The organism is Pseudomonas putida (genome assembly GCF_001941965.1).
GTDB classification, from domain to species: Bacteria; Pseudomonadota; Gammaproteobacteria; order Pseudomonadales; family Pseudomonadaceae; genus Aquipseudomonas; species Aquipseudomonas putida_L.
On record NZ_MKZO01000004.1, the window covers coordinates 1 to 169,276 of the forward strand.

Here is a 169,276-nt window from a genome sequence, read left to right on the forward strand (position 1 = left end):
ACGGAGAACCGGTCGAAAAAGCTCTCCGTACATGATTTTTCGGTCACTTTTCGTCCAATGACGCTGTAGGTGCCTGGAAAATTGCAACTTGCCGCGGCTGCACGACAAGTTGATCGGAGCATCCCTAGGTTAAAGGGCGTATGAAAAAGAGTCGGCCACTACACACAAGCGGCCGTGCTGGCAGGCAGTACTACTGAGCGGGATATTCTGCAACGACCTGATCAGACCCCGCCTTGGTCAAGCCAATGACCTGGTAGGCATGCTGTACGCCATCGACTTCCATACCGGGGGAGCCCGCCGGCATCCCGGGAACAGCGATGCCCACGAGATCATCGCGCTTGGTGAGCTCGATGACCTGAGCCGCCGGCACATGACCTTCGACGAACTTGCCGTCAATCACCGCGGTGTGACAAGACGCCAACCGCGGCGCAACGCCCAGACTTTGCTTCACTGCCGACATGTTGCTTTCGACATGGTCGACGACTTTGAAGCCATTCGCTTCGAGGTGTGAAATCCACTTCTTGCAACATCCGCAATTGGCATCACGATGGACATCAATCGTCAGGGCATCAGCTGCTTGAACTGCAGATGTGACGGAGAGAGCGGCCAGCAAGGCCAGATATTTAGCTTTCATGCACGTGCTCTTTGCCATCGGCGTGGGTGTGGGTCTTGGGCGAGGCGTTCGGAGCCTGCTCGGCGTGATGATCACCTCCGTTGGACGACGCCTCATCCCCAGCATGGTGGTCATCGCCACTCATATCCGAATGGTGACCTGCCTTAGGTGCGGAGCCACCCTCGCTATCCGTAGCCGCGGCATCGTGATGACCAGGCTCTCCAGCATCACCTGATCCATGATGGTCATCGCCACCGCCACTATTGTCATGATGGCCAGGCTTGTTGTCGCCGTGCTGTCCTTCATGGTTATGCATCTGCGTTTCCCCACCACCGTGCTGATGGCCGCCACTGGATGCGACGAGTGTTTGGTATTGCTTGGCATCCATCGTCGGCAGTTGGTTGAGGAAGGCAACCATGCCCCAGATGTACTCGTCTCCCATGCTCTTGCCCCACGCAGGCATACCCGTTGCCTTGATGCCATGCTTGATCACCCAGAACGCTGCTGACGGATTGCCATCGACACCGATCTTGGCGAGGTTGGGGGGCGCAGGATAAAGCGATTGGCTTAGCTCGGTCTCCGCCACACCTGGCGCCAAATGACAGCCGATACACATGGAGTTGTAGTTGCCCGCACCGGCGCGAATAAGAGCTTGATCATCCAGGTTGGGAACCTCGATGTCCCGCGAACGGACTTCGATAGAGCGGTCACGGGCCATCGTGAGAAACGCATGCACTGCAGGAAAATGGGGATCGTCGGCCCCCACGTTGACCACGCCAAAGTAGGCGCCGGCCAGGACAGCTGTGCTACCGACCACGCCGGCCGCCACCAAAGTTTTAATTGTTCTTTTCATGTCAGGTTCTCAAAACCACATCCGGATACCGGCGACAAAACGCGCCTCGTCTACATCACCGCCCTCGTCGCGCACCATGTCTGCCGTGTTGCCATAGGAGCGGCTCCAGGAAACCCCGATATAGGGGGCAAACTGCCTGACAATCTCGTAACGCAGACGCAAGCCGAGCTCGGTATTGGCCAACCCAGACCCCACACCTCGCTCAGGATCGTTCTTGCCGTAGAAGTTCATTTCGGCAGTTGGCTGGAGAATCAGCCGGTTGGTCAGCAGAATGTCGTACTCGCCCTCCAGTCGGGCAGCAGTTTGGCCATTCTCGCCGACGAAGGCCGTGGCTTCGGCCTCAAAGGCGTAAAGCGCCATGCCCTGGATACCGAAGGCGGCCCAAGTCTGCGGCGACTCCGGTTTGAAGTCCTGGCGAACGCCCGCGACGACATCCCACCAAGGGCCGATCGAGCGGCCGTACAGCAGCTGTAATTCAGCATCCTCGGTCACGCCGTTGGTACGCTCGCCTTCGGAGCGGAACCAGACCCGGTTGATATCACCGCCTACCCAGCCCGACGCATCCCAGGCCAGGGTGCTGCCCTCATCTGCGTCCTGGTATTCGAGCTGATCGAGCAGGAAAAAACTGTTGATGGCGCTGTCGTGAACCTTGTGGCCAGGTAATGGCGGGAAAGCCGCTTGGCGATCAGCATCCGTCAGAACGGGAATCGGCGTACGGCTGGTGGTTCTCGGGGCTTCAGCGGAGCCATGGTTCATCTTTGAATGATCCATGCCCTCCATCTGTCCTTGCATGGCGCCATGCCCCATCTTGCTGTGATCCATAGCCTGGGCCTTCTCTTGGCTCTGGCCGTGGCCCATCTGGCTATGATCCATGCTGCCCGAAGCACCCTGCATGGCGCCGTGATCCATCTTGCTGTGGTCCATGGCTGGAGCCTTTTCTTGGCTCTGGCTCTGGCTGTGGCCCATCTGGCTATGATCCATGCTGCCCGAAGCACCCTGCATGGCACCATGGTCCATCTTGCTGTGATCCATGCCCTCCATCTGCGCTTTGGTAGCGCCGTGGCTCATCTGGCTATGGTCCATCGACATGGTGCCGTGCCCCATTGCCGAATGATCCATTTCTTCCGCAGCCAAAGTAACGCCGCCGCTGAACGCACTCAGCGACACAGCCAGCGCCAAGAGAGATGGACGTGAAAACCTAGTGGTCATGGTTCGAACCTGCTTCGGCTTCGGTGCCGCCATGCTTATCCATCATGTTTTCGTGATTCATGCCGTCATGCTTCATGTCTCCGTGATCCATGGCGCCATGATCCATATGCTGGCCAGCCGCCTTATCCTTCGACTGATCTGCGTGATTGCCACTGGCGGTCTTGGGCACAGCCGACTCGGCAGCATGTTGTTCGTGCTCACTGTGCCCCTCACCTGCCAACGAAACCGGTGCGTGCAGGGCAGCCAATAGGCTGAACATGACTGCGCTGCCAGCCAGGGCATTTCGCTTCATAAAAGTGCTCATCAGAAATCTCCTTTACTCATCCACACGAACTTCACGGAACATGCCCATTTCCATGTGGAGCAACAGGTGGCAGTGATAGGCCCAACGACCCAACGCATCGGCAGTCACTCGATAGCTGCGCTTGGAACCTGGCGGCATGTCGATGGTGTGTTTACGCACCAGGAAATTGCCGTTCGCATCCTCCAGGTCGCTCCACATGCCATGAAGATGGATCGGATGAGTCATCATGGTGTCGTTGACCAGCGTGATGCGAACACGCTCGCCGTACTTGAGGCGCAGAGGCTCGGCGTCAGAGAACTTGATGCCATCGAAGGACCAGGAGAATTTCTCCATGTGCCCGGTAAGGTGCAGCTCGATGGTGCGACTTGGTTCGCGACCATCCGGGTCGAGGAAGGTGCTGCGCAGGTCAGAGTACGTGAGGACGCGTCGGCCGTTGTCTCGCAAACCAATACCTGGGTCGTCCAACTTATGCGTTGGTGTCATGGTTTGCATATCGACCAGCGGGTTGTTGGTCTCTGAGGCTGGGTGTGCCTGCATGGCACCTGCCATGCCTGCCATGCCCGAATGATCCATTCCAGCCATCTGGCTGTGATCCATGCCGGCCATGCCACCCTGCATGCTCCCATGATCCATGCCCGCCATACTGCCGTGGTCCATTCCGGCCATGTTCCCGTGATCCATACCGCCCATGCTGCCGTGATCCATACCCATGTCGCCCATGGCAATCAGCGGACGCGGGTCGGGGCTGGGTACTGGTGCACTCAACCCCTCCTGTACAGCAAGGGTGCCGCGCGCATAGCCAGTGCGATCCATGGATTGTGCAAACACGGTATACGCCTGTTCGCTGTCTGGTTCGACGATCACGTCGTAGGTCTCGGCCACGGCGATACGGAACTCGTCGACGCTGACCGGTTTGACGTGCAGACCATCGGCCGCAACCACAGTCATCTTCAGGCCCGGGATGCGCACATCGAAATAGGTCATCGCCGAGGCGTTGATGAAGCGCAGGCGGATCTTTTCGCCTGGTTTGAATATGCCGGTCCAGTTGCCATTGGGTGCCTGGCCATTCATCAGGTAGGTGTAGGTGTAGCCACTGACGTCAGCGAGATCCGTCGGGCTCATCTTCATCTCGGCCCACATCTTGCGATCGGCTACGGCGGCGGACCAACCCATCTCGCTTACGTCATCGATGAAGTCACCAACGGTGCGTTTGTGCTGGTTGTAGTAGTCCGACTGTTTCTTGAGCTTGGCCAGTACCCGCGTTGGATTTTCATCCGTCCAGTCGCTCAGCAACACGACGTAATCACGGTCGTAACTGAAGGGCTCGGGCTCCTTGGCATCGATGACCAGCGCGCCGTATACGCCGACCTGCTCCTGCAGCCCCGAGTGACTGTGATACCAGTAGGTACCGTTCTGGTTGACCTTGAACTTGTACTCATACATGCCGTCAGGAGCGATGCCATGGAAGCTCAGGCCAGGAACACCATCCATGTTCGCCGGCAGGATGATGCCGTGCCAATGGATGGAGGTGTCCTCCTTGAGGCGGTTGCGCACGCGCAATGTGACGGTATCGCCTTCGCGCCAACGAAGAATCGGCCCAGGGAGCGAGCCGTTGATGGTCATGGCCGTGCGCGCTGCGCCGGTGATGTTCACCGGGGTTTCACCGATGAATAGGTCGAATTCGTTACCAGTCAGTACGTTGGGCTGGCCGGGGCTGTTCACCGCCCAGACCGGCGTGCGCCACAGGCCAAGTCCGCCGATAATACCGGTGGCTGCCAGGCCTTTGACGAAGGTGCGCCTTGTGGTTTTGCTTTGCATGCCGTTTTGTCCAATCCGTCAAATGAGCCGGTGATGGTGTGCCCGGTCTCGGGTTCATGGCTGCTTCAATGTCGGGGATTTACCCCTCAACTTTCCACGTCGGTGCATTGCACAAGCCTTACCGACGATGAGCAGTATGAAATTGCCATATCCCAACCATCCGGGTGATTACATTTCTGTAAGGTAGATGACTTCAGCAGTTGGTGTGCTCTGCTTGCTCGGTTGGACTGCTGGCTACAGGAGCCTCAACTTTCTGCTGCTGGGCCACCCGGTAGGCCTCCAGAGACGTCTGGCGTGCCTGCTCCATGCGCGCGAAGGTTCGGTCAGCACCACCTTCAGCCATTGCCAAGCTGGAGATGCTCAGAGCAGTAACTACAAGCAGAGCTTTGATCGATTTCATTTTGGGTATTCCTCGTAAGTTAAGTGGTCCCTGCAACTGCAGAGGCCGAGCTTTAGGCTCGATGTCACGTTAACTAAGAGGGCCTGTCAGCAACCTGAGCCGAACATTACAGTTCTGTCAGGTTGCTATTTCTTTCTTGTAGCCCATCCAGAAGGCTCGGTACTGTCTTTCATGCCCTCATAAAGCCTTGCGAATTTCTTGAGAGGGCATGCTCGGCAGCGATGCCTAAGCTACTCAGGGTCATTCGCACCCGCGGATAAGACCACCAACAATTAAGAGAGATTGTCACTATGTCGAATAAATCCAACGTCGCTACCGGTGCCGCTCTGGCTCTCGTGGCCGCCAGCCTGTTTGCTACCCTGCCTGTCCAGGCCGCCCAGGACACCAAAGCAGCTGAAGTGAAGTGCTTCGGCGTCAACGGTTGCAAGGGCCAGAACGACTGCATGACCGCCAAAAATGCCTGCAAAGGCCAGGGAGAATGCAAAGGCCAGGGCTTCAAGCTGATGACTCAGGCCAAGTGCGATGAGGCCGGTGGCAAGACCAGCGAATAATGCCGTTGCGGGGAGTGCCTGCCACTCCCCTGCTGGAGTCTTGAATGAGTAAGCGCAAAACACTGGGTTTCGGTCTTGGCCTTCGCAGTGAGTATTACCAGCAGATTCTTGAACAGCGACCTGCGGTCGACTGGTTTGAGATCATTTCCGAGAATTACCTGGTGGGCGGTGGCAAGGCCCTCTACTTTCTCGATGCGATTGGCGAGCAATACCCGTTGGTGATGCACGGAGTATCGCTGTCGATCGGCGGTTCGCATAACCTGGACATGGGCTACCTACGACAGCTCAAGCAACTGGCGGACCGGATACAGCCCCAGTGGGTTTCCGACCACTTGTGCTGGAGTCGCGGCAACGCCCATCAACTCCACGACCTGCTGCCGCTGCCGTTTACCCAAGAAAGCCTGCTGCATGTCGCCGCGCGGGTGCGTCTAGTGCAGGATGTTCTGGAACGTCCCATTGTGCTGGAGAACGTTTCTTCTTACGTGCAGTGGAAGACGTCCAGCATGAGCGAATCGCAGTTTCTCTCGGAACTGAGTTTCCTGACCGGTTGCGAATTGCTCCTTGACGTGAACAACGTCTACGTCAGCGCACGAAATCAGGATTTCGACCCATGGCAGTTCATCTTGGAATTGCCGCACGAGCGGATTCGTCAAATTCATCTGGCCGGGCACAGCGATTACGGGCAGTACCTCATCGACACCCATGACCAGCCCATCGCTGATCCGGTTTGGTCTCTCTACAGCAAGACTTTGAGCTACTTGGGCCCGACATCGACCTTGATCGAGCGGGATGACCAGTTTCCGCCGCTGGAAGAGCTGTTGTCCGAATTAGCACATGCCCGTGCTATCGCCAAATCTGTGATATCGGGGGCCACCCCTTGAGCCTGATCGCCCTACAGACTGCATTTGAAACTTACCTGACAGGTGACAGTGCCCTGCCCTCCAACGAGCTTTTGGAGCAGATCCGAGGTAGCACAGCGCTGAGTGCTCTCGAAGGCCTGCAGATCTACCACAACGCTTACCGTTCGCGCCTGCTTGCGGTCTTGCGAGAAGACTTCCCTGCCCTGCTTCACTGGATCGGCAACGAATCATTCGAGCAGCTCGCACTGGCCTACTTGGCCGCCTGGCCACCACGACATTTCAGCATTCGCTGGCTGGGCGAGAAGCTGCCCGAGTTCATTAGCAGCTACGTCGAAGAACCCCAACTATCGCCGATGCGCGAACTCGCGGAGCTTGAGTGGGCTTTTACACTGGCTTTCGATGCTCAGGACGTCGAAGTGCTTTCACTGCAGGCCATCAGTGATTTTTCGGCTGAAGACTGGATTTCACTCAGGGTTTCCCTGACTGCATCTGCCCGGTGGTTGCAGCTGCAGTACAACACGCTGGAGTTGTGGAAAGCCGCCAAGTCCGGCAGCTTGCTGCCTGATATTACCCGCCTGCCAACGAACCTAGCCTGTCTTGTTTGGCGTCATGAACTCGTCTGCCAGTACCGGAGCCTGGAGCCAGCGGAGGCTTCGGCATTGCAGTTTCTCATCGAGGGCGGATCGTTCGCTGAACTCTGCGAGTCGTTGAGCGCCACGCATGGCGAGCAAGCTCCCTTGCAAGCCGCGACCTGGTTGAAGTTGTGGGTCAACGACGGTTTGCTAAAGCGCGGCCAGCTATTACACGAATGACCCGGAACCTTTAGGCTAGCGCTCTCTCTTTGGCCACTCCGAGCGCTTCTATGACTCACCGCATCATTCATTTCAAACAGCAAAGCCTTGCTTGACCCGGAGACCTATCAGGCAATGCTGGCCGACGGCGTTGGTCACTGGGAGCGGCTTGCAGGAGAAGTCGTCGGCATAGAAGACGAAAAAAGCCACGAGTTCGCTGCATTGAAAAGCCTGTTCAAGCGCAAGCGGTACTCCTATGACACGCTGGAAATGCGCGAGCCAGGCGATCACTCAAACTGGCTTCGCGGCCGAGATGGTTCAGAAGGTATGACCAACGAGGTCACCAGTATCCCAGGGCTAAAAGAGCTCTCAGAACTGGAGATTTAGTGGGATAGCAGGTCAGCGCTCAAGCGCTGACCTGGGCCGAATAGCCAAGCTCCTGGATGAGTTCGCGGATCGATTCGGCACTTTCTGTGCTCTCAACGGTGACCTTGCCGGCCGCTCGATCCACTTCTACTCGTGCATCCTGATCCAGAGCTTGAATGGCCTTCGTGATTTTGCTCACGCAACTGCCACAGCCCATCCCCGCAACACTCAGACTAAACATGTCTTTCACCTCATTTCGTCCGCGGCTCAAGTTACCGCACGGACAGCATCGACCTTGACACGATGGCAAGGTCAAGCCCGTAAGCGCTACAAAAGGATCAGCCGCTTACCACGGGCGTAAGGATGGGGGTTGGTGAACACACCACGACATGCCTTGCGCCCCTCGTCAGTGCGACGTATAGATTCTGGGGGGTCATAAGCTCAGGATGCAGGACAACCGAGACATCCGCCTCCAGCCCCTTGAGAAGTAATGTGCTGCCTACAGAGCGTCTTGCGATCGGTCGGGCAAGGTGTCTATTGCGCTCTCGCGCTTGAATGGCTGCACTCAGAAAGTCGGCAGCACCTCCCACCACCGCTTGCATTGCAGACCGGCAGCAGTACAGAACCTCCGGTCGGTATACACGTGCCCCGTGCTGCTCAGCGAGCGTATCGATCACACGGAGCGCTTGCCCCAATGTTGGCGCTGCTACGAAATCGATCGCCGCAGCCTCGGCCGCGGTCGGAGACGTTCGGGCCCTTCCTGCACGCAGCGACTCCACGCGCGTTCGCAGGTTTGCTGCACCTACCCCCGTCATTACGCTGGAAGCAAACTCCACAAGTTGTGCCAGAGCATTGGCACCCTGCAAGTCAAAGTTCCTGGCGAAGTTGACGAGATCTCTCAGGTCGACGGCTTCTACGGCCATGGCACCGGGTGTCTGGCTCGTGAGCTGATGGCGACCTTGCACGTTGATGGAGTCCCCGATGATGAGGACGCTGCCCCGAGCGTTGGGTGGCTCGGTTCTAGCGGCCACCAGCCGCTGCTGGACTTCTGTCCCGGCGTTGAGCTGCACCCAGCGCACTTCTGCCGGAGCCGTGCGCAGATCCACCGGCTGGCCAACTTGAAGTTGCTGCCGTATGGCGAGCAGCCACTGCCCGAGGTTCTCAGCTCCAGCCAGCCGCCAGCGCCACGGTATCCTCAACTCTCCCGCTGCGGGAAACAGGGGTTGCACCTCATTCGCCCAATGCACCAGTCGATTGCCACGGAAGCTGAATATGGCTTGCATCGGGTCACCGAGCACGCAGGTCGGAAGCACCTGGGCCAAACCAGACACGATGGCGTGCTGGACGACGTTGCAGTCTTGGTACTCGTCGACAAGCAACCGTGCATAGGTGGCGCGAAGGGGCTGAGCGAGGTGACCGGCCTGCAACAACTGCATGGCGGCCTCCCGAATTGCCGGGTAGTCAGTATTGGGTTGATGCAGCTGTAGGATCTGCGGGTTATGGCCGCTTCGCGCTGGGAACTTAGCGATCAGGCGCATCGAGAATCCGTCAATGGTGGAGACTCGATATGCGGAGTTAGGAACACCGGCTCGTCTCAGGCGCGCCCGTAAGGCCGCAACGCCGGCGTTCGTATGTGTCAAGACGAGGATGGGTTTGCTCTGCGTATGCGCGATGAGCGTCTCGGCAATCAATTGCGTTTTTCCACAACCTGCGGGGGCTGTTATGGAGCCACGCTCGATAGCGAAAAGATCAATCTCAGGGGGCACTTGTAAACGTCCAGAGCTGATTCGTGACTGCCATGAAGCCCGGTTCGGCGTTCTGTAAAGACGGACCGACGATGTCCCTTGCAACCTCCTGATAGGTTGTCAGCGACTTGAACCAGCCGCTGTTGCGGATACGGGATGCGGTTCCCAGCAGCTCTCGTCTCTCAGGTGAGTACCCATCCACGAGTCGCTCGGCTCGGATATCGTTCAGCGTCACGCGGCCTTGGGACTTCGTCTGAATGTGTGCGTTCATCAGCTCTGCACCCACTATTGTTTCGGCTTTCGCCAGAAGTGCATCGAGTGCTTGCTCACTGAGATGGCGGAAGATCTCGTCCTCCAACGTGAGGCCTGGTCGCCATGTAAGAATTTGCCCGCCGGCGGCCAAGAATGCTTCAGCGAGCCCCGCGGTCGAAGGCTTGTCGGCATCTACAAAAACCATCACGCGGTAACCCAAGTTCAGAAGTGCTGTTCCCCGGATAAGACTGTTATCGGGGCTTCCCCCGCCGGCGTCCACATACGCGCCGCCATGGGCCAGGAATGAGGTAGCGCCAAGACTGACCCACCATTGGTCAAGGCCACGCGCGAAGCCAACCTCGCTGGCCCCCTCGCAAACGATGATGGATTTGGCGAGGAATGCTTCGGGGTCCTTCCGAAGGGTACTTTGTACCTCGTTGGCTTCCCCAGCTGGCATAACACTGTGGCGCTGAGGTGCTGACCGAACAACGAATAACTGGCTGCCGGACAGCTCGCGCAGCGCGACCGGCGAGTGCGTCGTCATGAACACTTGCAACGGAGCGGCAGCGTCCTTTGCACCCAGCGAGTCCAGGAATCGCATGAGCCGATGAGGTTCAAGCCCGTATTCCACCTCATCAACCAGGGCAATTGGCGCGGCGCTGGCCGCAGCCCTTTGAAGCCCTGCCACTAGCAAGCGTGACGAGCCCGTGCCAAGGGAGCGCAGCGGAATACCTGTTTCACTGTGCAGCGCGATCGCCCCCTCGCCAATCGACACAGAATGTGCGTCAAGGAGCGCCTGAGGCATAGCCCCGACCGAAACGCCAAGATGCTGTGCTGTGCGTTGCACGACCTCAAGCGTCTGGGTCAGATGTTCGGCTGCTTGATTGCCAAAGTTCGCTCTTGCTTGCCTAGCGGCGCGCGCCAGTTCAGCACCAAGCTCGGCGCGCTCATCGGTAAGTCGATTGAGCACTGAGCCACGACTCCACGACAGGTTCGAGCTCGCAAAGCTGCTGATACGGGCGGGCGCTAGTGCCGCTCGTTCTTTCCAGGGAAGAGTGCGTTCAAGTTGCTGCTGCTCCGCGCGCTCGGAGAAAAGTGTCCAAACAGGCTCCAAATCGGCACCAACTTGCAGACGCAAGGTGATGACGGTCTCCAGCCCCGCTCGCGGTTCGTCTTCGACTTCCCCCGTACCGGGATGGAATCCACGCAAGAACTCGCCGTAGACATCGATATCCATCAGCGATAACGGCAGATCGCCAAGCGCCACGCTGATGGTGATGGGTACATCGACGTTTAATGCGAAGAAGTCCATGTCGCCGAACGTGCCGCCTCGGCGGGCGCCGACGCAAAGGTCAATCGCGTCCAGGATGCTGGACTTCCCACTGTCACCCGGACCAATGAGGCAGTTAATTCCGGGGGCCGGCACCCAGTCGAGCGCCTGGATAGACCGGAAGTTGCTAATTTGCAGTCGGCGAATGCGGGCCACGGAGAATCCTCATGGGGTAACGACTGTCAGTCTCCTACTCGCAGCGGGAACGATCCATAGAACGTCCCCTCGTCATCAGGTGATGCGACTGATAGGTCAAGTTGCAAGCTACCGTACGGTATTTTCCGGTCAGATGCGCATTTAAAAAATCGCCCTGCAGGTAGGCACATCGTCTTGTCTAGCAGACTAGCCAACGTCCGTTGCTTTCAACCTAAGCGCATTGAAAACCACCGAGGCTGAACTGACGCTCATTGCCAGAGCAGCGATCAAGGGCGACAGAAGATGTCCTGTCAGCGGATACAGCAGCCCGGCCGCTAGCGGGATTCCCATCGCGTTGTAGAGGAATGCAAAGGCAAGGTTCTGCCTCATGTTCTTCACCGTGGCCACCGACAAGGTGCGCGCCCGCAGGATGCCCATCAGGTCTCCCTTGACCAGGGTCACTTGGGCGCTGTTCATCGCCACGTCGGTGCCCGTGCCCATAGCGATGCCTACGTCGGCCCTGGCCAAGGCCGGCGCATCGTTGATGCCGTCGCCCGCCATGGCAACACGCCGGCCATAGCTCTGCAGTTCGGCGACTAATTTCTCCTTGTCCTGCGGTTTCACCTCGCCATGCACCTCCTCGATGCCTAACTGCTTCGCCACGGCTCTTGCTGTGGTGAGGCCATCGCCAGTGGCCATGATGACCTTCACGTCAGCGTTCTGGAGTTGAGCAACAGCCTGTTGGGAGGTCGGTTTGATTGGATCGGAAACGGCCAGGAGACCCGCCAGGCGACCATCGACGGCCAGATAGATGATGCTGATGCCCTCCAGGCGCAGTTGCTCTGCACGGTTACGCAGCGGAGTAATATCGACGCCCGCCTCCTCCATCAACGCTGTGTTCCCAAGCTGCAGTTGATGGCCATCGACCTGTCCGCGTACACCAATACCTGAGCCAGATTCGAAGGTCTCCGGTTTCACCAGGGCAAGACCCTGTTCACGCGCATGATCGACAATGGCATGCGCCAGCGGATGCTCGCTGCCCTGGTCGAGGCTTGCGGCCAAGCGCAGAACCTCGACCGAGTCGAACGGCCCGGTTCCCTCTGCACTATGAAAGGCCGGCCGCCCCTGCGTCAGTGTCCCGGTCTTGTCGACGATCAAGGTGTCGATTTTGCAGAGGTTCTCGATAGCGCTGGCATCGCGGAACAACACACCGCTGCTGGCGGCCTTGCCGGTCGCGACCATGACCGACATCGGCGTTGCCAAGCCCAGGGCGCATGGGCAGGCAATGATCAGTACGGCCACAGCGTTGATCAGGCCAAATACCCAACCTGATTCCGGCCCGAACACCCCCCAGCCAAAAAATGTCAGGATCGCGATCAGGATCACCCCCACCACGAAATACCCTGCCACGGCATCGGCCATACGCTGCATGGGCGCCTTGGAACGCTGGGCCTTAGCCACCATCTGGACGATCTGCGACAACATGGTTTCGGCGCCCACCTTCTGCGCTTCCATCACCAGGCTGCCGTGGGTGTTCAGGGTGGCACCGATGAGGGTATCCCCTGCCCGCTTGGTGACGGGCACCGGCTCGCCGGTGAGCATCGACTCGTCGACAGCGCTCTCGCCCTCCAGCACGGTGCCATCCACCGGGACTTTTTCGCCCGGCCGGACACGCAAGTGGTCACCCAGATGGACGTGGGTCAGCGGAATATCTTCTTCCTGGCCGTCAGGCCTGATGCGCCGGGCAGTCTTGGGGGCCAATCCCAGCAGTGACTTAATGGCGGCAGAGGTCTGCGAGCGGGCTTTGAGTTCGAGCATCTGGCCCAACAGCGTGAGCGAGATGATCACCGCGGCGGCCTCGAAGTAGACGCCGATGCGTCCATCCTGAACGAAGGCCGCCGGGAACCACTGCGGCACCAGGGTGGCTGCCACGCTGTAGAGGTAGGCGGCTGCAGTTCCTAATCCGATCAGGGTCCACATATTAGGGCTGCGTTGCCGGATGGAGTCTATTCCGCGAGTGAAAAATACCCAGCCACCCCAAAGCGTCACGGGCGTTGCCAGAACCAGCTCAACCCAGTTCTGGGATGTTCCATGGAACAGCTGCAAGGAATGACCAGCCATCGCCAGCACGGTCACGATGACGGTCAATGGCAGAGTCCACCAGAACCGTCGCGAAAAGTCTTTCAGCTCCGGATTTTCTTCGTCCTCCAGCTCTGGAATGACGGGTTCGAGCGTCATCCCACAGATCGGGCAGTTGCCAGGGCTCGGTTGGCGAATCTCGGGATGCATCGGGCAGGTGTATTCAGCCCCCAGTCCTGCCTGAGTTGAGTACTCTGGCGGAGCGGCATGCTGGTGGTGCCCGGCATGCGATTGATGGCTCATGTACTGATGAGGGGCTGCCTGGAACTTCTCCTGGCATTTTGTACTGCAGAACCGATAGGCCCTTCCCTCAAAGTTCTCCTGGTAAGGACTATCAGATTTGACCTCCATGCCACACACCGGATCGCGTGGGCTCTCTGGATGGCCGTGCGAGTGATGTGCATGGCCCTGGTCATGATGGCAGGAGGTCTTTTGCATTCGAGTTACTTCCTATCCTCGTCCTTGGAAACTGCGGCTCCGCTGGAGTGGGAGTGCCCGCCATGATTGTGGCCAAACAGATGCATCAGCGGGCATAGCAGCAGGATGAGGTATGGCAAAGCCTGCGAAAGATGACCGTAATGCTCGCGCGCGACATAGAAGATGCCGATTACGGCCAGCATGATCAGTGCGATGCCAATCTTGCTCTTCCAAAAAGGTGGTTCCGTAGTGCCAGTGTGGTGCGTGTGATCCATGACAATAGCCTCGGTTCAATGACCATAGAATCAGCATAGGTTGCTCTGGCCAGGCAGAGTTGACGCGTATCAATGGAGTTCAGCGTACGGTCACCTTACCGACCATTCCCGACTGATAATGTCCAGGAACATTGCAGGCGAACTCCAGATCAGTAGCGTCGGAGAAGGTCCAGATCAGCTCTTCGCGTGCACCTGGCTCGACCAGAACGCTGTTGGGATCGTCGTGCTCCATGCCGACCATCTTCATGCCGCCCATGGCGTGGTCCATTTTGCTCATGTCATGCGCTGCAGTCGGGGACAGCGTGCCGTTCTGAAACATCGCAGCCATCTCTTTCTGATGCGCAGCATGGGATGCCGCTTTGCCAAGGTTGAACTCGTGCAGCAGGGCTCCCTCGTTCAGCAGTACGAAGCGAACCGTCTCGCCCGCCTTGATTTCCATTGCCTTGGGTTCAAAGAAGATGTCCCCCATCCGTACCTCGATGGTGCGATCTACTGCCTGACTATCTCCCGACTGGCCGATGCTGTCTTTGTTGTGGCCCGGGCTGGCCATCGCGTTGGCTGCGCTGAATAGCAAACCCACGGTGGTGATCAAAGAAAGGGATTTGAGGGGTAGGCGTTTCATGGTTAGACCTCGCTGGGATGCTGGAAATCTCATGCTATTACTCGCTTGCTGCCAGGCCGCTGCCCCCAAATCTACAACTGCGTCAGCTGGGAAAAAGCACGGCGCCATAGAGGCGCCGCTAGGCCAAAGGAGCAATCACGAAAGGCCTGGAAGATGGGGGAAATCTTTACTGATGGCATTCCTTATCGGCCATCATCAACTTGTGCTCTCGAATCATTTGACCCAGCACGTCGTCTACCAACTTGTCATGCTTTTCCATCCAGGCCAGATGCTCTTCGGCAGACATGTTCGGCGCGGGATGCTCGTTGTGCAGCTGGCTCATGATGTCTTCGAGCATGTTCATATGCGCCTTCATGTGCACATGCCGCTCGCCGACCGGGGCCTTCTCCGCCTGGTTCAGCACGACTTCTGCTTTGTCGCGCATCTGCTGGATGCGCTCGAATACACGGTCGCTGCCCCCCTCGGCCCAAGCCATAGAAGAGAGCAGTAGCGAGCCAACCAGAAGCAAAGGTTTCAGCGATTTCATGGGACAGTCTCCATCAGTGCAAACTATGGCCGGCACCTCTGCTTTTGGTCTGTCGAGGGCCGAGAGCACAACCTAGTGCTCATGCTTGCACCTTAGACAAGCCACCCTGTCAGCGAGCTGAAGCCAGAATTACATTTTCGTAAGCTTCTGGTTGGGGCCGCGGTTTGCCTGCAAACTCAGGCCACCCGATATTTGGAGTCTGCTCGCATGAAACTACTGGTAGCTGAAGATGAACCCAAAACCGGTGCATACCTGCAGCAAGGCCTCAGTGAAGCGGGCTTCAATGTCGACCGGGTTATGACCGGTACAGATGCTCTACAGCACGCTCTGAGTGAGTCCTATGACCTCCTGATCCTGGATGTGATGATGCCTGGGCTGGACGGGTGGGAAGTGCTGCGCATGGTGCGCGCCGCAGGAAAAGACGTCCCCGTATTGTTCTTGACGGCACGCGATGGTGTGGAGGACCGCGTTAAAGGGTTGGAGCTGGGCGCGGACGACTACCTGATCAAGCCATTTGCTTTCTCAGAACTTCTGGCCAGGGTCAGAACGCTGCTGCGTAGAGGCAATGGCTCACCCACGCAAACAACGATGAAAATTGCCGATTTGGAAGTCGATCTGATGAAGCGTCGCGCCATCCGCGGCGGTAAACGAATTGACCTGACCGCGAAGGAGTTTTCACTGCTGGAACTGCTACTGCGCCGGCGCGGCGAGGTGCTCCCGAAGTCGCTGATTGCCTCTCAGGTTTGGGACATGAATTTCGACAGCGACACCAATGTCATTGAGGTTGCGGTACGCCGGCTACGCGCAAAAATCGATGACGATTTCGATCTCAAGCTGATTCATACCGCCCGCGGCATAGGATACATGATGGATGCTCCGGAGTGAATATGAAGCACCTTTCGCTGACCGCACGCATGAGCCTGATGTTCATGTCCGCGGTAATTGCAGTCCTGACGGTAGCAGGGCTGAGTTTCAATATGCTCAGCCAGCACCACTTCAAGATGCTGGATCGGCAGGCCCTGGTGGAGAAACTCGAATCCGCCAAACATATCCTCAACAATGCTCGCGGTGAAGCGAGCCTTTCGGAAGAATTACCGCAGTTGCGAGCTTTGCTGGGAGCCCATCAGGATCTGGCCGCCACTATCCTGGCCAGTGACGGTTCTGTACTGTTTTCCGACCCCAGAGCAGTCGAAGTACCTGAGCGTTTCAGACGTGCAAATGAGCAGAGCATGTGGGAGTGGCAGAACGGCCAACACATGTACCGTGGCATGACGGAGCAAATCTCGGTAGCCGATCAGGCTGAGCCGCTCACTGCGTTGCTGATTCTTGACGTCACCAATCACACACACTTTTTCGACACGCTGCAACGATGGTTTTGGATTGGATTGGTCATCAGCGCCCTGTTCAGTGCCGCACTCGGCTGGGTGGTTGCTCGCAGCGGCCTTAGGCCTCTGCGGCAAGTCACTCATGTGGCCTCCGGGATGTCCGCTCGCTCGTTACAGGAGCGAATCCCTCTCGAACCAGTGCCGCGGGAACTTCAGCAACTGGTTCTCTCCTTCAATGCGATGTTGGCTCGGCTAGAGGATGCCTTCGTTAGGCTCTCCAATTTTTCGGCCGACATTGCCCACGAGCTACGAACTCCAGTCAGCAATCTGATGACCCACACCGAGGTCGTGCTGAGTAAAAAACGCGATATCAATGCCTATGAGGAGAATCTGTACTCCAACCTGGAGGACTTGAAGCGCATGTCTCGGATGATTGATGACATGCTGTTCTTGGCCAAGGCTGATAATGGCCTGATCATCCCCGAGCAGGCCAGGATCGAACTGGCTGACGTAGTCTTCAAGCTGTTTGACTACTACCACCTTCTGGCCGAAGAGCGCGGCATTGAGCTATCGCTCACAGGCAAAGGCCAAGTGCTGGGAGATCGGCTGATGCTTGATCGCGCGCTATCCAACTTGCTGTCCAATGCGCTGCGCTACACGCCGGCGGGACAGACAATTTCGGTTCTGATCCGCGAGACAGAGGACTCCACTACCTTCAGTATCGAGAACCCAGGGGACACAATCAGCTCAGAGCATCTAGAGAAGCTCTTCGACCGTTTTTACCGGGTTGACCCCGCTCGGCGGGAGGGCAGCCCGAGCAACGCCGGGCTCGGGCTTGCAATCACCCGATCCATCATTGAGGCTCACAAAGGCCGCATCTGGTGCACCTCAGCGGCTAGCCTCACGGGCTTTCACATCGAATTGCCCCATCCCAGATAATGCCGGTCTGGCGGTAAGTAGGCTACAGCTAACCGCTAGCCCAACTTGACAGGGTGGGTGCAGGTGCAACTCGACTGAGCGCAGATTGCATTCGCCATCCAGATAGGTAACGAGCGGTGAGCTGACAAAGCGTCATGCCGGCGGTGACCGGATCATGGCGCAAGTCCTGGCTGCCGTACCGGTCGCCGGACTCGATGCCGTGCTGGTAGCCGTTGAGCTGGTACTGGAGAGCGGCAGCCTGAGCGCCGAACACATCCTCAATGTCGTGGCACGGCTGACAGCATCCGAACCACCACCCAGCGTCGAAACCCACTTGTCGCTCGAGGAAGCCCCCGTCGCTAACACGGCGCGCTACGACCGCCTGCGTGGCCAGGCCGAGGGGGTCGGTCATGCGTGATTTGATGGCGGAACTCAAGGAGCTGCGCCTGCACGGCATGGCCACGGCCTGGGCGGAGTTAACTGCACAGGGTGAGTCGAACACAGCCTCGTCCAAGTGGCTGCTCGAACACCTGCTGAAACAAGAGCACACAGATCGCGCCATGCGCTCGGTGAGCCACCAGATGAACATGGCCAAGCTGCCGATGCACCGCGATCTGGCCGGCTTCGACTTCAGCGCCTCCAGCGCCGACGCTCGCTTGATCAGCGAGCTGGCCAATCTGAGCTTTACCGACACCGCGCAGAACGTGGTGCTGATCGGCGGCCCAGGCACCGGTAAAACCCACCTGGCCACCGCACTGGCCGTGTCCGGCATCACCCGGCATGGCAAGCGCGTGCGCTTCTACTCCACGGTCGATCTGGTCAATCTGCTGGAGCGCGAAAAACACGACGGCAAAGCCGGGCGGATCGCCCAGGCACTGCTGCGCATGGATCTGGTCATCCTCGACGAACTGGGTTATCTGCCGTTCAGCCAGGCTGGCGGTGCGTTGCTGTTTCACCTGCTGTCCAAGCTGTACGAACACACCAGCGTGGTGATCACCACCAACCTGAGCTTCGCCGAATGGTCGAGCGTGTTCGGCGACGCCAAGATGACCACCGCCCTGCTGGATCGGCTGACCCACCACTGCCACATCGTCGAAACCGGTAACGAGTCCTATCGCCTGCAACACAGTAGCTTGGCGGCCCAGGCCAAGATCAAATCACGGGAGCGAAAGCGTAAGGGCGGCCAGGAACCGGAGGACGATGAGCCGTTCTGATTTCATGGTGACGACGGCCTGCTGCATGGCTGCATGTGGCAGGTCTTCAACAGCTGAACTGGGACAGCGAGGGAGTGGGGGCAACAGCAGCTGCGCTGGTAGACTTATCCACAGTTGCTGGTAACAAAATCAGCAATCCGCCCTGGGTCAAATTTCAATCGGCAGGGTGGGTCAATTTTCCATCAGCGCCAACAGTCAGGAAACTGCGGGTAGTCGCAGGCGACCGTCTCGCCGCTTTCCAGCTCCTCAGCTTCCAGCGTCTCGCCATCGGTAGCGAGCACATATTTAGCCTTGGCACGGGCCGTCGCGGGGCTGGCCTTCAGTGCCGCCAGGGTTTCGGTGACCTTGCCTGGCTCACACACAGCCAAATGGATATTGCTGGTCTGCAGTATGCCGCCCAGATCGGACTTATTGGTTGCACCCGAACGCAGGCGCTTGAGGGTGGTTTCCTTGTTACCGAAAGCCTGCAGGAAGGCATAAGGGAACTCGACCCGGTCAAACGGCTGGCTGGCCAGGTCGGTGATGGCTTGTTCGATTTCTACGGCGTTCATATAGGGCTGTTCCGATCACTGCTGCCAAGGCGGCACAGGGGGCCTTTAGGCCCACCATCCATGCAAAGTGCATGGATGATAAAGGAACGAGCATTGGCATGTGAAAATGATCCTGTGCCCCATGGAAGCTATCAAAAACTGCTGAGGACGTGGAACGCTGCAGCCAGGACGCATCGCCAAGCCAGTCGAGTGGGCTATGCGAAGAAAACTGCTATCCCCCGCCTACACCACTCGCTGGTCTGAGTTAATGGTCGCAAAGGCGAACTAGCCACTACCCTCGGCTAGTGCCGAATCCTCGCTGACGATCCCCGTAGGACTTGGTCGCTTTCTTACACAGGTAGCTGGCCCGGTGGAACAGATCCGGTAGCTCATCAACAAGAACCTTGTGTTCTGACCATGCAACCTTCCGCATACGGGGATGCCGATCTATCCGATACGTTGGATTGTCGGGGATATGTACCAGCCCGTCGACCTCATGCTTCGACAACCGCAGTGCACTGGCCCATGACTCTTCTATCCGGCTGATCATGTTGACCCTCTCTGAGCGCAGCAGCCCCAGGGTGTAATAGGCATCGCGGTTCAACAGGATCAGCAGGTGATAATGCTGCCGGCCTGCCTGACCTATTTCTCTCGACCAGACGTACCGTACTTTGCAGCCACGCGAATAGCCACGATCAGCCACTCGTTCCTGGTGGTACTGGATCTTCTTCGTAAACGATTCGAAGAATCGGCTGATGACCTGGTTCGTATAGGCGTAGTCAGGTAGCAGGACGCCTTGAGGCAAGTGGAGGTCAACTCTGAAGGCTAAGACCCTCGGATACTCAGCTAATGCCAGGTCTATGGTGCGCTTGAGATCGGACAGGTGCTCACGAATGAAAGGCCCCTTGTCACGCATCAAGCGGAAGCCCTCAAAGGTGTCGTCGTAGTGCAGATGCAGATTGGTATTGGCTGGATGACGGAGTGGGTAGCGTTGGGCGGTGTCGGTATCGTTGAGCATGGTTATGACCTCTCATGGTTGAGTTTCATAAGCCATGCCTGCGGAGTTTTAATTTACTGGATACATTTCCCTGCCTGATCACCCTCGACTGGATGCTCGGTGACGAAGCTCATCCGCGATGAATGGGTAGCTGGTCTCCCGTGGTGAACTGATCGTGTTGCTTGGTGGTTGGTAGATCCCCCGGATAATTGCCCCTTCAGATAGTGCTTCAGTGCCAGATGATTAAGCCCCTCCAGGTACATGGGATCTGGTCGGTGAAGCTTGCTACTGCACGGTTAATGAGGCAAGAACCCTTCGGGTAGGAATAGCTAGTAAAAGCATACTACCCACACCGCAACTGACAGCTCCGGCTGGCTCGGAAAAATCCACACTGCGCACCAAGCCGCAACGGCATTTTTTGCTGAAGACGTATTCCGGACATAAACCAGACCAAAAGCCCATGGAGACCGATGCCTAGCCAGAGTCTGCCGGATCGATGGGGAGCAACATTGCTCCGGCTTTCTGAAGATCGCCGAGCAGCCAGAATCAGGCAGCCGGCATAAGCGCCATGACCAGCTCCGACTGGTCATGGCACAGGTGGTCAGTTCTAGCTAGCCATGCTCAGGTGGCCGGTGGGACGTACTGCAGTACCCTCGGCTTGGTCACGCTCCTCGATCCGAGCCAGGATCCAATCGTGCACCTCGCTATCGACCCAGCCGACGCAGCGGTCGCCCAGCGATACCGGTTTCGGGAAGGTGCCTTCCGAGATGTACTTGTACAGGGTCGACCGAGACAGGCCGGTCGAGTCGATGACTTCTTTCAGACGGATGATTCGCATGAGCAGGCTCCTCTGTGGCTCAGAGGATTTGCGAGGGCCGTATAAAAAAACTGCCTGTTACCCAGCAGCTCGTGCCGGCGTGAGCAACCCTGACTTTTCGCGCAGCTCCAGCGGAATATCCACCTCCCTCAACACGCTTTTCACCACAGGATCATCGCACCCCTTGGTGACCATCCAATGCTTGGCCAGACCTTCGTCCGAGGCTCTTTCAGTCAACAGAGCGATGCAACGGTGGCCAGTCGACACATGCGCCGGGACCAAGATGTAGCTAACCCTGGCCAGATCAATGCTGGATACCTGCGAAAAACGTTGGACCACCTCTCTGGCCAGCTCAAGGACTTGGTGGTGGAGGAAGTCGAAAATCTCCTCGTGGTCCAGAATCGCTTTGTCCTTGGGATCAAGCATCGGCAGGCGAAAGAATGCTGCCACTTGCTCCTTCACCGTCGAGTCCACACCGCGCACCTTTCCCCATCCGGCGGAATCAGCCTGAACCCAGTGGCGCGACAGAAAGCCCAATACGCAGTCACAAATAAAAAGCTCAAGCTGATCAAACGCATGATCTGGCGCTCGCCTGAAGAGACGAACCACGCTGCGAGGTGCCAAATATTCCCCTCGCCTTAGGAAGGAGTTGCGATCAAGTCTGACGCCAGCCAAAAACTTGTAGTCGATGTCTTGATCGGCGGCCTTCTTATGCACCACGACGGAAACAACGTCGTCAGCAGGTGAAAGCTGAAGGTGGTTCAGATTAAGCCAATAAACGCTCCTGAGCTTCTCAGCGAAAATCGGACTCGCCAACCCAGGTATGTGTCTACGAATGAATCCCAGCTCCGTAAGCCTGCGCAAGCGCTGCTTGAGAGAGGCCGCATCCATTCCCGTCAGCAAGCAGAGCTCCTTGCTACTCAGCCCCCTGGCAACCCCAAACGGATCTGCATGGCTTAGCAATATCATGAGCAGCAAACGATTCGCCAAGCTGAGCTTCCCCTGCCGCACTGGAGCAACTCGCTTCTCGTCTCGCGAGCGTGTGTTGAGCTCCTTCGCAGTCGGCGCATCGTCCTTCCAGCCAGACCAGATGGCCCTGATGCGCTCGCCACCCAAGACATGCTTGACCAAACCGGGGTGGTTCAGCGTCCTTTCCTCGACATCCCGCAGAGCCGACTGGATAGCTTTGCTCATCTCGTAGGTACACCTTGGCCGCCCCTTCCCTTCGGGCTGAGTAACGACTCGCAGTACCCCCACATCAACCAGTTGGGCAACCGCTTTTGAAACGGCTTGCACCGGAAGCCGCAGGTCTTCAGCCAATTGCTTCTGCGAACGAGGCTTAGGCGTCACGGAGCCATAGTGCTTCCAGAATGCAATGAGCAGAAATTTAGCATCTGGATCACCCGGCCTTAGCTTCGCATCAAGAAGCCTGGTAAGCATAGAACCTCCAATTTTTAACTCGTAAATATACCCTATATACACGATATCTTAGTTACAGTAACGGCTCATATAACAACACGTAACGTTTTACTCACATATCAGTATCAAAGCTGATAACGGTTGCGTAACGAAACAGTAACGGTATAAATCTTTCCCGAAGGATTGGCTTTGACTCATAGCCCAAATGGCCCGCCTGGAGGATGAGATGTCAGAAAATGAGAAACCACTGAAGTGGCTGCGCAAGCAGGATGGTGAGTGGGAATGGGCAGCCGATTACCTCAGGCACCGGCTCGATGCCGAGTACATGAGGAGGCTCAAGGGCGATGCGTTTACCCGGTTTGCGACCTACGAGAACGTCGTTGCTGCTATCAGGCAGATCCAAGAGGACAGGCTGGACCTGATCATAAGACTACAGGGAGCTATACGGCAGCGTCGCTACCGCTCTGACAGCAATGGTCGAAAACCTCGGACATTCAGCCTCAGCAAACAAACCCTTACCAAGCTGAGCTCAATCGCAAAGCGACATGACACTGACGAGACCGCAGTAATCACTGCGCTTATAGAAAGAGAAGGACTGGCCGCCGAGGCCGAGAGGGATTACAAAAAGCTGCTCAAGGAATCAGTCGCGCGCGAGCAAAAGAACGCAGCCCAGACAGTTGCGACCATGACCGCTCAACGGGACGAGGCGTTGAAATACGCCGAGCGGTATCTGAGGCTTTTAGTTCAATGGGAGCTAATGTGGCCTGACGAAACGCCACCCACCGCAAGCGATGAGGATGTGTCGAAGCTTGTGGAGTCCAAAATGAAAGACCTAAAGGACAAGCTAGCCTACATTGCCTTCAGAGACGCAGTGACAACTGACCGAGGGCATGACGAGCGCTAATCATCTCACCTCGCACTGAAGCAGGCACGAAGCACAAAACCGGGTACAAAACCGGGTACATAATTTTCAGAAATTGAAACTCCCTCAGGACTGGTGGCCGCCTCAGGCCTGACTTAGTGGATAACGTCTGATTCCGCGCTGAAACAAAAAGCCCCCTGTGAGCCTTGGCTCCAGGGGGCTTTTCGTTTTCAGGCCTGCAGTTCCCGGCCTGGCATCAGCGCGTAGGGTGATTTCCAGCCCGGCAGGTCGCGGATCCGGTCTTTCCACGCCTCGATATGACGGTACGCGGCGAGGTCCATGCCGGTGTCTTCCGGCATGAAGACGTAGCCAGCCAGGGAGAAGTCGGCGATGGTCAGGCGTTCACCGAGCATGAACGGGCGTGTGGCCAGGTGCCCATCGACGATCTCGTAGGCCGCTTTCGCGCGCTCGCGCAGGAAGGTGGTAACCGGCGTCTCGCCGCTGTGCTTCAGCCCGTACATGAAACGCAGGGTGGCGTAGTAGGAGGTGAACTTGTGGTTGTCGAAGAGCATCCAGCGCCAGATCTCGCGGCGCTCCTCTTCGTTGCGCGGTCCGAACTGACCGCTGTGCCCGGCCAGGTACTCGAGGATCAGGGCTGATTGGGTCAGCGTCTGCCCGGCATGTTCCAGCACTGGCACCTCGCCCTGCTCGTTGACCTCGCCGCGCCAATCGGCCTGGCGCGTCTGCCCATGAAAGAAATCGACGAACACCGGCTCCCAGTCCAGACCACTCAGCTCGAGCATCAGCGCAGCCTTGTAGGCGTTCCCGGACTCGGCAAAACAATGCAACTTGAACTCTGACATGACGCTCCTTCCTTGCCCTGTAAGACCGAGGCGGTCAGTTCCTGCACTGACCGCGTACGGAGCAAAGCATTTCTGCACGGGAAGGGTCAATTGCCAGTGCCAGCACTTACTCGGTTCGCAGGTCCACCGCCAGATCCCGCGCCGCCTTGGTCGCCAGCACGCTCATCAGCTTGCCCATCTCGTCCTGGCGTCCGGCACCGCCCTCCGTGGCCCCCATCATGACCGAAGGTACCGGTGCCTGGGCGGCGGCGGCTGCCCAGGCCCGATTGATCTGCACCAGCGCATCGAGCTTCGCCTGCAACGCACCGTCCGCCTTGATCGCCGCCTCCCGCGCATAGGCTTCGGCGTCGGCAGTGATCTTGGTCGCCTCACCGGTGACCCGGGCCTTGTCCCGCAGCAGTTCGGCGGTCTTCTTCTCGATCTCGGCGCGGCGCTGCTCACGTTCGGCATTGATCAGGGTGAGCTGTTTCTCGGTCTCGGCCTGGGTGGTGCGCTCGATCTGCTGGCGCAGGCTTTCCTGGCGCTTGGCTTCGACATCCTTGGCACCACGGGCGGAGACCAGTTGCTTCTCCTCCTCTTCCTTCAGGCGGTTCTGCCGGGCCACGGCCAGTTCGGCCAGGGCCTGCTGCACGCGAACCATGCGCTCCTGGTACTGCGGGTTGGGGTCGATATGGGTGACCCGGGCATCGACCACGTCCACGCCAAACAGGCGGAACTGCTGTTGCTTGCGGATTTCCACGCCGTGCTCGTCACGCAGCTTCTCGATGACGAAGCGTGTGGAAATGCTGTCGCCGTATTGCCCCTGCTCGGTGCCGGCCTGGAGGATCGCCGTCTGCGCAGGCTGATGCTCACGCTGGACGCGTACCTCCTTGCGCTTGGTCAGGTACAGCCCGTCACGGAGCTGGTTCTCGAACTCGGCGCCGAACTGGTTGCGGTCGCCGGCGTAGTAGTCATCGGCGCTCATCAGCGAGGCGGTGGCCTGCAGGGTTTCCTTGACCGCCGGGAGCAAGGCGCGCTGAAGGAAGTTTTCCGGGGTGCGGTACTCATGGGCGATGGTCAGGAAGGCTTCGCCGGTCGGCATGCGGAACTGGGTGCTGAACTCGGCCTTGGCGTCGACGTTACCGAGGAACACGATCGGCAGGGTGCCGACCGTCACGGTCGGGTTGCCGCTGGCATGGGTATCGCCCTGCAACGCCGATTGAACGCCGATGGTGCGTTTCCATACGGTGGTGCGCCCGAACCACTGGGTGGCGTAGCCGACGTCCTCGACCACTTTCTCCTCGCCGAAGATCGTGCGCACATGAGCCATCTGGCCGGCTTCGTTGTAGAAGAACACCTGGTTGAACAGCGCGGCGCAGGCACCGATGGCGATCAGGGGAATGGCGACCAGGGCGACGGTCTTGCGGCTGACGCGGGGTAGATCGACGTTTGGCAGTGAGAGATTGGACATGGACGTCTCCTTGAATGAGGGACGTGCATGCTCTGTGGGGGGCATTTCCCCGGCAATGAGGGGATTCCTTTTTGGCTGTGGGAAGTGTCTGACTTGCCTCGTTTTATTTCTCTGACGCCTGCAGCTCAGTTTCGCGACGCAGTGCGTCGCGAATTCAAGTCACCGCGAGGACATAAGCATCTAAACATCTCTCATTCTGCCTCAGATGCTGGGCTTGCGCTGGATTTGTAGGAGCGTGGCTTGCCCGCGAAGGGTCGCAAAGCGGCCCCAAAACCTGCCACGCCGAATATCTGGGCACTGAGGCCAAGCAGGCGCTGAATCCAGAAGGGCTTTCCCCACCTAGCTCGTGCGGGATGGTTTTGGGGCCGCTCTGCGACCCTTCGCGGGCGAGCCACGCTCCTACCTGAACCGCGTCGCCCGAAGATCTGCGCGTCGACGCGAGATGTGTAGACACCCATGCCGCGAGGGACTGCTAAATGGTCCCAACACCATCCCGCACGAGCAGGACCCACACGAAAATTTGGGATTTGGTACGCAGTGCGTTCCACATTCAAGACTCGAATCACTGACAATCAAAATGCCGAACTCAGACCCTGTGGGAGCTGGCTTGCCAGCGATTGCAATAGTGAATTCACTACAGCTATCGCTGGCAAGCCAGCTCCCACAGGGTCCGCATTCAGCCGTAGGCTTTCTTCTCAGATCGACGGCGCACCAGTTGCCAGGACTTCTTCCAGAAACCCCACAAACGCCCGAATCCGGCTCGAATCCCGATGACTCGGCAGATACAGCGCATTGATCGCACAACTGGCACTCCCCGGACTCGCCTCGAACCCTTCCAGCACCCGCAGCAACCTGCCCTGCCGCACATCCTCGGCCACCAGCCAGTCCGCCAGCAGCGCCAACCCGCCATCGGCAATCGCCGCCTCGCGCAGCACATCGGCGTTATTGCTGCGCAAGCGCCCCTGCACATTGATCGGAATACTGTCGCCTCCTTCGCGGAACACCCAGTTATGCACCGCCGGCCCGTAGTCGAACACCAGGCACTGGTGCTCCAGCAGGTCCAGCGGATGCCGCGGGATACTGGCCCGCTGCAGATACCCGGGGCTCGCCAGCAGCCAGCGCTCGAAGCGACCGATGGGCTTGCTGATCACGTCCTCGCTGTTCAGCGTCGAACCCAGGCGCACGCAGAGATCGACCCGCTCGGTCAGCAGGTCGGTCATCTGGTCGCTGAGGGTCAGGCTGATATCCAGTTCCGGATGCCGCGCCAGCAGGCGCCCGAGATGCGGTGCGATCACCCGCCGGCCAAACTCCACCGGCACATTCACCCGCAACCGCCCGCGTGCTTCGCTGCCACGGTCGAACACCGCACCATCGGCCTCGGCCAACGCTTCGAGAATGGCCACGGCCTTGTCGTAGTAGTCCTGGCCGACCACCGTCGGGCTGCTGTGGCGAGTGGTGCGGTTGAGCAGCGTGGTGCCCAGTTCGGCTTCGAGGGCGGCGACCTGGCGGGTTACCGAAGAGGTCGCCACGCCGAGCTTGCGTGCGGCGGCCGAGTAGCCACCGCAGCGCACGGTTTCGACGAACATGCCCAACGCCTGCAATTTGTCCACGGCCCGGCTCCTGGCTTCGGCTGAGGTCTCTGGCCGGGCAGTGTGCAGCAAAGCGTCGCGCTGCGCTTGCATAAGCGCGCTCAGCCGCGCGGACGGAGGATGAACAGGATCAGCGCAGCCAGTGGGGGCAGCGCCGCCATGCAGGCGAACATTGGCCAGCCAACATGCTCGTAGAGCGGACTGGCGATCAGCGAACCGAGGGCGCCGCCGACGAAGATGCTGGTCATGTACACCGCATTGAGCCGCGCCCGACTGTGCGGATCGAGGGCGTACACCTCGCGCTGGCCAAGGACCATGTTCAGTTGCACGGCAAAGTCCAGGGCCACGGCCGTGACCACCATCCACAACCACCCTGCCCCCGAGAGCGCACCGGCGACCAGCGACAACGGCGCCAGCAGCAAGGCCGCCAGGGTGCCGCGCACACCGTGTCCGGCATCGGCGAGGCGCCCGGCGATCGGCGCGGCAACCGCGCCCACCGCACCGACCAGGGCGAAGATCGCCACCTCGGTCTGGCTGAAACCGTAGTGCCGCACCAGTTCGATCGGGGCGATGGTCCAGAAACTGCTGAACGCGGCGAACAGCAAACCCTGGTACAGCGAACGCTCGCGCAGCACCGCATAGCGCCGGGCCAGGGTGAACACCGAGCCGATCAGTTGTGCATAACTGGCCTTGTGCGCCGGCACCCGGCGCGGCAGCAGCAGGCCCATGACCACGGCCATGAACGCCATCAGCCCGGCCGCGCCGAAGAACACCCCGCGCCAGCCGAAGGCTTCGGCCAGGGTGCTGGAGATCGGCCGCGACAGCAGGATGCCCAGCAACAGGCCACTCATGATGTTGCCCACCACCCGTCCGCGAGAGGCTTCCGGCGCCATATGCGCGGCCAGCGGCACAAGGATCTGCACCGCCACCGAGGTCAGGCCGATCAACAGCGAACTGACCAGGAACAGCGACGGCGTGCTGCTCAGCGCTGCGGCCGCCAGGCACACCGCCGCCGCCAGGGTGAAGCCCACCAGCAGGCGGCGGTTTTCCAGAAGGTCGGCCAGGGGCACGAGGAACAGCAGGCCAATCGCATAGCCGAACTGGGTCAGCGACACGATCAGGCTGGCATTGGCGCTGGACAGGCCGATGGACGGCGCGATCAGCTCGACGATGGGTTGCGCGTAATAAAGGTTGGCAACCACTGCACCGCAGCAGATCGCCAGGAAAATCACCAGCGAACTGGAGAGTACGGGAGTGGCATGGGCCGCCGCAGGCTGCGCGGTCGCGGAATTGCCAAGGGACATGATGAAACCTCATGGGCTGGGTAAATCGGATGACGCCAGACTAGAGAAGCCAGCGCCGTCACGGAATCCATCCGCAAGGCAATACAGCGATGCGTATTGCGCAAAAGCGAAACGGGCCGCGCAAGGCGGCCCGTTTCCGGTTGCAGTCGAACTCAGCGATAGCGTTCCAGCCAGTGCGCATACGGCGCAGGCAAGGTCCACGACGCTTTGTCCACACCCAGTTCCTTGGCCGCGAAATACGCCCAGTGCGGATCCGCCAGATGCGCACGCCCCACCGAAACGATATCCAGCTGCCGCGAGCTGACCGCTTCTTCCGCCAGTTGCGGCGTGCCGAAGCCCCAGGCCGAGGTCACCGGGATACCGGCTTCGTCACGCACGCGGCGCGAGACTTCACCGAGGAAGGCCGGGCCCCACGGGATATTGGTTTCGGCAATGGTGAAGCCGACGCTGACGCTCAGCAGGTCCAGGCCCCCGGCCTTGAAGCGGCGGGCCAGCTCGATGGATTCGGCGAGGGTCTGCTCGTCGCGGCCGTCGTATTCGATCACGCCGAAACGGGCGGTCAGCGGCAGGTGCTCAGGCCAGACTTCACGCACGGCGGCCAGGGTTTCCAGGAGGAAACGGCTGCGGTTGTCGAAGCTGCCACCGTAGGCGTCGGTACGCTGGTTGGAGTGCTCGGAGAAGAAGCTCTGGGCCAGGTAGCCATGGGCGAAGTGCAGCTCGATCCACTCGAAGCCGGCGTCGCGGGCACGGCGGGCGGCATCGACGAAGTCCTGGCGGACCCGGGCGATGTCGTCGAGGGTCATTTCACGCGGGGTTTTCGGCAGGTGGTGGCCGAAGGGAATGGCGGACGGGGCGATGGTCTGCCAGCCACGGGCGTCGGACTCGGCAATATGGTCATCGCCTTCCCACGGACGGTTGGCGCTGGCCTTGCGCCCGGCGTGGGCGATCTGGATGCCCGGTACCGAACCTGCGGCCTTGATCGCCTTGACCACCGGCACGAAGGCCTGGGCGTGGGCATCGCTCCAGATCCCGGCGCAGGCCGGGGTGATACGACCTTCAGGGGCAACCGCGGTGGCTTCCACCACCACCAGGCCAGCGCCGCCACGGGCCATGCTGGCGTAATGCACCTGGTGCCAATCGTTGATGACACCGTCCTCGGCCATGTACTGGCACATCGGCGGAATGGCGATGCGGTTGCGCAGGGTGACGTCCTTGAGGGTGAACGGCTGGAACAGTGCGGTCATGGAAAACTCCAGGGAGGGCTAGATACGATTGTTCGATAGTATTCGAACTTTGGCATTTAGTGAAGCCTCCGGTATGATTCGGCCCATGCGTGCCTACAAACACCCCGAACCTCAAGACTTCGTCCTCGAACGCGTGCTTTATGCGCTGAGCGACCCTGTGCGCATGGAAATCGTCCGCACCCTGGCCAACTGCCCCGAAGCCAGTTGCGGCGACCTGGACGGCGGGCGGCCGAAGTCGAGCATGTCCCATCACTTCCGCGTGCTGCGCGATGCGGGGCTGGTACAGACGCGGGCGATGGGCACGACCCATATGAACTCGCTGCGCATCGAGGCGCTGGACGGGCGTTTCCCGGGGTTGATCGGGGCGATTCTGCAGCACGTCTGAGCGTCGGGATTTGTGTTGGCTGAACGGACCTCATCGCTGGCAAGCCAGCTCCCACAGTGTCTGCGGCGCTGCAAAACCCTGTGGGAGCTGGCTTGCCAGCGATGAGGCCCTCAAGATCAACCACCCAACCGCCTGAATCCCCACCCGCCCACCAGCACCAGAACACTCCAGGTCATGCCCTTGCTCAAGCGCTGCTCCGCTACCCGACGCTCGACCTGATATTTCTGCTAGTAGACATTCCTCACCATGAGCTCACCATGGAGACCTGACCGCACCACCAACTTCACCCGGTCAGCCGGTGTTCCAGAGCAAGGAGAACGAGATGACAACGTTCAAGTTCGCGGTTGAACCACTACTACTGAAAGACCGCAAACCTTTCGCTCCTCCTAACATAGTGGAGGTGGAAGCGGACAGCTTCGAAGAGGCTGCTGCGAAGGTCGTGGCCATGTATGACGACCAGGAAGTGTCGATCAGCCCAATCTTCTCATCCAGCTTAAAGCTGGATTGAGCTGCGCGTCTTCCGCCGCCTCGTAGGCGTTATCGATGGTTCTGTAAAGATGCTGGCGAGCGAGGTACAACGCCTCGTCGAGGGACAGTCCTTCGCGGATGCAGAGGACAGGGTGGCAACTGTGCGCGGGTTGACAGACCAGGGACTAAGAACCCGGCGCACCAATAAGGTGCCCGCACGCACAGCCGCCATAAGGACAACCAGCGTCTTAGATCCGCAGGGCCTGTCAAAGCCCATCGTCACGTTCGCAACGACCGCCGAAGACTAGGCAGTGATTTCCAAGAGCGCAACGGCCAATCAGGCGCGGAAGTATGCTTGGGAAATTGCCTACAAGAAAGACGGAAATATCCAGCTTTTCGTAGCTGGATACGACAGTTTGAGCTCCATCAAGGTGGTGCTCCCTGAACATTCCCGTGCCCCCTCCGAGCAGGCAGACCTGACATTTCTGCCAGTAGACAAATTCCTTCCCATGCACAATATGAACATCAGTCTCTGTGAATTGAGACGACCACGAGATTCAAATATTCGAATAAAGGAGATTGATATGAAATTATATAATTACACTGTAAAATTTAAACCCAATAATTTTCCTGGCAAGAGTTTCATGGAGGGGAATTTAGAAGGAGTTGTGGAGGGATTGGACGAGAATGACGCAAAACGGAAAATTAAAGCTGAAGTCTCCGAAGCGCTGGGTATCACTCTGACAGCAATGGATGTCTCTGATGGTTTTGCCAGCGCCATACTCGGCGCTGCATCGCATTCGGCTTCGGCAACTGTCACCGCCGTCAGCGCAAGTTCTGGCCCCGGCTCCTCGGTCGCCTCGTCATCCAAGCCTTGACTCGTTGTTCGTCAGCAGTTGATCTCCCCCAAACCAACTGCCTCAAACAAAACCGCTCACCAAGCCGCTGATCCCGCCGTCCAGCGGCTCACTCCACCGCCGAAACCCGCCAAACCCTCCGGCTCGCCGACTGCGCAAAACACACGAACAACGCGGCCATCACCGCCAGCGCCATCGGCAACCCTTCCGGCGCCACGTCCATCGCCGCGCCACTGACCAGCGGCCCTACCAGGCTGCCCACGCCCCACAACAGGCCGACACTGGCATTGGCCGTGACCAGGTCCTGCCCCTTGAATTGCTGCCCGATCAGCACCAGCGCCAAGGTATATACCCCGCCGGCCACCGCGCCGAGTAGCACCAGCGCCGGCCAGAGCAGCCATTGCACCTGGATCAGCCACGGCAGGGACAGGCCGATCAGCATTGCCATCACGCCACAGACCAGATGCACCGTGGTCCGCTCGCAGCGGTCGGCGAGCCAGCCGATGGGCAACTGGAAGAGCATGTCGCCGGTAAGGATCACCGTGACCATCAGCGCCGCCACGCCCACCGCGTAGGCGTGGTGGGTGGCGTAGACCGGCAGCAGGGATAGGACCACCGCGTCGAAGAACGAGAAGAACAGCACGCCCATGCACAACGCCGGCGCCACCCGGAAGAAGCCGGCCAGGGAGAAGCTCTTTGCGCCATCCTCGCCGTGCTCGACACGATCGTTCGGCACTGTCCAGAGGATGCAGGCCAGCGCCAGCGCATAGCCCACCGAGACCATCACGATCAACCACGGCCCCTGCGCACCCAGCAGGGACAGCATGGCCGGACCGAGCATCTGGCAGCCGGTGAACGCGGTGGCGTACAGGGCCATGATCTTGCCGCGGTTGTGCTCCTCGCTCAGTTCGTTGACCCAGGATTCGCCAAGGATGATCGCCACGCCCATGCCCAGCCCAAGGGCCAGGCGCAAGCCGGCCAGCAGGTAGATCGAGGAGAACGCCCACTCGATCAGGCCGACGCTGAGGGCACAGAGGCTGAAGCTGAGCAGGTAGATAGTACGGCGGGTCAGGTGCCGGCAGCAGGCGTCGACGAGAAAGGCCGAGAGCATCATCCCGGCCGCAGGCATGGCCGAGAGAATGCCGATCTGCAGACTGCTGGCACCGGCCTGCAGCAGGCGCAGGGAAACCAGGGGCAAGGTCGCGCCCAGGCTGAAACCGACCACGGAAACGACGAACAGCACACCGACGAGAAAACGCTTGTTCACAACTCACTCCACCACCGCCGACGCGCAGGCTCGATGCCTTGCGCGCGGGCGCACAGACGCTGAAATCGAAAGAACACGGACGAGCCCGAAGGCCCGCAGGGGTCAGGCGAACAGGCGGTGTGGCGAGAAGGTGAAGGCGAACAGCACGCTGCGCCGGCGCTTGAGCACGGTGTCCTGCGGCCAGGCACGGCGAAGGGCCCGGAAAAGGGGCAGCCTGGCAGTGAAAGGACGGACAACGGCGTTCATGTTCGGCAATAGCAAGGACGGAAAAGAGGGACGGCACTCTAGGCCATGGCTGACACACCCGTCAATCGCCCTACACCACACGGGCGACTTCCGAGGGACCTGATATTTATGCCAGTAGATGTGGTTGGCTTGCGAGCGTAGAAAATTGATCTCAACCCATCTCTACGAGAACTGCTGATGAACGCTCCCCAAGCCACCAGAAACCCAGGCGATCTCGATGTCGATTTCGGATTTTCGGGCAGGGCCCCCTTTCCCCCGGCCATGCGCAGCGGTAAATCGAAGCTCCTCGGTGACCGCAGGATTCTTAGCGCCTGCTCCGACACCGTGACCCCGATCATCACCATGGCGCGCCATCTGTGGACCGGCGACCTTGATGTTTCATACGGACCATCGGGCCTTGTCCACATCCCGCTACCGGAGGGTCCGGCCCCGAACACGGCCAATCTGGTCGAGCTCCTGGTGCTGCCCGACGATAGCGCCCTGGTGTATGGCGCATTAGGGACCATGGGTGAGCACCTATCGTTCGTGTTCCGGGTATTACCCAACGGAGAACTGGACCGCGCATTTGGCATGGACGGATTCTGCATCCTCGATTTTGGCGGCCAAAGCGACCTCGTCACCGCGCTGGAATTGCTGGACGACGGCAAGATCATGGCGTGCGTGATCTCTCACAGAACCACTGCCCCCGCATTTCACGGCAGCTACCTGGTACGACTGGATAACGGCGTCGTGGACACCACCTTCGGCGAAAACGGCATGGGCTACGTCGAGGCCAGCAACCATCCATTGCGCCACCTGGCAGTGTCCGCGGATGGCGGCTACGTGCTGGCCGGCCACTCCAATGACCTCAGCAAGGCCGAGTTCCGCCAGTATCACGCCGATGGCAGCCCTGATCTCGGCTTTGGTGAAAACGGCCAGGTGCTTTTGCCACTTCCCCCGGGCCAGGCGGAAATCCATCAGGTGAAAGTGCAAGCGGACGGCAAGATCGTCGGGGTCGGCATGGCCAACGTCGGCTTCGGCAATCACACACTGACCGCCCGATTGAATCCCGATGGCAGTATGGACAGCACCTTCAATAGCGGTGAGCCGAAGATCATGGTCTTCCAGGGCCACGAAACCCGGAGTACCGGCGTCGACTTTCTGCCTGACGGCAGGATCGTGACAGCAGGCTATACCACCGACCCGATCGACGTGATCCTGATGCGCATGGAACCCAACGGCATGATGGACATGAGCTTCGGTATCAACGGCCAGGTCATAAGCGATCTGGGTGGGCAGGAAACCTGCGAGGGCATGGAGATCCAGGGCGATGGCAAGATCCTGGCATCCGGTAGACGTATCACCGACTTGCCATTCAACCACTTGTTCCTTGCCCGCTATCTCGGTTGAGTCCTGTAACGCCGGCCCTTGCCCGGTTGCAACAAGGCAAGGGCCGGCAGACCTGATATTTCTGTCAGTAGATGAAAGCGAAGCCTGAGCGTAGAAACTGGATCTCAATCCACCTCTACCGAGGAAACGCTTATGAACGCCCCCCACAACACCCGCAAACCTGGTGATCTCGATCTGCATTTCGGCACCCAGGGCCAGCTGTTCTTCCCGCTGGACACGGACAACGGCCAGTCGAAGCGGCTCAGCGACGGCAGGATCCTCAGCGTCTGCAATGGCCTCGAAGCCGATCTCATCACTGTGCTGCGCTACCTGCAGGACGGGGCGCCTGACACGTCGTTCGGCGATGAGGGCGTCGTGCGGATCCGCCTGCAGGAATGGGACATGTTCGAGCTGCTGCAATTGCGCGTGCTGCCTGATGACAGTGCGCTTGTCTACGGCGCGCTAGGCGTGCTGGGCACCCACAACACCTTCGTGTGCAAGTTGCTGCCCAACGGGGAACTGGACCGGAGTTTCGGCGTGAACGGGTTCAACATCTTCGGCCTGGGCGACCGCAGCAACCTCATCACCGCGCTGGAGCCACTGGATAACGGCAAGGTCATCGCCTGCGTGGTGTCGGAACGCAACGACCCGTACTTCTATGGCACCTACCTCGCCCTGCTGGATAACGGGATCCTGGACCCCGAGTTCGGGGACAATGGCCTGGGCTACGTCGAGGCCAGCAGCCATCCGCTGCGTCAACTGGCCGTGACCGCCAACGGCGGCTACCTGCTGGCTGGCCATTCGGCGGACTTCAGCAAGGCGGTGGTTCGTCAATACCACGCCGACGGCAACCCCGACCTCGCCTTCGGACAAAACGGCGAAGCCGCCCTGCCCCTCCCGCCTGGCCAGGCGGAAATCTTCCAGGTGAAGGTTCGTGCAGACGGCAAGATCATCGGCGTCGGCGGCGCAAGCGTTGGCCTGGGCGCACACACCCTGGTCGCCCGCCTGAATGCCGATGGCAGCCTGGACAGCACCTTCAACAACGGCGAGCCGAAGATCATGGTCTTCCAGGGGCACGAAACCCTTGCGACCTGCGCCGCCCTGCTGCCTGACGACAAACTCCTGGTGGCTGGCCTCACCTACGATCAAAGCGACGTGATCCTGATGCGCATGGAAGCCAACGGCAATCTGGACATGAATTTCGGCATCCGCGGCCAGGTCGTCAGCAACCTCGGCGGCCAGGACATGTGCGAGGTCGTGGAGTTGCAGGACGACGGCAAGATCCTTGCGTCCGGGCAGCGCGGCCGGGAATCGCCAACCAAGCAGATGTTCCTTGCCCGGTACCTGGGCTGACGGGATGCAGTCGCCGGTTATCCATCTGCGCTTGCAGCGATGGATAACCGGCAACACCTGATATTTTTGCCAGTAGACGGCCATCACCGCCAAGGCTTAAAAAACAGTCTCCGTATCCCTCGTTCCGCAGGCCCGACCATGGCAACCCAATACAACAACCAAGCCGCGTTCGCTTCCGCCGATTTCCTGCCGCTGCCGTCCACCACGCACTGGGAGCAGTCGGTGCTGCTGCCGGACGGCAAGATCCTCATGGCCGGCATCGACCGCGACGCCGGGGCCTTCGTGCTGGCTCGCCATCTGAAGAATGGCGCATTGGACGAGACCTTCGGTGACGCCGGTATCCAGCGCATCGCTGCCGAGGTCGCCAGCGATGTGACCCGCCTGGCGCTGGAGCTGGAAGCCGACGGCCGCCTGATGCTCGAAGGCACCCTGGGCGACCGCTTCAGCGCCCGTAGCGGCTCGTGCCTGCTGTGGGTGCGGCCGACGACGGCCGCCTGGGTGCAACTGGGGGTGGATGCCTTCCTGAGCATTTCCCGCTCGCCATTGGCCAGCGAGTTGCTGGTACGCGCCAGCACGGACTGCCCCGCCGCGATGACTCAGTAAGAGGCCGCGGGCTCTTCCTGCCCGCCCTGCACCAGCCGGTTGCGTCCGCCCTGCTTGGCCCGGTACAGGGCCAGGTCGGCGACGCGCAGCAAGGCGCCGAGGGCGATGCTGTCGTCGGAGCGGTCGGGGTCGTGGCTGGCACTGCCGATGCTCAGGGTCACCCGCTGCAGCGGGCTCGCCACATGCGGCAGATGGGCGTCGAAGACCTGCCGGCAGAGATCGCGGGCGACGCTGCGGGCACCGTGGACATCGGTGTCCGGGAGGATCACCGCGAACTCCTCGCCGCCATAGCGACAGACCTGGTCTCCGGGCCGTTGCAGGGACTGGGCGAGCAGCATGGCGATACGCCGCAGGCACTCGTCACCCGCCTGGTGGCCGTAGTGATCGTTGAACACCTTGAAGTGATCCACATCCACCATCAGCAGCGACAACGGCCGGCCTTCACGGCGGGCGCGGGCCTTTTCCTGCAATAGCGCTTCGTCGAAACGGCGGCGGTTGGGCAGGCCGGTCAGGAAGTCTTCACTGGCCAGGGCCTGCAAGCGCGCATTGGCCTCGGCCAGTTGCGCATTGCTCTGCGCCAGGGCTTCACGCATCAGGCGCTGCTCGGTGATATCGCTGAAGGCCAGGGTCATGCCGAGGATTTCGTGGTCAAGATCCCGCACCGCGCCGATGCGCAGCAGGTAGGTTCGCTCGCACCAGTCCAGCTCGCGGTCGGCCACGGCCTGCTCCTGTTCCAGCTCGGCAAGGCAGCGGGCCAGGTCGAGGCCGGGCAGCGCCAATGGGCGTCCGACCAACTGGGTGGCATCGCCACCAAGCAACTGGCCGAGGGCATGGTTGACGTTGACCAGCACACCCTGGCGATCCACCAGGCCCAGCGCCACCGAGGCGGCGGCGTACAGCGCTTCGAGCTGCACTTCACGGCGGTCCAGCGGGCCGATGGCCGGGGTCACGTCGCGGTCGATGCCGCGATAGCCGCAGAAGGTGCCCTGCCCGTCGAAGATCGGCACGCCGCTGGTCTCCAGCACGACCAGGCGGCCATCGGAGCGCAGGTTGCGGTTGATCAGCCCGGCGAAAGGCCGCTGCTCGGCGACGATCCCGGCGAAGATCGCCCCGACCCGCGCCGCTTCCTCGGCCGGCATGAAATCGAAGGGAGTCTTGCCCAGCACTTCGTCAGGCGCGAAACCGAGCATCTGCCGGCTGTGCTCGGAACAGAAGGTGTAGCGGCCCTGGCTGTCGACTTCCCAGAGCCAGTCGGAGTTGTGCGCGATGATTTCCCGCAGGCGAAGGACTTCCTGTCCCTCGGGGAGCGGCTCGGGTTCGGAGGCGTTGGGCATGGGAGCGACTTTGGCGAACGACCAGGCGATTGCAAAGCGCCACGTTACTGGATAGGTACCCTTGCGGGCAAATCCGGCGTGGCCTGGCTGAACTGCCTTGTTCAAGGCTGCAAAAGCGTGAATCCGGCTAAGCGGTTGAAAGCGCGTAAAATTTTTTGAAAAAGATTGTTGACAGATATCCGTTTCGAGCGAATAATGCGCGCCACTTGGCTACATAGCTCAGTTGGTTAGAGCATAGCATTCATAATGCTGGGGTCCGGGGTTCAAGTCCCTGTGTAGCCACCAAGTACCTGTTTACAGACGTCTACAGCAGTCTATAAACAACCCCAAGAAGCCCGCCTAGTGCGGGCTTTCTTGTTTCTGACTATATCTTCTTGTCTCCCCCTATACCTTCCCGCCGTGTATCCCCCTGTGTATCCTTTGGAAAAAATCAAACCGAAGGGATACAAGCCGATGAAGCGCACGGAAATCAAACGCCGACCTTTCTCTGATACCACGCTGGCAAGCCTCGAGCCTGACACCAAGGAATACCGGGAGTTGGACGGCAACGGTCTGTACTTCCGCGTCAAGCCTGACGGTCAGAAGTCCTGGCAGTTGCGCTACAAAACGCCAGCAGGCAAATGGAGCTGGCTGGGGCTTGGAGGCTATCCCGAGGTAAGTGGTGCACAGGCGCGACAAAAGGCAACAGAGCTGCGCAGCGATGCTGCCGAGGGGAAGAACCCAATAGCCACAAAGCAAGCCCGGCTGGCAGCCGATCTGGAGACGAATAACAGTACCTTTGAAGCCCTTGCCCGTGAATGGCACTCCTCCCGCCTCAAGTCATGGGACACCGGCACCGCCAAACGGGTGCTAGGAGCACTGGAGCGCCATGTGTTCCCAGCGTTCGGCAAGCGCCTGTATACAAGCATTCTTTCGATGGAGTGGATGGACCTGTTACGGGGAATGGAGCGTCAAGGCATCCTGGAACAGATGAGCCGTGTCCGTGCCTACTGCAAGGATGTGTATGACCTGGCTCGCGTTACGGGCCGAGCAGTGAACAACCCGCTCGATGGAGTGCACAAATTCCTGACCTCGGGAAAGGCCGAGAACTATGCCCATGTCAGTCTTGATGAGCTCCCAGGCCTGCTCCGGGCAATCCGCTCTTACCCACACGCCAAAGATGTGCAACTCGGCCTTCAGTTGCTGACCTTGGTGGCTGTACGCCCCAGTGAGTTGCGCGAGGCAAAGTGGGAGGAGTTTGATTTTGATAAAAAGACTTGGACGATCCCGGTTGAACGCAAAGGGCGCAAGAAGGGATTGGAACACCTGGTGCCATTGAGCCGCCAGTCGATAGAACTGCTACAGGAACTCCGCACATTGACCGGCGCATATTCACTGCTGTTTCCCGGCAGGAGCGACCGTACGAAACCCCGAAGCGACACGGTGTTTCTCATGGCCTTGCGTCGCCTCGGCTACGAGGGGCGGCAAACCGGTCATGGATTCAGACACATCGCCAGCACTGTGCTGAATGAGCATGAGTTCGATGCCGACCACGTTGAGGCCCAGTTGAGTCACAAGGCACCTGGTGTACGCGGGATCTACAACAAAGCGCAGTACCTCCCCCAACGAACAACCATGATGCAGTGGTACGCCGACTACCTTGACGGCCTGGAAAGTGGAAATGTTGTACAAGGTCATTTCGGTAAAGCTGTATGAAAATGCTTACCTCTCAGAAAACCGGTGTTCTTGGTGTTCTTGGTGTTCCAAAAACGCTTGAAGCCAGAGGCTACATGGCCTGTAGCCAAGGAACACATTTGGACAAAAGACGGAACACGAAGGTGCCGGAACACGAAAGGTGTTCCATGATCGAGGCGGCGCTCCCCGTACCCCAACCTACGCCAGCGCAAACCCCCTCCCCTTCCTGCGGGCCGATCTTCCGATTCGTTCACGCAATTGATCAATGCCCGGCGCAGTTTTGTCTGCGCCTGCTGGGGCGCGGGGGGCGTCAAATAGCTAACGGCGCACTGCTATGACTCTTGGCAAATTAATGAGTCCTCTGAACCTCGACCTCGACGAGCTTGAATTGGAGTTGGAGTGGTTGCCGCTTTATGGCGAATTCGCCGAACGCTTCACTGAGGCGCTTGATCTAGTGGCGGCTGGTATCGAAATGTGGCGTCCTCATGAGAGCGAAGAATGGGCAGTTGACGCGGCAGCAGAGATAAACCGAAAGCTTTATAACATTGCGCAGGCGTTGGATCGGTCTCCAGCACTGGGCTTGGCTTGGGCGGTGCGTAACGCAGGATCATGGGAAAGGCGTGCCACCGACTCACAGCTTGTGGCGGCCCTCGCTATGGCTTATGGCTGCCGGGCGATACATGCTCTTCGCAAATGGCTAGCGCACTTGGCTGACAATGTGGTGGAGGAATTTGGACGCGTGCGTGTTGAGAACTTAAGGGTTAATGAACCTGAGGTTTACGCCACAATCGTTAATGAGTGCCGCATTGAATGTTCGATAGCCGAGATCGAGGCACGGCAGTCGGCTGCAGATTTGCTGGGGCGCGCACGAAATTCCCTCATCTTCGCGGAGCTTTATCGGAATCCAAGTATTCCACCCGAAGCAATGGCGCGACTTAATGAGCAAGCAGTAAAGAAATCTCGTGCAGTGACAGGCAGAAAAGCCGGGACAAGAAGCGGTGCCGCCAGGCAGGAGAAGAATGCCGGGCGCGACAGGGAAATCTGTGATGCGGGCCGGAAGCTACTCGCGTCTGGTAGGGCCCCCAGTGAAATCTCAGGGATCATTTCACGAATGGAAGTTTCGGGAAGCCTTGGCTCCAAGGGCATACGGGACGTGCTACGCAAAGGACTTGTTCTGGGCCCCGCCTAAATGACAGGGAGGTGAACCATGTTCACCTCCCTCCTGCCTCTTATCTTCGCCACCGTTGGTTTCATCAAACCCGGGGGCATCATATGCAACTCAATCGAACTGTAACAACTGTTTCACCCGCTGACCTTCTCACGCCTGAGCAGGCGGCCCAATTGTTGGGCCTATCGGTCAAGACCCTGGCCACCTGGCGCAGCACTGGTCGCCACTCTCTCCCCTTCATCCGCTGCGGCTCGCGTATCCGTTATCAGCGCACCGAGCTGGTAGCCTGGCTAGCAGATCGGCACCACACCCCCTCCGTGCCTCGGGGGGAAATCTAATGTCCTCGCATCAGACCTTTGGCAAAACCCCTGCCCAACCGACCCCTTGCCGTGCGCTTGCCCGCGAGGTCTCAGGGCGTAATCTGCGCCAGGATATTGGTCAAGCTCCAGGCTTTGACCCTGCTGCCACGCTGATTCGCTTCCCCGATGTAGTGGCTATGACCGGCCTAGCTCGCGCAACTATCTACAAGCGCCTCAAGGACGATCCGACCTTTCCCCGCCCCGTGCCGTTGAGCAACAGCACGTCACGCGGAGCGCCAGTGGGTTTTGTTCTCGCAGAGGTGCAGCGCTGGGCGCGTGGACGTATTGAAGCTCGGGGGATCACTGCATGAGACCCGCTCGTACGCCCTTTACTGGCCCCTTCTTCGACACATACGGAATTGGCTTTGCCCTATACCAGCCGGACCGCAACAACTGGAAGCAACGTACCGTCGCAGGTGTAAGTTGGAACGGCCTGGAAGGAAAAGCGCACTTTTTCAACCCTGATGGTCTGGTGCTTCCGCTGGTTCCTTCCCATGGGGAACTGCCTGCCGTGTTGCGCCTGCAGAGGACCCGGATGGAGCCAGCAAAGGTGATGGGATCGGGCGTATTCGCTATGACCCATCCTGCTGGAGATGCGGTCGCATCGAGCGAATTAAGTCAGTGGGTCACTTACTGGTTCGTAGGAAGCGATGCGGCGTATGCAAATTCCCCAGAGGTGTGGAGTGCCTATGTGGATTCTCAAGTGGCGGCTGAGTGCAAAGCGGCCGAACACAACTACGTTGATGCCCGCCGTATCAGCCATCGTGCAGAGCAGTCCACTGAGTTGCCTTGGCAGTCCTCAGAGCATGAGCAGACCTGTGATGGTCTGTCCGAGTGGGTCCGCGTAAACACTGAGGATTGCCGCCGCATGCTGCGTGCTGAGTATGAGCGCGAATGTGCAGAGGATCAGCGAGTTGCGGCCTGGTTGAGAGGGTGCGCCGGATGAAACCTATTTTCCTACCCGCCGCTGCCCTTGATGCCATGGACGAACTGGGCCCAAAAGCTCCTCCGCTTTGGCGACTGGAGCGACTGCAAAAACTCCGCGACGAAGCACTGGACAAAGGGGCTCACGTTCTGCTGCTGATTTGGCCGACCCTCGATTGGGTGCTGCTCGCTGTCGAGGTGCCTGGGGACGTAGTAATTCGTGATGCAGCGCAGTTGGTGCCCAATGTGTTGGCCAATCCCGATGCGTTAGGACAGATGTATGAGAAGGCTAGGCAAGGCCGCAATCTCACTTGGCTCAAGCTCGAGCATCGCCCAGCCACTATCCATTAACGAAAACGCCCCCGGCTGCAACCGAGGGCGTTTGAGGATCTTCATTGTGCCCGCTCAATCTATGCCATGGCCAAGAACCATGCAAGCTGCACGCACCTCTCGGCTTGCACTCCGTCGGCTCACCCGTTACTCTGCGCCTGTCGCTGCAAATTCAGCGACCGGGTTTGGCGACCCGATCTTAAGAAGGCGCACATGCGCCCCCATTACGTTTGCAGGCGCTTTTTTTGTGCCCGCATTCTCGTGTTATGGCGGCTGTGCGCGGGAGACCTTCGGGTCTGCCGGGTTCCTTCTTACCCGGTTCGCCAACCTGCGCACAGCTGCCACCCTAATCCGTTTGGCGACGGACCGTGGCAGCTCCCCATTAAGAAGGAGCTCCATTCATGCACGCCCTCAATCCGTCCGCACTACAGAACCACATTGCCGCCCTGAAGGCTCGTGCCATTGCGGCGTTGCACGCCAACTCATCCCTCTCCGTCCGATTGGCCCGCTACAACGCGGCTATGGCTCGTGCCCGCGCCCTGGAAACAAACGGGGGTGCTCAATGACCACTCCAGTACAGCAGTGCTCGCAACCCAAAGACCTGCTTTGCGTTACCGCACAGGCTCCCGTTTGCGCCCCAATGGATACGATCACCTGTGCCGCAGAGCGAGCTCAGGGAGTGTTGTGCTTGTTGAGGAATCAGTTCGAGGCGGAGCAGGGCCAGCGCCTGACTAAGCGTGTGATCCCCTGCGACTTGTGTGACGTGTGTGGAACGCTGGAGCAGACTCGTACCCTAGCCGTGCATGCCGATGACTCGACCCGCCATGTCGCGGAATGGGGGCGGAAATGAGCGGGCGCGTGCACGTTAATACCGCGGGTGGCACTAGTTTCTCTAAGCACAACTCGTCGAATGTTCCGTTCTTCCAGGTGTGCCCCGATATCTCTGGAGAGGAAGCGTTGGAGCAAGCTTCGGTGCTCATGAGCTGCGTGAACAAATTGACTCAACTGGCCGGCGTGAACGACGACAACAATGCGCTGGTGTGGGCTGCGCACTATTTGGGTGAGCAGGCTAAGGCTCTTGTCGATGATGTGACCACTGGGATTCAGATTGCCGAGAGTGGCCAGGCATGAGTAGGAAGATGCCCAACTCCAGGCATCCGACCTTTGCGCAGGTCAAGGCCGCCTCCTGCGCAGCGATTGACCGCGTGCTTGCCCACTGGCTTCCCGGTGGCAAGCGCGTGGACGGTGGTAAGGAATATACCGCCCCCAACCCAACAAGAGCGGACAAGCATTCAGGCTCGCTCAAGGTGAACTTAACCAAAGCCACCTGGTGCGACTTCGCCACCGGTGACAAAGGCGGTGATTTGATTGACTTGGTGCGCTACCTCGATCGAGGCACCGATGTGGAGGCGTGCAACAAATTGGCGGCCTTTCTCGGTGTTGAGGCGACGAGCAGCTCCAACGTCACGCCGCCCACTAGCCAGGCTAAGAAACCAGAGTGGGTGCCTGTGCTACCCATTCCTGAGCAGGCAATGCAGAAGGTGCTGCAAGCGCACCGGCAACACGGTAAACCTTCCAAAGTTTGGATTTACCGTGATGCCACCGGTCAGCCGCTCATGGTGTTGTACCGCTTCGACCTCGGGCCGGATGAAAGCGGCACGCCACGCAAGGTGTTCGCGCCCCTCACCTGGTGTAAACAAACTGCTAATGACTCACGGGCCTGGCGCTGGCAGGGCTTATCGGAGCCTCGTCCGCTGCTGCGTCTTGATGAGCTGGCTAAACGCTCCTCGGCACCCGTCGTGCTGTGCGAGGGCGAGAAGGCTGCCGATGCCGCTGCCGAGCTATTGCCCGAGCATGTTGCCACCTGCTGGCCTAACGGGACGAACTCTTGGCAGAAGGCTGATTTCGCCGCGTTAGTCGGGCGTGACGTGTTGCTGTGGCCAGACAACGACGCCCCAGGTTTGAAGTGCATGGATGCCTTGGCCGAGCACCTGCGAAAGCTCGGAGCAGCTACGGTACAAACGGTAGCCTTGGCGGTGTTCGGGCAACACCCCGGCATGGACGGTGAGCACCCCACCTTCGCCCCTGGCGGGAAGTTGCTCGAAGGTGACGATGCGGCTGATGCCCAATCCAAAGGCTGGACTGCCCAACACTTGGCAGAGCTGCAACGCACCGGGGAACTGTTCGCCGCACCTGCCGCTACCCCGACACCCACCAAGCAGAGCAAGGCCACTGGCCGGGCCAAGCCGCAACCTGAGAAGAAAACAGCCCAGTCCCCGAGCGGCTTCCGTGTCACAAAGGATGGGGTGTTCTATGCCGGTGACGATGGCGAAGCACGCCCGGTTTGTTCACGGCTAGAGATATTGGCTCGCACGCGTGATGAAAAGGGTCACGGCTGGGGCCTGCTGGTAGAGTTCGATGACCCGGATGGGGCCAATAAGCGCCTCAACATTCCGGCCAGGGCAATGGCGGGCGACTTTGGCAAGGAAGTGCTCGCGCCACTGGTAGATATGGGGCTGCGCCTGGCGCCCGTGCGCACCGCTCGCAATTCGCGCAATGATCTACAGAGCTACTTACAAGGCTATGACGGTACTGAGCGTGCTCGCTTGGTCACGCGTCTAGGTTGGCACGGGGATGCTTACTTGCTGCCAGATCGGCAGATAGGTGCCAGCGCCGAGTATCTGCACTTCTACGAAGCCGGTGCCCAGCTTCCGCCGATCACTCAGGCAGGGACACTGGAACAATGGCAGCAGCAAATCGGTGCGCTTTGCGTGGGCAACAACCGCTTGGCTTTCGTCGTGTGCGTGGCTTTCGCAGGTGCGGTATTGCATCTACTGGGGCACGAGTCGGGTGGCTTCCACCTGTATGGCGATAGCTCGGGCGGGAAGACCACTCACCTGCAGGTGGCTGCCTCGGTGTGGGGGGGGCCACGCCTAGTGCGTTCCTGGCGTTCTACAGACAACGCCTTGGAAAGTATCGCGGCAGCGCACTCGGACGGGTTGCTGGTGCTAGATGAGATCGGGATGTGCGACCCACGGATCATTGGAGAAACTGTCTACATGCTGGGTAACGGCACCGGTAAGGCGCGGGCCAATGATCGGGGAATGAGTGGGCGCCAAGTCCAGGAGTGGCGCTTGCTGTTTCTCTCCACCGGGGAAAAGACCTTGGCGCAGCACATGGCCGAGGCAAACAAGGAATTGAAAGCCGGTATGGAGGTGCGACTGCTCGCTGTACCTGCTGACGCGAGCAAAGGACTAGGGTTGTTCGAAGAGCTGCATGGCTTCGATGATGCCGCCGCGCTTTCGGATGCGCTCAAAGCCCGGGTGAGCCGATGCTATGGCACGCCTGCCCCGGCTTTCCTGTCGGCCCTCTGTGATCCCGCCAAGTTGCGAGCGTATGCGGCCATGGTGCGCCGCAGTCTAGAGCGCTTTACCGCTGAGGCATTACCTGTCAACGCCAGCGGCCAGGCACAGCGTGCCGCAACTCGCTTCGGACTGGCAGCGGCGGCGGGTGAGTTGGCCACAGCATTGGGCGTTACAGGATGGCCAGACGGTCTAGCCCTCCAATCTGCCCGTGTGTGCTTGGATGCTTGGTTGGCTGAGCGTGGCGGTGCTGGAAACCTGGAGGGTGACGCCATTGTGGCCAGACTGCGCGGCATAGTGGAGCGCTATGGAGAAAGTCGCTTCACGCGATGGGATGCGATTGCCGCGAAGACCGATGACCATGCGCCTCGTACAGCAGACCGCCTTGGCTTTCGCAGGACTATGGATCATGGAATTGGTGACTCTCTATATACGTCGGTGACCTATTACTTCCTCGGCACAACTTGGCGCGATGAGGTTTTCAAAGGGATGAACTTGCGCAATGTCAACAGGGAACTGGTTGCGCGCGGAATACTTGAGCCCAGTGGAGACGGAAAAGCCGCCCAATCCGTAACACTACCCGGAATGCCGAAAGGACGGGTTTATGTTGTGAATTCAAACGTATTGCTTAGCGACTAAATAATAGCGCTCAACGAGTTTGGAGATTATTGGCCAATTATAGGCTCGGCCTGCCTACGCCTGCGCTTATATAAATTTAATTATTGGAGTCCAAAATGAGTACGAATTCTTCTGCGCTAAAACAATGCCAGGCTGAACTGGAGAGCTTGAAGAAAGAACTTCCCAGGCTAAAGGCAGTTTCTGACGAGGCAGCGAAAAACTTTTCGAATAGCCGTCAGGGAAGACCTGTTTATCCTCGAGATCAGATCGGTCCTTATTCGAATGCTAAGGCCAGAATTGATGAGCTATCCCGTGAGATTGCAAAACTTCAGGGGCTGGTGAATTGGGAGGAGGGTGTAAAGTCTGCCTCTGAGGATGTGCGTCTGACAAGAAAGAATATAGCCAAGGCCGAGAGCGAAATAAAGACTCTGCGTGATAAGCGAGAGACGCTTGAGTCCAAAAGGGCTGCTCTTATTGCGAAGCACGAGCGTGAATTTAAAGCGGCTGAGCACGATGAGCATGAGGCCGCCCAAGCTTATGCCAAAGCGATAGGGGAGAATGATAGTGGGGGTGAGAGCAAGGCAGAGGGATTGTTGGAGAAAGCATCCCGGGCATTGGCGGTAATTAAACAAACGCTTCAAGGTGCTAATACAGTTTCCTCTGCACTGAGTGGTCAGCTCGCGGAGCTTGACGATGCAATTCAACTGAAGCAATCCGAGCTTGATAGCTTGAACTCTAAAGTCCTGCAGGCTGCTCGATTTTATTGGGCTGACCGATTTGAGAAGGCTGCACATGAACTGGCGACCCTGGCAGCCCATGTTGCAGCCGCTGAAAAACTACTTGGATATGGCGATAGCTTGAGTGACTTCTATATTCCAACTGTATCTCCTGTAAAAGGTCGCTTCATTTCTCATCGCAGACTTTTGGAGCGACGTAGCAATATAACGCTGGAGCAGTTGACAGACATATAGTTAAAAACTCCCGCAGCTCAGCTTCGCCACAGGATCAAAACACCATCTCCAAATGTTTCGCGATGGTGTTTTGGTCTGCCTGAATAAGAGAATTTCAGCTGCGCTTACTGACATAACTCGCAAGTCAAGTATTTATTTAAATACGGCCCGTCGTCCGTATGAAAGTCAATTATTCGCGCTGGATGGTAGTGGTTTTTAATGCACTCAGCAGGTATGTCGTGCCTCACTTCATAGCAGGGCGCCGACGACGTTCTCCGCGGCTTTCTCGCTCTAAGCTGCCCCCACTCCGAGAGGATCATCTTTCCGACCTCACGCTTCTGCGCGTCAGGGATGAGGGTCACGGGGATATTAACCTCTAGAACCGTAGGGATGCCGATCTGCCGCAGGCGTAACCGATAGTCCTCTCCCCATCGGTCTCCGTCACTCATACGAGCTGCAAGAGCCATCAAGTACTCACTGCCGTGGATAATGTAATGGCCATGCTGCTCAATCATTTTTCTATCGTCACTCGATAGCCAGATACGGCCCCGTTCAATTAGTCCACGCTGATGCATCCGCTCAATCGCTCGATGCCGCAATCCGCTCGGAACGTCAGCGTAAATCCTGTGGAATTTTGTCAGAATTCTTTCTACAGCCTGCCCTTTGAGACCACTCTCAAAATACGAAGATAGGCGTTCCGGCCTACATCCATGAACCCCCTTAGCGTGGGTGTAGTAGCCCCAAACGGCCTTACAGAAAGCTGGCACTATACGCTCATAATTAGGCAGCCAATCCATCACATCTGACCAGCAATCGGGCCGGGTACGCTCAAGGTGCTTGCGTACATGAGGTGTCAAAATCAGGGAAGCATACCTAGGAACTGCTCTTAACCAGGTAAGACGATCGCGCCAATCGAGTACACGTTCAATCATAGTATTTCCAATCTATTAAATACCATACACCGCTGACTGGCGCTTTCTTACGGGTGAAGCAGATATCCGGAAAGTTGTACGTATATGAGCCGCCACCCACAAGTACCAGTCAAAGCAGTCATTCAGATATGTATTTGAAAACTGAAAAGCCAAAGTTGAAGTTAGAATAATTAGCGGCCTAGATTTAGAATTTAGGCCGCTAACGAGCAATTAGCTCATATCGGGAAATCGAAGGTTGTTGAAGTCATCCTCAAGTTGAGATGCAAACTCACGGGGCAGCTTCAAAGAATCAACGAGGTAGCGCGTAAGGCTTACGCAAAATTGTCTCAATCTTTTATTTGAATGTATTTTTTCTGAAATGTAATCATGCTTTTCCTCACTTTTACTGGTGACTTTCATAAAGGCAAACTCCCTAAGGGGGAACATGCATTTTTGTATATCCATAGGGGAATTAAGTAGTTTTCGCGTTAGCTCCATGAACCCAGACCAGTCTCTGAGCTCGGGCTCCTGAAGTGGCACTCCATCTCGCTGAGCCGCGAAAAGCTCAGTCAGCCTACTTCGCAAGAGGTAGCTGTCTCGCCCCCCCCAAATATAATATTTGAGAATGGTCTCAAATTGTTTTTCCTCTGCGTCAAACTCAATGATGTTTCTTAGGTCGTGCACAACTTGCGCCATCAAGAAGGCAAATATAGATACGGAGTATAAGAAAAGGCATTTGTGCTTATCTTTTCCCGGATCAAGCTCACCTTTGATTTTGGTAAGTGCAGCTAAGAATTTTCGCAAAGCTTTAACTGCATCCCGCTCAATTGGAATTTCGCTGTGGAGAAAAGCCGAATACTTACTAAGGCTGGGATCATGGATCGCCACCTCAAAAAGCCTGGTCCAATTGTCGATGGATGTCGAATAGCAATAATCAATACTAAAATCAACAGAGCACGAGTTGGCATAGCTCTGAAATTGAGCCTCATCAAACAAATGAACTTTTATTTGCTTTGCCGATAAACGATGCGCTTCAGACGCTTTTTTTCTAAGGATGATAAATGACTCGTCACACCCCGTAAAACCCATTAAGCCCCCGGCCCAAAAGGCTCTATTGATCGGACTTGTTTTGCCTAGAGTCTTACAGTCAAAAGCAACTCTTCGCGGGCGGCCCGTTGAGTCAATTTTAATCCCCAATACATCAATGTCGGTAATTATTGTGCTTGTGGTTGATAGCTCTCTGAAGTTTTGCACATCAACTTCCGGGAAGGGAACCATATCATTGACAAGGCAAAAGCGAATTGCCATTTCTTTCTGGTGGATATCTTTATCTAATTTAGACATATTATTCATACGCAAATATTAGTTGCTCGAACTGATCCGCAGAGTCGCCCTGCAGGGCAATCTGGTCTCGACCTTTCAATTCAGCAGCAGAAATTATAGACTGAATATATCTCTCGTCCTTAGATAGTGCTAGTCGAGCTTCTTGCCGAACATCAAGATTTGCTAGCTCTCCTGTCCTTAAAAGATTAATGGCCAAGTCTAGCGCCGCTCTGTTTTCTTCTCCCGGAGTCAGGTGAAACTGATATCTATCACCCGTTACATGTTTCAAATGACCAACCCTGAGAAATACTAAATTTCTATACTGATTAACAGCTTCAGAGTTTGAGCCAATATAGCCTTGATCTCTCAGCACCTCTAAAATCCGTACCGGCATTTTGATTCTATATTGATCTGCTAGTAACTGCCCTTTTCTCACGCACGATACTAAAGCCATAGCCCGTTCATATATTTCGCGGTTAGATGCGTCGAGGCGATTTCCGCCTGGCTTCGGAGTAAAAACAAATGTTTCTTTAGAGTTTTTGAATTCTATTGATGGTGGCTTTAGTATTCCTTCCGTACATAGATGAACTAGTAGTTGCATTTGCTCTGTGGTGAGCTTTTTTCCACCCAACTCAAGGCGCTTCTGAATCAAAGAAAGCGGCCATCCTTGGTTGCTTTTTATAACTTCAAGTACGGTAGCAATATCATCTGCTCCAACTCTAGCAGTAACATCAGCCAATTCGTCAAGATTGTCAGAAAAATAAAACGGGCTAGCGATGATGCTTCTGCCACGGGCGCGGAATTCTTTGAAGTAATTGCCGGTTGAACCGATGTTGACGCAACGCTCTAGTAAAGGACGATCGATGCCAATTGTTGAAATAAGTCTATCTCTATTTTCCGGCTTGCTTTGAAGCTCAGATAGGATAAGCAACGTCCCTTGCTCGTGTTCGTTTAACTCCGAAAATGTAAAGTAATCCCCCACCCCCTCATAAAGGTCTTTGAAGTGCGGGATGTTTGGTATTATGGAGATGATTTTAACTCCCTTTTTAACCAAATCGATATATCCAATTTCGGATAGAACTCCGCAGACTTCTTTTAAAGCGTAGGATGGAATCGAAAAGAAGTGATCACTAACCTTCCTCAGTACCTCGAAATCGATTTCCTGTAAGCCTCGGAGGTGGATAGCAAGCGTTGCTGCCATTCCCATTGTTCTCAATCGGTCAAAGTCAGGAACATCTATCCTGCCTAGACCCGCCTGAACATCATAAGAAAGCTCGATTAATTTACGGCCACTAAGCATTAACACTCTCCTTCGCGTTTGTACCTTAAGGCGTCCGGTTAGATTTCCCCTATGGCTTACCAAAACGGGGGCTACCACAGTAGGAAACTATACTATAATCCGAGCACGTGCATGTTGACCACTCCGTACGCAGCGATGCAACCATCGCTTATGCGATTCAGATTTTGGCCGCAGGAAGAAAGCAGGCTTAAAAAAGGAAAACATCATTAGTAAAAACTCCTTTGACCGCATGGCTGGAGTTGTCGTCAGCACGATCGCACTGAGCGAAGAGGTGATTTGAATCAGCTGTTACATATATGATGTCAATTTGCCGAGAGCTTCATAGCTAGCATGAAGATCGCGGATGAAGTCCTCAGCCAATTCTGGCAAGCCCAATATATAGGTGTCTCGGTAGGAGATTTTAAATATCTTGTAATTTTGCATGCTGCCAATGTGTCCTGTGGATATGGGTTTGAATGGTCGATTCGTGAGTATTTGCCTATTAAGCTGACTTTCTTCAATTATGTTGTATTGGTCCGCAGTCAGGTCTATCGCTGTCTCCAGGTACTCAAGCCAGTAATGGGAGATCGTATAGTCTCCATCGTGATTTGCGGCTATTCCACTAACACCATAAATCACTATTGAGGGCCATTTTTGGAGCGCATGATATACAAACAGCAAGGAAGATAGTTTGCAGTTCATGACTGGAAAGTCATCTGTCACCAACAAGTTTTTTGTTGTTTTGGCAAGCTCCAATTTCAGTCTGAATTTTTCTGCCTCAGCAATAATTTCATTTGCTTCTGGATGTTTCATGACTAGGTCCACGGTTATATTCATTTGCGGGTGAGCGCGTTCATAGCGATTGACAGTTCAGGGGCGAAGTAGAGAACATTGCGACTTCGGCGAAAACACTAATCGACTTGAGCATGATATTTCCCTTACATGAGGGACAAGTATTTTATCTGGCCCCAACATTATCATCACGCCAAAATGGTAGTTCAAGTCTATAAGGCTAAGGCCCTGTACGAAAACCTTCGAAATTCCGCCCCCCCCCCCAGCCCGCCTTAATTTCCGTAGAGTTCTGACCTTTTCAGCTCAGGACTCTGCCATGCCCAAACAGCGATACGAAATCTCCGACGCCGACTGGCAGTTGGTCGCCGATCTCCCCAATACACCCCGCCCCACCGGACGCCCACGAGCCGATGATCGACTAATGTTCAACGGTGTGCTCTGGGTGCTTTGCTCCGGCGCGACCTAGTGTTACATGCCTGTGCGATACGTCCCCGGTCCACGGTTTATCAGCGGTTTCGAGACTGGCAAAACCAAGGCACCTTCAACAAGATACTCTGGCGGATGCAAGCCAAGCTCAACGCTTAAGGGCTAATCGATCTTGACACCTGGTGCATGGACTCAACAGCATAAAAGCAAACCGGGCCTTCTCGGGCGCAGGCAAAAAAGGGGGCGGAAGAACCAGCTGACCGCGCACTAGGGAGCAGTCGGGCAGGGTTACCGACGAAAATTCATATGGTCTGCAACGCCCGAGGTGTTCCACTGCATTTCACTCTTTCAGGCGGACAGGCCAGCGATATCTCGCAGGCCCACCCTCTACTCGATGGCGTTCAGGTGCATACAGGCTGGGGTAGACCTCGCAAACGATGTCGCAAGCTTCTAGCAGACAAGCGTTACGACGCTGAACCACTCAGGCAGTACTGCGACCGCTATCGCATGCAGCCTGTCATCCCCTATCGCGCAATGAAGCGCAAGCCATAGCCAGGTCTGCCGCGGCTGTTCGACAAACCCAAATATCGAGAGCGGTACGTGATCGAGCGCCTGTTTGGTTGGTTGAAGGACCGCCGCCGCCTGGCGACCCGCTACTGTAAGCTCGCAACAAGTTATGCGGTGATGGTCACATTGGCCTGCTGCCGGCGGTCTTTACGACACCTCATTTCGTACAGGGCCATAGACATAAGTCAGAGCCAACTGGCAGCCGAACTGGGCCTAGCTGCACTGCCGTGAAGCGTCACTGGTACAAACATCGTAAGTGTTCGGGTCAATCGTCTTGGGCTGTCCATTCCCAACCTTCACTGCTCTGGCCGCCCTTTTGCACCGGCGTGGTGTGCTAACCAAAACTGTGCCATAGCCACCTGAAGCCCCGTCCATATTGCGCCACTTAGTTTTCGTAGGTATGGAACACCTTTACACTCGTGTTCCACATTTCACTCAATGGTGTTCCTCGCCTACAGGCCACGTGACTTCTGGCTTTCGGTGTATCGGGAACACCAAGAACACCAAGAACACCGGTTTGTTAACCATTACCTCCCCGCACCCCGGAAAGGGCTGAGGCCAGCAGCGAGGCAAGCCCCTGGACTGCCCGAACTGGTTGGGGACCATGGCCTCTTGGCGGCGGTAGGGACAGGGAAACTCGCCCTCTTTGTTAAGCGCTTAGTTCACTGGCATAGATGTCGGGGCGGGGAGTCTGAGATTGCTGTTTTTGGGTCCTCCCCATCCCCCCCCTCCCTACACGGGTACGGGGACTCGCGGGTTTCGTGCAGCTGAAACCTTCATAGGCATGTCCGTCTTTTAAAAGGCTTGGGGCGAAAGCTGTCAACAAAAAGCTGGTGACTGCGAGCCAGGTCGAGTGACTGGATTATTTTGCGTGCTCTTCTACCCTGTCGTAGCGGCAGCATGATGGCCACTACTGAGCCACCAAGCGGAAGCGCTCAACATCACGACACTAGGAGTAAAACGTGCCCTCTTTCATCATTAACAAGAATCAGCAGCAAAACGGGGACTATGAGGTCCACAACACTACGACTGGATGCAGCTTCATGCCCTTAGTGGCTAATCAGGTTGCACTGGGGGTCCATACGGACTGTGCGAGTGCTGTCCGTAAGGCAAAACAGACTTGGCCCAATGCGCGGATCAACGGATGCTACTACTGCTGCCGGGCTTGCCACACGAGCTAATCGAGTCAGACAGCACACATGATGCTGTCTGCTAGCTCGGCATTTGAGTCTGGCTCTGCGGTCGTGAGGGATCCGAATGCCGCTTACCATAAGCCCCAGCGATTGCCAGCAATAGCCTAGTGGTTAGCCCTCGTGTCAACGATAATCCTGAGGGCGATAAAAGGCCCAGCAGCGCCCACCTTGTATCCCCACTTGTATCCCCACACACCAAAAGAACCAGAAAGGCAATGTAAAACAAGGCCTACAGAATCAAGTTCAAATGACTGTGTACCACCATACCCCGCCTGAGAGTCTTCGGACTTGATGGCAAACAGAAAAGCCCGCCTAGCGCGGGCTTTTTTGTACCTGTCGTTTGGCCTTTTCGTCACCACGGACACGGCCATGTCTTTTTCAAGGCATTTTCGTGCGCTGGCGGACATGAGTGGCCCGGCGCCCTCGTCCAGAATCGACGGATCCAGGACCCGAGCCCATGGCGCAATCATGAATCTGTTGAAACAGGCGCTCCACGACCGCCAGTTCGTCTGCGTGATGGAGTTCGTCCCCAAGCCGCAACGTCTTGCGGGCTTCGAGCAATTGATGCAGCGCGGTCACTTGAGTGGCTGGCCGATGCTCGCCGGTATCGCCGACCGGGTCGGCAGCAATCTCGATCTGTCGCCGCTGGATACCTTCGCCGCCCTTTCCACGCCCGTGCCGGTGATGCCGCATTTCTCCGGCAAGGACCGCGAGCGCCAGGACCTGCTGGCGCAACTGGAACGCATGGACCAGCTCGGCCTCGAACAACTCCTGCTGCTCACCGGCGACCGCCTGCACGGCCATGAACCCGGGCAGCGGCCTGTGCGTTACCTGGAATCGGTGGCCGCCTTGAGCATCGTCCGCCAGGCTCGCCCGGACTGGCTGCTCGGTGCGGCCCTGAATCCCTTCAAGTACTGCGAGGAAGAAGGCGGCGCGCAGTACTTCAAGGCGCAGAAAAAGCTCAAGGCCGGGGCGGACTTCCTGATCCTGCAGCTCGGCTTCGACATGACCAAGTACCGCGAGGCCATGGACTGGATGCAGCGCCAACCGATGCCGCGGCCGATGCTCGCCTGCATCATGGGGCTGACCCATGGCCGGGCGAAGATGCTCGAGCATGTCGCGGGCGTCACGGTATCGCCGTCGATGAAGGCACTGGTGGCGGCCGAAGAAGCCGTGTCGAAAGCCCATGCCAAGGCGCGCAGCGTCAGCCGCCTGGCCTTGCAGGTGATCGGCCTGCAGCTGATGGGCTACGCCGGGATCAACCTGTCCGGCGTGCACGAGATGGAACAGTTGCTGGCCCTGGAGCGAGCGCTGGACGACTGGCAGGGCAAGATCCGCACCGAGGAAGAATGGGCCCTGGCCTGGGCCGAGAGCTGGCGCATGCCGGGAGTGCCGGCGGTGACCTTCCATCCGCCAGGTTCGGACTGGGAAGCCGGGGAGTCACGGGTCGAAGCCACGACCCGGGAGAGGCTGCGCTATCACCTGTTGTCCAGCTTCCACGCGGCGCTGTTCAGCCGCAGCAATGTGTTGAGCAAGGCGTTCGGCTGGGCGGTTCGCCGGCCCTTGTGGTCGACGGCGCCCGGTGCGCGCTTGCTGCATCGCCTGGAACGCGGGGTGAAACGGCCCTTGGTAGGCTGCGATACCTGCGGCAGTTGCCGCCTCGAAGACACCCTCTACATCTGCCCGGAAACCTGCCCCAAGGGTCTGGCCAACGGCCCCTGCGGCGGCACGCGGCTAAACCGCTGCGAGTTCGGCGACCGCGAATGTATCCACAGCATCAAGTACCGCACGGCGAAGTCGGTGGGGCAGACGGCGGTGCTGACGGAGCGGTTGATTCCGTGTGTGGAGGTGGGGGGACGGCAGAGGAGTTCGTGGCCGGGGTGGTTCGAAGCCGACGCAAGAAGCTCACCGGAGCGGATCGGTGATACGGCCGTGTCTTGAGTAAGCTCTCGCTCCTGTAGAGCAAAACATAGCTCTTTGTTTTTTGCGGGAACCATGTGGGAGCGAGCTTGCTCGCGAACGGCGGCGAAGCCGTCGCAAAACCTGAATCTGCGTCTTTCCTGATACACCGAAGAGGATGGTTTTGGGGCCGCCTGGCGGCCCTTCGCGAGCGAGCTCGCTCCCACAGAAACCGCGCCCGATTAACGGACGAGTTTCTTGCCATAAAACCGGTGTTTCTCCTGCTATGGCTAGAATCCTGGCCACATTGCAACCAGACTCACAACAATCTCACAACACCGATCGCCAACCATCCAACCAACGCCAGCACCACCGCCCCCTTTGCCCGATACGGCAACACCATCACCCACCCCAGCCCCGCCAGCGAAAGCAACCCGAGCCAGCCAATCGGCCCCATCGCCCAGCCCCAGCAGGCAACACTGGCGGCAAAGCTGGCCGCCAACGCCAACCATCCCCCCAGACGCAACCCGCGGCGCACCCAAGGCCCCGGCACCCGCTGCCAGACCTGCTTGTAATGCCGCTCCAGTCCCAGGCACAGCCCGAGCATGCCGCTGTACGCCAACAGCAGTACTGTGGATAACATCACGCCCATCTCAACTGACCTCCACGACGGCAGCAGCCCCGCGCCGCGCCGGACGCTCCTTCGGCGGCTGGCCGACCTTCCAGCAACACCAGCCCAGCAAGAGGCCGATCGATACGCTGGTCACCTCCAGATAGATGAACTCGCCCCGGTTGACCGTGAACAGATTTAACAGCGGCAACAGCAGGCACATCAGCGCCGCCAGCCCCAGTTGCTCACGCCAGGCTTTCAGCCAAGGCCGAACGAGGGCATGGCCGAGGGTCGCCAGCCAGACCAAGAAGAACACCCGCACCTCCCAGCCACCACGTTGCGCCAGCTCCACCGGTAGCAAGCGGTTGGCCCACAACAGCCCGATGCAAGCCACCGACAACCCGGCGACCACGGTGACATTCAGCCGCTCCGCCACGTGGTACAGCAGCGCACCAAGGGCCCCTTCGCCATCGTGCCGACGCCGCCGCTTGACGGTGAACAGCACCAGCCCGGTGGCGATCATCGCGCAGCTGGCCAGCCCGCAGAGGAAGTACAGCCAGCGCATCGGATAGCCGCCGAACTGGGCGAAGTGCATGCCCGCCATGACCCGCTGGGTCAGCAGGCTCGGCCGGCTTTCGGCCGGTGCCCGCAGCACCCGGCCACTGGCGCCATCGAAGACCATGCTCTGGCCCTTGGTCAGTTCTATGCGATTGCCCAGTACCGGACGCACTTCGATTCGCGCGTTGCTGCTGCCCGGGTTCTGGATCGACAGACCGGACAACGGCCCCATGGCCTGCTCCGCCGCCGCCAGTACCGGTCCGAGATCGGTCAGGCGTGCCGACTCGACCGGTCCGCCCCTCGCCTGCCCATGCTGTTGCATCGGCGCGCCGCGCATGGCCCGGTTCAGCGCATCGCGGTCGCCATCGAACAGCGCATCCGACGCCGCCGGCATGTAGATCAGGTAGAAAATCACCAGCCCGGTGTAGGTGATCATCAGGTGGAACGGCAGCACCAGCACCGCCGTGGCGTTGTGCGCATCCAGCCAGGAGCGCTGGCCCTTGGCCGGGCGGAAGGTGAAGAACTCCTTGAAGAATTTCTTGTGGATGACGATGCCGCTGACCAGCGCCGCGAGCATCGCCATGGCGGCCAGCCCGACCACCCAGATGCCGATGTTGCGCGGCAGGTTAAGGGTGAAGTGGAAGCGGAAGAAGAAGCTGCCGCCGGCGGTTTCGCGGACGTCCAGTTTTTCGCCGGTAGCCGGATCGATGGCCATGCCGCCGCCGCGTCGTTGCTCGCCGGCGGAGACGCTCAGGCTCGGCGAGCGTTCGCTTGGCAGGCCGATATTCCAGGCACTGGCGCCGGGGTGGTTGGCCTGCAGATAGTCCAGGGCGCGCTGCAGCGCTTCGGGCTGGCTCAGGTCGTGACGGGGGATTTCCGGGCGCATCCAGCCGTCGATTTCCTTGTCGAACACTGCCAGGGTGCCGGTGAGGAAAATCGCGAAAAGGATCCAGCCGAAGACCAGCCCGGACCAGGTGTGCATCCAGGACAGGGATTGGGTGATGGTTTTCTGCTTCATCCTGACAGGCCTGTGAGTTGCGGCCAGAAACCGATCGCCGCCAGCGGCACGCCCAGCGCCAGCCCGGCCCAGGCGCGGGTGGCGCTGCGGCAGGCGAAGGCCCAGAGGATCGCGCCGGTGTAAAGGGCGAAGGACAGCAGGGTCGCGCTGATCAGGGCGTCGACCTTGTCCAGCGGCAGCAGCCGCGCGAGGGCGGCAGTGGCCGCGTAGGTGAAGGCGTAGCCGCCGAGGATGGCGGCGGTGATGCGGGAGAGCATTGTGAACACCTCATCTCTTGAGAACGCCACGCCCCCCTGTGGGAGCTGGCTTGCCAGCGATAGCGGCGGTGAATTCACTGCAGCAATCGCTGGCAAGCCAGCTCCCACAGGGTCACCAGCGTTCTCAAGATCTCGGATCAGAAGGTCGTCGTCACCGACGCATAGAACGCCCGGCCCGGCTCGTTGTAGGTGCTGGCCCCCGCCGTGGTCCCCGCCCCTTCGCGGTACACGCGCTTGTCGAACAGGTTGCTGACCCCCGCGCCGAACGAGACGTTCCTGTTCAGCTCGTAGGTCCCGCCGACACCCCAGACATGGTACGGATCAAGGGTCTGCAACTCGTTCTGCCCGGTCACCGCCACATCCCGCGTCGGGTTGAATACCCGCGGCTCCTGCTTGCCGTGTAAGTGCCGGTCAGGCTCAGCGCCAGGGCCTGGGTTACCTGCCAGTCGAGCATGGTGTTGACCGTGTATTCCGGCACCACCGACAGCGGGTTGCCGTCGCTGTCCTCGTTGGAGTCCATGTAGGTGAGGTTGGTGTTCCAGCTGAGGATCTCCCCCGCCTCGCCCAGCAACGGCACGCCGATATTGCCTTCCCAGCCCTTGACCACCGCGTCCTTGGCGTTGTCCCAGCGCAGGATCGCTTCGTTGGCCGAGGTGCGCCCGGCAAGGTCGTTGGAGGAGACGATCTTGTTCTCGTAGTCGTTGCGGAAGTAGGTCAGGCCGGCGCTCCAGCCATCGCGGGCGAAGCTGATGCCGACTTCCTTGTTGATGCTGATTTCCGGATCGAGGTCGGCGTTGCCCAGCACGTAGCAGCCCGTGGAAGCGAGGCTCGGCGCACAGCCGTTGCCATTGCTGCGGTACAGGTAGTTGGGGTTGGACTGGTACAGGTTCGGTGCCTTGAACGCCCGGGCGATACCGCCCTTGAGGGTGATGTCCTCGGTGAGCTTGTACGAGGTGTTCAGGCTCGGGCTCCAGTTGGCGCCGAACTGATCGTGATGGTCCAGGCGCAGGCCCGGGGTGAGGAACCAGTCGCGGGTCAACTCGATGTTGTCTTCGACATAGACGGCCATGATGGTCGCGTCCATGTCGGTGTCCCGGGCACCTGCCGCGGAGTTTGGCAGGGTGGTGCCGATGGCGCGGTTCATGGTGCTTGGGTCGTCCAGCTCCTGGTAGTTCCACTCGGCGCCGAGGGTCAGGGTCTGCGGCCGCAGGATCTCCAGCGGAATGTCCAGCTGGCCCTGGACCAGGTAGCTGTCATAGGTGCTGGTGGACTTGTCGTTGCCGCTGATATCGCCGTCCACCGAGCCGGTCTGGCCTTCCAGCAGGCGGTTGTTGCGAGTGTTCTCGTACTGCGCCATCAGGCGCGAGGTACCGAACTCCCAGTCGCCGCGATGGGTGACGGAGAAGTTCTGCCGGTACATCGTGTTGGTCTCGCGGCCCAGCCACTGGTTGACGGTACTGTTGGGGGTCAGCGAGTCGGTGGCGCCGGTGCCGACATCGCCGGCGTAGATGTTGCCCTGGCGGCTGAAGCCACCTTCGAAGTCGAGGGTCTGCTGGTTGTCCAGAGCCCAGCTGAGCAGCGCATTGACGTCCTTGTTGCGCACGCCCTCGCGGCCAGCGGCCAGGGAGCCACCCGCCGCGGTATGGTCGGCGTTGATGTCGGCGTCGTCGGCATCGGTCTTGTTCAGGTTGCCGTAGACACGGAAGGTCAGCGCGTCGGTCAACGGCCCGGAGAGGCTGAAGGTGGTGCGCTTGGTCATGCCTTCGGCATCGTCCTCGGGCAGGTTGGTGAAGGCACTGATGCTGCCGCTGACTTCCTGGGTCGGGCGCTTGGTGATGATGTTCACCACCCCGCCCATGGAGCCGGAGCCATAGCGCGCCGCTGCCGGGCCGCGCAGGACTTCGATGCTCTCGACTTCATTGGCCGGCACCCAGTTGCTGTCGCCACGGGTATCGCGCTCGCCGGAGCGGGTGTAGCGCACCGAGTTGCGCGAAGTGACCGGCTTGCCGTCGATCAGGATCAGGGTGTTTTCCGGCCCCATGCCGCGCAGGTCGATCTGCCGGTTGTTGCCACGGGTGCCACTGGCGCTGTTGCCGGTCAGGTTGACCCCGGGCATCTTGCGGATGATTTCGGAAAGGTCGTTCACCGGCGGACGCTTCTTGATGTCCTCCTCGGTGATCAGGGACACGCCGGGCGCCTGCTTCAGTTCTTCGGCAGCGCTGGCCACCACGTGGGTCTCGGCCAGTTCCAGGTCCTCGCGCACCTCGGTGGCAGCCAGCAAGGACGACGGGGAAATGGCCAGCAGGGCCAGGCAAAGAGGGCTGAGCTTGAAACGGGGCTGCATCGACGACGCTCCTTTCGCAATGACGGGCGTCAGGCAGGGAGCGTGGGACATCATCATCCGGCTCGCCCCAGACCTGACCGGGACGAGCGCGAATGCTACTTTCTCTCAAATGAGAGTAAATCTTTTTTACATTTCATACACTTCTCAGCCGCAGGTTGACCCGCAGCCCGGGCGAGCGGTTCTGCGCCCACACCTCGCCGCCCTGCAACTGCACCACGCTGCGGGCGATCGACAGGCCGAGGCCGAAGCCATCACCGCCGGGGCGTGCGGCATTGAGACGGGTAAAGGGCAGGAAGATGCTTTCCAGCTTGAGTGGATCGACGCCGGGGCCCTGGTCTTCGATCCACAGGTGCCAGTCCTCGCCGTCCCGTCGCCCGCCCAGGCTTACGATCCCGTCCGGGGGTGAGTGACGCACGGCGTTGCGCAGGATGTTTTCCATGGCCTGGGCGAGGCTGTTGAGATTGCCCACTACCAGGCAGGCACCCGGCAGAGCGTTGTGCAACTGCTCGGCGGGCCATTCGCTTTCGTAGCAGACGTCCTCGCACAGCACGTCCCACAGGCGTCCGATATCCACGGTTTCCACGGGCAGTTGCGGACGCTCGGTGTCGAGCCAGACCAGCTCCAGGGTGTCGTTGATCAGGCGCTCCATGCCCTGCACTTCGCGCTCCAGGCGCTGGCGCAGGGCGGCGGTGTCCTGCTCGCGTTCACCGGTGACGCGTAGTCGGCTCAGGGGCGTACGCAGTTCGTGGGAGAGGTCGCGCAGCAACTGGCGCTGGAACTCCACGGTGTTCTCCAGGCGCCCGGCCATATGGTCGAAGGCCCGGGCAAGATCACCCAGTTCGTCGCGACGGCGGGTCAGTTGCGGGCCGACCCGGGCGGACAGGTTGCCGGTACTCAGGGCATTGGCCTGGCGGCGCAGGATCACCATCGGCGCGATCAGCGTGCGGTACAGCAGCACGCCAAGTCCCAAGGCCAGGCAGGCCGGCACGATGCGCTCCAGCAGCAAGCGCCAGAGATGGTTGTACTTGCGCGGGTCGAGACGGGCCGGCAAATCCATCACCAGCCGCGCCTCGCTGTCGCTGAATGGCACGTAGAAGGTCGGCGTACCGCCGGGGCGCCCCACGGACCAGTCCAGGGTACGCATGAAATGCAGCTTCTTGCGCTCGCGCCCGCGCAACGGTTGAGACGACAACGACTGGTCGTACTGCCCTACCACTGCAGCCCACACACCTTCGCGCTCGCGCAGGCTGCGCAGGAAATCGTCCACGCCCGGGGTGCCGCGGGCATTCCAGGCGCTTTCGGCCTCGGCGGCGTAGTCGGCGAGGATCTTCTGCGTCGGCGCGGGCAGCTTGGCCGTGGCGGTCTCCAGGCGCTGGCTGATATCCACGTGCAGGCTGATGATCAGCAGGCTCAGCAGGGCGATGCCGCCCACCAGTTTCCACAGCAGCGAATGGCGGTCGGGCAGGTTCATGGGCTGACGCGCTTGAGCACGTAGCCCGCACCGCGCACCGTCTCCACCCGACCGGCGCTATAGCCGATGCCCTGGAGTTTGCGGCGGATATGGCTGACGTGCATGTCCAGGCTGCGGTCGTGGATCGAATAGGCGCGGTGCAGGGCCTGCTGGTAGAGGAAGGTCTTGCTCAGCACCTCGTTGGGCGAATGCAGCAGGGTTTCGAGGATGCGGTACTCGGTGCTGGTCAGGTCGGCCCAGGTGCCGTTGCTGCACACGTCGCTGCGCAGCGGGTCGAAGGTCAGGCCCAGGGCCTGACCCAATTCGTCATGGCCCTGGCGTTCTTCGCGCTCGTAGGCCACGCGACGCAGGATCGCATCGATGCGCACATCCATCTCGACCATGCTGAAAGGCTTGGGCAGGTAATCGTCGGCGCCCTGGCTGAAACCGACGATGCGGTCCTGCTCGGCACCCAGGGCCGACATCAGGATCACCGGCACGCGCTGGCGGCGGCGCAGTTCGGCGAGGGTCTCAAGGCCATTGCTGTCGGGCAGGAGGATATCCAGCAGGACCAGGTCGAAGTCGCCTTCGCGCAACAGGTCCACCACGTCCTTCGCGTCGTTCCGCAGGGTCACGGCAAAGCCGCGCTGGCCCAGGTGGCTGTCGATATGGGCGGCCAGGAGCGGGTCGTCCTCGATGGCCAGGATGCGCACCGGGGCACGGGGGGATAAGGCGGGCTGCATGGGGCACCTTGCGAATGAGAATGGTTCTTTGTCGTGCATTCTGACGAAAGATCGCGAAGATGCCCATCGTTGTTTGCAAGGCTTGCGGGCCTCATCGCTGGCAACGCCAGCTCCCACAGGGTCCGCATGTACCGCGAAACCTGTGGGAGCCGGCGTTGCCGGCGATGAGGCCATCAGCAACACCACACTTCAAAAATTCCCTACACATCCTTCGGAAACGTCTGATGTTTTTCCCTGCATCAAGACCTCAGGGTGACAGGCTTCCACCCCACAAGCACCACCGCTTTTTCATTCCGGAAAAACAGGCGGTGCCGATGAGCAAGGAGCCGTGCCATGCAATCGACTACCCAGCGTTTCAACAATCAACACCTCTGCCTGGCGATCCGCGAATGCCGCTCGATCGATGTGCACCACGACAAGGCAGAGGACTGAACCATGACCCGTTCTACATTCAACGGACTGAGCCAGGGCCTGCATGGCGACGAGACCACAACTGGCGCCATCTGCTACAGCAGCCTGCAAAACATGACCCAGGGCAATCGTGGCGTGCTGCGCGTCGGCGACAAAACCAGCGCCTGCCCGCGTTGCGGCCAGCAGGGCAGCATCACCGAAGGCTGGCAGGGATTCACCTGGTTTGGTGCAGCAACAGCGCTGCATGGTGCTGAAGTGCAATGTGGTTGCCCACCGGGCAGCAATCGCCTGATCGCCATGGACCCTCCGCCACGCTCTGCCCGGATGGCCAGTCCGGTTGCCACACCCGCCAGCGCCCGGGCAACGCCACCCACCTCGCCAGCTCCAACCACGTCGCCTGTTGCGCCAGCGGTGCCTTTCTCTTCGGAACAAGACAACCAGCCTGCCGAGCCCGGCTTCTACATCGTGCCCAAGTCCACCACTCGCCAGCAGTTGATCGCAGAACTGTTCGGCGAAGCGCCTGCGCCCGAGGTAATGCGCAAGTTCAACGGGCTCAATGGCAGTCTCGGCAATGACATCGTCAAAGCCGGGCAGATGGTGGTACTCGGTGATCCGCGCAAACACATGTGCATGCGGGAAGAAGCGCATTTGATGGAGGCCGCGGCAGAGGTGGCCGTGGCGCTGGCAGATCTGGAGCCGGACGATGCGGACTTCATGGTCAAGTATCGGGGGGAGATTGCGGCGCTTCTCGGCGAAGTCTCGCTTTGGGCGGGGATTTCCGCAGCAGTGCTGGAAAAGCACATGCAGGATCTCACTGACACTTTGATCCGATTAGAAAAACTTCATCAAGATACCCATCGCACTTACGGACACCTGCGAGTACCCGATTTCTTTGAGAAACGGAAAAAACTGCTTGAAGAGTTGGATAGTAAATTCTTCAAGTCAACTCGCGTGCGAGGTTTCACTTCGCTGGGGGATCATCCGAAGCTGAGAAAGTCCCTGAGTATCTCGACAAAGAGTCTTGTGCATCACTGGAGAAAAGCTGGTGGCCCGGGGGACATCCCTGGTTTCTCGCGATACGTAAAATCCATATCCAAAGCCGCAAAATATATGAATACTGGCGGACTTATAGCTATTGGAATCGGTGGAGTATCTTCGGCTTTAGCGATTTGGGAGACATGCACTACAGCCAATGATGCCGCATGCAAAAAAGTCGCCATGAAAGAAGTTCCAAAATTCCTGATCTCATCGGGTAAAGGTTTTGTTGCTGGAAATATGGCAGCCAAACATAGCCTGAAAATATGCGGTGGCCGCAGCAGAAGCCCTACGGGATTCACGGCTTGCGTTGCAACTGTGGTTGGAGGGGCTTCCTTTGCAGGGGTAGCGATGGGTGAGCTCGCCGGGGAGTATTTAGGGGAGTCCGTGCATGATCACTTTCTCCGTGATTGACATGAGTACATGGTCAAAAGGTATGTGGCTTTGCATCATAGGCTTCGGCGTCGTCATGCTTATTGCAGCCTTTCGACTCACAAAAAAATTGGAAGAACTGCATCATAAAAAACTATTCAAGGAAATGAAAAATAGCAATTACATCAAAATCATAGAACATCAGCTAGAGATCTCAACCAAGCGCAAAAGAAAGAGCATACGAAATGCTCTGAACCATATACTGAATTTCCCAGAACCATTCTTTGGAGATGGCCGCATCTGTAAAGAGGACATGAATAAAATACAACCCCTCATGGACGAATGGGTAAAAACGAACCGACTCATCCTGGCATTTCCACTTGCTTGGATAATCGCATTCACCGTGGCCATGAAAATATACACAGACTAACGTGTACTCACCCCCTCGTCTCACGAGGGGGCTACACCGATCAAAACTCCCACTTACTCGTCACCATGAAATTCCGCGGTTCCCCATAGCTCCCGCTATAGAAATTCTCATCCAGCGAGCTCACATACTTCTCATCGAACAGGTTGTTCACCGTCGCCGTCGCCGACCATTGCGGCGTCAGCTGATACCGCGCCATCAATCCCACCGTCGCATAGTCATCCTGCTGGTAGGTCGAGGCCGATGGCAGCATCCAGCTTTCCGAGGTGAAGTGGATGCTGCTCTGCCAGTTGACCCCGCCACCGATGGTCAGGCGCTCCAGCGCGCCCGGCAGGCGGTAGGTGGTCCAGAGCTTGAAGATATCCAGTGGGACGATGCTCTTGATCCGCTCGCCCTCACTGTCCTCGACCCGCGAGTGGCTGTAGCTGGCGTCGATATTCCAGCCCGGCAGCACCTCGCCACTGATCTCCAGGTCGATCCCCCGGGTCGTGGTTTTCTTCGCCACGTAGGCGGTGTCGTAGTCGGTGCCGATGATGATGCCGTCGGCGACGTTGTCGTTCTCCAGCTTGACCTCGAACAGGGCGATGGCGGTGTTCAAGCGGCCATCGAAGTATTCGCCCTTGAGCCCGATCTCGTAGTTGTCGCCTTCACGGGGATCCAGCAGCTTACCGTTGCGGTCCTTGTAGGTCTGCGGCTTGAAGATGCTGGTGTAGCTGGCGTAGACCGAGTGGTTGTCGTCGAGATCGTAGACCACGCCGGCATAGGGCGTGACTTCCCCGCTGACCCGCACCGCGTCGTCGGTGTCGAGATAGACCATGGCCGGGACGTTGTAGTGGTAGCTGGCGCGGTACTTGTAGTTGCTGACCCGCGCACCGAGGATCACCGAGAGATCATCGGTGGGCTTGAGCCGGCTGGCGAGGTACGCGCCGTTCTGGCTTTGCTCGAGGTTGTCGTCTTCTCGGTTGAGGGTGTAGGTCGGCCGCGGGCCGTAGTTGTCCCAGGTCCAGATATTCACCGGCTTGCCGCTGACCAGGTTGTCGCTGCCACCCGAGGCGGTGAGGTTGCCGAAGCCGTTGCGACGGTTTTCGTACTCCTGATAGTTGAAGCCCATCACCAGCTCATGCTCGCGGCCAAAGGCCTGGAACGGGCCGGAAAGCATCAGGTCGAGGCCCTTCTGGCGCTGCCAGTTCTCGCCCTTGGTGGCGGTGTATTTCAGGCCGCTTCCGGTGGCCGGGTCGACGAAGCCGGTGGAGGTGCCGGCGATCACCGAGTCGTAGTCGCGGGTGCCGTAGAGGTAGCTGGTGGACAGCTTCAGGCTCCAGTCGTTGGCGAACTTCTGTTCGAGGGAGGCGAAGCTGTTGGTGATCTGCTGGCGGTTGCTGCTGTCGCGGCTGGCCGGGTTGTCCGAGCGCGAAGTGTGCAGCTTGTTGCCGTAGCGGTCGAGCACTGGCAAGCCAGTGGTGGAGAAGCCGCGCGGGTCGTTGTTCAGGTAGTCGAAGCCGACGGTGAGCAGCGTGCTGTCGCTCAGGTCGAATTCGCTGATGCCGTAGACCACGGTCTTTTCCTGCTGCAGGTGGTCGGTGAAGCTGTTGCCCTGCTGGTACACCGCCACCGCCCTGCCCCGCACATTACCGGTCTCGGTCAGCGGACCGGAGACATCCACCTCGCCACGATACAGGTCCCACGAACCCAGGCCGCCACTGACGTAGCCCTTGAAGGTATCGGTGGGACGCTTGCGCACCAGGTTGACGGTGCCGGACGGATCTCCCGCGCCGCTGAGCAGACCGGTAGCACCGCGCACCACTTCGACCCGGTCGTAGATCGCCATGTCCGCCAGGGCGTGGGGCAATGCCTGGCTGAAGGCGAAGGACGTGGTGGGCATGCCGTCGAACTGGTAGTTGTCGATGGCCAGGCCACGGGAGAACACATAGAGGCGGTCGCTGCCGGGGCTTTGCACGTTGATGCCCGGCGCCTGTTCCAGGACCTGGCCGATGCTGCGCAGGTTTTGGTCGTCGATGCGCTGGCGGGTGAGGACGCTGACCGATTGCGGGGTTTCCCGCAGGCTCAGGTTCAGTTTGGTCGCGGTGTTGGTCGCTCCAGTGGTGTAGGAACCCGTGCCCTCGGTGGTGCTCCCCAGCCCCGTTCCGGTGATGCTCGTGGCGCCCAGTTCCAGGGTGTCGCCGGACTGCGGCACGGCGATCAGCACGTAGCCGTCCGGGCTGGACTGCGCTTGCAGCCCCTGGCCGTGGAGCAGCGCGGTGAAGCCTTCCAGCACGCCGAAACTGCCCTGCAAACCGGCGCTGCGCTTGTCCGCGACCTGCTCGGCATTGAAGGAGATCGCCACCCCGGCCTCGCGGGCATAGCGGCTGAGCACGTCGCCCAGCGCGCCGGCGGGGATGTCGTAGCGTTGCAGTTGTTGCTGGGCCTGAGCGGGCAGCGCGACAAGCAGTGGCGCGCCGACGACAGCGACATGAATGGCCAGCGCCAGGGCGCTGCCGGCGGTGCGGGGGCGTAGCGAAACAGACATCTTCCATGGTCCTCGTTGGGTGTTGGCTAGTACAAGGACGCACGGCTGCCGGGAAGTGGAAAAAGAATTACTGCTGCGGACGAATACGGGTGACCCACGGCGTGTAGTGCACCACCTCGATCGGCAGGCTGCGCGCCAGCAAGCGCAAGGCCCGCTCGCTGTCGTCGGCAGGCAGCACCGCCGAGACCTTGAGCCCGGCCAGGGCCTTGGCGTCATAGCTGAGATAGCCGCGATGATGCCGCGCCAGACGCTCCAGCACTTCGTTCAGCGGCTGCTCGCGGATCAACAGTTGATGCTGGGTCCACGCCTGCTCCAGCCCGACACCATCCACCGGTTGCGGTGGCTGGATACCCCGAGCATCGAACTGCACCTGCTGACCCGCACCGACGTTGACGCGGTCACCGCCACTGCTCACCTGGGTAGTGGATTCGATCATCGCCAGACGCGTCGAATCCCCCAGCCGCTCAACCACGAAGCGCGTACCGAGGGCACGCACGCTGCCGTGCTCGGTGACGACGATGAAGGGCCGAGCGGGATCCTTGGCCACATCCACCAGGATCTCGCCGCCGAGCAGGCGCAGGGTGCGGGTCCCGGTATCGAACTGCAGGTCCACCGCCGAACGCCCGTCCAGCTGGATGCGGCTGCCATCCGGCAATTGCTGGCTGCTCCATTCGCCGACACCGGTATGAATATCCGCCAACAGATAGCCCGACGGAAACTGCTGCAAGGCCAGCCCCGCCGGCAGCGCCAGCACCACCGCGACAGCCAGCGCCTTGAGCCCGAGTCGCCCTGTCGAACGCGCCGTCACACTGCCCAGTGCCGCCCGCACGGGCGCTCTCGGCAACTCGCGCAACGGTGCCAGGCTGCCCTGCAACGCCTGCACTGCCTGGACATGGGCAGGATCGCTATTGAGCCAGGCACGAAAGGCCTCCTGCTCCGCCGCGTCCGGCTCATCATCCATGCGCACCAACCATTGCGCCGCCTGGTGCAGCACTGCCGAGGACACGTTCACAGACCGCCTCCCGCCGCATGACATTGCAACAGAGCCTGGACCAGATCGTTCTGCACGGTCTTGGTGGAGACATTCAGTTGCGCGGCGATCTCGGCATGGCTCAAACCATCGAGATGGCGCAGGACAAACACCTGGCGCATGCGCGGTGCCATGACGGCCAGCGCCCGGGCGATATGTTCCAGGGCCTGCACCGCGGCCATCACCTGCTCGGCGGAAGGCGCCTGCTCCAGATGCTCGGCATGTCGCGCCAGCTCCTCGCGGTAGGCCTGCTCGAGCTTCTGCCGCCGCCCGCGATCCATCAGCAGACGCCGTGCGACCGTGGCGAGAAAGGCGCGGGGTTCGTTCGGGGCGACGTAGGAGCCGGTGCTGAGCAGGCGAATGAAAGTGTCTTGGGCCATGTCCGCGGCGTTATGCGGACAGTCCAGGCGTCGTCGCAGCCAGACCAGCAACCAACCGTGATAGCCCTTGTACAACGCATCGAGACTGTCAGCTGGCGGAGTGGCTTTCATGGCGGCAACTACAAATGAGAATGGTTCTATCTTATGTTCTCGACACAGAAGGTTGCAATCCACTCACTTCACACTGGCGAACAGCACCGTCACACCCAGCCCCAGCAACGCCATGCCAATCACCTGATCCACCAAGCGCTGGCGATCGATCATCACCCGCCGCAACGGCGCACTGGAAAAGCACAGCGCCACCAGGCTGAACCACACCCAGTGAGCCACCGACATGAACAGCCCGTACGCGAACTGCCGGGCCAGCGAGCTGTCCGGGCCGACCACCTGGGTGTAGGCGCTGACCACGAACAGCAGGGTCTTGGGGTTGAGGGCATTGGTGAGGAAACCCGATAGGAACGTGCCCCTCGCCTTGCTCCCGCTCTGCCCTTCCAGCGACAGCCGGCTGGTGTTGGTCAGCGAGCTGTAGCCGAGGTAGATCAGGTAGCCGGCGCCCAGCACCTTCATCGCCAGGAACAGCGTCGGCGAGTGCTGCACCAGCAGGGAAACCCCGAGCACGGTATAGAGCACATGCACCTGCACACCGCAGGCGATGCCCAGGGCCGCAGACAGTCCGCTACGCCGGCCGAAGGCGTAACTGGCCCGGGTGACCATGGCGAAATCCGGACCGGGGCTGATGACGGCCAGCACGGTGAAAAGGGCGACGGCGATGAGTTCGTTCACACGGGCTTTCCTTGTTTTCGATAAGCGATGAAATAACGCAGATGGGTTACATGCTTGCCATTATCGAAAGCCTTACCGCTTCGAAAAAAGCGATTTATAGTGCGACAAATCCGCTAGTTTTCCTCACCGATATGAAACTGCCCGCCCTCACCGCCTTCCGCTATTTCGACATGGCCGCCCGCACCGAAAGCTTCGTCCGCGCCGCTGAACTGCTGCACGTCACCCATGGCGCCGTCAGCCGCCAGGTGCGCCTGCTGGAAGCCTCGCTTGGGGTGGAGCTGTTCGAGCGGCGTAACCGCGCGATCTTTCTGACGGCTGCCGGGCGCACGTTGCTGGGCACCACCCAGTCGATCTTCGAACAACTGGAAGGCACGGTGTCGCGGCTGCAGCAGCACACCCGGGAAAACGTCCTGGTGCTGTCCTGCGAACCGACCCTGGCGATGAAATGGCTAATTCCGCGACTGGCGGATTTCCAGGCACGGCATGCGGATATCCAGGTGCATCTGATGACGGCAGGGGGACCGGTGGATTTCGTGCGCAACGGGGTCGATCTGGCGCTGCGGCGGGATGATTTTCAGTGGGAGGACGGGCTGCATGTGCAGAAGATCTGTGATGAGTGGGTCGGGCCGGTGGCGAGTCCCAACCTGCAGTTGCCGAGCAGAGGTTTCGCCGGCCAGCGCCTGCTGCACAGTGCCACCCGGCCGGAGGCCTGGGCGACCTGGCTGCGCTTGAACAGGAAGACGGCCCGGGGTGTCGAGCGGGCGGATTACGAGCATTTCTATCTGTGTATCCAGGCAGCGGTGGCGGGGCTCGGGGTGGCAATGGCGTCGCGGTTGATGGTGGGCGATGAACTGGCGAGCGGGCAGTTGGTGGCGCCTCATGGGTTTGTGCGGGATGGGTCGGCTTATGTGCTGTTGTGTCCGCAGGTGCTGGCGGAGACGGAGAAGGTTCAGCGCTTCACTGAATGGGTGATGGAGCAGGCGGAACCTCGCTAGCAAGATCAACACATAACCCTGTGGGAGCTGGCTTGCCAGCGATTGGGCCAGGCCTGACAACATCATTGCTCAAGCCTGCCTCATCGCTGGCAAGCCAGCTCCCACAGGGTTCTGCGCAGTTACTCACAGCCGGATTCCATTCCCCAGGTGCGGTAGCCCGCGGTGTCGATATGGATCCTGCCAGTCGGATAGCGCCCCAGCCCCATGTTCCAGACCTTGCCGTAGTGCTGCCAGAAATGGCACAACGCCTGCGCATCACCTCTGTCGGCCAGCAGCATATCCACCGCAAACGCCCGCATATGCGCACTGCCCGCCGCGCCACCGGCACAACGATTGAGCAGCGGATCCCGATAAGCGGACACCACCTCGAAAGCCCCGATAACCCGCTCATCCCGCAGCAGATCGAGCAACCTCAAGGTACTCCGCACATCGCCCCACTGCGCCACCGGCGGTACGGCAAACGGCTGCGCCCGACACTGCCGCCAGTCACTCGCCGATCTGAGCAACTGATGGATTGGCACCACCCCATACACGCGTGCATCCACCAGCATCTCGCGGAACCCCCTGGTGTCATGCGCGCCGGCCCACTGGGCGAACATCCACACATCCCGTTCGTCGGCCTGCGCCGCGCCAACGTGCAGTAACACAAACAGCGCCACTGCCCCTCTTCCCACACCCATGGAAAGTCCTCCAGACTGGCGGGCGCCCCATCACAGGGAGCCATCTGACAAGGAGTTAAGCATGCACAAGATTGCACCGATCGCCCTGGGCCTGATCGCGCTCGGCATTGCCGGCCAGGCAGCCGCCGACACCCGGGTCGAACTGGGCGACGAGGCCCGCGTAACGCGGCTGTTCGCCTACCCGAACAACTGCAGCGTGATCTGCTTTCGCAACTGGACGCTGGAACAGACCGTCGAGCATTACCTGAACCAGAGCGTGCAGCGCGACGGCTACCCGGCCGCGACGGTCAAGGTGCAACGCGACCACGACAAGTACTACGCCGATATCACCGGCGTCCCCGCCGACTACCACAAGCCCCTGAGCGCCCTGCTCGATGCCGGCGAACTGGCCTACAACGGCGCGGAAAAACTCAATGCCGACGGCAAGTGGGCCTATGACTGGTACCTGTTCCTGCCCCTGGGCATGGCCCTGGAAAACCGCCGCAGCATCGAACTGCTGCACTTCCCGCCGGACTATTCGCTGACCCAGGCCCAGGACTACCTGCGCTCCAATACCACCGACCGCTGGGCCAGCCTGCTGACCTACAACGGCATCCCCGCCGAACAGACCCCGGCCTACCAGACCATCGTCGATATCGCCCCGATCGCCGCGCCGGCCAGCGCCGGCTCGACCCTGGAAGGCACCTATGGTTACTTCCAGGATTACCAGGTGCGCATGGTCAAGGACGTGACCCTGACGGCGAAGGGTGAGTCACTGCCAATGGTGGCCTTCGGTGCGCCGGTGCGCAGCTGGATCAAGCAGCAATATGGTGCGGACCTGAAGGTGCTGGGGCTGGGGATCATCAGCCCGAGTGCCGGGCAGAACGTGCCGGTGCTGGGCTCCAACCACCCGAGCGCGATCTGGTACGCGGCGGATAAGGCAAACAACGGCGGTGACCAGGACAAGGCCGATGCGGCCGGCCTGAAGATGATGGGCCAGGACCTCAGCGCGGCGTGCTGGCAGGCGGGAATGGGGCGCAATCCGGGAGCGGACCCGCAGTTGACGCTGAATGCCTGCACGCAGAAGTGGCAGGTGACGGCGAAGAAGCAGACCTGCGAGTTGTTCTATCGGACGATTCGGGAGATGGCGCCGGAGCAGGCGGGTGCGAAGTGCAATACCGGGGCGATGACGCGGGAACTGCGAGAGCTGCAGAAACCTGCCGACACCCTCTGAAACAACACAAAACCCTGTGGGAGCTGCGGTTCGGCGCCCCGACTTGCCAGCGATGAGGCCGGCCCTGACAAAGATGCTGTCTGGCCGGGCCCTATCGCTGGCAAGCCAGCTCCCACAGGGGTTAGCGGTGTCGCTGAATAATGTTTATTCCTGCGGCCGCAACCGATACTGCGGCGGCAACTGATCCAGCCCGCTGATGGTCACATCCAGGCTCTTCCAGCGGCCATCCTGGATGCCATAGATGCAGCCATGCACCGACAGCTCCTGACCACGATGCCAGGCGTTCTGGACGATGGTGGTATGCCCCACGTTCGCCACCTGCTGGATCACGTTCAGCTCGCACAGGCGATCGACCCGCTCATCCTCGGTCGGCAGCTTGGCCAGATCGGCGCGGTGCTCGTAGTACAGGTCGCGGATCGAGCGCAGCCAGCCGTCGATCAGGCCGAACTGGCGGTCCTGCATCGAGGCGCGCACGCCGCCGCAACCGTAATGCCCGGTCACCAGGATATGGCGGACCTTGAGCACATCCACCGCGTACTGGATCACCGACAGGCAGTTCAGGTCGGTGTGCAGCACCACGTTGGCGACGTTGCGGTGGACGAACAGATCGCCCGGCAGCATGCCGACGATCTCGTTGGCCGGAACCCTTGCATCCGAGCAGCCGATCCAGAGGAATTCAGGGGTCTGCTGGCGGGCCAGCTTTTCGAAGAAGTCCGGGTCCTTCTGCTTGATGCCGTCGGCCCAGCGCGCGTTGTTGTCGATCAGTTCTTGCAGGTCGTGCATGGTCAAGGCCTCATGAATTGATGCGCTGTTATGACAGGCAGCGACCGGCGCAGGTCACGCTGCCGTGTTTATTCGATCAGGGTGCAGGCCATCACCAGGGCGTCTTCGCGCCCGCCCGGGGCCGGGTAGTAATCACGGCGGCGGCCGACTTCATTGAAGCCGTAGCGCTCGTACAGGCGATAGGCCGATTCGTTGCTGGCCCGCACCTCGAGGAAACATTCGCGGCCGTTCATTTCATAAGCGCGCTTCATCAGCTGTTCCAGCAGGCGCAGGCCCAGGCCACGGCCCTGGCTTTCCGGCTTGACGGTGATATTGAGCAGGTGGGCTTCGTCGATGATCACGTTGATCACCCCGTGCCCGACCTGCTGCTCGCCTTCGAACATCAGCCAGATTTCGTAGCTTTTCAGGCCGTCGAGGAAAATCCCCCGGGTCCAGGGGTGGCTGAAGGCGGCATATTCGATCTTCAGTACGGCATCCAGATCCGCCTCGGTCATCCGGCGAAAGCTGAGGGTGTCACTCATTGCTTGGCTTCCAGCGCGCCATCAGCCGGCGCATGGCTTTCCAGACGTCCGCCTTGCGTTGCGGCTCGTCCATCAACACTTCAAGACCGGGCAGCGCCCAGGCAGTGCCCAAGCCCTCGACCGGGAATTCCTGGTAATACGCGGCTTCGTCACGCTCGCCGGCATGGCGGATGGCCGGCAGGCCGACCAGCCACAGGCAGGCCGCCGGCTCGCGCTCCAGTTGCACCTGGGTGAAACCGTGGACGAAGTCGCGGGCGGCATCCGGGCCCTGGTCGAGGCTGCCACGGGCCAGCAGCGGCCAGCGGATCGGCTCGCCGAGAATCTGCGGGCTGTCCGGCAAGCCGGCAGCACGGAGCATGTCCTTGAGCAACAGATAGGAGGGATCGCGGCTCTGGAACGGCTGCCCGGTGGCCAGCTCCACCAGCAGCAGGCAACTGCCGGCGCGCAGCAGTTGCAGGGAGAAACGCGGCGGCGGCGGTGCGACCACCTTGACCGGGGCGGGCTTCTCTTCCTCGCTGTCCAGCGGTTTGCTGACGGCCTTGGCCGTGGCGCCCGGGCGCGGAATCTCGATCTTCGGCCGTTCCGCCGGTTTGACCGCCGGTTGCGCGGCAGCCGGCTTGGCCTGGCTTGGCAGCAGCACCGGCAACTCGTCCAGCACCGGCTCCAGCGGCAACAGCAGCTCCGGGCGCGACGGCGCGGCGAACGGCAGTTCGGTACGCGGCAGCCAGTGCACCACTTGCATGGCGTTCAGGTAGGCGCGGCGGCGGGACTCGGTCAGCAAGGAGGTTCGGCCATCTGTGGATAAGTCAGGGCGCACATTCTAACGCCGTTGCGTTTATCGCGCCGCAGTCGATCGCACAAATCCGCCGGACAACCGCTGAATCGATCAAGGGTGAAACCATTCCCGTTCAATGCAGTACAATCCGGCGTTTTATTTGGCAGCGAGTCGACCCGCCAATGATCGAACCGAAACGCGTCCTGCGCGCCCTGGCCGAACACTGGAACCTGCTGGAACCTTTGTCAGAGCGTTTTGACGGCGGCACCCTGAGCCTGGGCGAACTGCGCCAGCAACTGGCCGCCCAGCAGCTGGAGAGCACGCCGCAGGACATCACCGCCCTGCTCGACGTGTGGATCCGCCTGGATATCCTGGTCCCGGTGGCAAAAAGCCCGAACCGCTTCGAGCTGAACGCGCAGATCCACGATTTCCTCGCCTACCTGCGCCGCGAGCACCGCCTCGGCCTGTGCCTGGAGATCGAGGCCTACCTGCGCCACCTGGAGCGCCTGGCCGGGCATATCCAGGACGCCTTCGACATTCGCGACGGCCACGACCTCGCCCGCCAGCTGCGCCTGCTCGACATGCGCGTGCGCGACGTGCTGAAGAAGCTCGACAACGACGAACAGGCCCTGGTCGGCGTGGCCGAGCGGGCCAAGACCAGCGACCGGCAGATCCCCCTGCGCCAGCGCTATGCCGAGGTCCTGGCGACCTGGGACGAATACGTCGAGCCGATGATCCAGCTGGTCAACGCCGACGGCGCCTTCGAACAGGGCGTGCGCAAGGTCGAGACCGTGCTCCTGCGCCTGCTCAGCGAACAGGCCAGGCTCGGCCAACTGGTCGACGACGACATGCTCCTGCGCACCCACGCGCGCATCCTTGAAATGCAGACCAGCGCCCAGCTGACCCTGCGCCACGCCCGCGAACTGCTGCTGCCGCTGCGTGAAGAAGCGCGGCGGCACAACGCCGTGACCCGCGGCGCGGCCCTGGCCCTGTCGGTGATCCGCCGCAAGGGCATCGACGCCGTGCCGCAGGCGGCCATGCCGCTGTTCACCCGGCCGCAGAGCACCTTCCTCGGCAGCGCCAGCCAGGTCGAGGCCTATGTCTACGCCCTGGCCCGCTTCGAACCGAAGCCGGCGCAGTTCCCCAAGGCGCACAAGACCCACAAGGGCGAACCGACCCGCGCCCCGCGCACGGTCAAGGAAATGCTCGAGCGCTGCGAGGACGCCCTGCCCCTGCCGGACCTGATGGTCTGGCTGCTGGAGCAGGAGCCGGAAGGCGCCACCGACGAACTGCTCTATTGGTTCTCGCGACTCTCGCGGGAAAAACGCTTCTCCCGCGAACGCCTCGACCGCCGCGAGTATTCCACCCGCGAACACCTGGTCAGCCTGCGCTCCTTCGCCCTGACATCCAGCCGCGAAACGTCGCCCGGACCTTCGCCCGAACCTGCTGCGAGCCCTGCCCATGCATCTTGATCTTTCCGAACTGTCCCAGCTCGCGCCGATCTTCCGCGAGCTGTTCAAGGGCTTCCATATCAGCCGGCGCGACCCGGAGCTGTACGCCCAGCTGTCGAACTTCCAGGACCAGTACCGCGGCCTGTTCAAGGCCCTCGGCTACGAGCTGGTCTGCGATACCCGCGGCTTCTACTACTTCGTGCCCGAGCAGGCTGCCGCCCAGGTCAACAAGACCGCGCAGCGCCTGGCGCTGTTCACCTTCATCCTGGTCGAGCACCTGGCCGACCAGGGTCGCGACCCGATGTCGGTGCTCGACGGTGGCAGCCTCGGCCGTGACGAACTGCCGTCGATGCTCGACAAGTACCGCGACCTGTTCCTCCAGGCCGAAGTGCAGACCCCGGACGAGCTGGAAGAGAAGATCATGCGCCGCATGACCCAGCTCGGCTTCGCCCACGAAGAAAACGGTATCTACCGCTTCCTGCCGCCGATGCACCGCTTCCTCGATGTCTGCCTGTCGGTCCAGCAGGACCGCGACCTGGCCGCCAGCCTGCACAGCAACCTGCCGCTGCCGACCCCGGTGCTGGTGGTCGAGGAAACCCCGGAAGAACTCAACCGTACCGACGATCCGCTGGACCTGGCGCCGTTCGCAGAAGAAAGCGAAGAAGAGGCCCTGGCCCGGGCCATCGCCGAAGAGCAACAGGAGATTGACGCATGAGCCAGGAACGCTACGGCATCCGCCGTTTCGCATTGCTCAACACCGCCGGCTACAGCCTCGGCCTGTTCCCCCTGGAGCACCCGCTGTCGGTCTACGGCGCCAACAACCTGGGCAAGAGTGCCTCGATCAACGCCCTGCAGTTCCCGATCCTGGCGCGCATGTCGGACATGAGTTTCGGCAAGTACAGCCTGGAGCAGTCGCGGCGCTTCTACTTCGCCAGCGACACCAGCTACATCCTCTGCGAGGTCAACCTGCCCCACGGCCCGCACGTGATCGGTGTGGTCGGGCGCGGCCCGGGCGGCGGCTTCGGCCACCAGTTCTTCGCCTATGCCGGCGAGCTGGACCTGGCCCACTACCAGAAGAACGACACCTGCCTGCGCCAGAAAGAGCTGTTCAGCAACCTCGAGCGCAACGGCCTGAAAGCCTACGAGCTCAAGCCTGACGAACTGCGCCGGCTGCTGGTCGGCGGGCACACCTCGATCCCCCTGGACCTGACCCTGATCCCGCTGCGCTCCACCAGCGAGCAGAGCCTGAAGACCTTCCGCGCCCTGTTCATCAACCTGCTGCACATGCGCGAGATCACCGCGGCCAAGCTCAAGCAGCTGTTCCTCGATGCCTTCGAGCACAGCCTGCGCTCCGGCAGCGTCGACTACATCGCCGCCTGCGACGAAGCCTTCCGCGACGTGCGCCGCATGGAGCAGGACTACAACTCGCTGGTCGCCGCCGGGCCGCTGGTCGAGGCGCTGGCCAACGGCGTGGCCCAGCGCGACATCCTGCGCGGCAAGCTGCATCGCCTGTCTCCGCTGCTCGACTCGCTGCTGGGCACCTGGCAGGACTACTCCAGCGCACGCAAGGACGAGCTGGTCATCCAGGCCGAGCACTACAAGGGCGAGCAGGACTCGCTGCAGAACGACCAGCGCAACGGCACCCAGGAGCTGATGCGCCTGGAGCGGGAAATCAGCGGCATCCAGCGCTGGCTGGGTGAGCTGTCGGTGCTGAAGAACCGCTTCGCCCTGGTCGACGATGTCAAGGTCCTGGAACAGCAACTGCTGGCCGCCAAGGATGCCCACGACGAGCTGGCCGGTGCCCTGGCCCAGTCTCGCCAGTTCAGTGCCGAAGACCTGGAAGAACGCCTGCGCGACCTGGAAAAACGCCTGAAGTCGGTGAAGCAGCAGCTCGATCACGCCGACAACAACAGCTACGCGCGCCTGCGCGAAGAGTTCTCGCAGCAGGACGTCGAGCGCCTGATGCGCCTGTTCAACGGCGCGCTGTTCAGCCTGCCGCTGGGCGAGCGCGGCATCGAGCTGGACGAGAGCGATGTCTGGATCAAGACCCTCGAAGCCCTGCTGGACGGCTTCAAGGGCGAGCGCTTCGAAGTGCCGGGGATCTCCGTCGATCTCTCGCATATCGAGCCGCCGGCCCTGCAGGCCCTGGCCGACCGTGCTGCCCTGCGCGACCAGAAGGAGCGTCTGGAGAAGGAGCTCAAGCAGCTCAAGACCCAGCAATCCGTGGCCGCCGACCGCGCCGCCAGCAAGACCCAGACCGAAGCCCTGTACCAGCAGGTGCTGGACGCGCAGAAGGCCCTCGAGGACTTCCGCCGCAGCCAGACCCTGAGCGCCGAGGAAGGCGACAAGCTGGAGCAACTGGCGCAGCTCGAAGCCGCCCAGGACGAACTCAAGCGCTCCAGCGACGCCTTCACCGAGCGCGTCCAGCAACTCTCCGCCAAGCTGCAACTGGTGGGCCGGCAGATCGCCGATATGGAAGCCAAGCAGCGCACCCTCGACGACGCCCTGCGCCGCCGTCAGCTGCTGCCGTCGGACCTGCCGTTCGGTACGCCGTTCATGGAGCCGGTGGACGACTCCATGGACAACCTGCTGCCGCTGCTCAACGACTACCAGGACAGCTGGCAGGGCCTGCTGCGGGTCGACAACCAGATCGAGGCGCTGTACGCCCAGGTGCGCCTCAAGGGCGTGGCCAAGTTCGACAGCGAAGACGACATGGAGCGCCGCCTGCAACTGCTGATCAACGCCTACGCGCACCGTACCGACGAAGCCCTGACCCTGGGCAAGGCGCGGCGTGCGGCGGTCACCGACATCGCCCGGACCCTGCGCAACATCCGCAGCGACTACGACAGCCTCGAACACCAGCTGGCCCTGTTCAACCGTGAGATCAACCGGCGCCAGGTGTCCAACCTGGAGAGCTTCCGCATTGTCCTTGCACCGAACAAGGAAGCGCTCAAGCACATCGACCAGATCATCCACAGCGCCGGCCAGTACGAGGAAGGCGAGACCCTGTCGGTGTTCGACCTGAGCCAGAGTGCCGAGCAGGACAACAAGAACGAGGAAGCCAAGGAATACCTGGCCCGCCTCGTTGCCGCGAACCACAACCAGTTGGGCCTCAAGGACCTGTTCGAACTGGCCTTCGAGATCACCAAGGTGCATGGCCAGCCGGTGATTCACACCGACATCGACGGTGCGGCGTCCAACGGCACCACCATGACCATCAAGGCGCTGACCAACATGTACTTGTTGCTGCACTTGATGGACCGCGACCTGGCCGGCCGTGTGCGCCTGCCGTACTACCTCGACGAAGCGGCGGACATCGACGAACGCAACCAGGCCGCACTGCTGGAAACCAGCCTGCAACTGGGCTTCGTACCGATTCTGGCGAGCGTGAAGCCGCAGGTGTCGGCGCGGGTGGCGATCGACCTGGAAGGCGGCAGTGGCCCGAACGGGATCTACATCGACGAGGCGGACTGGAAGTACATCAGCCGGCGGGATGTGGAGAAGGCGGTGGTGCGGGAGGAGGCTGAAGAGACTTCAGCCTGAATGTGTGCTGGGGTCCTCCGGGGCCCCAACGCGCAGGCGCTAATTTAGCGTTTTGACAGGAAAAACCGATTAATTATCAATTTACCAACTCGATTAGCGTTTTAGCACAAACTCCACCATTATCGTTTTAGGATCAGACCCCTAGAAAATTAATGCTTTTGCACGACCATTAAAGGATTTCCATCATGCAAGTCGGTTTCAAGGCGCTTGCCGCCCGTTACGGCATTGCACTCGTGCAACCCCTGCGCGTTGAATCCACGATCGGAGCGAGTCGCCTTAGCCGAGATACTGGCGAGTTGGTCGAGAATCGCTATCCGCCAAGGTACCGTCCGACGGACGATTTCAACGGCCACTTCGAGTTCGGCCTCAAATATGAAGACATCCATCTGGAATTCTTCGCCCGACTGTTCGCCACTGTCGGCCCTCAGCCGCTGGAGGCCTGGTGCCGTGATGAACCTTTTGGTCAATACGCCCGCCGTGCAGGCTTTTTCTATGAGTGGCTGACCCAACAGCGATTGGACGTGCCCGACATTAGCAACGGTGGCTACATCGATGCGATTTCGGCAGATCGCTACCTTGCCAGCACAACGCCTCCGGTTCGTGTGCGCCGCTGGCGCATTAACGACAACCTGCCGGGAACCGAGGGATTCTGCCCCATCGTTCGCCGCACGGCAGCCGTTCAAGAGGCGTTGCAATTCGATCTGAGCGCCGAACTCAGCGAGCTGGACCGAGCCTATGGCGCCGACATCCTCCTGAGAACCGCCAGCTGGCTGACCTTCAAGGAGTCGCGCGCCAGCTTCCTGATCGAGAAAGAAGCGGATCAGGCAGACCGCATCCAACGTTTTGCCCATGTCATTGCACAGCATTGCGGACATATCCAGGAGCCTCTGAGCGACCAAAGTCTGCGGGCACTGCAAGGCGCGATCCTGGGACAGGATGCATTCGGACTGGGCCTGCGCCGCTCTCCTGTATTTGTTGGACAAGCCACGATGCGCGAAAACATCGTGCACTACATCGCTCCGCATTTCGACGACGTGCCATCGATGCTGGAAGGCTTGAAGGCATTCGAACGCATGACCAGAGGTGCCGAGCCCCTGGCCCGGGCCGCAGTGCTCGCATTCGGGTTCGTCTACATTCACCCGATGAAGGATGGCAACGGGCGAATCCACCGTTTCTTGATCAACGACACCCTCGTTCGGGACAGGGCTGTGCCTGAGGGCGTGATCTTGCCTGTTTCGGCCACGATCACTAGCTCAGCTGAATTCCGCGCGGGTTATGACCGTACGCTGGAAGTGCTTTCGCGGCCGCTGATGCGGCGCTACGCGACAGCCTATCGCTTTGGCGAATTGGAAAAGTACGATGACGGCACACTCAGCAACTTCATCTTTGATGAGTATGACGACGCACGATTTGCATGGCGGTATCCAGATCTGACCGAGCACGTGCTGTACACCACTCATGTCGTCACACATACGATCCGCACAGAAATGGCCGAAGAAGCCAAGACGCTGATGGTCTTCCAGCTTGCTCTTGAACGCCTCAAGGATGTCGTCGAATTACCGGACCAGGACGCTACACGGATCATTCGGTCAGTCAGGGAAAATGGCTGGAGGATTTCCGGAAAACTCAGGAAGCAGTATCCCCAACTGGAAGAAGAGCCTCGGGCGTCGCGCATGCTGGAGGCTATCCAGTCGGCATTCGAAGGCAGGGATATCGCCTCTCCCAGCGAGTGAGACTTTGAGCTCCATGGACTTCCCGGCGATGAGCGGATCAGCTCCGGGAAGTCCATGAAGAGGCTATTTGGCCCAAGGCAGAATCGGGATCGCCGTCACCGCGTTCTGCGGGCTGCCCTCGATCACCCGGTCGCTGTACACCAGATACACCAGGGTATTGCGCTTCTTGTCGAAGAAACGCACAACCTGCATGGTCTTGAACACCAGCGACGTGCGCTCCTTGAACACTTCATCGCCGTCCTTCAGGTCACCCTTGAAGTTGATCGGTCCGACCTGGCGGCAGGCAATCGACGCCTCCGCCCGATCCTCGGCCAGCCCCAGTCCACCCTTCACGCCGCCAGTCTTGGCCCGCGACAGATAGCAGGTCACACCCTCGACCTTCGGATCATCGAACGCCTCGACGACGATCTTGTCGTTCGGCCCGAGCACCTTGAACACGGTGGATACCTCACCCACCACTTCCGCCGAAGCCAGCGCCGGCAGCGCCAGCAGGGCGGCAGCAAACAGTCCCTTGAACAAATTCATACCCCTCACACCAGAATCAGGTTGTCGCGGTGCACCAGCTCCGGCTCGGCGCTGTAGCCCAGCAGGTTCTCGATGGCGTCCGACGGCTGGCCGATGATCTTCTGCGCTTCCAGGGCGCTGTAGTTGGCCAGGCCACGGGCGACTTCGACGCCGTCCGGACCAACGCAGACCACCATCTCGCCACGGCGGAAACTGCCCTGCACGGTCTTCACGCCAACTGGCAGCAGGCTCTTGTTGGCCTGGCGCAGGGCCTGCACGGCACCGGCGTCCAGCACCAGGGTGCCACGGGTCTGCAGGTGGCCGGCCAGCCATTGCTTGCGCGCCGCCAGCATGCCGCGCTCCGGCGACAGCAGGGTGCCGATGCGCTCGCCAGCCTTGAGGCGGTCCAGCACGCGCTCGATGCGCCCGCCGACGATGATGGTGTGGGCACCGGAACGGGCCGCCAGGCGCGCCGCACGCAACTTGGTCTGCATGCCGCCACGGCCGAGGGCGCCCCCGGTGCCGCCGGCCACGGCGTCCAGCGCAGGATCGTCGGCACGGGCTTCGTAGATCAGCTGGGCTTCGGGGTTGTTGCGCGGATCGGCGTCGAACATGCCGTCACGGTCGGTGAGGATCACCAGCAGGTCGGCTTCGACCAGGTTGGCCACCAGCGCCGCCAGGGTGTCGTTGTCGCCGAAGCGGATCTCGTCGGTGACCACGGTGTCGTTCTCGTTGATCACCGGCACCACACCCAGTTCCACCAGGGTGCGCAGGGTGCTGCGGGCGTTGAGGTAACGCTTGCGGTCGGAGAGGTCGTCGTGGGTCAGGAGAATCTGCGCGGTGTGCTTGCCGTGCTCGGCAAAGCTGGATTCCCAGGCCTGCACCAGGCCCATCTGGCCGATGGAGGCCGCGGCCTGCAGCTCGTTCATCGCACTCGGTCGCTTGGTCCAGCCCAGACGGCTCATGCCGGCAGCCACGGCCCCCGAGGAGACCAGCACCAACTCGACGCCCGCTTCGCGCAGGGCCACCATCTGCTCAACCCAGACACCCATCGCCGCGCGATCCAGGCCCTTGCCATCCGCCGTCAGCAGGGCACTGCCAATCTTCACGACCCAGCGCTGGGCACCTGTCACCTTGCTCCGCATCTTCTTCCAACCTATCGATCTGTGTGGATTCTGTAGATTCTGTAGATAACAAAACGCCGCTTGAAAAAGCGGCGTTCAGTGTACTGCAACGGATCAGTCGCGCACGTAAATGATTTCCGGACCGTCTTCGTCGTCCTCGTCGTCCCAGAAGTCATCGTCGTCGCTGGTATCGTCGACGCTCTTGACGCCGGTGCGGCGCAGGGTGCGCGCATCGTCCAGGGCCTGCAGCTGGGCGCGGGCCTCGTCTTCGATACGCTGGTCGAGGTCGGCCAGCTCGGCGGCGTAGGCCGGGTCGGCGGCCAGGCGGTCGGCACGGTCTTCGAGGTAGCGCATCAGGTCATGGCTGATCTGCTCGGTGCCCTGGCGGGAGATGGCCGAGATCAGGTAGACCGGGCCTTCCCATTGCAGGCGATCGACCACTTCCTTGACCCGGGCTTCACGCTCGTCTTCCGGGATCATGTCCGACTTGTTCAGCACCAGCCAGCGCTCGCGCTCGCACAGCGACGGGCTGAAGCGCTCCAGCTCGTTGACGATCACCTCGGCGGCATCGGCCGGGCTGCTTTCGTCCAGCGGCGCCAGGTCGACCAGGTGCAGCAGTACGCGGGTACGGGCCAGGTGCTTGAGGAAGCGGATACCCAGGCCGGCACCGTCGGAAGCACCTTCGATCAGGCCGGGGATGTCGGCGATGACAAAGCTCTTCCAGCGATCGACGCTGACCACGCCCAGGTTCGGCACCAGGGTGGTGAACGGGTAGTCGGCAACCTTCGGCTTGGCGGCCGAAACGGCGCGGATGAAGGTGCTCTTGCCCGCGTTCGGCAGGCCCAGCAGGCCGACGTCGGCCAGGACCTTCATTTCCAGCTTGAGGTCACGCTGCTCGCCCGGCTTGCCCGGGGTGGTCTGGCGTGGCGCACGGTTGGTACTGGATTTGAAACGGGTGTTGCCCAGGCCGTGCCAACCGCCCTGCACCACCATCAGTTTCTGCCCTGGCTTGACCAGGTCGCCGATGATTTCCTGGGTGCTGGCGTCGATCACGGTGGTGCCCACCGGAACCCGCAGGACCAGGTCGTCGCCCTTCTTGCCGGTGCAGTCGGTGCTGCCGCCGTTGGAGCCGCGCTGGGCTTCGAAGTGACGGGTGTAACGGTAGTCGACCAGGGTGTTGAGGTTTTCGTCGGCAATCATGAACACCGAACCGCCGTCGCCACCGTCACCGCCGTTGGGGCCGCCGTTCTCGATGAACTTTTCGCGGCGGAAGCTCATGCAACCGTTCCCGCCATCACCGGCTTTGACCCGGATCGATACTTCGTCAACAAACTTCATAAAAACCGCCTCTCGTCAGACCGACGAGCTGAGTGACCAGATACGTAAGGCTCTTGCAAAAATGAGCGCGGCTAACCCGTCATGCGAATACAGCGCCGGCAGCCCATGCGGACAGCTTTGCAAGAGACTCACTCCATAAACGAAAAAGCCCCGTCGCAAGACAGGGCTTTCCCAGCGGTTGCACGATTACTCGGCAACGACGCTCACGTAACGACGACCGAAGGCGCCTTTTACTTCGAACTTGATCTTGCCAGCGATCTTGGCGAACAAGGTGTGATCCTTGCCCATGCCAACGCCGTAGCCAGCGTGGAACTGGGTGCCGCGCTGACGGACGATGATGTTGCCTGGAACGATAGCCTGGCCGCCATACATCTTCACGCCAAGGCGTTTGGCTTCTGAGTCGCGACCGTTACGGGTACTACCACCAGCTTTTTTGTGTGCCATGAGTTCAATTCTCCTGAAGGGGGATTAGGCTGGGAATTAAGCCTGAATACCGGTGATTTTGATCTCGGTGAACCACTGGCGGTGGCCCATACGCTTCATGTGGTGCTTACGGCGGCGGAACTTGATGATGCGCACTTTGTCGTGACGACCTTGGGAGATCACTTCAGCAACAACTTTTGCACCCGCAACGACTGGAGCGCCGATGTTCACGTCGTCGCCATTGGCAACCAGCAGGACGCGGTCGAAAGTAACGGATTCGCCGGTAGCGACTTCCAGTTTTTCGATCTTCAGGTATTCACCTTCGGCGACTTTGTACTGCTTGCCACCGGTAACAATTACTGCGTAAGACATGGTATTTCTCCGATAATCCTGCTCACCCAGCGCTTTATAGGAAGAGTATTGGCTGGCATGGCTGCACGAGGCTGGAACGGCCCGGTGCAATTGCGTAAGGCAGGTGCTGCCCAGGAAGTAGGGTGCGCGATTGTACGCAAGCCCGCCGGGCCTTGCAAGTGGCGCCCCGGGCCGCCCGGCCGGGCGCCTTGACAGGCTGGAACCCGCAACCTAGCATGCCGCGCAACCTAGCATGCCGCGCAACCTATATGGAGCACCTGTGGCCGATGCAACCCCAAGCTTTCTACCGCGCGGTAGCGGACGATTTCAGCGCCGTTGACGAGATCATCAAGAAACAGCTGACTTCGCGCGTCCCGCTGGTATCGAAAATCGGCGACTACATTACCTCGGCCGGCGGCAAGCGCCTGCGCCCGCTGCTGGTGCTGCTCTGCGGCAAGGCCCTGGGCCGCGAAGGCGACGACCTGCGCCTGCTCGCCGCCACCATCGAATTCCTGCACACCGCCACCCTGCTGCATGACGACGTGGTCGACATGTCCGGCATGCGCCGCGGCCGCTCCACCGCCAATGCCCTCTGGGGCAACGCGCCGAGCGTGCTGGTGGGCGACTTCCTTTATTCCCGCTCGTTCGAAATGATGGTCGAGCTGGGTTCGATGCCGGTCATGCAGATTCTCTCCAAGGCCACCCGGGTCATCGCAGAGGGTGAAGTGCTGCAACTGTCGCGGGTTCGCGATGCCAGCACCACCGAAGAGATCTACATGGACGTCATCCGCGGCAAGACCGCGATGCTGTTCGAAGCCTCGACCCACAGCGCCGCCGCCCTGGCCAATGCCAGCGAAGAACAGCGCGAAGCGCTGCGCACCTTCGGCGACCACCTGGGCGTGGCCTTCCAACTGGTCGACGACCTGCTGGACTACAAGGGCGACGCGCAGACCCTGGGCAAGAACGTCGGTGACGATCTGGCCGAAGGCAAGCCGACCCTGCCGCTGATCTACACCATGCGCGAAGGCACCCCGGAACAGGCTGCACTGGTTCGCCAGGCGATCCAGAAAGGTGGCATCGAGGATCTGGAACGCATCCGCGAAGCCGTGGAAGCCTCGGGTTCGCTGGACTACACCGCGAAAATGGCCCGTGACTACGTCGCCCGCGCCATCGCCTGCCTCGAAGTGCTGCCAGCCAGCGAATACCGCGATGCGCTGGTAGAACTCAGCGAATTCGCCGTCGCCCGCACGCACTGATCCCGCCCCGGCCCGTCGCCTGACGGGCCCGCTTTTCCTCTGTAGGCCAAAACCCTATACAATGTGGGCTTTCTGCACGCATGACCCGAGGAAACGTAGTGAGCACCTTGCCACCCTGCCCCAAATGCAACTCCGAATACACCTATGAAGACGGCGCTCAACTGATCTGCCCCGAGTGCGCCCACGAGTGGTCGGCCAGCGGCGACGCCGAGGCGGCCAACGATGACGTGGTGAAGAAGGACGCGGTCGGCAACGTCCTGCAGGACGGCGACACCATCACCGTGATCAAGGACCTCAAGGTCAAGGGCACCTCCCTGGTGGTCAAGGTCGGCACCAAGGTCAAGAACATCCGCCTGTGCGACGGCGACCATGACATCGACTGCAAGATCGACGGCATCGGCCCGATGAAGCTGAAGTCGGAGTTCGTCCGCAAGGTCTGATCCCCCGCCTGAATCCAGGTGCGCGCTGCGACACGGGCGCGCACCTCGGCAGAAAATGCAAATTATTCCCAATTGTCCCTTGCTATTCTGATAATAAGAATTATTCTCACTGAACGCTTTCAAGGAGAATAGCCATGACTTATCTGATCGACGCCTGGCTTGACCGCCCCCACCCTTACCTGCGCATCCTCCACCGCGAGACGGGCGAAGTCTGCGCCGTGCTCGAAGAAGCGGCACTGGACGAACTGCGCGACCAGGGCGACCTGGACCTGAATGGTTTGAATTCGAGTGAGCCGATCGTACTCAAGGAACTGGTGAGGAACCTGTTCCTGTTCTGTTATGCCCGGGCGTTGCGCCCGAACACGCCGCATGCGGGGTTCTAGCTGATCTTTGTGTTGTTCTTCAGGGCCTCATCGCTGGCAAGCCAGCTCCCACAGTGACCGCGTGCACCGCTGGACCTGTGGGAGCTGGCTTGCCAGCGATAGGGCCCGAAAGGACAAGGAAGACCTTGCCCCCGGGCACAAGCCTTACAGAACGTCCAGCAGCTCGACGTCGAACACCAGCACGCTGTGCGGCGGGATGCTGCCAACGCCTTGCGCGCCGTAGGCCAGCTCACTCGGGACGTACAGGCGCCATTTGCTGCCGGCGTTCATCAGTTGCAAAGCTTCGGTCCAGCCGGCGATCACGCCGCCAACCGGGAATTCGGCCGGCTGGCCACGATCGTAGGAGCTGTCGAAGACAGTGCCGTCGATCAGGGTGCCGTGGTAGTGGGTACGCACGCTGTCTTCGCGAGTCGGCTTGGCGCCGTCGCCAGCGGTCAGTACTTCGTACTGCAGGCCGGAAGCCAGGCTGGTGATGCCTTCGCGCTTGGCGTTCTCGGCCAGGAATTCCTTGCCGGCAGCCGCCGCAGCTTCAGCCTTGGCAGCCTGCTCGGCCTGCATGACTTCACGGATAACCTTGAAGCTGGCCGACAGGTCTTCTTCGCTGACGCGGCTCTCGGCGCCGTTGAAAGCGTCGGTCAGGCCGGCCAGGATGGCGTTCAGGCTGACGCCCGGTGGCGGGTTGTCACGCAGTTGACCGCCCAGTTGACGGCCGATGCCGTAGCTGACGCGGGATTCGTCGGTGGACAGGTTGAGTTCGGACATTGGCTTGCTCCGCAGCAGGGCGCATGAAGACCGCGCCCTTTATGAAAAGGGCTCGCAGCCTAGCACACTGCGGCGAAGCGAATCAGCTAGCGAGCGCCACGGCTGGACACCGGCAGCTTGAGGTCTTCCTCGACCACGCTGGCCATCCCGCACATTTCGTCCTGCACCGACCAGTGCACCAGGTGCAGCGGCACCTCAGGCAAGCCGACCAGCAGGTTGTGCGCCTCCTCCACCGAATGCACTTTCAGGCGCCCGCCACGGGTGTCCGTGAGGGCGTGGGCATGTCCGTGGGAGCGTGCTTCAAGAAGAAAATCGCCGCCTTCGATGGCGATCAGGTTGAGCTCGTCGATCCGGCCCGCGCGGGCCTGGGTGTTCAGTTCGTGCAGGTTCATGGGAATACCTCGCAACGGTGACTGCTCATTTTTCGTACAGCCGGTTACAAAGCACAAGGCACAAACGCAACCGCCCGTCCGTTTTGCAACGGACGGGCGGTGAGGGAAGCGGGCGCAGCCGGATCAGTGCTTGGTGACTTTATCCAGGTAACCCATGGCAAAGGCCGACACGACGAAGGTCATGTGGATGATCACGTACCACATCAGGTAGTTGGACGCGATGTTCTGCGCATCCATGAACACCCGCAGCAGGTGGATCGAGGAAATCGCCACGATCGATGCCGCGACCTTCATCTTCAGCGAGGAGGAGTCCATCTTGCCCAGCCAGCTGAGCTTTTCCTTGTCCTCGTCGATGTCCAGTTGCGAGACGAAGTTCTCGTAGCCGGAGATCATCACCATCACCAGCAGGCCACCGACCAGGGCCATGTCGATCAGCGACAGCAGGACCAGGATCAGGTCGGCCTCGGCCAGGGCGAAGACGTTGGGCAGGACGTGGAAGATTTCCTGGAAGAACTTCAGCGCCAGCGCCAGCAAGCCCAGCGACAATCCAAAGTAGATCGGTGCGAGCAGCCAGCGCGAGGCGTACATCGCATTTTCGATAAAGCGTTCCATTGAGCTAGTCACCTGAAGGCGGGGGAAAATCGGGCAGGAGTATATCAGCCGAACGTGTAGGAAAAAGCCCGCGACGCGCTGCCGCAGGCTCGCTTCAGTGATGAACGTGGCCGTTGACCCGGCGCAACTGGGCCTGCAGATGCACGCTCCAGATCTGCGGATCATCGGCCAACTGGTAACCGTGGAGGGTCAGGCTGTCGACGATGGCATTGAGCACCGACTCGGCCACGAAAGGTCCATGGAACGGCCCCTGGGCCTTGATGGCGGAAGGTTGTTCGCCTGCCATGCCGGCGGCGAAGAGGAGCGTCCACATGCCGTTGTCACCGGACAGGGGACGAATGCTGCACTCGATGCGGGTCACCAGACCCAGGCATTGACGGGTAAGGCTGAGGCTGCGCGGCATGGCGACGACCCTCGGTAGAACCTCGTTCAGCCTTCGACAAGGCTGTTTCCATCCTGTACCGACGACTATCCATGCTCTGAAGAATAGAAGAAAACCGGCCAGCACAAGGCAGCGAAGGAGAACGGGCGCCGAATGGTCATGCCACCCCGGCGCCCGCGTTCAACCGGTCAGGCCGGCTTAACCTCGGCAAGCGCCTGTTCCGCCTGCTCTTTTTCCGCCTCCTTGAACTCTTCCTCGCTGATCATCTCGGCGATCACCCGCAGGCGCTCCACCACCCGGGCGTTGACGCTGCCCTCGGGGAACTGGCCATCGGCATCCGGCGCACCGGCCGGCTCGCCGACCAGCAGGCTCAACGCCTCGTCGGCCTGGCTGACCGCATACACGTGGAATTGCCCGGCACGCACGGCCTGCAGCACCCGCTCGTCGAGCATCAGGGTCGAGACGTTGGCTTTCGGGATGATCGCGCCCTGCTCCCCGGTCAGCCCGCGGGCCTCGCAGAGACGGAAGAAGCCCTCGATCTTCTCGTTGACCCCGCCCACCGCCTGCACTTCACCGAACTGGTTGATCGAACCGGTTATAGCGAAACACTGCTTGAGCGGTGTCTTCGACAGGGCCGAGATCAGCGTGCAGGCCTCGCCCAGGGAGGCGCTGTCGCCGTCGACATAGCCGTAGGACTGCTCCAGGGCGATACTCGCGGAAATCGCCAGGGGGAATTCCTGGGCGTAGCGGCTGCCGAGGTAGCCGGTGAGGATCATCACGCCCTTGGAGTGGATCGGCTGGCCGAGATTGACCTCGCGCTCGATATCGACGATGCCGCTGCCGCCCGGATACACCGTGGCGGAGATCCGCGCCGGCACACCGAAGGCCGAATCACCCACCTCCAGCACGGTCAGGCCGTTGCACTTGCCGACCGCAGCGCCTTCGGTGTCGATCAGGATGATCCCGGCGAGCATATCGTCAAGAATCCGCGCCGAGACCCGTCCGGTGCGCGTGGCCTTGGCCTTGAGCGCCCGTTCGATATGGCCGACATCGGTCATTTCGTCGTTGGCCAGGTGGCGGATGAAATCCGCCTCGCTGACCAGCTGGAACAGGTCACCGATGCGTGCCGACAGACGCTTCTGGTTTTCCGCCAGGCGCGCACTGTAGGTCGCCAGGCGCGCCACCGCATCGGCGGTCAGCGGTGCCATGCCTTCCTCGCTGGTGCGGGTTTTCAGCAACTGGGCGAACTGCTCCAGGCTCTCGTCGTGCATCGGGATCTCTTCATCGAAATCCACCAGCACGCGGAACATCTCCTGGAAGTCCGGATCATGGTCCTGCAGCGCATAGTAGAGCTGGCGCGCACCGATGATGATGACCTTGACCTGCAACGGGATCATCTGCGGTGTCAGGGTCACGGTGGCGATACGGCCCAGCTCGCCCAGCGGCGATTCCATCTTCAGCTTGCGCGACTGCAGGGCGCGCTTGAGTGCATCCCAGACGAACGGCTCGCCGAGCATCTTCTCCGCTTCGAGGATCAGGAAACCGCCGTTGGCGCGGTGCAGCGCCCCCGGACGCAACTGCCGGTAGTTAGTGTACAGGGCACCCTGGTCGGTGCTGTATTCGATACGGCCGAACAGGTTGTCGTAGGTCGGGTGCGGTTCGAACACCACCGGCGCACCGCCGTTGGCCGCATGACCGACCACCAGGCTCGGCGACAGCTGCTCTTCGAGCATCTTGCGCGCTACGGCGTCGATCTTGCTGTCATCCACCAGTTGCTCGACCACAGTACGCAGCAGGTGCACCTGCACGGCTTGCAGGTAGGCGCAGACCTCGGCGTTCTCCGAATATTTCTCGGACAGCGGGCCAAGCAGCGGTTGCAGGGCCAGGGTGATGGTTTCTTCGTTGAGCTGGCGCAACTGGTTGTTCGACTCGCGCTTCCACTGCGGCAGGCTGGCGAGCTCTTCGTTGAGGCGCTCCTCCAGTTCCGCGATATCGGTATGGAAACGCTCGCGCTCGGCTTCCGGCAATTGGGCGAACTCGGCCTCGTCCAGCGCCTTGCCATCGCTCATCGGGGTGAAGGCGACGTTGCTGCTGTCGCGGTACAGGGCCACATCCTTCTCCAGCGAGGCGCGCTCGATCACATCGAGGGCGCGGTCGTAGCGCTGGTTGAAGGCGCGGTCGATGGCGCTCTTCTTTTGCTGGTAGGAGGGGTGTTCGAACACCGCCGGGAAGGTCACCACGAGGTTGTCGATCAGGCTGCCGATATCGGCGATGAAGGTGCTCGCGCTACCGGGTGCCAGCTCGACCGCCCGCGGCTCGCGGGGCTCGTCGAAGTTGTTGACGTAGACCCAGTCCGGCGGCGTTTGCAGGCGCTTGCCTTCGGCTTTCAGGTAGCGTTTGACGAACGAGAAGCGGCCGGTCCCCGGCTCGCCCATGACGAACACGTTGTAGCCCGGACGTGGCATGGCGACGCCGAACTGCAAGGCTTCGACAGCACGTTCCTGGCCTAGTACACCGCGAAAGGGCTCCAGATCATTGGTTGTGGAAAAGGCGAACTGTTCAGCGGAAAACGGCCGGGTCAGGGCTTCGGGCGCAAGACGCAGGCTCGCAGCGACAGGATCGGGCATCGGGCTTCCTTACTTCGGCGGGGCAGATGACGGCATTCTGGCGCCGCCCGCGCCCGGCTTGCAAGGCTCTCTGCGCAATTGCCTACAGGGTGGAAAAACGTGACGGATCGCCTATGTGAAAGCAATATTTCGCAATTAATCACGGAACCGTTGAATCATGCCTAAGCTCTACACTGCGCGGCCCGGTAGATAACCGGACCTGGTCCGGCAGTCCGTGGGGCCTGTCGGATAACCCTGACCTTTGGTTTGCACATCAAAAAAGAGAATAAGGCTATGAAACGGATTCTTCTGGGTACTCTGTTCACCGCGGTTTCGATCAACGCCATGGCCCAGGCGCCGGGCGGTCCGGACTGCGGTTGGGGCAACATGCTGTTCGAAGGGCAACGCGGCACGCCTGCCCACTTCCTCGCATCCACCACCAACGGCACCTCGGGCAACGCCACCTTCGGCATGACCTCGGGCACCAACGGCTGCTCGACCAACGCGGCACTGACCTACGGCGGCAAGTCGTGGATCGCCATGAACGGCATGATGAACGAGCTCTCCGAAGACATGGCCAAGGGCCAGGGCGAAGCCCTGACCACCTACGCCGTGGTGCTCGGTGTGGCACCTGAAGACCGCGCGCACTTCGCCGCCGTCACCCATCAGCACTTCCAGGACATCTTCAAGACGGCGGACGCTACCGCCGAAGACGTTCACGCCAACACCCTCGCCGTCCTCAAGTCGGACGCTCGCCTGGCCAAGTACGCTACCCCGGCCTGAGCCTGACCTTGCGTCACCCCGCCCCGGCAACGGGGCGGGTTGTCCATCCCATCGGCTTCATTCGAGAAGTAGTCGCCCGATATGCTCAAACGCCTCGCCTACCTGGCGCTCTGTGCCTGTGCCCCGTTGCACGCCGCACCCCTCATGGACGAATCGCGCCTGCAGGCCCTGGCCGCCGATCCCTACTGGATCGCCCTCGGTCACTACGAGACGGGCAAGCTGGGCGGCTGGCGCAGCTATGTCGATGACGATCGCTTCTTTCTCGCCGAAGATGGCGCGCATCACCCCGAGCGTGAGCTGGCCGCGACGGTAAAGGCGCTCTACGCCCCCGCCCGCACAGGTGACCAGCATGCTCAATGCGTATACCCGGCGCGCACCCGCTGGCTGCGCGAACAACTGCAACTCACTGACCTGCCGACCCCGGACTGCGCCGAGTACAAGCGCTGGTTCGAGGATGTATCGCCGCACAGCGCGGTGCTGATCTTCCCCGCCGCCTACCTCAACAGCCCGTCGTCGATGTTCGGCCACACGTTGCTGCGCATCGACCAGGCCGACGTGCAAAGCAACCAGACTGCCCTGCTCAGCTACGCGGTCAATTTCGGTGCCTATATCGAAGGCAACGACAACAGCATTCTCTACGCCTGGAAGGGCCTGATGGGCGGTTATCCCGGCCTGTTCGCCTTCGTTCCCTACCAGGAAAAACTCTCCGAATACCGCAGCCTGGAAAACCGCGACCTGTGGGAATACCGGCTGAACCTCACGCCCGAGGAAACCGGGCGCATGGTCGAGCACATCTGGGAGCTCAAGCAGATTCGCTTCGACTACTTCTTCTTCGATGAAAACTGCTCGTACCGCTTGCTGGAATTGCTCCAGGTGGCCCGACCGAACCTGGACCTGACTTCGCAATTCCCGCTGACCGCGATCCCGACCGATACGGTGAAGGCGGTGAAGAAGGCCGGGCTGGTGGAACGGGTGGATTACCGCCCGTCGCGGGAACGCGAATTGCTCGCCCGTGCCGAACCGCTGGACCAGGCCGAGCAGCAACAGGTGCTGGAGGTGGCCGCCGATACCGGCAAGCTGCAAAGCCCGGAATTCACCGGTTTGCCCAAGGAGCGCCAGGCCCTGGTGCAAGATGCTGCCTATCGGCTCGAACGCTATCGCGCCACCGGTCAGGAGCGTGATCCGGAGCAGGCCAAACGCAGCTTCGAACTGCTGCGGGCGATCAACCGCAATCCGCCGCCGCCGCTTGAAGTAGAGCGCCCCGGATTGCCGGAGAACGGCCATGAATCGCGAACCTGGCAGCTCGGCGTCGGCACCCGGGAAGACCGGGCGTTCGCCGAGTATGGCCTGCGCATGGCTTATCACGACCTCAACGACAACGCCTATGGCTTCCCCCTCGGCGCGCAGATCGAGATCCTCCAGCTCAAACTGCGCCAGTACGAGGGCAATGACTGGCAGGTGCAGCGCCTGGACCTGGCGACCATTCGCTCGCTGACCCCGCGCAACGACCTGCTGAAGCCCTGGTCCTGGCAGGTTGCCGGCGGACTGGAGCGGGTGCCGGGCAAGCACGGCGACGAGGTGCTGGTCAGCCATGTGAATGGTGGGGCTGGCGGGACCTGGAAACTGGGTGACGACATGCTCGGCTTTGCCCTCGGCACGGTGCGGGTCGAGCACCACAACGACTTCGCCCAGTTCATCGCCCCGGCGGCCGGGTTCAATACCGGGGTGCTGTGGCGCAACGGGCTGGGCAACCTGAGTGTCGAGGCCAAGGGGGATTACTTCGTCAATGGCGAAGTGCGCCGCAGCCTGAGCCTGAACCAGCAGTGGGAGTTGAGTGACAGCCTTGGGTTGCGATTGAGCGCCAAGCGGGAGTTCAGCCAGTTGGCGACGGCGCAGAACGAGGTGATGCTGGAATTGAAGTGGTACAACTATTGAGTTTGATGTTGCTCTCAGGGGCCTCATCGCTGGCAAGCCAGCTCCCACAGGGTCCGAGTCGCCGCGGACATTGTGGGAGCTGGCTTGCCAGCGATGGGCCCCTTCCAGTCAGCGAGAGTTTCACGGCCTTTTGACAGCACACTGACATTCCCCCACCTAGACTTTCCCCATCATGCGGAGAGTGTTGCGATGCGGCGGTATTGGATAGTTGCAGTGTTGTTGTTGGCCGGTTGCCAGTCGACCCACCAGCAGTTGCTCGACCAGGGTTACCCACCGGCCTATGCCGATGGTTTCCAGGACGGTTGCGGCAGTGGCCGCCAGGCCGCCGGGGTGATGGCCGGCGAGTTCCGCAAGAACGTCCCCCGCTACCTCCACGAACGCCAGTACGAAACCGGTTGGGACGACGGCTTCCGCCAGTGCCAGGCCATGCGCCAGAGCGAGGACCAGCAGCGCTACTACGACCGCCATTGGGACGAGCGCGAAGAACGCTGGCAACAGGACAAGGACCGTGACGCGGCCAAGGCCTATCGGCGCTGAACAGGTCGCAATCGGACATCCACTGCAACCCCACCGGTGTCAGCATGGTCTTCTGGCAAAGGAGACTTTCATGAGCCGAGCATTCGTCAACGAAGACCAGGCGGCCAACCAGGCCAGCCAACCGGTCGAGCGCAGCATCAGTGATCAACCCAATCATGTCACCGCCCGCGGGCTGGCCCTGTTGCAGGAACGGGTGGCGCAGCTCAATCGCCTGCGCAGCGAGCTGCTGGCCCAGGGCGAACGCGGCGACAAGCAGCGCCTGGCCGATACCGAACGCGACCTGCGCTACTTCAGCGCGCGGCAACAGAGCGCCCAGGTGGTGCCACCGGCGACTTCAACGGAAAAGGTCCAGATCGGCAGCCGCGTGACCTACGTCGACGAGCAGGACCGCGAACACCGTGTGCAACTGGTGGGGGAAGACCAGGCCGACATCGCGGCCGGCCTGGTCAACTGGGGTTCCCCGCTGGGCCGGGCGCTGCTGGGAGCGGCGCCCGGTGACGAGGTGGTGTGGCGACGACCGGCGGGCGATCGGACGATCGAGATCGTCGCCATCGAGCCCGAGGCTTAGACCACGCCCTGGGCCAGCATGGCATCGGCGACTTTCACGAAGCCGGCGATGTTGGCGCCCTTGACGTAGTTGATGCGACCGTTCTCTTCACCGTAGTGAACACAGGCGTGGTGGATCGACTGCATGATGTTGTGCAGCTTGCTGTCCACTTCACCGGCGGTCCACAGCAGGCGCATGGCGTTCTGCGACATTTCCAGGCCGCTGACCGCAACGCCACCGGCGTTGGAGGCCTTGCCCGGAGCGAACAGGATGCCCGCTTCGATGAACAGGTCGACCGCTTCCAGGGTAGTCGGCATGTTCGCGCCTTCGGCCACGCAGATGCAGCCGTTGGCCAGCAAGGCACGGGCGTCTTCCAGGTCCAGCTCGTTCTGGGTCGCGCATGGCAGGGCGATGTCGCACGGCAGGCTCCATGGGCGCTGGCCGGCACGGAATTCCAGGCCGAACTGGCTCGCCAGCTCGCTCAGGCGGCCGCGCTTGACGTTCTTCAACTCCATCAGCGCGTCCCACTGGGCGTCGGTCAGGCCGGCCTCAGCGAACAGGGTGCCTTCGGAGTCGGACAGCGAGATCACCTTGCCGCCCAGGTCCATGACCTTGCGCGCGGCGTACTGGGCAACGTTGCCCGAGCCGGAGATGGCTACGCGGCGACCGTCGATGCGCTTGTCTTCGCGCTTGAGCATTTCTTCTGCGAAGTACACGCAGCCGTAGCCGGTGGCTTCAGGACGGATCAGGCTGCCGCCGTAGTTCATGCCCTTGCCGGTCAGCACGGACGTGAACTGGTTGGCCAGACGCTTGTACTGGCCGAACATGAAGCCGATTTCCCGCGCGCCGACGCCGATATCACCGGCCGGTACGTCGAGGTCAGCGCCGATGTGGCGGTACAGCTCGCTCATGAAGGCCTGGCAGAAGCGCATGACTTCGGCGTCGCTCTTGCCCTTCGGATCGAAGTCGGAGCCGCCCTTGCCACCGCCCATGGGCAGGGAGGTCAGGGAGTTCTTGAACACCTGCTCGAAGGCCAGGAACTTCAGTACGCCGATGTTCACCGACGGGTGGAAACGCAGGCCGCCCTTGTACGGGCCGATGGCGCTGCTCATCTGGATGCGGTAGCCGCGGTTGACCTGGACCTTGCCCGCGTCGTCGACCCAGGACACACGGAACAGCACGGCGCGCTCAGGTTCGACCATGCGCTCGAGGATGCCGGCTTCGAGGTAGTGCGGGTTGGCTTCAAGGAACGGCCACAGGCTGCGCAGGACTTCTTCGACAGCCTGGTGGAATTCGGGTTGAGCAGGATCGCGTTGTTTCAGACGCGCGAGGAAGTGATCGACAGATTCAGTCATGAGTAGACATCTCACCCAGGGAGTTGGACTTTTTTGGTTTTTTCGGGACTTTACCAAGAAGCAATCGCACTGGAACAGGGCAAGATGTCGTTTTTCTGAATTTTTTTGGTGCATTTCTGTAAATGTATACAGAATCCAAGGGCCTCATCGCTGGCAAGCCAGCTCCCACAGGTCCGGTGCACGCAGTCCCTGTGGGAGCTGGCTTGCCAGCGATGGGGCCACCACCGACTGAACTCCAGGCACAAAAATGGGGCCACTGAGGGCCCCATTCCTGTGCATCAATCAACCTGCCTTATCAGGCCAGCTTCTTGTGCCGTACCCGGTGCGGCTGGGCAGCAGCGTCGCCCAGACGCTTCTTGCGGTCCGCTTCGTACTCGGTGTAGTTACCCTCGAAGAACACCGCTTGCGAGTCATCCTCGTAAGCCAGGATGTGGGTCGCGACGCGGTCCAGGAACCAGCGATCGTGGGAAATCACGATGGCGGCGCCCGGGAAGTCCAGCAGGGCTTCCTCCAGCGAACGCAGGGTTTCGACGTCGAGGTCGTTGGACGGTTCGTCGAGCAGGAGGACGTTGGCACCCTCTTTCAGGGTCAGGGCCAGGTGCAGACGGCCACGCTCACCACCGGAGAGGTCCTTGACGAACTTCTGCTGGTCGCCGCCCTTGAAGTTGAAGCGACCGACGTAGGTACGCGACGGGATCTCGTAGTTGCCGATGCGGATCTGGTCGGAACCGTCGGAGATCTGCTGGAACACGGTCTTGTTGCCGTCCAGGTCCTCGCGGCTCTGGTCGACGCAGGCCAGTTGCACGGTCTCGCCGATCTCGATGCTGCCGGAGTCCGGTTGTTCCTTGCCCATCAGCATCCGGAACAGGGTGGATTTACCCGCACCGTTACCACCGATAACGCCGACGATCGCGCCTTTTGGCATGACGAACGACAGGTTGTCGATCAGCACGCGATCGCCATAGCCCTTGGACACGTTCTTGAATTCGATGACCTTGTCGCCCAGGCGCGGACCGGCCGGGATGTAGATCTCGTTGGTCTCGCTGCGCTTCTGGAATTCCTGCGACTGCATTTCCTCGAAGCGCGCCAGACGGGCCTTGGACTTGGACTGGCGGGCCTTGGCGCCTTTGCGCACCCACTCCAGCTCTTCCTTCATGGCCTTTTCATGGGCCGACTGCTGCTTGGATTCCTGGGCCAGACGGTCGGACTTGGCTTCCAGCCAGCCCGAGTAATTGCCCTCGTAAGGAATGCCGGCGCCGCGGTCGAGTTCGAGGATCCAGCCAGCGACGTTGTCCAGGAAGTAACGGTCGTGGGTGATCGCTACCACGGTGCCCGGGAAGTCGTGGAGGAAGTGTTCCAGCCAGGCGACGGAGTCGGCGTCCAGGTGGTTGGTCGGTTCGTCGAGCAGCAGCATGTCCGGGGCGGACAGCAGCAGGCGGCACAGGGCGACGCGGCGTTTTTCACCACCGGACAGGTGCTCGACCTTGGCTTCCCAGGCCGGCAGGCGCAGCGCATCGGCGGCGACTTCCAGCTGGCGCTCGAGGTTGTGACCGTCGCTGGCCTGCAGGATGGCTTCCAGCTTGGCCTGCTCGGCAGCCAGCTTGTCGAAGTCGGCATCCGGCTCGGCATAGGCGGCGTAGACCTCGTCCAGGCGGGCCTGGGCGTCCTTGATCACGCTGACCGCTTCCTCGACAACTTCACGCACGGTCTTGGTCGGATCCAGTTGCGGCTCCTGCGGCAGGTAACCGACGTTCAGTTCCGGCATCGGGCGGGCTTCGCCGTCGAACTCGGTGTCGACGCCAGCCATGATCTTCAGCAGGGTGGATTTACCCGAGCCGTTCAGGCCGAGGACGCCGATCTTGGCGCCCGGGAAGAACGACAGGGAAATGTTCTTGAGGATTTCACGCTTGGGCGGAACAACCTTGCTCAGCCGGTGCATGGTGTAAACGTATTGAGCCAAAATGCGGACCTCGCTCGAATCGTTGGAAAAGCCCCGTCCGCGGGACAGGGCTGGACAAAACCGGGTATCGGGGTGGAACGCCGTGTTCTGTCAGGGCAGGCTCACGGCGGGCACAGGCAGCGGCCTCACCCTCGGTAACGGATAATCGGAACCGCCAAGGTTACCCGAACTGGACGCCGCCGGGCAGGGGCTGCGCACCAGAGCCGGCAGCGAACCGATGAACAGGGCTGGCACTTTGCCACAAGTCAGGGCATGCTAGCCGCCCTTCGGGCGTCCGGCTTATAGTGCGCGCTGCGACGACCAGCCAGCCCTACCGCAGGAACCCCGTTTGACCGATCTCACTCAGCCGTCTTCCTCGCGCAAAGCCACTGCTGCGTCAGGTCAGTCCCTGCGCGGTTCGTTGAAGGGTGCCCTGGCGATCCTGGTCCTGCTGTTGCTGGGCCTGCTGTTCTGGCAGACCTTCGATCAATACCGTCATACCCTTGCCGACCGCCGCCAGCACAGCGTCGATGCCAGCGCCGAACTGGCCGACCGCCTCAACCTGAGTCTGGCCCTGCAAGCCGAAAGCACGCGCAACCTGCTGCCCGCCACCACCACGCCACCGAGCGCCGAGGCCATGCCGGCGCTGTTCGCCCGCCTGCACCGTAGCCTGCCGGCCCTCGACAGCGTCGCCTGGCTGGATACCGACGGCCGCATCCTGCGCGACAGCCTGGACGGTTCTCCCGACCAGACAGCGATGAGCGAACTGCTGCGCCTGAACCACGAGCAGGACCATCACTTCAGCAACGCCGCCGGCAATACCTTCGTCTACCTGCTGCTGCGCCAGGGCAAGGTGGCCGACAGCGGCTACTGGCTGCTGCGCTTCGAACCGGCCTGGTACCAGCAACTGACGGAGCGCCTGGAGCACACCGCCCATCCGCAATGGCAACTGGAAAACGGCCAGACTGCGGAAGTCATCAGCCAGCACCTGGAATCCCATCCGACCTCGCCGACCACCGAGGACGCGCCGCTGCACAGCGTGATGCTGGCCTTCATCGACAACAGCGACTGGCAACTGCGTGGCTTCCACGATGCCGAGCGCAGCCGTCGCGAATTGCTTCCGGCGCTGGTTGGCAAGGCCCTGCTCGGCCTGCTCTGCGCCCTGCTGCCGGTGCTGGCGCTGTACAACATGCGCCGGCGCAACCAGATGCTGCAGGAAGGCCGGCGGCGTTATCAGGACATCTTCGAAAGCACCGGCGTGGCCCTGTGCGTGCTGGACCTGTCGGGCCTCGACCCGATCCTCGACCGCCTGCGCCTGCGCAGCCGCTTCGAGCTGGAGCAACGCCTGGAAGCCGACCCGACCCTGCGCGAGCTGCTGCTGCGCGAACTGAAGGTTACCGAGGTCAACCAGGTCGCCCTGCAACTGCTCGGTGTCGATTGCAGCGACGGCGCCTGGCGCCACCTGATCGCCGGCAATGCCCTGGAAAACGGCGGCGTCGGCGTGCAACTGGTCGCCGCGCTGCTGGATCGCCAGTCACGCCTGGAACTGGAAGTGCGCCTGCCCGGTGAGCATGGCCTGGAACAGCACCTGTGGCTGATGGTGCGCTTCCCCGAGCAACGCCGCGATTACCAGGCGGTGATCCTCAGCATCAGCGATATCACCAGCCGCAAGCGCGTCGAGCTGTCGCTGCTGGAGCGCGAGAGTTTCTGGTCCGACGTGGTCCGCACCGTACCGGACCAGCTCTATGTGCAGGACGTGCAGAGCCTGCGGATGATCTTCAGCAACCGTCACCTCGGCCAGACCCTCGGCTACGAGCGCCACGAACTGGCGCGCATGGGCGAGTTCTTCTGGGAAATCCTCCTGCATCCGGAAGACGCCGAGCTGTACCGCGGCCTGCGCCGCCAGCAGCGGGAAAGCGGCTATGTCGAGCAACTGCACTGCCAGTTGCGCTTCCGTCATCATGACCAGCGCTGGCGCCGCTACGACATCCGCGAGCAGGTCCTGACCCGCGATGCCGCCGGCCAGGTCACGCGCATCATCGGCGTGGCCAAGGACGTCACCGACCAGCTCGAGGCCAGCGAATCCCTGCGCGACAGCGAGCAGCGCTACCGCATGCTCGCCGAAAGCATCAGCGACGTGATCTTCTCCACCGACGACCAGCTCCAGCTCAACTACGTCAGCCCTTCGGTGCGTGCCGTGCTGGGTTATGACGTCGACTGGATCTTCAACAACGGCTGGCAGTCGACCATCGCCAACCCGGCGCAGCTCGCCGGGCTCTACACCCTGGTCGAGCGGGTCAACCGCGCCCTTGGCAACCCGGCGCAACTGGCCGCCCTGCGCACCCAGGTGCCGACCCAGCTGTTCCTGTTCGACTGCCTGCGCGCCGATGGCCGCAAGATTCCCATCGAATTGCGCCTGGTACTGGTCTGGGACGAGCATGACCAGTTCGGCGGCATTCTCGGCGTCGGCCGCGATATCAGCCAGCAGCGCCGCGCGGAAAAAGACCTGCGCATGGCCGCGACGGTTTTCGAGCACTCCACCTCGGCGATCCTCATCACCGACCCGGCCGGCTATATCGTCCAGGCCAACGAAGCCTTCAGCCGGGTCAGCGGCTACGCCGTGCGCGACGTGCTCGACCAGGTGCCGAGCATGCTTACGGTCGAGGGCCAGGAGGATTCGCACCTGCGCTACGTGCTGAAGCAACTGCACCAGCGCGGCACCTGGGAAGGCGAGGTCTGGCTCAAGCGCCGCGATGGCGAGCATTACCCGGCCTGGGTCGGCATCACCGCGGTGCTCGACGACGAAGGCGACCTGGCCAGCTACGTGTGCTTCTTCACCGATATCAGCGAGCGCAAGGCCAGCGAACAGCGCATCCATCGCCTGGCGTACTACGACGCCCTCACCCACCTGCCCAACCGCACACTGTTCCAGGACCGCCTGCACACCGCGTTGCAGCAGGCCGAGCGGCACAAGTCGTGGGTGGTGCTGATGTTCCTCGACCTCGACCGGTTCAAGCCGATCAATGACTCCCTCGGCCACGCCGCCGGCGACCGCATGCTCAAGGACATGGCCGAGCGCCTGCTCGACTGCGTCGACGACGACGACACCGTGGCGCGCATGGGCGGCGACGAGTTCACCCTGCTCCTGCAACCGCGGGCGACCCGGGAAATGGCCCTGAACAGGGCCATCCACGTGGCCGAGCAGATTCTCTCCAGCCTGGTGCGACCGTTCGTCCTGGAAAACCGCGAATTCTTCGTCACCGCCAGTATCGGCATCGCCCTCAGCCCGCAGGACGGCAGCGAGCTGAGCCAACTGATGAAGAACGCCGACACCGCGATGTACCACGCCAAGGAGCGCGGCAAGAACAACTTCCAGTTCTACCAGGCGGACATGAACGCCAGCGCCCTGGAGCGCCTGGAACTGGAAAGCGACCTGCGCCATGCCCTGGAGCAGAACGAGTTCATCCTTTATTACCAGCCGCAGTTCAGCGGCGACGGCAAGCGCCTGACCGGCGCCGAGGCGCTGCTGCGCTGGCGCCATCCGCAACGCGGGCTGGTGCCGCCGGGCGAGTTCATTCCGGTGATGGAAGAGCTGGGGCTGGTAGTGGATGTCGGCGACTGGGTCATCGCCGAAGCCTCGCGCCAGCTCAAGGCCTGGCACCAGGCCAAGGTGCGGGTGCCGAAGGTCTCGGTGAACATCTCGGCGCGGCAGTTCTCCGATGGCCAGCTGGGCAACCGCATTGCCGCGATCCTCAAGGACACCGGCCTGCCGCCGGCGTGCCTGGAGCTGGAACTCACCGAAAGTATCCTGATGCGTGAAGTCCACGAGGCCATGCAGATCCTCGACAGCCTGAAGAACCTCGGCCTGAGCATCGCGGTCGATGACTTCGGCACCGGCTACTCGTCGCTCAACTACCTCAAGCAGTTCCCCATCGACGTACTGAAGATCGACCGCACCTTCGTCGACGGCCTGCCCGAGGGCGAGCAGGACGCGCAGATCGCCCGGGCGATCATCGCCATGGCCCACAGCCTCAACCTCGCGGTGATCGCCGAGGGCGTGGAAACCCACGAACAGCTGGAGTTCCTCCGCGAACACGGCTGCGACGAAGTGCAGGGTTACCTGTTCGGCCGACCGATGCCGGCCAACCAGTTCGAGGCGCAATTCAGCAACGAAACCCTGTTCATGTTGGAATAGCTGCAAGCTTCAAGCGACAAGCCGCAAGTAAAGGCAAATTGCGGTGGGCTTGTGTCTTCGGTCTGGCTCAGGACTGAAAAGCAACGCTATCTGCTTTTTCTTGCGGCTTGCAGCTTAAAGCTTGCGGCTCATGAGCCCCTTTTGTCCGCTAGATGATCCCCTTTCATATGCCAGACAAAAGTCTATGGGGTAGAATGCCGGCCTATTTCAGCCCGATCCTTGAGGACCGCCATGTTCAGCCGTGATTTGACCATTGCCAAGTACGACGCCGAGCTCTTCGAAGCCATGCAGCAGGAAGCCCAGCGCCAGGAAGAGCACATCGAGCTGATCGCTTCGGAAAACTACACCAGCCCGGCCGTGATGGAGGCCCAGGGCTCGGTCCTGACCAACAAGTACGCCGAAGGCTACCCAGGCAAGCGTTACTACGGTGGTTGCGAGTACGTCGACGTGGTCGAGCAACTGGCCATCGACCGCGCCAAGGAGCTGTTCGGCGCTGACTACGCCAACGTCCAGCCGCACGCCGGTTCGCAAGCCAACGCCGCGGTCTACCTGGCCCTGCTGTCGGCTGGCGACACCATCCTCGGCATGAGCCTGGCCCACGGCGGCCACCTGACCCACGGCGCTGCCGTGAGCTCGTCGGGCAAGCTGTACAACGCCATCCAGTACGGCATCGACGGTAACGGCCTGATCGACTACGACGAAGTCGAGCGCCTGGCGGTCGAGCACAAGCCGAAAATGATCGTTGCCGGTTTCTCGGCCTACTCGCAGGTCCTGGACTTCGCCCGCTTCCGCGAAATCGCCGACAAGGTTGGCGCCTACCTGTTCGTCGACATGGCCCACGTGGCTGGCCTGGTTGCCGCTGGCGTGTACCCGAATCCGGTGCCGTTCGCCGACGTCGTCACCACCACCACCCACAAGACCCTGCGCGGTCCGCGTGGCGGCCTGATCCTGGCCCGTGCCAACGCCGACATCGAGAAGAAGCTGAACTCCGCGGTCTTCCCGGGCGCCCAGGGCGGCCCGCTGGAGCACGTGATCGCCGCCAAGGCCATCTGCTTCAAGGAAGCGCTGCAGCCTGAGTTCAAGGCTTACCAGCAGCAGGTCGTGAAAAACGCCCAGGCCATGGCCAGCGTGTTCATCGAGCGTGGTTTCGATGTGGTGTCCGGCGGTACCCAGAACCACCTGTTCCTGCTCTCGCTGATCAAGCAGGAGATCTCCGGTAAAGATGCCGACGCTGCCCTGGGCCGCGCCTACATCACCGTGAACAAGAACTCCGTGCCTAACGACCCACGTTCTCCGTTCGTCACCTCCGGCCTGCGCTTCGGTACTCCGGCCGTCACCACTCGTGGCTTCAAGGAAGCCGAGTGCAAGGAACTGGCTGGCTGGATCTGCGACATCCTGGCTGACCTGAACAACGAAGCGGTGATCGACGCCGTTCGCGAGAAGGTCAAGGCCATCTGCAAGAAGCTGCCTGTCTACGGCAACTGATTCAGGGCTGCAATGAAAAAACCGATGCCGGGTGACTGGCATCGGTTTTTTTTGTGGCTGGAAGATCGCCACCGCCTCTTGTGGGAGCTGGCTTGCCAGCGATGAGGCCGGCCCGGGCAATGATGTTGTCAGATCGGGCCAAATCGCTGGCAAGCCAGCTCCCACAGGGTCTGCAGTGTTCTCTGAATCAGTGCGCCAACGCCTCGAACCCCGCCCGGATCTTTTCCTCCGGCAACTGATCGGCAATGAACACCATCACGCTCTCCCGCGCCTCGCCCTCGGCCCATTCGGTATCCCAGTCGAAGCCATACAGCTTCAGCACGCCCTGGAACACCAGGCGCCGATCTTCCCCGGCGATATTCAGCACGCCCTTGTAGCGCAGCAACTGCTTGCCATGCTCCTCCAGCAGTTCGTTCATGAACCCGCTGAGCCGGTCGATATCCAGCGGCGTTTCAGTGCGCAGCACCAGGCTGGAAATCCGGTCCGGCGTGGTGTTCGCCGACACCGGCCGCAGGCTCATCCCGCCACCGAGGTCGGCGTTCAGGTTGAACCCGCGCACATCGAGCAATTCGGCCAGGTCGATCTGCCCATGCTCCACCACCCGCACCGGCGCGCGACGGTTGATCCGCCCCAGCCGCGCCGTCAGCGCCTCGACCGTGGCGTCATCCACCAGGTCGGTCTTGCTCAGCAGCAGGCGGTCGGCAAACCCCACCTGCGCCTGGGCAATCGCCTGGGTCAGGTGCAGGTCGGCATGGGCGGCGTCGACCAACGTGATGATGCCGTCGAGGATATAGCGATCGCGCAGTTCCTCGTCGATGAAGAAGGTCTGCGCCACCGGCGCCGGGTCGGCCAGGCCGGTGCATTCGATCACCAGGCGGTCGAAGGCGATCTCGCCGCTGTCCAGACGCTCCATCAGCAGGAACAGGGCCTTGGTCAGGTCGGTGTGGATGCTGCAGCAGACGCAGCCGTTGGCCAGGGTCATGACCTCGACCGGGGCATCGCCGAGCAGTTGGCTGTCGATGCCGGCATCGCTGAATTCGTTTTCGATGACGGCGATCTTCAGGCCGTGCTCGGCCTTGAGGATATGGCGCAGCAAGGTGGTCTTGCCGGCGCCGAGGAAACCGCTGAGCACGGTCACGGGAATGGGGGAATGCACACGAATTCTCCTGACACTGAAAATGACTGTGGGAGCCCGGCGCACCGGGCTCCCACAGGTTTGTCGCTAGCGGCCGAAGCTCAACAGCACTTCGGCCCACCCTTGCCACCGTAACGGGCTTCCTGGCGCTCGCGGAAGAACGCCTCGTAGCTCATCACCGGTTTGTCCGGGTGCTTCTTCTGCATGTGCTCGACGTAGTTGTCGTAGTCGGGCATGCCGACCATCAGGCGGGCTGCCTGCCCCAGGTACTTACCCAGTCGACCCAGATCGTTGAACATCACTGCATTCCTCTATCAAGCGTCCGGCTGGGCCTGGAACGGGGTCTCTTTGTCGGTGCGCTCTTTCTTGCCGAGGGCGGCGTAGCCGACCTTGAGGGCGAAGAACAGAATGCTGAAGACCACGACCAGGAACAGCACGGTCAGGGTGGCGTTGGTGTACGCGTTGAAAATCACGTGCTGCATCTGCCCGATGTCCTTGGCCGGAGCCAGGACCTGACCAGCGTCCAGCGCGGTGCTGTACTTGTTGGCCAGGGCCAGGAAGCCGACTGCCGGGTTCGGGTCGAACAGCTTGATCAGGCCCGCGGTGGTGGTGCAGATCAGCAGCCACACGGCCGGGACCAGGGTGACCCAGATGTACTGCTGGCGCTTCATCTTGATCAGGACCACGGTGCCCAGCATCAGGGCGATACCCGCGAGCATCTGGTTGGAGATGCCGAACAGCGGCCACAGGGTGTTGATGCCCCCCAGCGGATCGATCACGCCCTGGTACAGCAGGTAGCCCCAGAGCGCCACGCAACCGGCGGTGGCGAGCAGGTTGGCGCCCCACGATTCGGTACGTTTCAGCGCCGGGACGAAACTGCCCAGCAGGTCCTGGAGCATGAAGCGCCCGGCACGGGTACCGGCGTCCACCGCAGTGAGGATGAACAGCGCCTCGAAGAGGATCGCGAAGTGGTACCAGAAGGCCATGGTGTTTTCACCCGGCAGCACCTGGTGGAGGATCTGCGCGATACCCACCGCCAGGGTCGGCGCACCACCGGCACGGGCCAGGATGGTGTGCTCGCCGATGTCGCGGGCGGTCGCTTCCAGTTGTTCCGGGGTGATGGTGAAGCCCCAGCTGCTGACCGTCTGCGCTACCGAGACCACGTCGGCACCGACCACGGCGGCCGGGCTGTTCATGGCGAAGTAGACGCCCGGCTCGATCACCGAAGCAGCGACCATGGCCATGATGGCGACGAAGGACTCCATCAGCATGCCGCCGTAGCCGATGTAACGGGCGTTGACCTCGTTATCCAGCAGCTTCGGCGTGGTCCCCGAGGAGATCAGCGCGTGGAAGCCGGACACCGCGCCACAGGCGATGGTGATGAACAGGAACGGGAACAGGGTGCCTTTCCAGACCGGACCGGTGCCGTCGGTGAACTGGGTCAGCGCCGGCATTTTCAGCTCGGGGGCGATGATCAGGATGCCGATGGCCAGACCGACGATGGTGCCGATCTTGAGGAAGGTGGAGAGGTAGTCACGCGGTGCCAGCACCAGCCAGACCGGCAGGACGGCGGCAACGAAACCGTAGCCCACCAGCATCCAGGTGATCTGCACGCCAGTGAAGGTGAACGCCGGGCCCCACACCGGATCTGCAGCCACCTGGCCCCCCAGCCAGATCGACAGCAGCAGCAGGACCACGCCGATGATCGAAATCTCACCGATATGGCCCGGGCGGATGTAGCGCATATAGATGCCCATGAACATCGCGATCGGGATGGTCGCCATCACGGTGAACATACCCCACGGGCTCTCGGCCAGGGCTTTCACCACGATCAGCGCCAGCACCGCGAGGATGATGATCATGATCAGGAAGCAGCCGAACAGGGCGATGGTCCCCGGGATGCGGCCCATCTCCTCGCGCACCATGTCGCCCAGGGAGCGGCCGTTGCGGCGGGTGGAGAGGAACAGGATCATGAAGTCCTGTACCGCACCGGCCAGGACCACACCGGCGATCAGCCAGAGCGTACCCGGCAGGTAGCCCATCTGCGCGGCGAGTACCGGGCCCACCAGCGGGCCGGCGCCGGCAATGGCAGCGAAGTGGTGACCGAAGAGGATGTGCTTGTTGGTCGGGACATAGTCCAGGCCATCGTTGTTGAGCACCGCCGGGGTGGCCCGACGGGGATCGAGTTGCATCACCTTGGTGGCGATGAACAGGCTGTAGTAACGGTACGCAACCAGATAGATCGCCACCGAGGCGACGACGATCCACAAGGCATTGATGGCTTCACCACGCCGCAGGGCAACCACCCCGAGCGCACAGGCCCCTAGTACTGCCAGCACCAGCCAGGGGATATGGCGGGCCAGGCTATTATTGTTGTTCATGGTTCGCTTCCATAATGGTTTGAAAGGTAGCGCTTCGAGTCTAGCGACACTGGCCGGAAAGGCCAGCCCCAACGTTGGTCTAGAGCCTCCAGAGCCCATGGCCACTAGCCGAGATTGCGCGCCTTGGACGGTGCTGGCAAGCACTACACTATAGTTGTCGGGGCACACCCCCGGAGAGCCGAGCATGAGTGAGCAGAACGAACGCAGACGCTTCAAGCGCATCAACTTCGATGCCCCTACCGAACTGATCCAGGGCGAGCGTCGCTGGCAGGTCGAACTGATCGATATCTCCCTCAAGGGCCTGCTGATCGAATCCCCCGCCAACTGGGATGCCGACGCCGAGCAACCCTTCGCGGCGGTCATCACCCTCAGCCCGGACGCGAAGGTGCACATGCAGGTGCAATTGCGTCATATAGAAGAAGCTCACCTGGGCTTTCTTTGCGTCGCCATCGACCTGCCGTCGATGGAACATCTGCGCCGCCTTGTGGAGCTCAACCTGGCCGACCGCACCGAACTGGAGCGCGAATTCGACCAATTGATCAGGTTTTAAGATCTTTTAGCTTCCTACCCTTTTCACCCTGCCGAGTTTTCCTGTCCACCTGGACAGCTTATTTCGCGCTGTACACGGTTTTTCCTACGCCGTGGTACAGCGCTTTCGCCTTTCTGGAACGATTACTGCAACCGTGATCTGGCCAAATCAATGGCCTTACTGTTTCTGCGCCAATCGATAAATTGTATACAATTCTCCTAGCAATACTTGGCAACAGATGTCTACAGTAGCGGCACAACAATAAATACCGAGATCCTGCTCCCATGAATACGTCCTCACCAAGCACGTCTTCCACCGCGCCTCGTCCGGAAGACGAAAACCTCGGCCTGGGTGCCAACGTCGCTTATGGTCTGCAACACGTTCTGACGATGTATGGCGGTATCGTTGCGGTGCCGCTGATTCTTGGCCAGGCTGCTGGCCTGGGCCCTGCCGAGATCGGTCTGCTGATTGCCGCATCGCTGTTCGCCGGTGGCCTGGCCACCCTCCTGCAAACCCTCGGCCTGCCGTTCTTCGGTTGCCAGTTGCCGCTGGTCCAGGGCGTATCGTTCGCCGGCGTGGCGACCATGGGCGCGATCCTCTCCACCGAAGGCGGCGGCGGTCTGCCGGGCGTGCTCGGTGCGGTAATGGCGGCCTCGTTCCTCGGCTTCCTGATCACCCCGATCTTCTCGCGCATCACCAAGTACTTCCCGCCGCTGGTGACCGGCATCGTCATCACCACCATCGGCCTGACCCTGATGCCGGTCGCGGCGCGCTGGGTGATGGGCGGCAACAGCAAGTCGCCGGAATTCGGCAGCATGGAGAACATCGGCCTGGCGGCCCTGACCTTCACCTTCGTGCTGGCCCTGAGCAAACTCGGCAGCGCCTCGATCTCGCGCCTGTCGATCCTCCTGGCGATGGTCATCGGCACCCTGATCGCCTGGTCGCTGGGCATGGCCGACTTCAGCAAGGTGCTGGACGGTCCGCTGGTAGCCATGCCGTCGCCGTTCCATTTCGGCATGCCGACCTTCCACATCGCCGCGATCCTGTCGATGTGCATCGTGATCATCGTGACCCTGGTGGAAACCTCGGCGGACATCCTTGCCGTCGGTGAAATCATCGAGACCAAGGTCGACTCCCGCCGCCTCGGCGACGGCCTGCGGGCCGACATGGCGTCGAGCATCCTGGCGCCGATCTTCGGCTCCTTCACCCAGAGCGCCTTCGCCCAGAACGTCGGCCTGGTCGCCGTCACCGGCGTCAAGAGCCGCTACGTGGTCGCCACCGGTGGCGTGATCCTGGTGATCCTCGGCCTGCTGCCGATCATGGGTCGGGTGATTGCCGCGGTACCGACCTCGGTACTGGGCGGCGCGGGCATCGTGCTCTTTGGCACCGTGGCGGCGAGCGGTATCCGCACCCTGTCCAAGGTCGAGTACAAGAACAACATGAACCTGATCATCGTCGCCGCCTCCCTGGGCTTCGGCATGATCCCGATCGCGGCACCGAACTTCTACGATCACTTCCCGAACTGGTTCGAAACCATCTTCCACTCCGGCATCAGCTCGGCAGCGATCATGGCGATTTCCCTGAACCTGCTGTTCAACCACTTCAAGGTCGGCAACTCCGATCAGCAATCGGTGTTCGCTGCCGGCTACGAGCGCACCGTCGTCTACTCCGATATCTCTGCCCTGCGTGACGGCGACTACTTCAAGGACGGCAAGCTGTTCGATGCCGAAGGGAAGGAAATCCCGATGGTGGCCGAAGATGAACATGCCGGAACGGCGCCGCGACGAAAGGCTGTCGCCGAGCACTGATGACACGGCAGTAACCGGGGGCCGGTGCGCAAGCACTGGCCCTTTTTTTGCCTGTGTGGAATCTGGTTGTCTGGACCGGCCTCATCGCTGGCAAGCCAGCTCCCACAAGGTCCTGCGGCGCACGCGGTCCCTGTGGGAGCTGGCTTGCCAGCGATAGGGCCATCAGCAACGACACCAGTCTTCCTGCCTCACCGACTGGCGAAATACCGATCCAGCCGCTGCAAATCACTGGCTTCCAGGGTCCCCGCCAGATAGTGCACCTGCAACCACGCCCGCAAGTAGTCATGCCGCGCCTGGGCCAGGTCTCGCCGCGCGCCATACAGCTGTTGCTCGGCATTCAGCACATCGAGATTGACCCGCTCCCCGCCCGCCACGCTCTTGCGTGTCGCTTCGATCAGGCGATCCGCCGACTCCACCGCCAATTCATAGGCCCGGATCTTCGCCACGCTGCTGGCGCACAGGTTGAACTGCTTACGCAGCTCGTTGAGGGTTTCGCTGAGCAGGCCGTCCAACTGGTACTGCACCTCGTCACGCTGCGCCGCCGCCTGCCGGGTCGCCGCCGAAACACCCCCACCAGCGAACAACGGCACGCTGAGCTGGATGCCGATGCTGTCGGTGTCATAACGCTGGTTATAGGTGCTCTCCGAACTGGAACTGGAACGCCCTGTACTGGCATAGGCACTGAGGCTCGGCAGGTGCCCGGCGCGATTGCGCTCGACGCCCTGGTCCGCTGCTTCGACGGCATGCCGCTGGGCGATCAGCTGGGCGTTGTTGCTTACCGCCAGGTTGCGCCAGTGCTCGAAGTTGCCCGGCGCCAGCGGGTCCACCTTGAAGCCGGCCGCCAGGGGCGCGAGATCTTCAACCTCCAGCGGTTCGCCAACGATGGCCTGCAAGGTGCGCAGCGCGGCATCGAGAGTGTCCGTCGCCTCGATCTCCTGGGCCTTGGCCAGCTCGTAGCGGGCATGGGTTTCCAGAACGTCGGTGCGGGTGCCCTCGCCGCCTTTCAACAGCCGCTCGTTGAGGGTCAGTTGCTCGGCATAGGCCCGGCGCTGGGCCTGGGCCAGGGCGATCTGCTCGTTGGCAAACAGCGCCTCGCTGTAGGCCTGGAACAGCCGCACCACCAGCTCCTGCCCGCGCCCGCGAAACTGCGCATCGGCCAGCAACGCCTTGGCCACGCCCTGGCGATACTCGGCCCAGGCGCCGTAGTCGAACAGCGGCTGCTGCAGGGTCAGGGTCGAGGAATAACTGCGGTAGTCACGCTGCTGGGTGATATTCCCGACCGTGGTCGATTGGGTCACCTCGGAGTCGTTGCGCGCATTGCTGTAGCGGTACGACAGGTTGGGCAACAGCCTGGCCCGGCCAATGGCGCGGTACTCCAGCCCGGCATCGCGCTCGGCAATGGCGGCGTGGAAGGTTGGGTCGTTGCGCAGGGCCAGGGCGAAGGCATCGCTCAGATCGACGGCCGCCGCCGGCAAGCTCAGGCCCAGCAACACGAAGCAGGACAACAGGCGCATCATTCCTCCGCCAGGGCGACATGGGCCCGGTCGGTCAACGGCTTGAACAAGTAGTTGAGCATCGAGCGTTCACCCGTCCGCACGAAGGCCTCCACCGGCATGCCCGGGCGGATGTCCTGGCCGGCCAGTTGCTGCTGCCCTTCTGCGCCGACGCGCACACGCACCTGGTAATAAGGCTGGCCATTTTTCTCGTCCAGCAGGCGGTCGGCTGACACCAGGGTCACCTCGCCCTCGACCCGCGGCGTGGTGCTCTGGTTGAAGGCCACGAACAACAACTCCACTGGCAGCCCCGGGTGCAGGCGGTCCACCAGCTCCACCGAAGCCCGGGCATCCACCAGCAGCGGCACATCGCGGGGGACGATCTCCATCAGCGACTGCCCGCGGGCGATCACCCCACCATTGGTGAACACGCTGGACCCCACCACCGTGCCGCTGGCCGGAGCCTTGATCTCGGTGCTGGCCAGATCGAAGGCGGCGCTGCGCAGGCGGTTGTCGAGATCGGCGGCATTGGACTGCGCCTCGGTGAGCTGCTGGCTGACCTCGCGCTGGTATTCCTGCTGACGCTGGCCGATGCGCAGTTTCAACTCCTGCAACTGGCGGCGGGTGCGGCCGATATTACCCAGGTCCTCTGAAATCGAGCCGTTGACCTGGGCGAACAGGCGCTCGCTTTCCAGCAGGCGATTGCGCGGGATGTAACCGTCCCGGGCCAGCTCGCGCAGGCCCTGCAACTGTTCCTGCAGGGCGCTGCGCTGGTCCTGCTTCGCCGCCATCGAGCCTTGCAGGCCGTCGAGGCTGGCCTGGGAGCCGGCGATGCTTTCACGCATGCCGCCGAGTTCCATTTCCAGCGCCTGGCGACGACTGCCCAGCAGTTGCCGCTGGGTTTCCAGGATCGCCGCCAGCCAGGGTTCGCCGGCGTCCTTCAGCAACTCCGGCGAGTACTGCACCGCGCTTTGTCCATCCCGCTCGGCGACCAGGCGGGCCTGCATGGCCCGGGCGGTGAGCAACTGCACCCGCAGCGATTCGTACTGGGCCCGGGCCTGGGTCGGGTCCAGGCGCAACAGCACCTGGCCGGCCGTGACCTGGTCACCATCGCGCACCAGCAGTTGTTCGATCACCCCGCCGGTGGGGTGCTGCACCGCCTGGCGGCTGCCGGCGACCACCACGTTGCCGGACAGCGGCACGCCCTTGTCCAGCGGGGCCAGCGCGGCCCAGAGCATGAAGCCGCCAAAGCCGGCGATGACCATCCAGCGCCCGATACGCGCAGGGCGGCGCTCGTCCATGGCGAGGACATTGTTGGGAAGAGGAGCGGTTGCAGTCATCGATCAGGCTCTCGGTGTGCCGTAGCTCATGCTGACGCTGGCAGGGCTGCGCAGCGCGGTGGGGCCGGGGACAGCGGCAGGACGGGCGGCTTTCTGCAGGTCCTGGAGCACCCGCACGGTGGGCCCGAAGGCCTGCAACTGGCCGTTCTGCAGGACCAGCAGCTTCTCCAGGCCGGACAGCAGCGCCGGCTTGTGGGTGATCAGGATCAGCGTGCGGCGCGCCTCGCGGACCTTGGCCACCGCAGCGAGCAAGGCCTGTTCGCCGGCTTCGTCGAGGTTGGAATTGGGCTCGTCGAGGACGATCAACGCCGGTAGCCAGTACAACGCCCGGGCCAGGCCGATGCGCTGGCGCTGGCCGCCGGAAAGACCGCTGCCGCCCTCGCCCAGCACGGTGTCATAGCCCGCCGGGAACTTGAGGATCATGTCGTGCACCCCGGCCAGTTGCGCGGCAGCGACCACCGCATCGGCGTCCACCTCGCCAAGCCGGGCGATGTTCTCGGCGATGCTGCCAGCGAACAGTTGCACGTCCTGGGGCAGGTAGCCGATATGCTGGCCGAGCAGGCTTTTGTCCCAGCGTTGCAGGTCGGCGCCGTCCAGGCGCACCTTGCCGTCAAAGGGATTGGCAGCACCTACGAGCAACCGGGCCAGGGTGGATTTGCCGGAACCGGAAGCGCCGATGATGCCCAGGGAATCACCGGGCTCAAGGGCGAAGCCAAGATTGCTCAGGCAGGGCTTGCGTGTACCCGGCAGCAACGCGGTGACCTGCTCGACGGACAGGCGGCCGGTGGGCGCCGGCAGCGGCATGCCCTCGGGACGCGGCGGTTGCGCCTGCAACAGTTCGTTGAGGCGGACATAGGCCTGGCGTGCCGAACCCCACTGGCGCCAGACCGCGATCAACTGGTCGATGGGCGCCAGCACCCGGCCCATCAGGATCGAGCCGGCGACCATCATGCCCGGGCTGACCTGCTTCTCCAGCGCCAGCCAGGCACCGAGGCCGAGGACCAGGGATTGCAGGGTCAGGCGCAGGGTCTTGGATACGGCGGTCACCGCCGCGGCGCGCTCGCTGCCATGGTTCTGCAGGCCGAGAAAGCCGTGGTGCAGTGCGGTCCAGCGCTGGCGGACCACGCCGAGCATGCCCATGGCTTCCATCGCCTCGGCATTGCGCAGGTTGCCGCTGGCCTGTAAACCGGCCTGCTGGGACAGTTGCCCGGCTTCGGCGAAGGGCTTTTGCGTCAGGCGCTCGTTGAGCCAGGCCAGGACCGTCAGCAGCACCGCACCGACCAACGCCATCAGCCCCAGCCAGGGGCTGAACAGGAACATCACCGCGAGGTACACCGGGAACCACGGCGCATCGAAGAAGGCGAACAGCGCCTGGCCAGTGGCGAACTGGCGCAGGCTGGTCAGGTCCGCCAGCACCTGGCCGGCGGCGCCCTTGCTACCGGCCAGGCTGGCTTCATAGGCGGCCTGGAACACCCGGGGGTTGAGGCGCAGGTCCATCTGCGTGCCGAGGCGGATCACCACCAGGCTGCGCACCCACTCCAGCAGGCCCATGAAGGCGAACAGGCCGACCACCATCAGGCTGAGCATCAGCAGGGTCATCTCGTTGCCCGAGGACAGCACCCGGTCGTAGACCTGCAGCATGTACAGGGCCGGCGCCAGCATCAGCAGGTTGATCACCGCGGTGAACAGGCCGACATTGGCAAAGCCGGCGCGGCAGGCCTTGAGCGCCTTGCGCACTTCGTTGCCCGAAACGGGAGCGGTTCCCATTGCTTGGATTCCTCGCAGACGACGACGGCAGGCGATTGCAATCAGCCCACCCTCGCCACAGAATTCGCACCACCGCAGCCTGGGCCCGGCAAAGACACGGGCTGCGGGGTAAATGCAGCAGATCAGCGAATGCCAGGGTGACCTGCCATTCGCTTTTTATTGCCTGCTATCAAGCCGCCAGGGCCAGGTCGTCGACCTGGGACTGGACGCCGACGGCGGTGGCCGAGGCAGCGTTGATGGCTGCAGTGATGTCGGCGAAGGTGTTGTCGGTGGACACGCCATAGGTCGCCAGCAGGTTGTCCAGCACGCCTTCCAGGGCAGTGGTGTTGCCTTGCATCAGGCCGAAAATGGTCTGGTGGACTTCGTTGCCGGTACGGCCGGCACCCAGCGCAGCATCCAGGTCCAGACCGGCGAAGGTCACCACGTCCTGTTGCAGGGTGAAGTCGCTGCCTTGACCGCCGCCCAGGCCATAACCCAGGGAGACTTCATCCAGCGAACCCCACAGGTAGTGGTTGAGGTTGCTGTTGGCCGGAACACCTGGGGTGAACACATAGTGCAGACCGTTCGCGGTATCGCTACCGGCAATGAACGCGTACTCGGAGCCATTGGCACCATGGGTGGCGTACTCGCTGCCGTCGTAGGTACCAGTGTTGAACCCACCAGTGTTGCTATTGCCATGACCGGCGGTGAAGAAACCGGTGGCCCACTCCGACAGGTACTGGTCGACGGTGTAGTTGGCGAAGACGGCATCGTAAGTAACGGAAAGGCTCATAACTGTTCCTCTGAACGTTTTGGTGGTTTGACGAAGGCTCCTGCCTTCGTTTTTGTCCTGAAGGACAAAAGGGTTGGCCGTGCCCGGTCAGGGCGCGGGGAAATCAGAATTTGTATTCCAGCATCCCGGTCAGGGTCCGACCGCGGGCCAGGGAAAGGTTGTTGACGTCACCCATCGCCACGAAGTAAGCCTCATCGGTCGCGTTTTCCAGGGCCATGGACAGGTTGATCTGTGGCGTCATCCAATAGCTGGCGAAGAGGTCGTAGACCTTGTATTTCGGCCACATGGCCTGGTCGAGCGTGGCGTAGGTGTGGTCATTGAGGTTCTCGCCGTTGCCCTTGCTGTAGCGCAGCCGGGCACCGACATCGAGCTGGTTGTCGAGGAAGCGCATACCCAGGGTCAACGAGCCGCGATCAGCGGGCATGTAGGTGGCGTTACCCATGATGTTGCCGCAGGTAATCTGGTTGCTCATGGCGTCGTTGGGCACCGCCTGGTTGACCGCGAACTGACGCATCACGATACGGTTGCCCACCTGTACCGGACGGGTCACGGTGCCGACACGCACCGTGGATTTCGCCCCGCCCATGTAGAACTGGCGCGAACAGAAGTCGTTGCTGCCGATCATGTGGGTGTAGGCAAGCCGGCCGTAATAACGGCCCGCGTCGTAGTCCAGGGCGTACTCGACACCGCGGAAGCGCGTGGTCTCCTGGTTGTTCTGGTAGGCCATCCGTCCCAACCCGATACCCGAGGCGGTTTCGTCCGGCAGGCTGACGTTGACGTCGAGGAACGAGAAGTTGTCGATCCGGGTGTCGAAGTACGCCACCTTCAGACCGAAGCGGTCTCCCTCGCGCAGCAGCGAATCCTTGAAGATATTGAAACCGAGCTCCCAGTCGTGAGAGGTCTCCGGCTTGAGGAAGGGGTTGGGATACACCATCTCGGAACTGCTGCCGCCATGCGCGCGACCGGTCATGAATACTTCGGTAACCGCCGGTGCACGCCAGCCGCGCCCCCATCGCGTATAGAGTTGCAACCAGTCCACACCCGGTTTGACTGCGATGCCGAAGGTCGGCGAAAAGCGACCCTGCTCGGTGGTCTCGTCGAAGATCAGGTGCTGCTGTGTCTTGGCCGGCCCTCCGGTTTCATAGGGCCCTTCCGGATACATCCACAACGTCATGCCGCTTTCGCCGCTCAGGCGATAACGGTCATAGCGCAGACCCGCATCCAGCGTCAGCCAAGCGTCATGCTCGTATTGCGCATGGGTGAACAGGCTCGCCGTCAGCTTCTTGCCTTCCGGGGTAGCGCCCTGGACATAGGGGTAAGCCTGTTCGTTTGGCGCGGCCACACGATCGGTCGCCGGTTTGAAACTGTCCTGGAAAAGCTCGGTGCCGTAGTTCAGGGTCAGTTTGTCGCTCGCACCGATGTAGAAGCGCGAGGTGTTCTGCACTTGCAGACCCCAGGTATCGGTCTGGAAGCGATCATTGTAGGCCGCGAAGCGGTTACCGCTGGACTCACTGGCATCGTTGGCGGCATTCCAGCGATCAAGCCGGGTCGTGACGAAGTAAAGCTTGGCTTTCACATCGATCAGGTCGTTGTCGGGAGTGAAGCTGTAGTCGATCGAGGCGTTCTTGGCGTTGAGGTCGTTGGATCCGCTGCGCTTGTAATAGAAGTCGGTGAGATCGTCCGTGAGCCAGGTCCAGGCATCCTTGCTGTCGGTATCCGTCTCGATATAGCTGAACTGAAGACGCTGATCCTGAGGCAGGTTGATGCCAAGCTTGACCAGTTGCGAGCGCGTCACACTGCCCATGTCGCCCACTTCGCTGTTCAGCCAGTTGTCCCATGCCTCGGGATAGAACTGACGCAGACGGATCTCGGTACCGAGGTTGTCCTTGTTGTTGGTGCCGGCGCGGTAATCGCCAAAGTGGCGCTCGCTGACACCCAGCAACAGGTCGCCCACTTCGTTGCCGAAGGCAAATAACGCACTGCCGTTGAAATAGGTGCCGTTACCCAGCTCGCCGATCCCGTGGCCGGCGCGGATACGACCGCCGTACTCCTTGTCCGGGCCGAGAAATTCGCTGGCTTGCACGGTATTGAAGCTGGCGATGCCGCCGAGCACACCGGCGCCGCCCATACCCGATTGCGAGCCTTTTTCGATCTCGATCGAACTGATGAACTCCGGATCCACCACCATGATGCCGTTGCGCTGCTGGTGGCCGTTGACGTTGAAGTTCTGGCGCATGCCATCGATGTTCATGTTGACCCGGCCGTAGTCCTGCACGCCGCGGATGTTCACCGACAGGCCCTGGTCACGGGGATCCACCGCGGTGTACACGCCTGCAGTTTCCTCCAGCATGTCGGCAGCATGGCGTGGCGGGCGCTTGTCGATCTGCTCGCGGGTGATCACCGCCACCGAGCGCGGTTCGCTGTAGACCCAATCACCATCACCGCGGGACTGGATGCGGGTGGCGCCCAGCTCGATGGACTTGCCATCGTCGGCCAGGCGCTCCAGGCCGACCTGGTCGTTGCCGGTGAAGCGGTAGCGCACCGGGTTGCCGCCGAGCAGCAGGGCCAGGGCTTCGCGGGAGGTGTGCTCGCCATGCAGGCCATCGCTGCGCAGGCCGGCCAGCTTGCGACTGTCGAAGAACACCTGGACCTTGGCCTGCTCGGCGAAGGCCAGCACGGCGCTGTCCAGGGACTGGGCCGGGATGTCGAAGCGGATCAGGGCCGTGCGCTGGGTCGCGCTCGAGGTCGGCTCGGCGGCCTGCACCGCGCCGATCCCCATCGGCAGGGTGCAGACGCCCAGCAGCAGATTGCAGGCCAGGGCAATCCGGTTGAGGCGCAATGGTCGTTGGTTTGGAGTGGTCACTTCATGTGGCTCGCTGTGTTGGCATTTTCTAGTAATGAAAATCAATCTCAACAATCAGACGAGCGGGGTAGGAAAAGTCAGTAAATAAATTTTCGGGAAAATTTCTGCAGGGGATTTTTGTGGGGTATTCGAGGGCCCTATCGCTGGCAAGCCAGCTCCCACAGGGTTCGCATAACCTGTGGGAGCTGGCTTGCCAGCGATGAGGCCCGGGAGAGCAACGAAGAAGAATCAGTAGATCAAGGTCAGCCCAGGCAAATCGACCCGCTTCACCTTCAGCTCATCGGTCAGCATCACCAGCGCCTGGTCCAGGTTGTCCAGGCGGAACATCCCGCTGACCTCGCGCCGCGCCAGCGCCGAATCAGTGATGAGTACATGACCGCCGCGATAGCGGTTGATCTGCTCCGCCACCTGCGCCATCGGCTCGCGTTCGAAGATCAGCAGCCCGCGCTGCCAGGCACTGGCGCGCCGCGGGTCCTGCTCCGGCCAGGCACGAATACCGTGCTGCGGGTCATAGCGCAGGCTCTGCCCCTCCTCCAGCACCCGCTCGGCGACCCCGCTGGCCGGCGGCTCGATCAGGCTGACCCGGGTACTGTGCTCGAGCATCCCGACCCAGCCACCCTGCCCTTCACCGCCAACCACGAAACGCGTGCCCAGCGCCCGGGTGGTCGCCCCGGCGTATTCGACGACGAAAGGCCGCGTCTCCTTGCCAGCGACTGGCGCCGCATCGAACACCGCATCCCCGGACAACAACCGCACGCGCCGCTCGCTATCGCTGTAGGCAAGGCTGATGGCACTGCCACTGTCGAGCTCGACCTTGCTGCCGTCGGGCAGGATGACCTGGCGGATCTCCCCGCGGCTGGTGACATAGTCGGCATTCAGACGCTGGACGATTTCCGGCCCACGATCCACGGCGAATACCGCCACCAGCAACATGGCCGCCGTGCTCGCCACCCAGCGCAGGCGCGAACGCCGACGCCGACCACCAATCGGTCGCGGCGCTTCAGGCAACGCCACAGGCGCCGGCTGCGGCTCATCCAGATGCCCCAGGCGCCCAAGATCGGCCCAGGTCGCCTGGGCGAACGCCAACGCCCGTGCATGACGCGGATCGCACTCACGCCATTCAGCCAAGGCCTGCATCTGTCCGGGACTCAGGCACCCGGCATCCAGCAATACCGCCCACTCGGCGGCCTGCTCGCGAATTGCTTGCTCTGGCGGGATCTGGCTGCTCACACGGTTCTCTCGAATTCTGCTTATGTAAGGGCTGACGTCTGAAGGCGCATTTCCCAGTAAACCGTTCGTCATCCCGGTTCCTGCAGACACTGCATGACATAGGCCAGGGCCTTGGACAGATGCTTCTGCACCGAGCTGTCGGAGATTTCCAGGCGCCGGGCGACCTCGGCGTGGGTCAGCCCTTCGAGGCGGTTGAGGCGGAAGATCTCCCGGGTCCGCGGCGGCAGTTCGTTCATTGCCGCGCGCAGGCGGCGCATATGCTGCTCGGCGGCGGTGCTGTCTTCAAGGCCGGGGCTGTCTTCGACGATGCCTTCGAGGGCTTCATGCGGTACCAGATCGGTCTTGCGCCGCTGTTGCTGGCGCAAGTGGTCGATCATCAGGTTGTGCGCCGTGCGGTAAAGGTAGGCCGGCGTATTGTCGATACGCTCGACGGACTGCTGCTCCGCCAGGCGCAGGAAACTTTCCTGCACCAGGTCGGCCGCCAGCTGCGGGTCGCGCACCTTGCGCGTGAGCAGGCCCTGCAGGCTTTTCGCGTGCTTGAGGAACAGGCGCTTGAGGTCGGACTCCGCCACGCGAACTCCAGGAGGCTATCGGAAGGGAGGCGCCATGCTACTCGTTAGTGAGAATCACTTGCAAGAAGTCCGCGCCGCCTGTCCTATTCCTCGAAGAGTGCGTCGAGGGCCTGTTCCAGGCGGGTGACCGCGATCACCTGAAGGCCCGCCGGCGCTTCCTTCGGCGCATTGCCCTTGGGCACGATGGCGCGCTTGAAGCCGTGCTTGGCCGCTTCCTTCAGGCGCTCCTGGCCGCTCGGCACCGGACGCACCTCGCCCGACAGGCCGATCTCGCCGAACACCAGCAAGCCCTGGGACAGCGGCCTGTTGCGCAGGCTGGACATCACGGCCGCGATCAGCGCCAGGTCGGACGCGGTCTCCAGCACCTTGACCCCGCCGACCACGTTGAGGAACACATCCTGGTCGTGGGTAGGAATCCCGCCATGCCGGTGCAGGACCGCCAGCAGCATGGCCAGGCGGTTCTGGTCGAGGCCGAGGGTCACCCGGCGCGGGTTGGCGAGATGGCTGTCGTCCACCAGGGCCTGGACTTCCACCAGCATCGGCCGGGTGCCTTCCCAGGTCGCCATGACCACGCTACCCGGAACTTCGTCCTGGGTGCGGGTGAGAAAGATCGCCGAAGGGTTGGAGACTTCCTTCAGGCCACGGTCGGTCATGCCGAACACGCCCAGTTCGTTGACCGCGCCGAAGCGGTTCTTCACCGCCCGCAGCAGGCGCAGGCGGCCGTCGGATTCGCCCTCGAAATACAGCACGGTGTCGACCATATGCTCCAGCACCCGCGGGCCGGCCAGGGCGCCTTCCTTGGTCACGTGGCCGACCAGGAAGATCGCCGTGCCGCTCTGCTTGGCGTAGCGCACCAGCAGCGCCGCGCTTTCACGCACCTGGGCAACGCCGCCGGGCGCCGATTGCAGTTGCTCGGTGAAGATGGTCTGGATCGAGTCGATCACCATGACCTTGGGTTTTTCGCTGCGGGCGGTGGCAATGATGCTTTCGATGCAGGTCTCGGTCATCACCCGCAACTGGTCCAGCGGCAGGCCCAGCCGCCGGCCGCGCATGGCCACCTGCTGCTGGGACTCTTCGCCGGTGACGTACAGCGCCGGCATGCGCGCGGCGATATGGCAAAGGGTCTGCAGGAGGATGGTCGACTTGCCGATCCCGGGGTCGCCGCCGATCAGCACCACCGAACCGTCCACCAGGCCGCCGCCGAGCACCCGGTCGAGTTCGGCGCTGGCGGTGGAGAAGCGCGGGATCTCCTCGATGGAGACTTCGGCCAGGGTCTTGATCTGCGCCTGTTGCCCGGCCCAGCCGGTGCGGCCGCTGGGCGCTGCAGCGCCGCCACTCTCGATCATGGTCTCGGTCAGGGTGTTCCAGGCGCCGCATTCACTGCATTGGCCGGCCCACTTCGGGAAGGTCGCACCGCACTCGGTGCAGCCGTACAAGCGCTTGGCCTTGGCCATGGGCAATCTCCTGGAAAAAGTCGCCATGATAGCCGCCGCGCCGGGACGGGTGCCAATCGCAAGCAAACCATTGGCTATCAGCGGGGTCATTTGTAATCGACGCAACGCATGAAGCGCTTCGCTGAATTACACTGCGTCGACCCACCTTCAATTGTTACAAGGAATAAACCATGGGCATGATCAGTGAATTCAAAGCCTTTGCGGTCAAGGGCAATGTCGTCGACATGGCCGTCGGTATCATCATCGGCGCCGCCTTCGGCAAAATCGTTTCATCTTTCGTCGGCGACGTGGTGATGCCACCCCTGGGCCTGTTGATTGGCGGAGTGGATTTCAGTGACCTGGCGATCACCCTGAAAGCGGCGCAAGGGGATACGCCGGCGGTGGTAATGGCCTACGGCAAGTTCATCCAGACGGTGGTGGACTTCCTGATCGTGGCGTTCGCGATCTTCATGGGGGTGAAGGCGATCAACCGGTTGAAGCGTGAAGAGGCCGTTGCGCCGTCGGTGCCGCCTGCGCCGACGCCGCAGGAGACCTTGCTGACCGAGATCCGGGATTTGCTCAAGGCTCAGAACAACAAGCCCTGAAGGCTTGCACGATACCTGTGGGAGCTGGCTTGCCAGCGATAGCGGTAGTGAATTCACCATTGCAATCGCTGGCAAGCCAGCTCCCACAGGGTCCTGCGCAAGGCAGTTACCAATAGGTTTCGACCGCCACCTGCCCCGGCCGCCGGCTCAGGCTCAGGTTCAGCCCCCGCGCCTTGAGCACCTGCCGGGTGTCGTCGATCATCTGCGGATTGCCACACAGCATCACCCGCGAATGCTCGGGAATCAGCTCCAGCCCTGCAGCCCGCTCCAGCTCGCCATTCTCGATCAGCGTAGTGATCCGTCCATTCAGCGCCCCCGGATGCTCCTCGCGGGTCACCACCGGGATGAACTGCAACTTGCCGGCATATTCCGCCAGGTACTCGCGCTGCTCCAGCCCGGCAATCAAATCCAGGTAGGCCAGCTCACGGGCTTCACGCACCGAATACACCAGCTTGATCGTCTCGAACCGCTCCCAGGCTTCGAAGTCCTGGAGGATCGACAGGAACGGCGCGATCCCGGTCCCGGTGGCCAGCAACCACAGATCACGACCGTCGACAAAGCGATCGAGGGTCAGGTAGCCGAACGCCTGGCGGTCGATCAGCAATTCGTCGCCCTCGCGCAGGCGGCTCAGTTCGCTGGTGAACTCACCACCCAGAACGACGATGGAATAGAAATCCAGGTGTTCGTCGAACGGCGACGACACCATCGAATAAGCCCGCCAGACCACGCTGCCATCTGCCTTGCTCACGCCCAGGCGGGCGAACTGGCCGGCGCGGAAACGGAAACCGGCATCGCGGGTGGTGCGCAGGCTGAACAGGCTGGGGGTCAGCGGCTGGACGTCGAGCAGGGTTTGGCGGGTGTATTTCTCCGCGCTGGCAGTCATGGTTCGCTCCACAAATCAGGTGCGCCCAGTTTCGCCCAAAGCCGTGGGAATAAACACCACCGGTTTGTAGTGGCATGCCGTGTTTGCGGAGCGAAATGCATACACATCGCGTTTACCCGAACTGAGCGTTGCCGACCATGATCTGAGTCAAGTTATAGCGAAAAAAACCAAATACCTTGTAGGACAATTCCTATACTCAGCAGACGTCAATCGCTAACTTGGATCCATGTACAGGGAGCAACACGCAAATGCCGCATTGGAAGCAGGAGCAGCTCGAAAGCCTGATCGCCGAACAGGACCCCGAGCGCATCTTCGAATCCGCCCTGTCTTTGGCGCAGCAACTGGACATGGAGTACCTGAGCCTGGTGGTACAAAGCCAGGCCACGGGGATGACCCCGCAGATCATCATGTTCAACAACTACTCCGCCGAATGGAACGCCCATTACCAGGCCAGCAACTACCTCGCCCAGGACCCGACCTTCCAGCACTGCCGCCACTCGCTGATCCCCCTGCTCTGGGAGGACGCGGTGTTCAGCGAAACGCCGCAACTGCGCGAGGATGCCCGGGCCCACGGCCTGAGTCATGGCTGGAGCCAGGCGGCCCACGATATCCGCGGCAACAACAGCGTGCTGAGCCTGGTACGCAGCACCGGCAGCATCGACATCGGCGAGTTCTATGACAAGACCGGGCAGGCCCTGTGGCTGTGCAATGTCATGCACACGGTGATGGTCGAGCGGATCAACCCGCTGCAACCCAACGGCTTCGGTCTGTCCGATCGCGAGCGCGAAGTGCTGAAATGGTCGGCCGCCGGCAAGACCGCCTCCGATATCGCCTGCATCCTGACCCTGTCGCAAAGCACGGTGAACTTCCATATCCGCAGCGTGATCACCAAGATGCACGCCAACAACAAGGCCGGCGCCGTGGCCATCGCCGCCATGCACGGCCTGCTCTGACCCCGCGACGCGGCAAAGCCCTGTAGAATCGGCGCCTGTCTGTCACTGCCGCGCAGTGCCACCCATGCCCCAGAGCCTCGTACCATGCCTTTGCTGACCAGCCCCTTCGCCACACTCGACCTGATCCGCCAGCCCGAATACGCAAACGATCCACTGCAGGCCTTCGATGCTGCGGACGAATACCTGCTTGAGCATCTGGCCGCCCAGGGTCTGCCCGCCGGCGCGCGGGTATTGGTGCTCAACGACAGCTTCGGCGGCCTGGCGATCAGCCTGCGCGGGCAGTTCACGGTGACCAGCAGCGGCGACTCCTTCCTCGCCCGCCTCGGCCTGGAAAAGAACCTGCCGCGCAACGACCAACCCTGGGACGGCGTGACCTTCGTCCCGGCCAGCGAGGCCTGGCAGGGGCCGTTCGACCATGTGCTGGTGCGGGTGCCGAAGACCCTGGCGCTGCTGGAAGAACAACTGATCCGCCTGCACGGGCATCTGGCGCCCGGCGCCAAGGTGGTCGCCGGCGCGATGATCAAGCACCTGCCGCGGGCAGCCGGTGACTTGCTGGAGCAATACATCGGGCCGATGCAGGCCTCCCTGGCGCAGAAAAAGGCGCGCCTGCTGGTCGCCAGCGTCGAAGCCAAACCCCTGGCGGTCTCGCCCTACCCGACCCGTTACCGGCTGGACAAACCGGCGCTGGAGCTGGTCAACCATGCCAACGTGTTCTGCCGTGAAGGGCTGGATATCGGCACACGCGCATTCCTCCCCCACCTGCCGCGCAACCTCGGCAGCGCACGGGTGGCGGACCTGGGGTGTGGCAACGGTGTGTTGGCGATCGCCAGTGCGCTGGACAATCCGCAGGCGCAGTACACCCTGGTGGACGAGTCGTACATGGCGGTGCAGTCGGCGACAGAGAACTGGCGGGCGGCGCTGGGCGAACGCGAGGTCGAAGTGCGGGCAGCCGATGGGCTGGCCGGGCAAGCGGAGCAATCGCTGGACGTGGTGCTGTGCAACCCGCCGTTCCACCAGCAGCAGGTGGTCGGCGACTTCCTGGCCTGGCGCATGTTCCAGCAGGCGCGGGAGGCACTGGTGGTCGGTGGGGCGCTGTATATCGTCGGGAACCGGCACCTGGGTTATCACACCAAGCTGGCGCGACTGTTCCGGGGGGTGGAGCAGGTGGCGGCGACGCCGAAGTTCGTGGTGCTGAAAGCCCGGAAATAGGCTGCGGCCTTACTGGCCCTATCGCTGGCAAGCCAGCTCCCACAAGGATCGCGTGCACCGCTAAACCTGTGGGAGCTGGCTTGCCAGCGATGAGGCCATCAGCAACAACACAAGGTCAGTGGGTACTCAGCCCCGCCGCACTCATGAACATCCGCATCAACCACGCCACTACCGCCAGGCTCGCCACGCTCAGCGTCCAGATCAGCGCCAGCCAGCCCAGCCGTTGCCACAGCGGCTTTTTCTCCGGCTCGAAAGTGTCCTTGCCCGTCATGCGCTGTACCCTCCTAGTGATAGCCATGTTCGTGGGTCACCTTGCCGCGGAACACGTAGTAGCTCCAGAAGGTGTAGCCAAGGATGAACGGCAGGATGAACAGCGTCCCCACCAGCATGAAGCCCTGGCTCTGCGGCGGCGCGGCGGCATCCCAGATCGAGATCGACGGCGGGATGATGTTCGGCCACAGGCTGATGCCCAAGCCGCTGTAGCCGAGGAAGATCAGCACCAGGGTCAGCAGGAACGGCGTGTAGTGGGCATTGCGTTTCACCGCCTGGAGCAAGCCGTAGAAGGTCACCAGCACCAGCAGCGGGACCGGCATGAACCAGAACAGGTTGGGCAGGCTGAACCAGCGTTCGCCGATCTGCGGGTAGGCCAGCGGGGTCCACAGGCTGACGATGCCGATCACCAGCAACAGCACCAGCGCCAGCGGCCGGCCGAGGTTGTGCATCTGCTCCTGGAGCTTGCCCTCGGTCTTCATGATCAGCCAGGTGCAGCCAAGCAACGCGTAGGCGACGATCAGGCCCAGCCCGCTGAACAGACTGAACGGCGTGAGCCAGTCCAGCGTGCCGCCGGCGTACTGGCGGTCGACCACCTTGAAGCCCTCGATGAACGCGCCCAGGGCCACGCCCTGGAAGAAGGTGGCGGTCAATGAGCCCCAGATGAACGCCTTGTCCCAGAGATGACGTTTGTCGGCCTTGGCCTTGAAGCGGAACTCGAAGGCCACGCCGCGGAAGATCAGCCCGATCAGCATCAACATCAGCGGCAGGTACAGCGCCGAGAGCACCACCGAGTAGGCCAGCGGGAAAGCGCCGAACAGCCCCGCGCCGCCAAGCACCAGCCAGGTCTCGTTGCCGTCCCAGACCGGCGCCACGGTGTTCATCATCACGTCACGGTCCTGCTCGCCCTTGACGAAGGGGAAGAGGATGCCGATGCCCAGGTCGAAACCGTCCATGACCACGTACATCATCACCCCGAAGATGATGATCACGGCCCAGATCAGCGAAAGATCGATTCCCATGATTCAATGTCCTTCTTTGTTCAGGCTGACATCGCCAGTGTCGTGATCGTCCTTGGCCGCGGACATGGGCCGTGCCGGAGTGCGTGGCTGGCCAGGACCACCCGGGTTGACCCCGTCGCCCTCGCCGGTCTTCGGCCCCTTGCGCACCAGGCGCATCATGTAGCCCAGGCCCGCGCCGAACAGGGCGAAGTACACCACCACGAACATGATCAAGGTGAAGCCGAGCTGGGCGTAGCTGTGGTTGGACGCGCCGTCTGCCGTACGCATCAGGCCGTAGACCACCCACGGCTGGCGGCCCACTTCGGTGGTGAACCAGCCGGCAAGAATGGCGATCAGCCCGGACGGCCCCATCCACAGGGTCAGGTGCAGGAACGGCCGCGAGCTGTACAGGGTGCCGCGCTTGCGCAGCCACAGGCTCCACAGGCCGACGAAGATCATCAGCATGCCCAGCCCGACCATGATGCGGAACGACCAGAACACCACGGTGGAATTGGGCCGGTCCTCAGGCGGGAAGTCCTTCATTGCCGGGACCTGCTTGTCCAGGCTGTGGGTCAGGATCAGGCTGCCGAGGGCCGGGATTTCCAGCTTGAAGTGCGTGGTCTCGGCCTTCATGTCGGGGATGCCGAAGAGGATCAGCGGGGTCGGTTCGTTGCCGACGTTTTCCCAGTGGCCTTCGATGGCGGCGATTTTCACCGGCTGGTGCTTGAGGGTGTTGAGGCCGTGGAAGTCACCGATCACCGCCTGGATCGGCGCAACGATCAGGGCCATCCACATGGCCATCGAGAGCATCTTGCGGATCGCCGGGTTGTCGCGCCCGCGCAGCAGGTGCCAGGCCGCAGAGGCGCCGACGAAGAAGGCGGTGGCGACGAAGGCCGCCGTGGCCATGTGCATCAGACGATAGGGGAACGACGGGTTGAAGATCACCGCCAGCCAGTCCGTCGGGATCACCCGGCCATCGATGATCTCGAAGCCCTGGGGCGTCTGCATCCAGCTGTTGGAGGCGAGGATCCAGAAGGTCGAGACCAGCGTGCCGAGGGCCACCATCACCGTGGAGAAGAAGTGCAGGCCGCGGCCCACGCGGTTCCAGCCGAAGAGCATGACGCCGAGGAAGCCGGCTTCGAGGAAGAACGCGGTGAGCACCTCGTAGGTCAGCAAGGGGCCGGTCACCGCGCCGGCGAAATCGGAGAAGCGGCTCCAGTTGGTGCCGAACTGGTAGGCCATGACCAGCCCGGAGACCACCCCCATGCCGAAGTTCACGGCAAAGATCTTCGACCAGAAATGGTAGAGGTCGCGGTAGACCGCTTCGTTGGTTTTCAGCCACAGGCCTTCGAGCACCGCGAGATAGCTGGCGAGGCCGATGGTGATGGCAGGGAAAATGATGTGAAAGGAAATGGTGAACGCAAACTGCATTCGGGCGAGATCGAGTGCCTCTGATCCGAACATGGTGCTTCCTCTGTCAGGTAAACCGGCGTCAGGGTCCGTTGCCTTGACGCCAACTTGCCCCCTTGGTGGTGGAGTGCGACCCGTTGGAATTGTTCTGAAAAGTTTCCCACCGCAGGGATTGGCGGCCTGATCGGCCTGGCGTGATCGCTCGATCGTTGCAAATGCAAGTATTGATACAGATCAACGTCAGGGAGAAAGGATAGTCCCGAAAGTCCCGCACGGTTCTGTGGTTGTTTGCCGCGTGACCGGTTGCCTCACCCTCTTTACGAAAGGGGCAATCGGTGCGCTGACCGCACGGGTTTTCCTGTTTCCTGCAACCTTTTGTTACAGCCTGGTGTTACGCTGCACCACCCCTCCCCCGAATGAAGACCCCGCCCTCGATGTCCGCCCAGGCTCCGTTGTTGTTGCGTCATCACCGTCCTTTCCTGTCCTTCTGGCTGGCCCGGGTGTTTACCGCCAGCGGTTTCCAGATGCTCACCGTGGCCATCGGCTGGCACCTCTACCAGTTGACCGGCAATGTGCTCGACCTTGGCCTGGTCGGCCTGGTGGAGTTCGCCCCGCGGGTGCTGTTCATGCTGCATACCGGGCATGTCGCCGACCGCTATGACCGGCGCCGCGTGGCCGCGCTGTGCCAGAGCCTGCAGGCGTTGATCGCCCTGTCCCTGGCGCTGGCCAGCAGCACCGATTCGGTGACCCGCGAGCTGATCTTCATCCTTGCCTTCCTGCTCGGTGCGGCACGCTCCTTCGAAATGCCGGCGACCCAGGCGCTGCTGCCCAACGTGGTGCCCTCGCAGCTGTTTCCCCGGGCGGTGGCGGCCTCGGCCTCGGCGATGCAGTCCGCGACCATCGTCGCCCCGGCGCTGGGTGGCTTTCTCTATGCCTTCGGCAGTGTCTGGGTGTATGGCCCGACCGTGTGCCTGTACGTGATCGCCTGCTGCCTGACCTTGAGCCTGAGCTCGCGGCAGGTCCCGCTGGCCCAGGGCCGCGCCAGCCTCGAATCGCTGATGGCCGGGATCCGCTTTATCCGCAGCCGCCCGGACATTCTCGGGGCAATTTCCCTGGACCTGTTCGCCGTGCTGCTCGGCGGTGCTACGGCGCTGTTGCCGGTGTTCGCCAAGGACATCCTGCTCACTGGTGCCTGGGGCCTGGGCCTGCTGCGCTCGGCGCCGGCGGTGGGGGCGTTGCTGATGTCGCTGTGGCTGGCGCGCTTCCCGGTGGAGCGCAAGGTCGGGCGGGTGATGTTCACCGCGGTGGGGATATTCGGCGTGGCGACCATCGCCTTCGGCCTGTCCACCTCGTTCTGGTTCTCCCTGGCGGTACTGGCGGTGCTGGGCGCGGCGGACATGATCAGCATGGTGATCCGCGGCGCCTTTGTGCAACTGGAGACGCCGGACGAGATGCGCGGGCGGGTCAGTGCGGTGAACGGCTTGTTCATCGGGGCTTCGAACCAGTTGGGCGAATTCGAGTCCGGGGTGACGGCGCACTGGTTCGGCACGGTGCCAGCAGTGGTACTGGGCGGAGTCGGCACGCTGGTGGTGACCGGGGTGTGGATCAAGCTGTTCCCGACGCTGGCGGGGCGGGATCATATGCATAGCCGGCGGTCGGACAGCTGACTTAAGGACCCTGCAAAACCCTGTGGGAGATGGCTTGCCAGCGATAGGGCCCGACCTGACAACATCATTGCCCTTGCCGGCCTCATCGCTGGCAAGCCAGCTCCCACAGGGGCCAAGGTGTTCTCTTCTGCCCTGCCCGTTGGACGCATTACCCTCTGCCAGCCATGCTGGTATGATGCGCGGCTTTTTTCCGGCCCGGTCGAAACAGCGCCAAGCGGTACGCTTTGTGCTTTCCTGACCGGACCGACAATTTTCGGCGCGGGCGCGCCACGGGGAGCAGGACATGCTGGAAAGGTTGTTTCAACTGAAAGCACACGACACCAATGTGCGGACCGAGATCCTGGCGGGCGTGACCACGTTCCTGGCCATGGCCTACATTCTCTTCGTCAACCCGAGCATCCTCGGCGAGACCGGCATGGACAAGGGCGCGCTGTTCGTCGCCACCTGCCTGGCCGCGGCCATCGGCTCGGTGACCATGGGCATCATCGCCAACTACCCGATCGCCCTGGCGCCGGGCATGGGCCTGAACGCCTTCTTCACCTACACCGTGGTCCTGCACATGGGCCACACCTGGCAAGTGGCGCTGGGGGCGGTATTCATTTCGGCGGTGCTGTTCTTCCTGCTGTCGATCTTCCGCATCCGCGAGTGGATCGTGAACAGCATCCCGCTGCCGCTGCGCTCGGCCATCGCTGCCGGTATCGGCCTGTTCCTGGCGCTGATCGCCCTGCATAACGCAGGCATCGTCGTCGATAACCCGGCGACCCTGGTGGGCCTGGGCGACCTCAAGCAACCCGCTCCGATCCTCGCCACCCTGGGCTTCTTCCTGATCGTCGCGCTGGAGGCCATGAAAGTTCGTGGCGCCGTGCTGATCGGCATCCTCGCCGTGACCATCGCCTCCATCGCCCTCGGCGTCACGCCGTTCGGCGGCCTGGTGTCGATGCCGCCATCGCTGGCTCCGACCTTCCTGCAACTGGACATCAAGGGTGCCCTGGACGTCGGCCTGGTCAGCGTGATCTTCGCCTTCCTGTTCGTCGACCTGTTCGACAACTCCGGCACCCTGATCGGCGTCGCCAAGCGCGCCGGCCTGATGCGCAAGGACGGCCACATGCCGAAGATGGGCCGCGCCCTGATCGCCGACAGCACCGCGGCCATGGCCGGTTCGCTGCTGGGTACCTCGACCACCACCAGCTACATCGAATCGGCAGCGGGCGTCAGCGCCGGCGGCCGCACCGGCCTGACCGCCATCGTGGTCGCGATCCTGTTCCTCCTGGCGCTGTTCTTCGCGCCGCTGGCCGGTAGCGTGCCGGCCTTCGCCACCGCCCCGGCGCTGCTGTTCGTCGCCGTGCTGATGGCCTCGGGCCTGGCCGAAATCAACTGGGAAGACATCACCGAGGCCGCACCGGTGATGATCACCGCCCTGGCCATGCCGCTGACCTATTCGATCGCCAACGGCATCGCCTTCGGCTTCATCTCCTGGACCGCGATCAAGCTGCTCTCCGGCCGTCGCCAGGACCTGAACCCGGCGCTGGTGATCCTCTCCATCCTGTTCGTCATCAAGCTGGGCTGGTTCAACGCATGAGTGCTGTCTTCGACCCTTCCACCTACGTCCAGCAACTCGCGGCCAAGGTCGAGCGCCTGCGCGAGCTGCTGGCGCCGTTCGACGCGCCGGAGCCGGCGGTATTCGACTCGCCGCGCGAGCACTACCGCCTGCGCGCCGAGTTCCGCCTGTGGCGCCAGGACGGCCAGCGCCACTACGCGATGTTCGCCCCGGGGGAAAAGAACTCGCCGATCCTGATCGACGATTTCCCCATCGCCAGCCAGCGTATCAATGAGCTGATGCCGCGCATGAAAAGCGCCTGGCAGGCCAGCGAGGCGCTCAGCAACAAGCTGTTCCAGGTGGAGTTCCTGACCACCCTGGCCGGCGATGCGATGGTCACCCTGTGCTACCACCGGCCACTGGACGAGCAATGGGAAGCCGAGGCGCGGCAGCTGTCTGCCGAGCTGGGCGCGAACATCATCGGCCGCTCCAAGGGCAAGCGCCTGGTGATCGGCCGGGATTACGCGGTGGAAGAGCTGCAGGTGGCGGGAAGGACCTTCCGTTACCGCCAGCCGGAAGGCGCCTTCACCCAGCCCAACGGCCAGGTCAACCAGAAGATGCTCGGCTGGGCCTATGACGCCCTGGGCCAGCGCGAGGACGACCTGCTGGAGCTGTATTGCGGCAACGGCAACTTCACCCTGCCCCTGGCCACCCGGGTGCGCAAGGTGCTGGCGACCGAGATCAGCAAGACTTCGGTGAATGCGGCCCTGCACAACCTCGATGACAATGCCGTGGATAACGTGCGGCTGGTGCGGCTGTCGGCGGAAGAGCTGACCGAAGCGCTGAACGAGGTGCGGCCGTTCCGCCGGCTGGAAGGGATCGACCTGAAAAGCTATGAGTTCGGCAGCGTGTTCGTCGATCCGCCACGTGCGGGGATGGACCCGGATACCTGCGAGCTGACCCGGCGCTTCGACAATATCCTGTACATCTCCTGCAACCCGGAGACGCTGGCGGCGAACATTGCCCAACTGCATGACACCCACCGGGTGGAGCGCTGTGCGTTGTTTGACCAGTTCCCGTATACCCACCATATGGAGAGTGGGGTTCTGCTGGTTCGGCGCTGATCTTCCGGGCCTCATCGCTGGCAAGCCAGCTCCCACAGGGTTCTGCAGCGCCGCGGACACTGTGGGAGCTGGCTTGCCAGCGATAGGGCCCTGACAGTCAACACATCAGCAACGGCACCACCTGATCGGCGTCGGTCAACGCCCCATGATGCCCCTGCCAGCGACTCGCTGCCGGCTCCACCACACTGCGAATGATCCCCCCGCCGCCATTCGGCACCACGATCAGGTCCCCGACCCGCCCTTCCGCCTGGCTCAGCATCACATCGCCGAACAACCCGCCAGCGATCGCCTCGGCCTTGCTCAGCACGGTATACGAATCCCCCAGCCGATCCCGCCAGCGTTCCAGCACCCGGTCATGCCGCGCAGCATCGATATACACATGCCGCGCCCGGATATCCCCGGCCACGGCCAGCACACTCTCCTGCAACCCCGGCTCACGGTCGAAATCCACGACCTCGGCGCTGTCCAGACCAAGCATGCCGTGGTCGGCAGTGACCAGCAGCCGCGCGCCTTGCGGCAGTTGCTGGAAGATCGCCTCGGCCAGCTTGTCCGCAACCCGCAACTGCGCCACCCAGGCCTCGGAGCCGGGGCCGAACAGATGCCCGGCGAAGTCCAGGTCGGCAAAATAAGCGAAGCAGTAGGCAGGCGCATTGACGCTCAGCGCCTCGCGCACCAGCTCCGGATAGGCGTAGTAGGACGGCGCACCGAGAATCTGCGAGCCGCGATAGATCGCCCGGGTGTACGCCGAGTCGGCATAGCGTGCCGGCATCACCGTGCTGATTCGCAGGCCCTGCTCGCTGGCCTGCTCCCAGGCGGTCTGCGGCACGATGAAGCGTTCCGGCGGCGGCGCAGAGGTAAACGCCTTGTCCACCAGGAACGGCGCACAGCTCCAGGTCAGCGGCGAGAATTCGCTATCGGCATCCAGGGCGAAACTGCACCCGACGATCCCGTGCGCCCCACTGCCCAGCCCCGAGGACAGGGCCGCCAGGCTCGCTGCGGTCGTAGCGGGAAAGCCGACGCGAAACACGCCTTCCGGGCGCAGCAACGCCGCCAGGAACGGCGCCTGCCCGGCGTGCTCCAGCAGCAATTCATGCCCCAGGCCATCGATCAGCAACAGGCAGGTCGCCGACGAAGGCGCCAGGTCGAAGGCATTGCGCAAGCCCACCGCCCCCAGCGCGGCGAGAATCGACTGGCTCAGGTTGGCCAGTCCAGGCCAGGTGTGCTGCTGGGTAACGTCCATTTTCACCGCCATGTGCGGCCCTCCTCCGTGTTCGAAGCACAAGGTGTAGCACGACCCTGTTCGATCAGCGAACACTAAAAGGCGCCGGCAGTTGATTACTTTTAACCAAACGGTACATTTTGTCGTAACTCCTTTTCCAATCGCCAAGAACAACAACGGAGTCTTACCGATGAATCTGGCCAAACCGCCCGGCGTTCTCGCCGGCCTGATCGGCGCGGGCATCCAGGCCTCGCGCACCCCGGCGCTGCACGAACACGAAGGCGCCGCCCAGGGCCTGACCTACCTGTACCGGCTGATCGACCTCGACCAGCTCAAGCTCGACAGCACTGCCCTCGAAGAGCTGCTGACCGCCGCCCAGTACATGGGCTTCACCGGCCTGAACATCACCTTCCCGTGCAAGCAGGCGATCCTGCCGTTGCTCGACGACCTGTCGCCGGAAGCCCGGGGCATCGGCGCGGTGAATACCGTGGTGCTCAAGGATGGCCGGCGCATCGGCCACAACACCGATTGCCTGGGCTTTGCCGAAGGCTTCCGCCGCGGCCTGACCGACGCCTCGCGCCAGCGCGTGGTGCAGATGGGTGCCGGTGGTGCAGGTGCCGCCGTGGCGCACGCCCTGCTCAGCGAAGGTGTGGAACAGCTGACCATTTTCGATGTGGAAAGCGAACGGGCCCAGGCCCTTGTGGATAACCTCAACCAGCACTTCGACGGGACCCGCGCCAGGGTCGGCCATGACCTCGACAGTGCCATGCAAGCCGCCTGCGGCCTGGTCAACACCACGCCCATGGGCATGGCCAAGCTGCCGGGCATGCCGGTGCCGAAGGCGCTGCTGCGCGCAGAGTTGTGGGTGGCGGAGATCGTCTATTTCCCGCTGGAAACCGAACTGCTCAAGGAAGCTCGTGCCCTGGGCTGCCGCACCCTGAACGGTGCGACCATGGCGGTGTACCAGGCGGTCAAGGCGTTCGAGCTGTTCAGTGGCATCACCCCGGATCCATCGCGGATGACCGAGCATTTCCACAGCCTGGGCAACTGACGCAAAGCGCACCGCGGGGCAAGCCCGCGGTGTGGATCAAGCCTGCAGGTAACGCAGTACCGACTCGCAGATCATTTCCTTGTGCCGGGCCTTGACGGCCTGGTCTTCGAAATCGATCTGGAATATTTCGCCGAAGGTGTGGCGGTTGGACACCCGGTAGAAACAGAACGAGCTGATCAGCAAATGCACGTCCAGTGCGTCCAGCCCCTTGCGGAACAGACCTTCGTCGGCGCCCCGGCGGAGGATCTCGTCCAGCGCCCGCAACACCGTGTTGTTCATCGAACGGATCGCCGTGGACTGCTTGACGAATTCGCCGTGGTGCATGTTCTCGTTGCACACGATGCGCACGAAATCGACGTTGCGGTCATGGTGGTCGAAGGTGAACTCGATCAGCCGGCGGATGCCGGTGCGCGGTTCCAGCTCGTCCAGGTGCAGGTTGCTTTCGGTGCTGCGGATATCGCCGTAGAGCTTCTCCAGCACCTCGACGTACAACTGCTCCTTGCTGTTGAAGTAGTAGTAGATCATCCGCTTGGAGGTCTGGGTGCGTTCGGCGATGGCGTCGACCCGCGCACCGGCCAGGCCTTGATGGACGAACTCGGTGATCGCCGCCTGGAGAATGTTCTCGCGGGTCTTTTCCGGATTGTTCTTGCGACCTTTGCGCGGCGTGGTGGCCGTCGCCTCGGCGAGTGCGGGGGTAGTCGTCATACGGGACTCGGTGGCCTTCGATTAACGGCGCAATTATGGGCCCCGGTTGCACCAGAAGAAAGCCTTGGGGCTTGTAGGGGGATAGACCTTGAGTTGTGAGGTGTTGCTGAGGGCCCTATCGCTGGCAAGCCAGCTCCCACAGAGTCCGCGGTGATCACCAGATCCCTGGCAAGCGCTGACTGCCACAGGGTTAGCGGTGCACGCTATCCCTGTGGGAGCTGGCTTGCCAGCGATGAGGCCCTCAAGCCTCACAACTTGGCGTGGCGCAACCCACCACTGCGCGCCTTGGCCATCGCCGCCAGCCTCACCGCCACGTTCGCCGCGCCATACCCCGCGTACCCATTGCGCCGCTGGATCACCTCGAAGAAGAAGCGATCCTCGAACGGCTCGGTGTACACATGGAACAGCTCGCCACCGTTGGCATCACGGTCATACAGCACGTTGTAGTACGCCAGCTCGCTGAGGAACTCGTCATCGAAATCGAAGCGCGCCGCGAGGTCGTCGTAGTAGTTCAGCGGGATGTCCAGCAGGGCCACACCCGCCTCTTTCGCCTTCTTCACCGCAGTGAAAATGTCCTCGCAGTCGAAGGCAATGTGATGCACGCCCGAGCCACGGTAGTGCGACAGGGCATGGGAGATCGCCGTATTGCGGTTCTCCGAGATGTTCAGCGGCAGGCGGATGCTGCTGCACTGGCTGCGCAGCGCGCGGCTTTTCACCAGGCCGTAAGGGTCCGGCAGCACCACTTCGTCGTCGGCCTTGAAGTCCAGCAGGCTCTTGTAGAACAGCACCCAGGTGTCCAGGCCATCGGCCGGCAGGGCCATGGCCATGTGGTCGATGCGGGTCAGGCCGAGGCTGTTGGCGGCCTCGGCGCCCTTGAGGCTGAAGTCGGTGTCGTAGATGGTCTGGCCATCGGCGCCCTGGTCCACCAGGTAGATCAGGCTGCCATCCGGCGCACGGACTGCCGCCAGCTCGCGTTCGTTCGGACCGACCAGGCCTCGATAGGGCTGGCCGTGATAACCCACGGCACGGGCCAGGGCCTTGGCGCTGTCCTTGACCCGCACAGCAGTGGCGCACAGCGACGGGCCGTGGCTTTCGAAGAAGTTGTGGGCGAAGGAGTAGGGCTCGGCGTTGAGGATCAGGTTGATATCGCCCTGGCGCAGCAGGCTGACATTCTTCGAACGGTGCTGGCCAACCTTGGCGAAACCGAGGCCTTCCAGCCAGCCACCGAGCTTGGCACCGGAGGCATCGTCCACGGCGAATTCGAGGAATTCGACGCCGTCATAGGTATCCGCCGCCGGCGGCGCGAACAGCAGGTCCGGTTCCGCGGCAACGGCCGGCGCGGTCTGCAGCAGGCGCTCGCGGGTCTTCTCCTCGAGGTACAGCAGCGAACGCAGGCCGTCGGCGGCATTGGCCCGAGGCGGCGCGGCGCGGAAGCCATCGTTGAAGATTTCCAGGGACAGCGGGCCGCGATAACCGGCCTTGAGGATCGGCGCCAGGAACGCCGGCAGGTCGAATTCGCCCTGGCCCGGGAAGCAGCGGAAATGCCGGCTCCACTCCAGCACGTCCATGGCCAGGATCGGCGCGTCGGCCATCTGCACGAAGAAGATCTTGTCGCCCGGTACCTCGGCGATCCCGCTCGGATCGCCTTTGATCGAGTAGGTGTGGAAGCTGTCGAGGATCATCCCCAGCGCCGGGTGGTTGGCCTCGCGAACGATGTCCCAGACCTGCTGCCACTGGTTGACGTGGCGGCCCCAGGCCAGCGCTTCATAGCCAATGCGCAGGTTGCGCGCGCCGGCACGCTCGGCCAGCAGGCCCAGGTCATCGACGAGAATCTGCTTGTCGCCCAGGGCATCGGCGGCAACGTTGCTGCACACCAGCACCAAATCGGTGCCCAGTTCCTGCATCAGGTCGAATTTGCGCTCGGCGCGGTCGAGGTTGCGCGACAGACGGTCGCGACGGCAGCCTTCGAAGTCGCGGAACGGCTGGAACAGGGTGATATCCAGGCCCAGATCGGCGCAGCGCTGGCGGATTTCACGGGGGCTGCCGTCGTAGTAGAGCAGGTCGTTTTCAAAGATCTCGACACCGTCGAAACCCGCGGCGGCTATGGCTTCGAGCTTTTCCGGCAGGGTGCCGCTCAGGGACACGGTGGCAATCGAACGCTGCATCTTCAGTCTCCTACGGGCAGGCAGTGCCCAAACTTGTGAGAATTATTGGCCGGGGCGAAAATCCGCTCAAGAAAAAGGTACGAACTGGTTAGTTTTGTGTGCGATTATCGCCCGAAATGCGTTGAGACGAATTGACCCTTTTTTGAGCAGTGGCGCACCATTTCCAACCATGAAGCAGGCTACTCGGCCAGACCGTTACGCCGATCCTGCCAAATAACCTGTAATGCCCGCTTTTCTTGCGTCACAAAGGCTTGACCCATAAACATAAAAATACGGGTAACCCACGATGATCCACAGCTCCAGCACTCCCGCTGCCCAGCCGCTGAGCAGCAACCCGCACGCAGGTATCGGCGACAAGATCCGCGGCGCCATGGCCGTCGGCAAGACCCGTTGGGTCATGTTAGCCCTGGTCTTCTTCGCTACCACCCTCAACTACATCGACCGCGCCGCCCTCGGCGTCATGCAGCCCATCCTCGCCAAGGAGATGAGCTGGACGGCGATGGACTACGCCAACATCAACTTCTGGTTCCAGGTCGGCTACGCGATCGGCTTCGTCCTGCAAGGCCGGCTGATCGACAAGGTCGGCGTCAAGCGCGTGTTCTTCTGCGCGGTACTGCTCTGGAGCCTGGCGACAGGTGCCCACGGCCTGGCCACCTCCGCGGTCGGTTTCATGGTCTGCCGCTTTATCCTCGGCCTGACCGAAGCCGCCAACTACCCGGCCTGCGTCAAGACCACCCGCCTGTGGTTCCCGGCCGGTGAGCGCGCCGTGGCCACCGGTATCTTCAACGCCGGCACCAACGTCGGCGCCATGTTCACCCCGATGCTGCTGCCACTGATCCTCACCGTGTGGGGCTGGCAGGCCGCGTTCATGGCCATGGGCGCACTGGGCCTGGTCTGGGTGATCTTCTGGGGCCTTAAGTACTTCAACCCTGAAGACCATCCAAGCGTGACCGCCGCCGAACGTGCCTACGTGATGGGCGAAGCCGAACCCGAGCAGAAAGGCGTGCCGTTCTCGCGGATCCTGCGCATGCGTGGCACCTGGGCCTTCGCCCTGGCCTACTCGATCACCGCGCCGGTGTTCTGGTTCTACCTGTACTGGCTGCCGCCGTTCCTGAACCAGCAATACAGCCTGGGCATCAGCGTCACCCAGATGGGTATCCCGCTGATCGTGATCTACCTCAGCGCCGACTTCGGCAGCGTCGGTGGCGGCATCCTCTCGTCGTTCCTGATCGGCCGCGGTGTCAATCCGGTCAAGGCGCGCCTGATGTCGATGGCCCTGTTCGCCGCCACCATCATCGGCGTGATCTTCGCCGCCGGCGCCAGTAGCCTGTGGGTCGCGGTACTGGCGATCTCCCTGGCCATCGCCGCGCACCAGGCCTGGACCGCCAACATCTGGAGCCTGGTGATGGACTACACGCCCAAGCACATGATGAGCACCGTGTTCGGCTTCGGCGGCATGTGCGCAGCCATCGGCGGCATGTTCATGACCCAGATCGTCGGCTACGTGCTGACCACCACCAACAACAACTACACCGTGCTGTTCACCATGATCCCGGCGATGTACTTCATCGCCCTGACCTGGATGTACTTCATGGCGCCGCGCAAAGTGCCTAAAGTCGAAGACTGATCCGCACCTGCGTCACCCCGAACGGGGCCTGTCCTTCACCGGACAGGCCCCGTTTGCGTTTCAGCGCCGCCGTTGCAGCCAGGCCGCCGCCAGCCCGCTGAGGCAGACGATGGCGATGCCGATCACGCCCCACTGGTCCGGGCTCTGGCCGAACAGCACGATGCCCATCAACCCGGCGAAGACGATCTGGCAATAGCTGAACGGCGCCAGCATCGCCGGTGGCGCGTTGCGGAAGGCCTGGGTCAGGAACAGGTGGGCGAGCATGCCGAAGGTGCCCAGGGCCAGGGTCATCAAGCCGTGGGTGAGGGTCGGGACGGTCCAGAAGAACGGCACCAGCGCGCTCATCACCAGGGTGTTGAACAGCCCGGTGAAGAAGTTGGTGGCGGTCGGGCTGTCCACCTGGCTCAGCTTGCGGGTGAGGATCTGGTAGAAGCAGAAACAGGTCGCCGAGCCGAACGGCAGCAGCACCGCCGGGGTGAACAGCGCGCCGCCCGGATGAACGATGATCAGCACCCCGACGAAGCTCGCCAGCACGGCGATCCATTGCCCCTTGCTCACCGACTCCTTCAGCAGCGGTACAGACAGCGCCGTCACCATCAGCGGGGCGAGGAAGTTCACCGCCGTCGCCTCGGCCAGCGGCAGGTACTGCAACGCCTTGGTGAACAGCAGGCTGCAGCCGAGCAGGCACAGCGCCCGCGCCGCCTGCAGCCGTGGCCGGCGGGTGTACAACCCGCGCAGCCCGGCCTGGGGCAGGAAGATGCCGAGCATCAGCAGGGTGTGAACCAGATAGCGCGCCCAGACCACCCAGACGATCGGATAGAACCCCGACAGGTACTTCGACATGGCGTCGTGGCTGGAAAACAGGAAGGTCGCGAGAACGACCAGGAGAATGCCTTTGAACGGTTGACTGACAGAGGGCATGGGCGCGGCTCGGGCGTTAGAGGTGGCTCAGTACGGAGTGGGTCTTCTCCAGCGCCCACTGCGCCCGCTGCAGCGCGGACACGCCCTGCTCCAGCAATTGCCGGGTGGGGATCTCCAGGCTCAGGGGCATGTCGGGGGCAACGCTGGCGAGCAGCCCGCGCAGATCGCAGTCGCCGTCACCGGGGAAGCGCCGCTCGTTGCGCGCCTGACGCAGGATCTCGGCCATGTCGTCTGGTCGCGGTCCGGCGACGTCGCAGAGTTGCAGGTAGCGCATGCGCGAGGCCGGGATCTGGCGCAGGTCTTCCAGGCGCGAGGCAGAGCGGTCGAAGTGGAAGGCATCGACCTGCACGCAGGCGTTTTCGCGGTCGGCGGCGCTGACGATGTCCCAGGCCTGGGCGAGGTTCTTCGCGTCGGTCCAGGGCATGAATTCCAGGTGCGGGTAGATGCCGTATTTCGCGGCCAGATCGCAGAGGGCGGCGAGGTTGTCGGTCATGCGCGCCTGGTCCGGGTCGTTGCCGGCGACCAGCAGTTCGGTGGCGCCGAATTCCGCGCCGACGGCCAGCAGCGCATCGAAATCAGCGACCCGGGTGTCCTGCTTGAGGCGCAGGATCTCGATATCCAGCACCTTGATCCCGGTATCGCGCAGGCGCTCGGCGGTTTGTCGGCGCAGGTCGGCGTCGCGGACCAGGGGGAAGTGGTGTTCTTCGGGAGTGGCGGGTTCCAGGCGCAGGCCGACATGACTGTAGCCGGCACGGGCAGCGACCTCGACCATGTCCGGCGGGGACAGCTCGAGCACGGTCAGGGCGGCCAGGGAGAAGATTCGTTGGCTCATGTTCGCGGGGGTCTCTTGGGGTTGTTGTTCTGACTGCAATTATTTAGAACTTGGTTCCAGTTTCATTGCAAGCAGAAAAACAGGGAGACCCTGGGATCAATGGGTTTCTGAAAATGATGTGCTGGTTTTGCGGGCCCTATCGCTGGCAAGCCAGCTCCCACAGTGTCCGCGGTGATCACCAAATCCTTGGCTGATTCTGAATGCCATAGGTTCAGCGGTGCACGCGATCCCTGTGGGAGCTGGCTTGCCAGCGATGAGGCCGGAGAGATCAAAGCAAAATTAGCTGAACAACTCGGAAGCCGGACTCGCCGCCGCCAGCTCCTGCACCGTCTCCAGCAGCACCGGCGCCAGCTCATGCATCCGCGCCTCACTCATGCGCGCCGTCGGCCCGGCAATGCTCACCACCCCGACCGCCCGGCCATCCTTCGGATCCGCGACAACCGCCGCCAGCGCGGACATCCCCACCGCCGAACTCTCCACCGCCCAGGCATACCCACGCTCCCGGGCCAGGCGCAGGCGCTCCAGCAGCTCGGCATTGGACTTCGGCGCATTCGGCCCGAAGTCTGCGGCCGGCCCCACGCCCTGGCGCTCCACCAGCAGCAACGCCTGGGCATCGCTCAGGCTGGCCAGCCACGCATGCCCCGAAGCGCTGTAGAACAACGGCGCATCCCGGCCCATGTCCGGGTCGTACTTGAGCCCGGAACGCGCGCCCTGGGACTTGGCGATCCAGGTCTGCCGGTCGCCCTCGATCACCCCGAGGCGCACCAGCTCGCCGCTCTTGCGCGCCAGCTCGTCGAGGATCGGCTGGACGATATCCGCACCACTGTTGGCCAGGTAGCGAAAGCCCATGGCCACCAGCCGGGTGCTCAGCAGGTAGCGGCTGTTCTCCGGGTTCTGCCGCACGTAGCCCAGGCGGATCAGCTCGGCGAGCATGCGGTGGGTCGCGCTTTTCGGGATGTCCAGTTGCTCGGCCAGGGTCTGCATCGGCAGCCCGCGAGGCTCGCGGGTAAGGCTTTCGATAAGGCTGAGTGCGCGTTCGATCTGACTGCCGGCCATGGTCATGGTCCTTGAAAATATGGGCGAATTCTAAAGAGCGCCGGACAAAGCGCAAACCACTGTTCGATCTTCGCCCAACTTTGCCAACGGCTCCTTGGCAGCGTCGGCGCGATTAGCGATTATGGAATCAAGTTCCAGAAAATAATATCCCGAGGATTGTCCATGACCGCTCTGCCCGCCCAATCCCGCACCGTCGAGTGCGATGTCCTGGTGATAGGTTCCGGCGCCGCCGGCCTCAGCGCGGCGGTCACGGCCGCGTGGCACGGGCAGAAGGTCATAGTGGTCGAGAAGGATCCGGTGTTCGGCGGTGCCACCGCCTGGTCCGGCGGCTGGGCCTGGGTGCCGTGCAATCCGCTGGCGCAGCGGGCCGGCATCATCGAGGACCGTTCGGCGCCGCGCACCTATCTGGAACATGAACTGGGCGAGCGCTTCAACGCGCCGCTGATCGACGCTTTCCTCGAAGCGGCGCCGAACATGGTCGGCTTCTTCGAAAAACATACCCGCCTGCAATTCGCCGACGGCAATGGCATCGCCGATATCCATGGCGATACCCCCGGCGCCGGTACCGGCGGCCGCTCGGTGATCGCCGCGCCCTACGACGCCCGCGAGGCCGGCAAGCTGCTCAAGCGCCTGCGCCGGACCATGCGCGAGACCGCCTTCTGGGGCATGCCGATCATGGCCGGCAAGGACCTTACCGCCTTCCTCACCCTGACCCGCTCGTGGCGCTCGCTGCTGCATGTGTGCAAGCGCATCACCCGTCACCTGGTCGGCCTGGCCACCCACGGCCGCGCCCTGCACCTGGTCAATGGCGTGGCCCTGGTGGCGCGGCTGGCGAAGTCGGCGGAAGACCTCGGCGTGCTGCTCTGGGAGTCGGCGCCGGCCCGTCGCCTGCTGCGGGATGATGGCAAGGTGGTCGGTGCCGTGGTGCAGACGGCCAAGGGCGACGTGACCATCAAGGCCCGCGCCGTGGTGCTGGCTGCTGGTGGCTTCCCCAACGACATCGAGCGGCGCAAGGCGATGTTCCCGCGCACGCCCAGCGGCCACGAGCACCTCGCCCTGCCGCCGCTCTCGGCCAATGGCGACGGCCTGCGTCTCGGTGAAAGCGCCGGCGGCAAGGTCGCCGACGACCTGCACAGCCCGGTGGCCTGGGCGCCGGTGTCGAAGGTGCCGTACAGCGACGGCAGCAGCGGTCATTTCCCGCACATCATCGAGCGCGGCAAGCCGGGGATCATCGGCGTGCTGAGCAACGGCCAGCGCTTCGTCAACGAAGCCGGCGGCTACTACGACTACGTCAGCGCCATGGTCGCGGCAGCGCCGGGGGAGAAGGTCGAGTCGTGGCTGATCTGCGACCACACTTTCCAGCGCCGCTATGGCCTCGGCATCGCCCGCCCCTTCCCCCTGCCGACCACCGCGCTGGTGCGCAACGGCTACCTCAAGCGCGCCGACAGCCTGCATGATCTGGCCAATCAATGCGGCATCGAAGCCCGTGGGCTGATCGATACGGTGACTGAATACAACCATCATGCCCGCCTCGGCGAGGACCCGCAGTTCGGTCGCGGCAGCACGCTCTACAACCGCAAGCAGGGCGATGCGCTGCACGGCCCGAACCCTTGCGTGGCGCCAATCGAGCAGGGGCCGTTCTATGCCGTCAAGGTCGAACCGGGCTGCTTCGGCACCTTCGCCGGCCTGCGTACCAACGAACATGCCCAGGTACTCGACGGCGATCAGCAACCGATCGCCGGCCTGTATGCGGCAGGCTGCGACATGGCCAGCATCATGGGCGGCCACTACCCGGCGGGCGGGATCAACCTTGGGCCAGCGCTGACCTTCGGCTACATCGCCGCCCGCCATATCGCCGGGGCGACCGCCTACGAGTGATCAGTTGAAGCGTTGCCCGGAAATCGCCGGGTGATAGATCGGCTGGACCTTGTTCCCCGCAGGGTCCAGCAGGTGGAAGCTCCAGGTCCCGTCGCCATGGGCGAACGGCTTGTCCAGCAGGGTCACCCCGCACTCCTTCAGATAGGCATGCCAGGCGCGCAGTTCGTCGAGGCTGTCGACCACGAAGCCATAGTGATCCACCGCCTGCACGCCGCTGCTCGGGGCAAAGGTGCGACCGAGGGACAGGTTGTCGTTGCCGCAGGTCAGGTAGACCAGGTCCTCGTTGGCGCGGTGCAGCACTTCCATGCCCAGCACATCCACGTAGAAGCGCTCGCAGGCTTCGAGATTGGGCACCAGGATCGCGAGATGGCGCAGGCCATTGAGACGGCTTGGACGGACAGGCATGGTTTCGGCTCCATTTTTGTATACAATTTTTCGAAAATATAAGACAAAAAGGAGTTCGACGTGTACAGCCTTCTACTCAAGACCCAATTGCAGCCCGGTAGCCTGGCGCGTTTCATGGAGGCGATGCGGGTCAATGCGGCCAGCTCGGTGAGGGATGAACCGGGGTGCCTGGTGTTCGATGTGATCCGTGATTTCAGTGAGCCGGATCTGGTGTGGTTGTACGAGGTGTACGAGAGCGAGGCGGCGTTCGAGGCGCATATGCTGACGGCGCATTTCCTCGCCAGCCGGCCGATGGTGGAGCCGTTGATCGTTCGGCAGGATGTGGTGGAGGGGGAGGTGCTGGCCTTCAATGGCAAGCGGGCAGGCTGATTTGTAGTGGATGTGAGGGCCTCATCGCTGGCAAGCCAGCTCCCACAGGGATCGCGTGCACCGCAAAACCTGTGGGAGCTGGCTTGCCAGCGATGAGGGCCTGGAGAGCAACAAAGCTGCCCAGGCCAGGCATCAGAAGTCGAAGAACACCGTCTCCCCTTCCCCCTGGATGCGGATATCGAAGCGATACGCCGTTTTCCCATCCACTTCGCAACGCTTGGCCACCAGGGTCTCGCGGCGCTGTGGCTGCTCGATCAGGTTGAGCACCGGGTCCTTGGCATTGGCCTCGGCCTCGTCATCGAAGTAGATGCGGGTCTGCAGGTGGATGTTGATGCCCCGGGCAAACAGGCTGATGTTGATATGCGGCGCCATCGGCACGCCCGCAGCGTTCTTCACCACGCCCGGCTTGATGGTCTGCATGGTCCACTCGCCGGCATCGAAGGTGGTGGCGGTACGGCCGAAACCGTTGAAGGCGTTTTCCAGGTTGTAGTCGGTCTGGTAGGCACCGTTGTGGTCGGCCTGCCAGAACTCGACGAAGGAGTCGCGCACCAGGTGGCCGTTGCCGTCATAGACGTTGCCGATCACCAGGATGTGCTCGCCCGGCGCGCCGTCCTTGGCCATCTGGCTCCAGATTTCCTGGTCGCGGGTCGGGTTGCCGGCCGCTTCCAGGGCCAGGCCGATGTGGACGTAGGGGCCGGCGGTCTGCGAAGGGGTTTCCGGCAGCAGTTCGATTGGCATGACGGAGCTCCTCAGCGGTTTTCGAAGTGGGTGGCGCGCTGGCCGCGCAGGACGATGTCGAAGCGGTACGCCAGGCAGTCCATCGGGTTGGCGTTGCTCATGTCCAGGCGGGCGATCAGCAGGTCGACCGCCGCCGGGTTGGCGATGCTCTTGACGATCGGGCACAGCGGGATCAGCGGATCACCTTCGAAGTACAGCTGGGTGATCAGGCGGGTCGAGATCGACGGGCCGCTGATGGAGAAGTGGATGTGCGCCGGACGCCAGTCGTTCGGGCCATTGCGCCATGGGTACGGGCCCGGCTTGATGGTGCGGAAGCTGTAGCGGCCTTCGCTGTCGGTCAGGGCACGCCCGACACCACCGAAGTTCGGGTCCAGCGGCGCCAGGTAGCGGTCGTTCTTGTGGCGATAGCGGCCGCCGGCGTTGGCTTGCCACATTTCCACCAGGGTGTTGGGGATCGGCTTGCCGTACTGGTCGAAGACCCGGCCTGTGACCAGGATGCGCTCGCCAACGGGCAGGCCACCGTTGTTGAAGTTCAGCAGCAGGTCGTTGTCATGCTCGCCGAAGCGCAGGTGGGAAAAGTCCGGGCCGGTGCTTTCGCTGATCGACTGCGGGATGCTGACCAGCGCCTGGCGCGGGGAGCGGGCGATGGAGGTCTTGTAGTCGGGGGTGAAGGCTTTCGGGTGCCAGTTTCGATCACGGATAACGAAGCGACTGTTGTCTGTAGCAGACATTGCCGTTCTCCTGTTCTTGGATTTATGGAGAGCCCGATCAGGACGGGCGGGTGGTGCGGCAAAGTGTCTCCCGTCCAGAACCCGGGGAAAACTGAATTGTCCTACTCCATTCATAACCATATGGTTATGTGTAACCGTATGTCTCGTGACTGGACTAACCTTTAGGGCGACGACACCACCCTTGTGGAGAAACACCCCATGCAATGGCGAAAAGGCAGACGCAGCGACAACGTGGTCGATGCCCGGGGCGAAGGCTCGGGCGGAATGCGCATGGGCGGCGGCAAGGGCCTGACCCTGGGCGCGGTGGTGCTGATCGTCGGCATCGGCCTGCTCACCGGGCAAGACCCGATGCAGATCCTCGGGCAACTGGCCGGGCAGATGCAGCAGGGCGCGCCGACCCAATCGCAGACTGCACCGCGTCCAGCGGCCAATGATGAAGGCAGCCAGTTCGTCGCCAGCATTCTGGGCGATACCGAGGACACCTGGCGGGCGATCTTTGCCCAGGCCAACTTGCAGTACAAGGATCCCAAGCTGGTGCTGTTCAGCGGCCAGGTGAACTCCGCCTGCGGCTTCGCCAGCTCGGCCACCGGGCCCTTCTATTGCCCGGCGGACCAGCGGGTGTACCTGGACATGAGTTTCTTCCGCGAAATGGAACAGCGCTTCGCGGCGGCGGGCGACTTTGCCCAGGCCTATGTGATCGCCCATGAGGTCGGCCATCACGTGCAGACCCTGCTGGGGATCTCGGCCAAGGTCAACGATGCACGGCGCAGTGGCCAGCGGGTCGAGGGCGCGAACGGCTTGCTGGTGCGCCAGGAGTTGCAGGCGGACTGCTTTGCCGGGGTCTGGGCCTACCAGGCGCAGCAGCGGCACAACTGGCTGGAGCCGGGGGATGTGGAAGAGGCGCTGAATGCCGCCAATGCCATCGGTGACGACCGTTTGCAGCAGCAGGGCCAGGGCCGGGTGGTGCCGGACTCGTTTACCCATGGCACGTCCGCGCAGCGGGTGAAGTGGTTCAAGGCCGGGTTCGACAAGGGGGATATCAACCAGTGCGATACCTTCAAGGCCAAAGTGCTCTGATGGTGTTCTTGAGGGCCTCATCGCTGGCAAGCCAGCTCCCACAGGGTCCGAGTCGCCACAGAACCCTGTGGGAGCTGGCTTGCCAGCGATAGGGCCATCAGCCTCTCCACAAAACCTCAACCGCGAAACCATCTTGCAAGCCCCGCATTTGCGGGGCTTGTCACATCTTGTTGAGTATTTTTGTCGGTTTTAGTGAAAAAGCGTTTCAGCTCGCCGTCTTTACGCCGATAAAGCCTCCTCAACGCCCGCTGGCCTCCAAGAAAAACAACCTTCAGCGACCGCCGATCACACCTTTCCTGGAGGGAACCCATGAACAGTTGGTTTGCCAACATCAGCGTCAATCTCAAGCTCGGCCTTGGCTTCGGCCTGGTCCTGGTGCTCACCGCCCTGCTCGCCCTGACCGGCTGGAACAGCCTGGGCAGCCTGATCCAGCGCAGCAACTGGATGAGCGATATCACCCGCCTGAACAGCGACCTGACCAACCTGCGGGTCGCCCGCCTGCAATACATGCTGGCCAACGGCGACGACGCCACCGCCAACAACGTGCAGGTCAAGCTCAACGAGTTCAACCAGCAGCAACAGATGCTGCTGAAGACCTTCAAGAGCCCGGAAAACCTCAAGCTGCTCAACGAGCAGGCGCAGATCATCGCCGCCTACCAGGTCACCCTCGACCGCATGCGCGCCACCTACAAGGCCAGCGCCGCCGCCCGTGCCGACCTGGAAACCACCGCCGCCGCCGCCCTGCAACTGATCGACAACATCAACCGCGATGTCCTCGGCCAGGGCGATAGCGATGCCGCACGCCTCGAGCAGTACCGTGCCGCCAGCGCGGCCAAGGAGCAGTTGCTGCAGGTGCGTTTCGAAGTCCGCGGCTATATCGCCGACAACTCCACCCAGAGCGAGCAGACCGCCCTGCGCCAGCTGGACAACGCCCTCGACTACGCGCGTCAGCTCGGCCAGACCCTGCCCAACGAGGCCGCGCGCATCCAGCAGTTCCAGGCAGCCGTGACCAGCTACCGCGACGCCCTGAACCGCTACAAGGGTGCCGTCGCCGACATCGCCGCCGCCCGTGCCGAAATGACCAAGCAGGGCTACGACATCGTCGAGCGCAGCGAAGCCCTGTACAAGATCCAGCTGGAACGCCGCGACGCCGAAAGCGCCCAGGCCCGCAGCCTGCAGTTGATTGCCACGCTGCTGGCGCTGCTCGTCGGCATCGCCGCCGCGCTGATCATCACCCGCCAGATCACCCGGCCACTGCGCGAAACCATGGCCGTGGTAGAACGCATCGCCGCTGGCGACCTGACCCACGAACAGCGGGTCAGCCGCCGTGACGAACTGGGTGTGCTGCAACAGGGCATCCAGCGCATGGGCACCACCCTGCGCGAGCTGATCAGCGGTATTCGCGATGGCGTCACCCAGATCGCCAGCGCGGCCGAAGAGCTGTCCGCCGTGACCGAACAGACCAGTGCCGGCGCCAACAACCAAAAGAGCGAGACCGACCAGGTCGCCACCGCCATGCATGAAATGGCGACCACGGTGCAGGAAGTCGCGCGCAACGCCGAGCATGCCTCGGAAGCCGCCACCGATGCCGACCGCCAGGCCCGTGCCGGTGACGAGGTGGTGTCCCAGGCCATCGCCCAGATCGAGAAGCTGGCGGGCGAAGTGCAGCGCTCCACCGAGGCCATGGCCGAGCTGCAGAAGGAAAGCCAGAAGATCGGCAGCGTCATGGACGTGATCAAGTCGGTGGCCGAGCAGACCAACCTGCTGGCGCTCAACGCGGCGATCGAAGCGGCCCGTGCCGGGGAAGCCGGGCGTGGGTTCGCGGTGGTCGCCGACGAGGTACGTGGATTGGCGCAACGGACGCAGAAGTCCACCGAAGAGATCGAAGAACTGGTCGCCGGCCTGCAGAGCGGCACCCAGCAGGTCGCCAATATCATGCTCGGCAGCCGCAGCCTGACCGACAGCGGAGTCGAACTGACCCGCAAGGCCGGCACTTCACTGGAAAGCATCACCCGTGTGGTGTCGGACATCCAGTCGATGAACCAGCAGATCGCGGCGGCGGCGGAGCAGCAGAGTGCCGTGGCCGAGGAAATCAGCCGGAGCATCCTGAGTGTGCGGGATGTCTCGGAGCAGACCGCTTCGGCGAGTGAAGAGACAGCGGCGTCCAGTGTCGAACTGGCGCGGTTGGGGAATCAGTTGCAGATGATGGTCAGTCACTTCCGGGTCTGACCTGAAGGGCCAATCGCTGGCAACGCCAGCTCCCACAAGGTTCTCTGCCGGTCACAAAAATTGTGGTCGACACGATACCTGTGGGAGCTGGCGTTGCCAGCGATAGCGGTCTAAAGCCTTACTTGACTACCTGACCCACCCCTCTCCCGCGCGGATCCGAAGCCGTCTCCAGCTTCCCGCCAGTCACCCTGATCGCCTGGATATCCCCCATCTCCCAGCCCTGATCCTCCAGGGTATACCCCATCTTCTTCAGCTCCTGCGCCACCTCACCGGTCAACGGCGCATAGGCATCGAAGTAAATGGTGTCCTTGGGCAGCAACTGGTGATGAACCCGTTGCGCGGCCACGGCTTTTTCCAGCGGCAGATCGTAGTCATACAGGTTGTTCAGCACCTGGAAGATCGAGGTGAAGATCCGCGAGCCACCCGGCGTGCCCAGTACCAGGGTCACCTGGCCATCGCGGGTCACCAGGCTCGGGCTCATGGACGACAACATGCGCTTGCCCGGCTCGATGGCATTGGCATCGCCACCCACCACGCCAAAGGCATTCGCCACCCCCGGCTTGGAGCTGAAGTCATCCATCTCGTCGTTGAGCAGGAAGCCCGCGCCCTTGACCACCATGCCGCTGCCGTAGTCCCAGTTCAGGGTGTAGGTGTTGCTCACCGCATTGCCCTGCTTGTCGACGATGGAGAAGTGCGTGGTCTGGTGTGGCTCGAGGCCCGGACGGACCTTCTCGGTTTCCGAAATCGCCGTCGGATTGACCTCCTTCGCCCGCTTCGCCAGGTACTCCGGCGCCACCAGTTCGGCCACCGGCACCTTGGCGAAGGCCGGGTCGCCGAGGTAATCGGCACGGTCGGCGAACACGCGCTTTTCGATCTCCGCCAACAGGTGGATATAGCGCGCCGAGTTCAGCTCGACGCCCTTGAAGTCAGCCGCACGCTGCTCCTTGATCCCCAGCAACTGGGCCAGCGCGATACCACCGGAGCTGGGCAGCGGCGCGGTGTAGACCACGTTGCCGCGCCAGTCGATGCGCATCGGCTCGCGCCAGAGCGCCTTGTAGTCCTTGAGATCGTCCTTGGTGATCAGGCCGTTGCTGGCCTGCATCTGCGCCACCAGCAGGTCGGCGGTCTTGCCCTGGTAGAACTCGCTGACGCCCTTGTCGGCGATGCGTTCCAGGGTTTGCGCCAGCTCCGGCTGCTTGAAGGTCTCGCCGACCTTCATTTGGCCGAAGTAGTCGTTGAAGTTGGTGCTGTCCTTGAACAAGCCCTGGGCATCTTCGCGGTACTGGTACTGTTTTTCGGCGACCTTGAAGCCGTTCTTCGCGTAGCCCACGGCCGGGGTCAGCAGTTCGGACCACGGCAGCTTGCCGAATTTTTTATGCGCCTCCCACAAGCCCATCACCGTGCCCGGCACACCCGCCGCACGGGCACCGACCAGGCTGAGGTTCTCGATGATCTCGCCCTTGTCGTCGAGGTACATGTTGCGCGTGGCCGCCTTGGGCGCCACTTCGCGGTAGTCGAGGAAATACGCCTTGCCGTCCATGTACAGGGTCATGAACCCGCCGCCGCCGATATTGCCGGCTTCAGGGTAGGTCACGGCGAGGGTGAAGGCGGTGGCGACCGCGGCATCCACCGCGTTGCCGCCCTTCTTGAGGATGTCGGCGGCGACCTGTGCGCCATATTGATCGGGTGCGGCAACGGCGCCGCCTTCCAGCGTTACGGCAAAAGCTGTTGAGCTGGCGAGAATCGCCGCAGAAAAGCCCAAGGTTCGAAGCATCACTACGCGCATAAAACGTCCCTGGTGTTGTTTTCGTTGAACACTCATTAAGGCCCATGAAGGACGAGTTATCAAACGAGGTGGGACGTTTCGTCAGCAGGCGTAGGCAGAGAGCTTGTGCTGGATGAAATCGAGGAAGCACTGGATGCGCAGGGCCAGTTGCGAGTTGCGGTAGTACACCGCGTTGATCGGCTGGCGATAGCCGCTGTTGGCCTCGCCCAGGATGACCTTGAGGCGACCGCTGCGAATGTCCTCGTGGGTCATGAAATGCGACAGGCAGACGATGCCCTCGCCGGCCAGGGCCAGGGCGCGCACGGTTTCGCCGCTGGAGGCGGTGAGCGTCGGGCGGATCAGCCAGCGATCACCCTCGGCATGGCGCAGCGGCCAGTGGTTGAGGGTTTCGGTCTGGGTGAAACCGATCAGGGTGTGCTGCGCCAGGTCCTCGACCCGGGTCGGGGTGCCGTGGCGTTCAAGATACTCGGGGCTGGCCAGCAGGTTCAGCGGACTGCAGCCGAGGGAGCGGGCATGCAGGCTGGAGTCGACCAGGTCGCCGATGCGGATCGCCACGTCGGTGCTCTGCTCCAGCAGGTCGATGATCAGGTCGTTGGTGTTCAACTCCAGCTGGATCTGCGGGTACAGCGCGCGGAACTCACCGACCCAGGGCACGATGGCGTGGAGCATGAACGGCAGCGCGGCATTGACCCGCAGGCGCCCGGACGGCGTCTGGTGATGCTGCGACAGATGCTCTTCGAGGTCTTCCATCTGCTGCAGGATCGCCTTGGCCCGCTCGAAGAAGAAGCGCCCTTCCTCGGTCAGGTCCATGCGCCGCGTGGTGCGGTTGATCAGCGTGGTGCCGAGCTTGCTTTCCAGGCGCGACAGGGTACGGCTGATCGCCGAGGGCGTCTGCCCGCCCTGCTCGGCGGCGGCGGAAATCGAGCCGCACTCGATGACCGAGACGAACGCTTGCAACTCATCGGACCTGGCTTTCACGAAACGACCTCACGACTGGCGACGGGCAGAGTGATAGCCCGTCGCCGCGCGATACGCAAGGCGCGATCAGGCCTTGCTGCCGAATACCTGGGCCAGGTGCGCCTCGTAGGCGGCCACGGTGGCCGGCACGTCGGGGCGCTTCATCACGTCGGTGGCGAGGAAGGTCGGCAGGCGGCTCATGCCGAGGAACTCGTTGGCCTTGTGGAACGGGAAGTACACCGCGTCCACGCCCTTGCCCTCGAAGAACTGACCAGGCTCGTCGAACGCCTCCTGCGGTGCGTTCCAGGTCAGCGACAGCATGTACTGCTTGCCGTGGATCAGGCCGCCGCTGCCGTACTTCTTCGAACCGTCGGCGCGGGTACGGCCGTCGCTGGCGTAGAGGCTGCCGTGGCCGGCGGTGAAGATCTCGTCGAGGTACTGCTTGACGGTCCAGGGTGCGCCCATCCACCAGCCGGGCATCTGGTAGATGACCACGTCGGCCCAGAGGATCTTCTCGACTTCTTCCTGGTTGTCGTAGCCACCGTCGATATAGGTGGTCTTCACGTCGTAGCCGGCGCGGTCGAGGAAGGCCAGGGCGGTTTCATGCAGGGTCTCGTTCAGGCGGCCATCGGAGTGGGCGAATTGCTTGCCGCCGTTGAGCAACAGGATCTTTTTCATTGCACTGCCTCATCGTTCGTTGGGTCCGCACCGAAGGGGACCGGGATATCTGGATGGCGGCAGAATAATTGGCAGCAGGCGAGGGAAAAACCGTCGCGCGGGCAAAATACTTTTGACCGTAAAGCACGAATTGGCGAGCGATTATTGAAATAGAATCAGCACCTCACTTCTTTGGAGAGCGATCCCATGAGCGAACCCTACGGCTTCATCCTCAAGGCCAAGACCCGTCCGGAACAGGCCGAGGCGTTTGAAAAGCTGTTCCGCGCCTACGTGGAGCCAAGCCGCGCCGAGCCGGGCTGCATCGAGTACCACATGCTGCGCGACAAGGAAGACCCGAGCCTGTTCGTCTTCTACGAAATCTGGGCCAGCAAGGCGGCGCTGGACGTGCATTCCGCCCTGCCGCACATGACTGAATTCTTCGAACGGCGCATGGACTACCTGGAGCGGGACTTCGATATCCAGTTGATCGAAATGCTCAGCGAGTCCTCGGCTAGCCGTTGATCATCAGGTGCGCGCCGAGCAGCGCCAGGCCGATGAAGAAGCAGCGCTTGAACACCTGGGCGCTGATGCGCTGGCGCAGCCACTGGCCGACGAACATCCCCAGCAGCGCCGGCGCCAGCACCAGCAATGACGCGCCCAGGGCCTCGCCGCCCAGCGCGTCCTGCCCAGCCAGGCCGATGGCCAGGGCCACGGTGGATACGGTGAAGGACAGGCCCAGAGCCTGGACCCGCTCATCGCGGTCCAGGTCCAGCGCGCCGAGGTAAGGCACTGCCGGGATCACGAAGACGCCGGTGGCGGCGGTGATCAGCCCGGTCAGTGCGCCACACAATGGCCCCAGCCACATCTCCTGCCCCGGTTTCAGACTGAACGGCGGCAACCACAATCCCACCAGTGCATACAGCAGCAACGCCGCGCCCAAGGCATGGGCCGCCCAGGCGCCGCTGCTGATTCCCAGCCAGGCGCTACCGGCCAGTGTGCCGAGGAAGATCATCAGCAGCATGGGCCACAGACGTTTGACCAGGCCACGCAGATGCCCGCCGCTTGCCAGTTGCCAGATATTGGTAAGGGTCGAGGGGACGATCAGCAGCGCGGCTGCCTGCGCGGGAGGCATAGCCAGGCCGAGCAGGCCCATGGCGATGGTGGGCAGGCCGAGACCGATCACGCCCTTGACCGCGCCGGCCAGGAGGAAGGTGAGGATAACCAGCAGGGTGAGGGCTGGGCCGATTTGTTGGTAGAAGGATAGGAAGGTGTTCATACGGAACAGACTGCCTCGGGTGCATGAAACTGCACAGCTTCAATTTCAGCAGTCTGCCTATTGGTAGGCGATAGGCTAAGCCATCACTCATCATTTTATCCGCAGGGATTCGGCATAGACGGCGTGCTTTTCAGTTCGTAAGCAACTCAGACTTCGTCTCTGAGGATGTGAATTGTCCTGACGACTCGGTATTTTCCCAGTCCGCTGCTCTTGCGCGGACGCCCACTGCGAAGATGCAGCCGCAAATAGAGTCGAGCCAGCTCAACCTTTTCGGCGTCGAGAAACGGGCAATCCTCGATCATGTCATCCAGCGTAACGCCGGCATCCATAGACGCGATGGCTGTTTCTATAGGCAACCGGGAACCTCTGAAAACGGGAATGCCCCCCATTACTTCCGGGTCGACAGTAATGATCTCTTCCGCTGCAGCGATAAGGAGAATATGCGCGCTCTCCTCGTTGATCTCACGAGTCACGTTCAGCAACCGAGACCCGATCAAGGGTATGCAGAAACGCTTTGGAATCGATCCCTTGGTTGAGGGCCGCCCAACCCGGCCCTGCCGATTTACCTGCCATTCGTGCCCCCTTGCGCGCCTGCTGCTTGGCCTTTCGAAAAAGCCTAACAGGGGGGACTTCCCTGGTAAGCCAGTCAAAACCGATCATATGTGTGGGCCCTCTCCTAGGACCTGAGCCCGGCGACCTCAAGAGCAAAGACGCCAGCAATCCCTCGTATACTGCGCAAACTCCCACTCGGGCCGACCCCATGCACTTCGACCTCACCGACCTCCGCCTTTTCCTCCACACCGTGGAATGCGGCAACATCACCGCCGGCGCGCAGCGCAGTCATCTGTCGCTGCCCGCCGCCAGTGCGCGGATCCGGGCGATGGAGAGTTCGCTGGGCGTCGCCTTGCTGGAACGTAATCGCCGTGGCGTGCAACCCACTCCGGCGGGCCAGGCGCTGGTCACCCATGCCCGGCAGATCGGCCAGCAGGTGGAGCGTCTGCAATTCGACCTGGCCCAGTACGCCAGCGGCCTGCATGGCCAGGTTCGCCTGCTGTGCAATACCGCGGCGCTGACCGAGTACCTGCCGGAGTTGCTCGCCGGGTTCCTGCGCCAGCGGCCGCAGATCGATGTGGATATCCAGGAGCTGCCGAGCCTGCGCATCGTCCAGGCGCTCGGCCAGGGCATCGCCGACCTCGGTATCGTTTCCACCGCAGTGGCCACCGGCGACCTTCAGACCCGGCCATTTCGCGATGATCCCTTGGTGCTGATCATGGCGCCCGACCACCCGCTCGCGGCTGTGGATAACCCTGGCTTCCCCCGCTCCCTCGATCACGGTTACGTCGGCCTCGGCGCCAGCAGCGCCCTGGCCCTTCACCTGGAAGAACAGGCGCTGCACCTCGGCCGGCGCATGCAGGTACGGGTCCGCGCCGAGGGCTTCGACGGGGTGATCCGCATGGTCGCCCATGGCGCCGGGCTGGGCATCGTGCCGCTGGCGGCAGTGCGGCGCTGGCAGGGCGTGCTGCCGTTGCACAGCGTGGCCTTGCAGGAAGAGTGGGCGCAGCGCCGATTGCTGCTTTGCGCGCGGGATTTCGCCACCCTGCCAGGCCAGGCGCTGGCCCTGCTCGATGCCCTGGCGCCGCGTATTTAGACAACTGGACGTCGAGCACAGGCAATTGCCGGACGGACCGGCTCGCTAGGCTGCGGACTCTTTCAACTGTCTGACGGAGCCCTTATGAGCAAGCCAATCGTCGTCCTTCGCGATACCCATCCGCTGCCGGTACTCGACGCCTGCAAATGGGAAAAACTGGCGGGCGACCCGCATACCGTCAACCTCAACGCCTACACCAGCGAAGACGGCAGCAAGATCATGGGCACCTGGATCTGCACCCCGGGCAAATGGCGGGTGGCCTACGAGAAGTGGGAGTACTGCCATTTCCAGGAAGGCTACTGCGTGATCACCCCTGATGGCCAGGAGCCGATCCATCTGCGCGCCGGGGATATCTTCATCGTCGAACCGGGGATGAAGGGGACCTGGGAAGTGGTCGAGACGGTGCGCAAGTATTTCGTATTTGCCTGAGCCTTGAGGGCCCTATCGCTGGCAAGCCAGCTCCCACAAGGTCCGCGTGCGCCGCGAAACCTGTGGGAGCTGGCTTGCCAGCGATGAGGTCCTCAAGAACAACACATCATTCAGGCTTGCGGTAACTCTCCACGATCGCCGAGAAGTCCTTCCCGCCATCCCCACGCAAACTCATCGCCTGATACAGCTGCTGCGCCACCGCCCCGAGAATCACCGGCTGGTGCGCCTGCTTTGCCGCCTCGGTCGCCAGCCCCAGGTCCTTGAGCATCAGCTCCGCGCCAAAGCCACCGGTATACCCGCGCGCCGCCGGCGCCGTTTCGATGATCCCCGGCCATGGGTTGTAGGTATCGGAGCTCCAGCAGCGCCCGGTCGAGCTGTTGATGATCCCGGCCAGCACCTGGGTGTCGATGCCCAGGGCATTGCCCAGGGCCATGGCCTCGGACACGCCGACCATGGAAATCCCCAGCAGCAGGTTGTTGCAGATCTTGGCGATCTGCCCGGTACCGACATCGCCGCAGTGCACAATGTTGCGGCCCATCTGCGCCAGCACCGGCTGCAGCGTGGCGAACAGCTCAGCGCTGCCACCGACCATGAAGGTCAGGGTCCCCGCCGCCGCACCACCGGTGCCACCGGATACCGGCGCATCGCCCATATCTACGCCCTGCTTCTTCGCCGCAGCGGAGACGTCACGGGCGGTCTGCGGGTCGATGGTGCTGCAATCCACTACCGGCGTACCGGCACGCACGCCGGCCAGCACACCGTTCTCGCCCTGGTAAACGCTACGGACATGAGCCGCGGCCGGGAGCATGGTGATGACCAGCTCGGCATTGCTCGCCGCATCCCGCGGCGAGTCGCTGATATGCCCGCCCAGTTCCGCCAGTTCGGCAAGGACGGTGGTGTTGAGGTCGAACAGGTTGAGGCTGTGCCCGGCCTTGATCAGGTTGCGTGCCATCGGCGCGCCCATGTTGCCCAGTCCCACGAATGCGATACGCATGATCGACTCCTTAGCGCAGGCTGATGGTGGTGTTCACGCCGTCGTTGACGCTGTCGTCATCGAACCAGCGGGCAGTGACGGTCTTGGTCTGAGTGTAGAACTGCACCACCTGCTTGCCGTACGGGCCGAGGTCGCCGAGCTTGGAGCCGCGGGACCCGGTGAAGCTGAAGAATGGCACCGGTACCGGGATCGGGATGTTGATGCCGACCTGGCCGACGTCGATCTCCGCCTGGAACTTGCGCGCCGCCGCGCCGCTCTGGGTGAAAAGGCCGGTGCCGTTGCCGAAGGGGTTGCGGTTGACCAGGGCGATGGCTTCGTCGAGGGTGTCGACTTCCAGCACCACCAGCACCGGGCCGAAGATTTCCTGGGTGTAGATCTGCATCTCGGTGGTCACCCCGGAGAACAGAGTCGGGCCGACGAAGTTGCCGCTCTCGTAGCCAGGCACTTTCACGTCGCGACCGTCCAGTTCGAGCTTGGCGCCTTCGCGGATACCGCTCTCGATCAGCCCCAGCACACGCTCCTTGGCGCGCTTGGAGATCAGCGGGCCGACATCGGTGCCCGGCTCGTTGCCGGCATTCACTTTCAGCTTGGAGGCCAGGGCCTTGAGGTCCGGCAGCCACTCGCGGGACTTGCCCACCAGCACCGCGACCGAGGTCGCCATGCAGCGCTGACCGGCCGCGCCGAACGCGGCACCCGCCAGGGCGTTGAGGGTCTGCTCGCGGTTGGCGTCAGGCAGGATCACCGCGTGGTTCTTCGCGCCCATCATCGATTGCACACGCTTGCCGTGCTGGCCGGCGAGGTTGTAGACGTGGGTGCCGACTTCGGTCGAGCCGACGAAGGAAATCGCCTTGATATCGGTGTGGGTGCACAGCCCATCCACCACCTGCTTGCCGCCGTGCACGACGTTGAGCACGCCGGCCGGTACACCGGCTTCGATCGCCAGCTCTACCAGCATCATGGTCGACAGCGGGTCCTGTTCGGAGGGCTTGAGGACGAAGGTGTTGCCGCAGACGATGGCCATCGGGAACATCCACAACGGAATCATCGCCGGGAAGTTGAACGGGGTGATGCCGGCGCACACGCCGATCGGCTGGCGCAGGGTGTAGGTGTCGACACCCCCGGCGACGTTCTCGGCGAACTCGCCCATCTGCAGGGTGCCGATGCTGCACGCATGCTCCACCACTTCCAGGCCGCGGAAGATATCGCCCTCGGCGTCAGCGATGGTCTTGCCCTGCTCGGCGCTGAGGGTCACGGCAATGCGCTTGGAGTGTTCGCGGATCAGCGCCTGCAGGCGCAGCATGATGCGCATCCGCGCGCCGATCGGGGTGTCTTTCCAGGTCTTGAAGGCGCGCTGGGCGGCGGCCACGGCGGCGTCCACTTCCTCGGCGGTAGCGAAGGGCACCCGCGCCAGCACTTCCTGGGTGGCCGGGTTGACGATGTCACGCCATTCCGTGGTTTTCGACTCGACCCACTGGCCGTCGATCAGCAGGCGGACCTGGTCGACCTTGGTCTGGCCGGGCGTGAGGGATGCGTTCATGGGGCTTCTCCTGGACATTATTGTTAGCGAGAGAATTGGCCGCGCCGCTGCTAGGCGCTTGGGGTGTTTTCGAGTATAGATGTGCAAAACTCCAACAAAAACGCACATAAAAGCCGGTCCAACATGCAAAAAAACATCACCTCCCTGGGTTCGCTGAACTGGGACGACCTGAAGTTCTTTCTCGAAGTGGCCCGCACGCGCAAGGCCAGCAGCGCGGCCAAGCGCTTGAATGTGGACTACACGACGGTGTCGCGGCGGATCAATTCGCTGGAGCAGGCGCTGGGGACCTTGCTATTCGAGAAGTCGCGGACCAATGGCTTCGTGCTGACCGCCGAAGGGCAGCGGCTGCTGACTTATGCGGAGTCCATCGAAAGCACATTGCATATGGCTTGCGAGCAGGTTTCGGGCTCCGGCGTGGCCTTGTCCGGGCATGTACGGATGGGTTGTACCGAGGGCTTCGGCAGCTTCTTCATCACCCCGCAGCTCAGTCACTTCGTCGATACCTGGCCGGCGATCTCGGTGGACATCCTGCCACTGCCGCACTTCATCAGCCTGTCCAAGCGCGAGGCGGATATCGTCATCGCCCTGGAGCGGCCGGAGCATGGGCCCTATGTGTGCTGCAAGCTGTGTGATTACCGGCTGCGGCTGTATGCGACCCAGGATTATCTCGACCGGCATGCGCCGATCCGCCAGGTCAGCGATCTGGCGGAGCATCCCTTCATCAGTTATGTGGACGACCTGGCGTTCAGTTCGGAGCTGCTGTACCTGAACAACCTGCTGCCCAATGCCAGTGCGCACCTGCGCAGTACCAGTGTGATCGCCCAGTACGTGGCGGCGCAGCAGGGACGCGGGCTGGCGATCCTGCCATGCTTCCTGGCGGCGCAGGATCCAAGGCTGGTGGCGGTGTTGCCGGAGGAAGTGGAGATTACCCGGCAGTTCTGGATGTATTGCCGGGAGGATCTGCGGAAGCTCAAGCGGATTACCTTGTTGTGGGATTACATCCGGGAAGTGACCGAGAAAAATGGCGGGTTGTTGATGGGAGAGTCGAGAGAAATGGTATTTCCGGGGTAATACACAGGCCCCTGTGGGAGCTGGCTTGCCAGCTCCCACAGGGGACGGCGGTGTCTACACCCTTTCCAGCATCAACCCCGAGATCCGCTTCACCTTGCGCTCCACCGCCTCTTCCAGCACGCCCTTGCGCGGTTCGATCAGGCTGAACCAGTCCTTGGCCCGGGTGATGCCGGTGTAGATCAGTTCCTTGGTGAGGACCGGATTGAGCGCGTCCGGCAGCACCAACGCGGTGTGGGCGAACTCCGAGCCCTGGGACTTGTGTACGGTCATGGCGTACACGGTTTCCACTTCGCTCAAGCGGCTGGGCAGGACGAACCGCACGCCGCCGCGTCCATCGTTGCGCGGGAAGGCCACCCGCAGCGGCGCCACCTCGGACTGGCCATCCGGTATGCGCAGGGCGATGCCGATATCGCCGTTCATCAGGTTCAGCCCGTAGTCGTTGCGGGTCACCAGCACGGGACGGCCTTCGTACCAGGGCAGATCACCTTCGATCAGCCCGGCCTGGGTGAGCACGCGGGTCACTCGCTGGTTCAGCCCCTCGACACCCCAGGGCCCCTTGCGCACGGCACAGAGCAGCTGGAAGCACTCGAACGTCTTGAGCACCGTCAGCGCCCAGTCACTCCAGCATGGATCATCCACCGAACGATCGGCGCAAGGGCGACCCTGGCGAATCGCACGAAGGTAATCGCGGTATCCCAACGGGCCCTTCGGTCCGCGCTCCAGGCCATCCAGCACCAGGCGGTCGAGCGCTCGATCCTGCTCGCCGCGCAGGGCCAGGCCGAAGACGTCGGTGTAGTCACCCTTCTGCAATAGCGCACGCGCCTCGCCAGCTAGCTGGCGATTGACCAGCCGCGCCAGTTGGCCGATGCCGCTGCCCTCGCCGAAACGCCGCGAGCGCCGCAACATCACCACCTGCTGGGCCAGCGGGTAACGCTCGGCATCACCGCTGTCCAGGCCACTGGCCGCCAGCGATTCACCACTGACCTGTTCCAGCCACGCCTGGGTTTCCGGGCTGTAGCGACCCTCCTCGGCATCCCGGCACAAATCGCCGAGCACCGCGCCGGCCTCAACCGAGGCCAACTGGTCCTTGTCGCCGAGCAGGATCAGTCGGGCATCGTCCGGCATGGCGGCCAGCAGGTTGGCCATCATCTCCAGGTCGATCATCGAGGCTTCGTCCACCACCAGTACATCCAGTGGCAGCGGATTGCCGGCGTGATGACGGAAGTGCCGGGAGTTGGGACGACTGCCGAGCAGGCGGTGCACGGTGGAGACGTCGCAGGGAATCTGCTCGCGGATTTCGGCACTGACCTTGAGGCGCTCGACCTGCTGGCCGATGGACTCGGTCAGGCGCGCTGCAGCCTTGCCGGTAGGCGCCGCCAGACGAATCCGCAACGGCCGTCCCGCCTCCACCGCCGGAGCCTGAAGCAAAGCCAGCAGACGCACCACCGTAGTGGTTTTACCGGTACCCGGGCCGCCGGTGATGATGCTGAAACCGCTGCGGGTCGCGAGCGCACAGGCGAGTTTCTGCCAGTCGACATGGCCAGGTTCGGCGCCTTCCTTGAACAGGTTGTCGAGGCGCGCGCGCAGGTCGGCAGGCGTTGGCTCGTCCTGCGACAGACGCTGGCGCAGGGCGCTGTCGATCTGTCGCTCATAGGTCCAGTAGCGGCGCAGGTACAGCCGGCCCTCGCTGAGGACCAACGGGCGGGAAGCATGCTCGGGGGCATCACCCGCCGCCACCAGGGCACTGGCCTGCAGACGCTGCAACCAGGTGTCGCCGGTCAGACGCTCCAGCAGTTGCGATGGCAACAGCGAAGGGCCGGCCAGCGCATCCCCTTCAGGCGGCAGGGACAAGGCGAAGTCCGGTTCGGCGAGGGTCTTCTGCAGGTCGAGACAGACATGACCGTGCCCCAGTTGATGACTCGCCAGCGCCGCCGCCAGCAGCACCAGCGGATCGCCCTGGGGCTCGCGATCCCGCAGGAAGGCGACGAAGGCACGGTCCAGCGCACGCAGCCAGCCACGCTCGACCCAGCGGTCGAGCAGGGCCAGCAGGTCATTGCTGTCGGTGAGCGGCGTGAGGGCCGCGAGGTGTTCGGCATCCAGCGGAGTGGGCAGCAGGTCGTCGAAGGTACGGATCATGGGACGTCTCCAAACAGGTCCTGTTGCTGCACAGGCTGGGCACCACGGAACAGCGCATCGAGTTGTTCGATCAGGGTGCGCGGCGGCTTGACGAAATACACGCCCTGGCTCGGCGAATGGGCACCGCGCAGGAAGATATACACAGCGCCACCGACGTGCAGGTCGTAGTCGTAGTCGGGCAGGCGCGCGCGCAGCTGACGATGAAGGGCCAGCAGGTAGAGGACGTATTGCAGGTCATAGCGGTGTTCAAGGATCGCCGCTTCCATGGCCAGCTCGCTATAGGCCAGGTCATCGGGGCCGAGCCAGTTGGACTTGTAGTCGGCCACGTAGTAGCGACCGTCATGCTCGAAGACCAGGTCGATAAAGCCCTTGAACATGCCATTGAGCAAGGCCGCCTGCGCCGCCGGCCGCGAAGCGCCCTGGTGGGTGTGCTGGGCGACCAGGCGGTCCAGGTGCTGGACGTCGACGCGGTGGCTGGCGAACCAGAATTCCATTTCGATCTGGTACTGGTTCAAGCCGCCAAGAGCGACCGGCCTGATGTCTGCATCCAGGTGCAAGGGTACCGACAACAGATGCATCAACCAGGCGTCGAGGGTAGTGATCCACCCCTTCCAGTCGCGCCGGATGCAACGCTGGGCAACGACGTCGTGCAGTGCCTGAGGAGCCGCCACCGCACGCTCGAAGCCCTCCTGCCCCGCCCATTCCAGCAAGCCATGGAGGAAAGTCCCGGGATTGGGACCTCGGGGGAATCGGTGGATATCACCCGCCGTCGCCATCACCTCGCGCAGGGCATTCGGATCGGGGCGCTCGTCATCCAGCAGTTGCTGGGCCTGGGCCACATCGGCGTCCAGCTCGAGGGCTTCCTCACCGATGCGCAGCGCACTGTAGGAGGCGATCCACCAGTTTTCCGCGGCACGGCGTTTCGGTTCGCGTACGGCCAGCAACTCGGCCGTCTGCCGGGGCGGAATGTAGACCTGGTCATCGGCCTCTGGCGGCGGCAGGCTGCTGATGGCATCGCAGTGTTCCTTCAGCCCATCGAGCCAACCGGCCAGTGCGGCAGAGTCGCCCAATGGCTGGCCACCGCCAAGCAGATAGCCGAGGGCACTGCGGTGCAGCAACGATTCCTTGCCGGTGCCGCGCTTGAGGTCGGCGACACCCAGCCAGCACCCGTGCTTGGCCCGGGTCAGGGCCACGTAGAACAGACGCAGGTCCTCGGCCAGACGCTCGTCATCGGCCAGGGCGATCTGCTCGTCGGTGGGGCTCAGGGTCAGGTGCGAGGCGCCGCTTTCATCGTGCCAGCCCAGTGGCAGGCGCTTGCCGTCAACCGGTTTCGCCGTGCTGATGAACGGCAGGAACACCAGTTCGTATTCCAGGCCCTTGGACTTGTGGATGGTCACTACCTTGACCAGTTGCTCGTCGCTTTCCAGGCGCAGGATCTGCTCCTCACCTGCTTGCCCGGACGCCGCCAGGTGCTCGCCGAGATGGCGGATCAGCGCCTGCTCGCCATCCAGCTCGGTGGCCGCCTGTTGCAGCAGTTCCGCCAGGTGCAGCAGGTTGGTCAGCACCCGCTCGCCATCGCTGCGGCCGATCAACAGCACAGGCAGCTCGAAGTCGTGAAGCAGGTGGCGCAGCATCGGCAGCACGCCCTGGATGCGCCAGATCACCCGGTACTGGCGGAACTGCATGACGCGGTTTTCCCAGAGCATCTCGTCTTCGTTGAGACGGGCCAGGGCACTCAGCGGCTGGCCAAGCGTGGTACTGGCCAGTGCAGCCTTTAGCAGGCGCTCGTTGTCCGGCTCGGCACAGGCCTTGAGCCAGGCCAGCAGGTCATGAGCCTCCTGGGCGGCGAACACCGAATCCTTGTCGGAGAGGTAAACGCTGCGCACGCCCCGGGCCGCGAGCTCGGCGCGCACCAGCTGCGCTTCACGACCGTCACGTACAAGGATGGCAATGTCCGAGGGCATGCAGCCGCGCAGGCTGCCATCGTTCTGAACGAAGCCGGCACTGCCCTGCTGGCCACCGTTGAGCAGATGGACGATCTGCGTCGCACAACTGATCGCCATCTGCTGGCGGTACAGGGTGTTGGAGATCGGCGCATCGCTGGCCTGCAGCCACAGGTTCAACGCAGCAACCGGCAGGCCATCGACCTGCAGGCGTTCCTTGTGGCCCCGTGCGTTCACGGCAATGAACGGCACCGGGTTCTCGCCTTGCTGGTCTCGGAACAGGAAGGCTGCCCGCCCCTCCTCTCGCTGCTCGGCCTGGAGGAAGACATGGTTGACCGCCGTCACCATCGGCTGGGTCGAGCGGAAGTTGGTGTCCAGGCTATGCAGGCGCCCGGCCGTGGCGCGACGGGCGCCGAGGTAGGTGAAGATGTCGGCGCCGCGGAAGGCGTAAATCGCCTGCTTGGGGTCGCCGATCAGGAACAGGCCGGTGTCCCGTGCATTGTCCTCGATGCGGTAGATACACTCGAAGATGCGGTACTGCACCGGGTCGGTGTCCTGGAATTCGTCGATCAGGGCCACCGGGAACTGCTCGCGGATCAGGCCGGCCAGGCGCTCGCCGGCGGGACCGGCCAGGGCATGGTCGAGGCGCTGGAGCATGTCGTCGAAGCCCATTTCCGCACGGCGGCGCTTCTCTTGCTCGAAGCGTTGCGACACCCAGGCGGCAGCATGTTCGAGCAACTGCGCATCCGGGGTCGGCAAGGCCTGCAACTGTTCGCGCAGGCTGACCATCGCTTCCAGTGCGGGGTGGCTCGGGGGCTCGGTTTTCCAGGCCGCGGCGACACCGTCCGGGGTAAGCCGGGTGAAGCCGGTGCCGATATCCAGCGCCTGGGCCTGCTCGTCCTGCGCCCAGGCCAGGAGCTTGTCGCACCAGGGCTTGAAGTAGCGTTCCTGGATCATGCTGCCGTTGACGGCCTTGGCCTTGACCGCCTCGCGGAAGATCTCCAGGAGTTCCTGCGACCACTGTGCCCAGGGGGCTTTCAAGGTCTGCAGTTGCTCACCACGGCGGCGCAGGACGTCATTGATGACGGCTTGCGGCTCTTCGCCTTGCCCATCCCCGGAATGCCGGCCAAACAGGGCGCGGACCCGTGGCAGCAGATCGTCCGGGCTGTGCCAGTGCTCACGCACCCAGTTCAGGGCCTCGCCCTGCATGCCGTAGCAGAAGCGCCGCCAGTAATCGCGCATGACCTGGCCGAGCAATTCGCTGTGGTCGGTTTCCAGGGTCTGGGTGAACAGGCTGCCGCTGTCGAAGGCGTGCTCGCGGAGCATGCGCTGGCACCAGCTGTGGATGGTCGAGACCGCAGCCTCGTCCATCCACTGTGCCGCGACTTCCAGGCGATTGGCGCAGGCTGGCCAGAGGTCGGCGGGATAGTCGTCGCGCAGTTGGGTCAGTAGCGGATCGGCCTCGGCCAGGTCACCACGGAAGAAGCGCGCCGCTTCGGCGAGACGGGTGCGAATGCGTTCGCGCAGTTCCTTGGTGGCGGCATCGGTGAAGGTCACCACGAGGATCTGCGGTGGCAGCAGCTCGCGACCAAAACCCTGCTCGCCACCATGGCCAAGCACCAGGCGCAGGTACAGGGCGGAAATGGTGAAGGTCTTGCCGGTACCGGCACTGGCTTCGATCAGTTGGCTGCCATGCAGCGGGAACGTCAGCGCCAGGGGCGCCTGCTTGACTGCCTCGTTCATGGGCGCGCCTCCTCTGCGGCCAGGGTCTGCCATTTGGCTTCGTACATGGGTTTGTACAGCGCCTCGCACCAGCCTTCGAACTCCTCGCTGGCGGTCAGCGCGGCGAAGTCGCCGAACTGGCGGGCCAGGGCCACGCTTTCGCCGCGCTCGCCACCACGTTGGCCGTCGCCGTCGTAGGCCTTGGCGGCATCTATCAGGGCCTTGTCCGGATCCTTGCCGGCCAGCCAGGCGAAGGCGGTCTTGATGGCAACGGGCAGCGGCGTATTCATGCCGGCCTGGCGGGAGATCAGCAGGTTGCCCAACTGTTCGCTGGCCTCAGCCTGGTCGAGCGGGGCCAGCATCAGGGTGATATCGGTAGCGACTACCGCGCTGTGCAGCCGATGGCCGACGGCGCAGGCAGCCAGGTGCATGACCCAGGTGGCGGCCAGTCGATGCCACTTCAGGGTGCGGCCGCTGCTGATGCCGTTGGGCAGGGTGGTGATGCTCAGCAGCGCCTGGTCGGCGCGCTGCTGGACACGGCCGAGCCAGCCTTCAAGCTTGAGCTCGCCCACCTCGAAACGGATCGGCAGGGCGCTGTCGATACGGGTTGGCCATTCCTGCAGCAGACGGCGATGACGTTGCAACAGGTCGGGCAAGGGGTCGATCAGCTCTTCGCGCAGGCAGTCGCCGAAACCGGCCAGGGGCAGCAGGCCACTGCCTTGCAGGCGACGCGCTTCGCTGCCCAGGGCGGCCTCGCTCTGCATCGGGTCGAGCAGGGCAGCGCCGAGCAGGCTTTCGCTCAGGCTGTAGCGTTGCAGGGCGTCGAGAACGAAGGGCTCGTCATCGGCCAGCGGCGCCTGCGCCGATTCGAAGAAGACTTTCAGGCGCTGGCTGAAAAAGTGCCGGACGGGATGACGGAGGAAGTCCTGGAGCAGCGCCAGGGTCAGCGGTTCGTCGCTCTGGTAGCGTTCCAGGCGCTCTTCCTCGGGCAGCGCCTGCTCGCCAGGCTGGTGCAGGCTGCGCCACTCCCGGGCATAGCTGAACAGGTCGCCGCCACGGTGGAAGTAGCGGGCGCTGAAGGGTTGCAGCGGGTGTTCGGTGGTGAGCTTGTACAGCAATTGCTCACCGGCATCCTGGTTGCCATCGCTGGCCGCCCCCTTGAGTCGCCAGCCGGCTGCGATATGGTCGCGCAACTGGCCGATCAGCACCGAGGCCGGACGATCGCTGTTGTCGCGGATGCTGCGCCCGACCCAACTGACGTAGAGCTGGGCGCGGGCGGACAGCAAGGCTTCCAGCAGCAGGTAACGGTCGTCCTCGCGGCGCGAACGGTCACCGGGACGGTAATCGCTGCCCATCAGGTCGAAGTCCAGCGGTGGCTGTGCGCGAGGGTAGTCGCCGTCGTTCATGCCGAGCAGGCAGACCACCTTGAACGGGATCGCACGCATGGGCATCAGGGTACAGAAGTTGACCGAGCCTGCGAGGAAACGCTGGGACAGCTTGCCCTGGTCCAGGCCGGCGAGCCAGGCTTCACGGACCACGGTGAGCGGCAGCAGATCCTGCAGGCCGACGGCTTCGCAGGTTTGCAACCAGTCATCGCCAAGGGTCTGCAGTTGTACCAGCAGGTAGTCGTCATGCTCGCTTTCGGCGAGGAAGAAGACCTGCAGCAAGGCGTTGAGGCGTTCACCCCAACGGGTTGCGCAGGCCGGTTGGGACAGCTCGGCGTGAGCCACTTCGAGGGCGTCGAGCAAGGCCACGAGCGGACCGATCAGCGCGGCATCGAGGCCGCCGATCTCGTCGTAGGGCACGATGCCGTCACAGCTTTCACCCGCGCCGACCGCGTAGCCCAGGAGCATGCGACGCAGGCCGAAACGCCAGCTGTTCTGCTCCAGTTCAGCCGGCAGGCCGAGGCTGGCGCGTTGCTCGGCATTGAGCCCCCAGCGCACGCCGGCGCCTTCGATCCAGCGATGCAGGGTCGGCAGGTCGCTTTCCTTGATGGCGAAGCGTGCACGCAAGGCCGGGACGTCGAGCAGGTCGAGGATTTCACTGACCGGGAAGCGGCTGTCGGGCAGCTTGAGCAGGTGCTCGAGGGCGATCAGCAGCGGGTCGCGGCCGCGCTGGCCCTGGTCGGTCAGGGTGAAGGGGATGAAACGGCTGTCGCTGCGATCGAGCTGGCCGAACACCGCGCGAATATGTGGGGCGTAGGTGTTGACGTCCGGAACCATGACGATCACGTCCCGGGGGCGCAGTTTCGGGTCGGCGCTGAAGCGGGCGAGCAACTGGTCATGGAGGATCTCCACTTCGCGCTGGGCGCTGTGGGCGATGTGGAAACGTACCGACGGATCCTTTCTCGGATCGACCTCGGGCCACAGCTCGCGGGTTTCGTTCAGCGGGCGCAGTTCAAGGATGTCGTCCTGGAGCTGGCCGAGCAGGTGCACGGGTTCTTCTTCGCTGAACAGGTCAATGCGGCCATCGCTGAACGCCGTACGGTAGCTGGCAGGATCATCATAGCTGTCGAGCAGGTTGATGTAGTCGCGGCCCTGCTTGCCCCAGGCGGCGAGCAGCGGGTGGGCATGCTGGTGCAGGCTTTCGGCATCAATGGGGCCGGCCATGCCCTGCTTGCGCTGCTGGCGTTTGTACTGGTGGCGCAGCAGGTCCTTGTCGGCAACGATATCCGCCCAGTGGTGACGGCAGGGGTTGTGCACGCAAAGCAGCACCTGGCTGAAACGGGCGAGCCCGGCCAGGGCTTCCAAGGCCTGTGCCGGCAGCGAGGAAATGCCGAAGACGATTACACGGGACGGCAAGCCGGACGGAGCCTGTTCCAGGGTGTTGATACGCTCGATGAAGCGCTGGTGCACGCCGGCACGGCTCTGGGCCATGCCCTCCTCGCCAACGTCCAGCAGCAAGGCACGCCACAACTCGGCCTGCCAGCAATTGGCAGGGGACAATGGCTTGGCTTCGCCACGGGCATTGATCACCACATGCCGGCCGGCGGCCCACTCTCCCAGCCAGTCGGCGCGATAGACCTGATACTGGTCGAACAGGTCAGCCAGGCGCTCGGCCAGTTGGTAGCGCTTGCGCAGATCGCTGTCATCCAGGAGGAAACGTTGCAGCGGCTCGAAATGCGGCCTGTGGATAAGTTCGGGGAGCAGGCGCATCAGGCGCCAGGTCAGCGGGGCCTTGTCGAGGAGCGAAGTTTCCGGGATTTCTTCGCGGCCCAGCACCTTGCGATACAACTGCCACATGAAGCTGCCGGGCAGTTGGACCTCGATCGCGGCGGCAATGCCGACGCCGCCCATATCCTCGTCTTCAGGGTCCTCTGCCAAGGCCAGCTTCAGCCATTGGGCGATGCCGTTGCTCTGCACCAGGACGATCTCGTTCTCCAGCGGGGCCAGGGGATAGCGGCGCATCCAGCTCACCACCAGGCTGCGCAGTTCATCCAGACGGTTGCCGTGAACGACCATGAATCCCGGAAGAAGTGTGCTGGTGTGCGACATGAGGCGTCCCTGGGCAGTCGAGAAAGAGAGGGGAACATAGCATGGGGGCAGTTCCCCGGGTCAGGCAGGATCTGGTCGATTTATTTCGACACTGATTTCGAAACCGGAAAAGACAAAACCCCTACCTGCATTCGCAGATAGGGGTTTCGGAATTGAATCTTGACGATGACCTACTCTCACATGGAGAAGCTCCACACTACCATCGGCGATGCATCGTTTCACTGCTGAGTTCGGGATGGGATCAGGTGGTTCCAATGCT

147 protein-coding genes, 1 tRNA gene, 1 rRNA gene and 5 pseudogenes are annotated in these 169,276 nt (G+C 62.0%); 65 read left to right on the plus strand and 89 right to left on the minus strand.

What is annotated here, in order from left to right:
* Window positions 1–190: 190 nt before the first annotated feature.
* From PSEMO_RS01635 to PSEMO_RS01660, 6 genes are all read right to left on the minus strand, one after another.
* Window positions 191–634 (minus strand): DUF411 domain-containing protein, encoded by a 444-nt coding sequence (locus tag PSEMO_RS01635; RefSeq protein WP_009686151.1) that lies wholly within the window; start codon window positions 632–634, stop codon window positions 191–193.
* Window positions 624–1,466, minus strand: a complete 843-nt coding sequence (locus PSEMO_RS01640) for a c-type cytochrome (RefSeq protein ID WP_003139525.1) — start codon at window positions 1,464–1,466, stop codon at window positions 624–626. The genes PSEMO_RS01635 and PSEMO_RS01640 overlap by 11 nt, the downstream gene beginning before the upstream one ends.
* Before the next feature lie 9 nt (window positions 1,467–1,475).
* Window positions 1,476–2,675, minus strand: a complete 1,200-nt coding sequence (locus tag PSEMO_RS01645) for a copper resistance protein B (protein WP_047149788.1) — start codon at window positions 2,673–2,675, stop codon at window positions 1,476–1,478.
* Window positions 2,665–2,979 carry a hypothetical protein gene (locus tag PSEMO_RS01650; protein WP_009686150.1) on the minus strand — a complete coding sequence of 105 codons (315 nt, stop codon included), beginning with the start codon at window positions 2,977–2,979 and terminating at the stop codon, window positions 2,665–2,667. Before PSEMO_RS01650 ends, PSEMO_RS01645 begins: the two co-directional genes overlap by 11 nt.
* A 12-nt stretch (window positions 2,980–2,991) precedes the next feature.
* Window positions 2,992–4,797, minus strand: coding sequence for a copper resistance system multicopper oxidase (locus PSEMO_RS01655; RefSeq protein ID WP_009686149.1), 1,806 nt, complete (start codon window positions 4,795–4,797; stop codon window positions 2,992–2,994).
* A gap of 193 nt (window positions 4,798–4,990) precedes the next feature.
* Window positions 4,991–5,197 carry a co-regulatory protein PtrA N-terminal domain-containing protein gene (locus tag PSEMO_RS01660; protein WP_003139535.1) on the minus strand — a complete coding sequence of 69 codons (207 nt, stop codon included), beginning with the start codon at window positions 5,195–5,197 and terminating at the stop codon, window positions 4,991–4,993.
* A 290-nt stretch (window positions 5,198–5,487) separates the two neighbouring features.
* On the opposite strand from PSEMO_RS01660, the gene bufA2 reads away from it, so the two are divergent.
* The 4 genes from bufA2 (at window position 5,488) to PSEMO_RS01680 (ending at window position 7,786) form a co-directional block, all read left to right on the plus strand.
* Window positions 5,488–5,748 carry a BufA2 family periplasmic bufferin-type metallophore gene (bufA2, locus tag PSEMO_RS01665; RefSeq protein WP_004577564.1) on the plus strand — a complete coding sequence of 87 codons (261 nt, stop codon included), beginning with the start codon at window positions 5,488–5,490 and terminating at the stop codon, window positions 5,746–5,748.
* 44 nt (window positions 5,749–5,792) lie between these two features.
* A complete protein-coding gene (bufB, locus tag PSEMO_RS01670) occupies window positions 5,793–6,629 on the plus strand; it encodes an MNIO family bufferin maturase (protein WP_003452318.1) in 837 nt (278 codons plus the stop codon).
* Window positions 6,626–7,420, plus strand: a complete 795-nt coding sequence (locus PSEMO_RS01675) for an HvfC/BufC N-terminal domain-containing protein (protein WP_009686147.1) — start codon at window positions 6,626–6,628, stop codon at window positions 7,418–7,420. The genes bufB and PSEMO_RS01675 overlap by 4 nt, the downstream gene beginning before the upstream one ends.
* Before the next feature lie 114 nt (window positions 7,421–7,534).
* The gene (locus tag PSEMO_RS01680) at window positions 7,535–7,786 is read left to right on the plus strand and encodes a hypothetical protein (RefSeq protein WP_009686146.1); all 252 of its coding nucleotides are present in this window, start codon (window positions 7,535–7,537) and stop codon (window positions 7,784–7,786) included.
* A gap of 19 nt (window positions 7,787–7,805) precedes the next feature.
* On the opposite strand, the gene PSEMO_RS01685 is transcribed toward PSEMO_RS01680, so the two are convergent.
* The 7 genes from PSEMO_RS01685 to PSEMO_RS01715 form a co-directional block, all read right to left on the minus strand.
* Window positions 7,806–8,006 (minus strand): heavy-metal-associated domain-containing protein, encoded by a 201-nt coding sequence (locus PSEMO_RS01685; protein WP_003246756.1) that lies wholly within the window; start codon window positions 8,004–8,006, stop codon window positions 7,806–7,808.
* A gap of 97 nt (window positions 8,007–8,103) precedes the next feature.
* Window positions 8,104–9,531, minus strand: coding sequence for a UvrD-helicase domain-containing protein (locus tag PSEMO_RS01690; RefSeq protein ID WP_009686145.1), 1,428 nt, complete (start codon window positions 9,529–9,531; stop codon window positions 8,104–8,106).
* Window positions 9,521–11,248, minus strand: a complete 1,728-nt coding sequence (locus tag PSEMO_RS01695) for an ATP-dependent nuclease (RefSeq protein ID WP_075801444.1) — start codon at window positions 11,246–11,248, stop codon at window positions 9,521–9,523. The genes PSEMO_RS01690 and PSEMO_RS01695 overlap by 11 nt, the downstream gene beginning before the upstream one ends.
* A gap of 186 nt (window positions 11,249–11,434) precedes the next feature.
* The gene (locus tag PSEMO_RS01700) at window positions 11,435–13,804 is read right to left on the minus strand and encodes a heavy metal translocating P-type ATPase (RefSeq protein WP_075801445.1); all 2,370 of its coding nucleotides are present in this window, start codon (window positions 13,802–13,804) and stop codon (window positions 11,435–11,437) included.
* A gap of 5 nt (window positions 13,805–13,809) precedes the next feature.
* The gene (locus tag PSEMO_RS01705) at window positions 13,810–14,058 is read right to left on the minus strand and encodes a DUF2933 domain-containing protein (RefSeq protein ID WP_009686142.1); all 249 of its coding nucleotides are present in this window, start codon (window positions 14,056–14,058) and stop codon (window positions 13,810–13,812) included.
* 79 nt (window positions 14,059–14,137) lie between these two features.
* Complete coding sequence (locus tag PSEMO_RS01710; protein ID WP_009686141.1) at window positions 14,138–14,680, minus strand: cupredoxin domain-containing protein; 543 nt, start codon at window positions 14,678–14,680, stop codon at window positions 14,138–14,140.
* Between the two features lie 166 nt (window positions 14,681–14,846).
* Window positions 14,847–15,206, minus strand: a complete 360-nt coding sequence (locus PSEMO_RS01715) for a co-regulatory protein PtrA N-terminal domain-containing protein (RefSeq protein WP_009686140.1) — start codon at window positions 15,204–15,206, stop codon at window positions 14,847–14,849.
* A gap of 207 nt (window positions 15,207–15,413) precedes the next feature.
* On the opposite strand from PSEMO_RS01715, the gene PSEMO_RS01720 reads away from it, so the two are divergent.
* The 4 genes and pseudogenes from PSEMO_RS01720 (at window position 15,414) to istB (ending at window position 18,663) form a co-directional block, all read left to right on the plus strand.
* Entirely contained in the window at window positions 15,414–16,091 is a 678-nt protein-coding gene (locus PSEMO_RS01720; protein ID WP_075801446.1) for a heavy metal response regulator transcription factor, read from the plus strand.
* A gap of 2 nt (window positions 16,092–16,093) precedes the next feature.
* On the plus strand, window positions 16,094–17,470 hold the full coding sequence (locus PSEMO_RS01725) for a heavy metal sensor histidine kinase (RefSeq protein ID WP_012018612.1): 1,377 nt from the start codon (window positions 16,094–16,096) through the stop codon (window positions 17,468–17,470).
* Between the two features lie 130 nt (window positions 17,471–17,600).
* Window positions 17,601–17,867, plus strand: a pseudogene (locus tag PSEMO_RS01730) (IS21 family transposase); the annotation flags it as partial.
* Entirely contained in the window at window positions 17,860–18,663 is an 804-nt protein-coding gene (istB, locus tag PSEMO_RS01735; RefSeq protein WP_009686136.1) for an IS21-like element ISPst3 family helper ATPase IstB, read from the plus strand. The pseudogene PSEMO_RS01730 and the gene istB, both read left to right, overlap by 8 nt.
* A gap of 194 nt (window positions 18,664–18,857) precedes the next feature.
* Here the strand turns inward: istB and PSEMO_RS01740 are convergent.
* Window positions 18,858–19,214 (minus strand): annotated as a pseudogene (locus tag PSEMO_RS01740) (type IIL restriction-modification enzyme MmeI); the annotation flags it as partial.
* Window positions 19,215–19,371: 157 nt separating this feature from the next.
* Between PSEMO_RS01740 and PSEMO_RS01745 the strand changes: the two are divergent.
* On the plus strand, window positions 19,372–19,482 hold the full coding sequence (locus tag PSEMO_RS01745; RefSeq protein ID WP_225850683.1) for a DUF4113 domain-containing protein: 111 nt from the start codon (window positions 19,372–19,374) through the stop codon (window positions 19,480–19,482).
* Between the two features lie 3 nt (window positions 19,483–19,485).
* Here the strand turns inward: PSEMO_RS01745 and PSEMO_RS01750 are convergent, their stop codons facing one another.
* The 3 genes from PSEMO_RS01750 to PSEMO_RS01760 all read right to left on the minus strand — a co-directional run bounded on the left by PSEMO_RS01750 (window position 19,486) and on the right by PSEMO_RS01760 (window position 22,447).
* Window positions 19,486–20,211, minus strand: a complete 726-nt coding sequence (locus PSEMO_RS01750; RefSeq protein ID WP_009686134.1) for an inovirus Gp2 family protein — start codon at window positions 20,209–20,211, stop codon at window positions 19,486–19,488.
* A 586-nt stretch (window positions 20,212–20,797) separates the two neighbouring features.
* On the minus strand, window positions 20,798–21,028 hold the full coding sequence (locus tag PSEMO_RS01755) for a helix-turn-helix transcriptional regulator (protein ID WP_009686133.1): 231 nt from the start codon (window positions 21,026–21,028) through the stop codon (window positions 20,798–20,800).
* Window positions 21,029–21,085: 57 nt separating this feature from the next.
* Entirely contained in the window at window positions 21,086–22,447 is a 1,362-nt protein-coding gene (locus PSEMO_RS01760; RefSeq protein WP_009686132.1) for a hypothetical protein, read from the minus strand.
* Window positions 22,448–22,652: 205 nt separating this feature from the next.
* Here PSEMO_RS01760 and PSEMO_RS01765 point away from each other — a divergent pair, with 205 nt between their 5' ends.
* The gene (locus PSEMO_RS01765) at window positions 22,653–23,330 is read left to right on the plus strand and encodes a hypothetical protein (protein ID WP_175442611.1); all 678 of its coding nucleotides are present in this window, start codon (window positions 22,653–22,655) and stop codon (window positions 23,328–23,330) included.
* 188 nt (window positions 23,331–23,518) lie between these two features.
* On the opposite strand, the gene PSEMO_RS01770 is transcribed toward PSEMO_RS01765, so the two are convergent.
* From PSEMO_RS01770 to PSEMO_RS01790, 5 genes are all read right to left on the minus strand, one after another.
* A complete protein-coding gene (locus tag PSEMO_RS01770; RefSeq protein WP_075801448.1) occupies window positions 23,519–24,151 on the minus strand; it encodes a glutathione S-transferase family protein in 633 nt (210 codons plus the stop codon).
* A 106-nt stretch (window positions 24,152–24,257) separates the two neighbouring features.
* The gene (locus PSEMO_RS01775; RefSeq protein ID WP_075801449.1) at window positions 24,258–25,601 is read right to left on the minus strand and encodes an SPFH domain-containing protein; all 1,344 of its coding nucleotides are present in this window, start codon (window positions 25,599–25,601) and stop codon (window positions 24,258–24,260) included.
* Between the two features lie 695 nt (window positions 25,602–26,296).
* Entirely contained in the window at window positions 26,297–27,211 is a 915-nt protein-coding gene (locus tag PSEMO_RS01780) for a LysR family transcriptional regulator (RefSeq protein ID WP_075801450.1), read from the minus strand.
* An 80-nt stretch (window positions 27,212–27,291) separates the two neighbouring features.
* A complete protein-coding gene (locus PSEMO_RS01785; protein WP_075801451.1) occupies window positions 27,292–28,494 on the minus strand; it encodes an MFS transporter in 1,203 nt (400 codons plus the stop codon).
* Between the two features lie 152 nt (window positions 28,495–28,646).
* Window positions 28,647–29,738 (minus strand): NADH:flavin oxidoreductase/NADH oxidase, encoded by a 1,092-nt coding sequence (locus PSEMO_RS01790; RefSeq protein WP_075801452.1) that lies wholly within the window; start codon window positions 29,736–29,738, stop codon window positions 28,647–28,649.
* A 73-nt stretch (window positions 29,739–29,811) separates the two neighbouring features.
* On the opposite strand from PSEMO_RS01790, the gene PSEMO_RS01795 reads away from it, so the two are divergent.
* The 3 genes from PSEMO_RS01795 (at window position 29,812) to PSEMO_RS32645 (ending at window position 31,469) form a co-directional block, all read left to right on the plus strand.
* Window positions 29,812–30,123: an ArsR/SmtB family transcription factor gene (locus PSEMO_RS01795; RefSeq protein ID WP_372239089.1), complete on the plus strand. Its 312-nt coding sequence runs from the start codon at window positions 29,812–29,814 to the stop codon at window positions 30,121–30,123.
* Between the two features lie 322 nt (window positions 30,124–30,445).
* Window positions 30,446–30,631, plus strand: coding sequence for a hypothetical protein (locus PSEMO_RS01800; protein WP_075801454.1), 186 nt, complete (start codon window positions 30,446–30,448; stop codon window positions 30,629–30,631).
* Between the two features lie 271 nt (window positions 30,632–30,902).
* Window positions 30,903–31,469 carry a hypothetical protein gene (locus tag PSEMO_RS32645; protein ID WP_144443519.1) on the plus strand — a complete coding sequence of 189 codons (567 nt, stop codon included), beginning with the start codon at window positions 30,903–30,905 and terminating at the stop codon, window positions 31,467–31,469.
* Window positions 31,470–31,557: 88 nt separating this feature from the next.
* Here the strand turns inward: PSEMO_RS32645 and PSEMO_RS01810 are convergent, their stop codons facing one another.
* Window positions 31,558–32,715, minus strand: coding sequence for an MFS transporter (locus PSEMO_RS01810; protein ID WP_075801456.1), 1,158 nt, complete (start codon window positions 32,713–32,715; stop codon window positions 31,558–31,560).
* A gap of 102 nt (window positions 32,716–32,817) precedes the next feature.
* A complete protein-coding gene (locus PSEMO_RS33395) occupies window positions 32,818–32,961 on the minus strand; it encodes a hypothetical protein (protein WP_170394987.1) in 144 nt (47 codons plus the stop codon).
* A gap of 177 nt (window positions 32,962–33,138) precedes the next feature.
* Between PSEMO_RS33395 and PSEMO_RS01815 the strand changes: the two genes are divergently transcribed.
* The 3 genes from PSEMO_RS01815 (at window position 33,139) to PSEMO_RS01825 (ending at window position 36,285) form a co-directional block, all read left to right on the plus strand.
* Window positions 33,139–34,350 carry a delta-60 repeat domain-containing protein gene (locus tag PSEMO_RS01815; protein WP_075801457.1) on the plus strand — a complete coding sequence of 404 codons (1,212 nt, stop codon included), beginning with the start codon at window positions 33,139–33,141 and terminating at the stop codon, window positions 34,348–34,350.
* A gap of 132 nt (window positions 34,351–34,482) precedes the next feature.
* Complete coding sequence (locus PSEMO_RS01820) at window positions 34,483–35,682, plus strand: hypothetical protein (RefSeq protein ID WP_075801458.1); 1,200 nt, start codon at window positions 34,483–34,485, stop codon at window positions 35,680–35,682.
* A 138-nt stretch (window positions 35,683–35,820) separates the two neighbouring features.
* Window positions 35,821–36,285 (plus strand): hypothetical protein, encoded by a 465-nt coding sequence (locus tag PSEMO_RS01825; protein WP_075801459.1) that lies wholly within the window; start codon window positions 35,821–35,823, stop codon window positions 36,283–36,285.
* Here the strand turns inward: PSEMO_RS01825 and PSEMO_RS01830 are convergent.
* Complete coding sequence (locus PSEMO_RS01830) at window positions 36,279–37,619, minus strand: sensor domain-containing diguanylate cyclase (RefSeq protein WP_075801460.1); 1,341 nt, start codon at window positions 37,617–37,619, stop codon at window positions 36,279–36,281. The genes PSEMO_RS01825 and PSEMO_RS01830 overlap by 7 nt on opposite strands.
* Window positions 37,620–37,827: 208 nt before the next feature.
* Here PSEMO_RS01830 and PSEMO_RS01835 point away from each other — a divergent pair.
* From PSEMO_RS01835 to PSEMO_RS32655, 11 genes are all read left to right on the plus strand, one after another.
* Window positions 37,828–37,904 (plus strand) — tRNA-Met (locus PSEMO_RS01835).
* Between the two features lie 168 nt (window positions 37,905–38,072).
* On the plus strand, window positions 38,073–39,314 hold the full coding sequence (locus tag PSEMO_RS01840) for a tyrosine-type recombinase/integrase (protein WP_075801461.1): 1,242 nt from the start codon (window positions 38,073–38,075) through the stop codon (window positions 39,312–39,314).
* A 313-nt stretch (window positions 39,315–39,627) separates the two neighbouring features.
* Window positions 39,628–40,482 carry a hypothetical protein gene (locus PSEMO_RS01845; RefSeq protein WP_075801462.1) on the plus strand — a complete coding sequence of 285 codons (855 nt, stop codon included), beginning with the start codon at window positions 39,628–39,630 and terminating at the stop codon, window positions 40,480–40,482.
* An 83-nt stretch (window positions 40,483–40,565) separates the two neighbouring features.
* Window positions 40,566–40,799 (plus strand): helix-turn-helix domain-containing protein, encoded by a 234-nt coding sequence (locus PSEMO_RS01850; RefSeq protein ID WP_075801463.1) that lies wholly within the window; start codon window positions 40,566–40,568, stop codon window positions 40,797–40,799.
* On the plus strand, window positions 40,799–41,131 hold the full coding sequence (locus PSEMO_RS01855; RefSeq protein ID WP_081430182.1) for a helix-turn-helix transcriptional regulator: 333 nt from the start codon (window positions 40,799–40,801) through the stop codon (window positions 41,129–41,131). The genes PSEMO_RS01850 and PSEMO_RS01855 overlap by 1 nt, the downstream gene beginning before the upstream one ends.
* Entirely contained in the window at window positions 41,128–41,766 is a 639-nt protein-coding gene (locus tag PSEMO_RS32650) for a hypothetical protein (protein WP_075801464.1), read from the plus strand. The genes PSEMO_RS01855 and PSEMO_RS32650 overlap by 4 nt, the downstream gene beginning before the upstream one ends.
* On the plus strand, window positions 41,763–42,095 hold the full coding sequence (locus tag PSEMO_RS01865; protein WP_075801465.1) for a hypothetical protein: 333 nt from the start codon (window positions 41,763–41,765) through the stop codon (window positions 42,093–42,095). The genes PSEMO_RS32650 and PSEMO_RS01865 overlap by 4 nt, the downstream gene beginning before the upstream one ends.
* A gap of 380 nt (window positions 42,096–42,475) precedes the next feature.
* Window positions 42,476–42,640, plus strand: a complete 165-nt coding sequence (locus PSEMO_RS33400) for a hypothetical protein (RefSeq protein WP_178391955.1) — start codon at window positions 42,476–42,478, stop codon at window positions 42,638–42,640.
* A 280-nt stretch (window positions 42,641–42,920) separates the two neighbouring features.
* Window positions 42,921–43,205, plus strand: a complete 285-nt coding sequence (locus tag PSEMO_RS01875) for a DUF3077 domain-containing protein (protein WP_075801467.1) — start codon at window positions 42,921–42,923, stop codon at window positions 43,203–43,205.
* Window positions 43,202–46,075, plus strand: a complete 2,874-nt coding sequence (locus tag PSEMO_RS01880) for a DUF927 domain-containing protein (protein ID WP_075801468.1) — start codon at window positions 43,202–43,204, stop codon at window positions 46,073–46,075. Before PSEMO_RS01875 ends, PSEMO_RS01880 begins: the two co-directional genes overlap by 4 nt.
* A 95-nt stretch (window positions 46,076–46,170) precedes the next feature.
* A complete protein-coding gene (locus PSEMO_RS32655) occupies window positions 46,171–47,025 on the plus strand; it encodes a hypothetical protein (RefSeq protein ID WP_144443520.1) in 855 nt (284 codons plus the stop codon).
* Window positions 47,026–48,146: 1,121 nt separating this feature from the next.
* Here PSEMO_RS32655 and PSEMO_RS01895 read toward each other — a convergent pair.
* The 3 genes from PSEMO_RS01895 to PSEMO_RS01905 all read right to left on the minus strand — a co-directional run bounded on the left by PSEMO_RS01895 (window position 48,147) and on the right by PSEMO_RS01905 (window position 51,330).
* Window positions 48,147–49,259, minus strand: a complete 1,113-nt coding sequence (locus PSEMO_RS01895) for a hypothetical protein (RefSeq protein WP_075801471.1) — start codon at window positions 49,257–49,259, stop codon at window positions 48,147–48,149.
* A 1-nt stretch (window position 49,260) separates the two neighbouring features.
* Window positions 49,261–50,538: a hypothetical protein gene (locus tag PSEMO_RS01900; RefSeq protein WP_075801472.1), complete on the minus strand. Its 1,278-nt coding sequence runs from the start codon at window positions 50,536–50,538 to the stop codon at window positions 49,261–49,263.
* A 288-nt stretch (window positions 50,539–50,826) separates the two neighbouring features.
* On the minus strand, window positions 50,827–51,330 hold the full coding sequence (locus PSEMO_RS01905) for a hypothetical protein (RefSeq protein ID WP_075801564.1): 504 nt from the start codon (window positions 51,328–51,330) through the stop codon (window positions 50,827–50,829).
* Between the two features lie 295 nt (window positions 51,331–51,625).
* Between PSEMO_RS01905 and PSEMO_RS32215 the strand changes: the two are divergent.
* Window positions 51,626–52,533, plus strand: a pseudogene (locus PSEMO_RS32215) (IS5 family transposase).
* Between the two features lie 1,430 nt (window positions 52,534–53,963).
* On the plus strand, window positions 53,964–55,436 hold the full coding sequence (locus PSEMO_RS01930) for a methylenetetrahydrofolate reductase C-terminal domain-containing protein (protein WP_075801475.1): 1,473 nt from the start codon (window positions 53,964–53,966) through the stop codon (window positions 55,434–55,436).
* A 277-nt stretch (window positions 55,437–55,713) separates the two neighbouring features.
* Here the strand turns inward: PSEMO_RS01930 and PSEMO_RS01935 are convergent, their stop codons facing one another.
* The 6 genes and pseudogenes from PSEMO_RS01935 to PSEMO_RS01960 form a co-directional block, all read right to left on the minus strand.
* Entirely contained in the window at window positions 55,714–56,046 is a 333-nt protein-coding gene (locus tag PSEMO_RS01935) for a DUF3325 domain-containing protein (RefSeq protein WP_372239090.1), read from the minus strand.
* A gap of 1 nt (window position 56,047) precedes the next feature.
* Window positions 56,048–57,580: a PepSY-associated TM helix domain-containing protein gene (locus PSEMO_RS01940; protein WP_075801476.1), complete on the minus strand. Its 1,533-nt coding sequence runs from the start codon at window positions 57,578–57,580 to the stop codon at window positions 56,048–56,050.
* On the minus strand, window positions 57,577–57,837 hold the full coding sequence (locus PSEMO_RS01945) for a DUF3649 domain-containing protein (protein ID WP_075801477.1): 261 nt from the start codon (window positions 57,835–57,837) through the stop codon (window positions 57,577–57,579). The genes PSEMO_RS01940 and PSEMO_RS01945 overlap by 4 nt, the downstream gene beginning before the upstream one ends.
* A 137-nt stretch (window positions 57,838–57,974) precedes the next feature.
* Window positions 57,975–60,181, minus strand: a pseudogene (locus PSEMO_RS01950) (FepA family TonB-dependent siderophore receptor).
* A gap of 133 nt (window positions 60,182–60,314) precedes the next feature.
* Window positions 60,315–61,652, minus strand: coding sequence for a sensor histidine kinase (locus PSEMO_RS01955; protein WP_075801478.1), 1,338 nt, complete (start codon window positions 61,650–61,652; stop codon window positions 60,315–60,317).
* Complete coding sequence (locus PSEMO_RS01960) at window positions 61,649–62,374, minus strand: response regulator transcription factor (RefSeq protein WP_075801479.1); 726 nt, start codon at window positions 62,372–62,374, stop codon at window positions 61,649–61,651. Before PSEMO_RS01960 ends, PSEMO_RS01955 begins: the two co-directional genes overlap by 4 nt.
* 435 nt (window positions 62,375–62,809) lie before the next feature.
* Here PSEMO_RS01960 and PSEMO_RS01965 point away from each other — a divergent pair, with 435 nt between their 5' ends.
* A complete protein-coding gene (locus PSEMO_RS01965; protein ID WP_075801480.1) occupies window positions 62,810–64,234 on the plus strand; it encodes a PAAR domain-containing protein in 1,425 nt (474 codons plus the stop codon).
* Complete coding sequence (locus PSEMO_RS01970) at window positions 64,212–64,622, plus strand: hypothetical protein (RefSeq protein WP_144443521.1); 411 nt, start codon at window positions 64,212–64,214, stop codon at window positions 64,620–64,622. The genes PSEMO_RS01965 and PSEMO_RS01970 overlap by 23 nt, the downstream gene beginning before the upstream one ends.
* 40 nt (window positions 64,623–64,662) lie before the next feature.
* On the opposite strand, the gene PSEMO_RS01975 is transcribed toward PSEMO_RS01970, so the two are convergent.
* The 4 genes from PSEMO_RS01975 to PSEMO_RS01990 form a co-directional block, all read right to left on the minus strand.
* Window positions 64,663–67,146: a TonB-dependent siderophore receptor gene (locus PSEMO_RS01975; RefSeq protein WP_075801482.1), complete on the minus strand. Its 2,484-nt coding sequence runs from the start codon at window positions 67,144–67,146 to the stop codon at window positions 64,663–64,665.
* Between the two features lie 67 nt (window positions 67,147–67,213).
* Entirely contained in the window at window positions 67,214–68,158 is a 945-nt protein-coding gene (locus tag PSEMO_RS01980; protein ID WP_256720927.1) for a FecR family protein, read from the minus strand.
* Complete coding sequence (locus PSEMO_RS01985) at window positions 68,155–68,667, minus strand: sigma-70 family RNA polymerase sigma factor (RefSeq protein WP_075801484.1); 513 nt, start codon at window positions 68,665–68,667, stop codon at window positions 68,155–68,157. Before PSEMO_RS01985 ends, PSEMO_RS01980 begins: the two co-directional genes overlap by 4 nt.
* A gap of 63 nt (window positions 68,668–68,730) precedes the next feature.
* Window positions 68,731–69,339 carry a LysE family translocator gene (locus PSEMO_RS01990; RefSeq protein ID WP_075801485.1) on the minus strand — a complete coding sequence of 203 codons (609 nt, stop codon included), beginning with the start codon at window positions 69,337–69,339 and terminating at the stop codon, window positions 68,731–68,733.
* Window positions 69,340–69,470: 131 nt separating this feature from the next.
* Here PSEMO_RS01990 and PSEMO_RS01995 point away from each other — a divergent pair, with 131 nt between their 5' ends.
* Window positions 69,471–70,334, plus strand: a complete 864-nt coding sequence (locus PSEMO_RS01995) for a LysR substrate-binding domain-containing protein (RefSeq protein ID WP_075801486.1) — start codon at window positions 69,471–69,473, stop codon at window positions 70,332–70,334.
* A gap of 119 nt (window positions 70,335–70,453) precedes the next feature.
* Here the strand turns inward: PSEMO_RS01995 and PSEMO_RS02000 are convergent, their stop codons facing one another.
* The gene (locus tag PSEMO_RS02000; RefSeq protein ID WP_444851697.1) at window positions 70,454–70,981 is read right to left on the minus strand and encodes a D-Ala-D-Ala carboxypeptidase family metallohydrolase; all 528 of its coding nucleotides are present in this window, start codon (window positions 70,979–70,981) and stop codon (window positions 70,454–70,456) included.
* A 94-nt stretch (window positions 70,982–71,075) separates the two neighbouring features.
* On the opposite strand from PSEMO_RS02000, the gene PSEMO_RS02005 reads away from it, so the two are divergent.
* Window positions 71,076–72,227 carry a hypothetical protein gene (locus PSEMO_RS02005; RefSeq protein ID WP_075801488.1) on the plus strand — a complete coding sequence of 384 codons (1,152 nt, stop codon included), beginning with the start codon at window positions 71,076–71,078 and terminating at the stop codon, window positions 72,225–72,227.
* 144 nt (window positions 72,228–72,371) lie between these two features.
* On the opposite strand, the gene can is transcribed toward PSEMO_RS02005, so the two are convergent.
* The 3 genes from can to PSEMO_RS02020 all read right to left on the minus strand — a co-directional run bounded on the left by can (window position 72,372) and on the right by PSEMO_RS02020 (window position 74,312).
* On the minus strand, window positions 72,372–73,010 hold the full coding sequence (gene can, locus PSEMO_RS02010) for a carbonate dehydratase (protein WP_075801489.1): 639 nt from the start codon (window positions 73,008–73,010) through the stop codon (window positions 72,372–72,374).
* Window positions 73,011–73,078: 68 nt separating this feature from the next.
* Window positions 73,079–73,531, minus strand: a complete 453-nt coding sequence (gene rimI, locus PSEMO_RS02015; protein WP_075801490.1) for a ribosomal protein S18-alanine N-acetyltransferase — start codon at window positions 73,529–73,531, stop codon at window positions 73,079–73,081.
* Window positions 73,524–74,312 carry an energy transducer TonB gene (locus tag PSEMO_RS02020; protein ID WP_075801491.1) on the minus strand — a complete coding sequence of 263 codons (789 nt, stop codon included), beginning with the start codon at window positions 74,310–74,312 and terminating at the stop codon, window positions 73,524–73,526. The genes rimI and PSEMO_RS02020 overlap by 8 nt, the downstream gene beginning before the upstream one ends.
* A 176-nt stretch (window positions 74,313–74,488) precedes the next feature.
* On the opposite strand from PSEMO_RS02020, the gene mksB reads away from it, so the two are divergent.
* From mksB to PSEMO_RS02040, 4 genes are all read left to right on the plus strand, one after another.
* Window positions 74,489–75,778 carry an Mks condensin complex protein MksB gene (gene mksB / locus PSEMO_RS02025; RefSeq protein WP_075801492.1) on the plus strand — a complete coding sequence of 430 codons (1,290 nt, stop codon included), beginning with the start codon at window positions 74,489–74,491 and terminating at the stop codon, window positions 75,776–75,778.
* Window positions 75,768–76,472, plus strand: coding sequence for an Mks condensin complex protein MksE (gene mksE / locus PSEMO_RS02030; protein ID WP_075801493.1), 705 nt, complete (start codon window positions 75,768–75,770; stop codon window positions 76,470–76,472). Before mksB ends, mksE begins: the two co-directional genes overlap by 11 nt.
* Window positions 76,469–79,300, plus strand: a complete 2,832-nt coding sequence (mksF, locus tag PSEMO_RS02035; protein ID WP_075801494.1) for an Mks condensin complex protein MksF — start codon at window positions 76,469–76,471, stop codon at window positions 79,298–79,300. The genes mksE and mksF overlap by 4 nt, the downstream gene beginning before the upstream one ends.
* Window positions 79,301–79,485: 185 nt before the next feature.
* Entirely contained in the window at window positions 79,486–81,033 is a 1,548-nt protein-coding gene (locus PSEMO_RS02040) for a Fic family protein (RefSeq protein ID WP_075801495.1), read from the plus strand.
* Window positions 81,034–81,096: 63 nt separating this feature from the next.
* Here PSEMO_RS02040 and PSEMO_RS02045 read toward each other — a convergent pair whose 3' ends face one another.
* From PSEMO_RS02045 to rplU, 5 genes are all read right to left on the minus strand, one after another.
* Window positions 81,097–81,558, minus strand: coding sequence for a CreA family protein (locus PSEMO_RS02045; protein WP_075801496.1), 462 nt, complete (start codon window positions 81,556–81,558; stop codon window positions 81,097–81,099).
* A gap of 5 nt (window positions 81,559–81,563) precedes the next feature.
* Window positions 81,564–82,682, minus strand: coding sequence for a glutamate 5-kinase (gene proB, locus PSEMO_RS02050; protein ID WP_075801497.1), 1,119 nt, complete (start codon window positions 82,680–82,682; stop codon window positions 81,564–81,566).
* Between the two features lie 93 nt (window positions 82,683–82,775).
* Entirely contained in the window at window positions 82,776–83,999 is a 1,224-nt protein-coding gene (cgtA, locus tag PSEMO_RS02055) for an Obg family GTPase CgtA (protein WP_075801498.1), read from the minus strand.
* A 186-nt stretch (window positions 84,000–84,185) separates the two neighbouring features.
* Window positions 84,186–84,443 carry a 50S ribosomal protein L27 gene (gene rpmA, locus PSEMO_RS02060; RefSeq protein ID WP_009398991.1) on the minus strand — a complete coding sequence of 86 codons (258 nt, stop codon included), beginning with the start codon at window positions 84,441–84,443 and terminating at the stop codon, window positions 84,186–84,188.
* 36 nt (window positions 84,444–84,479) lie between these two features.
* Window positions 84,480–84,794 carry a 50S ribosomal protein L21 gene (gene rplU, locus PSEMO_RS02065; RefSeq protein WP_009398990.1) on the minus strand — a complete coding sequence of 105 codons (315 nt, stop codon included), beginning with the start codon at window positions 84,792–84,794 and terminating at the stop codon, window positions 84,480–84,482.
* Between the two features lie 266 nt (window positions 84,795–85,060).
* On the opposite strand from rplU, the gene PSEMO_RS02070 reads away from it, so the two are divergent.
* From PSEMO_RS02070 to PSEMO_RS02080, 3 genes are all read left to right on the plus strand, one after another.
* Entirely contained in the window at window positions 85,061–86,029 is a 969-nt protein-coding gene (locus PSEMO_RS02070) for a polyprenyl synthetase family protein (RefSeq protein ID WP_075801499.1), read from the plus strand.
* Between the two features lie 98 nt (window positions 86,030–86,127).
* Window positions 86,128–86,469 (plus strand): zinc ribbon domain-containing protein YjdM, encoded by a 342-nt coding sequence (locus tag PSEMO_RS02075; protein ID WP_075801500.1) that lies wholly within the window; start codon window positions 86,128–86,130, stop codon window positions 86,467–86,469.
* Window positions 86,470–86,603: 134 nt separating this feature from the next.
* Entirely contained in the window at window positions 86,604–86,852 is a 249-nt protein-coding gene (locus tag PSEMO_RS02080; protein WP_075801501.1) for a PA4570 family protein, read from the plus strand.
* A gap of 144 nt (window positions 86,853–86,996) precedes the next feature.
* On the opposite strand, the gene PSEMO_RS02085 is transcribed toward PSEMO_RS02080, so the two are convergent.
* From PSEMO_RS02085 to PSEMO_RS02105, 5 genes are all read right to left on the minus strand, one after another.
* Complete coding sequence (locus tag PSEMO_RS02085; protein ID WP_075801502.1) at window positions 86,997–87,614, minus strand: FKBP-type peptidyl-prolyl cis-trans isomerase; 618 nt, start codon at window positions 87,612–87,614, stop codon at window positions 86,997–86,999.
* Window positions 87,615–87,700: 86 nt separating this feature from the next.
* Complete coding sequence (locus tag PSEMO_RS02090) at window positions 87,701–88,006, minus strand: DUF6482 family protein (protein ID WP_075801503.1); 306 nt, start codon at window positions 88,004–88,006, stop codon at window positions 87,701–87,703.
* Window positions 88,007–88,129: 123 nt separating this feature from the next.
* Window positions 88,130–88,618, minus strand: coding sequence for a TIGR00645 family protein (locus tag PSEMO_RS02095; RefSeq protein WP_075801504.1), 489 nt, complete (start codon window positions 88,616–88,618; stop codon window positions 88,130–88,132).
* Window positions 88,619–88,712: 94 nt separating this feature from the next.
* Complete coding sequence (locus tag PSEMO_RS02100; protein ID WP_075801505.1) at window positions 88,713–89,021, minus strand: PA4575 family protein; 309 nt, start codon at window positions 89,019–89,021, stop codon at window positions 88,713–88,715.
* A 167-nt stretch (window positions 89,022–89,188) separates the two neighbouring features.
* On the minus strand, window positions 89,189–91,627 hold the full coding sequence (locus tag PSEMO_RS02105; protein WP_075801506.1) for a Lon protease family protein: 2,439 nt from the start codon (window positions 91,625–91,627) through the stop codon (window positions 89,189–89,191).
* Window positions 91,628–91,900: 273 nt separating this feature from the next.
* On the opposite strand from PSEMO_RS02105, the gene PSEMO_RS02110 reads away from it, so the two are divergent.
* From PSEMO_RS02110 to PSEMO_RS02125, 4 genes are all read left to right on the plus strand, one after another.
* Window positions 91,901–92,389, plus strand: coding sequence for a DUF3015 domain-containing protein (locus PSEMO_RS02110; protein WP_075801507.1), 489 nt, complete (start codon window positions 91,901–91,903; stop codon window positions 92,387–92,389).
* Window positions 92,390–92,470: 81 nt separating this feature from the next.
* Window positions 92,471–94,324: an Lnb N-terminal periplasmic domain-containing protein gene (locus PSEMO_RS02115; RefSeq protein WP_075801508.1), complete on the plus strand. Its 1,854-nt coding sequence runs from the start codon at window positions 92,471–92,473 to the stop codon at window positions 94,322–94,324.
* Window positions 94,325–94,513: 189 nt separating this feature from the next.
* Window positions 94,514–94,861: a hypothetical protein gene (locus tag PSEMO_RS02120; RefSeq protein ID WP_075801509.1), complete on the plus strand. Its 348-nt coding sequence runs from the start codon at window positions 94,514–94,516 to the stop codon at window positions 94,859–94,861.
* Between the two features lie 70 nt (window positions 94,862–94,931).
* On the plus strand, window positions 94,932–95,429 hold the full coding sequence (locus PSEMO_RS02125) for a GreA/GreB family elongation factor (RefSeq protein WP_075801510.1): 498 nt from the start codon (window positions 94,932–94,934) through the stop codon (window positions 95,427–95,429).
* Here the strand turns inward: PSEMO_RS02125 and gdhA are convergent.
* Window positions 95,426–96,763, minus strand: a complete 1,338-nt coding sequence (gene gdhA, locus PSEMO_RS02130; protein ID WP_075801511.1) for an NADP-specific glutamate dehydrogenase — start codon at window positions 96,761–96,763, stop codon at window positions 95,426–95,428. The two genes, PSEMO_RS02125 and gdhA, sit on opposite strands and share 4 nt — an antisense overlap.
* A 295-nt stretch (window positions 96,764–97,058) precedes the next feature.
* On the minus strand, window positions 97,059–98,723 hold the full coding sequence (gene ettA / locus PSEMO_RS02135; RefSeq protein WP_075801512.1) for an energy-dependent translational throttle protein EttA: 1,665 nt from the start codon (window positions 98,721–98,723) through the stop codon (window positions 97,059–97,061).
* 328 nt (window positions 98,724–99,051) lie between these two features.
* Between ettA and PSEMO_RS02140 the strand changes: the two genes are divergently transcribed.
* Together PSEMO_RS02140 and glyA are read left to right on the plus strand one after the other, a co-directional pair.
* Window positions 99,052–102,897 carry a bifunctional diguanylate cyclase/phosphodiesterase gene (locus PSEMO_RS02140; RefSeq protein WP_075801513.1) on the plus strand — a complete coding sequence of 1,282 codons (3,846 nt, stop codon included), beginning with the start codon at window positions 99,052–99,054 and terminating at the stop codon, window positions 102,895–102,897.
* A 231-nt stretch (window positions 102,898–103,128) separates the two neighbouring features.
* On the plus strand, window positions 103,129–104,382 hold the full coding sequence (glyA, locus tag PSEMO_RS02145) for a serine hydroxymethyltransferase (RefSeq protein ID WP_075801514.1): 1,254 nt from the start codon (window positions 103,129–103,131) through the stop codon (window positions 104,380–104,382).
* 187 nt (window positions 104,383–104,569) lie between these two features.
* Here the strand turns inward: glyA and yjiA are convergent, their stop codons facing one another.
* From yjiA to PSEMO_RS02160, 3 genes are all read right to left on the minus strand, one after another.
* A complete protein-coding gene (gene yjiA, locus PSEMO_RS02150; RefSeq protein ID WP_075801515.1) occupies window positions 104,570–105,538 on the minus strand; it encodes a GTPase in 969 nt (322 codons plus the stop codon).
* Between the two features lie 80 nt (window positions 105,539–105,618).
* Window positions 105,619–105,816, minus strand: a complete 198-nt coding sequence (locus PSEMO_RS02155) for a YbdD/YjiX family protein (protein ID WP_075801516.1) — start codon at window positions 105,814–105,816, stop codon at window positions 105,619–105,621.
* A gap of 15 nt (window positions 105,817–105,831) precedes the next feature.
* A complete protein-coding gene (locus PSEMO_RS02160; protein WP_075801517.1) occupies window positions 105,832–107,898 on the minus strand; it encodes a carbon starvation CstA family protein in 2,067 nt (688 codons plus the stop codon).
* A gap of 184 nt (window positions 107,899–108,082) precedes the next feature.
* Here PSEMO_RS02160 and PSEMO_RS02165 point away from each other — a divergent pair, with 184 nt between their 5' ends.
* Complete coding sequence (locus PSEMO_RS02165) at window positions 108,083–108,448, plus strand: PilZ domain-containing protein (protein ID WP_075801518.1); 366 nt, start codon at window positions 108,083–108,085, stop codon at window positions 108,446–108,448.
* A 263-nt stretch (window positions 108,449–108,711) separates the two neighbouring features.
* Window positions 108,712–110,235: a nucleobase:cation symporter-2 family protein gene (locus PSEMO_RS02170; RefSeq protein WP_075801519.1), complete on the plus strand. Its 1,524-nt coding sequence runs from the start codon at window positions 108,712–108,714 to the stop codon at window positions 110,233–110,235.
* A gap of 188 nt (window positions 110,236–110,423) precedes the next feature.
* Here the strand turns inward: PSEMO_RS02170 and PSEMO_RS02175 are convergent, their stop codons facing one another.
* The 8 genes from PSEMO_RS02175 to radA all read right to left on the minus strand — a co-directional run bounded on the left by PSEMO_RS02175 (window position 110,424) and on the right by radA (window position 121,726).
* Window positions 110,424–111,749, minus strand: a complete 1,326-nt coding sequence (locus PSEMO_RS02175) for a TolC family outer membrane protein (RefSeq protein WP_075801520.1) — start codon at window positions 111,747–111,749, stop codon at window positions 110,424–110,426.
* On the minus strand, window positions 111,749–113,068 hold the full coding sequence (locus PSEMO_RS02180; protein ID WP_075801521.1) for an HlyD family type I secretion periplasmic adaptor subunit: 1,320 nt from the start codon (window positions 113,066–113,068) through the stop codon (window positions 111,749–111,751). Before PSEMO_RS02180 ends, PSEMO_RS02175 begins: the two co-directional genes overlap by 1 nt.
* A 3-nt stretch (window positions 113,069–113,071) precedes the next feature.
* A complete protein-coding gene (locus PSEMO_RS02185) occupies window positions 113,072–114,835 on the minus strand; it encodes a type I secretion system permease/ATPase (protein WP_075801522.1) in 1,764 nt (587 codons plus the stop codon).
* 169 nt (window positions 114,836–115,004) lie between these two features.
* The gene (locus PSEMO_RS02190; protein WP_075801523.1) at window positions 115,005–115,607 is read right to left on the minus strand and encodes a heme acquisition protein HasA; all 603 of its coding nucleotides are present in this window, start codon (window positions 115,605–115,607) and stop codon (window positions 115,005–115,007) included.
* Window positions 115,608–115,710: 103 nt separating this feature from the next.
* The gene (locus PSEMO_RS02195; protein WP_081430185.1) at window positions 115,711–118,386 is read right to left on the minus strand and encodes a TonB-dependent receptor; all 2,676 of its coding nucleotides are present in this window, start codon (window positions 118,384–118,386) and stop codon (window positions 115,711–115,713) included.
* A gap of 312 nt (window positions 118,387–118,698) precedes the next feature.
* Window positions 118,699–119,700, minus strand: a complete 1,002-nt coding sequence (locus PSEMO_RS02200; protein ID WP_075801525.1) for a FecR family protein — start codon at window positions 119,698–119,700, stop codon at window positions 118,699–118,701.
* Between the two features lie 68 nt (window positions 119,701–119,768).
* Window positions 119,769–120,272 carry an RNA polymerase sigma factor gene (locus PSEMO_RS02205; protein ID WP_075801526.1) on the minus strand — a complete coding sequence of 168 codons (504 nt, stop codon included), beginning with the start codon at window positions 120,270–120,272 and terminating at the stop codon, window positions 119,769–119,771.
* 83 nt (window positions 120,273–120,355) lie between these two features.
* A complete protein-coding gene (gene radA / locus PSEMO_RS02210; RefSeq protein WP_075801527.1) occupies window positions 120,356–121,726 on the minus strand; it encodes a DNA repair protein RadA in 1,371 nt (456 codons plus the stop codon).
* A gap of 170 nt (window positions 121,727–121,896) precedes the next feature.
* On the opposite strand from radA, the gene mscL reads away from it, so the two are divergent.
* On the plus strand, window positions 121,897–122,310 hold the full coding sequence (mscL, locus tag PSEMO_RS02215; protein WP_075801528.1) for a large-conductance mechanosensitive channel protein MscL: 414 nt from the start codon (window positions 121,897–121,899) through the stop codon (window positions 122,308–122,310).
* A 106-nt stretch (window positions 122,311–122,416) separates the two neighbouring features.
* Here mscL and PSEMO_RS02220 read toward each other — a convergent pair whose 3' ends face one another.
* Window positions 122,417–123,193 carry a ferredoxin--NADP reductase gene (locus tag PSEMO_RS02220; protein ID WP_075801529.1) on the minus strand — a complete coding sequence of 259 codons (777 nt, stop codon included), beginning with the start codon at window positions 123,191–123,193 and terminating at the stop codon, window positions 122,417–122,419.
* 248 nt (window positions 123,194–123,441) lie between these two features.
* On the opposite strand from PSEMO_RS02220, the gene PSEMO_RS02225 reads away from it, so the two are divergent.
* On the plus strand, window positions 123,442–124,146 hold the full coding sequence (locus PSEMO_RS02225) for an autoinducer binding domain-containing protein (RefSeq protein ID WP_075801530.1): 705 nt from the start codon (window positions 123,442–123,444) through the stop codon (window positions 124,144–124,146).
* Window positions 124,147–124,230: 84 nt separating this feature from the next.
* Entirely contained in the window at window positions 124,231–125,355 is a 1,125-nt protein-coding gene (locus PSEMO_RS02230; RefSeq protein ID WP_075801531.1) for a methyltransferase, read from the plus strand.
* A 115-nt stretch (window positions 125,356–125,470) separates the two neighbouring features.
* On the opposite strand, the gene PSEMO_RS02235 is transcribed toward PSEMO_RS02230, so the two are convergent.
* From PSEMO_RS02235 to PSEMO_RS02245, 3 genes are read right to left on the minus strand one after another with little or no spacing between them, the layout of a single operon-like run.
* Window positions 125,471–125,626, minus strand: coding sequence for a DUF2474 domain-containing protein (locus tag PSEMO_RS02235; RefSeq protein WP_009398951.1), 156 nt, complete (start codon window positions 125,624–125,626; stop codon window positions 125,471–125,473).
* A gap of 13 nt (window positions 125,627–125,639) precedes the next feature.
* A complete protein-coding gene (cydB, locus tag PSEMO_RS02240; RefSeq protein WP_075801532.1) occupies window positions 125,640–126,647 on the minus strand; it encodes a cytochrome d ubiquinol oxidase subunit II in 1,008 nt (335 codons plus the stop codon).
* A 3-nt stretch (window positions 126,648–126,650) separates the two neighbouring features.
* Window positions 126,651–128,090: a cytochrome ubiquinol oxidase subunit I gene (locus tag PSEMO_RS02245; protein WP_075801533.1), complete on the minus strand. Its 1,440-nt coding sequence runs from the start codon at window positions 128,088–128,090 to the stop codon at window positions 126,651–126,653.
* 380 nt (window positions 128,091–128,470) lie between these two features.
* On the opposite strand from PSEMO_RS02245, the gene PSEMO_RS02250 reads away from it, so the two are divergent.
* The 3 genes from PSEMO_RS02250 to trmA all read left to right on the plus strand — a co-directional run bounded on the left by PSEMO_RS02250 (window position 128,471) and on the right by trmA (window position 132,364).
* Window positions 128,471–129,703, plus strand: coding sequence for an MFS transporter (locus PSEMO_RS02250; protein ID WP_075801534.1), 1,233 nt, complete (start codon window positions 128,471–128,473; stop codon window positions 129,701–129,703).
* A gap of 283 nt (window positions 129,704–129,986) precedes the next feature.
* Entirely contained in the window at window positions 129,987–131,282 is a 1,296-nt protein-coding gene (locus PSEMO_RS02255; RefSeq protein ID WP_075801535.1) for an NCS2 family permease, read from the plus strand.
* Entirely contained in the window at window positions 131,279–132,364 is a 1,086-nt protein-coding gene (trmA, locus tag PSEMO_RS02260; RefSeq protein ID WP_075801536.1) for a tRNA (uridine(54)-C5)-methyltransferase TrmA, read from the plus strand. The genes PSEMO_RS02255 and trmA overlap by 4 nt, the downstream gene beginning before the upstream one ends.
* Before the next feature lie 97 nt (window positions 132,365–132,461).
* On the opposite strand, the gene PSEMO_RS02265 is transcribed toward trmA, so the two are convergent.
* Entirely contained in the window at window positions 132,462–133,616 is a 1,155-nt protein-coding gene (locus tag PSEMO_RS02265; protein ID WP_256720933.1) for an alkaline phosphatase family protein, read from the minus strand.
* A gap of 157 nt (window positions 133,617–133,773) precedes the next feature.
* Here PSEMO_RS02265 and PSEMO_RS02270 point away from each other — a divergent pair, with 157 nt between their 5' ends.
* Window positions 133,774–134,634: a shikimate dehydrogenase gene (locus PSEMO_RS02270; RefSeq protein WP_372239091.1), complete on the plus strand. Its 861-nt coding sequence runs from the start codon at window positions 133,774–133,776 to the stop codon at window positions 134,632–134,634.
* Window positions 134,635–134,670: 36 nt separating this feature from the next.
* Here PSEMO_RS02270 and PSEMO_RS02275 read toward each other — a convergent pair whose 3' ends face one another.
* Together PSEMO_RS02275 and quiC are read right to left on the minus strand one after the other, a co-directional pair.
* Entirely contained in the window at window positions 134,671–135,339 is a 669-nt protein-coding gene (locus tag PSEMO_RS02275) for a TetR/AcrR family transcriptional regulator (RefSeq protein WP_075801537.1), read from the minus strand.
* A 248-nt stretch (window positions 135,340–135,587) separates the two neighbouring features.
* Entirely contained in the window at window positions 135,588–137,504 is a 1,917-nt protein-coding gene (gene quiC, locus PSEMO_RS02280) for a 3-dehydroshikimate dehydratase QuiC (RefSeq protein WP_075801538.1), read from the minus strand.
* A gap of 286 nt (window positions 137,505–137,790) precedes the next feature.
* On the opposite strand from quiC, the gene PSEMO_RS02285 reads away from it, so the two are divergent.
* Window positions 137,791–139,131 (plus strand): MFS transporter, encoded by a 1,341-nt coding sequence (locus PSEMO_RS02285; protein ID WP_075801539.1) that lies wholly within the window; start codon window positions 137,791–137,793, stop codon window positions 139,129–139,131.
* A gap of 60 nt (window positions 139,132–139,191) precedes the next feature.
* Here the strand turns inward: PSEMO_RS02285 and PSEMO_RS02290 are convergent, their stop codons facing one another.
* The 3 genes from PSEMO_RS02290 to PSEMO_RS02300 all read right to left on the minus strand — a co-directional run bounded on the left by PSEMO_RS02290 (window position 139,192) and on the right by PSEMO_RS02300 (window position 141,940).
* Entirely contained in the window at window positions 139,192–140,052 is an 861-nt protein-coding gene (locus tag PSEMO_RS02290; protein WP_075801540.1) for a DMT family transporter, read from the minus strand.
* Between the two features lie 16 nt (window positions 140,053–140,068).
* On the minus strand, window positions 140,069–140,884 hold the full coding sequence (locus PSEMO_RS02295) for a sugar phosphate isomerase/epimerase family protein (protein ID WP_075801541.1): 816 nt from the start codon (window positions 140,882–140,884) through the stop codon (window positions 140,069–140,071).
* 279 nt (window positions 140,885–141,163) lie between these two features.
* Window positions 141,164–141,940 (minus strand): IclR family transcriptional regulator, encoded by a 777-nt coding sequence (locus tag PSEMO_RS02300; protein ID WP_075801542.1) that lies wholly within the window; start codon window positions 141,938–141,940, stop codon window positions 141,164–141,166.
* 162 nt (window positions 141,941–142,102) lie between these two features.
* On the opposite strand from PSEMO_RS02300, the gene PSEMO_RS02305 reads away from it, so the two are divergent.
* Entirely contained in the window at window positions 142,103–143,818 is a 1,716-nt protein-coding gene (locus PSEMO_RS02305) for an FAD-dependent oxidoreductase (protein WP_075801543.1), read from the plus strand.
* On the opposite strand, the gene PSEMO_RS02310 is transcribed toward PSEMO_RS02305, so the two are convergent.
* Complete coding sequence (locus tag PSEMO_RS02310) at window positions 143,819–144,223, minus strand: VOC family protein (protein WP_075801544.1); 405 nt, start codon at window positions 144,221–144,223, stop codon at window positions 143,819–143,821. It lies immediately after the preceding gene.
* 60 nt (window positions 144,224–144,283) lie between these two features.
* On the opposite strand from PSEMO_RS02310, the gene PSEMO_RS02315 reads away from it, so the two are divergent.
* On the plus strand, window positions 144,284–144,592 hold the full coding sequence (locus tag PSEMO_RS02315; RefSeq protein WP_075801545.1) for a putative quinol monooxygenase: 309 nt from the start codon (window positions 144,284–144,286) through the stop codon (window positions 144,590–144,592).
* Window positions 144,593–144,724: 132 nt separating this feature from the next.
* Here PSEMO_RS02315 and pcaG read toward each other — a convergent pair whose 3' ends face one another.
* Complete coding sequence (gene pcaG, locus PSEMO_RS02320) at window positions 144,725–145,330, minus strand: protocatechuate 3,4-dioxygenase subunit alpha (protein WP_075801546.1); 606 nt, start codon at window positions 145,328–145,330, stop codon at window positions 144,725–144,727.
* An 11-nt stretch (window positions 145,331–145,341) separates the two neighbouring features.
* A complete protein-coding gene (gene pcaH, locus PSEMO_RS02325; protein ID WP_075801547.1) occupies window positions 145,342–146,061 on the minus strand; it encodes a protocatechuate 3,4-dioxygenase subunit beta in 720 nt (239 codons plus the stop codon).
* A gap of 198 nt (window positions 146,062–146,259) precedes the next feature.
* Here pcaH and ypfJ point away from each other — a divergent pair, with 198 nt between their 5' ends.
* The 3 genes and pseudogenes from ypfJ (at window position 146,260) to PSEMO_RS34130 (ending at window position 149,367) form a co-directional block, all read left to right on the plus strand.
* Window positions 146,260–147,138 carry a KPN_02809 family neutral zinc metallopeptidase gene (gene ypfJ, locus PSEMO_RS02330; RefSeq protein WP_075801548.1) on the plus strand — a complete coding sequence of 293 codons (879 nt, stop codon included), beginning with the start codon at window positions 146,260–146,262 and terminating at the stop codon, window positions 147,136–147,138.
* Window positions 147,139–147,582: 444 nt separating this feature from the next.
* Window positions 147,583–148,512 (plus strand): annotated as a pseudogene (locus PSEMO_RS34125) (methyl-accepting chemotaxis protein); the annotation flags it as partial.
* A 141-nt stretch (window positions 148,513–148,653) separates the two neighbouring features.
* Entirely contained in the window at window positions 148,654–149,367 is a 714-nt protein-coding gene (locus tag PSEMO_RS34130; protein WP_372239092.1) for a methyl-accepting chemotaxis protein, read from the plus strand.
* Between the two features lie 118 nt (window positions 149,368–149,485).
* Here the strand turns inward: PSEMO_RS34130 and ggt are convergent, their stop codons facing one another.
* From ggt to PSEMO_RS02350, 3 genes are all read right to left on the minus strand, one after another.
* Complete coding sequence (gene ggt, locus PSEMO_RS02340) at window positions 149,486–151,153, minus strand: gamma-glutamyltransferase (protein WP_075801550.1); 1,668 nt, start codon at window positions 151,151–151,153, stop codon at window positions 149,486–149,488.
* 81 nt (window positions 151,154–151,234) lie between these two features.
* Window positions 151,235–152,131 carry a LysR family transcriptional regulator gene (locus PSEMO_RS02345; RefSeq protein ID WP_075801551.1) on the minus strand — a complete coding sequence of 299 codons (897 nt, stop codon included), beginning with the start codon at window positions 152,129–152,131 and terminating at the stop codon, window positions 151,235–151,237.
* A 66-nt stretch (window positions 152,132–152,197) separates the two neighbouring features.
* Entirely contained in the window at window positions 152,198–152,788 is a 591-nt protein-coding gene (locus tag PSEMO_RS02350) for an NAD(P)H-dependent oxidoreductase (RefSeq protein ID WP_075801552.1), read from the minus strand.
* A gap of 186 nt (window positions 152,789–152,974) precedes the next feature.
* Here PSEMO_RS02350 and PSEMO_RS02355 point away from each other — a divergent pair, with 186 nt between their 5' ends.
* Window positions 152,975–153,289 (plus strand): putative quinol monooxygenase, encoded by a 315-nt coding sequence (locus PSEMO_RS02355; RefSeq protein ID WP_075801553.1) that lies wholly within the window; start codon window positions 152,975–152,977, stop codon window positions 153,287–153,289.
* Here the strand turns inward: PSEMO_RS02355 and PSEMO_RS02360 are convergent.
* Together PSEMO_RS02360 and PSEMO_RS02365 are read right to left on the minus strand one after the other, a co-directional pair.
* Entirely contained in the window at window positions 153,279–154,043 is a 765-nt protein-coding gene (locus tag PSEMO_RS02360) for a sulfite exporter TauE/SafE family protein (RefSeq protein ID WP_075801554.1), read from the minus strand. The genes PSEMO_RS02355 and PSEMO_RS02360 overlap by 11 nt on opposite strands.
* A 146-nt stretch (window positions 154,044–154,189) precedes the next feature.
* A complete protein-coding gene (locus PSEMO_RS02365) occupies window positions 154,190–154,516 on the minus strand; it encodes a DUF433 domain-containing protein (RefSeq protein WP_144443522.1) in 327 nt (108 codons plus the stop codon).
* 287 nt (window positions 154,517–154,803) lie between these two features.
* Here PSEMO_RS02365 and PSEMO_RS02370 point away from each other — a divergent pair, with 287 nt between their 5' ends.
* Window positions 154,804–155,691 (plus strand): LysR family transcriptional regulator, encoded by an 888-nt coding sequence (locus PSEMO_RS02370; RefSeq protein WP_075801556.1) that lies wholly within the window; start codon window positions 154,804–154,806, stop codon window positions 155,689–155,691.
* 84 nt (window positions 155,692–155,775) lie between these two features.
* Window positions 155,776–156,120, plus strand: a complete 345-nt coding sequence (locus tag PSEMO_RS02375; RefSeq protein ID WP_009397672.1) for a cupin domain-containing protein — start codon at window positions 155,776–155,778, stop codon at window positions 156,118–156,120.
* A 106-nt stretch (window positions 156,121–156,226) separates the two neighbouring features.
* Here the strand turns inward: PSEMO_RS02375 and mmsB are convergent, their stop codons facing one another.
* Entirely contained in the window at window positions 156,227–157,114 is an 888-nt protein-coding gene (gene mmsB, locus PSEMO_RS02380; protein WP_075801557.1) for a 3-hydroxyisobutyrate dehydrogenase, read from the minus strand.
* A 10-nt stretch (window positions 157,115–157,124) separates the two neighbouring features.
* Window positions 157,125–158,651 (minus strand): CoA-acylating methylmalonate-semialdehyde dehydrogenase, encoded by a 1,527-nt coding sequence (locus PSEMO_RS02385; protein WP_075801558.1) that lies wholly within the window; start codon window positions 158,649–158,651, stop codon window positions 157,125–157,127.
* 123 nt (window positions 158,652–158,774) lie between these two features.
* On the opposite strand from PSEMO_RS02385, the gene PSEMO_RS02390 reads away from it, so the two are divergent.
* Window positions 158,775–159,722, plus strand: a complete 948-nt coding sequence (locus PSEMO_RS02390) for a LysR family transcriptional regulator (RefSeq protein WP_075801559.1) — start codon at window positions 158,775–158,777, stop codon at window positions 159,720–159,722.
* Window positions 159,723–159,776: 54 nt separating this feature from the next.
* Here PSEMO_RS02390 and recD read toward each other — a convergent pair whose 3' ends face one another.
* The 4 genes from recD to rrf all read right to left on the minus strand — a co-directional run.
* Window positions 159,777–161,858 (minus strand): exodeoxyribonuclease V subunit alpha, encoded by a 2,082-nt coding sequence (recD, locus tag PSEMO_RS02395; RefSeq protein ID WP_075801560.1) that lies wholly within the window; start codon window positions 161,856–161,858, stop codon window positions 159,777–159,779.
* Window positions 161,855–165,544, minus strand: coding sequence for an exodeoxyribonuclease V subunit beta (recB, locus tag PSEMO_RS02400; protein ID WP_075801561.1), 3,690 nt, complete (start codon window positions 165,542–165,544; stop codon window positions 161,855–161,857). The genes recD and recB overlap by 4 nt, the downstream gene beginning before the upstream one ends.
* Window positions 165,541–169,017 (minus strand): exodeoxyribonuclease V subunit gamma, encoded by a 3,477-nt coding sequence (gene recC / locus PSEMO_RS02405; RefSeq protein WP_075801562.1) that lies wholly within the window; start codon window positions 169,015–169,017, stop codon window positions 165,541–165,543. The genes recB and recC overlap by 4 nt, the downstream gene beginning before the upstream one ends.
* Window positions 169,018–169,174: 157 nt before the next feature.
* A 5S ribosomal RNA gene (gene rrf, locus PSEMO_RS02410) occupies window positions 169,175–169,276 on the minus strand; the annotation flags it as partial.

What these genes read in the sequence shown, in the direction of transcription:
- PSEMO_RS01635 (WP_009686151.1), bottom strand. Translation starts at nt 634, where the DNA reads ATGAAAGCTAAATATCTGGCCTTGCTGGCCGCTCTCTCCGTCACATCT.
- PSEMO_RS01640 (WP_003139525.1), bottom strand. Translation starts at nt 1,466, where the DNA reads ATGAAAAGAACAATTAAAACTTTGGTGGCGGCCGGCGTGGTCGGTAGC.
- PSEMO_RS01645 (WP_047149788.1), bottom strand. Translation starts at nt 2,675, where the DNA reads ATGACCACTAGGTTTTCACGTCCATCTCTCTTGGCGCTGGCTGTGTCG.
- PSEMO_RS01650 (WP_009686150.1), bottom strand. Translation starts at nt 2,979, where the DNA reads ATGAGCACTTTTATGAAGCGAAATGCCCTGGCTGGCAGCGCAGTCATG.
- PSEMO_RS01655 (WP_009686149.1), bottom strand. Translation starts at nt 4,797, where the DNA reads ATGCAAAGCAAAACCACAAGGCGCACCTTCGTCAAAGGCCTGGCAGCC.
- PSEMO_RS01660 (WP_003139535.1), bottom strand. Translation starts at nt 5,197, where the DNA reads ATGAAATCGATCAAAGCTCTGCTTGTAGTTACTGCTCTGAGCATCTCC.
- bufA2 (WP_004577564.1), top strand. Translation starts at nt 5,488, where the DNA reads ATGTCGAATAAATCCAACGTCGCTACCGGTGCCGCTCTGGCTCTCGTG.
- bufB (WP_003452318.1), top strand. Translation starts at nt 5,793, where the DNA reads ATGAGTAAGCGCAAAACACTGGGTTTCGGTCTTGGCCTTCGCAGTGAG.
- PSEMO_RS01680 (WP_009686146.1), top strand. Translation starts at nt 7,535, where the DNA reads ATGCTGGCCGACGGCGTTGGTCACTGGGAGCGGCTTGCAGGAGAAGTC.
- PSEMO_RS01685 (WP_003246756.1), bottom strand. Translation starts at nt 8,006, where the DNA reads ATGTTTAGTCTGAGTGTTGCGGGGATGGGCTGTGGCAGTTGCGTGAGC.
- PSEMO_RS01700 (WP_075801445.1), bottom strand. Translation starts at nt 13,804, where the DNA reads ATGCAAAAGACCTCCTGCCATCATGACCAGGGCCATGCACATCACTCG.
- PSEMO_RS01705 (WP_009686142.1), bottom strand. Translation starts at nt 14,058, where the DNA reads ATGGATCACACGCACCACACTGGCACTACGGAACCACCTTTTTGGAAG.
- PSEMO_RS01710 (WP_009686141.1), bottom strand. Translation starts at nt 14,680, where the DNA reads ATGAAACGCCTACCCCTCAAATCCCTTTCTTTGATCACCACCGTGGGT.
- PSEMO_RS01715 (WP_009686140.1), bottom strand. Translation starts at nt 15,206, where the DNA reads ATGAAATCGCTGAAACCTTTGCTTCTGGTTGGCTCGCTACTGCTCTCT.
- PSEMO_RS01720 (WP_075801446.1), top strand. Translation starts at nt 15,414, where the DNA reads ATGAAACTACTGGTAGCTGAAGATGAACCCAAAACCGGTGCATACCTG.
- PSEMO_RS01725 (WP_012018612.1), top strand. Translation starts at nt 16,094, where the DNA reads ATGAAGCACCTTTCGCTGACCGCACGCATGAGCCTGATGTTCATGTCC.
- istB (WP_009686136.1), top strand. Translation starts at nt 17,860, where the DNA reads ATGCGTGATTTGATGGCGGAACTCAAGGAGCTGCGCCTGCACGGCATG.
- PSEMO_RS01750 (WP_009686134.1), bottom strand. Translation starts at nt 20,211, where the DNA reads ATGCTCAACGATACCGACACCGCCCAACGCTACCCACTCCGTCATCCA.
- PSEMO_RS01755 (WP_009686133.1), bottom strand. Translation starts at nt 21,028, where the DNA reads ATGCGAATCATCCGTCTGAAAGAAGTCATCGACTCGACCGGCCTGTCT.
- PSEMO_RS01760 (WP_009686132.1), bottom strand. Translation starts at nt 22,447, where the DNA reads ATGCTTACCAGGCTTCTTGATGCGAAGCTAAGGCCGGGTGATCCAGAT.
- PSEMO_RS01765 (WP_175442611.1), top strand. Translation starts at nt 22,653, where the DNA reads ATGTCAGAAAATGAGAAACCACTGAAGTGGCTGCGCAAGCAGGATGGT.
- PSEMO_RS01770 (WP_075801448.1), bottom strand. Translation starts at nt 24,151, where the DNA reads ATGTCAGAGTTCAAGTTGCATTGTTTTGCCGAGTCCGGGAACGCCTAC.
- PSEMO_RS01775 (WP_075801449.1), bottom strand. Translation starts at nt 25,601, where the DNA reads ATGTCCAATCTCTCACTGCCAAACGTCGATCTACCCCGCGTCAGCCGC.
- PSEMO_RS01785 (WP_075801451.1), bottom strand. Translation starts at nt 28,494, where the DNA reads ATGTCCCTTGGCAATTCCGCGACCGCGCAGCCTGCGGCGGCCCATGCC.
- PSEMO_RS01790 (WP_075801452.1), bottom strand. Translation starts at nt 29,738, where the DNA reads ATGACCGCACTGTTCCAGCCGTTCACCCTCAAGGACGTCACCCTGCGC.
- PSEMO_RS01795 (WP_372239089.1), top strand. Translation starts at nt 29,812, where the DNA reads ATGATTCGGCCCATGCGTGCCTACAAACACCCCGAACCTCAAGACTTC.
- PSEMO_RS01800 (WP_075801454.1), top strand. Translation starts at nt 30,446, where the DNA reads ATGACAACGTTCAAGTTCGCGGTTGAACCACTACTACTGAAAGACCGC.
- PSEMO_RS33395 (WP_170394987.1), bottom strand. Translation starts at nt 32,961, where the DNA reads ATGAACGCCGTTGTCCGTCCTTTCACTGCCAGGCTGCCCCTTTTCCGG.
- PSEMO_RS01815 (WP_075801457.1), top strand. Translation starts at nt 33,139, where the DNA reads ATGAACGCTCCCCAAGCCACCAGAAACCCAGGCGATCTCGATGTCGAT.
- PSEMO_RS01820 (WP_075801458.1), top strand. Translation starts at nt 34,483, where the DNA reads ATGAACGCCCCCCACAACACCCGCAAACCTGGTGATCTCGATCTGCAT.
- PSEMO_RS01825 (WP_075801459.1), top strand. Translation starts at nt 35,821, where the DNA reads ATGGCAACCCAATACAACAACCAAGCCGCGTTCGCTTCCGCCGATTTC.
- PSEMO_RS01830 (WP_075801460.1), bottom strand. Translation starts at nt 37,619, where the DNA reads ATGCCCAACGCCTCCGAACCCGAGCCGCTCCCCGAGGGACAGGAAGTC.
- PSEMO_RS01840 (WP_075801461.1), top strand. Translation starts at nt 38,073, where the DNA reads ATGAAGCGCACGGAAATCAAACGCCGACCTTTCTCTGATACCACGCTG.
- PSEMO_RS01845 (WP_075801462.1), top strand. Translation starts at nt 39,628, where the DNA reads ATGACTCTTGGCAAATTAATGAGTCCTCTGAACCTCGACCTCGACGAG.
- PSEMO_RS01850 (WP_075801463.1), top strand. Translation starts at nt 40,566, where the DNA reads ATGCAACTCAATCGAACTGTAACAACTGTTTCACCCGCTGACCTTCTC.
- PSEMO_RS01855 (WP_081430182.1), top strand. Translation starts at nt 40,799, where the DNA reads ATGTCCTCGCATCAGACCTTTGGCAAAACCCCTGCCCAACCGACCCCT.
- PSEMO_RS32650 (WP_075801464.1), top strand. Translation starts at nt 41,128, where the DNA reads ATGAGACCCGCTCGTACGCCCTTTACTGGCCCCTTCTTCGACACATAC.
- PSEMO_RS01865 (WP_075801465.1), top strand. Translation starts at nt 41,763, where the DNA reads ATGAAACCTATTTTCCTACCCGCCGCTGCCCTTGATGCCATGGACGAA.
- PSEMO_RS33400 (WP_178391955.1), top strand. Translation starts at nt 42,476, where the DNA reads ATGCACGCCCTCAATCCGTCCGCACTACAGAACCACATTGCCGCCCTG.
- PSEMO_RS01875 (WP_075801467.1), top strand. Translation starts at nt 42,921, where the DNA reads ATGAGCGGGCGCGTGCACGTTAATACCGCGGGTGGCACTAGTTTCTCT.
- PSEMO_RS01880 (WP_075801468.1), top strand. Translation starts at nt 43,202, where the DNA reads ATGAGTAGGAAGATGCCCAACTCCAGGCATCCGACCTTTGCGCAGGTC.
- PSEMO_RS32655 (WP_144443520.1), top strand. Translation starts at nt 46,171, where the DNA reads ATGAGTACGAATTCTTCTGCGCTAAAACAATGCCAGGCTGAACTGGAG.
- PSEMO_RS01895 (WP_075801471.1), bottom strand. Translation starts at nt 49,259, where the DNA reads ATGTCTAAATTAGATAAAGATATCCACCAGAAAGAAATGGCAATTCGC.
- PSEMO_RS01900 (WP_075801472.1), bottom strand. Translation starts at nt 50,538, where the DNA reads ATGCTTAGTGGCCGTAAATTAATCGAGCTTTCTTATGATGTTCAGGCG.
- PSEMO_RS01905 (WP_075801564.1), bottom strand. Translation starts at nt 51,330, where the DNA reads ATGAAACATCCAGAAGCAAATGAAATTATTGCTGAGGCAGAAAAATTC.
- PSEMO_RS01930 (WP_075801475.1), top strand. Translation starts at nt 53,964, where the DNA reads ATGAATCTGTTGAAACAGGCGCTCCACGACCGCCAGTTCGTCTGCGTG.
- PSEMO_RS01935 (WP_372239090.1), bottom strand. Translation starts at nt 56,046, where the DNA reads ATGGGCGTGATGTTATCCACAGTACTGCTGTTGGCGTACAGCGGCATG.
- PSEMO_RS01940 (WP_075801476.1), bottom strand. Translation starts at nt 57,580, where the DNA reads ATGAAGCAGAAAACCATCACCCAATCCCTGTCCTGGATGCACACCTGG.
- PSEMO_RS01945 (WP_075801477.1), bottom strand. Translation starts at nt 57,837, where the DNA reads ATGCTCTCCCGCATCACCGCCGCCATCCTCGGCGGCTACGCCTTCACC.
- PSEMO_RS01955 (WP_075801478.1), bottom strand. Translation starts at nt 61,652, where the DNA reads ATGAACCTGCCCGACCGCCATTCGCTGCTGTGGAAACTGGTGGGCGGC.
- PSEMO_RS01960 (WP_075801479.1), bottom strand. Translation starts at nt 62,374, where the DNA reads ATGCAGCCCGCCTTATCCCCCCGTGCCCCGGTGCGCATCCTGGCCATC.
- PSEMO_RS01965 (WP_075801480.1), top strand. Translation starts at nt 62,810, where the DNA reads ATGACCCGTTCTACATTCAACGGACTGAGCCAGGGCCTGCATGGCGAC.
- PSEMO_RS01970 (WP_144443521.1), top strand. Translation starts at nt 64,212, where the DNA reads ATGATCACTTTCTCCGTGATTGACATGAGTACATGGTCAAAAGGTATG.
- PSEMO_RS01975 (WP_075801482.1), bottom strand. Translation starts at nt 67,146, where the DNA reads ATGTCTGTTTCGCTACGCCCCCGCACCGCCGGCAGCGCCCTGGCGCTG.
- PSEMO_RS01985 (WP_075801484.1), bottom strand. Translation starts at nt 68,667, where the DNA reads ATGAAAGCCACTCCGCCAGCTGACAGTCTCGATGCGTTGTACAAGGGC.
- PSEMO_RS01995 (WP_075801486.1), top strand. Translation starts at nt 69,471, where the DNA reads ATGAAACTGCCCGCCCTCACCGCCTTCCGCTATTTCGACATGGCCGCC.
- PSEMO_RS02005 (WP_075801488.1), top strand. Translation starts at nt 71,076, where the DNA reads ATGCACAAGATTGCACCGATCGCCCTGGGCCTGATCGCGCTCGGCATT.
- can (WP_075801489.1), bottom strand. Translation starts at nt 73,010, where the DNA reads ATGCACGACCTGCAAGAACTGATCGACAACAACGCGCGCTGGGCCGAC.
- rimI (WP_075801490.1), bottom strand. Translation starts at nt 73,531, where the DNA reads ATGAGTGACACCCTCAGCTTTCGCCGGATGACCGAGGCGGATCTGGAT.
- mksB (WP_075801492.1), top strand. Translation starts at nt 74,489, where the DNA reads ATGATCGAACCGAAACGCGTCCTGCGCGCCCTGGCCGAACACTGGAAC.
- mksE (WP_075801493.1), top strand. Translation starts at nt 75,768, where the DNA reads ATGCATCTTGATCTTTCCGAACTGTCCCAGCTCGCGCCGATCTTCCGC.
- mksF (WP_075801494.1), top strand. Translation starts at nt 76,469, where the DNA reads ATGAGCCAGGAACGCTACGGCATCCGCCGTTTCGCATTGCTCAACACC.
- PSEMO_RS02040 (WP_075801495.1), top strand. Translation starts at nt 79,486, where the DNA reads ATGCAAGTCGGTTTCAAGGCGCTTGCCGCCCGTTACGGCATTGCACTC.
- PSEMO_RS02045 (WP_075801496.1), bottom strand. Translation starts at nt 81,558, where the DNA reads ATGAATTTGTTCAAGGGACTGTTTGCTGCCGCCCTGCTGGCGCTGCCG.
- proB (WP_075801497.1), bottom strand. Translation starts at nt 82,682, where the DNA reads ATGCGGAGCAAGGTGACAGGTGCCCAGCGCTGGGTCGTGAAGATTGGC.
- cgtA (WP_075801498.1), bottom strand. Translation starts at nt 83,999, where the DNA reads ATGAAGTTTGTTGACGAAGTATCGATCCGGGTCAAAGCCGGTGATGGC.
- rpmA (WP_009398991.1), bottom strand. Translation starts at nt 84,443, where the DNA reads ATGGCACACAAAAAAGCTGGTGGTAGTACCCGTAACGGTCGCGACTCA.
- rplU (WP_009398990.1), bottom strand. Translation starts at nt 84,794, where the DNA reads ATGTCTTACGCAGTAATTGTTACCGGTGGCAAGCAGTACAAAGTCGCC.
- PSEMO_RS02070 (WP_075801499.1), top strand. Translation starts at nt 85,061, where the DNA reads ATGCAACCCCAAGCTTTCTACCGCGCGGTAGCGGACGATTTCAGCGCC.
- PSEMO_RS02080 (WP_075801501.1), top strand. Translation starts at nt 86,604, where the DNA reads ATGACTTATCTGATCGACGCCTGGCTTGACCGCCCCCACCCTTACCTG.
- PSEMO_RS02085 (WP_075801502.1), bottom strand. Translation starts at nt 87,614, where the DNA reads ATGTCCGAACTCAACCTGTCCACCGACGAATCCCGCGTCAGCTACGGC.
- PSEMO_RS02090 (WP_075801503.1), bottom strand. Translation starts at nt 88,006, where the DNA reads ATGAACCTGCACGAACTGAACACCCAGGCCCGCGCGGGCCGGATCGAC.
- PSEMO_RS02095 (WP_075801504.1), bottom strand. Translation starts at nt 88,618, where the DNA reads ATGGAACGCTTTATCGAAAATGCGATGTACGCCTCGCGCTGGCTGCTC.
- PSEMO_RS02100 (WP_075801505.1), bottom strand. Translation starts at nt 89,021, where the DNA reads ATGCCGCGCAGCCTCAGCCTTACCCGTCAATGCCTGGGTCTGGTGACC.
- PSEMO_RS02105 (WP_075801506.1), bottom strand. Translation starts at nt 91,627, where the DNA reads ATGCCCGATCCTGTCGCTGCGAGCCTGCGTCTTGCGCCCGAAGCCCTG.
- PSEMO_RS02110 (WP_075801507.1), top strand. Translation starts at nt 91,901, where the DNA reads ATGAAACGGATTCTTCTGGGTACTCTGTTCACCGCGGTTTCGATCAAC.
- PSEMO_RS02115 (WP_075801508.1), top strand. Translation starts at nt 92,471, where the DNA reads ATGCTCAAACGCCTCGCCTACCTGGCGCTCTGTGCCTGTGCCCCGTTG.
- PSEMO_RS02120 (WP_075801509.1), top strand. Translation starts at nt 94,514, where the DNA reads ATGCGGCGGTATTGGATAGTTGCAGTGTTGTTGTTGGCCGGTTGCCAG.
- PSEMO_RS02125 (WP_075801510.1), top strand. Translation starts at nt 94,932, where the DNA reads ATGAGCCGAGCATTCGTCAACGAAGACCAGGCGGCCAACCAGGCCAGC.
- gdhA (WP_075801511.1), bottom strand. Translation starts at nt 96,763, where the DNA reads ATGACTGAATCTGTCGATCACTTCCTCGCGCGTCTGAAACAACGCGAT.
- glyA (WP_075801514.1), top strand. Translation starts at nt 103,129, where the DNA reads ATGTTCAGCCGTGATTTGACCATTGCCAAGTACGACGCCGAGCTCTTC.
- PSEMO_RS02155 (WP_075801516.1), bottom strand. Translation starts at nt 105,816, where the DNA reads ATGTTCAACGATCTGGGTCGACTGGGTAAGTACCTGGGGCAGGCAGCC.
- PSEMO_RS02160 (WP_075801517.1), bottom strand. Translation starts at nt 107,898, where the DNA reads ATGAACAACAATAATAGCCTGGCCCGCCATATCCCCTGGCTGGTGCTG.
- PSEMO_RS02165 (WP_075801518.1), top strand. Translation starts at nt 108,083, where the DNA reads ATGAGTGAGCAGAACGAACGCAGACGCTTCAAGCGCATCAACTTCGAT.
- PSEMO_RS02170 (WP_075801519.1), top strand. Translation starts at nt 108,712, where the DNA reads ATGAATACGTCCTCACCAAGCACGTCTTCCACCGCGCCTCGTCCGGAA.
- PSEMO_RS02175 (WP_075801520.1), bottom strand. Translation starts at nt 111,749, where the DNA reads ATGCGCCTGTTGTCCTGCTTCGTGTTGCTGGGCCTGAGCTTGCCGGCG.
- PSEMO_RS02180 (WP_075801521.1), bottom strand. Translation starts at nt 113,068, where the DNA reads ATGACTGCAACCGCTCCTCTTCCCAACAATGTCCTCGCCATGGACGAG.
- PSEMO_RS02185 (WP_075801522.1), bottom strand. Translation starts at nt 114,835, where the DNA reads ATGGGAACCGCTCCCGTTTCGGGCAACGAAGTGCGCAAGGCGCTCAAG.
- PSEMO_RS02190 (WP_075801523.1), bottom strand. Translation starts at nt 115,607, where the DNA reads ATGAGCCTTTCCGTTACTTACGATGCCGTCTTCGCCAACTACACCGTC.
- PSEMO_RS02195 (WP_081430185.1), bottom strand. Translation starts at nt 118,386, where the DNA reads ATGGGGATCGGCGCGGTGCAGGCCGCCGAGCCGACCTCGAGCGCGACC.
- radA (WP_075801527.1), bottom strand. Translation starts at nt 121,726, where the DNA reads ATGGCCAAGGCCAAGCGCTTGTACGGCTGCACCGAGTGCGGTGCGACC.
- mscL (WP_075801528.1), top strand. Translation starts at nt 121,897, where the DNA reads ATGGGCATGATCAGTGAATTCAAAGCCTTTGCGGTCAAGGGCAATGTC.
- PSEMO_RS02220 (WP_075801529.1), bottom strand. Translation starts at nt 123,193, where the DNA reads ATGACTGCCAGCGCGGAGAAATACACCCGCCAAACCCTGCTCGACGTC.
- PSEMO_RS02225 (WP_075801530.1), top strand. Translation starts at nt 123,442, where the DNA reads ATGCCGCATTGGAAGCAGGAGCAGCTCGAAAGCCTGATCGCCGAACAG.
- PSEMO_RS02230 (WP_075801531.1), top strand. Translation starts at nt 124,231, where the DNA reads ATGCCTTTGCTGACCAGCCCCTTCGCCACACTCGACCTGATCCGCCAG.
- PSEMO_RS02235 (WP_009398951.1), bottom strand. Translation starts at nt 125,626, where the DNA reads ATGACGGGCAAGGACACTTTCGAGCCGGAGAAAAAGCCGCTGTGGCAA.
- cydB (WP_075801532.1), bottom strand. Translation starts at nt 126,647, where the DNA reads ATGGGAATCGATCTTTCGCTGATCTGGGCCGTGATCATCATCTTCGGG.
- PSEMO_RS02245 (WP_075801533.1), bottom strand. Translation starts at nt 128,090, where the DNA reads ATGTTCGGATCAGAGGCACTCGATCTCGCCCGAATGCAGTTTGCGTTC.
- PSEMO_RS02250 (WP_075801534.1), top strand. Translation starts at nt 128,471, where the DNA reads ATGTCCGCCCAGGCTCCGTTGTTGTTGCGTCATCACCGTCCTTTCCTG.
- PSEMO_RS02255 (WP_075801535.1), top strand. Translation starts at nt 129,987, where the DNA reads ATGCTGGAAAGGTTGTTTCAACTGAAAGCACACGACACCAATGTGCGG.
- trmA (WP_075801536.1), top strand. Translation starts at nt 131,279, where the DNA reads ATGAGTGCTGTCTTCGACCCTTCCACCTACGTCCAGCAACTCGCGGCC.
- PSEMO_RS02265 (WP_256720933.1), bottom strand. Translation starts at nt 133,616, where the DNA reads ATGGCGGTGAAAATGGACGTTACCCAGCAGCACACCTGGCCTGGACTG.
- PSEMO_RS02270 (WP_372239091.1), top strand. Translation starts at nt 133,774, where the DNA reads ATGAATCTGGCCAAACCGCCCGGCGTTCTCGCCGGCCTGATCGGCGCG.
- PSEMO_RS02275 (WP_075801537.1), bottom strand. Translation starts at nt 135,339, where the DNA reads ATGACGACTACCCCCGCACTCGCCGAGGCGACGGCCACCACGCCGCGC.
- quiC (WP_075801538.1), bottom strand. Translation starts at nt 137,504, where the DNA reads ATGCAGCGTTCGATTGCCACCGTGTCCCTGAGCGGCACCCTGCCGGAA.
- PSEMO_RS02285 (WP_075801539.1), top strand. Translation starts at nt 137,791, where the DNA reads ATGATCCACAGCTCCAGCACTCCCGCTGCCCAGCCGCTGAGCAGCAAC.
- PSEMO_RS02290 (WP_075801540.1), bottom strand. Translation starts at nt 140,052, where the DNA reads ATGCCCTCTGTCAGTCAACCGTTCAAAGGCATTCTCCTGGTCGTTCTC.
- PSEMO_RS02295 (WP_075801541.1), bottom strand. Translation starts at nt 140,884, where the DNA reads ATGAGCCAACGAATCTTCTCCCTGGCCGCCCTGACCGTGCTCGAGCTG.
- PSEMO_RS02300 (WP_075801542.1), bottom strand. Translation starts at nt 141,940, where the DNA reads ATGGCCGGCAGTCAGATCGAACGCGCACTCAGCCTTATCGAAAGCCTT.
- PSEMO_RS02305 (WP_075801543.1), top strand. Translation starts at nt 142,103, where the DNA reads ATGACCGCTCTGCCCGCCCAATCCCGCACCGTCGAGTGCGATGTCCTG.
- PSEMO_RS02310 (WP_075801544.1), bottom strand. Translation starts at nt 144,223, where the DNA reads ATGCCTGTCCGTCCAAGCCGTCTCAATGGCCTGCGCCATCTCGCGATC.
- pcaG (WP_075801546.1), bottom strand. Translation starts at nt 145,330, where the DNA reads ATGCCAATCGAACTGCTGCCGGAAACCCCTTCGCAGACCGCCGGCCCC.
- pcaH (WP_075801547.1), bottom strand. Translation starts at nt 146,061, where the DNA reads ATGTCTGCTACAGACAACAGTCGCTTCGTTATCCGTGATCGAAACTGG.
- ypfJ (WP_075801548.1), top strand. Translation starts at nt 146,260, where the DNA reads ATGCAATGGCGAAAAGGCAGACGCAGCGACAACGTGGTCGATGCCCGG.
- PSEMO_RS34130 (WP_372239092.1), top strand. Translation starts at nt 148,654, where the DNA reads ATGCATGAAATGGCGACCACGGTGCAGGAAGTCGCGCGCAACGCCGAG.
- ggt (WP_075801550.1), bottom strand. Translation starts at nt 151,153, where the DNA reads ATGCGCGTAGTGATGCTTCGAACCTTGGGCTTTTCTGCGGCGATTCTC.
- PSEMO_RS02350 (WP_075801552.1), bottom strand. Translation starts at nt 152,788, where the DNA reads ATGAAAAAGATCCTGTTGCTCAACGGCGGCAAGCAATTCGCCCACTCC.
- PSEMO_RS02355 (WP_075801553.1), top strand. Translation starts at nt 152,975, where the DNA reads ATGAGCGAACCCTACGGCTTCATCCTCAAGGCCAAGACCCGTCCGGAA.
- PSEMO_RS02360 (WP_075801554.1), bottom strand. Translation starts at nt 154,043, where the DNA reads ATGAACACCTTCCTATCCTTCTACCAACAAATCGGCCCAGCCCTCACC.
- PSEMO_RS02370 (WP_075801556.1), top strand. Translation starts at nt 154,804, where the DNA reads ATGCACTTCGACCTCACCGACCTCCGCCTTTTCCTCCACACCGTGGAA.
- PSEMO_RS02375 (WP_009397672.1), top strand. Translation starts at nt 155,776, where the DNA reads ATGAGCAAGCCAATCGTCGTCCTTCGCGATACCCATCCGCTGCCGGTA.
- mmsB (WP_075801557.1), bottom strand. Translation starts at nt 157,114, where the DNA reads ATGCGTATCGCATTCGTGGGACTGGGCAACATGGGCGCGCCGATGGCA.
- PSEMO_RS02385 (WP_075801558.1), bottom strand. Translation starts at nt 158,651, where the DNA reads ATGAACGCATCCCTCACGCCCGGCCAGACCAAGGTCGACCAGGTCCGC.
- PSEMO_RS02390 (WP_075801559.1), top strand. Translation starts at nt 158,775, where the DNA reads ATGCAAAAAAACATCACCTCCCTGGGTTCGCTGAACTGGGACGACCTG.
- recD (WP_075801560.1), bottom strand. Translation starts at nt 161,858, where the DNA reads ATGATCCGTACCTTCGACGACCTGCTGCCCACTCCGCTGGATGCCGAA.
- recB (WP_075801561.1), bottom strand. Translation starts at nt 165,544, where the DNA reads ATGAACGAGGCAGTCAAGCAGGCGCCCCTGGCGCTGACGTTCCCGCTG.
- recC (WP_075801562.1), bottom strand. Translation starts at nt 169,017, where the DNA reads ATGTCGCACACCAGCACACTTCTTCCGGGATTCATGGTCGTTCACGGC.